The following is a 230,686-nucleotide window of genomic DNA, read 5'->3' on the forward strand; positions in this document are numbered from 1 at the left end:
AGCCGGCAACAGGGCTGGATTGTCGAAGACGATTACGACGGCGAGTACCGCTACATCAGTCGTCCGCTGCCGGCACTCAAGAGCCTGGACCGCGATGGGCGGGTGATTTACAGCGGCACCTTCAGCAAGGTGCTGTTTCCGGGGATACGCCTGGCTTATCTGGTGGTGCCCGAGGCGCAAATCGCGCGCTTTGAAAGTATCAGCCAGATTTTTCGCGGTGGTTGCCCGCAACTGACCCAGGCCATCGTCGCCTCCTTTATGGCGCAAGGTCACTTTGCCCGGCATATCCAGCGCATGCGCAAACTGTATGGCGAACGTCGCGCACTGACGGTGCGCGGGCTGAACAACGTACTGGGCGAGCATGTCAGCATCGATGCCAACCCCGGCGGCATGCACCTGATCATGCATCTCAAGGGCTCGCAATCGGACACCGTGCTGGTGCAACGCATGCGCCAGCACGGTCTGTTCGCCGAAGCACTGAGTGAATGGAGCCAGCAATACCCACCTCAATCGGCTCTTCTGCTGGGGTTTGCCAACATCCAGTCACAAGCCAGCGCCGAAGCACTGGGCCAGCGCATTCTGGCGCTTATGTAACAGCGGCCATGGCACTGAAACAATTAAAGATAGTTAGCTAAACATTTGTTATTGTTGCGCGCCCCTCTCTGGCGACTAACCACCGCCAGTGCCCTTCCCGCGCAATCACATCGTTGATTGCGCAAATGCTGCACCCCCATAACTAAAACCTGCAACGACAGGAAGAACCATGAATTGCCTGAATGATCTGAAAAAGCCTACGCGGCGCGTGCTGCTGCAAGGACTCTTGACTGCTTATACCGCGTCCCTGATTCCCTTCGCCTTAGCCGAAACGGTCGACACACCAGAACAAGGTGCCTTTGTGGCGCTGTCAGCGATCATCGCCGGGCGTCAAAGCCTCGACCCGGTGCTGGCCGGCATGCTGTTCAAAGCACTGGTTGAACAAGACCCCGGTTTTGCGCAGGCAGCCAAAGAGCTGCTGGTGCTGATCAATGAGCGCCAGATTGACCCCATGCAACTGCAAAAGACCCTGGATGACGAGAAATCGTCCCTGGCCAGCGTGCCGCGCAAAGTGGCCTTGGCCTGGTTCATGGGCGTAGTCGGCAGCGGTGCCCAGGCCCGTTGCCTGGCATACGAACACGCCTTGAATGCGCAGATCGTCGCTGATGTGCTCAAGCCCCCTACGTATGCCTATGGCACTTATGGAAGCTGGGCTCGCAACCCGACAGTCGAATTGAAAAAAGAGGTGAACAATGTCTGATCAACTGTCCGCGGACATCGTCATCATCGGCTCGGGTATCTGCGGCGCCATGGCTGCCACTCACCTGCTCAAACAAGGCGCCTCGGTGCTGATTCTTGAAGCAGGCGGCCCTATCGATCGCGGGCGGGTGGTTGCCGCATTCCGCAATTCGACACGTAAAAGTGACTGGATGTCGCCCTATACCTGCAGCGACATCGCTGCGCACCCGATCTACAAGCCCACCGACAACGGCTATCTGGTTCAGGGCGGCCCTTACCCGTATCCGGCCGAATACATCCGCGGCGTCGGCGGCACCACCTGGCACTGGGCCGCGCAGGCATGGCGCCTGGTGCCCGGCGACATGCGGATCAAGACCCTGTACAACCTGGGCGTCGACTGGCCCATGACATACGCAGAACTCGACCCTTTCTATCAGCAGGCGGAAGAGATCTGGGGCGTGTCAGGCGCTGAAAACACCGGTTCACCCCGCACCCAGCCGTTCCCGATGGAGCCCGTGACCGAGCCCTACGCCATGCGCCGCATCCGCGAACGCCTGGCCCCGGCGTTCCCGGTAGTGGGTAACACCACCGCCCGTAACAGCCGCGCCTATGACGGACGCCCGGCCTGCTGTGGCAACAACAGCTGCCAGCCGATTTGCCCGATTGACGCGCAATACCATGGCGGCATCGCGATTCAGACCGCAGTGGACGCAGGCGCCCGACTGCACGTCAACGCCGTGGTTTATCGCATCGAACATGATGACCAGGGCCATATCGTGGCCGTGCACTACTTCGACGCGGACAAACAATCGCACCGGGTTACCGGCAAGACGTTCATCCTTGCCGCCAACGGCATCGAAAGCCCGAAACTGCTGCTGATGTCTGCCAGCGACAAGTACCCCAACGGCCTGGCCAACAGCTCCGGCATGGTGGGCCGCAACCTGATGGACCACCCGAGCACCTCGCTGACCTTCGATGCCGATGAAGAACTGTGGCTGGGCCGCGGCCCGCAAAGCCCGAGTTCGATCAACACCATGCGCGATGGTGAGTTCCGCTCCGAGCATGCTCCGTATCGCCTGGACTTCACCAATATCTCCCGGGTCAACGGTGCCACTGACGCGCTGATCACGGCCGGGGTCTACGGTGCCGAATTCGAGAAGCAGTTGCGCCACCGCGCCGCCTTCGAAATGAGCCTCAAGGACGTGCTGGAAGTCCTGCCCAACCCTGAGAACCGCATCAGCCTGAGCGATCAGAAAGACAAGCTGGGGCTGCCCAAACCCAAGGTCAACTACGCCATCGACGAATACACCCGCAAGGGTACGGCGCGGTCCCACCAAGACTTCGCACGGATTGCCGAAATGATGGGCGCCACCAATCTGCGCTATAGCGCCGAAGGCAGCTTTGCCAACAACCAGCACATCACCGGCACCATGAGCATGGGCAACGACCCGAAGACCTCGGTGTGCGACAGCTATGGCCGTACCCACGACCACGACAACCTGTTCATTTGCAGCACCGGTGTGATGCCGACTTCGGCCACGATGAACTCAACCCTGACCGCTGCGGCACTGACTTTGCGCACCGCGCAACACATCTTGCCGAACCGGATTATTGCCACTGAACAGGGACGGGGCTAAGCCATGAACTGGAGTCTTACTTCCCTTACCGCGATGATGCTGCTGGCACTCAACGTCAATGCAGCCGATGACGCACAGATCAAGCGTGGCCAGTACCTGTCCACTGCCGGTGACTGCGTTGCCTGCCACAGCGTGCCCGGCGGCAAGCCGTTTGCCGGGGGCCTGGCGCTGCCTACGCCGATCGGCGACATCATCGCCACCAACATCACCCCGTCGAAAACCGCCGGTATCGGCAACTACAGCCTGGAGCAGTTCAGCGATGCCCTGCGCAAGGGCGTGCGTGCCGATGGCCAGCATCTTTATCCCGCCATGCCTTACACCGCTTACGCCAAAGTCAGCGATGAAGATATCAAGGATATGTACGCCTACTTCATGAACGCAGTGGAGCCGGTGGATGCACCGACCAAAGCCACCGACCTGCCGTTTCCGTTCAACATTCGCCTGTCCATGGCCGCGTGGAACCTGTTGTTTCTCGACAACAGCACCTTCGTTGCCGATACCGGCCGCGGTCCCGAGTGGAACCGTGGTGCCTATCTGGTCCAGGGCCTGACCCACTGCAGCACCTGCCACACCCCGCGCAATCTGCTGATGGCCGAAGTGGCATCCAAAGAACTGGCGGGCGGCGATGTGGGAACCTGGCACGCGCCCAACATCACCTCCGACCTCAACAGCGGTATCGGTGGCTGGGACAATTCTGAGCTGGTGGCGTACCTGAAAACCGGCGAAGCCCGGGGCAAGGCACAAGCTGCCGGGCCGATGGCCGAAGCCGTGGATCACAGCCTGCAACACCTGAGCGACAGCGACCTCAAGGCCATTGCCGTTTACCTCAAGGCCCTGCCTGCGCAGCACAACCCGGCTGACAGCAAACCGGTGTATGCCCTGGGTCAAGCCACCGACGAGCTGAACAGCATCCGTGGCGTAGCGTTGCCGGCTGATGGCGACAAAATGACCGGTGCCCAGATCTACGATGCCTATTGCAGTTCCTGCCACCAGGCCCAGGGCCAGGGCAGCTTCGAAGGCGGACTGCCCTCGTTGTTGCACAACACCGCGGTCGGACGCAGCAATCCGGCCAACCTGGTGATGGTGATTCTGGAAGGCGTGAAACGGGGTGCTGATGGCCAGGACATCCGCATGCAAGGTTTCGAAAAGACCTTGAGCGACCAGCAGGTAGCGACACTGGCGACCTGGCTGACCGGACAATACGGCAACCCACAGGTCAACGTCAGCGCGGCCCAGGTCAAGCAAACCCGCGCAGGCGGCCCCGTCTCGCACCTCGCCACCCTGGCCCGAGGCGCGATGGCTGCAGGCGTCATCGTCTTGATCCTGCTGGTGGTATGGCGAGTACGCCGTAAACGCCGGAGCTGACCCGTAGGAGCCAGCTTGCTCGCGATGTCATCACGCACATCGCTGGCAAGCCAGCTCCCACATTTTCCTGGAGCGAGCCCCTCCTGTAGGAGCGAGCCTGCTCGCGAGCTCTTCATTGCCTGGCAAGCTCGCTCCTACAGAGGGCGGTAGAGCTGCGTATCCGCCAATCACAAGGCTCGTGCGCGGCCGCCTGCAGCGGCAAACCCGTGCTGCAGATCCTCGATCAGCTCGGCGACATCTTCAAGCCCGACATGCAGGCGCAACACCGGGTTCAGCGCGCGATCCAGGGCGCTTTCGCTGTCCTTGAGGTCGGCGACAATCACCAGGCTTTCGTAACCACCCCACGAAGCGCCCAGTCCAAACAGTTGCAACGCATCAATAAAGCGCGGTTTTACCGTCTGCCATTCAGGCTTGTGCCGTTGCATCTGCTTAACGTCATCGCGCTGGCGAATACCGCAAGTTGCTGGAAGGGATACGCCGGGCGGCGCGGGACCGCCGGGGCTGTCGGCATAGAGGGTGCTTGTGATAAAGCATCGCGGGCACCGGCGGCACTCGACAAACAGATTGACATAACAACGGTAGCCACCTAACAATCAAGCGAAGAGGTACGACAACATATAACAATAAGGAAACCTTGCGATGCTTCGAGCTATACCCCTGAAAACCCTGGCCGGCGCCGTTCTTATGAGCCTCACTCCGCTGAGCTGGGCCAGTAGCTATGTCTACGTATCCAATGCTATCGACGGCACCCTCAGCAGTTATACGTTGACTGCACAAGGCCAACTGCAACCCCTGGCCACCACCGAAGCCGGTCCGGGCGTCATGCCGCTGGCCCTGAGCCCCGATCACAGCAAGCTCTATGCTTCCATTCGCGGCAAACCTTATGCCTTGGCCACCTTCGCTATCGACCCTGAGAGCGGCGCCCTCAAGCACCTGAAAAACTCGACCGTGGCCGACAGCCTGGCCTATATCTCGACCGACAAGAACGGTCACTACCTGTTGGGTGCCTCGTACGGCGAGGATCTGGTCAGCGTTAATAAGATCGATAACGACGGCGTTGTCAGCGATGACGTGCAGCAAGTGATCAAGACCGGGCCCAATGCGCATTCGATTATTGTCGATGGCACCAACCGCTTCGTATACGCCGCCAATCTGGGTGCCGATCACCTGCTGGAATTCAAGTTCGACGCCGCCAGCGGCAAGCTCACGGCCCTGGGTCAGGTCAAGCTGCCTGAAGGCAGCGGTCCACGTCACCCGGTGATTTCACCAGACAATCGTTTCCTCTATTTGCTTAACGAAATGGCGGGCAGTGTCACCACCTTTGCCATCGACCCGAAGACCGGGCGCCTGACCGGGCTCGCGGACGTCGGCGCGATACCGGCGGACTCTGGCCTGGTACGCGGGGTCGCCCGGCCCATGATCAAGCCCGGCCAGCCGACACCACCGCCACTGGCGCCCAATCTGATATGGGCCGCGGATATCAAGCTGACCCCGGACGGACGCTACCTGTATACCTCCGAGCGCACGGGCAGCACGGTCAGCGTGTTTGCCATCGACAGCAAGACGGGGCTGCCCGGCTTTGTGCAGAACATTAAAGTCGAGCAACAACCACGGGGTATTGCAGTCGATCCCTCGGGGCAATGGTTGCTGGTGAGCGGGGAGAAAAGCCCGCAGGTCGGGGTGTATGCCATTAACCCCAAAGACGGCACCCTCACCCGCCACGCCACTGCGCCTTCGGGCAAAGGCGCGAACTGGGTCCAGGTGGTGAGTTACCCCTGACCCTGGCTAATCGCTGGCGCAGGTGGCACCAGCGATTAGCGGTTTGGGGTGCTGGCCAGGTTCAAATAAAACTGCGCGGCTGGCGCAGCAGCGGCTCCAGTTCGTTTGTCGGCAAGGGTCGGCAAAACAGAAAGCCCTGCACCTGGTCGCAACCGTTGTCGGTCAAAAAAGCCAGCTGCTCGCGGGTTTCCACACCTTCAGCAATGACCTGCAGATCAAGGCTGTGGGCCAGTTCAATGATGGTCCGGGCGATGGCCGCGTCCTGAGGATTGTTGGTGACCTCGCGAATGAATGCGATGTCGATTTTCAGCTTGTCGATGGGGAAACGGCTCAAATACGCGAGGCTCGAATAGCCTGTACCAAAGTCATCAATCGAGATCTTTACCCCGGTATCCCTGAGCTTTAGCAGGCTGGCGATGGTATGCGGCGTGTTGACCATCAGCGAGCTTTCGGTCAGCTCGACCTCCAGCCATTTGGCTTCTACGTGATGGTCTTCAAGCGCGCGCCGGATGTCATGGACCAAATCGCCGTCGATGAGCTGTTGCGCCGACACGTTCACCGCCACCTGCACCGGCCCCAGGCCCGAACTCTTCCACAGGGCAATCTGCCGGCAAACAGTGTCGAGAACCCACTGCCCTACCCGGGAAATAAGCCCCAGGCTCTCAAGAACGGGGACGAACACGCCCGGGGAAATTGCGGCGAGCCCCGGGCGCGGCCAGCGCAATAACGCCTCGACCCCGCAGATCTGGCCATCTGCGAGGCCAATCTTCGGTTGATAGAACACCTCGAATGCCTGCTTGCTCACCGCCTCGCCCAGCGCGGCTACCAGCTCCTGGCGCGCCAGAACATCCACATTCATTTGCGCGGTGTAAAAACGGTAGGTATCGCGCCCTACCTGTTTGGCACGGTGCATCGCGGTATTGGCCTGCTTGATCAGGCGGTGCGCATCCGAGCCATCATCGGGGTACAGGGCAATCCCGATACTGGCCGTCATCGGCACCTCCTGGTCGAGAATGCTGAAAGGCTCGTGCAGCACTTCACGTATCCGGTCAACCATCTGCTGAGCATTGGATTGACCTTCACGTAACATCAGGATCAACCCGAACTCTTCGCCCCCCATACGGCCCAGGGTGTCACTGACATTCAGGCAACTGCCCAGACGCTGGCCGAGTTCGGTCAACATCCGGTGCCCCTGCTCCTGGCCCCAGGTGTCATTGACACGCTTGAAGTCGTTGAGATCGACAATAAACACTGCCAATTGCCAGCCCCTGACCTCTGCCTGGGTCAGGCCCATGTGCAATGTGGTGTAAAAAAGCTGGCGATTGGGCAGGCCGGTCAAGCTGTCGTAGTGGGTCATATGCAGCAGGTGCTTATCGGAGTCGCTCTGCGTGCGCGCCTGCTCCAGGTCGGTGCTGCACTTATCCAGCCGCTCTTCGAGCATCAGGCTGTGGTCGGCCTGATAGTCGCCAAATGCGGTGAGCCGCAACAAATTGCGCACCCGCAACCACAGCTCAGTACTGACTACCGGCTTACCGAGAAAGTCCTCGGCGCCGGCTTCCAGGCCCGCGATGCGAGCTTTTTGATCACTTTGCGCAGAGAGCATGATGATCGGAATATTGGCGGTGGCAGAATTGCTCTTGAAGTGGCGGGCGACTGCGTAGCCATCCATGTCCGGCAGCTGGATATCGAGCAGGATCAGATCCGGCGCGTGCTGCATCACCATGGCCAGCGCCTCTTTACCGGACCCGGCCGTCAGGGTCTGATACCCCTGCCCTCGCAACAGAACTTCAAGCAGCTTTCGAACATGTACATCGTTGTCAACGATCAGCAACGTGGCGGGCATGGCGGACATGTATAGCCCTCAAGAAATGCGGTTGTTTAGGCAAACCGGGGCCACCTGATGGCGGAGCGTTTCCGGTGGGACGTTAAAGTCTTAATCACGCTTTTTTCTTCGGGCGCCGCACTGCAAAAACAGACGCTGCTGAAGACGGCGCCCTGAAGCCTGCCGGTCTTGAGCAGGTTTTTTGTCAACGCAATTCAATAGTCTTTTCGAGGCGGGGTCGCAGCTGTGCGGGGCTAACGTGCAGGCTGCCTGCCCATTGGTTCGAACTCCGTCAACAACCTGCGAATCTGCGTACTAGAAATGGAGTAAAGCACCGTTATGGGCATTGCACCACGGGCGTTTCGTCAAAGCAGCGCAGCCGCTCTAACACAGCCACGGGCAGGTGCTACACCCTCAGCTTCGGGGCCCGCTGCCCCGTGCCGCCGCCTTGAGCAGCAACTGAAAACTCGGACATTCCACGTGCCGCTCCGCAGGACACACCGCAGCACGTCGCAGCTCATCACGGGCAGCACTGAGCCGCGCAATTACCTGTTCCAGCTCATCGGCCTTGTCCAGTAATTGCACGCGATCAAGCGCGGGCCTGCCATCCGCGCCGACCATAAGCGCAATATCTTCCAATGAAAAAGTCAGCCCCTGGGCCAGGGCAATCAGTGACAGTTTATCCAGCACATCAGGGGCAAACACCCGGCTTTGGCCGCGTCGCCCTATAGAGCGGACAAGCCCCTTTTCTTCGTAGTAGCGCAACGTCGATGCCGGGACACCCGAACGCCTCGCTACTTCACCAATGACCAGCTCTTTCATGGTTGACCTCAAGTCGACTTGAACTTGCACACTTGTTGATTCAAGCAATCACTAGCCACGTCCAGCAAGGGGTATTTGAAATGACCATGGTCGAACTCTTTATTAACGCAACCGGAGTGGGCATAGGCGCGACCCTGTTCATGGACCTTGTGGCCGTGATCAAGAAGCAGGTATTTAACGTGCCATCGCTGGACTACAGACTCGTAGGCCGCTGGCTGGGACATATGCTGCAGGGGCAATTCACACACGCGTCGATTGCCGGCGCAGCCCCTGTCCCCTGCGAACGCCTGCTCGGCTGGGCCTTGCATTACCTGACGGGCATTATTTTCGCCGGGTTACTCGTGGCCGTTGCGGGCAGCGCCTGGCTCGAACATCCGACCCTGCTGCCCGCACTGTTCACAGGCATCCTCAGCGTGGCTGCACCCTGGCTGATCATGCAACCCGCATGGGGCATGGGCCTGGCAGCGGCCAACACCGCCAGACCGTGGGTGGCACGACAAAGAAGCCTGGTCACCCACCTGACCTTTGGCCTTGGGCTGTATATAACCTGCCTGGCCTTCGTCAAACACCTCTAGGTGCTACCGAAGCCAGCAACTAGCGCGGACCGCCCGGACCGCCACCGCCATATTGACCACCACCACCACCACCACCATGCCCCCCGCCATGGCCACCGCCTGGCGGCATAAACATCCAGCAGCCCGACAAGGACGACACCACAACCGCTACAAGGACGGCTTTAACGACAGACTTCAACTTCATTACTGCACTCTCACATCAACAGAAAACAACGCCGCCTTATACCAAGGCCGGCATCGCCCGCATCCAACATTTACCTAACTTCACATACCTTGTAGCCACAGAGACCCGGGAACCGCACCAACCTTTGTGGGAGCCTGGCTTGCCCGCGATGGCAGCACCGCGATCCGGCAGGCATACCGGGTTGCCTGCATCGCTGGCAATCGGGCGTCGAGTGGCGCTCCCACAGATACCGGGAACCTGCACCAACCTTTGTGGGAGCCGGGCTTGCCCGCGGTGGCAGCACCGCGATCCGGCAGGCATACCGGGTTGCCTGCTCTCACAAAAGGAAGGCACACCTGCCCCCCCACTCGTGCTGCTCTTATGACACCCGCCAAAGCTGATCCAGCCGAGAGGTATAACCCTGACTCATCAGCTCCCGACGCATGCCCCATGCAGGATTCACCGGCACGCTGGCAGCCCGTAGCGTGCCCCGCCCCCAACGCTGGTTAATCTCATCCAGCACCGACATCACCTTCGTCGCCTGCACCGGCTGGTTAATTGCAAACAAATCATCGGAAAACTCCCCCGGTTGACGCAGATCCAGCAGCATCACTTCAGCCTTGCTGTACCTGAAACCCGGCTGAAACACGCTGTCTACCGCATCAACCGCTGCCTTTGTCAGCAGCCGTACATCATCGGTCGGGTATGGCAGCGTCACCACCACCCCCCTGGCGTATTTGGCTTCGTCAGGGTTGAACATGCCCGTGCGAATACTTACTCGCACCTTAGTGCAATAAGAGTTCTGCGCGCGGAGCTTTTCCGAGGCCCGCATCATATAAGTCGCCACCGCCTCTTTAATTGGTGCCACCGTCGTCAGACGCTGGCCAAACATGCGGCTGCAACATATTTCCTGCTTCGGCGGATCAGGCTCATCCAGCTCCAGACACGGTGTGCCCGCCAGCTCCCGGGCAGTTTTCTCGATCACCACGCTGAACTTCTTGCGCAGCATCCACGGCTCTGCGCTGGCCAGGTCCATGGCCGTGCGAATGCCCATGCCTTCCAGGTGAGCCGTCATGCGCCGCCCTACCCCCCACACTTCGCTCACCGCCGTATTGCGCAACACCCAGTGCCGCTGGTGTTCAGTGCACAGGTTGACCACCCCTCCGGTTTGCGCCTGCAGCCGCTTGGCCGTGTGATTGGCCAGCTTGGCCAGGGTTTTGGTATGGGCAATCCCGACCCCTACCGGAATCCCGGTGCACTGCAGGATCCGGCTGCGCAACTGGCAGCCCAGGGCGTTGACATCGGCAATGCCGGTCAGGTCCGCAAAACACTCATCGATGCTATAGACCTCCACCGCCGGCACCTGCGACTCGATCAGGCTCATCACCCGCTCGCTCATATCGCCGTACAACGCATAGTTGGACGAAAACGCCACAATGCCCAACTGCTCCAGGCGGTGCCTGATCTGAAAGTAAGGCTCGCCCATCTTGATATGGGGTTTGGCGTCATAACTGCGGGCGATGACACAGCCATCGTTATTGCTCAGCACCACAATGGGTACTTTCGCCAGATCCGGGCGAAACACTCGCTCACAACTGGCATAAAAGCTGTTGCAATCGATCAGGGCGAAAACCGGATCAACCTTAATGCTCATGGCTGCGCACGGTATAAGTGATCACACCCCAAATCGAAAGGTCATCACCTTCCATAACATGGCGGTCCGGGTATCTGGGGTTCTCCGAACCCAGGATGACCTTCTTGCCCCGCAGGCACAGGCGCTTACAGAGCGGATCATTATTGAGCAGCGCCACTACCACATGCCCGTGGGCAGGCTCGATCGAGCGGTCAACCACTGCCACATCCCCGGGGAAAATCCCGACACCCTGCATGCTGTCGCCATCGATCGTTACCAGATACACATGCGCAGCCCGCACGTTCAGCATCTCGTCCATCGAGATTTTCTTCTCCATATGATCGGTGGCCGGTGACGGAAAACCGGCAGGAATTCTGAACGAGTACATCGGCAGGCGAATGCCACCTTCAGCAAGAGGACCCAAAACAGTGAAGCCCATGACACGCGCCCTTATTAAGCTGTATGAATATACAGTTAACTGCCTAGAGCGAATCCGGTCAATTGCTCAGGCCGACATTTCGACGGATGGGCCATAACCGCTCAGCGGGCATGGCAGCGTTGAAGCCCCCCCACAACCCAGAGCGCTGACAAGGCGGCTCGAACCCCCAAATGACACGGAACAACCGAATAACGCCCCCATATCACCTATCGATACTAAGTACGAACGCCCAAACTTAATGCATTGAATAAGTACAGTGAGTTATTAACGTGCGCTCAAGAGCATATCCATATGACCGAACAGTTACCCGTCAATTACCGCTTATCGCTGCAGATATTCTTCAAGAGCGGAACAGTGGTGCCAAATTGATATCACCTTAACTTAGGCCATTCAAATGAGCGTTTAACTTCTAACTGCCATGCCTCGCACAAGTTGATGACTGGCAGCACAGCAGCCTGCCTGAAGGAGGCCAGCCCAAAGCCGTCAACCCGTCTACCCCGCCCTGCGCACCCCTGTCACCACAGAAACGAAGGTTTCAAAAAATTAGCCGCTGTGTTAGGCCCCCTGGCAGTCAAAAACCCACTGAACACACTGAAAACCAAGGGAAAATGCAATGCAGCGCAATACCATGGGGCTGCCTGCATGACATTTCCCAGTCCGAAAATGTTATTTTTAGTCAGGAATAAGAAGATGAAATGTTATTTATTGTCCGCCAATAAAGATTGAAAACGCCTATATATAGCGTCTGCTGGCCCGTGCGGTATATAAAGGTTGATATTGCCAACCCTTCGCAGTTAATATTTTCGCATCTACAAGTTCACACCGCCCTTTTATCAGCATTAAAAGAGGGGCAACTGTTGCCTCCCACAGGCCATTGACCCATCAAACATGATGTGCGCATAGCCCTTATTGGCGGACACAGCCCATTTCCGAGAATGGAAATAGCGGACGTGACGATAGTTAAGTGCTCTCGCCGGCTGAGCATGTTTGGCACAAAGGAAGCTGCCTTGTTTAAACGAATCATGATCGTCTGCGTCGGCAATATTTGTCGCAGCCCCACCGCAGAACATCTCCTGCGGGTCGCCCTTGCACCCTCCGACATCGTCGTGAGCTCCGCAGGGCTTGGCGCACTCAAAAATAAACCCATCGAAGCAACCGCGCGCTCAATTCTTGAGGAGCACGGGCACGTCCTGAGCGACCACAGCGGCCGCCAATTGAACTCTGCGCTGATCAACGAGTCTGACCTCATCCTCGTGATGGAGAAAAACCACATTGACGGCGTGCTGAGCATTGCCCCCGAAGCACGAGGCAAAGTATTCCTGCTGGGCAAATGGCAAGACAACCGCGAAATCCCCGACCCATACCGTCAAGGCAAGCCTGCCTTTGTGCACGCGTATGCGCTGATCGATGCCGCCGTAAATGCATGGGCCCAGCGGATTAAACGCTGAGCTATTTTTCGAATTATCTGTGAAGAAAAAGAATCGACTTATGCAGCAAGCACCCGTGACAAAGCCCCACGACCAAGAAGACGATAGTGACGACATTGACCTGATGGGTCTGCTGGGCACCCTGCTCGATCATAAATGGTTGATCGCAGGTGTGACCGGGGCGTTTATGGCTGCGGGGGTTGCCTACGCCCTGCTGGCTACACCGGTGTACCAAGCGAATGCGCTGATCCAGGTTGAAGCCAAGAAGAATGATCCACTGGGGTTTTCTGATATCGGCAGCATGCTGGGTAAAGAGTCTCCATCGGCCACAGAAATTGAGCTGATCAAGTCACGTACAAATATCGGCGCAGCAATTGATAACCTGCAACTGGATATCGAGGTTGAGCCCAACTACTTCCCATTGATCGGCGAATTTATAGCGCGACGCTTTACACCCTCTGCGGAAAACAACGTAGCGAGCCCGCTGCTTGGAATGAACAGTTTTGCTTGGGGCGGTGAGCAACTAAAGCTTGCCCAATTAGAATTGCCTAAAGAGTTGCTAGGCGAAGAGCTGAGCCTGGTCACCGGTGAAGCAGGAAGCTTTAGTCTATTCGATGAAGACAACAACTTATTGATCAAAGGCCAAGTGGGGCAGAGCTACAGCCAAAATGGCATCAGCATTCAGGTTGAAGTGCTTAAGGCAAACCCTGGCACTACCTTCAGTGTGACCCGCTACCCACGTCTGACAACAATTTTACGTTACCAGAAAGTACTGGACGTCTCAGAGCGCGGCAAAGAGTCCGGCATGATCGGAATAGCCCTTGAGAGCGAAGAACCCGATATTGCAATCAATACCCTGAATGAAATCGCACGCCTTTATGTGCAGCAAAATATTGAGCGTACTTCCGCAGAAGCAGCACAAAGCTTAGGCTTCCTCAAAGATCAAATACCGCAAGTGCGCAAGGATCTTGAAAAAGCCGAAAACGCATTAAATCAGTTTCAGATACGCAGCAAGTCTATCGACATCAGTCTCGAAGCCAAGGCCATCCTTGACCAGATCGTCGCACTTGATACCAGCATATCAACCCTGAAGCTGCAGCAGGCCGAGATGGACCGTAAGTTCACTCCCCAGCACCCAGCTTATCGAGCATTAATGGGGCAACTCGCAGAGCTGACAGGTAAACAGCAGCGCTTAGCAAAACAAGTCGAAGGCTTACCTACAACCCAGCAAGAACTGCTAAGTCTGACCCGCGATTTAAAAGTCAGCACAGAAATTTATACCCAACTGCTTAATAAGTCTCAGGAACTGGATGTGATGCGTGCCGGTGCTGTTGGCAACGTTCGCCTGATAGATACCGCAGATGTGGACCTGCGCAATCCGGTAAAACCGAAAAAAGCATTGATCGTGCTAATGGCAACTCTCTTAGGCGCTTTTTTGGCCATTGGTTATGTGCTATTTCGCAAAGCACTCAACCGTGGTGTTCAAAATCCGGATGACATCGAAAAACTAGGTTTACCGGTATATGCGTCTATTCCTTTCAGCTCCTTGCAAAAAGTTGAGGACGAAAAAAGTCCTGGCGGTCGCGGGACACGTATCACCCCGCTACTGGCGAGCAGTCATCCAACTGATCTTGCAATTGAAGGGCTACGCAGCCTGCGTACCAGCCTGCACTTCGCAATGCTGGAAGCAAATAACAACCGACTGATGATTTCTGGCCCTAGCCCTAAAGTCGGTAAATCTTTCGTTTCCGCCAACCTTGCGGCAGTTATTGCACAATCTGGCCAACGCGTATTGCTGGTCGATGTAGATATGCGCAAAGGCTATATCCACAAAATGTTTGGTATCCCGGTAGATAACGGCCTTTCTGATCTGCTGGCCAAACGCTGCGACCTCGATACGGCAACACACAAAACAGACATAGAAAACCTCGACGTGATCGGGCGCGGGCAAGTTCCGCCGAATCCGTCCGAATTACTGATGCACAAAAACTTTAGCGAGTTCCTGGATCAGATCAGTGCAAGGTACGACCAAGTGATTCTCGATACTCCGCCGTTTCTGGCAGTGACCGACGCTGCAATTGTCGGTCGACAATCTGGCACGAACCTGATTGTGACCCGCTTTGAGCTAAATCCGGCGCGTGAAGTTGAATTGACCATGCGACGCTTTGCACAGAATGGAATTGAACTTAAAGGCGCTATTTTTAATGGCGTCGAAAAACGCGCATCAGCCAAATATGGCTATGGCGCATATGGTTATTATAACTACGAGTACAAGTCTGACAGCGTTTAATACGTCTGACTTTTCGAATATATTCGAGCACCCAACTAGTGAAGCGGTGCTCTCATTTTTACCGCAATACAAAATTCCTACAATCGTGCAGCTCTCAGGGACTAGCAAATAATCTTGGGGCGGTAGCATGCCTAAACGGCCTGCTGAGGTAGCACAAAGTGGGCAATATGAGCTTATTGATTGTTAAAACCAAACCTCGACTGAAATCAGTACGCGACTTAACCTGCGTACAGTCTCATGTAGTAATTCATTCTCAGATATCCGTCATATAACTCACGAGCACATTAATGAAACGTTCAATGAAAACCCTGTGTATTTTTGGTACTCGTCCTGAAGCCATTAAAATGGCCCCGCTCGTACTAGCACTGGCGGCAGACGAACGTTTCGAGGCCAAGGTCTGCGTTACAGGCCAGCACCGCGAAATGCTTGATCAGGTACTGGAATTATTTTCCATAACACCAGAATTTGACTTAGACATAATGAAGCCTGGGCAAGATCTCACAGGTGTAACAACTGCAATTTTGCAAGGCATGAAAGCTGTACTGGAAGAGTTCAAGCCGGATATTGTTTTGGTTCACGGGGATACGGCTACAACATTTGCAGCGAGTCTTGCTGCTTACTACCAACAGATTCCAGTAGCGCACGTAGAGGCAGGTTTACGAACAGGCAACCTTTACTCTCCTTGGCCGGAGGAAGGGAATCGTAAACTCACAGGTGCATTGGCAAGAATAAATTTCGCCCCTACTGAAACTTCAAAAGATAACCTGCTGCGCGAAGGCATTTCCTCAGACAATATCGTAGTTACAGGTAATACAGTAATTGATGCTTTACTGGATGTTGTTAAGCGCCTCGATCAAGACTCAAAATTATTAGCACAGGCTGCTGCCCCCGCTGCTTTTCTAGACCCAACTCGTAAACTGGTCCTGGTAACCGGCCATCGCCGTGAAAGCTTTGGAGATGGATTCGAACGCATCTGCCACGCGCTGATAGAAGTAGCTCAACAACATCCAGAAGTAGATATTGTATACCCTGTGCACTTAAATCCTAATGTACGCGAACCCGTAAATCGCCTACTAAATGGTATTAGAAATATATATCTAATTGCACCTCTGGACTACCTGCCTTTCGTCCATATGATGACTCGCGCCCACATCATCTTGACTGACTCTGGTGGTATTCAGGAGGAAGCACCATCGCTGGGTAAGCCTGTGCTGGTCATGCGTGAAACAACAGAGAGGCCAGAAGCAGTCTCAGCAGGTACAGTGAAACTGGTTGGAACTGACACAGCCGATATTGTGCGCGAAATAAACCGTTTGCTGATAGACACAGCCGCTTATCGCGACATGAGTTATGCCCATAACCCGTATGGCGACGGCAATGCGTGTCAACGCATTTTAGAGGCGCTGATACATTATCACTCTGATGCAAAGTAATTCCGCACCCCTATTCATCACCAATTAGTAATCAATCTCTGTCAAGGATGCTCCATGCCTTTTACAACCATTTCTGTCATTGGTCTCGGCTATATCGGTTTACCCACCGCAGCAGTTTTTGCATCGCGCAAAAAAAAGGTTATCGGAGTTGACGTCAATCAGAAAGCAGTCGACATTATTAATCGCGGGCAAATTCATATTGTTGAGCCAGATCTGGACATGGTTGTTCATGCCGCTGTGACTGAAGGTTACTTGCGCGCAACGACTCAACCAGAGCCCGCAGATGCCTTTCTCATTGCCGTACCTACACCTTTCAAAGACGACTACGAACCAGATCTTGGATATATTGAATCCGCCAGCAAAAGCATTGCCCCAGTACTTAAGAAGGGGGATCTTGTAATCCTTGAATCTACATCGCCAGTGGGTGCAACAGAGCAAATGTCAGCTTGGCTTTCCGAGGCACGGCCAGATCTGACGTTTCCACAAACTCATGGCGAAGACTCAGACATTCGCATTGCTCACTGTCCAGAGCGTGTACTACCGGGGCATGTACTACAAGAATTGGTACAGAATGACCGCGTAATTGGAGGTATGACTCCGAAGTGTTCAGCACTGGCGATTAGTCTGTATAAGATATTTGTACAAGGTGAGTGCATTGTCACAAATGCTCGTACTGCAGAAATGTGCAAGCTCACCGAAAATAGTTCTCGTGATGTAAGTATCGCCTTTGCCAACGAACTTTCGATGATTTGTGACAAACTTGATATTAACGTCTGGGAATTAATACGCCTAGCCAATCGCCACCCTCGTGTAAACATCCTGCAACCTGGGCCAGGCGTAGGCGGTCATTGTATTGCAGTGGACCCTTGGTTTATTGTGAGTAAAACGCCGGAGCAGGCCCGCCTAATACGGACTGCGCGAGAAGTGAATGACAGCAAGCCTCTATGGGTAATAGAAAAAGTTAAAATTGCAGTCGCTGAATATCTGCAAGCCAACCCAAGTAAAACCTCAAAAGAAGTAACTATTGCTTGTTTTGGATTGGCGTTCAAGCCTGATATAGACGATCTGCGAGAAAGTCCTGCTCTGTTCATCACTAAGAAGATTGCAGACACCCACCCAGGCAAAGTCATGGTTGTGGAACCTAATATCCAAACACTCCCTAACAACTTAAAGGATATACTCTCTTTAGTGGATATAGCCACAGCCCTTAAGACAGCAGATATTACGATAGTACTAGTTGACCATAAAGAATTTAAAGAGTCCAAATCAAAGTTTGCGTCCGCCACACACTTAATTGACACGCGCGGACTAATCTAAACAGCAGACAAGAACCCAAGGCCAAAGTTAAAATCTAACTTTGGCCATTATAAATACTTATGCAAACAAACAAACTCTAGAATTAAGCGCCATATAAAGATGAGAAGTATACAATGCGTCACCTAATTCGGCTTTGCATAGACCAAGGGCTTTCTTCACTATCTCTTTTTATGTTCTCCATAACATTAGCCCGTGAATTTGGAGCAGCCGAGTTCTCAACCTATGCGGTCGCGCTAAGCACAAGCTTGATGGTAATGGCGATTTTCAATTCTGCATATATAGAACCTACAGCATTTAAAGATAGTGATGGTATATCTAGAAGAACCGTAGCCACAAAAATCTTGACCCTAACATTAACAACATCTATTGCGTGTCTTTTCTTCATAGATAAAACACAATTTTTCTCGGTTTTTTCGTTCGTTGCAGGTAGTTCTACGCTGTATGCTGTAAGAAGAATTAAAGCATTGAACGGAGAGCAAAACAAACTCACCATAATATCCACAACCAGCTTCGCCTTGACAATTCTGGCACTATTGGTCCTTGACTACAAACAGGCCCCACTTAGTTTGTGGCTAATTACTTATGGACTAATAGGCGTATCGTATATATTTTTCATCCCAGAAACTAAACACAAAAGTAAAACATCACCACCTGCAGACTTTAAGAGCTTGTTTATAGCTATAATGTTCTGGGTATGCAGTAATTATTTTTTCTATTACCTCCCCGCTATTGGCCGAGCTGTCGAAGGCGGCCAGCTTAGAATCATATACACTTTGTTTATGCCTATACTTCAAGCAGGAACAATAGCGGGATCTATTTATATTTCTAAAAAATCCTCACGCAAAATAGTTCTCCCTGCAACAATATTCATCACTATCATTTACGGCCTAATGTTAATAGCAGTAGGACCTGACACCATATTTAAAATCACTAACATCCCAATAAGCAGAGTTGAATTACTATTTGCAACGATTATGGTCGTAGCTAATAGTAGTGCTGGATTGCAATCGATCTCTATGCGCATGCAAAATTGTGTAAAACCACTCCTAGCCTCCAGCACCCTATCCGCCGCTGCGTTGATCTCGCTTGGATTCCTAGCTGACGACCTAAACAAGATTATGATGTGCATAACACTAAGCTTTTTACTAAGCACTACTCTATCGCAAGCCATTAGGCACATGCAAAAGTGAAAATCTCAAAAATAATTACAGCCGCCATAGTTTTATTCTCATTTGACAGTCTCATAAAAATCACATTTGACGACTTCAGAATCCATATATCACACTTACTTATACTTGGTGCGCTCTTATTGTGCACAATATCTTCGAAAAAATGGGCAGTACCGTATGCACGGAGCAACAAAACGATAATACTCTTACTTGCATACTTACTACTCCATGCATTTATTGCAACAGATCTAAAAACTTATGTAATAGTACTATCATACTTCCTCCTAGCAGTGATAATGCATATAGCAATTTTCACATATTCGCAAAAAATAAATTTTAGCTACTTTTTCAAAATATCTCTTTTGATTTTAATTATCACTGGATTAGCTCAATTTATATTGCAACATGTATTTAACTTTCAAATCTCACTCGGAGGCCTTTCAGAGGAATATTACAATAATGGTGGCAGCATTGTTGACCGCATGCGAGGATTATTCCTTGAGCCCAACTGGTACGGCCTCTACTTAGCGGCATGCCTAATAGGTTACATAACAACAACACGCGTCAGAAAAAACCACACGTGGATTATATTGGCTTCCTTGATCTGCTTATACTTAAGCGGCAATCGGCTAACACTATATTTTTCGCTCATCTCTATCGCAGCTTTTTTCTACGAAAAGCACGCACACCGAATTCCAAGACTGGTACTTATATGCGCCTGTTTGGCACCTATAGCCTTTTTGATTGCATTAACCTTTAGTAGTTCTTTGTCAGAGTCATTTGGAGAAGACCGTTCTGCGTCAGCGAGAAGCGTAACAGCCCTAAAAACTGCGACCTACATGCAAAGTAACTTTTCCTTTCCGTCATTATTATTGGGGAATGGATTATCGACATGGGGAGAAATTTCCTTTCAAGCAAATCTATCCTCTCGTGCCGATTCCGAAAAAAGCAAAACTGCAAGAGACACTAGCGAATCATATGTTATTTTGTTCGAACTCGGCATAATCGGCGCAATATTATTCCTTCTTGATTTTTATGCCGTATGCAACCTTTGCAAAAAAAGACCCGAAGGTTCACAAATGATGATCCTGGCGTCTTTAATATTCAGCGCAGCATTTTATTATCCAATATTTTATTTTATGATGTATCTCGCACCATACTTCGCTGCCAGAACCTACTGCTCCTTAAGAAGTGGAGAACCCAATGTTTAATCGCATAAGAGCCGACCTCGTTTTTATAGCTAAAAACAAAGGTTTAAACTGCAATCTCGTTAATCACCTCAGATGTGCTCTTTCGCCCTCTTTCATTTGCTCTTCCCTTTATAGAACATCACACAAAATACACACACTAAAAATCCCGATACTTGCAAAAGTATTCTGGTGGATCAATTTTATTTTATTCAAAGTCGACATTGACTACAGAGCAAAACTTTGCCTCGGGATATACATGCCTCACCCCATAGGTATTGTAATCGGAGACGGAGTGTACTCGTCTGCAAATTTAAAAATCATGCAAGGTAGTACTCTGGGGGGGAGTTTAGGACAGAGCGCCATATTTGATGGCACAACAATAAAGCAACCTCACTTTTTAGCTGATAGCTTTATTGGTATAAACTCAGTAATTGTCGGGCCACTTATTTTTGAGGACAGCATATTCGTTGCCGCCAACTCAACAATAACAAAACAAATAGAGTCAGGTTTTTTATACGGATCAAACAAGCAAAAACCACTTAATACTCTCCACAAAGAGAGCCTTTTCATATGAAAAAAGTATTACATCTTATAAATGACGCTACTCCCTCTAGAGGAGGCGCGCAAAAAATACTCGCCATTTTAAGAGAAGATGAACTGAATCAAGGGAAAGAAACCTTTAGCTTCAGTAAATACAGAAATGACAAAATACAGAACCAAAAAAACTTTATAGGCGGTAGAGGCTGGATTATAAAAGTTTTACGCGCATCAATTAAAATCAGACCAGAATGGATCATTATCCACTCACGGTTTTATTTGCCTTTAGTGCCTTTTTTTACACTATTTGGCATCAAAAGCTGCTTTTACGCACATGCTAACTACAAATCAGCCCCTTACTTGTTTAAACTTTTCAAAACTACTTCTTATATTGCAGTCTCGGAAACCGTACAAGAGAACCTGATAGGTGCAGGTGTACCTATAAAAAAAGTAAATCTAATTAAAAACCCTATAACTCCAAGCGCTATCGCATTCCCCAAGTACCCATCGACAAGCATTAACCTAAGCTATGTTGGAGGCCTTCATGCCTGGAAAGGAGTCCTCAATCTTATTGATTACATCTCTATTTCCGACCTTGACATCCGGCTAATCATCATTGGTGACGGGCCTTTAAAGCACCAAATAATAGATCGAATAAAGCTACTCCCTAGCAATATTAAAATCGAACTACTTGGCGAAGTTAACAACCCATTTTCAAGAATCGAACATTGCCATATCAATGTAATGCCTTCTATAGAAGAAGGCTTTGGACTCGTAGCTATAGAGTCAATGTATCACGGAAGAGTACTTATTCACTCGGATGCACCTGCACTAACCGAAATATGCAGAAACGACCGTTTGTCATTTTCTTTTAGTCACTCATCCCCCTCTTCCTTTTCAATAGCGCTATGTAACGCCATAAAAATTATACAAACCGAAATTTCGCCATATACTTTAGAAAAAAGAAGCGAACTAATTCTTGAAAACTATGGTGAAAATAAATTCTTAGACGATTACCGCACCGCCTTAAAGTAAGCAACTTGGTTTTTTATTCAGCTTCTTAATGTTGTAAAAACAGGTAGCACCTTTGCTATACCAAGTTACACCTCACCAACTCAGGATCACTGCGTTTCGATATGAAGAGAATAACTGTACTAGGCTGCCCGATGGACGTCGCTTCCATGGGCGATACGGTCGAAACTATTCGAAGTTCGATCGCAAAGGGTCACTTCACCCAGCACGTGGTTGTGAATGTCGCCAAACTTGTAAATATGCGTGACGACCCTCAACTTAAAGAGTCTGTTCATTCATGTGACATCATTAATATTGATGGCATGGGCGTGGTATTAGGCGCTCGATTTCTCGGCCACTCCGTGCCAGAGCGGGTTGCAGGTGTCGACCTGTTTCATGAACTGCTGAAAATGAGTGAGGCCAACCAGTATTCAGTATTTTTATTGGGCGCAAGAGACGAAGTAGTTTCAACCGCCACCAATAATGTATTGGCGCTCTACCCAAGACTAAAAGTAGCTGGTTATCATCACGGCTATTTCTGGGATGACGAGGCCGCACTGGTCGAGAAGGTTCGCGCTTCCGGTGCGCAGTTGTTGTTTGTTGCTATCACCTCACCGAAGAAGGAAAACTTCATTAACCGCTGGCGTGACCAGTTGGGTGTCGACTTCGTGATGGGTGTAGGCGGAACCTTCGACGTGGTCGCAGGCAAAGTCAAGCGAGCTCCGAAGTGGATGCAACAATACGGTTTGGAATGGCTGTACCGTGTCATTCAGGAACCTAGCCGGATGTGGAAACGCTACCTCAGTACCAACCTGAAGTTCGCAGCATTGCTGGCCAAAGAGAAAATTAAGCCCCTGGCTGACAGAAAATGAATGTTACTGTCACAATAAGAACTTATCTTCGTAGTGGAAAGATAACAAGCAACTCGCACGGCTGATACTAGTGCAGCCCTAGATTTTTCAGCATTAAAAAGGCTACGCAGCCCTGGATGTCTGCACTCGCAGCGAGTAGGCTGGAATTGCTAGCGATGTTATAAAACGTCAGTAACCATTCTCGCCCTGCACAGGTATTCTTGAAGCGTTATTGCGAATTATAATGCCTGTACAGACTTCGCTTGATTGGTACCCATGGCGTTCGTAGTAGTGTGTTTACCGACTCAAGTCTCAATGACAATACAGACGATTTATCAAAAGGATTTATCTATGAACAAATTTCTCGTTTCCGCATTTGCTCTGACCCTAAGCGCATCGGCTTTCGCTGTTGAACCTGTTCCAGTTGCTGTAGCCCCAGCTGCAGATGCGTCTGTCGATGCTGATGTTGCTGCCGCTGAATCCTTGGAAACTACAACCGGCGTTTTGGGCGGAGTTAGCACCGCAACAGCCGTTGGCGCAGGCGTTGCAGTAGCTGCTGGTGCTGCCGCAATTGCTGCAGGCGGTGGTGGCGGTGGCGGCAGCAATGGCGGTACTACAGGTACTACAGGTACCACCGGCACTACAGGCACCACCGGCACAAGGTAAACACCTGGTCAGGATGACGGGAAATAACTACCTGGATTTTTCCAGGTATTTGATTTTGATGTGTTTCTTTTACAAGTGTCCTCAATGATGATTCGTAGTTTGTCGCTCGCGGTACTTGCAGGGCTCGCCCTGCAAGGTTGTATGTTTGCGCCCGGTCAATACCTGGACACCAGTGAAATCGGTACTGAAGGCTCTCCAGAAAGCAGTCGGGTCGAGTTGATTCCCATCACTCCCAAGCTGATCGCGCAAAACGCGGCGACACACGTCTCAAGCTCGGTGCCAGCAGAATTGCTGGCATTCAAGCCGCAGGCTTACAGGATCGGGGCCAATGACGTGTTGTACATCACGGTTTGGGACCATCCTGAGTTGACAGCACCTTCAGGGCCGCAACAACAGATTGACGCGAACGGTCGCTTGGTGCGCCCGGATGGCACAATCTTTTATCCCTACATTGGCAAGCTCGACGCGGCGGGTAAAACCATCGAAGAACTGCGTTCGACCATTGCTCAACGCTTGGCGCAATACGTTGATAGCCCACAAGTAGACTTGAGCGTATTACGCTTTGCTAGTCAAAAAGCGATTCTAGCGGGCGCTGTGGTCAAGGCCGGGCCAGTACCTATTACAACCTCCCCACTTAGCGTTGTCGAGGCAATAGGGGCCGCAGAAATTGACCCTCTCAATGCCGATTTATCCGGACTGGTTCTTACCCGGGATGGCAGAGAATATGTACTGGATCTGGATACTCTCAATAGCCAAGGGTCGCAGTTGCAGAACGTATTTCTGAAAGATGGCGACCAGTTATACCTGCCCTACAACGATCGTAAAAAGATTTATGTGATGGGTGAGGTACTGGTGCCGCAGGCGATCAGATTCAGAACAAAACACATGAACCTTGCGGACGTAGTCGGCTCGGTTGGCGGGCTCAATCAAACCACTTCCAATGGTAATGCGCTGTATGTCATTCGTGGTGCAGACAACATTGAGACCGAGCCGGCCAAGGTGTTTCAGCTGGACGCGCAGTCACCTACCGCTTTTGCGATTGCCAACCGCTTTGAACTCAAGCCCCAGGACATCGTTTACGTTGGCCCGGCTCAGGTAACGCGCTGGAACCGTTTGATCAGCCAACTGCTACCATCGGCGACCATTCTCGGTACCGGCGCTGCCGCAGGTAACAACCTCAGTGAAGCCAACAGCCGATAAGGTTTGAGCCGTTTTGAAAACTCTTCGTAACCGCTCATGCCTGGTGGCGTGCTTGTTGCTGTGTGGCTGCAGCCCGCTGATGAAAGGCTCTCTGGACACCTTCAAAGCTACTGTCCACAACGTTGAGCCGCTGCAAGTTACAGCGGCCGACGTCGCAAAGGTGCCGTTTGCGCAAATCAAGGTCACCACCCCTTCTAGCGAAGGTGTAATGGCCAAACTTCGTCAGCTGGGCGATCTGCAGTTCTGGGTCGCCTCTGGCAAGCAAGTGTTACTGATGCGCGACGGTCTGGTAGTGCGCTCCATAGGACTGCAACCAAGTTTGGATGGCACCCGTTTCGACGGAGAGTCGCCGTTCAAGCGAGGCTTACAGCATGTGGTTGACGGTGAAACCAGTACCCGCTGGATTGATATCTATGAAGGCGAGCAAGTCGGCCTGATGGTCAACAGCCGCTTTATCCGCAAAGGTCTGGAAACCGTGACCATCGTCGATCAGCGCTACGTGGCACAGCGGATTGACGAGGAGTTCGAGATCCCTGCCTTGGGGTTTAAGGCAACCAACCGTTATTGGGTCCGGCCAGACGATGGCCTGGTGCTGCAGAGCAGACAGTATCTGACGCCGGAGCTTGAGTTGAAAATTGTGCACCTGCGTCCTGACTGGGAGAGCTCCCGGTGAAGCATTTGAAAAAACTGACCCTATTCCTGTTGCTCAGCCATGGCGCACTTAGCCACGCCGATGTGACAGTAAGCGGTGATGCAGCGAAGCCGGGGACCTTCCCTTTTACTCCGGGCTCGCGCTTGCTGGATGTGGTCAAGCAAGCCAGGCCTAATCCTGAAAGCTACTGGTTCGCCGCTGCCTGGTTGCACCAGCCATTGCTGGAGCAACAGACACGGTTGAAAGCCGGAGTGCTTTTCGACCTGAAAATGCTGCAACGTGGCGCGCTGTTAAACAACAACAGCACCCTTGCAGCCCTGGCTGCACGTCTGTTTGAAGATGTGAGCCAAATGCCCGTTACTGGTCGCAAGGTCGCTGTACTTGACCCGGTTGCGCTGGAAGTTGGTTTTGCCCGCAACTATGCGCTCAGTGATGGTGATCAGCTTGTTTACCCGGCTCGCACCAATACCGTCAAAGTAGTCGGAGCTGTGGAGAAACCTTGCACCCTGCCCTATCAGGTGCAGCAAGAAGCACGTGATTACCTGGACAACTGCCCGGCATTACCAGAGGCAGAAGCTGACTATCTGTGGCTGATCCATCCGGACGGCAAATACCGTCGTGTCGCTATCGCCGCTTGGAATCGCGAGGACGGGGTGCATGCCACCGCCGGCAGCACGATTCTTGTGCCTGTGCGCAACGACATTCCCGATTTGCCCACGCCTGATTTGAATGAGCAATTGGCCCAGTTTCTCGCCACTCAACCGTTGGCCGAGGTTGCACCTTGAAGTTACGTTTTGCTGTTGTTGTATTACTGCCTTACAGCCTGGCCCATGCAGAGCCACGCTATACCCAAAATGATTTCGGTGGTGTGGGCCTGTTGCAAACCCCTACGGCACGCATGGCTCCTGCTGGTGAGTTGAGTTTGAACGCCAACCGTACAGATCCTTACTCGCGTTATAGCTTATCTTTACAACCGCTGGACTGGCTGGAAGGTACATTCCGCTATACCGCGTTTAGCAACCGCAAGTACGGCGTTGAGGCGCTTAGCGGAAGTCAAAGCTATAAGGATAAAGCAGTTGATGCTAAAGCACGTTTATGGCAAGAGACTCATTGGTTACCAGAAATTGCATTAGGCTTTCGAGATATCGGTGGTACAGGGCTTTTTTCCAGTGAGTACTTTGTAGCAAACAAGCGCTTTAACAACCTGGACTTTAGTCTAGGTATTGCTTGGGGTTATATCGGTAACCGTGGGGATTTTGATAACCCACTAGGCTACATAGATGGTCGCTTTGAAACAAGACCAACTAGTTCTACCGCTGGCAATGTAAATACAAGCTCGTACTTTAGAGGGTCCCCATCTTTGTTTGGCGGTGTCACGTACCAAACTCCTTGGACTCCATTAAGTATGAAGTTCGAGTTCGATGGCAATGACTACAAACATGAACCATTAAATAGCAGCTTGAAACAGGACTCCCCCATAAATATTGGCGCAGTCTATAAACTTAATGAAAACATTGACCTTACTGCTGGATGGGAACGCGGCAATACCGCGCTATTCGGCATCACGCTGCATACCAACTTTGTTAGTCGCAAGGCACCAGCCAAAACCTACGATCCACCTGCCGAGCCGCTACCTTCTAAAGCACCGACCACGCCATTGAATCAGGTTGACTGGGCAGAGGTTTCGAAAAAGCTGGAAAACAACGCTGGCTATAAAGTGGAACGAATTGCTCAGCGTGATTCAGAACTGATGGTGTACGGCGAGCAATCGAAGTACTTCTATCCGGCCAAGGCCGTGGGAAGAGCCAGCAGGATTTTGGACAATACTGCGAATGACGATATTCAGTGGTTCACGATGGTTGGGAAGCGTTATGGCATGCCAGTTGAAGAAACCAGCGTGCCGCGCAAAACGTTCCGCGACGTAGTCAACAACGAACAGGATCTGGTTGCCCTGCACCGCACTGCCGAGATTAACCGGGCCGATCCGCATGTGGAGAACACACTGTACAGCCAGAAAGCTGATCCTTTTACCTATGGTTTCGGTTTGGGATATCAACAGAACCTCGGCGGCCCCGACGGATTTCTTCTGTACCAGATCAATGCCTATGCAGAAGGCCAATACCGATTTACTCCTGGTACCTGGGCAAGTGGTGGCATCAGCGCCAACCTGCTGAACAATTATGACAAATTTAAATACGACGCCCCAAGCAACCTGCCGCGAGTGCGTACGGATATACGTCAATACGTCACCACTTCCGAAGTGACTATGCCAGCACTGCAATTGAACCACGCTCAAAAACTGGGCCAGGATTTATATGGCATGGTCTACGGCGGTTATCTCGAACCCATGTACGCAGGTGTCGGCGGCGAGTTGCTATACCGTCCGATGGGCGAGCGCTGGTCGATTGGAGCCGATTTGAATTATGTGAGCCAGCGTGAGTTTGATCAGGGTTTTGGACTGCGGGACTACAGAACGCTGACCGGTCACGTAACTACCTACACCAAACTGCCATTCGACCTTGATGCAGCAGTAAGTGTCGGTCGTTATCTGGCACGCGACTGGGGCACCACAATCGATATCTCACGCGAATTCGGCAATGGCGTGAAATTCGGTGGCTGGGTGACACGAACTACTGCTTCTGCAGAAGAATATGGTGAAGGTAGCTTCGACAAAGGGATTTATATCTCTATTCCATTCGACGAAATGATGAGCGTATCCACCATGAGCCGCGCCAACATAGCGTGGGCGCCACTTACTCGAGACGGTGGCGCGATGCTTCATCGCCAATACTCGTTGCACACGATGACTGATGGCAGAAACCGGGATGCATTCTATGAAAACATCGAAAAAATCACAGAGTGAATGAACATCACCAATAGTTGATGATTTGGCAAGGTACTTGAATTTTACCGTATCCGTGCTGGTCTGCAGCAGCAGCCAGCACTCGCAACCTATTACGGAAGTTTTTGCTCTGGAAGACCAAGTGCTTCATCCCCTGCAAGCTTGCCTGCCCTGTCAACGAGTAGTCACGCTTCCTCTGCAGATCAAGCCCCACTGGACAGAACTGACTACAAGCATCAACGGATGTTCAGAAATATGCCTAAGCGTCTTTTCTAATGCAGAGATGCTCTCTTTGCAAGGTAACGACCAATTCCTGAGGCGTTGTGAGCATACTGCGTATGACCTGGGCCTTACGTAGATAACCACTCGAAATGCGTTAAAAACGTCTAACCGAATACGGTACAAGCTAGAATCATGCCTTCCACGCAATTCAAAATCCTCGGCCGTGTACGTCATCTGGCAGTGTGCAGTGAACACCTCTCTAGGTTATGACCTGTGGACAGACTTTCATCGAGCTATGAAATGCACACCCCCTAATGTTATAAATTGTCGGTTTTCACATGGGCGGGTATGGCAAAATCAGGCCGCCTCTAGGTATTTGGGTTAGGTGATATGCTTTCCGCAGGATACAAGGTCGATTTAAATACAGCTTCCGTATTGAGTTGTATACAAACTGAAGCGCTTAATGACGATATTAAAAAGCTTATCTCTTCAGACGCTAAGCATATAGACGCCTACGATTACGTAAAAGCCAAGGAGCATAATTTTTACGGCACAAGTGCATTTTTTATAGAGGTAGGATTATCGGAAAACGTCATTGACAGTTTTGAATTAGTTAAAAAATTCCGCCAGGTCAATCAAACAGCTTGTATCTTCATATTGGCAACCTATACCAAATCTTTTTCAAGTATAAATTATTACCTTGCCGGGGCGGACCACTGTATAAAATTGCCAACAGATCCTGATGAAAAGTCAAAGCTCTTAATGCGTACAATCAACGAGTCACACTGGAAGAAAAAAACTCAGTTATTCCTTGACCGTACACGACTTTTATTAAGCACCAACACCAGCAAACTTGAAATTTCGTACACCGAAATGATCATCATTGATGCACTGCTGCGAGCACCAAATCATGCGATGAGTCAGGATGACATTGCAAAAACACTTGACCCAAATATCGTCTTTTATGATCCAAGGGCCTTGGAAAAAACCATCAGCCGCTTAAGAACCAAAATAAAAAAAGCTTACCATCTAGAACTTATATTCAGTATTCGAGCATTTGGTTATCGACTGCGTAGGGAGACGGTTTCGGGATAATATATATTTTCAAATCTCATAGCAACGAACCGAAAAGGTTTACCAGAGATTCGTGGCTCTGTGATGGTGAAATATATGATGCCGGATTTACCGTATCAACAGTGACACAGGGATGTAGTTAAATTATGAAACCTGAGTTTAAAATTGTTAATCACGCGCCCTATATAAATGGATATATTCCAGCACAGAGAAGTAGCATAGCAGACGGCATTATTTTCGTAGGAACAGGTAGCGCGTCACACCGTAAAAGTTACCCAAGAAAACAGCCGTCTCTAAAAACTCATTTCCACTACCTCAAGGTTTTTGCGACTCCAGCCTTGAGCATAACGTCGGCGCAGCGTTCCAATGCCACCTAATCAAACGCCTCCCCCGCACTCCTCTGTACATGAAACTTGGCTGTTCGATCTCCAGTCACGAGAACTGTTCACAGTCTCAGCCCGGATTCAGCTTACAGCAATTGAATCCCTGCTAATAAAGACACTGATATTCAACGAAGCACGTATTTGCAGCAAGCAAGAGCTGATTCTCGGCATCGATAAAGACGCAGATAATTATAGAGGATTGGAGATGTGCCTAAGTCGGCTTCAGAGCAAATTCAAAAATGCTTTTGGCGAACGCCTTTTTCGCTCCGTGCGCAACCGAGGCTACTGCCTGGTCCAAGAAGTGAAAAGCGCGTACTAATGCTTGATGCGTAACACCAATACCCTTATTAAATATCGACAGTTGATAGCACGCAGTCTGAGTATTAAAGTTGAGCTCCACGAAAGAGAAGATGGCTATCCGCCATCATCCCAATTGTTATAAATAGTCGGGCACTGAATTTTAATATCCCTTATTATCGACAGTTAGTTCAGCCCCCCATAATCAAAGCACCGCCGATCCGACACATGAGAAATGCAGCGCGCACGATTATATCGCCAGCAATTTTCATTTAGACAAGAACTTATACAAGGCTGATACCTTGATACATACTCGTATAGATAGAAAATCCATCACCAAAGGGCTCACCTTTTGGGGACAGTGGTTCATTTCTATGAGCCTCGTCATATCAGCACTATTTATTATGGTGTATTCCAAAAATGGTGCTATTGATCTCCATTACAGAACACTTGCCATTTTAACTGTGCTCCTTTCAGTGCCCGCCTATTCCGCAACCCGTGCTTTTTATAAAAGACACACATACTTTAACGGACTCATTCGCCTGCTGTGCGGATGGACGTTTATATTGGCATCCCTAAGCATTATTGGATTTATCACCAAATCCAACGAATTATTTTCTCGTGAGATCTTGATTAGTTGGGCTTTCCTCGCCTATGCCATTCAAGTTCCTGCTTATTTGATACTTCATTACTTATCCCGCTACTATCACCAACGGATAAATCATCACTACAACAGCCTTATTATTGGTTCTGACGGTGTTGCCTTAAAGCTTGCAGACAGTTTTGTTCAACAAAACCACTTCCCTCTTGTTGGCGTGGTCAGCGCATCCCCCTTTGAGGATTCTGAAAACTCTCCACTAATTGTCGGCGAGTTGACACAGCTACGGGCACTGATTACTGAGCACAACATACGACGTCTTTACATTGCTTTATCATTACAAGATGCGCAGCGTATTGAAGCTCTTTATATTGACCTCTTAGATATGAATGTTGATGTGGTCTGGGTACCAGACCTGGACAGCATGTTATTGCTGAACCACTCTGTCAGTGAAGTTGGCGGTCGTCCAGCTATTCACTTAAATGAAAGCCCGTTGACTAGCCATCCTACGGCCGCTTTTAGCAAGGCACTTATGGAGCGATCTTTATCGTTAAGCGCAATCATATTGCTTAGCCCGGTCCTGATTGTCATTGCATTAGCCGTTAAATTAAGCTCACCTGGGCCTATTCTTTTCAAACAACAACGTCATGGATGGAACGGTAAAGTAATACAAGTCTGGAAGTTTCGTTCCATGCAGGTTCATGACGACAAACACGTACAACAAGCTAGTCGACATGACTCTCGTGTGACTGCGGTCGGCCGCTTTATACGGAGAACTTCACTGGATGAGTTACCGCAGCTGTTCAACGTTCTTCATGGTGATATGGCCCTTGTAGGACCACGCCCACATGCCGTTGCCCACAATGATTATTACACCGGGAAAATCCATGCCTACATGGCCCGCCATCGGATCAAGCCCGGTATCACGGGCCTGGCACAAATAAGTGGATGCCGCGGTGAAACAGACACCCTTGACAAGATGCAAAAACGGGTCGAGATCGACCTTGACTACATCAACAACTGGTCGTTGTGGCTCGATATAAAAATCATGATCAAGACCCCGTTCACCCTAATATCAAAAGATATTTATTGATCTAATTATGTAACTACACCAGAAAACCCTGCAGACTTGAGCCTGTAGGGTTTTTTATGCTCAAGTGTTTATAAATTAATGACTTACACCATCAACCCTCGGATTTACAAGTGCAAGGTTAAGGAGATGATTAACACATTAAAATAAGGGAGACTTAGACCATCTTAAATTTCGCTGTTTGTAATGTTCTGAGCTGTCTTCCTTCTCTATCGGGCCAGCCTGTATGTAATCCTAGCTGTTAGCTACACATCTTATAATGCTGTTACCCATCATAAAGTTCGTATTAATCGCTACCCGGAAACACCCGTTTGAATACATGCTTGCCCCCCGACAGCGATATTGCTATTTGATCCAACAGACCTTCAGCCGTATATTTTGGAATCCAGCTGCAGACCAATACCACAGCCAACCCAGCAGCTATCACCGGTTTGGAAATTTCACCGATGTCTTCTTTCTCCAACCTAAATAGGAAAATACACGCGGCAAGTGACCCAATCAGTGCACCAGCTATTGCTTCAGCTAAAGGATGAATTGTTCGCCCTACGTAATTAAGACAGAACCACCAGGCTACCAGCAGTCCTACGCCGAGCGCGGGCCAACGAAACCGGCGGTCCAACTGCTGAAGCAACAGACTTAACATCACAGAAAACACCAAACAGGCGTTCATCGCATGACCGCTAAAGACCGCTATATTCAACGCCTCAAGGCCAATACCCCAGCCTTTGAATAGAACCTTGCTTACGCACACGACGAAATAGGCAGAGAGCAACACAGCCAACCATAAAAAAGCGATTCTCTTCGACGCAGCAGACCATAGCCATGCGGCGACGACTAGCGCTGCCGGTAACATCACGGTAATACCCGCGTATTGTGTGATATATAGCCTCACGTCCATGCAACCCTCTTTCTCACCATATTAGCTTCAGAAACATCTTTTCCGCCCGCCCCAATAAATGTGAAATACTTGGAAGTCTGGCAGCACCTAAGTCGAAGATTTAAAATCAGAAGTTGCTAAGTACACGATTGCAGTGCCGATTATAAACCATTAATTTCTAGTCACACTTATTCCAAATTGGCAGATCGCACTAAAATTCAATCGAGGTGGGAGGAAATTAAATCCGGAGCATAAACCCTTAAAGCACTTGCCCAGCAATTGACTTAAAAACTTCATACTTAAACCCACTCAGACTGCTGCTGTTAATCTATCCAAGCTAATATCAGAAAAAACCTAACTAGCACGAAACTCTCAATCTCTTCCTGAAACTCTATTAACCCAATCAGTTGAAAACCACCACACATATCTTGGCTAGCAGCTCGTACTTTCAAAAAACCGATCACTAAATTAATTTAATTCAGACAGCATAAAACCCAACACCACTCATAAAATTCATGTAAAAGTGAATGTCCGTATATCACCATTTGGCATACGGATTTTCAGTTGGCCGTCTGAAGAGTCTAGAAATAAACGAGCATACCCATTCACTGCGCTAGGCGTTGAGATACCATCAGCCACCATTAAGGTACTCGCCTGAATGCCGCCCGAGCAAGTTATCATTTCAGGAGTGACTCTCTTCAGGGATACATCTACAGATTTATTTCCCGCACCCCAACTCATTGCGCCGTCGCCGTCAATAATAAATCTGGGTTCCAAGTCACTCAGAGAGTTACGAGTCTGCAAAAAACTCGCTCCAGACTCTACAACGTGCTGCACAACTTTATTTGACATAATATTACGAAGATTAGACTCATCCACGTCATCATCAAATGTATAAGTAGTACCAACTACCCCTGATTTAATTTCAAGCATAGCCTCTGTAGTCAGATCTTTAAAATGGTTTCCTGATATAGCTATACCTTCTGCATAATCACCAAGGTAGATCATTGATTTCTGACCAGTACCATAGAAGTAGTTAGCCAGAATATTAATACCTTTGGAAGCGTAGATCGAAACCTCGCGACTAGAAGTTGACAATTTACCATTAGCCCCAAAAAGATTGGCAAATATCAATCCGGCCTCAGTGTATTTTATTGAACCTAAAGGGACGCCACTAAACGCTAGACCTCCTCCTCCATTCCGATTAAATCCATTATGAGTAATCATCGGCTGCTCACACCGGAATGCGTATACCCCATAGCGCTTATTATCGGCAATTAGTGTGTGCGTTACTGCATTAGTACTTGCCACCTGGTTAAGTTCCACTCCATCTCGAGCACTGAGCGTGATATTACACCCCAACACATTTATCATATTTGTCTGGCCGACACCTACAATTCCCGTTCTGCCACTACAACGTATTACGGACCCAATTATATTAACAGAGTTTCCCGCTCCCTCTGTCGAATTTCGACCTACCTGGATACCATTTTTTCCGCTATTCATTACTTTAAGTTTATGGATATTGGTTACACTCGCCTCTTTGGCATCGACGTCATACCACCCTAGTCTATCGAGACGCAGGCCATCTCCGCTTGCGGGATTACCTTCTAGAGTCAGTGAAGAAATATCTAATCCGTAAGTACGATCTTCCGCAATATCACCGCGCACCCAGATGCCGTGAGCACAAGTCCTGCTATTATTTTTAATCACAGATTTCCAACCCATCCCCGTGATTTTTAGGTTGTGAGCACTCGAAAATTCAAGCCCTGTAGTATTGAAGGTTACTGGAGGAAGGGTCAGCTCTCCACCGTTAATCATTGACGCGAACGCCTCATTAATATTGGTGGTGTAATCTTTTTCAGAATCGCCTGCATACAATGCAGCATGCTCATCTCGACTGATGAACCGCATCACTGAAACACTGCCAGCATTCAAAATATCGCTTACTGTTTTCAAATAGGAGGGAGCAAGCCTGTCTGAGAACCCGATCATCCGAGCCCCTTTTTTTGGATCGGAGGAGTCTGCCACGTCCTGTCTCAGGGCATCATCCCCGACCAGTTTAAGCTTTGACTCATCAACTACCCAGTTGGTAGTGATCAGAGGTAGAAAGGCACTCTTAGCCCTATATTCCTTACCAAGATAGGTGATCGTCTGAGTAGGGCGAACCAGCGAAAAACCTGAGGCATATGGCACAGGGGCCTCATATCCACTGGCATCTAAGAACGATGAAAACTTAACTTCCCGTTTATCCTGATCTGTAACAAACACTGATTCCCGATGAGCCTGGCCCGCATTAAATTCCCCCTCCATCCCCTTCCATGACTTACGCGGTACACCATTGCGATCAGGGTATAACGGATTATCTCCGTTCAAAAACAGATCCAGATTTTTGGTGTTATCGGTCAGATCTTTCGGCGACGTTGACCCTATCGGATTTCCAGTGTTATGCGTCATGGTTATATTGCTCGCAGAATACGCTAGCGGCGCTGCGAAGGATGCGGTGCTGAGGGCGCTCAGTTTTAACAATTGCCGGCGACTTACCATGACGACTCAACCTCGAAAACAGGAAAAGGCAACAGTATACCGATGGAAATTCGGTACAGATGTAATGGCCAGAGTGGCCATTACCGGAATGACTCAATCTTCATATTGTCGAGGTCAATTCTGGCTCTCACAGACGTTTTTTACATCGCCGAAAGCTGAGCCGCCCAAAACTTGACCGGACAGAGCTGTGAGCGACCAGGTAGCGATTTCCTCGCTCGCCCCGGCAACTCTGATAATCGCGGACTCGCCCAACCCTTTGTGAGCAACGCTCAAAAGCTGCGCACATGAAATTTCTGTTCCTATAGACATTACAAAGAGAGGGTATCCTTGACCTATCGACCAGTTAGAGCGATACCACGATCTTTTTTGCCACAGTTGTATTTCCCGTTGACCTTCTTCAGTACGGAGCCCCGCCTCCCATTTACCTGCTTATGGAAGGCGGGGCTGGGATTTTTTTCTTGAGCTCGCAATTCAATCACTCAAATTCTGCAAAACGTCTGTACCTCAAGCGCTTATTAGCCGATTCCAAAAGATGTTCACAATCTAATAGCACTGTTCAAGAACCATCCGGATAGCCCACTACCCAACACGACCAACCAAGGGGGTATCTTCCAAAACTTTAAGGCTACAAAAGCTATCAGCGCCAATCCGAAGTCCTGAGGTTTCACTATGGCACTCGTCCAGACCGGGTTATACAAAGCGGCCAATAGAAGCCCCACTACCCCCGCATTGACCCCTGCCAGTGCAGCCTGGGTACGAACGCTGCGCCTCAGTTGCTCCCAAAATGGCAGAACGCCAACCACGAGCAGAAATGAAGGGGTAAAAATGGCTATAAGGCACGTAGGAGCACCTGCCCAGCCAGAAGGCGCGACGTTCATGGAAGCACCAAGAAATGCTGCAAAGGTCGTAAGTGGCCTGGTACGGCCTGCGCCAAGCCATACCCTGCCAAAAAGGTTTCGCTGTTAACCCAACCATTGGGGACCGTCGCGGCCTGAAGGAGTGGTAACACCACATGCCCCCGCCGAATACTAATGAGCCCGCACGGTAGAAGACGTTAACCATAGCCAGGGTTTGCGTGGGCCAGACCTGCTGTAATACTGGTATTCCCACCAATAAAGCGAAGAACACGGCTAACGAAATCCCTCCAGCCTTGCGACTCACCGATATCGGGAGGGGCTCCGTTGTTTGACCTAAAACGGGCTTAAACAAGAACAAACCAACAATGGCAGTGAAGAGTATTACTCCGACCTGTCCCATTACATTGGGCCAAAAGAGCACAACGCAGGTAGACAACACTGCGATTGTCACGCGAATAGCATCGGGGCATAAATGACGCGCCATCCCCCGCACGGCTTGCGCCACCACTGCAACAGCAACAATCTTTAGTCCGTGCGTTATCCCCTCAGGCAAATAATTGCCCCAAGTAGACATTCCCTGGGCGAACACAACCAGAATGATTGCCGACGGCAATGCGAACCCTAGCCATGCAGCAATAGCGCCGGGGAGCCCTGCTCTCGATAACCCTAATCCGATGCCTACCTGGCTACTCGCTGGGCCGGGCAGGAAATGGCATAGCGCAACCAAATCAATATAACTACGTTCACTTAGCCACTGGCGACGGGCAACGAACTCTTCATGAAAGTATGCTAAATGCGCAATCGGGCCTCCAAAAGACGATAACCCTAAACGCAGGAAAATCAGAAAGACCAACCAGGGAGAATCAGGCGCAACCACCCGGGGACTAGGTTGTTCTGACATGATCATCATCCCTAATTGCCTAAAGGGTGTACCGTTTCTGAGTTGGTGGGTGATGCCGTCGCCACCGCTTACCGGCAGGCAGGCTACGAGGTGGTTAGCATTCCTGGTGCCCGTGATGTCAGTGCAGTGAACGTTCGAATCATTGAGTTCTGGTCATGGTATTCGGCTGAAGGGGTGCTCGATAAGGTACTAAGCAAAAAGTCGTTATTGCAGAGTATCAGGGCCGGTTCACGCCATAAATAGACAGGGACTTGGGACGCAGTGGGATCAATGTTCCGGTGTCACTATCCGCAATCGTATGTCGATATCGTCGGAAACAAAACTGTCAGACCACTCGCCTGCGCCAACGTTGAAGTCACTGCGTTTGAGCAGCAACTCTGCGTCGAAGATGCCGATGGTTCGCTCAGACTTCAGAAGCACCGGCACTGTCACCTCCTTGGTAAGCCCCCTGAGTGTAAGGTTGCCAATGAACTGGTAGCGGTTATTGCCCAGGTCTTTAATGCGGGTCGACTCAAAGATCGCCACTGGATAAGCAGTGGTGTCGAACCAGGCAGGCTTTTGCAACTCAGTGTTGGCGTCTTCGCTACCGGCATCGATGCTGTCGAGGTCGATGGTCAGTTTGGCCCGGGCCGCCTCGGGGTGTTCGGTGTCGAAATCGAGGGTCCCGACAAATTTTCCAAACGTGCCATATACCTTTGATCCCATCTGGTTGTAGGTAAAACTTAGGGTGCTGGCGCTGGGGTTGACGTTGGTGTATTCGGCGGCATCAGCTCCAGGAGAAGAGCCGAGCGTGAAAGTGACAGCCAGTGCGATGGTGCGTAGCGATCGAGGGCTCATTGCACTCTCCAGGACCGGATCCTTACCGATTGTAGTCTGTCAGCACTGGCTGCAATCGACGAAAAGCAGTTGCCCGCGGGTTGCTTGGCTATCAGCATGGGCAGTTACATCGCCAGTGAAAGTTTCAATGGTGCGGTGAACGGGGAAGAAGGCGCCTTCAATTTCGTCCATTCTAATACAGGTTACATACTGATCAGCGCGGGTATGTACTGGATCTGTACAAAGTATAAAATCAAAGAAAACTCAAAGCGCCCCAGGAAACTAAACTCAAGCGCGATGGGCTGAAGGGGACGCCCGTTCTGGCGCTCTAATTCGATCCAGCACACCCCTCGCCTCCGGGCCGACACCAACAGCGCGCGAGTTTTCAGATAGCTCCAGCTGGAATTATTAGTTCATATTATTAAAAACTCGACTATAAGTAATACAGCGCCCAACCGAACAGATGATTTAGGCGCTATCTTCTATGTTGTCAAAATACTGACAATAACACTCGGCTGCATTACTTCTATAAGCAGAAAATTTATAATGATCAAGATAATAAGCATTTTGCTAATAGCACTTTCTATTGCAGGATGCAACGGCTTCGTCAAACCCGACTTTTCGGGCCCCATTAATGACTCATACTTTGTAGTCTACTCAGGCTTTCCAGCACCGTTTCTATATACGGGCTCGGCAGTGCAGTGGAACGAAGATTACGCCGTAACGACACGACATACTCCATTCTTGCCCGACGTCGCATACACCTGCAGTACAGGCTGCGACCTCGCCTTCATCAAGCACAAAGCAGACGGTCACTATCCTTCGTGGCGAGCACCATGCCTGGGTGAGAACGTAACTTCCGCGGGCATCAGTCCCTATCTGATGACCACCACGGGCAAGGGTAAGGTATATCAAACCCCCTTCCGTAATTTAAAATAAAATAGCGGTGATCTTTATGGCATCCACGATGCGCCAGTAATTAAAGGGATGTCAGGTGGGCCGGTGATCGGAAGTGACGGCAGTGTTGTCGGTATAAATGCAGGTTACTACTCGGTGACACCACACGATGTAGCGACTCAGGCCGGTTTAAGAGGTGCCGAGAGGGTGAGTATCTTTGTCCCTTACTCAATTATTGCGCGCGAGTGGAGAATGTTCCAGGCTCAGCTTAATAACCAACATAGCCCGACAGGCCCTGCCCCGAAAACTGATTTCTGCTCTAGTTTAGGTTTGAGCCCACTGAATATAAAAGCCACATAAACAAGAACATTTTTTACGGCCTGCAAACATAACTTGAGCACGTTTAGTAATTATACTTTCAGGGCTGACTTTTCAGTCGTCCTGAATTTATTGTTCATAGATCACGAAAGTCTTTCGCCATTAGCCCTGTGTACCGCCTCGTTGTACCTGCGCGCTACCAACCCTGACGTGTATGACGTAGTGCCTGATATGGATTGAGGCGACAAGTAATCCGGACAACAGAGCTCCCGCGTATTCAAAAAGCCATGCTGCTGAAATCTCTTGGCGGCATGAACCTTTACATTCCCACAGTTAATTTTTGCGGGTAGTGCGATCCGCGAGGCGAAATCGCCAGCGGCTGACGTCGCTGCGTATCAGGGGTCGTTAACCGAATGGAAACCCGTGATGAGGGAGGATTGGCAATCCATAGTTAACCCAGAGGAGTCCCCCATCATGCGTCTTAAACCTGCTATCGCTACCCTCGCCTGCTTGTCCCTCACTGTCGGCACAGCGATGGCTAACAGCTTTTTGGGTGACGTCATCTCGTCCGGCGCCACCAGTAGTTCGACTTACCTGACGCTCAAGGATCGCAAGCTGATCGTTGCAGCCCGGGACGATGCAAGCAGTTTTGTCGCAAGCGACGGTGGCATCCGAGGCCCGTACCTTGAAGCCGCCATGCAAAAAGCCCGCTTCGACAACCCTGATCTGCAGGCCACGGACATGGAACTGGCGAATGCGATTCTGGCGAAAAACGCCGTAGCTTGGGAGTAACGGGACAACACCTCACATAGTGTCGCGCAGACGCCAGGCCTGAAGGTAAGGGTTGGGCGTTTGCTGCGGGTCGCCGTTGTGGCGGTATGGGGCTGCTGCCACGCTTGAACACCGGGTCGTCGCCGCGTGCGGCGGCGAGGTTGCAGGTGCTGACCGTGTTCGCCAGTCCCTCGGTCGCATGGGTCGCATAACCCGCCCCCTGCAATGCAAACGACAAAACCTGTCGGCCCGCAGAATTAAAGAAAAGGCAGTTCATGGCCAAGCCAGTAAAGGAGCGGTCAACTAAGCCGCGTAGAAGCTCATGGCAGTATTACAAGTCCGCCAAATCTTGCTCCACACTTTAGTCTTCTGGGTTGTTATCAGAGAAGGACTTGTTTAGAAGCCCCTCGACAACGTTGTCAGGGTTGCCCAGCAGCTGTTTGTTGAAGGCCTCTCCATCCGCTGAACGCGTCGCGAGAAGTCCCCAGGACTTGGTTCCATCGGCATTAAAAACAACACTGAGCTGATTGTCTGCACAGTCGTGTGGCTTGCACATATGCCCAACGGTGAAGCTTTTTCCTTCAACCGAAACCCTCTCAACCGGCGATGCGGTGCCCTGGGCTTTGCTGACCCAGCCAGGGAAGCTGAGCATCTCAGCATAGGCTTTTTTGTACGGAGTCTTACTGGCCAACTCGGGCAAATATTGCTCCGCTGAAGCTCCAGCCGCGATTAACATCATGCAAGATCCAGCCAGGATTGAGAGGCGTGCTTTTTTCATTTCAATAACTCCCTGTAAGCAACTTGGTGAGCGCATCACGCGATGCGGGACCTAATAGGTCGGACACAGCCTCGCCTGAGAAGTTTCGATAACCCTGCGCAGCAAGCATTCGAGACATGCCGCACGTCCACGACTGCTCTTTTTAGAAGACGTTTAAGGATTCAGCGATTGGGGCCCGATCGACGACAGTGGACAGCTGATAAAAGCAGAAAACAGACGCACCTTCCGGTCATTTATCGCCGCACTCAGCACCGGGCTCGCTGCAGACCATCCGGACATGCCGGCGGTCCTCCATTCAATCGGTGACTTTGTGCCAGCCACAGACCTTATGCGCGGCCTCGGCTACAACGTCGAATGACGCCGTGGACAGGGAGGCAAGCTTTATCAATGCTAACGCCTCCCACGGCTGGCCTCTCAGGCAATAGGGATCAATGGATCAGCCGCTGCCCACGCTGCATCACGGTTGGCGATTGGAGGGTAGATCCACACCGTGTTGATTTGCTTCTTGAGGGACTTGCCTTCGTGCCGGGTCAACTTGACCTGGCGATCCCATCCTTCGGTATAGACCGCACCCCAGCCCCCCAAGTCCAGGCAGGTCACGTACTTGGGCTGACTGTACGAGATCGGGTCCACACCTAAAATCTGCGCGGCAACGTTGTTGCCTGCGTGACGGCCCAGGACGATGGCGTGCTGGCAAGTCATCAGTGCATGGTTGCCAAGATCATCGGTGGCGGCGTAGGCAACATCGCCGGTGGCAAAGATGTCTTGCTGGCCGATGACTTTAAGGTGGGAATCCACATGCAGACGACCGAGATAATCGCGTTCCCCCGGGATCTGTTCGGTTAACGAACTGGCCCGCACACCAGTAGTCCAGACCACGGTCTTCGCTTCAATACGCTGGCCATCGTCAAGGGTTACTCCGTTTTCATCGACTGCCACCACAGACGATTTCAAGCGCCATTTCACGCCTAGCTCATCGCAGGCCTCGGCGATCGACTGGCTGATTTCGTCCCCCATTGACGCCCCGACTTTTTCACTGCGATCCACAATAATCACTTCCAGGTCCACATGTTCACCCAGGATGACCCGCAGACGAGCCGGCATTTCGGTCGCTGTTTCAATGCCGGTGAAGCCGCCACCGGCAACCACTACAGTGTTGCGGCCTTTGCTTTCTGGAAGGCCTGCCAGGGACTTGAGGTGGTTCTCCAAACGCACGGCTTGCTCGATCTGGTCCACATCGAAGGCGTATTCCGCTACACCTTGAGTGTTGGGCATTGCGAGCCGGCTGCCAGTAGCCAAGACCAGTTTGTCGTAACCGAGGACTTGCGGGGTGCCCGAAGTATCGATGTAACCAACAGATTTCTGTCGAATGTCGATGCTTTCTGCGGCTCCCTGGATGAACTTGACACCTACCGCTTCTAACAACTCGTCAATCGGCGCGACCAGTCGATGCGCATCAGGCTCGTAGAAACGTGGACGCACGCGCAACTCGGCCTGAGGGGCCAGCACGGTCACTTCAGCGTCGTGATGACCATGAATGTCGAACAAACGCGTTGCACTCAAAGCCGTCCACATGCCACCGAAACCGGCGCCAATAATCAGAATCTGCTGCTTCATTTGTAACCTCTGGTGCGAAGTAATGAATTCGTTGAATAGTCACGCTCATCGATAGCGGGCGTGAAGCCGGGGCAAGGGAACCGTGAAACACAGCCACTGTTGAACCCCGAGAAACTACGACTATATTGATCGTAGTTTATGAAGACAAGATATTTATTAAGACCCTCGCTTGGCGATTTCATGAAAAAAACAGGGATGGCAAAATGCCAAAACACCATTTTTTCGCCATAAAACAGGCAACTAAGTGCTTCGAAAAGATAGAAACACCTCTCTCACTGCGTGCGAGGATCATTGCCCTATTCACTAATCGCCGATAGGATATGCGACCAATACAGTCGGAGATATACATGTCTCTTTACAGCGCAGGCGTGGAATACGGCATTCATTGCCTGATTTTTTTGGTGGGCGATGGCGGCGAGAGCCGCGAGGCGAGTGTGCGTGATCTTGCAGAACTGCAAGGCGTACCTGCGGATTACCTGGCGAAAATCTTCACCAAGCTGGCCAAGTCCAAACTGGTCGTAGCCACAGAAGGTGTGCGCGGCGGGTTCAAGCTGGCGAGACCTTCTGACGAAATCAGCCTTCTTGATATCGTCAACGCCATCGACGGCCAGAAGCTCATTTTCGATTGCCGGGAAATTCGTGGCCGCTGTGCTCTGTTCGAGGGCTCTGCGCCTGCCTGGGCCTTAGACGGCTATTGCTCAGTTCACGCAGCGATGATGACGGCACAAAAGCGCATGGAAGAAGCCCTCGCGCAACAAACCATTCTTGATCTTGCGAGAAAAGTCGGACGAAAATCTCCCACTGACTTCCCTGCCCAGGTAGACAGATGGATAAACGATCGTCGAGAAAAGAAAAGCAGCGCTCATACTTCTGACGACCGGACCATCCAGGTCACCGACATTTCCAACTAAAGAACCGGCGCCCTCAAGGCGCTAGTTTCACCTTAAGGGAAAGAGGCAACGTTCACTCACGACCACATTTGCGCTTCAAAAGAAGCCTGGTTGCGGAACGGATCGTAAAATCCCGCCCATAAAAAAAACCCGCAGACCTTGATCTGCGGGGCTTTCGAATGTGGAGGCCGAAGCCGGAATCGAACCGGCGTGGGCGGATTCGCAATCTGGGCTATAAGTTCTTTAAAACCGAGGCCTGCAGCCTGCTTGGCGTTCCACTAATAGAAGTTTTACAACAGCCTGCAGCCCGCATTCTATCTAAGCTATGTCTTGAGTTATGGACCCAAAAAACATCTTTACTACACCTTTCTGCTGACCAAAAAACAACTCCAGACCAATACCGCATCGCCGCCTTGCGGCCCAATGCGTGAAAAAGCTTCATAACGCCTTATATAAAAAAATTTACGTGAGCTCTCGCTATAATCGATATTCAACGATCTAATCCAATGGGAGGGTTAACACCCCCCTCAGGCTGAGAAAAACGTGACGTCGTAGCCGGAATTAGTTGCCCCCTGCATTAGCAATTCAACATAACTGGAACTGTCAGTTTCGCCGTAAACAAAACAAAGCCGCTACCGCTCGTCGCTGCTTTTGCAAATAATTAAAACTTTATTTTCCGTTACCTGCTCGTACTGACTATGGGGCGTCTTGTTCGTCCCCTGAGAGACCGGCTTTATTGCGATGGCAAGTTCAAGCTTCATGAATCCGGGTCATTAGTCTTAATTGCGAGGAATTAACGATGAAATCTCAACGTGTAAAAGCTCTACTGTTAGCTGGCGTGCTGTGTGCTTTTGGAACACCGGCATTCGCTATTGGTAGTGGCGACGCAACGACTAACAGCGGTTCACCTGCACCAAATGCAAATGGTGAGGATTCCGCGTTAACCCCAGGCAATATGCCGAGCGCCCCCAAAGATGGAAATGGCGCAGATGCTGAGAGAGCTACTCCAGCGCCCGGCAGTGGCAACAGTGACAAAATGGACAAAGGAAGTACTAACGACACCCACGGCACAGATGATCAAAAGGGTCATGACAGCATTGGTAGTGGAAACTCCGGATCCAAATCTTCAACTGAGTAAAGCAATGCGCGGGTAGTCTTGGCGTCCAGTTTGAGGCGCCAAGCCGCTTGCGGATGTACGCTCCTCTCCTCCAGAATCTGACCGACTTAACCCCCCAATCGGGGTTGCACGGCACACTCGCTGCACGCAGCGCTCCCCTTCCACAGCGATCATTGATTTCATCCAGTGCGCGCATCACCCGACCAGCCAGTAGCGAGAGATCAATTTCCATACTAAGGGCCACACGATTGAAGTCGTCAATCACATTAAAGACCCGAAAACTACGTCCATCCGCTAATTGATCGTGAATGAAGTCCATTCACCAGCACTGGTTGGTTGCCTCAGGAACGGCCAGTGGCTGGGGCCGGGCTTCCAGCCTCGGCTTGCTTGAGAATGGCCATGATTTGACTGTCCGAAAACCGCGATGTCTTCACGCAAAATTTCCTTGATCCGATCAGGAGAAAATTCTACTTCTGGTGCGTACTTTTTTCAGGGGGGATTACCCTGCGCCTCGCGTTTTAGTAAGCCCACTCAACTTTCTCCGCTCTCTTACCTTGAGGCTTCTTTGACATAGGCCTGACAGACCTGCAGCGCGATCAGTCCTTGATCGCGCTGCAGGTGATTCAGATAATTCGTTGAGCATGCGCTGGGTCAAGTTTGGCTCTCGTGGTTCCATGAACCACCCCGCTGGCTCTGGTGGTGGCTTGCATTCCGTAATCACCATTTGCGGAGGTGCTGTCCAGCTGGACTGACAACCGCAGGTCAGCAGTAGCAAGGCGATCACACAGGCGTGCTTATTTAGCTTGCTCATCGGTGAGGGCTCAGTGAAGGGATTACGGAGCGGGTTTACCGGCGGATCGGAGCCATCGCCAAACCCTCAAAATGAAATAGTTGCGGAAGTGATCGTCAAATCCCAGGCATAAAAAAACCCCGCAGACCTTGATCTGCGGGGCTTTCGAATGTGGAGGCCGAAGCCGGAATCGAACCGGCGTGGGCGGATTTGCAATCCGCTGCATAACCATTTTGCTATTCGGCCAATTGTGCTTGAGGCTTCGTGAGAAACATCAAAAACAAAGGTTGCTGCTGCGATCTTATCGCTACAAGCATTTGATTCTTCAGCGATTCAGGTTGTTGCCCCGAGCTGATGGCGCGCATTATGTACTAGAAGATTGAAGCTGGCAACCCCCTGAATTCTAATAATTTTTAGTTAATCATCAACCCCGGTCATACCCTGCCCAGCTCTCAAATCACCACGTTACGGATGAAGCGCAGTACCACATCACCTTCATTTCTGTAGGAGTGCGGCTTGTTGCTGGCGTACATGTAGAACTCTCCCGCACCAAAGCGTAATGACTGCTCGCTTATGACCAGGGTCAGACATCCTTCGAACACGTATAACTGCTCACTCCAACCCTCGGCATCGGCTTGCGACTGATACTCCTCTCCGGGTTCCAGTGTCCATTCCCACAACTCTACTTCCCTTGAAGCTACAGCCTTGGCTAATAACACCGCCTTGCTCCCCGGCGCAGTGCCCGTCCAGGCCACTTCATTGATGCGGCTCGGATCTACAGAACCCGGGGCCTGGATCAAGTCGCTGAACGCAACATTGAGAGCTTCCGCAACTCGATCCAGGGTGCTGAGACTGACGTTCTTTTCGCCCGCTTCTATAGCTACCAACATCCGCCGGCTTACACCAGACAGCTCGGCCAGAGCACTTTGACTGAGGTGTGCGACCAGCCTCAGGCGCCGGACGTTCTGACTGACGTGTTGTAACACCGACGCACGTTGTGAATTTTCTTTGGGCACTATATTGCTCACCTTGTGGGACTGCGCAGTATACTGCTCAGCTTTGACGCATTGTGCGTCTCTCTTCCGGCAGCGTGCAAGGCTATGACAACGTTGAAACCTTCAAAACTAATGTCTTTGACCTCCCGTTTCAGCAAAGCCGAATGTGTGCTGGTGCTGATTACCATGGTTTGGGGCGTCACTTTTCTATTAGTGCAGCATGCGCTGACGTCCAGCGGGCCGATGTTTTTTGTGGGGCTGCGCTTTGCTGCCGCAGCGCTGATTGTTTCTCTGTTTTCAATTCGCAGTTTGCGCGGCATTACCCTTTTTGAACTCAAGGCCGGGGTATTTATCGGGGTGTCTATCATGCTCGGTTATGGCTTGCAGACCATTGGCCTGCAGACTATTCCGAGTAGCCAGTCAGCTTTCATTACCGCGCTGTATGTACCTTTCGTCCCGCTGCTGCAGTGGCTGGTGCTGGGGCGTCGACCTGGCTTGATGCCCAGCCTGGGTATCATCCTGGCGTTTAGCGGCTTGATGCTGTTGTCAGGCCCGAGCGGCGCATCTCTTGATTTCAGCCCTGGCGAGATCGCAACACTGATCAGCGCCATCGCCATAGCGGCAGAAATAATCCTGATCAGCGCCTATGCTGGCAAAGTCGATGTTCGCCGGGTCACTGTGGTGCAACTCAGTACCGCATCGATCATGGCCTTCCTGATGACTATTCCGACAGGAGAGACCGCTCCTGATTTCTCATGGCTTTTGTTAGCCAGTGCCATAGGCCTTGGCGCTGCAAGTGCGGTGATTCAGGTAGCAATGAACTGGGCCCAGAAAAGCGTTTCACCCACCCGCGCCACGCTCATTTATGCAGGTGAACCGGTATGGGCCGGCATTGCCGGACGCCTGGCCGGGGAACGTTTGCCGGGTATCGCCTTGCTGGGAGCAGTATTGATTGTTGCAGCGGTGATCGTCAGTGAGTTAAAAACAAAGGCTAAAGCGCCCGACCAGGTGCAAGACAAGCAAAGCAACGAAGCATGCGACTGATACGCACGCGCTGATACTGGAAGCAAAGACTTACACTCTGGAGTGTTCATACAGGGAAGATGCCGCGCCGCATTACTTGCGGTTTGCACACATTTTGTAGGATTCATCTACAGCTTCTTTGTTGGTGATATACAAGTCGCCACGTATGATCGCTCACAAACTCCTGCAGATTAGAAGCCTATGTCCCTGATAGTTCTACTGCTTCTGCCATTTATCGGCAGCTGTCTGGCGGCTGTTTTGCCGCACAACGCACGTAACAGTGCATCACTGTTGGCCGGTCTGATTGCTCTGATCGGTACCATTCAAGTAGCCCTGCTCTACCCGCAAATTGCCCATGGCGGAGTGATTCGCGAAGAGTTCATGTGGCTGCCCAGTCTCGGCTTGAATTTCGTCCTGCGGCTGGACGGTTTCGCCTGGCTGTTCTCGATTCTGGTGCTTGGCATCGGCACGCTGGTGTCGCTGTACGCCCGTTATTACATGTCACCCGAAGATCCGGTACCGCGCTTCTTTGCCTTTTTCCTGGCGTTCATGGGCGCGATGCTCGGCCTGGTGGTGTCCGGCAACCTGATCCAGATCGTATTTTTCTGGGAGCTGACCAGCCTCTTCTCTTTTCTGCTGATTGGATATTGGCACCACCGTTCTGATGCCCGACGCGGCGCTTATATGGCGCTGATGGTTACAGGCGCGGGCGGATTGTGCTTGCTGGCGGGGGTCATGCTGCTTGGCCATGTCGTCGGCAGCTATGATCTGGATGCAGTGCTAGCTGCCGGCGACAAGATTCGCGCACACAGCCTGTATCCAGTTCTGCTCCCGCTTATCCTGATCGGCGCGCTGAGTAAAAGTGCGCAATTCCCGTTTCACTTCTGGCTGCCCCACGCGATGGCAGCACCCACCCCCGTCTCGGCTTATCTACACTCGGCGACCATGGTCAAGGCCGGGGTGTTCCTGCTGGCCCGCCTCTGGCCCTCCCTGTCGGGCAGCGAAGAATGGTTCTGGATTGTCAGCGGCGCCGGAGCCTGCACGCTGGTGCTGGGCGCTTACTGCGCGATGTTTCAAAACGACCTCAAAGGCTTGCTGGCCTATTCAACCATCAGTCATCTTGGCCTGATTACCCTGCTGCTGGGCCTCAACAGCCCGTTGGCAGCGGTCGCCGCAGTGTTCCACATCCTTAACCATGCAACGTTCAAGGCCTCGCTGTTCATGGCGGCAGGCATCATCGACCACGAGAGTGGCACGCGCGATATTCGCAAGCTCAGCGGCCTGTTCAAGCTCATGCCCTACACCGCTACCCTGGCCATGGTGGCCAGTGCCTCGATGGCCGGTGTACCGCTGCTCAACGGATTTCTGTCCAAAGAGATGTTCTTCGCCGAAACCGTGTTCATCAACTCCACGGCCTGGGTTGAGATTGCCCTGCCCGTCATCGCTACCATCGCCGGCACGTTCAGCGTGGCCTACGCGTTGCGCTTTACCGTAGACGTGTTTTTCGGTCCGCCTCCCACCGACTTGCCCCTGACTCCGCACGAGCCTCCTCGCTGGATGCGGGCTCCGGTCGAGCTGCTGGTGTTCACCTGCCTGATGGTCGGGATCTTCCCGGCACAAACCGTCGGCCCGTTGCTTGCGGCTGCAGCGCAACCAGTAGTCGGCGGCGAACTGCCCGAATACAGCCTGGCGATCTGGCACGGTCTGAATGCACCGATGATCATGAGCCTGATCGCAATGTCCTGCGGCATCCTGCTGTATGTGGTGCTGCGTAAACAGCTCAAACTCGGGCGTTATCCGCTGCCGCCCCTGATCACATATTTCAATGGCAAGCGTTTCTTCGAGCGCTGCCTGGTGGTGATCATGCGCTGGGCACGACGCATTGAGCGGCGTATCAGCTCTCACCGCCTGCAAACCCAGTTATTCCTGTTGATTCTGGCTGCCGTGATCGCCGGTCTGATTCCTATGCTCTACAGCGGCCTGAGCTGGGGTGACCGTCCGAAAATACCGGGCTCGATCGTGTTCGTGACGCTCTGGCTGCTTGCCATAGCCTGCGCCCTGGGCGCCGCCTGGCAAGCCAAATACCACCGGCTAGCAGCCCTGACGATGGTCAGCGTATGCGGCTTGATGACCTGCGTGACCTTCGTCTGGTTCTCCGCACCTGACCTGGCACTGACCCAGCTGGTGGTAGAAGTGGTCACCACGGTCCTTATCCTGCTCGGGTTGCGCTGGTTGCCGCGGCGGATAGAAGAAGTCTCGCCATTACCGGGGACATTGCGCAAAGCGCAGATCCGCCGCTTGCGTGACTTGCTGCTGTCAGCCGCAGTCGGCGGCGGCATGGCGCTGCTGTCCTATGCGATGCTCACCCGCCAGACCCCGAACGACACCTCATCTTTCTACCTGAGTCGTGCCCTGCCCGATGGCGGCGGGAGCAATGTGGTGAATGTGATGCTGGTGGACTTCCGGGGTTTCGATACCCTGGGTGAAATCACCGTACTGGCCGCCGTGGCACTCACCGTCTTTGCCCTGCTGCGCCGTTTCCGCCCGCCCAAAGAAAGCATGCAACTGCCTTCCCAGCAGCGCCTGCTGGCCAAAGACGTTATGACCGACCTGGTCAACCCGCGCAGCGCCAGCGACACGGCCCTGGGCTTCATGATGGTGCCCGCGGTGCTGGTGCGCCTGCTGTTGCCGATTGCCTTTGTAGTGTCGATGTACCTGTTCATGCGCGGCCATAACCAGCCGGGCGGCGGCTTTGTTGCCGGCTTGGTGATGTCGGTGGCGTTCATCCTGCAATACATGGTGGCTGGCACCCAGTGGGTCGAAGCGCAGATGAGCCTGCGGCCACTGCGCTGGATGGGCACCGGCCTGTTGTGCGCCACCCTCACCGGGCTCGGCGCGATTCCTCTGGGCTACCCGTTCCTGACCACCCACACGGCGCACTTCAGCTTGCCGCTGCTGGGTGACATCCATGTTGCCAGCGCCCTGTTCTTCGATATTGGCGTGTATGCCGTAGTGGTCGGCGCCACGTTGCTGATCCTCACGGCACTGGCTCACCAGTCGGTACGCGCCCATCGCCCGAGCAATCAGTCTGCCTCTCAACCCGCCACCCAACCCAAGACGGGAGCCGCCTGATGGAAGAAGTCATCGCTATCGCAATCGGCGTGCTCGCCGCGTCCGGAACCTGGCTGGTACTGCGCCCGCGAACCTTTCAGGTGGTCATGGGCCTGTGCCTGCTGTCTTACGGGGTCAACCTGTTCATCTTCAGCATGGGCAGCCTGTTTATCGGCAAGGAGCCGGTGATCAAGGACGGCGTGCCCCAAGACCTGCTCAACTACACAGACCCGCTGCCCCAGGCATTGGTACTGACCGCAATCGTCATCAGTTTTGCCATGACCGCGCTGTTTCTGGTGGTCTTGCTGGCCTCTCGGGGCCTGACCGGTACCGACCACGTCGATGGCCGGGAGCCTAAAGAATGAATTTGATGCCGCATCTGATCGTCGCGCCCATTCTGTTACCGCTGCTGACCGCAGCCTGCATGCTGTTGCTGGGAGAAAAGCGCCGCCCGCTCAAAGCCCGGATCAATCTGATCTCGACTTTTTTGGGCCTGGGGATTTCCGTGCTGTTGCTACTCTGGACCCAACAGCAAGCGGCGCCGGCAGCGATTGGCGTGTATCTGCCAAGCAACTGGCAGGTTCCATTCGGGATCGCGCTGGTAGTTGATCGCCTGTCGGCCCTGATGCTGGTGCTGACCGGCATCATCGCCAGCTGCGCGCTGCTGTTCGCCATGGCCCGCTGGGACCGTGCCGGTGCCAGCTTCCACGCGTTATTCCAGATCCAGCTAATGGGTTTGTACGGCGCCTTCCTGACCGCAGACCTGTTCAATCTGTTCGTGTTTTTCGAAGTTTTGCTGGCCGCCTCTTACGGGCTGATGCTCCATGGTTCCGGCAAAGCGCGGGTATCTGCAGGCCTGCATTACATCTCGATCAACCTGCTGGCATCGTCCTTGTTCCTGATCGGTGCAGCGCTGATCTATGGCGTCACCGGCACCCTGAACATGGCCGATCTGGCCCTGAAAATCCCCTTGGTACCCGAGGCCGACCGTGGCTTGCTGCATGCGGGCGCCGCCGTCCTGGCCATTGCCTTTCTGGCCAAGGCCGGCATGTGGCCGCTGAACTTCTGGCTGGTTCCGGCCTACTCGGCAGCCAGCGCCCCGGTCGCCGCCCTGTTCGCGATCATGACCAAAGTCGGCATTTACACGGTGCTGCGCCTGTGGACCCTGCTGTTTTCCGGTCAGGCCGGCGCTTCGGCCTACTTTGCCAGTGACTGGCTGATCTACGGCGGCATGGCGACCATCACCTGTGCTGCCATTGCCATCCTGGCCGCCCAGCGCCTTGAGCGCCTGGCCAGCCTGAGTATCCTGGTCTCTGCCGGCATCCTGTTGTCTGCCGTCGGTTTCGCCCAGCCCAACCTGACCGCTGCCGCGCTGTTCTATCTGGTCAGCTCCTCGCTCGCCCTGTGTGCACTGTTCCTGCTGTCCGAGTTGATCGAGCGCTCGCGCTCATCCAACGAAATGATGCTGGAAGACGATGTGGGGCAGTTGCCAGGCTTGATGGAGTCTTTGAATCCGCCACGGGGCACCAATCTCGACGACGAGCAAAAAGCGGTAGTGGGGCAAATCATTCCCTGGACCATGGCCTTCCTGGGCCTGAGCTTTATTGCTTGCGCCCTGCTGATTATCGGTATGCCGCCGCTGTCCGGGTTTATTGGCAAGCTCAGTTTGCTCAATGCCCTGCTCAACCCCATGGGGCTGGGCAATGCCGCTGATGCGCCAGTTTCGACGGCTGCCTGGGGCCTGTTTGCGCTGTTGATCTTCTCGGGGCTCGCGTCCCTGATCGCCTTCGCACGAATGGGCATCCAGCGTTTCTGGACCCCCTTAGAACGCCCGTCCCCGCTGTTGCGCCGCTTCGAATACCTGCCCATAGTGTTGCTGATCGGGCTGTGCATAGGGTTGACGTTCAAGGCCGAGCCCGTACTGCGTTATACCCAGGCCGCCGCCGACACCCTGAACAATCCCGAGCGTTACGTGATGGCCGTGATTGGCACCCGCCCGGTGCCTAGCCCTGAAGCCAAGGCTGCCATGCGGGAGGTACAACCATGAAGCGTCTGTTCCCGGCTCCCTGGCTGTCGCTTGCGCTTTGGCTGCTGTGGCTGGTGCTCAACCTGTCATTGAGCGCCGGCAATCTGTTGCTCGGTGCCGTGCTGGGCTTCTTGGCACCGCTGATGTTCGCGCCCCTGCGTCCGCTGCCGATCCGTATCCACCGTCCCGGCGTGATCATCAAGCTGTTCTTTATGGTGGGTCGTGATGTGCTGGCCTCCAATATTGCAGTGGCCCGCGGCGTGCTCAGAGCGGGCAAAAACCCGCCGCGCTCGCGCTTCGTCAAGATCCCCCTGGACTTGCGCGATGCCAACGGCCTGGCGGCTTTGTCGATGATTACCACCGTGGTGCCCGGCACCATCTGGTCGGAACTGGCATTGGACCGCAGCGTGCTGCTGTTGCATGTGTTCGACCTGGATGACGAAGCGCAGTTTATCGAGCACTTCAAAACTGCCTACGAACGCCCCCTGATGGAGATCTTTGAATGAGTGCCCTGCTCTCCAATGCCATCCTGACCAGCCTGTTTCTGTTCAGCCTGGCGATGGTCCTGACCGTGATCCGGCTGTTCAAGGGCCCATCGGCCCAGGACCGGGTTCTGGCGCTGGACTACCTGTATATCCTCGCCATGCTGGTGATGCTGGTGCTGGGTATCCGCTACGCCAGTGACACTTACTTTGAAGGCGCGCTGCTGATTGCCCTGTTCGGCTTTGTAGGCTCTTTTGCACTGGCCAAATTCTTGCTGCGTGGCGAGGTGATCGAATGAATTCAATCAGCGAGTTATCGCTCTGGATTGAAATACCGGTGGCAGTGCTGCTGGTGCTGAGCAGCCTGTTTGCCTTGTGCGGTGCTATCGGGTTGTTGCGCCTGAAGGACTTTTTTCAACGCATGCACCCACCCGCACTGGCTTCAACCCTTGGCGCCTGGTGCGTGGCCCTGGCGTCGATCCTGTACTTCTCGGCACTTAAATCGTCACCGGTGCTGCACGCCTGGCTGATCCCGATCTTGCTGGCGATTACCGTCCCGGTCACCACTTTGTTGCTGGCTCGTACTTCCCTGTTCCGCAAGCGCATTGCCGGCGAAGATGTACCGCCCGAAGTCAGCAGCGGCGGACGCAGCGAAGGCGGAAACTAACCCCCCCCTGCAGGAGCGAGCTTGCTCGCGAGCTCTTCGTCGCGACCTCCCAAAAGATCGCGAGCAAGCTCGCTCCTGCAGGTGAGTTACATCCAGCCCAGCCAGCTCCAGTAGGTGGCGCCAAACAGCAGCATCAGCAAATAACCCACCGCAGTGACGATCAAACCGACCTTGGCGAATTGTTTGGCGGTGAAGGTTTGCGTGCCCAGGCACACCATGTTTTGCGGAGCGTTGATCGGCAGGATAAACCCGTAGCTGACCACAAAGCCCAGGAGCATGGTCATGCCCAAGCGGTTGAATTCACCCGGCAAGGTTTGCAGCACCGCAATCAGAATCGGCAGCAAGGCCGAGGTCAACGCCGTCGCACTGGCAAACCCCAGGTGAATCAAAATCAGGAACGCCCCCAGAATCGCAAAGATCCCCAACGGACCGACTTGATCCAGACCGGTGTTGTTCACCACCTGCGCGCCCAGCCATTGCCCGGCCTGCGTGGTGAGCAAGGCAGTGCCCAGGCTGATACCGACGCCGAACACAATCACCGTGCCCCACGGAATTCTCGACTGCACGTCTTTCCAGGTCATCACCCCAAAACGCGGCAACAACAAAAACACCAGCCCGGCGTAGGTCGTCGAGGTGGTGTCAAAACTGTGCAGTTTGCCTTCGGTGGCCCAGGCCAGCAGCAACGCCACAGAGACCGCCATCAGGCGTTTCTGTGGCCCGGTCATCGGCCCCAGTTCGGCCAGTGACTTCTCGACGGCTTCCTTGCCGCCGGGGATGCTGTCGCTCTCGGGGGGCAGCATCTTGAGCACCACAAACAGCAATACCGCCGACATGATGATGGCCCAGGGCGCCCCGGCAATCAGCCAGTCGAGCCAGTTCACGCGCTCACCCAGCATCTTGTCCATAAAGCCCACAGTCAGCAGGTTCTGCGCGGCTGCGGTTTGAATCCCGACGTTCCAGATACTGGTGCCCTGAGCCACGACAATCATGATGCCTGCTGCGATGTTCGAGCGCTTGTCCACGCCAAACGCCATGATCACCCCCATCATGATCGGCACCACACAAGCACTGCGGGCCGTGGCGCTGGGTACCACCAGACTGAGCAGGATGGTGACCGCAATCGCCCCCAGCAGGATGCGCCGGGTGCTGGTGCCAATGCGTGACAGAGTGACCAGGGCAATGCGTCGATCCAGCCCGGTATGGGTCATGGCCGCCGCGATAAACAGCGCACCGGCCACCAGCGCCAGCGCGGCATTGGAGAAACCGGTCAGGGCCATGGTGATGCCGGCAGAGGTGCCGTACAGCTTCGACGGATCTTGCAGGGTGGGCGCCATGCCGATCAGGAACGCCATCAGCGACGTGATCATGATGGCACTGGCTTCATAGGACACCGCTTCAGTGATCCACACCACCACGGCAAACGCCAGTATCGCCAGCATGCGGTGGCCGGCGACCGGTAGATCGGCAGGTAATGGCAGCAGCAAGATACCGATCATCACCAGGACCGCAATCACCAGGCCTATGGGGAGTTTTGCTTTGGCCGTTGCAGGCTCCGGGGTGGTTGCAGGCGCATTCATGGCCAGTTCCTTATGCTTGAAATCCTGTGCAGCATAGGCCAGGGGCACAACAGCGGTGTTGATGCTTGTCAGCTTCCTGTAGGAGCGAGCTTGCTCGCGAGCTTTTAGGTCGTAACAACAAAAAGCTCGCTCGGTTCAGCATTACTGAATCTTGTAGTGAAAGGTGTTGCGTACCCCCGGCACTGTGACCGCCTGGCCATCAATGACCCTTGGCTGATACCGGAAGGTGGCAGCCGCAACCAATGACGGCCGGATAAACGCCGGGTGGCAGTTGCCCACCACTTTGGGATTGTCGACCGTGCCCTGCGGGGTCACCGAATACTCCACGGTGCAATCGCCTTGTATGCCTTTGTCCAGCGCCCGCTGCGGGTAGTCGGGGGCTTGTTTGCTGATGGGTAAATACTGGCGTACATCCGCAGCGCCAGCCGCCGCCGACTGCCGGGCCAGCCTGGCATTATCGGCCGCCACCCGGGCCTGTTGCGCTGCCGCGTCGGCCAGGGCTTGCAGGCGCTGAGTCTCGGCTTGCTCCACGCGCTGGCGAGCGATGTGTTGTTGCTCGAGCTGCGCCTGTTTTTTCTCCTCGACACGCTTGCGCGCCAGCGCGGCCTGCTCCAGTTTGCGCGCCTGAATCGGCGGCGGCACTGGCGCAGGTATTACGACCTGCGGTTCGGCCTGCGCCACCGGTTGCGGCGCCGCAGGTGCAACAGGTGCAGGAGGCGCTGCCAATGGCTCGGCCGGCAGCATCACCAGCCGGGTTTTGAGCATCGACGGTGCTGGCTCCGGCAGTGCCTGCTGCTGGCTCCAGCCCAGCACCAAAAAGGCAATTACGGCACTGTGCAATACAACCGTCACCAGCAGCGCCTGGCCATTGCCCCTTGCTTCGCTCAGCGCGCCGATCATTGCGGGGCCTCGGTCACCAACCCCAGGTGGGTCACGCCACCTTGCTGCAACGCAGCCATGGCCTTGACCACGCTGCCGTAACCGGCTTCATTGTCCGCACGGATATACACCTGGGTGTCGGCGTTCTGCGCGACTACCTGGCCGACCTTGGCTTGCAACTCTTCCAGGCTGAGCGCGCTGTCGGTCTGGTTTTTTGTGTCCAGTTCGTTGCCCAGATTCCAGAAATAGCCCCCCTCGGCTTTTACCGACAGCGTGAGGATTTTTTGCTGACTGTCACTGACCAGTGCTTCACTGGCCACCTTGGGCAACTCAATGTTCACCCCCTGGGTCAGCATCGGCGCGGTCACCATAAAGATCACCAGTAGCACCAGCATCACATCGATGTAAGGCACCACGTTCATTTCGGCCTTGGGCCCGTGTTTGCGCTGTGGTCGAGCAAGCATGTTCAAACTCCCTGTTTAAGCGACTGCAGCCATGGTCCGTGAACCGGCATGCAAGCTGCGGTACAAGCGCATCTGCACTTCGTTGCCCAGGCTGTAATAGCGGGTCAGCAAGGTCTGGCCACGGGCCGAAAAGCGGTTATAGGCAATCACCGCCGGAATCGCCGCAAACAGGCCGATGGCGGTAGCAATCAAGGCTTCGGCAATGCCGGGAGCCACGGTCGACAGCGTCGCCTGTTGCACCTGGGACAGGCCGATAAAGGAGTTCATGATCCCCCAGACCGTACCGAACAGTCCGATATACGGGCTCACCGAACCCACCGTTGCCAAAAATTGCAGACCCTTCTCCAGACGGATTTCCTGTTCGCTGATCGCCACATACAGTGCCCGCTCTATCCCTTGCATCACCCCTTCGGCGTCCACCCCGGGCTGCTGCCTGAGCTGGGCGTACTCGTTGTACGCCGCAGAAAAGACTTGCTCGGCACCGGCATCGGCATGGCCCGCCTCACGGCTCTCGCGGTACAGCGCGCTCAACTCCCCCGGCGCCCGTAACTGCCGGGCAAAACTGTCCATGTCGCGCTCACTGCGACGCAGAATGGCACTGCGCCGCACGATCAGGAACCAGCTCAGCACCGACGCCGCCAGCAGAATCAGCATCACGCCCTTGACCAGCAGACTGGCGTCGTTGATCAGGCCCCAAATGGTCATGTGTTCCATGGTTGCTTGCATGTTGTTGCTCCTGCGGGGTTATCCGGCTGTGATTGCGATTGAAAGCCATTGAGATGACCGGATCAGGGCAAGTGCAGAGCCCTGGTCACTTCGGTCCACGGGATAAATTTGAAGTTCTGGCCGTCTTCGGGCATGCGCTTGCGCCCGTCCTGCACCACCAGCATGCCTTTGCTCCAGGGCCCGCCGAGATTGGCCGACGTCACGTCCAGACCGTCGGTTTCAGAGGTGCCATCGATCCCCGCCGCGGCATTGACCCCCACCCGGAAGGCGCCACGCACCGCGAAGGGCGGCTCGGCATCCAGCACCACATAGCTGTCATTGCCCTGGCTGGAGATCACCAGGTAGTCGTTGTGCTCGCCCCGGTACAGCGCCAGCCCTTCAATGTCGTCGTGTACCTGCTCGCCCACCCTGATCACGTCGGTGGGGGTTGCCGGCTGGTCCGGGCGCGCATCCACTGCCCACACCGCCACGTCCTCTTCACCCAGGAACAGGCGCTGGCGTTTATCGTCCGCCACACAGCCTTCAGGCTGGCTAGCAACCTTGAACTGGCGCACCAGTTCGCCTTCTACCTTGTCGCCCTTGGCAAACAGCCGGTGCTGGACGAAGGTGCCGTCCTTGTCGTTGGCAAAACTGTAAATCTCGCCCGTTGGCGCCTTGAACAGGCACAGGCCATAGATATCCTTGACCGGGGTCGCAATCTCGCCGGCGTGTGCAAGCTGCCCCGTAGCGCGATCAATGCTGAACACGCTCAGGCTGTTGTGATCGCGATTGGTCGCCACCGCCAGGTCCACGGTGCGTGAGCCCAGCGTGAAGCCGGGGCGCACATCCACGTTGTTCAGACGCCCTACCGGCAAATGCTGCACCCGCTTGCCCTGCAAGTCGTACACCTCAAGCCCTTGCTGTTTGTTGGTACCCAGCACCCGGCTCAGGGCCGGTGTTTGCGGGTGCAGCCAGATGGCAGGGTCATCGGCCGCGTCGCCACGGTTCGCTACGCTTTGGGTTTGCACTGCAGGCTTTACGGCCGGCAACACCGGTGGCTGATTCACCGGGGTGGCTTTCCAGTCCAGGGTGCCTTCCAGCAACTGGTTAGTGGCTGCATCCTGCACCAGCACCTGAAGGCCTTCAGGCGTCTGGCGCAGGGCCAGATGCTCGGGTTCGACCACCCCGCCGAGCGCCAGGCTGGCCACCGGCGACCAGCGTTTGCCGTGCTGCTGATAGAGGTTCAACTGCGCGGCTTGAGGGTCAAGCCCTAGCATCCCGCCCGGCACCGGCACCATGGCCCCGGCGCTTTGTTTTACGTTGCCAAAGGGTTCGATCATGGCCACGGGCAAACGCGACACGTCGGACTCGGCATGGGCCGGGTAGGCCCACCAGCCGACATTCTCTTCGTTGACGAACAGCTGCTGCGCGCTGTCGTCGACCTGGCAAAACTTCGCCTGCGGCGGCAACGGCAGGCCGCGCACCAGGCGCGGGGCGGGCAGCCGTTGGTGGTCGGCAGCCACCAGCCACTGCTCGCCCTTGCCTTCTTCACCCACGGTGAACAGATAGATATTGCTCGCCTCGTCCTGATACAGACAGACGCCATCGACCCCATAGTCCCGGGGCGGCAGGTACACGGGGGGCTGCCATTGATGGCTGCCCGGGTCGAGGTCAAACAGCGCCACTTGCTGCTTGTCCTTGTCGTTGCCGGCCACCAGTACCCGGTCCCCCAGCCTGCGGCTGTCCAGTCCGGCAAATGCACCCGCGACCCGGCTCAGGGTCTTGCCCTGTTTATCGAGCAGCACTATGCCCTCGCGCTTGCTGACCGCCAGGCGCCCGTCACCCATGCCGTCCGGTAAAAACCCCAGGGCCTGGGCTTTGCTCGCGGTCCACGGCTGCAGGGCCGGGGCGGCTATATCAGTGGCCGCCTGAGTGCTGCCCGCGGTCAGGCATGCCAGTAACGGCAGCAGGAGAGGTTTGCGTTTAAACAAAAAAGTCATGGGTAATGCCATTCCATTAGAGGTAAGAGACCGGGTTGACCGGATCGCTGGCAAGCCAGCTCCCACAGAGGGAAACACCAAAAATTGTGGGGGCCGGCTTGCCGGCGATGGCATCAAGCCGATTAAAAATGAGTGAAGGTCAGGCCCAGCGAGAAAGTCGGGCCGTACTCTTCGTACTGGTTGTTGTAGCGGCTGTTACCGCTGTAGACGAAGTACGGCTGATCGGTCAGGTTCTGCGCGTCAAAGTTGATTTGCAGGTTCTCGGTCAAGGCGTAACGGGCACTGAAATCGACAAAGGTCTGGGCGTCGACATGGGTGTCGTGGGCCTTGTCATTAATGCCGGCCAGCTCGTAGAGATAGTCCGACTTGTAGTTGGCTGACAGCCGCAGGCTGAGCTTGTCGTCTTCCCAGCCCAGCATCAGGTTGCCGACGGTGTTGGACTGGTTGGGCAGGTCGATGTCGCGCTTGAGGCTGGCCCCCGTGGCCGCATCAACCCCCTTGATGCTGGCACTGGAGCGGCTGAAGGTGCTGTTGGCGCCCACAATCACCCCATTCCAGGGCGCTGGCAGCCAGTCGAATTTTTGTGAGTACGCCAGTTCCAGCCCGTACAGACTGGCGCTGTCGCCGTTGGCATAGCTGTGGGCTTCGGTGAAATCAGTCCAGATACCACTGCCGGCCAGGTCGTTGTTGTAGACGAAGTTTTTGATGTCCTTGTAGAACAGGAACGCCGACACCGTCCCGGCCCGCCCCATGTAGTGCTCAATGCCCAGATCGAAGTTGCTCGACTCCAGCGGCTTGAGATTCGGGTTGCCGAACTCGGCCACGTCATCGTCAATCACAAACCCCGGCGCCAGCTGGCCAAAGGTCGGGCGCACCACGGCGTTGGTCCAGGCCGCCCGCAGCTGGGTGTTTTTGTCCAGTTGATAGCGCGCATGCAGGCCCGGCAGCCAGTGGTGGTAATCGCGCTGGGTGTCCTGGGCTTCGAACTCGCCATTGCGCACGCCGGTGCCCTTGGCCTCGAATTCGGTGCCCTCGTAGCGCAGGCCGGCAATGAAGCGCCAGTCATCAATGTCCAGGGTGTTCATCAGGTAAGCCGCGTTGATGTCCTCACGCATGGTGAAATCATTGGCCCGTGATTCCTGCTGGTTGTAGTAATCGTCCGGGTTCAGGCCGCCGATCAGGTCCTTGATTGCACCGCCACTGATCCCGGGGCCGAACCGGCCCAGCGAGTAGTGCAGATTGCCCTTCTGGAACCGCTCGAGGTTGAGCTGCGCGTCGCTGTAACCCAGGTCCGCGAAGTCCTCATAGACCCAGGCATTGAGGTCGTTGTCCTTGTTGCGCCGACTGACTTTGCCGCCGAACTTGACCTGAGAGGCATAGCCCTGCACGTCGTAATCGCGGGCCAGATCCAGGCGAATGTTTTTCTCGGTGTCCTTGGTGTTTTGCTCCTCCCAGTCAACTTTGTCGAGGGTGAAGCTGGCCGGGTCGTAAAAACCCGCGCCGATGATCGGGCGCGGTTTTTCGGTGTCGTAAAAGCCACTGTCGGCAAAGCTGGAATTACCTTTGAAGGTCGCCCCGGCGATGTGCCCCGGGCTGTCTTCACTGGATTTGCTGTAGCCGGCCTGCCCGCTCAGCGTCCACAGGCCCATCATGCGTTCACCGCCGAATACGTAGGACTGGATCTCCTGGGTTTGTTCACGCTGCTTGAGTTTGCGCTTGGTCTTGGCCTTGCCCAGCTCGCCCTCGGCTTGCGGGTTGGCAAACTCAAAGGCGGTGGAATTGCGGGTCTCACTGTCCTTGAACCGGCTGTACAGGGTGCGCAGGAAGAGCTTGGTATCGTCGTCAGGCTTGTAATCAAAGTTCAGCCCGCCACCGGTGCGCTCGCGGCTGATGTCGTAGACCCGCTGCTCGAAACTGTTGAGCCGTGCGCCATCGTTGAAGTCCCAGTCGCCACCGGTCTCAACGTTGTCCGAACGAAAGTCGCGCTTGTTCCAGCTCAGGGCAGCGGCCACCCCGAAGTTGTCGATGCCGTCGCCGAGGCTGAAGCGGTCACTGATGGCGCCCGAGACTTTGGGGCTGGTCTGATGGCTGTTCTTGTTGTAGGCGGCTTGGGTACTGGCGGTATAAAACAGGCCGTCATGGTCAAAGGCCGACAGGCTTTGCACATCCACCGTACCGCCCAGCGAGTTGGCGTCCATGTCCGGGGTCAGGGTTTTGATCACCGACAGCGACTGCACCAGCTCGGACGGCAGCACATCCAGCGCCACGGCGCGGCGCGCACTTTCAGGGGACGGTACCAGCGTACCGTTGATAGTCACGCTGTTCAGGTCCGGCCCCAGGCCGCGGACGCTGACAAAGCGGCCTTCGCCCTGATCCCGCTCGACGCTGATCCCGGGCAGGCGCTGCACGGCTTCGGCAACGTTAGCGTCGGGCAACTGAGCCATACCATCGGCATGCACCACGCTTTCGATGGTGTCCGAATTGCGCTGCTGCTTGAGGGCTTTGTCCAGGCTCACGGCCTGCCCGACCACCTCAACGTGCTCGGTGGCGCCAATCGCAGCCTCGGCAGCACTCAGGCGCTCGCTGGCAATCGCCATGGCCAGTGCGCTGAACGTGAAGCCGACCCACTGCACCTTGCTCCGACACATGTACATGCTTGTCCTCCCCCGCAATCACCTAGGTCGGGCAAATGGCCCGACAACCTGGGAGCGAACGCTAGGGTCGGGCAATGACAGTGCTGTGACAGTGTTGGGCCAACAGCCCCGAAACAGAGGCGTTTTAGCCCCAAAAGGGGGCCAGATGAGCTGATTTGACCCGGTTTCGCACCTCTGCCGGGATGGCATTACCCTATTGTTTAAACGCAAACCTCTATAGCAGCCATCGCCGGCAAGCCGGCTCCCACAAGATAGGGCGCTTGCTGATCCCCTGCGGGGGCTGGCTTGCCAACGATGGCATCACGCCACTCTGCTCATGATCCGCGGCGCCTGCAGCCCATAATCGGGCAAGAGGCCTGAGCTGATTCGACCCTTGCCGCCCGTCACACAGCTGTCATATCCCTCTGTTGTGCTGGCCATCACTACGTTTTGGCAGAACCTTGATGACCTGGCTGAACATTCTCAAACACCATCGCTGGAAACTCGGACTGCTGGTTCTTGCAGCCAATATCGGGCTGTTGCTGAACCTGGCCTTTGGCAGCCCCAAAGCCTTCAGCGAATGGCAGTGGCTGGACATCGCCGGCGAAGGCGGCACCGCCCTGTTCCTCCTGTTCTGGCTGGGGCTGGTACTCAAAAGCCGGCCGGCCGGACGGGTCACCGACTACCTGGCGATCGGCTTGAGCTGCATGTTTTTTTCGTGGTGGATTGACGTGCTGGACGAGTTTATCCGCTTGCCCAAACACATTGGCTGGGATCACTGGCTGGAGTCCGGGCCGATGCCCGTCGGCATGATTGTGCTGACCATCGGCCTCTACCACTGGCACCGCGAACAACAGGCCATCAATCAGCAAATGGAAAAACGCGAGCGGGTGTTCCGCGAGCATCGCCTGTTCGACAAACTCACTCCGCTGGGGGGCGCCGACTACCTCAAGCGCCAGATCAGTGACTGCTTGAGCCAGAGCCTGGAGCAGCAACAACCGCTGTCACTGCTGGCCCTGGATATTGACGACTTCACCTCGATCAACCAGCAGTACGGCCATCCGGAAGGCGACGCCGTACTGCAGGCCCTCAGTCAGTTGCTGCTGCTTAACCTGCGGCGTCACGACCTGCTCTGCCGCCTGGCCGGCGACCGCTTTGTCGTGCTGCTGCCCAATACCGGCCAGAGCCAGGCCAGTTTGCTGGCGCTAGAGCTGCAACAAGCGGTGCAGAGCCTGGCCCACAAAACCCGACAACATGGCGAGCGGGTGTATTTGTCGGCCAGCACCGGCGTGGTAATGGCGATCGACGAAGCACCCGATCAATTGCTCAAACGCCTGAACCTGGCCCTGGCCCGCGCCAAACCGCCACGCAGTAAACGGGCATGAACGCCAGTCACTGGTACGAAGCCGACAGCCGCTTCATCGCCGGGCATTACCAGCCCGCCACCCTGATTGACCTGGCCTTGTCGCGGGACATCGACAGCCATCGCCTGCTGCGCGGCACCGGGTTGTTTTACGACGACATCGTGACCGGCCAGACCCGTCTCAGCCCGCAACAATGCTTTGCCCTGATCGCTAACGCCCGGCGTTTACTTGAAGCCGACGACAGCAGTTTTCTGTTTGGCCAACGGCTGTTGCCGGGGCATTACGGCCCGGCCAGCCACGCCCTGCAACAGGCACAAAACCTGGATCAGGCATTGCACACCCTGATCCGCCATCGGGCATTGCTCAGCCCCTTGCTGACCCCGCGCCTGCTGCTGGACGACAACTACGCCTATGTCTATTGGCTCGACAGCTGCGGTGCCGGTGAGCAATTGCGCTTTGTGATGGAGGCCAGCATGACGGCGCTGAAGGCCATGAGTCAGTGGCTAAGTGGTGAACGCCTGCCGTGGGAGTGCAGCTTCAGCTACCCCGAGCCGCGGTACGTGGAACAGTACTGGGTGCATCTGGGCGAAAACACCCGGTTTGACAGCCAACTGGACATGATGCGCCTGCCACGGGAATACCTGACCCGCGCCTGGCCCAATGCCTCGGCCATTGCGCAGCAAGTGGCGTATCAGCAGGCCCAGGCGCAGTTGCACAGCCTGGGGTTCAGCGCCAGCCTGCTTGACCGGTTGTACCTGTACTTGCGCGCCCATGCACAACAGGCCCCCGGCCTTGAGCAGACGGCGCAGCATTTCTGCATGAGCCAGGCCACCCTCAAACGCAAGCTGAACAAACACGGGACCCACTTTCAGGCCCAGCAAGACCAGGCGCGCAAACACATGGCGCTGTACCTGTACCAGATCAAAGGCCTGAGTAACGAAGCGGTGGCCGAATACCTCAACATCAGCGACCCGGCCAACTTCCGCCGCGCCCTCAAGCGCTGGACCGGGTATACACCGAACCTGATCCGCCAGTTTTTAACCCTGTAACCCCCCCAGAACCACCTGTAGGAGCGAGCTTGCTCGCGAGCTCTTCGTGGGAAAAGCTCGCGAGCAAGCTCGCTCCTACAGGATTTTGTGTGGGGTCTTACTGCGCCAATGCGCGCAATCTGGCCAGCTCTTCGGCGCTCATCGGGATCCCTTCGCCCACCGATTTGGCACGCTCGATAAAGCGCCGGTCACCCGGCATGCGTTCAAGGCCCACGGCGTGCATCTGGCGCACCAGTTCGGCGCTGCGCTGGGCGAAGCTGTTGCCGCCGGACTTGGTCGGGTCGATAACGATCAGCAGTTGGCCGGTCCACGGGGTTTGCGCGCCGGGGTGCTGCTTCCAGTCGAACTCGAACGAGAAATTGCCACCGGTCAACGCTGCCGCCAGCAGTTCGACCATCATCGACAGCGCCGAACCTTTATGCCCGCCGAAGGGCAGCAAGGCACCTCCGTCCAGAATCTCTTTGGGGTTTTGCGTCGGCTCGCCATGCTTGTCGACCCCCATGCCCGCAGGCAGGCTGTGGTCCTTGCGCGCGGCAATTTGCACATCGCCGTGGGCAATGGCGCTGGTGGCCAGGTCGAATACGATCGGGTGGCCCCCAGCACAGGGTGCGGCAAAAGCAATCGGGTTAGTGCCAAACAGCGGCTTTTGGGCGCCATGGGGTACTACGCAGGTCATGCTGTTGACCACACTCAGCGCCACCAGCCCTTCTTCGGCAAATGGCTCGACATCCGGCCAGAGCGCTGCGAAGTGATGGGAGTTGCGGATCGCCAGCACTGCAATCCCGGCGCTGCGGGCCTTTTCCACCAGCAGTTCACGCGCCGCTGCCAGCGCAGGCTGGGCAAAGCCATTGGCCGCATCGACGCGGATAAAGCCCGAGGCCACGTCTTCTACCTGCGGCACGGCCTGGCCGTCGACCCAGTTGCTCGCCAGTGATGCCAGGTATCCAGGAATACGGAACACCCCGTGACTGTAGGAACCGTCGCGTTGCGCCCGGGCGCAGTTGTCTGCCAATACCTGCGCGACCGCCTGCGAAGTACCGTGACGCTCAAATATCTGCTGCAGCAAGGCGGTCAGTTCGCTGAGGGTCAGCGACTCCATAGCCTGGGACGAGGTAACGGGCTGGGACATTCTGGCGCTCCAATCTAGTTGTTTTTATGCTCGGCCAACTATCGTGCTATGACAGTTATCTGTCAATTCTTGACTTAATGACAGAAAACATTCACTTTCTGCAACGCGCTGATACAACAACAGGAAAGCAGCCGTGAGCCAGTCGATTAAACAACGCCTCGAAAGCAGTCTGTCAACCGCCGCCCCTTCGGGCCGGGCGATTGCCAGCTACATGCTGGCCAATCTTTACGAGCTGCCATTTCAGACCGCTGCCGACATCGCCGCCAAGCTGGGTGTGAGCGAATCCAGCGTCGGGCGTTTTTGCCGCGCGCTGGGCTACAGCCATTTCAAAGACCTGAAGAACGATCTCAAGGATGACCTGGGCGATGGCCCGTGGCTGGTAGGCGATCGCCTGCAAGAATTCCGCCAGCAATCCAGCCAGAGCCCCCAGGGCTTGCCCCGCAGCTTTGAGCTGGAAGTCGGTGCTCTGGTCAAGGTTTACGAATACAGCCTCACGCCCGAATGGCAGGCCGTGAGCCAGCGCCTGGCCACCCGGCGCAAGGTGTTCGTGGCAGGGTTTCAGACCGAACGCGGGATCGCAGCGTCCATGGTGCATTTGCTGCAGTACCTGCGCGATGGCGTGCAACTGGTGGACGGCGCCGCCGGGCATTACGCCGATGTGCTGCTGTGCCCGCCCGGGGACTGCGCGCTGGTGGTGTTCGAAGCCCGGCGCTATTCGCGCCATGCCCAACTGTTATGCCGCAAGGCCCGCGAGGCAGGCATTGCCGTCACGCTGGTGACCGACACTTTTTGCGACTGGGCCGACCAGAACGCCGACGAAGTGTTTCGCGTACCGACCGAATTCAATCTGTTCTGGGAATCCACCGCAGCCATGCTGTCGCTGGTGCACCTGCTGATCAACGAAGTGTGCAAACAACTGGGGCCGGACGTGGAGAAGCGTCTTGAGGCTACCGCGGCCTTACACAATGAGTTCGTGGGTTACACATCCTCACCCGGATCAAAACAATAAAACGAGGTGCTAGATGAAACACGTCATTCGCTTTGCCAGTGCATGTGCAATGGTTGTCGCCTTCGCGTCCAACGCCCAGGCCGACAAACTGACTATCGCCACGGAAGGCGCCTACCCTCCGTTTAACTACGTTGATTCGGACAACAAGCTGCACGGCTTTGACGTCGATATCACCGAAGAAGTGTGCAAGCGCATGGGCGCCGACTGCACCATCGTGGCCCAGGACTGGGACGGTATCATCGCCGGCCTGATGGCCAAGAAATACGACGCGATTGTCGCGTCCATGATCGTCAACGAAGAACGCAAAAAGAAGATCGCGTTCACCAATCACTACTACCGCACCCCGCTGTCCATCGCCGTGCCCAAAGACTCTGACATCACCGATGCCCAGTCCGACTTCGCCGGTAAAACCGTAGGTGCCCAGAGCGCCGCCACCCAAAGCATCTATGCCGAAGAGCACTACAAAAAGGCTGATCTGAAGCTGTATCCAACCCTGGATGAAGCTAACAGCGAGCTGGAAAACGAACGGGTCGATGTGGTGATTGCCGACAAATTCCCGCTGCTGGAGTGGGTCAATAAAACCGGCAAGGACTGCTGCAAAATCATTGGTGACGTTGACGGCACCATGGCCGATGCCTCGATTGCCGTACGCAAGGAAGACAACGCCCTGCGTGAGCGCTTCAACAAGGCGCTGGACGAAATCGTTGCCGACGGCACCTATAAAAAGATCTCCGGCAAGTACTTCGACTTCGACATTTACTGAGTCGCCCGCCCTCGGTTGAGGGCCTCCCTGCCAATGACCCTGCCCTGCGCACCCAAGGTGCGCGGTGGCTGAATTTCGGCCCTTTTTTTGTCCGGGGATTCGAGCATGCTCGATCAACTCTCACTTCTCTCCTTCGCCAGTGGCGGCTGGGGCTCGGCGCTGCTTGCCGGGTCGCTGGTGACCATTGCCCTGGCCCTGAGCTGTCTGCCCATCGGCTTGCCGCTGGGCCTGATCGTGGCCGTAGCGGCACGCTCCAAAAACCGCTGGATGCGAGCCTGGGCAACGACCTTTTCCACAGTCTTTCGTGGCCTGCCGGAGCTGCTGACGCTGCTGATCATTTATTACGGCTGCCAGATCGCCGCACAAAAGATCCTCGCCCTGATGGGCTACGACGCTCAGTTCACGATCAATACCTTTGTCGCGGCGATGATTGCGTTCAGCCTGGTATTTGCCGCGTTTTCCAGCGAGATCTGGCTGGGGGCCTTCAAGACCATTCCCAAGGGCCAATTCGAAGCGGCCTCGGCGCTGGGCCTGTCGAAATTCACCACCTTTCGCAAAGTGGTGCTGCCGCAGCTGGCGCGTATCGCCCTGCCCGGCCTGTCGAACAACTGGCTGTCATTGCTTAAAGACACGTCCCTGGTGTCGACCATCGCCCTGGTCGACCTGATGCGCCAGACCAACCTGGCGGTCAGCGTCACCAAGGACCCGATGCTCTTTTACACCGTGGCCTGCTTTATCTACCTGTTTTTCTCGGCGATTTCCGGGCGCCTGTTTGCCTTTCTTGAGCGCCACTTCAACCGCCATATACGGAGCGTGCAGCCATGAGCCTGGCGGAACTGCAAAACATGTTTCTCAGCCCCGAGCTACTGGAGCGCTATGGCCCGCGCTTTATCGACGGGCTGCTGGTGACCACCAAGCTGGTGGCGATTTCTTTCACCCTGGGCGCGGTGCTCGGCCTGCTGATTGCCCTGGGCCGCTTGTCCGGCAATCGCTTTGTGCGCAGCTTTACCGGCGCCTACGTGTACTTCTTTCGTGGATCGCCCCTGTTGGCACAGCTGTTCCTGCTGTATTACGGCCTGGGTTCGTTCAAGGGTTTGTGGCAAGACGTCGGCCTGTGGTGGTTTTTCCGCGATGCCTGGTTCTGCACCCTGCTGGCCTTCACCCTGAACACTGCGGCCTATCAGGCCGAGATCCTGCGCGGCAGCATTCTGTCGGTCGCCCAGGGCCAGCGTGAAGCCAGCAAGGCGCTGAACCTGTCGCGCTGGACCACCTTTCGCAAAATCATCCTGCCGCAATCGCTGCTGGTGGCCATCGGCCCGCTGGGCAATGAATTGATCCTGATGATCAAGGCCAGTGCCATCGCATCGCTGGTCACCATTTACGACCTGATGGGGGTCACCAAGATGGTGTTCTCCCGCAGCTTCGACTTCCAGGTCTATCTCTGGGCCGCCGTGCTCTACCTGGTGATCGTGGAAATCGTGCGCCGCAGCCTTAAATTCATCGAAGGCCGTCTCGGACGGCATTTGCAGTAAACCCATTTTTCGGGCTGCAAATACGGCCCTCGTCTCAAGGATTTGTTTATGCATTGCGACACTATCGTTCTGGGGGCCGGCATCGTCGGCGTCAGTACCGCGTTGCAACTCCAGGCACGCGGGCGCAACGTGGTCCTGCTCGACCGCGCCCAGCCGGGCACCGGCACCAGCCATGGCAACGCCGGGCTGATCGAACGCGCCAGTGTTATTCCTTACTCGTTCCCACGAGAAATCGCACGCCTGCTGCGCTATGGCCTCAATCAGCAATCGGACGTGCGCTACAGCCTCAAGCACCTGCCGAAAGCCGGACCGTGGCTGATGAAATACTGGCAACAGTCGGGCAGCAAAGGGCTGGCCAAAGCCACCCGGGCCATGCTGCCGCTGATTGAACAATGTGTCAGCGAACACGATCTGCTGGCCGAGCCGGCGGGCATGGGCTACCTGATCCAGGACAGCGGCTGGATCGAGGTTTACCGCACCCCGGGCGACTTCGCCAAGGCTCAGCGTGATGCTGACGCCCTGAGCGAGTACAAGCTCAACTATCGGGTACTGAGTCAGCAGCAAGTCCACGCGCTGGAACCCGGCCTGCATACCGATGTGATCGGCGGTATTCACTGGCTCGACCCCAAGACCGTCAGCGATCCGGGCGGCCTGACCCGGGGTTACGCCGAGCTGTTTATCAAGCGCGGCGGGACCTTTGTCACCGGCGATGCCACCAGCCTGCGGCCAACGGCCGGGCAATGGCAGGTCGAGAGCCACAAAGGCCTGATCATCGGCAATGAAGCCGTGATTGCACTGGGCCCGCAGGCCCGGGACATTTTCGAACCGCTGGGTTACCGAATTCCTCTGGCGATCAAACGCGGCTACCACATGCATTACGCCGCTAAAGACGGCCACACCATGCAGCATCCGATTCTCGACTCGGTGGGCGGCTATGTATTGGCGCCCATGGTGGGTGGTATTCGTCTGACCACAGGGATCGAATTTGCTGACAGTGATGACCCGATCAACGAAATCCAGCTGCGCCGTTGTGAAGAGCGTGCGCAACGCCTGTATCCGCTGGGTGAGCGGGTAGACGCCGAACCCTGGCTTGGCCGCCGCCCTTGCCTGCCGGACATGTGCCCGGTGATTGGGCCCGGCAGCCGGCACAAAGGTTTGTGGTTCAACTTTGGCCATGCCCACCACGGTCTGACGCTGGGTCCGGTCAGCGGCCGCCTGCTGGCAGAAATGATGACTGGCCAAACCCCGTTCACCGACCCGACGCCCTACAGCGCCGAGCGCTTTAACTGATCACTGGAGACGCACCATGCACGCTCAACCTGCCTACGTTCATAATCCTGTGTCGCCAGTCACTGACACCCGCAAGGTGGTGGTGGATATCGCCGGTCTGAACAAGTACTACAGCGCCTTTCATGTACTCAAAGGCATCGACCTTAAAGTGCACGAAGGCGAGCGGATCGTACTGTGCGGGCCCTCCGGCTCGGGCAAGTCGACCCTGATCCGCTGCATCAACCGCCTCGAAATCGCCGAGCAAGGGCGGATCCTGGTCAACAACACCGACCTGTCCCAGGCCACGCGCGAAGCCACACAGGTGCGCAGTGAAATCGGCATGGTGTTTCAACACTTCAACCTGTTCCCGCACATGAGTGTGCTGGACAACTGCGTTCTGGCGCCGATGTCGGTACGCGGCCTGTCGCGCAAAAAAGCGGTTGAACTGGCGCAGCACTTTCTGGAAAAGGTCGGTATTGCGATTCAGGCCAACAAGTACCCGAGCCAGCTGTCGGGCGGCCAGCAGCAGCGCGTGGCGATTGCCCGGGCGTTGTGCATGGAGCCGAAAATCATGCTGTTTGATGAGCCGACGTCGGCGCTTGACCCGGAAATGGTCAGCGAAGTACTGGATGTAATGGTCAAGCTGGCGGGCAGTGGCATGACCATGCTCTGCGTGACCCACGAAATGGGCTTTGCCCGTCAGGTGGCCGAGCGGGTGCTGTTTCTGGATGGCGGCATGATCATCGAAGACTCCCCGCCCGAGGACTTCTTCAACGCCCCGAAAAGCCCGCGGGCCAAAGCGTTTCTTGCACAGATTGTGCACTGACAGCCCCCCCTCTCTGTAGGAACGAGCTTGCTCGCGAGCCCTGTGCGTTGAAACGCTCGCGAGACAAGCCCACTCCTACGGGTCGCGGGCAAGCCCGCTGTCACGGGTTTGCTGCTCGCTCGTGCCGGATTGTGTGTTTGCTTCACGCAAAAACCACAGCACCAGCAATGACGTCGCCACGGTCAGCGCCGCCAGGCAGTACAGCAACATAGCAAAGGCCTGCCGGTAAACGTCGCCCAAGGCCGCCCGACTCAACTCTGGTAATAGACGCCTAGCCTGCTCCAGGTCTCCGGCGGCCAGGTACTGCGCCGCACGGGCGCCCTGATCCACAGCAAAATGACCTTGCATCAGTTGCGCCAGCAGCGCGCTGACGATGGCCAGGGCGACGCCTTCACCGGCGACCCGGGTGGTGCTGAAAATTCCGCTGGCCATGCCGGCACGTTCCTTGGGCACCACACTGATTGACAGTCCATCCATCAGCCCCCACGGCAGACCTGCTCCCGCCCCTATGACCAGCAACGGAACGATGAACTCCCTGGCCGGCTGACCGACTCCCACCCGGCTCAGCAACAACAACCCGGCAGCAGCGATCAGTAGCCCGATGGCTGACAGCACCCTGGCCGAGACCCAACGAATGAGCACGCCTGCCAGGTAGGGCACGATCAGCATGGGCGCCGACAACGCCAGCATGATCAGCCCGGCCCGGGTTTCGCTGCGCCCTTCAATGCCGATAAACCGCACCGGCAACAGAATCAGCAGCACCACAAAACAAAAACAGGTGGCGATGGGCAGCAGTTGCACGCCGACAAAGCGCGGGTAACGGAACAGCGACAGATCGAGCATGGGCCGTACCGCTCGCCTTTCGACCGCGATAAAAACGGCCATACACACCAGTGCTGCGCCCAGCATGCCGAGCACCGGTGCACTGCTCCAGCCGCTGTCGGGTGCGGCCAGAATGCCCCAGGTGAAGAGCACCAGCGTCGCGGTAAAACTCAGGGTGCCCTGCCAGTCCAGCCCGCTGGCCTGTGGGTCGGTGGACTCCTCCATCTTCGCCAGTGCGATCAGCAACGCCAGCCCGCCAATCAATGCCCCGCAAACAAATACCGCACGCCAGCCAACATGTTCGATCAGCCACCCGGCCAGGACCGGCCCCAGTGCCAGGCCGATACCAAAACTGGTCCCCAGCAGGCTGAAGGCCGTGGTCCTGGCCCGTCCTTCAAAAGCATTGGCCAGTGCCGCACTGCCACCGGCCAGCGCCGCGGCGGCCGCCACACCCTGTAACCCTCGCAGAGCGTCGAGCCAGACAATGCCCGGCGCCATGCCCAGAGCCAGCGACACGCCGCCAAACCCGCCAACCCCGCAGATGAACAGGCGCTTGCGTCCATACCGGTCAGCCAGGGCACCCGCCGCCATCAACAGGCTGCCAAAGCTCAACATAAAGGCATTGGTGATCCAGAGCAGGGCCAGCGGCCCGCCCCCCAGATCGAGACCGATGGCGGGGGTGGCAATCGCGCCACCGGAAAAACTCAGCGGCAGAATCAGCGCCGCGGTGCAAACCGCCAGCAACGTCCAGCCCGCAGTCTGCGGCGGTGTGGGGTGAAGGCTCATCAGAAAACTCCAGTCGCCGTGCGGCATCGCTTAATCAAGGTCGAATCAGGATAAAAGCGATCCAATGCATGGGAAACAGGCTATAAATCCGCACTGACACGACAAAAAATCCGCAATCGGTGATGCCATGGAAAGCTTGAGTGGTCTGCATGCATTTGTAACGGTTGGCAAACTGGGCAGCTATGTAGCCGCCGCCGAGCGCCTGGCCATCTCGGCTTCGGCCGTCGGCAAGAGCGTGGCGCGCCTGGAGGACGGGCTCGGGGTGCGCTTGTTCAACCGCAGCACCCGGCGCTTGAGCCTGACGGAAGAAGGCGCTTTGTTCTTCGAGCGCTGCAGCCGGATCGTCGAGCAACTTGAGGAAGCCGAAGCCGAATTGACCCTGGCCCGCGAGGAGCCGCGAGGCCGGTTGCGGGTGAGCCTGCCGGCGATTGGTTATCGGATGTTATTGCCGGTATTGCCCGAGTTCACTCGACGCTATCCGCACATCGAGCTGGATATGGACTTCAGCGACCGCATGGTCGATGTGATTGGTGAAGGGATGGATGCCGTGGTCCGCAGCGGCGACTTTGCCGACTCACGGCTCAAGAGCAAGGCACTGGGCACTTTTCGTTTTGTGCTGGTAGGTTCGCCCGGCTACTTTGCCAGTCAGGGCCTGCCTGCGGCGCCGCAGGATTTGCAGCAGCATGTGTGCTTGCGTTACCGGTTCCCGAGTAACGGCCAGCTCCAGGAGTGGGCGTTTACCACGGCACAGGGCGAGCCGCCCGGCAAACGCCCGGACAGACTGGTGTTCAACAATGTCGAAGCGTTGATTGGCGCGGCGGTAGAAGGACTGGGCATCGCCTACGTGCCGGATTTTGCAGTGCATCAGGCCTTGCAGGCGAACCAGTTGGTGACGGTACTGCACGATCACATCAGCGCTCAGGGGCGTTTTTCGGTGCTCTGGCCCGGCAGCCGGCACTTGCTGCCAAAGCTGCGGGTCTTTGTGGATTTTGTGGCGCAGCACATGAAGCTGGGCCCGCTCCCTCTGTAGGCGCGAGCTTGCCTCGCGACGGCATCCCGGCGGTGCATCTGAATGACCGCGTCGTCGGTATCGCGAGGCCCGCTCGTTGCTACAGCTGTGCGGCCAGACGCGAGCCCTGGTTGATGGCGCGCTTGGCATCCAGTTCGGCCGCCACATCGGCGCCACCGATCAAATGCACGTTCTGCCCGGCGGCAATCAGGCCGTCCTGCAGTTCGCGCAACGGGTCCTGACCGGCGCAGATTACGATGTTGTCCACCGGCAACACTTGCGGCTCGCCTTCGCCAATGCGGATATGCAAGCCGTCGTTGTCGATGCTCAGGTATTCAACGCTGTTGAGCATTTGCACCTGTTTGTTCTTCAGACCGGTCCGGTGAATCCAGCCGGTGGTCTTGCCCAGACCGTCGCCCACTTTGCTCGACTTGCGTTGCAGCAGGAACACCTGGCGCGCCGGTGCGTGTACCTCAGGCTTGACTCCCGCTACGCCGCCCCGTGCTTCAAGTTGCGTATCAATACCCCATTCTTTCCAGAACGCTTCGCGATCCAGGCTGGTGGCAACACCCTGTTGCACCAGGAACTCGGATACGTCAAAACCAATCCCGCCCGCACCAATCACGGCAACCCTGGCGCCGACCGGCTTGCGCTCAAGAATCACGTCCAGATAGCTCAGCACCTTGGAGTTGTCGATGCCGGGTATGGCCGGGGTGCGGGGGGCAATCCCGGTGGCCAGAATGATTTCGTCGAAACCGCCTGCCAGCAACTGCGCCACGTCGACACGGGTGTTCAGGCAAACCTCAACCCCGGTGGTCTGCAGCTTGCGAGCGAAGTAGCGCAGGGTCTCAAAGAACTCTTCCTTGCCCGGTACACGCTTGGCCACGTTGAACTGGCCACCAATCTCGCTGGCGGAGTCGAACAGTGTCACCTGATGCCCGCGCTCGGCCGCCACGGTTGCCGCTGCAAGCCCCGCAGGGCCCGCACCGACCACGGCAATCTTCTTCACTTCAATGGCTGGCAGGTAGTTGAGCTCGGTTTCGTGGCAGGCACGGGGGTTGACCAGGCAGCTGGTGAGCTTGCCGCCAAAGGTGTGGTCCAGGCATGCCTGGTTGCAGCCGATGCACGTATTGATTTCATCGCTGCGGCCAGCGGCGGCCTTGTTGACGAATTCGGGATCAGCGAGGAACGGGCGCGCCATGGACACCATGTCGGCGTCGCCATCGGCCAGAATCTGCTCGGCGATTTGCGGGGTGTTGATGCGGTTGGTGGTGATCAGCGGCACGTTGACCGAACCACGCAACTTGGCGGTCACCTTACTGAAAGCGCCACGCGGCACTTTGGTGGCGATTGTGGGAATGCGTGCTTCGTGCCAGCCAATGCCGGTGTTGATCAATGTCGCACCGGCCTGCTCGACCGCCTTGGCCAGTTGCACGATCTCGGACCAGACACTGCCCTCGGCAACCAGATCAAGCATCGACAGGCGATAAATAATGATGAAATCCGTGCCCACGGCTTCGCGCACCCGGCGCACGATTTCGACCGGCAGACGCATGCGGTTTTCGTAGCTGCCACCCCAGCGGTCGGTGCGATGGTTGGTGTGCGCGGCGAGGAACTGGTTGATGAAGTAGCCTTCCGAACCCATGATTTCAACACCGTCATAGCCGGCACTTTGAGCCAGCCTGGCGCAGGTCACGAAGTCGCTGATCTGCTTCTCGATGCCCTCTTCATCCAGCTCCTTGGGCGTGAACGGGTTGATCGGCGCCTTGATTGCGCTTGGCGCTACCTGGCGGGGGCTGTAGGCATAACGCCCGGCATGGAGGATCTGCAGGCAGATCTTGCCTCCCGCATCGTGGACCGCCCGGGTAACCACCAAATGCTTTTCTGCTTCTTCAGCGGTACTCAACTTGGCCGCGCCACTGTACACACCGCCCTCATCGTTGGGCGCAATGCCCCCCGTGACCATCAGGCCCACACCGCCTTTGGCGCGCTCGGCAAAATAGGCCGCCATGCGCTCAAAGCCACCGGGCTTTTCTTCAAGGCCGGTGTGCATGGAGCCCATCAGGCTGCGATTGCGCAAGGTGGTAAAGCCCAGATCCAGGGGGGCCATTAAATGCGGGTAGTGAGAGGCGGTCATCGGCAAGCTCCACAACAGGTTAAATCACGGAACGCGGGGTGCTCTGCGGCTCCCGTCGTTTATGCCAGCCACAGTAAAGATACCTCCTGACTCACTCAATGACTCAAAGTAACAAATTGCTAACCTAAATGCGCAGCCCCCCTTGGCAAGTCGGGACCAGCCCCCTACCCTAGTTGCCGAACCCCGCTCATGGCTTTTGCTTTATTTCTCATGCGTAAATTATTTGGCTGCACCCTGCTCATCACTCTGATCGCCGCAACCGCCGGTTACTGGTTCTGGGCCCAGCAACGCGAGGTGGGCCACTACCTGTCTGATCTGCGCATCGAGCTGGCGATCAACGACGGCGTCAACAATGACCACGGCAACCTGCTTGGCATCGAGCCGGACCTGTCGCCGCGCGATTATCAAAGCCTGGACCTGGTGCACCTGAAACTCGCCGCGTATCTGAACAAAGCGCGTGAGGCCGGGCTGCTCAACGACAAAACCATCGTCGTGCTGCCGGAGCACATCGGCACCTGGCTGATGTTTCGCGGGGAAAAGAACGAGCTGTACCAGGCCGCCAATCTCAATCAGGCCATGCGCTGGCTGTCATTGAGCAATCCGCTGGCCTTCACCAACGCATGGCTTCGCGCCGACGGCGAAAGCCGGGTCAACGATGCCCATCTGCGGATGAAAGCCAAGACCATGGCCAGTGATTACCAGACGCTGTTTGGCGGCCTGGCCAAAGAGTTCGGGGTGACGCTGGTGGCCGGCAGTATTGCGCTGCCCGAGCCGCGCATCGAGAACGGCAAATTGCTGCCGGGCACCGGCCCGCTTTACAACAGCAGCATTGTGTTCGGTCGTGACGGAGCGCCTCAGGGCAAACCGCAGCGCCAACTGCTGCCGACTTACGAAGAGCAAAGCTATATCCAGCCCAGCCCTGACCATCAACTGAACGTGGTCGACACCCCGGCCGGGCGCCTGGGCATTCTGGTCGGCAGCGACAGCTGGTACCCCGAGAATTACCGCACATTGAACGAACAGGGGGCGCAATTGATCGCCGTTCCCGCGTTCATGATTGGCAAAAAAACCTGGGATCAACCCTGGGGCGGTTTTAAAAGTGTTTCTACACCCAGCGAAATCAGTCTCAAGCCCGGAGAAGTCAGCGAAGGCGAGGCCTGGCATCGCCTGACGTTGATCAGCAGCGTCCCGAGCAGCACAGCCCAAGCCGGGATCACAGTATTTTCCCGTGGCAAATTCTGGGACAAACGCAGCGTCGGCTGGGGCTTTATCAGCCGCAACGGCCAGACCAGCCCGGACCAGCACGGCGCCGGTGCACGCTTGCTGAACCTGTGGCTGTAACCCGGTGAAATCTCTGCCGATGCGCCTGGGCGATCTCTCAGTCGGGTTTGTTGAATGCCTGGCCGACGCGGTGCGCAGTTATGGGCAAGACCCTCTGCCCTTGCTTGATCAGTACGGGCTCGATCCTGCCCGGCTCGCCCAACCGCTGGCACGCTTGTCGATCCCGCGCTATATGCGCCTGGGGCATGCCGCCATTGCCTTGACCGGCGACCCGGCACTGGGTTTGCGCATGGGTCAGTTGAGCAAGCTGTCTCAGGCCGGGCTGGCCGGCGTGACCGCAGCCCAGGCCCCCACGGTACGGGAAGCGGCTCGCACGCTGATCCGCTTCGAAGCCTTGTATGGCTCCAACTATCGCGGCCAGTCAAGCCTGCACGAGGACGCCCAGGGTGCCTGGCTACGGTTTTATTCCATCAGCCCGTATAACGCCTACAACCGTTTTGTGGTGGATTCGATCATTGCCGGCTGGCTGCAGCAGCTGTCATCGGTGGCGGGCCGCCCCTTGCTTGGCGAGCATGTCGATATCGAGTTCAGTGAACCCGAGTATGCCGAGCGCTACAGCGTTTTGAGCCACACTGCAGTCAACTTCCGGGCCGAGACCAATCAATTGCGCCTGAACCACGCCAGCCTTGACCTGCGTAATGCGCAGCACTGCCCCACGACCTGGGCGTTCCTGCTGCAATTGTGCGAACGCGAATTGGAACAATTGACCCGCACCCGCAGCCTGCGCGAGCGCATCACGCAAATGCTGGGGCCTTTGCTAAATGGGGGGCGTGAGCCGGACCTTGAAGAGGTGGCGGCACGTCTAAAGCTGCCGACCTGGACTCTGCGCCGCAAGCTGGCAGAAGAAGGGACGCAGTTCCGGGCGGTTCTCAACGACACGCGGCGGGACCTCGCCATGACCTATATCCGCGATACGGAATTGGCCTTTGGCGAAATTGCCTACCTGTTGGGATTTGCCTCGGCAGAGGCCTTTCAGAGGGCATTCAAGCGCTGGAACGCGCAAACTCCGGGAGAGTTCCGTCGTCGCCAGCGCAACACTGCGTGAGGCATTCTGGAGCTTAAAGCTCGGTTGCGTCATCCGCAGGTTCCAGCGGGTCCAGCTCAAAAGCCTGATACTCAAGCAACTCTTCCTGATAGTCGTCCATTGTCACATCCCTTTTCGTTCTGTTCGTTCAAGTCATGCCTGAGTGGCGCTGAAAGTGAGTCTAAAGCGCTCCCATGAAAGAAAAGTGACACCTTCTTGAGCGCGCCCATTCACTGACTTTTTAAACGTAGCAGAGTTCATTGCAATTACCGCACCTTTATTGTGCCGGCACAGGCTCTGGCACGGTGGGTACAGGCGTGATTACCGGTTCAGGAGCAGGCAATGCGGGTGCCGTGGTTTTTTCCGGCTCAGCAGGCAGGACTGTCGGCGCAGCCGGCGCCGGGGCTGGCTGGATTTCAACCGGCAACACAGGCTCTGGCTCGGGCTCTGCAGCCGGCACTGACGGTTTGGAGACGGGCTCTGTCGCAGCAGGGACTTGGACTGGTGCAACGGCTTTGGGAGCGGCCTCTACTTTGGCCGGCACAACCTCAGGCACGCCCAGGTCAGTCTTGGGTTTTTCCGGAATATGCGCAGCCTTTTTCACTTCCTTGGGCAGGAACACTTCAACCAGTGCGAAAAAGCGATCGTAGAACTGCGGCGAAGACACGGTTTCGCTGGCCACTTTGACCATTGAGTCATCCGAGGAGCCAATCGGCATCGACACCGAACCCAGCACCCCCACCCCGAGGCTGGCCGAGTTGTTGACCTTCTTCAGCGCGTAACGGTCCTGCAGTGCGTTGGCAAACATGGCGGCGTGATGTTCTGAACCACCGTCGTCAGCGCAGACCACGTTGAAGCTGATCTCCAGATGACTTTCGCCAGTTTGCTGGAAGCTCTTGTGGCCACTGATCATTTTCGGATCATTGCTGGTGATGATATAGCCCTGGCTGAGCAAGGCGCGGCGTGCAGCCTCGCACGAGGCTTTATCGGTCACCGGGTAATTACGCGAAAACGTGCCCGAATCATCGAAGTTTTCATGCTCGTAGACGGCTGTTTTCTTCGACGAGCAACCTGCGAGTCCGGCCAGCAAAAGGACGGCGACCACGGCGCGCAAGGGGAATGACTTAAGCATTAAAGATCCTGAAGGTAACGGTGACGGGGCGTATTGTGCATCAGTTGGCGATTTTCGGGAGGGCCTATGTTTTCAGCACTGCCCATCCTAGCAGCTGACGGGCAGCGCGAGGCTGCGTCCAGGAACGCAGTTCGCGTATATTCGGCTCTTTCTTTGGCGTAGAGGCTATGAATAGCAGTCGCTACGACGGCTACCCAGCCGGACGCGGCCTCGCCCTGCTCGACCGCTGCTACGCCACTTTTTGCGCAGGCACAAAAAAAGCGACCCTAAGGTCGCTTTCTTTGTAGCTTCAGAGAGTTCAAGGGCTCTGAAGCAAATATGGCGCAGCGGACGGGACTCGAACCCGCGACCCCCGGCGTGACAGGCCGGTATTCTAACCGACTGAACTACCGCTGCGTATCGCTCGGACTTGCGTCCGTTTGAAATCTTTAAATCTGTGACTGAAGAGCTTCGGTGCTTTTCAATCGCAAGCCAGGCGAACCTGACTTGTACAAATATGGCGCAGCGGACGGGACTCGAACCCGCGACCCCCGGCGTGACAGGCCGGTATTCTAACCGACTGAACTACCGCTGCGCGTCGGTTGGTTGTTCTTTTCAGAACGCCCTTTCTCTTTCGAGAAACTCAAGAAGTGGTGGGTGATGACGGGATCGAACCGCCGACCCTCTGCTTGTAAGGCAGATGCTCTCCCAGCTGAGCTAATCACCCTTTGCTTCGTTGAGGCCGCGAAATTTACGCAGGTATTGAACCTAAGTCAAGGACAAGGTTGAGTTTTTTTCAAAACAAGCAAAAAACCCAAACCACGCTCCCGAAGGCTGCTTATCCCTGGTAAACCATTTTCTTGCTCATGCCACCATCCACCACAAACTCCTGCCCTGTCACGAACCCGGCATTGCGCGACAGTAACCATGCAACCATGGACGCAACGTCTTCCACGGTGCCTGCACGGCCTGCCGGGTGCTGGGCGTGATCAGCGTCGGTGAGCGGCTCTGCACGCCGCACAGAAGGATCACGGGCATCAATCCAGCCCGGACTTACCGCATTGACCCTGATCTCCGGCCCCAGACTGATGGCCAATGCGTGAGTCAATGCCAGCAAGCCGCCCTTGCTCGCCACGTAAGCCTCGGTATCAGGCTCGGCTTGACGGGCACGGGTGGAGGCCAGATTGACGATCGAACCACAATGGGCTCGCAAGTAAGGCGCGCAATGTTTGGCCAGCAGCATGGGACCGGTGAGGTTGACCGCCAGCACCCGGTTCCAGTGATCCAGGTCGAGGCTTTCGAGCGTCATATTGTGCGGGTCAGCAATGGCAGCATTGCTCACCAGCGCATCCAGACGCCCGAACTGACCCAGGACCTGAGCCACACAACCGATGACATCGGCCTCGACCGACACATCCATGGTCACGAACCAGGCATTTTCACCCAGCACCTTGGCCACTTTAGAGCCCCGGACTCGGTCGATGTCGGTCAGTACCACCTGCCAGCCCTCACTCACCAGCCACGCGGCGATCCCCAGACCAATGCCCCGCGCAGCGCCGGTTACCAGCGCCACACGCCCATTACCGGCCACCGGTGCCTCAAGGATCATATCGTTCACAGTGCGGCCAGGCCTCGCGCCAAATCTGCTTGCAGGTCGGCGACATCCTCCAGGCCCACGGCAATGCGGATCAGGCTGTCATGAATGCCTGCAGCTGCACGCTCCTGCGGCGCCAGGCGACCATGGGAAGTGGTGGACGGATGGGTGATGGTGGTTTTGCTGTCACCCAGGTTGGCGGTGATGGAAATCAGGCGCGTGGCATCGATAAAGCGCCATGCGCCCTCTTTACCGCCCCGGACTTCGAAACTGACCACTGCGCCAAAACCGCGCTGCTGGCGTTGAGCCAATGCATGCTGCGGATGGCTCTTGAGGCCTGCATAGTGAACTTTTTCAACGCCATCCTGCTGCTCCAGCCACTCAGCCAGGGCCTGGGCACTGGCGCAGTGAGCACGCATGCGCAGGTTCAAGGTTTCCAGCCCCTTGAGGAAAATCCAGGCATTGAACGGGCTCAGGGTCGGCCCGGCAGTACGCAGGAAGCCCACGATTTCCTTCATCAGCTCAGCACGACCGGCAACCACGCCGCCCATGCAACGACCCTGGCCGTCGATAAACTTGGTGGCCGAATGCACGACAATGTCCGCACCGAGCTTGAGCGGCTGCTGCAAGGCAGGCGTGCAGAAGCAGTTGTCGACCACCAGCATGGCCCCCTTGGCGTGGGCTATCTCTGCCAGAGCCGCAATATCCACCAGCTCAGCCAGCGGATTGGAAGGCGACTCGACAAACAGCAATCGGGTGTTGGGCTTGATCGCCGCGTCCCAGCCAGAGAGTTCAGCCAGCGGCACGTAATCGACCTGCACGCCGAAGCGCTTGAAGTATTTCTCGAACAGGCTGATGGTTGAGCCGAAAACGCTGCGTGAGACCAGAATATGGTCACCGGCACTGCACAGACTCATGACCACAGACAATATCGCCGCCATGCCGGTCGCTGTCGCAACGGCCTGCTCCGCACCTTCGAGGGCCGCAATGCGCTCTTCGAAAGCCCGAACGGTGGGGTTGGTGTAACGCGAATAAACGTTGCCCGCGACTTCGCCAGAGAACCGTGCGGCTGCATCTGCGGCGGTACGGAACACGTAACTGGAGGTCAGGAACATTGCATCACCGTGCTCGCCTTCTGGCGTACGGTGCTGGCCAGCACGTACAGCCAAGGTGTCGAACGCTACGCCCTCGAGGTCGCTGTCCAGCCGACCCGCATCCCAATCCTGACTCATGCTGCCCACTCCTTGCCTTGTATTGGATAAACGCAAACCGGCCCATCAGGGCCGGTTTGGGAACACTTAGTTGTTGTACAAGCCTATCGTCGCACCGACACCCTGAGCAACCACCTTGGAAGCATCGTTGCGCGCACGCTCGATTCTCTCCAGGTAGTTGTCATCGACATCCCCGGTGACGTACTTGCCGTCGAACACGGCGCAATCGAACTTGTCGATCTTGATCTTGCCACCACCGACGGCTTCGATCAGGTCAGGCAGATCCTGATAGATCAGCCAGTCTGCGCCGATCAGCTCGGCCACTTCCTGGGTGCTGCGATTGTGTGCGATCAGTTCGTGAGCGCTTGGCATGTCGATGCCATACACGTTCGGGTAGCGCACAGCCGGAGCTGCCGAGCAGAAGTAAACATTCTTGGCACCGGCTTCGCGGGCCATCTGAATGATCTGCTTGCAGGTAGTACCGCGCACGATCGAATCGTCCACCAGCATCACGTTCTTGCCACGGAACTCAAGCTCGATGGCATTGAGCTTCTGGCGCACGGATTTTTTACGTGCAGCCTGGCCCGGCATGATGAAAGTACGGCCGATATAACGGTTTTTTACAAAACCTTCGCGGAACTTGACGCCCAGGTGGTTAGCCAGCTCCAGCGCTGCGCAACGGCTGGTGTCCGGAATCGGGATGACCACATCGATATCATGATCCGGGCGCTCGCGCAGGATCTTCTCGGCGAGCTTCTCGCCCATACGCAGACGAGCCTTGTACACCGAGATACCGTCGATGATCGAATCCGGACGCGCCAGGTAGACATGTTCGAAGATGCACGGTGTCAGTTGCGGGTTAACCGCGCACTGACGGGTGTGCAGCTTGCCGTCATTGGTGATGTAAACGGCTTCGCCCGGTGCCAGGTCACGAATCAGGGTGAAGCCCAATACGTCCAGGGACACGCTTTCGGAAGCGATCATGTACTCGACGCCTTCATCGGTATGACGCTGGCCGAACACGATAGGGCGAATGGCGTTCGGGTCACGGAAACCGACGATCCCGTAACCGGTAATCATCGCAACCACGGCGTAACCACCGCGGCAGCGGTTGTGTACGTCCGTGACCGCTGCAAACACGTCTTCTTCGGTTGGCTGCAACTTGCCGCGCTGAGCAAGCTCATGGGCGAACACGTTGAGCAGCACTTCCGAATCGGAATTGGTGTTGACGTGGCGCAAGTCAGATTCGTAAATCTCCTTGGCCAGCTGTTCAACGTTGGTCAGGTTGCCGTTATGCGCCAGGGTGATGCCATATGGCGAGTTGACGTAAAACGGTTGGGCTTCAGCTGAAGTCGAGCTGCCAGCGGTTGGATAGCGCACATGACCAATACCCATGTGCCCGACCAGACGCTGCATGTGCCGCTGATGAAATACATCGCGAACCAGCCCGTTGTCCTTGCGCAGGAATAACCGGCCTTGATGGCTGGTCACAATACCGGCAGCATCCTGGCCGCGGTGCTGGAGGACGGTTAGCGCGTCATACAGCGCCTGATTGACGTTCGACTTACCGACGATACCGACGATGCCACACATGCGACGCAACCCCTACTTAATGGATCTGAACTGAACACCACTTACCTGGCCAGATTGGCCGGCAAGAGATGCTCCTTGAACGGAATATCAGCGGGAACGCTGATACCGCTGGCCAACCATTGGCTACTCCATCCCAGAATGAGATTTTTCGACCAATCGGCGACCAATAGAAATTGTGGCACGAGCCTTGACCCTTGCCACCATGAGTCTTGCTGTACCGGCCCCAGGCTCAAGAGCCCGACCGCCACGACCACCAGCAACGCGCCACGCGCAGCGCCGAAGGCCATGCCAAGAAAACGATCGGTCCCGGACAGCCCGGTGACGCGAATCAGTTCGCCGATAAGAAAATTGATCATTGCGCCTACCAGCAAGGTGGCGACAAACATGATGGTGCACCCGACGATAACGCGGGCGGAAGGTGTTTCGATGTATCCGGAGAGATATTGGGACAGTGAACCGCCGAACATCCAGGCTACAACCCCGGCAATGATCCAGGTGCACAGCGACAGGGCCTCTTTAACGAAGCCGCGCTTCAAGCTGATCAAAGCGGAGATGGCGATAATTGCAACGATCGCCCAGTCAACCCAGGTAAATGGCACAGTTCAGCCTACGGACAGATAAGGCGGCGCATTTTAGCAGAGCGCCGCCGCTCAAGTAAGGCGATTTATCAGTGCTTTGGCAATCAGATGACACCTTTTTATCCGATCAACCACGCTCTGGCTGGAAGCGCACCACAAAACCCTTGAGATTTTGCTGCTTGCCGAGCAGATCGCGCAGGCGATCGGCCTCTGCCCGCTCGAGCAATGGACCGACAAAAACCCGGTTCATCCCGCCCGACGACCGGACGTAAGCGTTATAACCTTGATTTCTAAGGTTTTTTTGCAGGCTATCGGCGCTCGCGCGATTGGACAGACTCACCAGTTGAACAGACCAACTGATCGGCAAACCATTGGGATCAAGACGTTTTTGCGTGGTATCGAGCTTGGCTGGCGCTTGGGCCACAGCCTGAGCCGGAGTAACAGCCGGTGGTTTCGGAGCTGCAATGACAGGCTTCACTACTGGCGGGGCTACCGGTGCCGAGGGCTGCTGCACGACGGTTTCCTGTTCTGGCGGCACAGGCTCTTGAGCGATCACCTGAGGTTCGGGCACCGGAACCGGCTCAACCTTTACCTCGGGCATGACCGGCATCTGCGGCGCGGCCGGCGCGTCGACCTGAATCTGGCGCTGTTCATCCTCACGGGAAAACAGCATCGGCAAAAAAATCACCGCCAGCGCCACCAGTACCAGGGCGCCCACCATTCGCTGCTTGTATACCTTATCCAGCAAAGCCATTTGCAGCCTCCTCCGTGGCACGCCGCTCCAACCATTCGAGCGCTTCAGCGACACAATAAAATGATCCGAACAACAGGATTTCGTCTTGCGGGGTCGCCTGCTGGCACTGCACCTCAAGCGCCGCGCCGACACTGTCAAAAACCGAGACCGATGCCCCCAGCCCCTGCAGCGAGGCTTGAAGCTCAGCTGCCGGCCGGGTGCGACCGGTGTTCAACGGGGCCACAGCCCAATCAGCCACCACAGGCGCCAGTTGTGACACTACGCCATCCAGGTCCTTGTCTGCCAGCAGTCCAAATACCGCCAGGCGCTTGCCCGCTACCGGGCGCTGCTCCAGACGTCGGACCAGATATTCCGCTGCATGGGGGTTATGGCCCACATCAAGCAGCATGTTCAGGGTTTTGCCATGCCAGTTGAACTGACGGCGATCCAGCCGGCCGGTTACGTGCGTACCCAGCAACGCTTCAATAATTCGTTCAGGCTGCCAGGGCAGCTCTGTCAGCGCATAAGCCTGCAAGGCCAGCGCTGCGTTCTCCATCGGCAAATCCAGCAGCGGCAGGTCGCGCAATTCAACCACCTGCCCTGCCGCATTCAGACCCTGCCAATGCCAAACAGTGTCAGCAGTGGCCAGATTAAAGTCACGACCACGCACAAACAGAGGGCAACCCAACTCCCGTGCCTTGTCGAGCAAGGGTTGAGGCGGTTTCAAATCACCACAAAGAGCGGGCTTGCCTGCGCGAAAAATGCCGGCCTTTTCATAAGCGACGGACTCACGGGTATTACCGAGGTACTCCACGTGATCCACGCCAATACTGGTGACCAACGCCAGGTCGGCGTCTACCAGATTGACCGCATCCAGTCGCCCGCCCAGACCGACTTCCAGCACCACGGCATCAAGTTGCGCTCGCTCGAACAGCCAGAAGGCGGCCAGCGTGCCCATTTCGAAATACGTCAACGAGGTCTGGCCCCGTCCCGCCTCCAAAGCACTGAAAGCTTCACAGAGCTGCTCGTCCGAGACCTCGGCACCATCGATCTGCACGCGCTCGTTGTAGCGCAGAAGATGAGGCGAGTTATAAACCCCCACCTTCAGCCCTTGCGCTCGCAGCAAGGACGCTACAAACGCGCAGGTTGAGCCTTTGCCGTTGGTGCCAGTGACCGTCACCACCCGAGGCGCGGGCTTTTGCAGGCCCATGCGGTTCGTTACCTCGCGTGCGCGATCCAGGCCCATGTCGATGGCAGATGGATGCAACTGTTCAAGATAGGCGAGCCACTCGCCAAGGGTGCGCTCAGTCATATATTTGCAGGCACCGGCGGAACAACGATGGCTTCAACAGGCGGCGCCACGAACACAGGCGTAGGCAGACCCATCATTTGTGCCAGCAGGTTACCCAGCCGCGGGCGCAGTTCCTGACGGGCAACAATCAAATCGATTGCGCCGTGCTCCAGCAGGAACTCGCTGCGCTGAAAGCCTTCAGGCAGTTTTTCACGAACGGTCTGCTCGATTACACGCGGGCCGGCAAAGCCGATCAGGGCCTTGGGTTCAGCCACGATCACATCGCCGAGCATCGCCAGGCTGGCTGATACACCGCCATAGACAGGGTCGGTCAATACGGAGATAAACGGAATGCCTTCTTCGCGCAGACGCGCCAGTACCGCTGAGGTCTTGGCCATTTGCATCAGGGAGATCAGGGCTTCCTGCATCCGCGCACCGCCGGAGGCTGCGAAGCAGACCATCGGGCAGCGATTTTCCAGTGCGTAGTTGGCAGCACGGACAAAACGCTCGCCAACGATGGCACCCATCGAGCCACCCATGAAGGAGAACTCAAATGCGCAGACCACGACCGGCATACCCAACAGGGTGCCACTCATGGAGATCAGGGCATCTTTTTCGCCCGTCTGCTTTTGCGCACCGACCAGTCGGTCCTTGTACTTTTTGCTGTCACGGAATTTAAGACGGTCTACAGGCTCCAGATCGGCGCCCAGCTCGTTACGGCCATCGGCATCCAGGAAGATATTGATGCGGGCACGTGCGCCGATACGCATGTGGTGATTACATTTGGGGCAAACGTCCAGGGTCTTTTCCAGCTCCGGACGATAAAGCACAGCGTCGCAAGACGGGCATTTGTGCCACAGGCCTTCAGGTACCGAGCTCTTTTTGACCTCGGAACGCATGATCGAAGGAATCAGCTTGTCTACCAACCAGTTGCTCATGCTTTCTTTCTCCAGTACCGGTGGCCAGAACGCTTGGGTTCAGGCCCCGTGTATGCCCTTGAGCTAAATTCATTAGGTGTGTGGCGATGATTACCGGGTGAAGCGGTCAGCACACGGCAAACCAGCGTAACCCCCGGACCCTCAGCCTTCCCGACAACACGCCCCAGAGCGGCCGCCAGTTTAATTTATGCCCGTCGAACCACCGGGCCCGCCTGCGTTATACAGCGGTAATGATGGACGGTGGCAGACTGCCAACCGTCACATCGCGCATCAGTTTGTTGCGCGAACTGCCTGCATGAAGGCACGAATCCTGTCGTGGTCCTTGATGCCCTTGCTCTTTTCTACACCGCCACTGACATCAACGGCATAAGGCCGTACCTGAGCAATAGCCTGAGCTACGTTCCCGGCAGACAAACCGCCTGCGAGAATAATCGGCTTGCTCAAACCCTGCGGTATCAATGACCAGTCAAATGCCTGGCCGGTTCCCCCGGGTACGCCTTCTACATAGGTATCCAGCAAAATGCCACTAGCGCCCGCATATGCCTTGCAGGCAGCAGCGATATCATCACCCGCCTTCACTCGCAACGCCTTGATCCAAGGGCGGTGATAACCCTCGCACTGCTCAGGGGTTTCATCGCCGTGAAACTGCAGTAAATCCAGCGGCACGGCATCAAGTGTTTCATTGAGCTCACAGGCAGTGGCATTGACGAACAGCCCGACCGTAGTCACAAAAGGCGGCAAGGCGGCAATGATCGCGCGCGCCTGCTGCGCCGTTACCGACCGCGGGCTTTTTGCGTAGAACACAAAGCCGATGGCGTCAGCCCCGGCATTTACAGCTGCCAGCGCATCATCTATGCAGGTAATACCGCAGATCTTGCTGCGAACGGCTGACATGTCGATTACACCTCAAGAAACGCGAAAGCCCCGGATGGTAACAAATGCTTATCCGGGCGTCAGCCGTCCAGTTCGGTAAAACCGGTCAGGAAATGTGGGCCAATGTAACGTTGCGGCAACTGGAACTCTTCGTGATATTCAACTTGCACCAGATACAGACCATAAGGATGCGCGGTCACGCCCCCCGTGCGGCGTATCCGGCTCTCCAGCACTTCCTTCATCCACTCCACCGGCCGCTCGCCTGTCCCGATGGTCATGAGCACCCCGGCAATGTTGCGCACCATGTGATGCAAAAAAGCACTGGCGCGAATATCCAGCACGATCATCTGGCCGTGACGCGTCACCCGCAGGTGATGCAGCTCCTTGACCGGCGATTTGGCCTGGCACTGACCGGCACGAAACGCGCTGAAGTCGTGCACGCCCAACAAGTAACGGGCCGCTTCGGCCATCCGCTCGACATCCAGCGGGCGATGGTTCCAGGTTATTTCCTGATTCAGGTGCGCAGGGCGAATCTGATCGTTGTAGATCACATAGCGATAACGCCTGGCGATAGCTTTGAAGCGCGCATGAAAATGCGCTGGCATGACCTTGGCCCAACTGACACTGATGTCGTGGGGCAAGTTGATGTTGGCGCCCATGACCCAGGCCTTGAGCGAGCGCTCGGCCCGGGTGTCGAAGTGCACCACTTGTCCGCAGGCGTGGACACCCGCATCGGTGCGACCTGCACAGAGCAATGAAACCGGGGACGCAGCGACTTTCGACAAGGCGTTTTCCAGGGTTTCCTGGACCGTCAGCACACCACTGGCCTGACGTTGCCAGCCGCTGTAACGCGACCCTTTGTATTCCACGCCCAGCGCGATTCGGGAAAAGCCTTCGGCGGCCATTTCAGCGGCCGGGTTATCTATATTTGCCAAGGTGCTACAGCCTGCTCATGAACGCAAAGTCGGCCATTATAAGGCGCACCCGCAAAGACGCCATGAAACAAATGATGCCAGGCCTGAATCAGCACAGGGTTTGCGCCGTCCAGGACCTGACATCAATCGCCGGGGGATCACGCCAGTCGTGACAACAACTCCAGAGCCTCAGCCTGCTGCTGCGGGTTACCCTCCTCCACAACTTCCGTCAGGATGTCGCGGGCACCTTCGTCATCACCCATATCGATATAAGCCTGAGCCAGGTCGAGCTTGGTCGCCGTTTCATCAGCACCCGACAAGAAGTCAAACTCGGGTTCATCGGCAAAAGACGGCACTACCGATGGCTGCTCAAGGCTTTGCGACAAGCGCTGCAACTCGGCATTGACCTTGTCCAGTTCAAGCGAAAAGCTGTCCGGCTCGGCGGCAGGTGCAGCCGGCTCGTCAGCCAGCGACAAATCGAAATCAGCCGGCAGATCAAGATCAAAACCGGACAAGTCGTCCCCGGACGCCTCAGCCTGTTGCTTCAATACATCTTCAAAGCTTGGCTCGCTATCGGGATGGCTCTCGGGCGCCAGCTCCGCAGGCGAAGCCGCTTCAAGATCATCGAGACTCAGGTCAAAGTCCTGATCAAACTCATCAGGTGTGTTCTGCGGCTCCGGTTCGACTTCCCGATCATCGCGCATCATTTCCTTGACGAACTGGGCCTGCAATTGAGCGGCAACAGCAGCCGTGGCGATACCGGCAGCCAGCGCCATGGCCGGATAGCGTTGCTTGAGCTGTTCAACCTCAGCATGATTTTTGCCATTGGCAACCAGCTGACGCTCCTGAGCGATAAAAGCATCACGCTCACCCAGCTCGCCATAGACCTGCATCAACTTGAGCCGTAGATCGCTGCGTTGCGGCTCTTGTTCGATGGCGCCTGCAAGCAACTGCTCAGCCTCGCCTAGTTGGCGCTGCTCAATCAGCTGCTCTGCCTGTACTAGTGCATCAGCCCCCGGCTTGGACAACGACACGCCAGCCACCACAGGTGCAATGACGGGGGCCGCTGGTGCTGCCGGTGCCGGTGCCGGTGCCGGTGCCGGTGCCGCATCGAGCCTGACGCTCGGCGGTGGAACTTCAAGCCCTTCAAAGCTGCCGGGCGGCATGTCCAGATCAGATGGAAACTCAGCTTCTTCCTCAAGTTCGCGAGCCATCCGCGCATGCTTCAGAGCGGTCTGCTGAGCTTTACGTCGACGTGCCAGCAGCAACAGCAGTAACAACAGCAAGACCGCTGCACCACCGACCAGCCCCATCAGCGCCGGACTACCCAGCAAGTCCTGAATATTACGTTCTGCACGCGGAGTCGCGCTGCCATCCTGCGCCGGAGCCGGTGGTACCGCAGTCGCCGGCGCACCCTCCTGTGCCGCAGCGATGTCCGCTTCCGGAGAATCCCCGGCTTGGGGCGCCAACTGAGCGGGTATCGTCGCTGTCGGATCGACAGGTGTCGAGCTGTCAGCCTGCAGCTTGGCCAATTGGTCGTTCTTCAACTCGATCAAGCGCTGCAGCTTGTCCAGCTGACTTTGCAAATCCTGCATCCGGCTTTGCAGCTCGGCATTTTCACGACGCGCGGAGTCCAGCCCCTCCTCGGTCATCGCCAGCTTGTCACTGACATTTTTGGCATCCCCAATCGCACCCTTGCCCTTGGCTGCACTCGCAGCAACCAGGCTCAGGCTGTCATTACTGTCAGCCCTGGCAGGAGCCTTGGCCACAACAGGCTGGCGACCTGTCGCATCCAGTTGCTGGGCCAGAGGTGTCGTACGACGCCCGCTGCGCCAATCGGCATTCTGTGAAGCGACTTCATTGACGGCCTTGCCAGGGGACAGCTGAACGCTTTGAGCGGCATCCGGCAAGCGCAATACCTGACCGGTTTTAAGCCGATTGATATTGCCGTTGATAAAGGCATCAGGGTTGAGTGCCTGAATCGCCAGCATGGTCTGCTGGACCGAGCCGCCATTGCGTGCCTTCGCGGCGATTTCCCAAAGCGTGTCACGGGACGTGGTGGTGTATTGGCCAGACGCACTCGCAGGGGCGGAAGAGGCAGCTGCCGCGGTTTGAGGAGAGAACTTGGCCGGATCCAGCAATACGCTGTAGTCACGCAACAAGCGGCCACTTGGCCACATCACCTGTACCAGGAACTTGACGAAGGGCTCGGACAAGGGCTGGCTGGAGGTGACTCGCAGCACGCTCTTGCCATTGGCATTGATCACCGGGGTAAAACGCAGGTCATCGAGAAATGCCGGACGCGGCACTCCGGCCTTGGTGAACTCGTCAGGCGGGGCCAGACTGGGCACAACTTCAGCAGCGGTCAGATCCTTGACGTCTAACAGCTCGATTTCAGCCAGCAGAGGCTGGTTCTGAGTCGACTTCAGGGTCAGCTCTCCGAGCCCAAGCGCCTGCGCCATACCGGATGACAGCGCCGAAGCGGCGGCAATTGCTAACACTAATTTGCGAACCTGAAGCATAGCCTCTTCCTTATTGGTACAGGCCTCGTCCACGAGGCCTGTATAGCTTCTGGAACCCTGCTGGAAATTGACGCCAAGTATCTTTTACAGAAGGTCTTTTATCAACAACTCAGCCAGTTGCACGGCATTCAAAGCTGCGCCTTTTCTTACGTTATCTGACGTCATCCAGAAATTAAGTTCAGAAGTATCGTCTACAGCATGGCGCACGCGACCGACATACACCACGTCTTGCCCTACCGCATCGCCTACAGCCGTAGGGTAGTCGCCCGCCTCAACCAGCTCGATGCCTTCAGCGGCTTCAAGCGCCACATTGACCGCATCCAGATCGACCGGCCCGGCAAGTTGCACCGAGACACTAAAGCTATCGCCAAAAAACACGGGAGCTTGAATGCAGGTGACCGAAACTTTCAGCGCGGGCATGCCCAACACTTCACGCAGCTCGCCAACCAGGCGTTTCTCCAGAGGCACGTGGCCTTGTGCATCAGGCTTGCCCACCTGCGCCAGGAGGTTAAATGCCATCTGGCGATCAAAAAAACTGGTCTCCAGCGGATGCAGATTCAGAAGCGCCGTTGTCTGTCGCGCCAGTTCGGAGACTGCTTCACGCCCCTGGGCAGAAACTGCCAGACACGCCGTCACATTGACCCGCTGAATATCCAGCAAGCCGCGCAGTGGCGCCAACGCCACGGCAAGCGCGGTCGCCGACGGGCTCGGGCTGCTGATTTGCAGCGGCTTTTTCAAACCGGCCAACACGTGGGCATTGGCCTCGGGCACCACTTGTGGCGCCTGGGCCGCAGGCAAGGCACCGGACAGATCGATCACTGCACAACCGGCGGCGCTGGCTTTGGCGACAAAGCTCAGCGTCACGGCCGGGCCGGCAGCAAAGAAAACCAGCTGCACTTTGCTGAAGTCGAAATCATCGACTTCACGCACTCTTACGTTTTTGCCCCGAAAAGGCACCGAATGCCCGGCGGACTCACTGCTGGCCAGCAAGTGCAGGTTTGTAACCGGAAAACTGCGCTCTTCAAGAATTTGCACAATGGTTTCGCCGACAGTGCCGGTGGCGCCAACGACGGCGATATCAAAGGACTGGTTCATACATCTACCTCAGGCGAAACGTGGGGAGCGGCACTGTACCGGGCGTGACCCTTGCAGGCAACGGACAGTACCGGGTACGGCGCGGCTAAAAAGTGGCGCTCATTAAAAAGCCCGCCTCTCTTGCGAGAAGCAGGCCTGGCTGCAACCGGTGGCGATTAACGCTCCAGCAGAATCCGCAGCATGCGGCGCAACGGCTCGGCCGCGCCCCACAACAACTGGTCACCCACGGTGAACGCACCTAGGAACTGCGAACCCATGTTCAACTTGCGCAGACGGCCAACCGGCACATTCAGGGTACCTGTGACCTTGGTCGGGCTCAGCTCCTGGATGCTGTCTTCGCGGTGATTGGGCACCAGTTTGACCCAAGGGTTGTGCTGGCTGATCAAACCTTCGATGTCGGCAATAGGCACATCTTTATTCAGCTTGATGGTCAAGGCCTGACTGTGGCAACGCATCGCACCGATACGTACGCAGATCCCGTCCACAGGAACCGGGTTTTTGAAACGACCCAGGATCTTGTTGGTTTCGGCCTGCGCCTTCCACTCTTCGCGGCTTTGACCGTTTGGCAGCTCTTTGTCGATCCACGGGATCAAGCTGCCGGCCAATGGCACGCCGAAGTTCTCGGTGGGGTAGGCATCGCTGCGCATGGCTTCGGCGACACGGCGGTCGATATCGAGGATGGCGCTGGCCGGATCGGCCAGTTGATCCGCGACAGCAGCGTGGGTCGAACCCATTTGCTTGATCAGCTCGCGCATGTTCTGCGCGCCGGCACCGGAGGCCGCCTGATAGGTCATGGCGCTCATCCACTCCACCAGACCGGCTTCAAACAGGCCGCCCAGCCCCATCAGCATCAGGCTGACAGTGCAGTTGCCGCCGATGTAGTTCTTGGTGCCCGCATCCAGCTGCTGGTCGATCACGCGACGGTTGACCGGATCCAGAACGATCACCGCGTCATCCTGCATCCGCAGGCTCGAGGCCGCATCGATCCAGTAACCTTGCCAGCCCGCCTCACGCAGCTTGGGGAACACCTCAGTGGTGTAGTCGCCGCCCTGGCAGGTCAGGATTACATCGAGGGTTTTCAACTCTTCAATGTTGTAAGCATCCTTGAGCGGGGCGATATCCTTGCCCACAGACGGACCTTGTCCACCGACATTGGAGGTAGTGAAAAACACCGGCTCAATAAGATCGAAATCCTGCTCTTCCAGCATCCGCTGCATGAGCACGGAACCAACCATACCGCGCCAACCGACCAGACCTACACGCTTCATCACAACGACACCTTTAACAAAAAGTGGGGTCGTTACTTCCACCAACAGGAAGTAACGGGCCAGAGAGATTACAGATTCTGTAGCGCCGCGACTACTGCATCGCCCATTTCCTGTGTTCCGACCTTGGTGCAACCTGCCGACCAGATGTCTCCGGTACGCAAGCCCTGGTCCAGAACCAGGCTGACTGCCTGCTCAATGGCATCGGCAGCAGCGGTCTGATTGAAGCTGTAGCGCAGCATCATCGAGACCGACAAAATGGTTGCCAGCGGGTTGGCAATGCCCTGCCCCGCGATGTCCGGCGCCGAGCCGTGGCACGGCTCGTACATGCCCTTGTTGTTGGCATCCAGGGAGGCCGACGGCAGCATGCCGATGGAACCGGTCAGCATCGAAGCCTCGTCGGACAGGATGTCACCGAACAGGTTGTCGGTCACGATCACATCGAACTGCTTGGGTGCACGCACCAGCTGCATCGCGGCGTTGTCGACATACATGTGGCTCAGTTCGACGTCCGGGTAGTCCTTGGCCACTTCCTCGACCACTTCGCGCCACAGCTGGCTGGAGGCAAGTACGTTGGCCTTGTCCACCGAGCACAGCTTTTTGCCGCGTACACGGGCCATATCGAAACCGACCCGGGCGATGCGGCGAATTTCGCTTTCGCTGTACGGCAGCGTGTCATACGCCTGACGCTCGCCGTTTTCCAGCTCACGGGTGCCACGCGGTGCGCCGAAGTAAATGCCGCCGGTCAACTCACGAACGATCAGAATATCCAGCCCGGCAACGATCTCCGGCTTGAGGCTCGAAGCATCAGCCAGTTGCGGGTAAAGAATGGCCGGACGCAAGTTACCGAACAGCCCCAGTTGCGCACGGATTTTCAGCAGGCCGCGCTCAGGACGGATGTCACGCTCGATCTTGTCCCATTTAGGACCACCCACGGCACCCAGCAATACTGCGTCGGCAGCACGGGCACGCTCCAGGGTTTCATCTGCCAGCGGTACGCCATGCTTGTCGATGGCTGCGCCGCCGAGCACGTCATGGGTCAGCTCTAAGTCGAGCTGGAACTTGTCATTGGCCAGCTCCAGCACTTTTACAGCCTGGGCCATGATTTCCGGGCCAATACCGTCACCTGGGAGAATCAGAATCTGCTTGCTCATGGGTCTCTCGCTACCTGTCAGTTGATCCCCCAAGGGGCATCCTTAATTTTTATTGTCCGGTGCTTTTATCTTTCACACCAAAGAACCAATACGTCGGTACTGAACGAACCATCCGGTTCGATTTCAAAATAATCGCGCACTTCAGTGCCCATTGATTGCTGCAACTGGCGAATGGCCACGCTCATGGTCACGGGCGTACGCATGCGCTCAATCCAGGAGCCGAACTCTAAACGCAAACGCTGACGCTGTGTGCTGCGCGTATGCAACCCGGCCTCACTGACCTGGCGCAGCCATTCACCAGCAGAGTAATCACGCACATGGCTGGTATCGCGCAGCACCTCGACACTTTGCAGATAAGTATCGAACAGCGGGCTACCGGGGGACATCACGTCGATAAAAGCGGCTACACCGCCGGGCTTGAGCACCCGCCGCACTTCGCGCAGGGCCTGGCCCAGGTCGCTCCAGTGGTGAGCCGAATAACGGCTGAGCACATAATCAAACTCGCCATCGGCAAACGGCAGACGCTCCGCCGCACCGCACTGGGTGCTGATATTGCCCAGACCACGATCTTTGGCGGCCGCGCTGACAACATCGAGCATTTGCTGCGACAGGTCGTAGGCCACCACCTCGTTAACCAGCGCCGCCACATGAAAACTGACATGACCGGCACCGCACCCCAGATCCAGTACCCGGGCATCCGGCTTGTCCGCCAGCTCAGCCTGTAGCAGGCCGAACTCGGTGCCTTGCGCATGCACGGTACTGCTCAAATAGGCCGAAGCCTGTTCACCGAATTGCTTTTGTACAACCTGACTGTGGCGTGCGGTGCTGGTCATACAGAGGTCCTTTGTTTGATTGACTACCTTGATCGCTGTAGGAGCGAGCTTGCTCGCGAGCTCTTCTCAAGCGTCGCGAAACAACCAGGGCTGGCTCGCGCGATGCTTGCTTTCAAACGCCGCAATCGCCTCGTCGTCCTGCAACGTCAGGCCGATATCGTCCAGACCGTTGAGCAGGCAATGCTTGCGGAAGGCATCGATCTCAAACTTCAGCACCTTGCCATCCGGACGAGTCACGGTTTGCGACTCAAGGTCGATACTGAGCTGATAGCCCGGCTCGGCCTCGACCTGGGCAAACAGCTCATCAACCTCTGCGTCGCTCAAAATGATCGGCAACAGGCCATTCTTGAAGCTGTTATTGAAGAAGATGTCCGCATAGCTCGGCGCGATGATGCTGCGAAAGCCGTATTCTTCCAGCGCCCAGGGCGCGTGCTCACGGCTGGAGCCGCAGCCGAAGTTTTCACGGGCCAGTAACACGCTGGCACCCTGATAGCGCTCGGCGTTGAGCACAAAGTCCTTGTTCAACGGGCGCCGGGAGTTGTCCTGGTACGGTTGCCCGACATCCAGATAGCGCCACTCGTCAAACAGGTTCGGGCCAAAGCCGGTGCGCTTGATCGATTTCAGAAACTGCTTGGGAATGATCTGGTCGGTATCCACGTTGGCCCGATCCAAAGGAGCGACAAGCCCGGTGTGCTGAGTAAAAGCTTTCATGCAGAGCTCCTTAAACCAATTCGCGGACGTCGATGAAACGACCGTTCACAGCGGCTGCAGCGGCCATTGCCGGGCTCACCAGGTGAGTACGGCCACCGGCGCCCTGACGGCCTTCAAAGTTACGGTTGGAGGTCGACGCGCAGTGCTCGCCCGACTCCAGGCGGTCCGGGTTCATGGCCAGGCACATCGAACAGCCCGGTTCACGCCATTCAAAACCGGCCTCCAGGAAAATCTTGTCCAGACCTTCGGACTCTGCCTGGGCTTTAACCAGGCCCGAGCCGGGCACCACAATCGCTTGCTTGATGGTGGAAGCCACTTTGCGGCCCTTGGCAACGACTGCAGCAGCGCGCAAGTCTTCGATCCGCGAGTTGGTGCATGAGCCAATGAACACACGGTCCAACTGGATATCGGTGATCGCCTGATTGGCGTTCAGGCCCATGTACTTCAAGGCACGCTCAATCGAGCCACGTTTAACCAGATCAGCTTCCTGCGCCGGATCGGGAACGTTCTGATCAACCGCCAAAACCATTTCAGGCGAGGTACCCCAGCTGACTTGCGGCTTGATCTGCGCGGCATCGAACTTGATGACGCTGTCAAACTGCGCGTCGGCATCGGAAACCAGATCCTTCCAGGCTTCGACAGCCATATCCCATTCGGCGCCCTTGGGTGCAAACGGGCGACCCTTGACGTAGGCCACGGTCTTTTCATCCGCTGCAACCAGGCCCACCCGGGCACCGGCTTCGATCGACATGTTGCAGATGGTCATGCGCCCTTCAACCGACAAATCACGAATCGCACTGCCGGCAAACTCAATGGCGTGACCATTGCCGCCTGCGGTGCCGATTTTTCCGATCACTGCCAGCACGATGTCCTTGGCGGTCACGCCGAACGGCAATTGACCTTCAACCGAGACCAGCATGTTTTTCATTTTCTTGGCCACCAGACACTGCGTGGCGAGCACGTGCTCGACCTCGGAAGTGCCGATACCGTGGGCCAACGCGCCGAATGCACCATGGGTCGAGGTGTGCGAGTCACCGCAAACCACGGTCATGCCCGGCAAGGTCGCGCCCTGTTCGGGGCCAATGACGTGAACGATCCCTTGGCGGATGTCGTTCATTTTAAATTCGGTAATGCCGTACTCGTCACAGTTGTCGTCGAGGGTTTGCACCTGCAAACGGGAAACCTGGTCAGCAATTGCTTCGATCCCGCCCTTGCGCTCCGGCGTGGTCGGTACGTTATGGTCCGGGGTCGCGATGTTGGCATCGATACGCCAAGGCTTGCGCCCTGCCAGACGCAGCCCTTCAAAGGCCTGCGGCGACGTCACTTCATGAATGATATGACGATCGATGTAGATCAGCGCCGAGCCATCGTCGCGCTGTTTCACCAAATGCGAATCCCAGAGCTTGTCGTAGAGCGTTTTGCCGGCCATCAGACGGTTTCCTCATCAGCTTCTTTTCTATGCCAATACCCACTTGGCTTGTGAGGTCGATCCTATGGCGTTACAGTGAATAACTCAAATTCATAATTTTCATGCTTTGGATAACCAACAGGAATTCGAATAGATGGATCTCGCGAATCTCAATGCTTTTATCGCCATTGCTGAAACCGGTAGTTTTTCCGGGGCCGCGGAACGTTTGTTTCTGACCCAGCCGGCGATCAGCAAGCGCATCGCCAGTATTGAGCAGCAACTCAAGCTCAGGTTGTTCGACCGGCTGGGCCGCGAGGTCAGCCTGACCGAGGCAGGCCGGGCCTTGCTGCCGCGTGCCTATCAAATCCTCAACGTGCTGGATGACACCCGCCGGGCGCTGAACAACCTCAATGGCGAGGTCAGTGGCCGCCTCACTCTGGCCACCAGCCATCACATTGGTCTGCACCGGCTACCGCCCCTGCTGCGCGAATTCACCCGCACTTACCCCAAGGTCGCGCTGGATATTCAGTTTCTGGATTCAGAGGTGGCCTACGAAGAAATCCTCCATGGCCGCGCCGAACTGGCAGTCATCACCCTGGCGCCGGAGCCGCACTCGCTGATTCGCGCCGTGCCCGTGTGGAATGATCCGCTGGACTTCGTGGTCGCCCCCGAACATACCCTCACCCGCCGCCCGGTTGTCAGTCTGGCCGATATTGCCCACCATCCGGCGGTGTTTCCGGGCGGCAATACCTTTACTCATCATATTGTGCAGCGCCTGTTTGAAGCCCAGGGCCTGACGCCCAATATCGCCATGAGTACCAACTATCTGGAAACCATCAAAATGATGGTTTCCATCGGCCTGGCATGGAGCGTGCTGCCGCGTACTATGCTCGATGAGCAAGTGGCATCGATCGAGTTGCCCGGCATTCAACTGACCCGCCAGCTAGGCTACATCGTGCACACCGAGAGAACGCTGTCGAATGCCGCGCATGCTTTCATGAAGTTACTGGATGCACAGGTCGACACGCATCACAGTGACCAGCCCTGAGATCGCTCCAGCGGTTCAGAAACAAAACCGTCTCAATGGATCGAGATCCAAGGATCGCAGTCAATGCCATACCAGAGATATGCCAGCCTCCCACTAGATGGTTTGACACAAATTGTCTCCCCATCGCTGGAGCAAGGCGGACTAAACAACGGGGAGCAGCAGCCCTGGTACTGGGACATTGAAATGGGGCTGATCTGCAATGCAACCCATCGGCGCATACGCCTGCAAGCGCTCAAGAATTCAGAAAAGCGCTTCGCCACACTCTTTCATTTATCGCCCCATATGGTGCTGCTGGTACGCATCGAAGACGGATTGATCAGTGAGGCCAACCATTGGTTCGAGCGTTTGCTGGGCTGGCCGTTAAACCAGGCAATCGGGCGCACTACGGTCGAACTGGGGATTTGGCCCGATCCTTTGCAGCGCAAACAATTCGTCAAGAAAATACGCAGCAAAAATGCCTCAGTGAGCATGGAAGTCTCCCTGCAGGGTCGGGACGGACAACTGCACGACGGCATCCTCAGCGCACAAAAAGTCGAACTGGAGGGCGAGGCTTATCTGGTCAGTACCTTCATGGACACCCGCAAAAGCAAAGAAGCCGCGCAAGCGCTGATCGACAGTCAGGAGCGCCTGGACCTGGCGCTGGACTCGGCACAAATGGGCACCTGGGACTGGGACATTCCCAGCGACAGGCTCTACGGCTCGGCCCGTGCAGCCCAGCTGCACGGCCTGCCGGCAGAACCGTTCAACGAGTCATTCGAAGCGTTCTTCGAGGGTGTGCCCGACGCCGAGCGTGACAGTATGCGCGACAGCTACCGCACACTGCGCGAAGGGCCCGCCGGGAGTTATCAGCTGACCTATCGGGTGCCCGCTGAAAACAACACTTCACGCTATATAGAAAGTCGCGCCCGGCTCTATCGCGACGCTGACGGTGTGCCGCTGCGCATGGCCGGCACCCTGCTCGACATCACCGAGCAGGTGGAGCGCGAACAACGCCTGAGCGCCTCCGAAGACAAATTTGCCAAGGCCTTCCACTCCAGCCCCGATGCCATCACCATCAGCGAACTCGCCACCGGCAACTATCTGGAGGTCAATGACGGCTTCAGCCGGCTGACCGGATACAGCAGCGCCGAGGTGATTGGCCGCAGCCCCTACGAATTGGGAATCTGGGGGCAAAGTTCACAGCGTCAGGCATTACTCGACGAGATCAAGGAAAAGGGCCGAATCAGCAACCGGGAAATCCTGGGACGCTCCAGACGCGGCGACCTGATCAACGTCGAAATATCCATCGAACCGATCACCATTAATGACACCCCCTGCCTGCTGCTCACCGCCCGCGACATAAGCCAGCTTAAAACTGCCCAGGCCCAGGTCAGACACCTGGCCTACCATGACCCGCTGACCAACCTGCCAAACCGCGCATTGCTGATGGACCGCCTGAGCCAGCAAACATCGCTGCATGAACGTCACGACCTGCGCGCAGCGCTGTTGTTTCTGGATCTGGACCATTTCAAACACATCAACGACTCACTCGGGCACCCGGTGGGCGACTCGGTACTGAAAATCATCACCGCACGCCTGGAAGCCAGTGTGCGCAACGAAGACACCGTGGCCCGCCTGGGCGGTGACGAGTTTGTAGTGCTGCTGACCGGGCTTAAAGGCTCGCTCGAAGAAGTCACCCAGTCAGTGCGCAGTACCGCCGATACCTTGCGTGAACTACTGGCCGAACCCATGTTTCTTGATGGCCAGCGCCTGCAAGTCACCCCCAGCATCGGCATCGCCTTGTTGCCTGATCACGGCAGCACTGCCGCAGACTTGCTCAAGCGGGCCGACATCGCGCTGTATCGGGCCAAGGATTGCGGGCGCAATACCACTCAGCTATTCGATTTCACGATGCAAACGGCGGCCAGCGAACGCATGGAAATGGAAAGCGCCTTACGCACAGCGTTAGCGCGCAACGAGTTCAGCCTGCACTTTCAGCCACAAGTCGATGCCCGGGAAAACCGTATCGTCGGTGCCGAAGCGCTGTTGCGCTGGCAACATCCGCAACTGGGCGCCCAGTCCCCGGCAAACTTCATCAAAATCCTCGAAGACAGCGGCCTGATCCTCGAAGTGGGGGCCTGGGTGCTGGATGAAGCCTGCCGCTCGTTCGGCCAGTTGTTGCGCGAGGGCCTGATCGACCCCCGGACTTTCAGCCTGTGCGTGAACATCAGCCCACGGCAGTTTCTCCAGAGCGACTTCGTAGAACGGGTGCGGCACAGCCTGTTGCGCCACCACCTGCCCTGTTCGATCCTCAAACTGGAAGTCACCGAAGGCATCGTGATTCAAAACCTGGAAGACACCATCGCCAAAATGCAGCAATTGATGGCGTTGGGCGTGAGCTTTGCGATGGACGACTTCGGCACTGGCTACTCCTCGTTGACCCATCTCAAGCGCCTGCCGGTCGACACCCTGAAAATAGATCAATCATTTGTACGCGACGCCATTAACGCCCCCAACGATACGGAAATCATCCGCGCTATTGTTGCCATGGCCCGCAGCCTGAAAATCAGGGTCGTCGCCGAAGGTGTCGAGCAATTGGCCCAACTCCAGTTTCTGCAAAGCATTGGCTGCCATCTGTACCAGGGCTACCTGCACAGCCGGCCGGTGCCGCTGGCGCAATTTCGCGAGCTGCTGCGGCACTGATAAACACCCAAACACCCCTGTAGGAGCGAGCTTGCTCGCGAGCTCTTTCAATCAAGCACCGAAGAGCCCGCGAGCAAGCTCTCTTCTACATTCAAGCTCCCTAAAGCGCAGATTGACCTGCAAACGGACTACTCTGCAGCCCCTCACCGCATGAAATAATCCAGCAGATCAGCCCCACCAAAAACAATAAGGACCCGCCATGCAGACCCCCGAGATTTTCATCCTGAGCGCCCGGCGCACAGCCATCGGCACCTTTGGCGGTGCGCTCAAGGACGTACCGCTGTGCGATCTGGCCACCACCGCAGTCAAAGCCGCACTCATCACCAGCCAGATCGATCCGCAACGCATCGGCCACGTCGTGATGGGCAATGTAATTCCAACGGCCCCCCAGGATGCCTATCTGGCGCGAGTGGCCGCGATCAACGCCGGCATTCCCAAACAAACCCCCGCCTACAACGTCAACCGCCTCTGCGGCTCGGGGCTGCAAGCGATCATTTCTGCCGCCCATACCCTGATGCTCGGCGATGCGGACTTCGCCATCGGCGGCGGAGCCGAGTCCATGAGCCGAGGCCCGTACTTGCTGCCCTCGGCCCGTTGGGGCGCGCGCATGGGCGATGCGCAAGTGCAGGACTACATGCTGGGGATCCTCCACGACCCGTTCCACGGCATTCACATGGGCATCACTGCCGAGAACATTGCCCAGCGCAACCAAATCAGTCGCGAGGTACAGGACGCCCTGGCACTGACAGACCAGCAACGCGCCGCCCACGCCATTGCCCAGGGCTACTTCGAATCCCAGATCGCCGCGGTAGAGGTTCACGGGCGCAAAGCCAGCGTGATGTTCAACATCGACGAACATCCACGGGCCACCACCCTGCAACAGCTTGCGCAGATGAAACCGGCGTTCAAAAAAGACGGCAGTGTGACGGCCGGTAACGCCTCGGGGCTCAATGACGGCGCTGGCGCGCTGGTATTGGCCAGTGGCGCCGCGGTACAGGCCGACAACCTCGCCCCCGTCGCTCGCCTGGTGGCCTATGCCCACGCCGGGGTCGAGCCCGAGCTAATGGGCCTGGGACCGATCCCGGCCACGCGCCTGGCGCTCAAACGTGCGGGCTTGAAGATCGCGGACATGGATGTGATTGAGGCCAACATTGCCTTTGCCGCTCAGGCTTGTGCCGTGATGCAGGAGCTGGACATGGACCCGGCCAGGGTCAACCCCAATGGTTCCGGTATCGCACTGGGCCATCCGGTGGGCGCCACTGGCGCGATAATCGCGACCAAAGCCATTCACGAACTGCACCGGATAAAAGGCCGCTATGCACTGGCCACCATGTGCATCGGTGGCGGTCAGGGCATCGCGGTGATTTTCGAGCGAATCTGAACCCGTAGTCGCTGGTTTGTTACTCCGCCATCCGGCCAAATTTCCCCGACTGAAAGTCGACAAAGGCCTGATGGATTTCAGCATCGGTGTTCATCACAAACGGGCCGTGCCCTACAATCGGCTCGTCGATGGGCTCACCGCTCAGGATCAACAGCACCGCATCGTTATTGGCCTCAAGACGGACCTGAGAACCGTCGCGGGCAAACAGTGCCATTTGCCCTTCGCGCACCATTTCCTGGCCATTGACCTCGACCGCACCGTGCAGCACCACCAACACGGTGTTGCGGCCCTGATGCAGATCGAGCGTGGTCGACTTGCCCGCGTTCAAGCGGATATCCCACACATCGATTGGCGTAAAGGTCCGCGCAGGGCCCCGCTGGCCATCGAATTCGCCGGCAATCAGGCGCAAGCGCCCGGCATTATCCTTAAGCGCCAGCTCAGGTATCTGGCGATCCACAATGCCCTGATAGCCCGGCGCGGCCATCTTGTCCCTGGCCGGCAGGTTGACCCACAGCTGGACCATCTCCAGCGCGCCACCACTGCGGGCAAACGCCTCGGAGTGGAACTCTTCGTGCAGGATCCCCGACGCAGCGGTCATCCATTGCACATCACCGGGCCCGATGACCCCGCCGTTACCGGTGGAATCCCGATGCTCGACTTCACCTTTGTAGACGATGGTCACCGTCTCAAACCCGCGATGCGGATGCTGACCTACACCACGCCGCCCGGTGGTGGGCGTGAACTCGGCGGGCCCTGCGTAATCAAGCAACAAGAACGGACTGACGTGCTTACCCATACTGTCGTAGGAAAACAACGTCCGAACCGGAAAGCCATCGCCGACCCAGTGCGGACGTGGGGCCGTATACACACCCAGAATTTTTTTCATGTTGCACTCCTGTAAATCATGGCAACCAGAATAGATTCGTATCACCCATAAGACTAGACCGCACCCACAACACTCAACGTTCCACTCATGGGACAACCTCCCCATCTCGCTCCTACGGGGTTTTGGGGTCGGGGCGTAGAAATCAAATCCAGTCAATTCAGGAACGTGTTCCGGTTCTTCAATCGTGCTGCGTCTAATAACTATTCACATTAACGATGAATAATTTTCCCTATCGGAGCCTAGGCACGCAATGCAACGACCCCACTTGAGCCGGACCCCTCTTTCGCTCGCGACCCGGCGCCAGACTGCTCGCCACTCCCTGTTGTCAGGTGCCCTTGCCGCCTCGGTGCTACTGGGCTCATCCATGGCCCAGGCAACTGCAGTCACCCTGAACATCCCGGCACAATCGCTGGCCAGCGCCCTGAACGAGTTTGGCAAGCAGGCCAACCTGCAAGTGCTGTACAGCCCGGATCAGGTACAGGGGATCAAATCGCACCCCGTCTCGGGCTCACTGGAACCGATCAAGGCACTGGAGGCGCTGCTGCAAGGCAGCGGCATTTCATACCAGCTCAATGGCGACACGGTGATCCTTAACCAAGGCACAGGCATCGAGTTGGGTGCTACTAACATTTCCGGCCAGGGTATGGGTACCTCACTGACCACCGAAGACACCGGTTCCTACACCACAGGCGCCTCCAACAGCTCGACCAAACTGCCACTGTCGATCCGCGAAACGCCACAGACCGTCACCGTCATCACCCGCCAGTTAATGGACGATCAGGCGGTCCAGAGCATCGGCGATGTTCTGCGTAACGCGCCGGGTATTTCGACCCAGGCCTACGACAGCGACCGCATGGAATATTCGGCACGCGGCTACGCCATCACCAACTTCCAGTACGACGGCGTAAACACCCAATATGACGGGGTGTTTGATGAGGGCGCGACCAAGGTCGACATGGCCTTGTATGACCGGGTTGATATCGTCAAAGGTGCCACCGGCCTGCTGTCCGGCTCCGGCGAGCCCTCGGCCACGGTCAACCTGATCCGCAAAAAACCGACCCGTGATTTCAAGGCATCGGTGACTGCCAGCGCAGGCTCATGGGACAACTACCGTACCGAAGGCGATATCTCCGGCCCGCTGAATGACGACGGCAGCGTGCGCGGGCGCCTGGTCGGGGTGTATCAGGATGCCGACTCGTACCTGGATCACTACTCGAAAAAGAATGATGTGTTCTACGCCATCCTCGAAGCCGACATCACCCCCGACACCCTGCTGACCTTCGGCCTGGACTACCAGAACATCAAGCCGCGTGGCTCGTCCTGGACCGGCAACCCGTACTACTTCTCCAACTACAGCAAGACCGACTTCAGCCGCTCGTTCAACCCGGCCACCGACTGGAGCCGCCGTGATGTGGTCGCACAAACCACCTTCGCGTCCCTGGAACACCGCTTTGCCAATGAATGGAAAGTCAAAGGCACCCTGACCCGGCAAACCAACGACCACGACACTCAACTGGGCTCGGCAAGCGGTGGCATGCCAGACCCGGTCACCGGCACCGGCATGTTCTTCTACTGGGGCAAGTGGGAAGGTCATCGCGTGCAAAACACCTTTGATCTGAACGCCACCGGCCCGTTCAGCCTGTTTGGCCGCGAACATGAACTGGTGGTGGGTGTTACCTCGCAATCCTCCAGACAAACCGGCGCAACCTTTGATGCCTCCCGGTTCGGCCTGGTGCCCGGCAGCATCTTTGACTGGAAGGGCGATTACCCGAAGCCCTACTTCCCGAAAAACGGCAAATATGAAATCAACGAAGACCAGAACAGTGCTTACCTCGCTGCGCGCTTCAAGCCGGCCGACCACCTGTCGCTGATCCTGGGCAGCCGCGTGAGCGATTTCCAGTACAACGATACCAACACGTACTACGTGCAAAGCCCGACTTTCAGTGACAACAAAACCACCTCCAACCAGCACGGCAAGGTCACGCCCTACGCCGGTGTGGTCTATGACCTGAACGACACTTACTCGGCGTACGCCAGCTACACCTCGATTTACAAACCGGTCACCGAGCGCAGCAAGTCCGGCACCACCCTGGCGCCCACCGAAGGCAACAGCTACGAAATCGGCTTGAAAGGCGAATACTTCGACGGACGCCTGAACGCCAGTGCCGCGGTATTCCGTACCGAGCAAAAAAACCTGGCGGTCTATGCGGGCATCGACGCGGCCAACCAGACCTACTACCAGTCCGTCGACGGTGCGACCACCAAAGGCATTGAGTTTGAGCTGGCCGGTGAGTTGATGCCGGACTGGAATGTGATGGCCGGCTACACCTACGCCCAGACCAAAACCGCTGATGGCGGGCGCTTGTATGGCTACCCGCTGGAAACCACCAAGCCTGAAAACGTGGCACGGGTATTCACCACCTACCGTCTGCCGGGCATGTTGAACCAGGTCACAGTGGGCGGTGGCGTGAACTGGCAGAGCCCGTTCTACGGCAAGATCTACAACGATGCCAAAGGTGACTACGACATCATCGAGCAGCAGAGCTACGCGCTGGTCAACCTGATGACCCGCTACGAGTACAGCGAGCACCTGAGCTTCAACCTCAACGCCAACAACGTGTTCGACAAAAAGTACCTGTCGGGCCTGGGCAACTTCAGCACCACCTACTACGGCGAGCCGCGCAGCCTGACGTTGACCAGCAAATACACCTTCTAAAAGCCAGACACCGGGAGCTGCAACACTCATCCCCCCTGAAGGAGCGAGCTTGCTCGCGAGCTTTTCAAGCACTTAACGCTTGAACGGCAGTCCTGTGCGCCGGCTAAAAGAGCTCGCGAGCAAGCTCTCTCCTACAGGGGGGCCAGATCAGGGCTGCCACTGTGGCTTTTGATGGTCGAGCTTGCGGTCCAGAAAACTCGCCGCACTGATCAGCGCCAGGTGGGTCAGGGCTTGCGGGGTATTGCCCAAATGCCGGGCATAGCAGTCGAACTCTTCGGCGTACAACCCCAGCGGGTTGGCGTAGCGCAACAGCTGCTCGAACTCCAGATGCGCCTTCTCCACCTGCCCGGCCCTGGCCAGGCATTCCACGTACCAAAAGGAGCAGGCGGCAAATGCGCCTTCAGTGCCTTGCAGGCCATCCATGGCGTTGTCGTCATTGCGATAGCGATACACCATGCCATCACGCACCAGACTCTTTTCGATCGCCTCCAGGGTCGCCAGCCACGCCGGATCTTTAGCCCCGACAAACCGCACCAGCGGCATCAGCAGCATCGAGCCGTCCAGCGCCGTGCCGCCCTTGTACTGGACGAAATGGCCGCGCTCGGCATTCCAGAAGTTCTCCCAGATATCAGTGTGAATCTCTTGGCGGGTCTCGTTCCAGCGCGAGAACGGCGCAGGCAATGAACGCTTGGATGCCAGGCGAATGGCGCGATCCAGCGCTACCCAGCACATCAGCCGGGAATGCAGAAAATGATGCTTCTCGCCGCGCATCTCCCAGATGCCGACGTCTGCCTCCTGCCAGATCGAGCACACATGATCGACTATCTGGGTCACGTGCTGCCAACCCTCATGGCTGATGGCCTCGCCGTATTTATTGGTCAGGTACACCGCATCCAGCAGCTCGCCAAAAATATCCAGTTGCACCTGATCAAATGCACCGTTACCGATTCGCACCGGCCTGGCCCCACCATAGCCGGACAGGTGACTGAGCTCTGTTTCCGGCAGATCGCTGCGCCCGTCAATGCTGTACATGATGTTCAACTTCAGGGGCTGTTCGCAGCACTCCCCTACCCGGCCACGCAGCCAGCGCATAAAGCCATTGGCCTCATCGACAAACCCCAGGCGCATAAAGGCGTAAACCGTGAAGGAAGCATCGCGAATCCAGGTGTAGCGGTAATCCCAGTTGCGCTCACCGCCCGGGGTCTCCGGCAAGCCAAAGGTCGCGGCGGCGATAATCGCGCCATCCTTGCGCGAGGTCAGCAGCTTGAGGGTCAGGGCTGAGCGATTGATCATTTCACGCCAGCGTCCGCGATAGATCGACTGTGCGAGCCACTGACGCCAGAAGTGCACAGTACGCTGCAAGGCCAAATCGCTGCAGCCCACTTTCACCCGCACATCGTCCACGGCGCCCAGTACAAACTCGGCCGACTCGCCCTCTGCCAGGGTGAACGTGCAGCAGGCCGCCTGATCCGCAATCTTCAAGGGCACATCGCAAGCCAGACGAAGGCCGGGCTGGCCCTCGGCGTCAAAGCACACATCCTCGCCATCGGCATGGGCTTTGGTCACCGCGCGGGCGTAGTCATGGCGCACCGCGCAACGCATTAAAAACGTAGCGCTGCCGCTCACCATACGCACACGGCGTATCAGCAGCGGCAGTTCATCATCGTGATCACTGACCGGCAGCAAATCGGTAATCTCCACCACTGCTTGCGGGGCCAGCCAGCGGGTCTGCAACACGTTGGTGTCGGGGAGATAGATTTGTTCGCGGCGTGCATCGGCAATTTGCGGGGCCAGCTGGAAAATCCCCGCTTCGGGAGTATCCAGCAGTGAACAGAAAATGGCCGGGCTGTCGAACTCTGGCCAACAGAAAAAATCCACACTGCCCTGGTCGTTGACCAATGCTGCCGTGCGCATGTCGCCAATAATGCCGTGTGCCTCGATTACGCTTTGCGATTCGTCCTGGATTTTAACCATTGCCGCGAAACTCCGGATAAAGGCTCATGCCGCCATCAATAAACAAGGTGCTGCCAACCACATAATCAGAGGCATCGCTGGCCAGCCACACCACGGCGTTGGCCACATCTTCAGGATCACCGACGCGGCCATAGGGGATCAGTTTCAGCAGTTGCTTCTCGGCCGCGCCTTGGGTCACGTCGCGATTGATTGCCGTGCGAATGGCCCCGGGAGCAATGCCGTTGACCCGGACCTTTTGCTCGCTGACTTCTTGCGCCAGGCTGCGCATCAACATTTCAACGCCGCCCTTGGAGGTTGCATAGTTCACATGCCCTGCCCAGGGAATCAGCTGGTGCACCGAGCTCATGTGAATAATCTTGCCGGCGGCACAGGAAACACCTTCACGAACGCCCTGGCGGTTGAAAATCTTCAGGGCTGAGCGCGCGCACAGGAACTGGCCGGTGAGATTGACGCCGATAACGGTGTTCCATTGTTCCAGGGTCATATCGACGACTGCGGCATCTCTTTGCAGCCCGGAGTTGGCGACGAGAATATCGAGATAGCCAAACGCATCCAGGATTTGTGCGAACAGGCGTTCGACATCAGCCTCTTTCGATACATCGGCGCCCAGTGCAACGGCTTTGCCGCCAGAGGCGTTGATCTCGTCTGCGAGCGCCTTGGCAGGGGCGGCCTGGGAGTTGTAATTGATGACCACCGAGGCACCGGCTGCCGCCAGGGCACGAGCGCTGGCAGCTCCCAGCCCGGAGCTGGCCCCGGTGACAAGAGCGACCTGATGCGCGAGAGAAATCTGCATGGTTGTCTGCACCTGTTTTATGAATGGGCATAATGGCTGACCGGTGCAGGCCCCCAGGAGTTCAACACCGCCTCACCCCGGGGTATCAAACACATTGAGGAGCGCTACGGGCTTTGCCCGATCGCAGCCTCGTGCCTCGTCAGCGACTACAGGGCCTTGACGCTCTCAGCCGCCCGAAGGCGCTGGTTGCGTCAGGCCCGGCGGCGAAAGACTAGGCCCCTATCACTTTTTTTAACCCCACCGGCTGCAAGTCAAACCGGTCCGCCAGAAACGGCGTGACATCCAGTGGCAACGGTTCATTACGCACCAGCGCATCGAGCATGACTCCGGTTATCGCCGAGGTCAGGATGCCGGTTCGGAAATGCCCGCATGCATTCAAATACCCCTCGACACCGGCCATCGCCCCCAAAATCGGCAGCTCATCAGGCGAGCCCGGGCGCAATCCGGCCCAGGTGCGCTTGAGGTTGACGTCCTTGAGCTCAGGAATACAACGCATCGCTCCCTGGACCAGACCCGTGATCTCCGGGAAGGTGGTGGTCACGTCAAAACCTTTGTCTTCGGTGGTGCTGCCAATCAGGATTTCACCATTGTCCTTTTGCGCCAGGTAACAATCGCTGGTGGTCAGGCAGCCGTTGAGCAACTTGGGCATGCGCTCGGTCAACACGATCTGGCCCTTGACCGGCGCCACCGGGATGCTCATGTCTGTGGCCATCACGCTGAGTTCTGCCGCCCAGGCACCGGCAGCATTGATCAGGGTCTTGCAGTGGAACGCGCCCTGGTTGTCAGTACGTACCCCCACCACCTTGCTGCCCTGGCGCAGCACCTCGGTAACGTTGGTGTTGAAGTACAGGTCCACACCGTTTTGCCGGGCGCCTTCGGTGTAGGCATCGGTCAGCCGGAACGGGCTCACCTGGTGGTCGCAAAGAAATTCAAGTGCCCCTTTGGCGTCGTGGCTGACGCTTGGCTCGGACTCGCGCAAGGCGGCCTGGTCAAGCCAGCGCACTTCATCGGCAAGGTGCGGGATGTTGGCAACGATGTGCTCGGCATAAAGACGGTCTTCATCGTCGTAAATCACGTACTTGAGGCCGGTACGCTCGAACTTGAAGTCCATGCCGTGCTTGTCGATCATTTCCTGGTGCAGGCCGGGGTACAGGGCATTGGATTGCAGGGCAAAGTCGAAGAAGCACTCCGGCAGAATATGCGGGGTGCTGGAGTCAACGATCACCGCCGAGCCCTGGGCTTCACGCTTGCGCTCGGCGGACATCATGCGAAAGAAAATCACGCCGCAGCCAAGCCCTACAGACTCGCCGATAGCCCACAGGCCACCCGCCGAAGCGCGGCTGGCATTGCCCGGGCGCTTGCAGTCGATCATGGCAATTTTCAGGTCTTTGCGACGGGACAAGTGGTAAGCGCAGGACGCGCCGATAACACCGCCACCGGCGATTACAACGTCATAAGTCTTGATCATGTCAGGCATCCTTGCAGGCATTGGTAAAAGCCGAAAACGGCACCGGTTCCAGCGGAAAACGCGGGCGCAGCCAGCCCACATCCTGGCGGCCGGTGGCCTCGCGCAGGCGATCACTGCAGTAACCGACGCACATCCGGCCCTGGCAGTCGCCCATGCTGATGCGGGTGCGCATTTTCAGGCTGGCCATGTCTTGCACGCCCTGGCTCAGCGCCAGGTCGATGTCGGCACGGGTCACGTTTTCGCAACGGCACACCACCGTGTCCGGCTGTAGCAATTCGATCTGTTGAGTACCGCGTCGGGTGTAGCGATCAATGGCACCGCGAAAGCGCACCACAGTGTCCAGCCGTGACAGATAAACCCGGCGTTGCGCCAGCGCCTGCTTCTCGCTCAGCACTTGGCGCTGGAGCAAAATCGACAACGCCGCGATACGCCCGGTGAGCATCGCCGCTTCACCGCCACGCATGCCCGTGGCATCACCGGCCAGGTGAATGTGCGGCTGGTTACTGCGTTGCCACATGTCGGCTTTGACAGCCAGATAACCGTCGACGTTGTAAGCGTGATCAAGGCCCATTTGCTGGGTGAGTTGTGTCCGCGGGATAAAGCCATGGCCCACAGCCAGGGTGCGCGCCATAACTGGCTGCGCCTTGCTCATGTCTGCTTGCCAGGTGCTGGAGTACGGCGCCACGATAACTTCGCTCAGTTCACCCTCGCCCCGCGCCTCCACCACGCCCCAGCCATAACGCACCGGTACACCGTTGCGTTTGAGGTACACCAGCATGCTCAGGCCGTCGAGGAACAGTTGGGGCTGGTTGAGCAGCGCCAGGCTTTCCTTGGCAATCCGGGTAAATTCACAGGCCTCGTATACACCGGCCACTTCGACACCCGCCGCGTGCAACTGGCACGCCACCAGTATCAACAACGGTCCGGTGCCTGCGATTAACGTCGGCCCCTTGGGCTTGACCACGCCACTTTTGATCTGCAATTGCAGGCCGCCAAGCATCATCACACCGGGCAGGGTCCAGCCGGGAAATGGCACGCTGCGCTCATGGCACCCGGCGCTCAGCAGCAATTGATCGAAAGCGGTTTCCTGCAATTGCTCACGCTCGTCCAGTACTTGCAGGCGCTGCTCACCCTGCCCGCCCACCACGCGGTGGTTGTGGCGCACATCAACTAAATGGGCAATACCCGCAAACTCAGTGTGCAGTTTTTGCAGCGCCTCTTTGTAGCGCTCCCCCAGGTAATCAAGGTCGACACCGTCACGCAATGGCCCGCGATACACCACACCGCCCAACCGCGAGGCCTCTTCCAGCAAGGTGCTGGACACGCCGTGCTGCGCCAGCTCGATGGCGGCTGCCATACCCGCCGGACCACCGCCGACAATGACCGGGTTCAGGCTCATAGCACGGCCTCCTGTGCAGTGACCCGATTGATCCCGGTCTCTACTTTCATCCCGGGCTGCACCACGGTCTGGCAGGCCCGGCGCTTGTGCCGGCCATCGATATTCACCAGGCAGCAGTAGCACACCCCCATACCGCAATAAGCGCCATTGATCTGTCCGTGATCATTGGGCGACAGTTGCCGTAGACCCACTGAGTTCAACACGCTGAGTACGGTCTCTCCTTGAGCTGCACTTACCGCCTGCCCATTGATCAGGATCGACATGTCAGCCTTTATCAAAGGTTGAATGTCGTACTGGCGGTTCAAGTCATCCATGTCAGATATCCCTTTTTGTGTGTGTCGCAATTCGGCAAACCACTGGCACCGCGTGCCAGGGCAGATGACGTTAGCTGAATAAAAAAAACCGGCATTGATTCAGGCCAATAGAAGGTCAGGCCAATATGTGTTTTCGCATCATTGGCCTTACACTGACCGCCCTTTGCAGACTGGCGCGATCATGGATCTGGACCTGGCCCGTACCTTCCTCGAAATTGTTCGCTACGGCAGCCTCGCGAGTGCCGCAGACAAACTTCACGTCACCCAGACGGCCGTCACGGCCCGGGTACAAAAACTCGAGAGCCTGCTCGGCGTGACGCTGTTTGTGCGCAACCGTGCAGGCGCCAGACTCACCCCCGACGGCGAAGCCTTTGTGGTGTACGCCAACCAACTGCTGCAGACCTGGGAGGCGGCGCGACGGGATCTGCCACGCCCTGAAGGTTTGCACCAGATGCTGCACATCGGCGGTGAAGTCAGCCTGTGCAACCCGCTGATCCTGAGCTGGGCCAGGGCCCTGCGCGAACACCTCGACACCCACGCCCTGCGGGTGCAGATTCGTGACGGCGAGCTGTTATTGAGGCAGGTGGAAATGGGCTTGCTGGACGCAGCTCTGGTCTATCAGCCGGTCTATTGGCCCGGGGTGCAGGTGGAACAATTGCTGGAAGAAAAACTGATTCAGATTCGCCGCCCCGCCTTGCCCGAACCTTATGTGTATGTGGACTGGGGCGAGGACTTCCGCCGCCAGCATGACGCTGCACTACCGGACAAGGCGCGGGCCGCCGTCAGTTTCAATCTGGGCCCGGTCGCTTTGCATTACATTCTGGAAAACGGCGGCAGCGGTTACTTTCGCACCCGGGTGGTTCAGAGCTATCTGGACAGCGGCGCCCTGGAGCGCGTGCCCAAGGCTCCGGAGTTCAGTTACCCGACCTATCTGGTGTATTCCCGCGAACGCGACAGCGGCGCCTTGCAGCAGGCGATCGAATTGCTGCGCGAGGTGGTCAAGCAAGACAGCGACTGGTCACAGCGCTGGATCCCGGAGATCTGACCGTGCAGCGACCACTGCCTGTGACAGCGGGCTTGCCCTCGCGCTAATGAAAGGTTTCAGCTTTCCACTTTGCAGCCAATCCCTTAGGCTGCGAACGCCAGATAATCACAAGAACCGTACAGGTGGCCCATGACCGATCTCACCCGGACCAGCGACAGCTGGCTGACCTCCGCCCCCCACCAGCAGTGGCTGCACAATCAAGGCCAGACGCTGCTGGATTTCGCCAAGGCCGCCCGGGTACCGCTCGGTTTTGCAGGCCTTGACCGCTTTGGCAAGCGCCCAGACGATGCCCCGGCTGACACAGTGACCACCGCGCGTATGGTTCACAGTTTCGCCCTCGCCCATATCCAGGGCCTGCCGGGCTGCACGCCATTGATCGACCACGGCCTCAGGGCTCTGGCCGGGGCCTTGCGCGATGGCGTGCACGGCGGCTGGTTCGCCACCCCCGACGCTCAGGATGGCAACACCCGCAAAGCCGCATACCTGCATGCATTTGTCGCCCTGGCCGCCAGCTCCGCGGTGGTGGCCGGGCGCCCGGGCGCCACTGCCTTGCTGGATGAGGCGGTAGCGGTACTCGAAACGCGGTTCTGGTGCGAAGACGAAGGTGCCCTGCTGGAGTCCTTTGCCGGCGACTGGAGCGACTGCGAAGCGTATCGCGGGGCCAACAGCAATATGCATGGCACTGAAACCTTTCTGGCCCTGGCCGACGTGCTCGACCAGGACCTGTGGCTGGACCGCGCCCTGCGGATCAGCGAACGGGTGATTCACCAGCACGCGGCGCAGTCCTCCTACCTGCCCATTGAACACTTCGATGCCGGCTGGCAGCCATTACCGGACTACAACCGGGACAACCCGACAGACCCATTCCGCCCGTTCGGCAAAACCCCGGGGCACGCCTTTGAATGGGCCCGCCTGTTGCTGCACCTTGAAGCGGCGCGCAGGCAGCGTGGCCTGCCCGCGCCCCAATGGCTGCTCGAAGACGCCCGACAGCTGTTTCACAGCGCGAGCCTGCACGGCTGGAATGTCGATGGTGACAGCGGCATTGTTTACACCCTGGACTGGGACAACCGGCCCGTGGTGCGCGAACGCCTGCACTGGACCCTGGCCGAAGCCTCGGCGGCAGCGGCGGCCTTGTTGCAACGCACAGGCGAGCAGGAATACGAAGTCTGGTATCAGTGTTTCTGGGACTACATCGACCTGCACCTGATCGACCGCCAGCACGGCAGCTGGCACCACGAACTGGGGCCTGACAACCAGCCTTCGGAAAAAATATGGCCCGGCAAGGCGGATCTTTACCACGCCTACCAGGCCACCTTGTTGCCACGCCTGCCACTGGCCATCAGCCTGGCCAGCGCACTCAAACTGCGCCGCTGAAACAAACCAAAGGCTCGTAGTCGCTGCCGACTAACGAAGGCTCGTAGTCGCTGCCAAGGAACGAAGGCTGCGAGCCGTTTGGTGCTGCCTCCACCCTAGATGAGGGTGCTGCCACTACCGTCAAAGCTCGCAGCCTTCGTTCCTCGTCAGCGACTACCGGTGCGCAAAAAAGGGGGCAGACGAATCCCGCCCACCAAAGAAGCCCTTCTAGCCCGGCATCACCAGTCGTATTTGACTTCCAGCGCTGCAGTCCGTTGCTGGCCGTAGTAACAGCCGAAGCTGTAGTTACATGACGAGACGTACTCGCGGTCGAACAGGTTTTGCACATTGAGGCTGGTGCTCACACCTTTGAAACCCGGGTCCAGCGCCGCCAGGTCATAGCTGAGGGTGGCGTCGTAGATCACGAATGACGGGGTTTTGAAGGTGTTGGCCGAGTCGCCGTAGCTTTTCCCGGTGTATCGCGCACCACCGCCCAGGGTCACGCCCTGCAGCACATTCCCGGTGAAGTGGTAATCGGCCCACACACTCGCCGCCCATGGCGCCTGCGCCTCACTGCGGTTGCCCTTATTGTCATAGTTGGACTTGCTGTAGAACACGTCCAGGTATGACAACGAAGCAATCAGGTCGATGTTGCTGTAGCTGCTTTTGCCTTCCAGTTCGATCCCCCGCGAGCTGACTTCACCTTCCTGTATCTGGTACTCCAGGTACTGCAAGTCACCGGTCAGCACGTTTTGCTGCTTGATCTCAAACACCGACGCCGTAAGCAAGGTGCTGTCGTCAGGCTGATATTTGACCCCCACTTCATATTGCTTGCCCAATTGCGGCTTGAACGCCTTGCCCCCTCGATCCGGGGCCGTGGTACCGACTGAAGGCAAGAACGATTCGGTGTAGCTGATGTAAGGCGCCAGCCCGAACGAGGTGACGTACGTCAGCCCCACGCGCCCGGTGAACTTGTTGTCGTTTTGCATGGCCCGCGTATCGGCCAGCAAGTCATTGTTGTCGACCTTGGCCCAGTCATGGCGGCCACCGATGGTCAGGATGAAGTTGTCGAGCTTGATCTGATCCTGCACATACAAACCGGTTTGCTTGACCCTGTTATCCCACTGGGTGGTCAGGGTCGGCACGCCCGTGGTGCGGTAGTTGGTGGGGTTGTAGAGGTCGATGATTTCACTGCCCGACAGGTTGTAGCCCTGATACTTGCGGGTGAAATCGCGGTAGTCCAGTCCCACCAGCAAGGTGTGCTGCAGGGGGCCAGTGGCGAAGTCGCTTTGCAGGTGGTTGTCGAAGGTGTACGAGCTGTTTTGCTGGCGCCAGTCGAGTTTGGTGCGGCTGGCGTGAGTGTCACTGATGCCCTCGGGGGTGGTGACAAAACGGTTGAGGTAAAAGCCCTTGTAGCGGTCGTTGACGTCGATATAGCTCAGGCTCTGGCGATACGTCATGGCCTCATTGAAGGCGTGGGAAAACTGGTAGCCCACCACGTATTGATCGCGCTTGTAGTCGTTCCATTTCGAGTCGCCCAAAAACGTATCGCGATCAATCTTGTTGCCCTGCGAGTTGCGGTACAGGCTGCCCACCGCCGGTAAGGACTGATAGTCGGCCAGGGCGTCATCACGCTGGATTTGCGCATACAGCGTCAGCTCGGTGTCGTCGTCGGGCATCCAGCTGAAGCTGGGCGCCAGCAGCTGGCGCGAATCCTTGGTGTGGCCCACCTGTTCGCCGCCCGTATTGCCGACCCCGATCAACCGGTAACTGAGGGTTTTGGCCTCGTCCAGCGGCCCCGTGAAGTCAAACGCCAGGTTGTAGCGGTCAAAACTGCCAGTGCCGACTTTGATCTGGTGCGCAGCTTCAGTGCTCGGGAGTTTGGACACCATATTGATCATGCCCCCCGGCTGGTTTTGCCCGTACAGCACCGAAGACGGCCCTTTGAGGACTTCGATGCGTTCCAGGGTATAGGGGTCGATCTGTGGCGTGCCGCCCAGGCTCCCCGCCGACGGTAAATAAGCACCATCGAGATAGAGCAGGGTCGGGGCAAAACCGCGGCTGGTGATTTCGTCCGCGATGGTATTGCGATCGGTGTAGCCGTTGGTGCTCAGGCCCGGGGTGTAGCGCAGTGCCTGGGTCAGATCACGGGCGCCCTGCGCCTGAACCTGATCCGCCGTCACCACGTTGATGGTCTGTGGGATCTCCAGAATCGGTGTATCGGTCTTAGTCGCCGTGGCCGAACGGGTGGCGACAAAACCGTCTACCGCTCCGCGAGCATCTTCGGCCACACGCCCCGACACCGTGGTCGCCCCCAGATTCAACGTGCCCGTTTCTGCCAGCGGGTAAACGCTCAGGGCACCGCTTTCGGTCACGCTCAAGCCCAGACCGCTGCCCGCCAGGGCGCGCTCGGCGGCCTGCTGCGGGGTAAACCGGCCCCGTACCGGTGCCGAGGTTTTACCCTGCAATAAAGCAGGCGATACCGACAGGGTCAGCTGGCTGTCACGGGCAATCCGGCTCAGGGTCGCTCCCAGCGGCGCCGCAGGCAAGTCAAAGGCACGCACTGCACTCTGTTCATTGACCAGCGGCCCGGCCACCGCGCTCAAGGGGTGGCCGGTAATGCTCAGGGCAATGGTCAGTGCCAGAAGGCAGGGTCTCAGCGGGACGTACGACATGGGGCATCCTTTCTCGTTGCAAGGTAGGCAGTTGTAACCTTGACCAACGAGCAGAGTTTTCCCCTCACCTTATTTGTAAATAATTCGCATTCGGCGATTTTTTAACCGCGCACATCAATCAGGGTCAGCCAGGGGCCGTAGTGCGTGACCTTGATCGGCAAGGTTTGCGCCAGGGTGCTCAAGGTCTGCGGGGTGTTATCCAATGAGAAAACCCCGAACACTCTGACCCTGGCAGCTTCTGGGCTGATGCGCAGCACACCGGTCTGGTAAGGGCGCAACGCTTCAACCAGTGCCGACAACGGCTCGTCATGCAGTTCTACCCGGCCTTCGAGCCAATCGGCCTGACTGCGCGCAGTCGGGGTTTGCGGGTCAATCTGGCTGGCTGTAAACGACACTGCCTGACCGGCATCGATGCGTCGTTGCAAACCATTGAGGGTGTCGAGCTGCACGCTGTGCTGTTGCACGCTGGCCAGGCTTTCGTCCGCCCCCTGGCGCACCATGAAGCGCGTGCCCAGCGCCTTGACCTGACCCTGGGCGGTCGCAACCACAAAGGGCCGCTGCGGGTCGGCGGCCACATCGACCTGCAATTGGCCTTCACGCAACTGAACGCGACGCTGCCCGGCGCTGAACTGGATATCGACGGCGCTGCGGGCGTTGAGCGTAAGGCGACTGCCATCTGCCAGCTCGATGGTTCTGCGTTCACCGGTCGCAGTATGTTGATCGGCCATCATGCCCCTCAGAGGCGTCACCCGATCGACCATACCCGCGGCGCCCACCCCCAGCAACAACAGCAGCAGGCCGCCTTGCAGGGCTTTTTTGCGTGCCGCAGAAGGGCTTTCCAGCAGCGCTTCACGGGCCGCATGCAATTGCCCCGGGCTGCGCCGTTCTACCGATTGCAAATCCGCCAGCGGGGTTTTCAACACCCCGGCCACCCGCTGCCACGCAGCCATATGCTCAGGGCTTTCGGCCAGCCAGGCTTTAAACACCTGACGCTCCGAGGGACAGGCCTGCCCGGACTCCAGCCGCAGCATCCAGTCGACAGCGGCACGGGTAACGGGATCTACCCTGGTGTTGCTCATAGGCTCTCCTGGGTTTGCGAAAGGCAATGTAAATAAGCGCGGCGCAGGTCACGCTCTACCGTGGCCAGTGAAACCCCCAACAAGGTGGCAATGGCCTGCTGCGGCATGCTTTCAAGACGGTTGAGCAAAAAAGCCCGCCGCACCCGTGACGGCAACCCTTCCAGCGCATGATCAATCGTTTCGATCGCCTCACGCACCAGTGCAATGTCTTCGGCTGACGGGGCATAGCCCTGAGGCATGTCTGCAAGCTGATCCAGATAGGCCTGCTCCAGCTTGCGTCGGCGCCACAGCGAGCACAGCAAGCGCCGGGCCACGGTGCTCAGATAAGCCCGGGGTTGCTCTATGCGCTCAAGTTGCTGTGCATCGAAAGCCCGCAGGAACGTGTCCTGAGCCAGATCGGCCGCATCCTGCGGGCAACGCACCTGTCGCGACAACCAGCCGCGCAGCCACGCATGATTGTCATGATAGAGATTCGCCAGCAGGGCTTTGGGATCCAGGGGGCTAGACACGATAGATAACCAGACTCAAATAGCAATAAGTCGCATTATCGGTGGATCGAGGGGAAAAGCAATATGCATATGCAGAGCGAGCCGGGGGAGAGCCAGGATGCCTCTCTGGGCAATACCGCGAAACCAGTGGGAACTGGCTTGCCAGCGATGCAGGCACCTCGATATGTCCCGCACCGCAGCGATGTCATCGCGGGCAAGCCTGGCTCCCACAGAGCTCAGGCATATTTCTGTGTATCTAACGGGCCTGGATCAACGCCCGCCGCACAAGTCGATAAAGGTACCGGTGGCGTAGGAAGCCTTGTCGCTGAGCAGCCAGATAATGGCTTCGGCGACTTCTTCAGGGCGGCCGCCACGGCCCATCGGGATGCTCGACTCCAGCTTGCTGACCCGCCCCGGATCGCCGCTCAAGGCGTGGAACTCGGTAAAGATGAGGCCCGGGCGCACTGCGTTGACCCGGATCCCCTCGCCCGCCAGCTCTTTGGACAAGCCCAGGGTAAAGGTGTCCAGCGCGCCTTTTGAAGCGGCATAGTCAACGTACTCATTGGGCGAGCCCAGGCGCGCAGCCCCCGACGACACGTTGACGATATTGCCGCCCTGCCCGCCGTAACGCGGCGACATGCGCAGCACTGCATGCCTGGAACACAGGATAGGCCCCAGCACATTGGTTCTCAGGGTGTGCAAAATACGCGACTCGGACATTTCGTCGACCCGGGACTTGAGGCCCACGGTCCCGGCATTGTTGACCAGCGCCGTGATCGGGCCGAGCTCCTCGTCAACCCGGGTAAACAGGCCGATGATTTCTTCTTCATTGCTCACATCGGCACGCACGGCAATGGCCTGTGCCCCCAGAGCATGAACCTGTGCCAGCACTTCATGGGCAGCCGCTGCATCCGTCAGATAGTTGATGCAAATCCGGTAGCCCTGCTGCGCTGCCAGGATCGCAGTGGCAGCGCCGATGCCGCGACTGCCACCGGTGATCAAGATGACTTTGTCCATAAAAACGCTCTCCAGTTCGACGGTGCAAAGGTGACGGGCAGAATAACCGCGAAGGCTTTGCTTTGTCAGGTCGGTGGCGATGTGCCTTAACGCGACAATTCAGCGCGATGAATATCGACCATGAATTGCTCGGCCGGTAACGGCTGTCCCAACAGGAAACCTTGCAGGGCATTGCACCCCAGCGTGGTCAGGAAGCTTTGCTGGGTATCGGTTTCAACCCCTTCAGCCACAATCCGCAGCCCCAGAGCCTGGCCCAGGGCCACAATCGCCGAAACAATCGCGGCATCGTCACTGTCATGTTCCAGGTCGCGGACAAACCCGCGATCAATCTTCAGTTCATTGGCCGGCAAGCGTTTGAGGTACATCAGGCTTGAATAGCCGGTGCCGAAGTCATCAATGGACAGATCGACCCCCATCTGCGACAGCCGCTGCAGCACGGTCATGCTCGCATCTGCATCGCTCATGGCGGTGGTCTCGGTGATTTCCAGGGTCAGGCTGTTGGCGGGCAACCGGTGGCGCTCCAGCACCGAGACCACACTGTCGACCAGCCCCGAATAACAAAACTGCAACGCCGACAGATTGACCGAGATACGCCAGTGGCTATACCCCTCATCGAACCACGCCCGCATCTGGCGACAGGCTTCGTTTAGCACCCATTCGCCGATCGGAATGATCAGCCCGGTTTTTTCCGCCAGTTCGATAAAGTGTTCCGGCAGCAACAATCCCTGCTGCGGATGCTCCCAGCGCAACAAGGCTTCGGCCCCTACAGGCTGGCCGCTGACAGCATCAAACTTGGGCTGGTAATGCAGGCGAAACTGGTTGTGCTCCAGCGCCTGACGCAAGTCCTGCAAGAGTTGCAGTTGCTTGCGGGCGTTGGTGTTCATGGATACATCGAAGAAGCTGTAACCGTTTTTACCGGCTCCCTTGGCGTGGTACATCGCCGCATCGGCATTCATCAACAGCTCTTCGGCGGTCTGGCCATTGCCGGGGTACAAGGCAATGCCAACGCTGGCGGAGATCTGCAAATCATGCTCATCCACCCGGAAGCCTTTTGACAGCAGGCTGACCTGCCGCGCCGCAACCTGAGGCGCATCGTCAGGCTCGCTCAGGCGCACCAGCAACACAAATTCATCACCACCGATGCGCGCCAGGGTGTCCTGGCTGCGCAACTGATCACGCAGGCGCAACGCCACTTCGCGCAACAGCCGGTCCCCCAAGTGATGGCCAAAGGCATCGTTCACCGGTTTGAAACCGTCCAGATCGATAAACATCAACGAGAAACACCCGCCCTGCTCAGCCACTTTGGCCATGGCCTGGCTGATCCGGTCAGCCAGCAGGATGCGATTGGGCAGCCCGGTCAGGGTGTCATGCAGCGCCAGTTTGGTCAGTTCTTCATTGGCCAGGGTCAGGGAGTTCGCCAGGGCCGCAGTGCTGGCATCGAGCCGGGCATCAAAAATGGAGGTCAGCAGCGCAATGATCAACACCGCAAGGCTGGACACCAGCACCAGGTTATCCAGGCCTTTGCCACTCAAACCGTCAACTGCCGCACCGCAAAAACTGCCGACCGGGAAATTCGCCGCAGCCATGCCGGTGTAGTGCATGCCGACAATCGCCAGGCCCATGATGATCGAAGCCCCGGCCCGCACCAGATGGACATAGGGGGTGTGCCTGCGCAGGCGGAACGCTATCGACAAGGCAGCCGCCGAAGCCCCTACCGCAATCACCAGCGACAGCGCGACCAGTGTCGGGTCGTAATCGATGCCCGGCTGCATGCGCAATGCGGCCATGCCGCTGTAGTGCATGGCGCTGATGCCTGCCCCCATGACCAATGCACCGAACATTAATTGCAGTGCCGGCAAGCGCGGCTGGCTGACCACCCACAAGGCAAAGCCTGAGGACAGAATGGCCACCAGTAACGACCACAACGTGAGCCCCAGGTCATAGCCCAGATCCAGGGGCAACTCCAGGGCGAGCATCCCGATAAAATGCATCGACCACACACCAAAGCCCATGGCCAGCGCACCGCCGCACATCCACAGATACAGGGTCCGGCCCCGCGCCGTGGCGATGCGTGCGGCCAGATCGAGGGCGGTATACGACGCAAGAATTGCGACGCACAGAGAAATAAAAACCAGCGAAGGGGAGTAACTAGCAGAAACCATGGGTTTTCTCGTGAGCCAGAGCCGAACAGCAGCCATGTCCGGTAAAAAAGTGCGCGATTGTACTGTTTCTATAGGCAAACGCACCTATACCAATCAGCTATTCAGAAAGTCGTACCGGTTCATTTGGCAGCCGCCTCGACGGTACGAAAATCGCGTTTCACTTTAGCGATATACCCGGCCACCACCGGGGACTTTTCAAACCGCCGGTAAATCAGGGACAACCATGACCTGGCCTCGCAGCCCTCGATTGGCCGGTAAATAACATTCGGCAAACTGATATGCCCCACCACCGATTCCGGCACCACTGCCACCCCTTGCCCCAGTGAAACCAGGGCAATCACCGCCACCAGGCCACCGGGCTGTGGCCCAAGCCTGGGCGCATAGCCGCCCTGGGCCGCGACCTGCAAGGTTCCGCTGATTTGCTCGGGAAGGATAAACGTCTCGTTTTGCAGGTGCTGCGCGCTAATGCCTTTAAGACGGGTGAGCCATGAATCATCGGTCAGTGCCAGCACAAAACCTTCTGAATTCAGGCCAATCGCCTCAAGTTCCTGGGGCAAGGCCATGGGCGAGCGCACATAACCCAGGTCAAACCGGCCTTCAGCCACACTCACCGGCAGGTCGGCCATCGGGGCTTCCTGCACGCTGAGGCTGACCTCGCTGCAGTCCCGGGAAAAAGCCTGTACCTGACGTTGCAACACGCCGGAGTAGACCGCTGAGGCAACGTAGCCCAATTCGATATGCCCAACTTCACCGCGCCCTGCCCGCCGGGCATTGCGCTGTGCCAGCTCAAACTGGCGCACTGTGGCGTCGGCCTCGGGCAGCAGGGCCTGTCCGGCTTCGGTCAGGCTGACCTGGCGTTGCTGGCGAATAAACAGACGCACCCCGAGTGCACTTTCCAGGTCCTGAATTTGCCGGCTCAAGGTCGGCGGCGCGATGCCCAGCACCTGTGCCGCGCGGGTGAAATTGCGCTGTTGGGCGACCGCCAGAAAATAGCGGAAATGACGTATGTCCATATCAGTATTAGCTCAAAGGTAATGAAGTCAGGGTTTTCAGCTAACAAACTCTGCAAGGCACAGCGATACCCTGTGACCAGCGCCACACTAGATAGCCGCGGGTGTCCCCGTCAAATCAATTACCTCAAAAGCAATGTTAGATAGCCTAGGAACTGCGCCATGAAAACTGTCAGCCCGCGTCTGACCCTGCTGACCGCCAGCGGGGTGTGCTCACTCATCGTGCTCGATACCAATATCGTCGCGGTCACCCTGCCCAGCATCGCCCGCGACCTGGGGGCCAATTTTGTCGACATCGAATGGGTGGTCAGCGCCTATATGCTGGCATTTGCGGCGCTGCTGCTGCCGGCCGGGAGCATTGCCGACCGCTTCGGACGCAAGAAAACCCTGCTCTGGGGCTTGAGCATTTTCATCCTCGCCTCCATCGGTTGTGGCGCTGCACCCGACAGCCTGTTGCTGGAGATCGCCCGGGCGGTCAAGGGCGTGGGCGCGGCCCTGCTGTTGACCTCCGCGCTGGCCTCGATTGGCCATGCCTTTCATGACGAAGTTGAACGGGCCAAAGCCTGGGCGTTCTGGGGGGCGTGCATGGGCGTGGCTATGACCGCAGCGCCAACCCTGGGTGGCTTGATCACCGAATCCCTGGGCTGGCGCTGGATCTTCTACCTCAACCTGCCGGTGGGCTTGCTGCTGATGCTGCTGGTCAGGCATGCCATTGCCGAGTCCCGCGACCCACAGTCGGCCCGTCTTGACCCCTGGGGCAGCCTGGCCTTCAGCGCCAGTTTGCTGTGCCTGATCTGGGGCTTGATCGAAGCCAACCGCATCGGCTGGGACAACCCGCTGACCTACGCCCGCCTGAGTGCCGGAGTACTATTGCTGGGCCTGTTTGTGTGGGTCGAGTCGGTACAGCGCCGGCCCATGATTGACCTGCAACTGTTCCGTCATCCGCGCTTTATCGGGGCTCTGCTGGGCATGTTTGCCTACGCCGGCTGCGCTCAAGTGATGATGACGCTATTGCCGTTTTACCTGCAGAACGGCCTGGGCTTCAGCGCCATCGCGTCGGGCCTGGGCATGCTGCCGTTTGCCCTGGCCATGCTGATCTGCCCGCGCATCGGTGCTCGCCTGGCGTCGCGTTACAGCCCGGCCAGCCTGATGGCGGCGGGCCTGACCCTGGTCGGCTGCGGCAACCTGCTCAGTGCCTGGGCGGTGGACCATGGCGGTTATTTGAGCTTTGCCCTGACCACGGCGGTGACGGGTGCCGGAGCTGGCCTGCTCAACGGCGACACGCAAAAAAACATCATGGCCTGCGTGCCCCGGGATCGCGTGGGGATGGCGTCCGGCATGAGCACCACCATGCGCTTCAGCGCCATCGTGCTGGCCATTGGCGTGTTTGGCGCCCTGCTGGGCAGTCATACCGGGCAAAACCTGGAGGCCAGCCTCAAGCAAGAAACAGGAGGACAGTGGATTGAGCAGAGCCACTTTATTGCTACACGGGTGGTGGCCGGAGATATGCCGGGGGCTCTGAGCCAACTGCCCCAGGCAGCCCGCGTGCAAATCGAGCCGCTGGCGATCCGGGCTTTTGTTGCCGGATTCACGACTGTGTTGTGGGTGGCCGGGGTCCTGGCCCTGCTTGGCGCACTGCTGGTGGGGACGCTGATGCGCAAACCGATTCCGCGGATGGCAACTGCGCGGCCGGTCCTGCTGGAATGACCCTGTCTGTAGGATCGAGCTTTTTCAAGATCAAAAGATCGCGAGCAAGCTCGCGCCTACAGGGGTAAAGTTTTCTGAACATGAAGAATTATTCAGAAACGTTTCAGCTTTTTATGGGCAAAATGTGCTCACTGCACACAAGGCCCATCAGGTGACGGCATGACCCGGATTTTGACCATCGAAGACGATGCCGTAACGGCAAAAGAGATCGTGGCTGAGTTGAGCAGCCACGGGCTGGAAGTAGACTGGGTCGCCAATGGCCGTGAAGGCCTGGTGCGCGCCGTCAGCGGCGACTACGACCTGATCACCCTTGACCGCATGCTCCCCGAGCTCGACGGGCTGGCAATTGTCACCACCCTGCGCACCATTGGTGTCAGCACCCCGATCCTGATGATCAGCGCCCTGTCCGACGTCGATGAACGGGTTCGCGGCCTGCGCGCCGGCGGTGACGACTATCTGACCAAACCTTTCGCCAGTGACGAAATGGCTGCCAGGGTTGAAGTCTTGCTGCGCCGCAAGAGCCCGGTCGACAAACACGAGACCTCGTTGCGGGTCGCTGATCTGGAACTCAATCTGATTACCCGCGAAGCCAGCCGCGCCGAGCAACAGCTAAGCCTGTTGCCCACCGAATACAAGCTGCTGGAATTCCTGATGCGCAACACCGGGCAAATCCTCTCGCGCATGATGATTTTCGAAGAAGTCTGGGGCTATCACTTCGACCCGGGCACCAACCTGATCGACGTCCATATCGGGCGTCTGCGCAAAAAAATCGATCCGCAGGGCCTGGTGCCTCTGATCCGCACCGTTCGAGGCTCGGGTTATGTCATTGCCGAACCCCTCTAAGGGCTGGCGTTCTTCCAGTAGCCGTCTGCTGGCGCTGTACAGTTTTCTGTTCGTTGCCTGGAGCTGCATCCTCATGGGGGTGCTGTACTACGAGGTTTCGGATTACCTGGGCAACCTGGCCAAACATTCGTTGATGCAGCGCCAACACCTGTTTGCGCGCTTCCAGGGTGAACAGCTGGACGAAGCACTCGCCACCAGCATGACGTTCGATATGCGCGCAGTTGATGCCTATGGACTATTCGATGCGCAACACAACCCCCTCAGCGGTCCGATACAAAGCATCCCCGAGGGGCTGCCACTGGATGGCCAGATCCATGAACTGAGCACCTGCATCGACTCCGATGATCCGAACCTGCCGCAAGACAGCTGTGATGCCGTCGCCACGCAGACCCACGACGGCCGCTGGCTGATACTGGTGCGCGATAACGGCTCGCTGTTTGCCGTGACCCGGATCATTTTGCATGCGCTGTTCTGGGGGCTGTCGCTGACCATCATCCCGGGCATTGCCGGCTGGCACTTGCTGCGCCGACGTCCGCTGCAACGCATACGGGCGATTCAGGCCAGCGCCGAAGGGATTGTCGCCGGCGACCTGACCTGCCGCTTGCCGCTGTCCAACCGGCGCGATGAACTGGACATGCTGGCCGCCATTGTCAACGCCATGCTCGACCGCCTCGAGCGGCTGATGCACGAGGTCAAAGGGGTATGCGACAACATTGCCCACGACCTGCGCACCCCGCTCACCCGCTTGCGGGCGCAGCTGTACCGGATCCGGCAGCAAGCCGTCGAAGGCTCTCCCGAAGCCCTGCAAATGGATGAAGTGATCAGCGAAACCGATACGCTGATGGCGCGTTTTCGCGGGTTGCTACGCATCTCCGAACTGGAAGACCACCAACGTCGCTCCGGTTTTTTGCAACTCGACCCGCGGCCTTTACTCCAGGAGGTATACGACTTCTACCTGCCGCTGGCGGAGGAAGGCCAGGTCACCCTGACCCTGGATATCCCTGAAACCCTGCCCGGGCTGACGGGCGACCGTGCATTGCTGTTTGAAGCACTGGCCAATCTGCTGAGTAACTCGATCAAGTTCACCCCGCCCGGCGGTGAAGTGATCCTGCGTGCCGTGAACGATGAAGGCAGCCCGCGCATTGAAGTGCTCGACACCGGGCCCGGTATCCCGCAAGCCGAACGGGTGGCGGTATTCCAGCGTTTTTACCGCAGCGATGACAAACACGGCGGTTTTGGCCTGGGCTTGTCCATCGTCGCGGCCATCGTCAACCTGCACGGTTTCAGCCTCGATGTCGGCGACCGCGAAGGGGGCGGTGCCAAACTGACGCTGCACTGTCGGCAAAGTCTGATAAGTGCATTGCACCCCCTGTAAACACTGACTGCGACCCGGCAACGGGTCGCTCACCCCCGCCGCCTGTTCCAGGGTTTGTAAAAAATATTTACTCCGCTTGACACAACTTGGCACATTTTTTCCTTGTTATTGCGCGTTCGTAGTTAACAGCCGGGCATACAGCGCCCGGGGGTGGGTAACCCGCACCTATTGCGAACAGGGACGCTATCGCCGTCCGCATTCAGTGCACGGACTGACCAAAAGTCATGTCCCAGACCCGCTGTTATAAAGGAATATTCACGATGTGCTCTGCGTACCTCACTGCAAACCTGTCCCTGCACGCTGCCTGCTCGTTCGCCCTGCCTTCGCCCTGTTCTTGTCCGGGCACTGACACATAGCCTGAACCTGCCCGAACGCTCCCGCACCTATGTGTCAGGAGCGCTGAACCGTCGCACCCGACGATTTAACTCCGTTCGAGAACAAAGGTCAGTCATGTCTGAAATTGAAGCTATTACTGTTCCTCCCAAACGGCCGTGGGCCTATGTCTGGCATTACGTGCGCCTGTACCCGCGCTGGTACTGGAGCATCGCGCTGCTGCAAATCGGCGCGGCAATGTGCGCCACCCTCATGCCCTACGCCATCGGCCGCATCACCGGGGCTGCAAGTAGCGGTTCATGGGATCAGGCCAACCTGCTACAGGCCTGCCTGCCGGCAATGGGGCTGCTGCTGGGGCTGGCCGTGGCACAAATGCTCTGCGCACGCGGCGCGACGTTTTGCATGATCAAGGTGCGTCCGCAACAGAAAGTACGGATCACCCGCGATCTGTTTGCCTATCTGCAACAACATTCAGCGCGGTATTTCGGCGAGCACTTTGCGGGCAGCCTGGCGCATCGCATCAGCGAAGGCAGCATCGGCCTGCTGGAAATCACCTGGGCGCTGGTGGTGGAAATGCTGCCAATCCTGGTGGTGCTGGTTACCAGCCTGGTGTTACTGACCCTGGCATCGCCCTGGCTCGGACTGAGCTTGCTGGTATGGGTAGTGGCTTACTCGCTGCTGGCCTGGCTGCTGTCGCGCAAAGCCCAGGTGCTGGCCAGTGAACATGCCCAGGCCCGCAGCGTGACCACCGGCAAGATCGTCGACGCGGTGGGCAATCTGAGCAGCATTCGGCTGTTCGCCCGCCAGGGCTTCGAACTCGACTACCTGACCCGCTACCAGGCCAAAGAGAAGCAGGCTGCACAGCGCTCATTTTTCTATCAGGAAAAGATCCGTTTCCTGCAGGACAGTCTGTCGATCGTGCTGCGCGTGGGTCTGGTCGCCCTGGCGTTGTACCTGTGGCATATCGGCAAAATTGATGTCGGCCAGTTGGTCATGGTGGCCACCCTGGGCCTGATGATCGTGGCCCAGTGCAGTTATCTCAGCATGCAGTTCATGCACTTTTTCGAATATATCGGCAACATCGAAAACAGCATCAACACCCTGCTGCAACCCCATGAAATGCCCGACCACCCCAGCGCAACACCCGCGCAGATTGACAAAGGCTCGATACACTTTCGCGATATAAACTTCAGCTATGGTGCAGGCAAACCTGTATTCCAGCAGTTCAACCTGCATATTCGCGCCGGGCAACGGGTCGGTATTGTCGGTTTGTCCGGGTCAGGCAAATCAACCTTGCTTAATCTTTTGCTGCGCTCTTATGAGCCGCAAAGTGGCCATGTCGAGGTTGACGGCATTAATATTCAAAATATGACTCAGCAGTCACTGCACAGCCATATTGGCTTGATCCCTCAAGAGCCCGGTCTTTTCCACCGCTCATTAAAAGAGAACATTGGTTACGGCGATATAAATGCCAATGAAGCGCAAATCATTCTGGCGGCCCGACGCGCCCATGCCCACGACTTCATTGTGCAAATGCCCGATGGTTATAACGCTCTGATCGGGGAGCGCGGGGTCAAGCTTTCCGGCGGCCAGCGCCAGCGCATCGCCATTGCCCGCGCCTTGCTCAAGGATGCACCGATTCTGGTACTGGACGAAGCCACCGCCAGTCTCGATTCAGAGACCGAAAGCCTGATCCAGAGCAGCCTGGACGACATCATGGCGGATAAAACAGTACTGGTCGTGGCCCATCGGCTTTCCACTCTCGCCCATCTGGACAGAATCGTAGTGCTGGATAAAGGCCAGATTGTTGAGGACGGCAGCCACCTGCAATTGCTGCAGCGCCAAGGGCTGTATTACAGGCTTTGGCAGCGCCAGTCGAACGGCCTGCTCAGTGAGGCCGACCGGCTGGAAACCGTCCCGGTCAAACAAGGTGCCTGATTAACCGCACTGCACTAATAATGAACAACTGACTGCTGTAGTGGTGCACTGTTTCATGACACTTGCTTAGTGCACCGCCCGATTGTCCAACAATAAAAACAGAGCGCATTCTTATCATGCACTTTCAAAGGGTATTAACCGGCGCTTCTAAAGCCTTCAACTTTGTTGCGCCTTATATTTAATGAACCTTGTTTTAACCTGACGAAATAATCGCAACTAAGCACTGAAAAAAAAGATCATTGGCACAACCGTTGCTTTACAAATCTTAACTAAATATTACAAAAACCCTGATCACCGTACCCTGAGGAGCTCCCATGCAAATTGCACCCCTGAGTCCTTAATACCCGTGATAAGTGAAGTCTCACTTATCCCCCGCTAAAGAATGAACAATTTCTCGTCCCTGCATGCAAGGGCGAACGGAGCCTTATTGCCCTTCATTTAATCGAGGGACTGTTAATGAGTGACGAGGTAAAGAATAAAGCGCCCTACGTCCCGCGGCTCGACGCGGAACAGGTACAGCGCTGGACTCATATTCCCCATGTGCCCAACACCTCTCGCCCGGGGGGCATAAGCACACCGCGCATCCTGTTGCTGATCGGGGTGGTGCTGGTGCTTCACGCCGGTGCCTGGTGGCTCTTTCATCAGCCCCGGGCAGAGCCGGTGATTACACCGCCGGAGATTCCGGAAATGACCGTCGAGCTCACCAGCCCGACCCCACCGGCACCGCCTGTGGAAGAGCCTCCGCCTCCGCCACCGCCGCCGGAGCCCGAAGTGCCGGTGGAGGATGAGGACGCGATCAAGGAGCCGCCAAAACCGGTGGAGAAACCTAAACCCGTCGAAAAACCGAAACCGGTGATCAAGCCCAAACCCGTGCAAAAACCGCAGCCGGTCAAACCTGCGCCACCGGCACCGGCCGCTCCTGCTGCCCCGGCCACGCCTGCCCCCTCGGCGCCAGCAGCGCCCGCTGCAGCACCCGGTCCGGTCAAGGAATCAGCCGCGGTTTCAGGGCTGGCCAGCCTGGGCAACCCACCCCCGGAATACCCCTCCCTGGCGCTGCGCCGCAGTTGGGAAGGTTCGGTGGTATTGCGCATCAAGGTTCTGCCCAACGGCCGGGCCGGACTGGTGGAGGTCACCAAATCCAGCGGTAAACAAGCCCTGGACGATGCCGCTGTAGAAGCTGTGCGCAACTGGAAATTCATCCCGGCCAAGCGCGGGGATACCCCTATAGAGGGGTTCGCCACACAAACCATCGCTTTTAAATTGCCGGCATGACCCAGTCGGGTGCCGACGCTTTGTTTCATTTAGCCGCAGTGCGAGGTGTTGCCATGAACGAGTCTGTTTCTTCAATGATTGTCCCGGGGGTGCTTTGGGCACTGGTGTTGTTTTCGGTGGTGAGCTGGGCCTTGCTGCTCATCAAGTCATCGCAATACCTGCGTCAAAAATCCCAGAACAACCAGTTCAGCAAAGCCTTCTGGGCCGCGCCTGATTTACTGACCGCCGCCGAACACGCCAGCCAGTACCCCGGCTCCCTGGCGCGCATCGCCAACAGTGGTTTTGAAGCCATGATTGTCGATGACACGCCACGTACCACGCAGCAACTGGCCAATACCATCAACCGTTCTGACCGGCTGGAGCGCAACCTGCGCCAGCAGATCCAGAAAGAGCGACGCGCGCTGGAAAACGGCCAGGCGATTCTCGCCAGTATCGGCAGCACCGCGCCCTTTATCGGCCTGTTCGGTACGGTGTGGGGCATCATGGAAGCCCTGCAAAGCATCGGCGCCAGTGGTTCAGCCAGCCTGGAAACAGTGGCCGGGCCTATCGGTCACGCCTTGATCGCCACGGGTGTCGGGATCGCGGTCGCAGTGCCTGCCGTGCTGATTTACAACTTCTTCCTGCGCCGTCTGAAAATGGCCTCGGCCAACATGGACGACTTCGCCCACGACTTCGACGCCCTCGCCCAGCGCAGCGCGTTCGCCATCGACCGTCAGGCCATCTCGACTAAACGCACCGCCGTGCGGGAGGCCAGCTAATGTCTTTTTCAACTCAGGACAGCGACGAGGTACTCAGCGAAATGAACGTCACACCGCTGGTGGACGTGATGCTGGTGCTGCTGGTGGTGTTCATCGTCACCACGCCGATGATGACCAACGCGATCAAGATCAACTTGCCCAAGACCGACGCTGTGGCCACGGTGCAGAAAAAAGACCCGGTGGTGGTCAGCGTCGACCAGGACGGCAAGTTCTACCTGGCGAAAACCGAAGTGGCCCCCGAACTGCTGGAAAAAAGCCTGCTGGACGTCAAGGCCCAGGACCCGGAGGTGCGGGTCCAGTTGCAGGCCGATTCGGGGGTCAATTACGGCCAGGTGGCCAAAGCCATGGCCTCGATCGAGCGCTCGGGCATTACCAAAATCTCGGTGATGACCGCCAAATAAAGCCTCGATGGACTCGCCCTTGTGGGAGCCAGCTCCCACAAGGGCTAGCAACACCTGAGTAATCCCATGCAACACCAAAACGCCGCGCGCGAACGCTGTTTGTCCGTGCAGGGGAGCGGCTTGCTTGAAGAAAGTGATTTACCACGGGTCGACACAACCCATCTGGAGTCATGAGGGCTCATAAGGCCATTCCAATAAACGTCTAAAAAAGTCGGAAATAACCATGCAGATGAAGAGTTCAGGTTTTACCCTCAAGCCGCTCGTTGCCAGCTTGCAACGACACCGTTTTGTGCCGCTGTATCTGGTAGCGCTGGGGATGAGCGCCGGTCAGGTGCATGCTGCGCAGGCCACACCTGCGGACGATGCATCCGCTACGGTGAGCAGCGCAACGGTGAGCACTGACGCCGCCGCTGCACCCGCCACCACCCAGTTGCAGCGCGTGGAGGTGACCGGTTCGGCGATTCGCCGGGTCGATGCCGAAACCGCGGTACCCATCACCATTTTGCGCGCCGAGCAGTTGCGCAACGAAGGCGTGACCACGACCGCCGAGTTGATGCAGCGGGTGACCGGCAACCAGTCGATACAAAACTCCGCCGGTTCGGTGGGGTCCGCTACCGGCGGGGCCAGCTTTGCCGACATGCGCGGCATCGGCGCCAACAAGACCCTGGTACTGCTCAACGGCCGTCGCCTGGGCAACAACGCCATCGACGGCTCGGCTGTGGACCTGAACACCATTCCATTCGCCGCCATTGACCGGGTTGAAGTGTTGCGCGACGGCGCATCGGCGCTGTACGGCACGGATGCGATTGGCGGGGTGATCAACTTCATCACCAAAAAATCCCTCACCGACGGCACCCTTTCGCTGGGGGGCGAAGGGGCCGATGCCAGCGGTGGCGGCAGCAGTCATGACCTGAGCGCCAGCTGGGGCTATGGCGATCTGGATAAAGACCGCTTCAACGTGCTGGGTGTGGTCGGTTACAACAAGCAGGACAGCCTCAGGGCCAAGGATCGTACCTTCGCCACCACTTACGCCCCGGACCGCGGCCTGGACCAGACGTCGGGCATTTCCTTCCCGGCCAACTACAGCCAGGGCGGGGTCAGCACCAACCCGCTGTCGTCCACAAACTGCAACGGGACCAATCTGGTTGCGCGCCAGGGTGTATGCCGCTACAACACCCGCAATTACATCGACTTGCTGCCCGACACCGAAAAAACCTCATTTTTCGGCAAGGCCACCGGCAAGATCACCGACGACGACAACGCCAACCTCGAGTACTTTTTTGCCCGCAACAACAACGCCACGCACATTGCACCGGCACCCTTGCAAGGCGTGACCATGGACCCGACGTCGCCGTATTTCCCCGGCAACGGCATCACCCCGGCCTCCACCAGCGCTTCTTTCGACCCGACCCAGCCCATCGATCTGAACTGGCGTGAAACCGCAGCCGGCGGACGCGCCTCCAAGGATCAGAACACCAGCCAGCGTCTGGTGCTGAGCTTTGACGGCGTGGCCAAAGGTTGGGACTACAACGTTGGCGCCTCGTACAACCAGAACAAGGTGATTTCCAGCCTGACGGGCGGGTATGTCAGCGACGCGGCCATGCTCGACGGCATTGCTGACGGCATCATCAACCCGTTTGGCCCGCAAACCGCAGCCGGCCAGGCGTTGATTGACAGCCACCAGTACCACGGCCAGTACTCCTCCTCCGTGGGCCGGGTGACCGGACTCGATGGCCGCATGAGCCGTGAAGTCGGTGACTGGTTTGGTGCAGGCCCTTCCGGGCTGGCGATTGGTGGCGAGTTCCGTCAGGAAAAATTCCATCAGAGCTATGAGCAATACGCGGCGGATATATCCAGCCTCGGAGTGGACCCGGACGGCAGCGTCGAGGGTGACCGTACCGTCAAGGCGGTCTACACCGAATTGAACGTACCGGTACTCGACAGCCTCGAACTGTCGGCCGCCGTGCGCCACGATAAATACAGCGACTTCGGCAGCACCACCAACCCGAAATACTCGTTCCGCTACCAGCCGCTCAAAGAGCTGGTGGTGCGTGGCGCCTACAGCGAAGGCTTCCGCGCCCCGTCGCTGTATGAACTGTACAACCCGCAATACACCACCTACACCCAGGGCTACTACAACGATCCGACGCTGTGCACCGGCGGCGTGGTGCAACCGGGCGGCAATGCCGGTCGCGACTGCGGCCAGCAGTTCCATAACCGCACCGGCGGCAACACCAAGCTGTCCCCGGAAACTGCGCGCAACGTGACCATTGGTTTTGTCTATCAGCCAGTGCGCAACCTGTCCATGGGGCTGGATTTCTGGTGGATCCACATCGCCAACCAGATCGCCGAGTTCCCCGAGTCCACCGTATTCGACGATCCGTCCCTGTATGCAGACCGCTATGTGCGCAACGCCGACGGTTCTCTGGACTACGTGCAGACCGGCCTGGCCAACCTGGGTGCGGTTAAAACCAGTGGTGTCGACGTGTCCCTGGACTACAAGTTCCCGAACACGCCCTACGGCCAGTTCGGCTTGGGCCTGCAAGGCACCTATGTATCGCGCTATGACTTCCAGACCACCATTGGCGGCTCTTACACCGATAACGTCGGTGCCTATGAAGGCAGCGGCATGATCGCGCGCTGGAAGCACGTGCTGAGCGGTACCTGGAACCTGGGCGCGTACCGGGCCTCGCTGGTTAACCGCTTCACCAGCGGCTATGACGACTACGACACAGAAACCCACTCCCGGGTTGCGTCATACACCCTGTGGGATATCTCCGGCGGCTACACTTTCAACAAGACCCTGGACCTGGATGCGGGGATAAAAAACATGTTTGACCGCAACCCGCCGTTCTCCAATCAGGCTTACAACTTCCAGAGCGGATACGACCCGCGTTACGCCGATCCAATGGGCCGCACCTTCTTTGCCCGTGCCACTTACCACTTCTAGATAACACTGCCGCCTGCAGGAGCGAGCTTGCTCCTGCAGGACGGTGATCGACGATGGTTCAAACGCGGTCCAAGGAAATCCCATCATGTCTTCACTATTCCTGCCCCTGCTTCGCTCGCTGCTGCTACCCGTGCTGTCGTGCCTGTGCGTGGGTGTGAGTGCCGCACCCAGCCAGGCCATGACGGTCTATGGCGAAGCGCCCAAGTACCCTGACGGGTTCAAGCACTTCGATTATGTCAATCCGGATGCGCCCAAGGGCGGGTCGCTGAGCCGGGCGTCGATGGAAATCGGCCAGTTCAATTATCTGATTCCTTTTGTCGACACCGGTACCGGTGTCGCCCAGGTCGAACAGTGGGTGTACTCGCCCCTGGCCTTCCGCTCCCTGGACGAGCCCTACACCGTCTACGGCCTGGTGGCGCAAAAGATGGAGCGCGACCCCGACGGCCTGTGGGTTCGTTTTTACCTGAACCCCAAGGCCCGTTTTGCCGATGACACCCCGATCACCGCACAGGATGTGGCGTTCACCTACAACACCCTGGTAACCCAGGCCAGCCTGGGCTATCGCATGCTTTACAGCGAAGTCAAAGACGTGGTTATCGAAGGCCCGTTGCAAGTGCGCTTCGATTTCAAAAGCAATCTCAACCGCACCCTGGCGCTGGATCTGGCCGATCTGCATGTACTGCCGGAACACTGGTGGAAGACCCGCAACTTTGCCAGCGGTGGCGGTTTTGAACCGCCACTGGGCAGCGGGCCGTACTCGGTAGCGCAGGTCGATGCGGGGCGCAGTATCAGCTTTGAGCGTAATAAAAACTGGTGGGGCAAAGACCTGCCGGTGAGCAAGGGCCTGTACAACTTCGACCGCCTGACGGTGAATTTTTACAGCGACACCGACGTCGCCCGGCAATTGATCAAGGCCGGGGCGTTTGACTACAACCGCGAGTTCTCGGCCACCGGCTTCAGCATCGGCTATGACAGCCCGGTGCTGAGTGACGGGCGCCTGCAGCGCGGGGTCTTCGCCAAAGACAAACCGGGCGCGGCCCAGGGGTTTGCTTTCAATCTGCAAAACCCGTTCTTTCAGGACCGCCGGGTACGCCAGGCGCTGAGCCTGCTGTGGGATTTTGAATGGACCAACAAACAGATGATGCGCAGTTTTTATGTGCGCCAGCAAAGCTACTTCCCCAAGAGTGAAATGGCCGCTACCGCCCTGCCCGATGCCCGCGAGCTGGAAATCCTCGAACCGCTGCGCGGAAAAATCCCGGACGAGGTATTTACCCGGGTTTACCAGGCACCGAAAACCGATGGCAGCGGTTATATCCGCGACAAACAACTGCAAGCCCTGGCCCTGTTCAAAGAGGCCGGCTGGACCCCGAAAAACAACACCCTGGTCAACGCCCAGGGTGAACCGCTGCGCTTTACCTTTCTTGATGGCCAGGGCGGCTTCGACCGCATGATCCTGCCGTTCAAGCGCACCCTGGCGCAGATCGGCATCACCATGGACATCCGCAAGATCGATTCGGCGCAGTACATCAACCGGCTCAACGCCCGTGACTACGACATGATCGTGGTCGGCTTCCCGCGCAGTGGCGTCCCCATCGTCTCGCCGGGCCGCGAGATGTACGACATGTATGGTTCCAGCAGTGCCACCCAGGTGGGCTCCTCCAATGCCTTTGTGTTGCGCGACCCGGCAGTGGACAGCCTGATCGACGGTCTGGTCCGGGCCAACAGCCGCGACGAAATGGTGCATTACGCCCGCGCCCTGGACCGGGTGCTGCAGTGGGGCTACTACATGATCCCCAACTATTACTCGGTCGGCACCCCGACCGTGTTTCAGAACCGCTTCGCCCGCCCGGTGCTTGGGCCCAAGTACGACGAAGGCCTGGACACCTGGTGGGAAGTCAGCAAGACCGCGCTTACCAACACGGCCATGAGCAAAACCAGCGCATTGTCGGAGGGTCATTGAGATGTTGCATTACATCAGTCGACGTTTATTGCTGATCATCCCCACCTTGCTGTGCATTCTGGTGGTCAACTTTCTGATCGTGCAGGCCGCCCCCGGCGGCCCGGTGGATCAAGCCATCGCGCGTCTGCAGGGGTTCAGCGGCGCTTCGGTCGGCGGCGGTGCCCGCGACATGGCGGGCGCCGGTACCGGTGCCAGCCGCAGCAGCCGCGGGCTGGACCCGCAACTGATCGAAGAGATCAAACACCACTACGGCTTCGACAAACCCATGCATGAGCGCCTGTGGTTGATGCTCAAGAACTACGCGCAGCTGGATTTGGGCAACAGCTTCTTTCGCGGGGCCAAGGTCACTGACCTGATCCTGCAAAAGCTGCCGGTGACCATCTCCCTGGGTTTATGGGCAACGCTGATCACCTACCTGATATCGATCCCGCTGGGGATCCGCAAGGCCATCCACAACGGCAGCGCCTTCGATGTCTGGACCAGTACCGCGATCATCATCGGCTACGCCATGCCCGCGTTTCTGTTCGCCATCCTGTTGATCGTGGTGTTTGCCGGGGGCAGTTATGTCAGCTGGTTCCCGGTGCAAGGGCTGGTGTCGGACAACTTCGACAGCCTGAGCCTGCTGGGCAAGGTCGGTGATTATCTGTGGCACATGGTGCTACCCGTGAGCGCGCTGGTCATCGGCGGTTTTGCCACCCTGACCATCCTCACCAAAAACAGCTTTCTCAATGAAATAAGCCGCCAGTACGTAGTGACGGCCCGGGCCAAGGGCCTGACCGAAAAACGCGTGTTGTACGGCCATGTACTGCGCAACGCCATGTTACTGGTGGTGGCCGGCCTGCCCCAGGCACTGATCGAAGTGTTCTTCGCCGGCTCACTGCTGATTGAAACCATCTTCAACCTCGACGGCATTGGCCGCATGAGCTACGAGGCGGCGATTTCCCGTGATTACCCGGTGGTGTTCGGCACCCTGTTTCTGTTCACCCTGTTTGGCCTGCTGATCAAGTTGATCGGCGACCTCTGTTACACCCTGCTCGACCCCCGTATCGACTTCTCGGCGAGGACTGCCTGATGTTTACTCTCTCTCCTCTGGGCCGTCGGCGCCTCGCCCACTTCAAGGCCAACCGCCGTGGCTGGTGGTCATTGTGGTTGTTTATCGGTCTGTTTACGGTATGCCTGGGCGGTGAACTGATCGCCAACGACAAGCCGCTGGCGATCCACTACAAAGATCACTGGTACTTCCCGATTGTGAGCGGCTACGAGGAAACCGACTTCGGCGGCGAACTGCCCTTCGAACCCGATTACAGCAGCGACTATGTGCGCAAACTGATCGCCGGCCAGGGCGGCTGGATGCTGTTTGCGCCCATCCCTTTCAGCTATGACACGGTCAACTATGACCTCACGCAACCCGCCCCGAGCCCGCCCAGCAGCAGCAACTGGCTGGGCACTGACGACCAGGCCCGGGATGTACTGGCCCGGGTGATTTTCGGCGCGCGGATTTCCATCCTGTTCGCGTTGATCCTGACCGCCATCAGCGCCGTGGTCGGCATTACCGCCGGCGCCCTGCAAGGCTTTTATGGCGGCATGGCAGACATGATCGGACAACGGCTGCAGGAGGTCTGGGCCGGGCTGCCGGTGCTGTACCTGTTGATCATCCTCTCGGGGTTTATTGCCCCCAGTTTCTGGTGGTTGCTGGGCATCATGGCGCTGTTCAGCTGGCTGGCACTGGTGGACGTGGTGCGCGCCGAGTTCTTGCGCGGGCGCAACCTGGAATACGTCAAGGCCGCCCGCGCTCTGGGCCTGACCAATGGCGCGCTGATGCGCCGGCATATCTTGCCCAATGCCATGACCTCGACCCTGACCTACCTGCCCTTCATCCTCACCGGCGCCATCGCCACCCTGACTGCCCTGGACTTTCTGGGCTTCGGCATGCCACCCGGCACCGCCTCGCTGGGCGAGCTTATCGGCCAGGCCAAGCGCAACCTGCAGGCGCCCTGGCTGGGCCTGACCGCGTTCTGCGCACTGGCACTGATTTTGTCGCTACTGGTGTTTATCGGCGAAGCCTGCCGCGATGCTTTTGATCCCCGGAGTTGAGATGAACGACACATTGATTGAAATACGTGACCTGCGCGTGAGCTTTGCCGGGCAAGAAGTGGTACACGGGCTCAACCTCGACATACGCCGTGGCGAATGCCTGGCCCTGGTGGGTGAGTCGGGCTCGGGAAAATCGGTGACGGCACATTCGATCCTGCGCCTTTTGCCCGGCAAGAGTGTGCAGACTCAAGGCAGCATCTGCTATGACGGCACCGATCTGGTGAGCGCCAGCCCGGCGCAATTGCGCAGTTTGCGCGGCAACCGCATCGCGATGATTTTTCAGGAGCCGATGACCTCGCTCAACCCTTTGCACACCGTACAAAAGCAAATCAGCGAAGTGCTGATCACCCACAAAGGCCTGAAGAACCGCGCAGCCCGGACCCGCACCCTGGAGCTGCTGGAACTGGTGGGCATTCGTGACCCGCAAAAACGCCTCAATGCCTACCCGCACCAACTGTCCGGCGGGCAACGGCAACGGGTGATGATCGCCATGGCCCTGGCCAATGAGCCCGAGCTGCTGATCGCCGACGAACCGACCACCGCGCTGGACGTGACGGTTCAGCAAAAGATCCTCGAGTTGCTGATCGATCTGCAGCAGCGTCTGGGCATGTCATTGCTGCTGATCAGCCATGACCTCAACCTGGTACGGCGCATTGCCCAGCGTGTCTGCGTGATGCGCGGTGGCGAGATCGTCGAACAGGCCGACTGCGAGACCCTGTTTCGCAGCCCCAGGCACCCCTATAGCCGGATGCTTATCGAGGCCGAGCCCAGCGGTCGGCCAGTACCGGTGAAAGATCGCCACCCACTGCTGCAAGTCAGCAACCTGAAGGTCTGGTTCCCCCTGCCCAAGCCTCTGTTCAGCCGCGAACGGCATTACGTCAAGGCAGTGGACGGCGTGTCATTCGAACTGATGAAGGGCCGTACCCTGGGGATAGTCGGAGAGTCGGGCTCGGGCAAGTCCACCCTTGGCCAGGCCGTCCTGCGCCTGATTGAATCCGAAGGTGACATCCGCTTTGGCAACAAACAGCTGAGCCTGCTCAGTCAGGATTTGTTGCGCCCGTTGCGCCGGCAAATGCAGGTGGTCTTTCAGGACCCGTTCGGCAGCCTGAGCCCGCGCATGTCAGTGCAGCAGATCATCAGTGAAGGGCTGCTGGCCCATGACATTGGCACCGTGCAAGAACGTGAAGCGGCCGTGATCCGGGTGCTTGAAGAAGTGGGGCTTGATCCGCAAAGCCGTCATCGCTACCCCCATGAGTTTTCAGGTGGCCAGCGCCAGCGCATCTCCATTGCCCGGGCCCTGATCATGGAGCCGGCGCTGATCCTGCTGGACGAGCCGACCTCGGCACTGGATCGAACCGTGCAAAAACAGGTGGTGGATCTGCTCCGGGATTTGCAGGCCCGCCACGGCCTGACTTACCTGTTCATCAGCCACGACCTGGCCGTGGTCAATGCCCTGGCCCATGACATGATCGTGATCAAGGACGGCAAAGTGGTGGAGCAAGGCAACGCCCAAACCATTTTCGATAACCCGCAACATGCCTACACCCGGGAGTTGCTGCAGGCCAGCAGCCTGAAAACCCAACGCCTGGCAGAAGCCGTATAACCCTGTAGGAGCGAGCTTGCTCGCGAGCTCTTGGCGATCCTGAAAAGCTCGCGAGCAAGCTCGCTCCTACAGACCACATATAACCTAATAGAATATTTATGGAGTTTTATATTCTTTTTTAAACCCTAAATTACCTGCAAGAATCTCGTCATAAATCTTCCAACTCATGATGAGAACGAAATGAAAAAACTCACTGCCCTCACCGCTTTGACCCTGGCCGTTTTGTCGGGGCTGGCCCACGCCGACCGTCTGGATGACATCAAAAAGTCCGGTGTGCTGCGCGTAGCGTCTTTTGACAGCAACCCGCCATTTGGTTTTGTCGACGCCAAAAGCAAGCAGATCGAAGGCCTGGACGTGGACTACGCCAAGGCCATCGCCGACAAACTGGGGGTGAAATTGCAGTTGCAGCCAACCAACCCGGCCAACCGCGTGCCGCTGCTGGTCGCCAACAAGGTCGACCTGGTGCTGGCCAACTTCACCATTACCCCGGAGCGCGCCGAACAGGTGAACTTCAGCATTCCGTACTTCGCCTCGGGCCAGCAGTTCATCGTCAAGAAAGGCACACTCACCTCCCCGCAGGAGCTGAACAAATGGCGTGTGGGCGTGGACAAGGGCACGGTCAACGAGGGCGTGCTGCGCGAGAAATTCCCCGGCGCCAAAGTGGTGGCCTATGACGATACGCCGTTCGCCTTCACGGCCCTGCGCAACGGTAACGTGCAAGCCATCACCCAGGACGGTCCGAAACTGATCGGGCTGCTGGCCAACGTGCCGGACAAGGACAAGTACGAAGTGCCGCCGTTCACCATCTCCAATGACTTGATCGGCGTCGGCATTCCAAAAGGTGAAGAGCGCCTGACCGAAGTGGTCAACCAGACCCTCACCGACCTCGAAGCCCAGGGCAAGGCTCAAGGCATCTACGACACCTGGTTCGGTCCCGCCACCAAGACCCCGCTGACCCGTCTGTACAAGATTGGCGACAAGAGCTAATCACCCTTAGCGGCACCTTCAAGCCCGTCACGGTCAACCGGACGGGTTTTGTTCGTTTCTGGATGGACCCTGTTTATGTTTGGTGAACTGCTTGGCCCGAAATACCTGCACTGGTTGCTCGATGGTTTTGTACTGACCCTGATTCTCTCGCTCCTGACCTGCCTGATCGCCACCGGGCTGGGGTTTTTACTGTGTCTGGCGCGGATCTCTGTTTCGCGTCTGTGGGCATGGCCCGCCCGCGCCTATCTGGCACTGTTTCGTAATACGCCGCTGCTGGTGCAGCTGTTTTTCTGGTACTTCGGGGTCACGGCGACCCTCCCCGAGGGGCTGGTGATGTGGCTCAACCAACCGCGCACCCTTGCATTGGGGCTGTTTGATATTGAATGGCCATCCTTTGAGTTCATCGCCGGCTTCTGGGGCCTGATGCTCTACACCGCGGCATTTATTTGTGAAGAGTTTCGTGCCGGTGTCGGCTCGGTGCGGCCCGAACAGCGGGCGGCCGGTCTGGCACTGGGCTTCACCCCGGCGCAGGTGTGGCGCTATATCGTGTTCCCACAAGCCGTACGCACTGCGCTGGGCCCGCTGCTGGGGCAATACATGAATGCGCTGAAAAACTCTTCGCTGACCATGGCCATCGGCCTGGCCGAGCTGTCTTACGCCTCGCGCCAGGTCGAGACCGAAACCTTCAAGACGTTCCAGGCCTTTGGTTTCGCGACCCTGCTGTACGTGGCCAGCATTGCCCTGATCGAAGTGTTCGGCCAAGGCGTTGCCCGCAGCAAGTGGTACAAACAGGGAGTGCTGTAGGCCATGGACTTTTCGGTAATTAGCGACAACCTCTCGTATTTCTTGCTCGGCGCCTACCCCGACGGCCCGTTGGGCGGTGCGGCACTGACACTGGTATTGAGCGCGCTGTCGGGGGTGATCTCGGCGGTACTGGGGCTGGTGCTGGGCATCGCGCTGGTGCTCATTCGCAGCAGAGTGCGCTGGCTGTTGCTCGCAGTGCTCGGCTTTTTGCGGGCGATCCCGGTGGTGATGCTGATTTTCTGGAGCTACTTCCTGCTGCCCATCGTGTTCAAGGTGGACGTACCTGCCCTGGCCACGGTGGTGTGTGCCCTGTCGTTGATCGCAGGGGCGTATCTGGCGCACTCGGTCTATGCCGGGATCAGTAGCCTGGCGCCCGGGCAATGGGCCGCGGGCAAGGCGCTGGGCCTGAGTACATGGCAAGTACTGCGCCTGATCATCCTGCCGCAGGCCTTGCCGATGATGCTGCCCTCCTTCCTCAACCAATGGATTTCACTGATCAAGGACACCTCGCTGGCGTATGTGATCGGCGTGGGCGAACTGTCGTTCGTCGCCACCCAGGTCAGCAACCGGGTGATGGTGCACCCGACGGAAATATTCCTGTTTGTGGCGCTGGTGTACTTCGTGTTTTGCAGCAGCCTGGACCTGATGGCCAATCACTTGATCAAGCCCAAGGCCAAAACCCGCTAACCGCGACCTGTAGGAGCGAGCTTGCTCGCGAGCTTTTAAGCAGCTCAACGAAGAGCTCGCTCCTACAGGGGGGTCAGGTCAGGGTTGTGATCATGGCCCACACGGGGGCGATACCCAGTGGCAGCCATACCGCCAGCCGTGGCCGATAAGGCAGCAGCATCAATAGCCCGAACCCACTCAACGAAAGCATGCCGAACCAGCCAACGGGGCCCATGGCCCAGCCCCAGGCTTGCGCGCAAAAGTACAGGCTCAGCCCCAGGCTCAACCAGCCAGCCGCACGCAAGCTGTGGCGCAAGCTGACCGGGGGGACTTTGTGCCACAGCTGTTTGTAGTGACGCTCCAGCCCCTGACACAACGCGAGCATGCCCAGGTAGGCGAATGCCCATCCCGCAAAAAAATCAGCCAGCATTTGAATTCACCTCGACCATGGCAGCCGTCTTTTTACGCGGTACCCGCTCCACCACCGGTTGCGAAACCTTCCAGCACGCCCACAGCAATATGGCCCCCAGCACCAGGGCTGTCAGTTCGACGCCCATGCGGCTGTGCAGCGCCCATGGCCGGTCAACTGTAAACATGCTCAGTAACGGCAAGCCCAGGCACATCAGCCCGGCCAGCCCCAGTTGCTCACGCCAGGCCTGCATGCGCGGTCTGAGCAAGGCATGCACCAGACTCAACGCCCATACCCCGAAGAATACGTTCAGCTCCGCATCTGCCCGCTCCTTGAGCGCCACCGGTAACAGGTGATTGCCCCACAGCAAGCTGATGCAGGCCAGGCTCAAACCGGCCATGACCGTGACGTTGATGGCCTCGACCAGGCGATAGAACACCTGCCCTGCCCGGCTTTCACTGGCATATTTACGCCGGCGCTTGACGGTAAACAGCACCAGGCCGCTGGCGATCATGGCGCTGCTGATCAACCCGCAAACGAAGTACAGCCAACGCATCGGGTAGCCGCCAAACTGGGCGAAGTGTAAGCCGGAAATCACCCGATGGGTAAGCACCGTAGAACGCATTTCGGTCGGCCCCGACAACTGCTCGCCGGTGACCCCGTCAAAGCGCATGCCCTGGCCTTTGGTCAGGGCAATCCGGTTGCCCAGAATCGGCCGAATCTGGATCTGCGCGTTGCTCTGCCCGGGGTTGGTAATGTTGACCCCGCTCAAGGGCCCCATCACCTCGCGGGCCTTGGCCAGCAACGGCCCGACAGCCACCAGCGGCGCGGGCCCTGCCGCTTGCGGGCGCTCTATTTCCAGGGCCGCAGGTGCCGGGTCCTGTGCCTTGAAGAAGGCTTCGCGATTGCCATCAAACAGGGCGTCCATGGCAGCAGGCATATAAATCACCAGAAAAATCGCCAGCCCGCTGTAGGTGATCATCAAATGGAACGGCAACAACAGCACGGCACTGGCGTTGTGCGCGTCGAGCCACGAACGCTGGCCCTTGGCCGGGCGGAAGGTGAAGAACTCCTTGAAGAATTTTTTGTGAATCACGATCCCGCTGACCAGCGCCGCCAGCATGCCCATCGCCAGAGCCCCCACCAGATAGATCCCCAGCAGGCCAGGCATATGCAAGGTGAAGTGAAACAGGAAGAAAAACCGGCCACCCACCGTTTCACGCACCGGCAGTACCTCGCCGGTCGCAGGATCGAGGGTCACTGATACGCCGTCCCGTCGCCCGCCCGTGGAGGCCTGCAACTCGGGAGAGCGTTCGTAGGGCAAGCTGATGCCCCACTGTTTGGCGTCGGGCTTGTGGGCGCGCAAATAATTCAGCGCGGTGTCCACCGCCTGTTCATTGCTCAGGTGATGTGCGGGCAGTTCGGGGTGCATCCAGTTATCAATCTCCTGATCGAACACCGCGAGGCTGCCGGTCAGGAAGATTACGAACAGTAACCAGCCAACGACCAGGCCGCCCCAGGTGTGCAACCAGGCCATGGATTGGGTCAGGGTCTGTTTCATCCCAGGTGCTCCAGCAGTTGTGGCCAAAACCCGATTGCGCCCAGGGGCGCCGCCAGCGCTGCGCCCATCCAGGCCGACCATTGATGGCGGGCAGCAAAGGCCCACAGGATGGCAAAGGTGTAGATCACAAACGACAGCAGGCTGGCGACGATCATCGAGTCCACGTTATCCAGCGGCAACAGGCGCGCCAGTGCCGCAGTAAAGGCATAGGTAAAGACGTAGCCGCCGACCAGTGCCGCCAGCGTGCGAGACAGGATCGGCACCCAGGCCGACGTTGTGATGTTCATGCTTTTAATCCTTCATCGAACCCCGGGTTTTCACCGGCATCAGATGCGACAACGGCGCGGCACCCGCGTGGGTGTCGCGCCTGTTAATGCCTGTGCTTAACGAACAGGCCAGGGTTGTTATCAGAACGAGCTGGTCACCGATGCGAAGTAGGCACGGCCTGCCTCGTTGTAGGTTTGTGCACCGGCTTCGTCAGCGTTGCCCTTGCGGTACAACTGCTTGTCGAACAGGTTGTTGATGCCCACCCGCACGCTGAAGTTTTTGTTGAATTCATAGCCGCTGCTCAACCCCACCAGACCATACGGATCAACCGGTTGCTGGACTGACTTGTCGAGTTCTTCGTTGGCGCGGTTGTTGCGCTTGGGCGCTTCCTGCTTGCCGTAGTAAGTGCCGCTGACCTGGAACGACAGCGCTTCGGTGGCGTACCAGTCCAGCGTGGTGTTGAGCGTGTACTTGGGGATGATGCTCAGCGGGTCGCCGGTTTGCTTGTCCTTGCTTTCGATCATGTAGGTCAGGTTGGTGTTCCAGTCCAGATCCTCGCGCAAGTTGACGAACAAGTTGCCTTCGACCCCTTGGACGATGGCCTTGCCACTGTTTTCCCATTGCAGGACGCGACGCCCGTTGGGCAGGCGGAACGCCGACTCGTTGCTGGCATTGATTTTGTTCTGGTAGTCGTTACGGAAATACGTCGCGCTGGTGCGCCACGTGCCCTTGTCGAACGCCAGGCCAATCTCTTTGTTGACACTGATTTCCGGCTTCAGGTCCGGGTTGCCCACCAGGTAGCAGCCCCCGATGTTGGCCTCGACCACGCTACAACCGTTACCCCGGCTGTACAGCAGGTAGTTGGGGTTGGACTGGTACAGATTCGGGGTTTTGTAAGCCCGGGCGATACCGCCCTTGATGCTCAGCTCGTCAGTGATCTGGTGCGACGCGTTCAGGCTCGGGCTCCAGTTGCCACCAAACTCATTGTGGTGATCGAAACGTACGCCCGGGGTGACGATGGTTTTGGCGCCGACTTCAATGTTGTCCTCAACGTAGAACGCATAGCTGTTGGCAGTGGTTTTGGTCTGGGTACGGTCCTGGCCGGGAATCGCGGCATCGCCGTTGGCACCCGGGTCCCAGCTCTGGGGACGCAACGAGCCTGGATCATTCAGCGATTCGTAGAGGTATTCGCCACCCAATGTCAGGACCTGGGCCGTGCCCATGGTCAGCGGCAAGTTCACTTCGCCGGTGGCGCGGGTATTGCGCAGGCGTGATTCAAACCGGCCGGCGCTTTGCGACGGGGCGCCCTCACCATAACCGGCCAGACCTTCGTTAAGGCGAGCGTTACGGGTCAGGTCATGGGTCAGCGACGCGGTGGTTGAGCCCCAGTCAAACGAGCCATTGTGGGTCGCCGAAAAGGTGCTGCGCTGCAGCACGCTGGTTTCTTTGCCCGTGAGGCTGTTAACGAAGTCACCACCGCTGTTGAGCATGGTGTCACCGGCAAAGATATTGCCCTGGCGGCTGTAGCTGGCTTCCAGGTCCAGGCTTTGTTCCGGGGTGAACTGCCAGCTGAGCAAGCCGTTGACGTCCTTGTTGCGCACGCCTTCGCGCCCCGCCACCACGCTGTCAGGCGAGGCCTGGGCTGCGGTGTTGATGCCAGGATCGTCGGCGTCGGTCTTGTTTACGCCGCCGTAGACACGAAACACCAGATCATCGGTGATCGGGCCACTGAGGTTGAAGTTGGTGCGCTTGCTGACACCTTCGGCATCGTCCTCAGGGGACAAGTAATACGCCGTGAGCGAGCCGCTGAGTTTGCTGGACGGGCGCTTGGTGATGATGTTGACCACCCCGCCCATGGCGCCCGAACCGTAGCGGGCAGCTGCCGGGCCACGCAGGATTTCGATACGCTCGACTTCTTCGGCCGGAACCCAGTTGGTTTCGCCGCGGGTATCACGGTCGCCGCTCCAGCCATAGCGCTGGGCGTTTCGCGAAGAAGACGGCTTGCCGTCAATCAGGATCAGGGTGTTTTCCGGGCCCATGCCGCGCAGGTCGATCTGGCGGTTGTTACCGCGACTACCGCTGGAGCTGTTACCGGTGAGGTTGACCCCGGGCTCACGGCGGATGATGTCGGAGAGATCGTTGGCCGGAGGACGCTTTTTGATGTCCTCTGCGGTGATGATCGAGACCCCCGGCGCCTGCTTCAACTCTTGAGCAGCGGTGCCCAAAACGCGGGTTTCTTCAAGTTGCAGCGCTTGTTTGGTGCCCTCTACCGGCAGGTCGCCGGCTTCGATCGGCACCTCGTCGCGATCACGCTCCAGCACGTCGGCGAGCAAGGTTGGCGAAGCAAGTGCGGCCACAATGGCCAAAGAAAATTGACTGCGTTTGAATCGAGACGACATGTCCAGTTGATCCCTTAACAATGGAGTGTGCTCAGCAGACTTAAGGCTGGAATCGCTGCGAACGGCTCCGGAAGGACCCCTCGGCATTTAGCTATCCCCGCCACTGCAAGGGCTGTAATGATAAACACTCTCATTTAAGAGTAAAGCGCATTTGATAGTGATACTCGTTACAAAGTTCCCCGGGACCTGTGTTTTAGAGGCTTTGCCGAGTAAAAAATTTTAAATTGCCGGCTGAATCCACAGGCTCTGGCGCTTCAATATTGCGCACCGCCGTGGAAAAAGGATCACAGGCAAGCTCGCTCCTGCAGGGTAAACTGTTGCCCTTGCACACTTTTTTGAGCCCGCATCATGACTGACGAACTAAAGATCAATGACCTGGTACAGGGCGAAGGCAAAGCCGTGGTCAAGGGTGCCCTGATCACCACCCAGTACACCGGCTGGCTCGAAGACGGCACGGTGTTCGACTCATCGTTCGAACGCGGCAAACCGTTCCAGTGCGTGATTGGTACCGGGCGCGTCATCAAAGGCTGGGACATCGGTCTGATGGGCATGCAGGTCGGCGGTACGCGTACCCTGCAGGTTCCGGCACACCTGGCCTATGGTGAGAGAAGCATGGGCGCGCACATCACGCCGAACTCCAACCTCAGGTTCGAGATCCAACTGCTGGAAGTCCTTACCCGGGACGATTAAGCCACGCGCCCTGGCCAAAATTTTTGAGGAGTTAAACCCTGTTGAATCGATTTTTCCTGCGGCTTTTGCTGCTTGTTCCGTTAGCAGTGGTGGCCGGTTGCAGCAGCCAGAGCAGCCGCACTGTACCCGGCCAGACCCCGGAGCAAGTACGCGCCAGGATCGTGCAATTGCTGCCGGCCAGGATTGCCGATCGCCAGGGCTGGGCCACTGACATTCATGCCGCGTTTTCTGCCCAGGGCCTTGCCCCGACGGATGAAAACCTGTGTTCGGTGCTGGCCGTCACTGAGCAGGAATCCAACTTTCAGGCCGACCCGCCGGTGCCGGGCCTGGCCAAAATCGCCCGCACTGAAATCAACCGCCGGGCCGGCAAACTGCATATCCCCGAATTCGTGGTGCGCAGTGCACTGAGCATCAGTTCGCCAACTGGCAAAACCTATAATCAGCGGCTCGATGCGGCCCGTACCGAAGGCGAGTTAAGTGCCATTTTTGATGATTTCATTGGCATGGTACCGCTGGGTAAAAGCCTGTTCGGTAATTTGAACCCGGTGCACACCGGCGGCCCGATGCAGGTGAGCATTGCCTTTGCACAAAAGCAGGCGCGCGATTATCCGTACCCGGTAGCAGGCACAATCCGACAGGAAGTGTTCACCCGCCGTGGCGGCATGTATTTCGGTATCGCCCACTTGCTGGGCTACCCGGTCGACTACACACAATCGCTGTACCGTTTCGCCGACTTTAATGCCGGCTGGTACGCCAGTCGCAATGCCGCTTTTCAAAATGCTGTGAGCCAGGTTTCCGGCATACCTCTGACCCTGGATGGTGATCTGACCATTCCTGGATCCTATGCCCTGGGCTCAACCGAGCGGGCGGTGCGCGCACTGGGCAAGCAGCTGAACCTCAGTGATAACGCCATCAGAAACCAGCTGTTAAAGGGCGACCGTCTGGAGTTTGACCAGACCGATGTGTACCGCAAGGTGTTTGCGCTGGCTGACCGCCAGCAAGGCAAGCCGCTGCCCCGCGCCGTGCTGCCGGGCATTACCCTGCAAAGCCCGAAAATCACCCGCAACCTGACCACGGCCTGGTTCGCCAAGCGCGTGGATGAACGTCGTCAGCGTTGCATGAGCCGGGCCAGCACATTGAAATCCCCAATGGCTTTGTAATTCTTGGCGCAGCCTGCCGCAGTGACTGCACAAACCTATTCGCTTACGAACAAAATAGTTGAAAATGTACAGATGCGGAGTAAGGTAATAATTACCTTATCGCAAGGAGAACGCCATGGGTCTCGCCGCCAGAAACATAGAGCCCGATATCACGACCGGTGATGCCGGGCGCGTCGCCCTGACCTTTTTCTTCAACCTCATGGAACACTGGGGTTGCAGCAAGGAGCAGCAATGCACGCTGCTGGGGGCCATCGGCAATACCACCTATTTCAAATACAAAAAGCTGCCCAATGTGCGGTTGCCCCACGACACCCTGGAGCGCATTTCGTACCTCATGGGGGTGCACAAAGCGTTGCGCATCCTGTTCAGCAACCAGCCTGAACGGGCCTATGAGTGGGTCCACAAGCCCAATACCGCGGCACCGTTCAATGGCCAGACGGCCTTGAGCTACATGCTCGGCGGTCAGGTTGTCGACCTGGCTGACGTACGTCGCTATCTGGACGGGGTCCGCGGCTGATGCCCGGCGTTTTACCCGGTTGGGACAAGGCCTGGCGCATCATCAATAGTGCGTTCCCGCCGATCTCGGTGTTTGAAGACACCCTCGACCCGGCAGACCTCGAACTGGCCTATGCCCTGGAAGGGCTGACCAATGACCGGCTGCGCGATGAAGCCGGCCTGCTCGCACGGGTCAGGCCTGAAGACCGGCTGTCTGGCCAAGGATCAACCCCGGTGATGGCGGCCTTTACCCATATTGGCCGGGCCAGTCGTTTTACCGATGGCAGCTACGGGGTGTATTACTGCGCCAGCAGTGTCGAAGCAGCGATCGCCGAGACCTGCTTTCATCAGGAGCAATTCTGGCGTGCTACTCAGGAAGCCAGCATTGAAATCACCCTGCGCACTTACATCAACACGGTGTGTCGGCCAATGATCGACGTGCGCGCAGAACCCTCCCTGCATCAGCCCTCCCCTGCCAGTTATGGCATCTCCCAGGCCTTTGCCCGCCCATTGCGTGAAGAAGGTGCCTGGGGCTTGCTGTACAACAGCGTGCGCCTCGAGGGCCATGAATGCGTGGCAGCGTTTCGCCCGCCCGCACTGACGTTGCCGGTGCAGGGTCCGCATTTTCGCTATGTGTGGGATGAGAGGAAGCAGGCGATCGCCTGGGTATTGCAGGTCAGCGAGGTGGTGTTTTAAACCGCCGGGGTGACGTCACCCCGGCGTATTCACTTACAAGCCATCGCCAGGCTTAAGGGTGCGCTCGGCAACAGCTTCGGCGCTCTTTTCCTGCCATACCGGCCAGTACTCGGCACGTTTTTTCTCAACGCTGGCCTTGACCCGCTCGTACCAGGCCAGGGACTTGGGCGAGTTGATCACCAGGTCGGTGTCTTCAACCCAGCCCTGGAAGTTTTTCGACTTCAGACTGTGGGACGCATCCGGGTCGTTGCTGACCGGCCACAGAGAGAAACGGGCTTTCCAGAAACCCATACGCGGCGTTACCAGCGCGTAGTAGGTTTTGCCGGCCACCAGGTCAGCTTCCATAAAGTCAGCCGCCTCGGACACCACCATAAAGGTGTGTTTGCCCGCGGTGACCGGGTGCGCGATTTTCGTACCGTTGGCCATGACCCCAATGAATTGGGTCTTGCCATCCGTCACGTCATACAGCGACGAGGTAATCGCTTTACCGGTAAAGGCATCGCGCATAAAGACCACTTGCGCCATGTCCGGGGCAACGTCTGGCAGCGTCTGGTCGGCCACAGGAGTCATCGGGTTGCCGGCGCAGCCGGTCAACAACAGGGTGCCCAACAAGGCAAAAACATATAACACGCGCATCTACAGCTCCTTTGAGTCGCTATTTCCTTACCCGGCGTCTGCCAGGCCGGCGGCATTATCGGTACTCGTTGCCTTGAAGGGAACCTATGAATGGGTGTTCAACACCTGGGGTCAGTTCACACGGTGTATTGCTTGAACAACTCCTCCTTGATAATCAGCAACGCGTCTTCGTAATAACGCTCGCCGCGGGCCTCGCTGAGTAACACCGAACGCGTACTGCCGGGGCCTTCGCCGGGGGTGTGTTCACAGGTCAGGTAGAACTCGGCCGTTTCGGGCCTGAATTCCAGGTAGTAAAACAACTCGCGGCCTTCGCGGTGCCAGTAGCCTATTTCTCTGCGCATAAATGTCCTTGGTCGGTGTCGGTACTGTGGTCGCTAGCCCGCTTCTGCCGGTTATTTTGCTGGCGGATGATACCGGCGATACGCTCCAGTGCCACTTTCAGGGTCTGGGCACTTTCGGCAGCTGTCAGGCTGATGCGCAGTGCATTGAGGGTGGTGGATTTCACCGCAAATACCTCCGCAGGCACTGCATCCACTCCAGCGGCACGACAGGCCTCGGCCAGCGACACATCGCCCTCGGCAACGCTGAGCCAGATATGCGGCGACGGGGTGTCGGACGGGGACATGCCCGCACCCAGCAGTTTTTTCGCCAGACGCCAGCGCCGGGCCACTTCAAGGGTTTGCCACTGCGCACGCTCATGGGCCGTTCCATCGCTGATCCACTGGCAGGCAATGGCCACGCACAGCGGCGCAACCCCCCAGTGCGCGGACTGTGCATGGGGGTCAATACGCGCCAGCAGTTGCGCGCTTGCAGCGATCCAGCCCAGCCGCACGCCCGCCGCGACGGTTTTGGACAAACTGCTCACCAGCACCCCGAAATCCGGCAAATAGCGGTACAGCGGGGGGCTGTCGGTCAGCGCTCCGTAGACATCGTCTTCGACCACCCAGACCCCATGGCGCCGGGCGATCCGGGCAATCTCCTGTTTGCGCTCGACCCCCATCAGCGCTGAAGTCGGGTTTTGCAGGGTCGGCGTGAGCACTGCAATTCTGGCGCCCGTGGCGCGGATCATGCGGTCAAAATCCTCCGGCACAATGCCCTGGCGATCCATCGCCACGCCGTGCATGGGCAACCGCAACTGCGCGCAGGCGGCCTTGATGCCCGGCGCGGTAAAGGCTTCAACCAGTACCGGCTCGCCGGCCTGGCATAACGACAGCAACACCGTGAATAGGCCTTGCTGGGCACCGGTGCAGAGCATGATGTTTTCTACTGCCAGCTCCAGGCCCCGACCCTTGAGCCACAGCGCACCCAGCACCCGCGCCCGGAGCAAGTCCGCGGCACTCAGATAACTTTGCAAGCGAATTGCCTGGCCGGTCGCGAGCAAGCCCGACAACGCCTGCGCATCGCTTTGGCCGATGTGATCAATGGCCGGGACATTGGTTCGCAAATCAATCCGGGCAGCCTGCTCGTCGACCTGCTGCAAACGAAACAGTGTGGCCTCCTGACTGCCCGCCAGCACGTAGGTGCCGCGCCCGACCTCCCCCGATACCAGGTGCCGGCGCGCAGCCTCGCGGTAAGCCTGCATGGTGGTGCTGGGATTGCAGCCCAGGGCCCAGGCCAGCCGCCGTTGCGGTGGCAGGCGTGCCCCCGGCTTGAGATCGCCACAGGCAATGGCCCGGGCAATGGCCTCTACCAGCGCCAGGTAGCGCGGTTGTTGGGAATCGCCGAGGTCAGGTATCCACATTTATTGTTGGCCATGCAATATAAGGATCGGCCCATACAATGCAGCGCGCCTAGAATCGAGTAAACCCCTTGATGACGGTGCGCCATGTTTGATTTGAACTCCCTTCGCCTCGCCGCGACTGATGTGTATCGCAGCATGGCGCCTACCCCGCAGCTGGCCTGGCCGGTGCTGGCCGATCGTTTGGGCTGCACGGTGTGGGTCAAGCACGAAAACCACACCCCCACCGGCGCATTCAAAGTGCGTGGCGGCTTGTTGTATGTGCAAGGCCTGCTTGCCCGCGAACCCGCTATCAAGGGGCTGGTGACCGCTACCCGTGGCAATCACGGGCAAAGCCTGGCGCTGGCCGCCAGCCGCATGGGGCTGAAGATCAGCATCGTGGTGCCCGAAGGCAATTCACGGGAAAAAAACGCCGCCATGCGCGCCATGGGCGCCTGCGTGATCGAGTGCGGCAAGGACTTCGACGAAGCCCGCAGCAAAGCCGCCGCCCTGGCACAAAACCATGGCTTGCATCTGGTCCCGGCCTTCCACCCCGACCTGATTCGCGGAGTGGCGACCTACGCCCTGGAGTTATTCGAAGCCGTGAGTGAACTGGATACGGTGTATGTACCCATCGGCATGGGCTCGGGAATTTGCGGGCTGATCCGCACCCGCGATCTGCTGGGGCTGAAGACCGAGATCGTCGGTGTGGTGTCGAGCCATGCCGATGCCTTTGCGCAAAGCTTTGAACAAGGCAGGGTTATCTGCACCGATACCGCACACACCTTTGCCGATGGCCTGGCCTGCCGCCAGCCATTGCCCGAATCGCTGGCAATCATCGCCAAAGGCGCCGCACGGGTTATTCGCGTGTCAGACCGGGAGATTGCCTGCGCCATGCGCCTGTGCCATGAAACCACCCACAACACGGCCGAGGGTGCGGGTGCCGCTGCGCTGGCTGGCCTGATCAAGGAACAGGCACTGCAGCAGGGGCGGCGTGTAGCGGTGATTCTCAGTGGCGCCAATATCGATCGTCAGTTGTATGCCGGGATCCTCGACGAAGACTCGGCAAGCCCGACTGTCTGAGTTCAAGCCCATTCGTTACGGGACAAGGGCGTGGCCACGCCCTTAAACAAAATTTCATCCCTGCGACAAATTGTCTTTATTTGTGACAAAAACAGGCTCAGAATAAAAACTGTACTGTACAGTACCATTCTAAAACCTACGCCCGCAGTGCATGTAAAGGCCTTGGCTGCCGGCTTCAGGGATCTACGTAATGAACAACGCTAAACCAGAGGCCCCGGCCTCTAAAGGGAGACAGCTGCTGCTGGCCGTCTTCGGGATTCTGCTTGGACTGAGCGGCCTGTTCCTGGCGATCAAGGGCGCGCAACTGGTGATGCTCGGCGGCTCCTGGTACTACCTGCTGGCGGGTTTCGCACTGGTACTTTGCGGTGTCCTGTATCTACGGGTAAAACCCGCAGCCACCGCGGTTTTCGCCATTGTCTTTGTAATCACTGTTATCTGGTCAGTATGGGAAGCAGGCTTCACTTTCTGGCCGATGGTGCCGCGTCTGGCACCCTTTCTGGTCATAGGTCTGCTGGCTTCGCTGCTGCACCCGTGGCTGAGCCGGGGTCGCCAGCGTGTTGCGAGTTACTGCTCGGCAGTCGCGTTTGCCGCTGTGCTGGTGATGGGTGCAAACGCCCTCTTCACCCCGCACGGAGTGATGCAAGGCAAAGCCCTGCCCGTCGCGCAACCGCAAGCCAGCGACGATCAAACTGTCGCTGACTGGAGTCATTACGGCAGCAACCCGGCAGGTACCCGCTTCTCGCCACATGCGCAAATCAACAAGGACAACGTGGACCAGTTGCAGGTCGCCTGGACCTATCGTACCGGCGAGATCGCCGAAGGCGCGTCGGAGTACCAGAACACCCCGATTCAGGTGGGCGATACCCTGTACACCTGCACCCCGACCAGCAAAGTGATTGCGCTGGATGCAGACTCCGGTCAGCAGCGCTGGGTGTTCGACCCCAAACCGGCCAATACCAAAACCTGGAACCGTTGCCGCGGCGTCAGCTACTACGAGCCGGCCAAAGTCGAGCGGCCGTATGCCTTTGCCGACCTCAAGCCGGCAGCAACGACACAAGGCTCCAGCTGCGCCAAACGCATCGTGCAAGTGACCATGGATGCGCGGCTGCTGGAAATCGATGCCGAAACCGGCAAGCCTTGCGAGGACTTCGGTAACAAGGGATCGGTGGATCTGACCACCGGCCTGGGCCAGGTCATGGAAAACGTCCCTTACTACGCCTATACCTCTGCACCGACTGTTTCGCGCAACCTGATTATTCTCGGTGGCTGGGTATTCGATGGCCGCTCAACCGATGAACCATCGGGCGTTGTGCGAGCATTCAGCGCGGATACCGGTGAACTGGTGTGGGCCTGGGACCTGGGCAAACCGTCAATCACCAAGCTGCCACCCCAAGGCGAAACCTATACCCGCAGTACGCCGAACATGTGGTCGACTCCTGCGTTCGATGACGAACTGGGCCTGGTGTATCTGCCAACGGGCAATCAGCAGCCGGATTTCTGGGGTGGCGATCGCCCTGAACTGACCGAGAAGTACTCCTCGGCCGTGGTTGCACTGGATATGGCCACCGGCCGTGAGCGCTGGACGTTCCAGACCGTACACCACGATATCTGGGACTACGACGTCGCGTCGCAACCCACCTTGTATGACATACCTGACGGTGTCGGCGGAACAATACCGGTACTGATTCAGCTGACCAAGCGCGGTCAGATCTTCATGCTCGATCGTCGTAATGGCAAACCTGTTGCCGATGTGGTCGAAAAACCTGTGCCGCAGGAACATGCTGCGGGTGACTGGGTCGCCAAAACCCAGCCCTATTCAGTGGACATGCCTACCTTCGGTGCCCGTCAGCTGACGGAAAAAGACATGTGGGGAGCGACGTTCTTCGATCAATTGATGTGCCGCATCGACTTCAAAAAGCTCAATTACAAGGGCGAGTTCACGGCCCCCAGCACCCAGGACACACTGATTTACCCGGGCTACTACGGCGGTTTTAACTGGGGCGGCGCTGCTATTGATGAGACCAGCGGCTACCTGTTCGTCAACGACATCCGTATTCCGCAGGTCGTGAAGCTGGTGCCCCGCGAAAACGTCGACCTGACACATCTCAAGTCCGGGCATGGCGTTGGCAGTACCTATCCAATGGATGGCACGCCATTTGTCATTGACCACAAAAGTTTCAACTCGCCACTGGGTATCCCGTGCCAAAGCCCACCCTGGGGCGTGTTTGCCGCGATTGACCTGAACACCCGGAAAAAAGTCTGGGAAAGACCGGCCGGCACGGTTGAAGACGCTGTAATCAATGGCGTGCGGGCGAACTTGTCGATTCCGCTGGGCATGCCGACCCTGGGCGGCGGCGCAACTACCGGTTCCGGCCTGGTGTTTTATGCCGGAACTCAGGACTACTACTTGCGCGCCATGGATATGACCACCGGCCAGGAAGTCTGGAAAGGCCGTTTACCGGTGGGCGGTCAAGCGACACCGATGACCTACCGCTCCCCGCACACCGGCCGCCAGTATGTGGTGGTAGTCGCAGGTGGAGCACGTCAGTCTCCAGATCGCGGGGATTACGTGATAGCGTACGCGCTTCCCGAAAAAGAGTAGTCCCCATGTCGCAGTTGCACCGTTCACCGACTTCAACCCCGACCCGGAGTGAGGAGAAACGGCGCAACCTGTTAGTCACGGCAAGCGAACTGTTTTTGCAGCAGGGCTACGATGGCCTCAGCATGGATGCCATCGTCTCCGCCGCCGGCGGCTCCAAAGCCACGATCTACCGATATTTCGGGAGCAAGGCCGACTTGCTGGTGGCCGTCGTCGAGTACCTGTGCGAAGACTTCATCCTTGAGTTCAAGCAACTGGACACTTCACGGGTCGAGCTGACTGAAGGCCTGCAATTGATTCTCCAGAACCTGGTGGCAGTGGTTACCAGCCCCCGGCATGTCGACTTCTACCGCCTGGTGGTCAACGGCTCGGCGCAAGTGCCACAGGTGGGTCAGACATGGTACGAGCATGGCCCCAGGGTCTGGCATCAATCAATTTTCAGTTTGCTGGAACAACAGCGCCAGCGCGGGCTGATTGCAGCCGACACGTACCTCTCCGAACTGCCACCCATTCTGTTTGATGCACTGTTCTCCCATTTGACGACACGCACCGTCATGCTCGGGCAAACCTGCACCGCCCAAGCATTTGAACCGATGATCAACGAACTGATCACACTGGTTACCCAACGCCTGAAAACGCCCTGATCAACACGGGGCAAGGCAATGTGGCTATGCTCAGTCCGATGACCCTTTCTCAGCCAGTTCGCTCACCCTGCCCTCCCGGCGCCTGCATTTGCGAGCGGGAACAGCTGTTGGCTGCGCCTGATACCGACCTGCGTATCCTCGGCCTCACCCGCCAGGCGGAAAAAGTCCTGCTTGAGCGACTGGAAAATATCCAGAGCCTCAGCGAGCTGGAACACATGCAACGCCGCATGCACCAGCAATTGGGCATCAGGGTGGCCATCGAACCCAGTTTCAATGAAGTGCGGACCATGCGCGGCATCGGCATCCGGGTGCTGGAACAGCCCGGTCTTTGCCGCAAAACCCGCCAGGAGATCCCTGCTGCCATCCGCCGCGCCCTGGAAAAACACCCCGAAATTGCCTACAAGCTGCTGGACAGTCAGGACTTGCTGCGCGACACCTGAGTCGCACCTCGCAAGGGTGTTTGATGGCTAAAAAGACTTTATTTGGTAACTGCTGAATGAATTAGCTTGCCATGACTCTCGCAGCACCCTATAAGCGCGTCTTTTAAATTAATTAGAGTCTTAACATGAGCTCCGGATTCACCGAGGACGAAATGCGCAGAGCGCTCGGCCTTGACACACCCACGCCCCCTGTCGCCCCCCCAGTTATTGTTAAACCCGAGCCCGTGCCGGTAAAGGCTGCCCCGTTGTCGCCCAAGGAACCGTCAAAGGTGCCGGTCAAGCGCCGTGGCCCGATGCTGCGCGTGACCTTGCAGGTGAGCAAAGAGTACGACGGCGAAGAAACCCGCTTCGTACACGATGCCAAGACCCTGAGCCGGTTCGATGCAGAACAGGAAGCGAAAAAAGCCCTGGCCAAAGCCGGGTTTAAATACTTTGTGGTCGAGTCTATTGTTCAGGTTGATTAACGTGCGCAAGGCAATTGGCGCTGGATTTAAGTCGCGGTAAAAGGCATTCTCCGCGACTTTTTAAAGCTCAGCCCCGCATTTCCAAATGCGCAACCGGCCAAGGAATCTGTCCATGCAAACGCAACCGCTGAACGCCGCCGACTTTGAGTGTCTCGAAGGCATCCTGCTCAAACATGGCGACGACAATTCCGTGCTCAATACCTGCGAGCTGGATGGTTTCTTCACCGCGCTGGTCTCAAGCCCGGCACAGGTCGACATCGCTGACTGGTTCCCGGCTATCTGGGGCGGCCAGAACCCGAATTGGGAAAGTCCCGATGAAGCCAAGCAGTTCATCGAGCTGAGTGTGCGCCACATCAACACCCTGGCCCGCCAACTGGCCGAAGGCAGCACAGCATTCGCCCCCCGGTTCGAAGAAACCGAGCATAACGGCCAGGCCGTAACACTTGCCGAAGAATGGTGCTTTGGTTACTTGCGCGGTGTGGCCGTGGCCAACTGGTCGCCACTGCCTGCGGTCCAGGCGCAACTGCTGCAGACCATCGCCGACTGTGCCGAACAGGACAATTTTGAATTGCCCGAAGATCTGGACGTCGCCGCTCACCAATCACAGGTCGCCGAAATTGAACCGGCTGCCCGTGCACTGCATGACTTCGGGTTGAGCCAGCGCTAAACCCGCCAGCCTGGTAGGAGCGCGCTGGCTCGCGAGCGCTTAAACAGCTCGCGAGCAAGCGCGCTCCTACCGATATTTTGCGGCACCCGGAGACAAAGATTCATGACTACCCTCACCCACTTCGACACCCCCTGCCCCGAACCGCTCAAGAGCCAGATCCTGCAACTGGTGGTCGACCATCTCACTGACATCAGTGCGATGGAAATTGCCCCGAGCAATCTGCTGTACAGCATCTATCAGTATGCAATTGGCTACGAAGTGCATCTGTACCTGGAGGCGCTGGGCGGCGGCAAGGGGATTGCGGTTGAGCTGATTGTCGCCACCGATGAACAGGATCCGGAAAAAGTCACCGGCTTCGTGCTGTACCTGCCGGTCAAGGATGACCCGCAAGCGTGCGGCATCGCTTACATGGCAGAACTGGCCAGCCATCGTCACCTGGGCGTGATCCGGGACATGGTCACACAGGTGGTGAGCCGCTATCCCCACAGTGAATTGACCTGCAGCGTGAGCAAGGTGGCGGCCTATGCAGAGATGGGCTTTCAGATCCTTGGTACTCGCGGCCCGCAAGTGCTGATGAACACCCGTGACCACAGCACTGACGGCCTGATGGGCGTGCTTGATGTGGCCGCGGTCTACAGTTCGACCGAGGTGCGGCAGATTCATACCTACCTGCTGCAACGCAACGGCAAAAAAGCGATGCTCGACGCCGAGAAAAAACGCGACCGACAGATCGATCAACTGACCGCCAAAGCCCGGGCTTTTGTGGCGCAGGCAAAAGGCTAAAAAAGCGATTGCCCCGGCCGGGGTGAAATAACGCATCATGGGCGCACTCCGGACAAAGGAAACCTTTATGCGTGTTCATTTCACCCTGACCCGTTTTACCGCCCTGACCCTGGGCCTGGTATTGAGCGGCGCGGCTACCGCCAGCGAAGAGTCGCAACTGGTCGAAGCGATCAACGCCTACCGCAGCCAGATCCAGTCATGCGCAGGCCAGGCCTCGCAAGAATTGCCGCCACTGACCACAGATACCCGCCTGATTCTGCCGGTCAGCGGCTTTGGCGACCTGCAGGAAGACCTCGGGCGTGCCGCCTACCCCATGGTCAACGTGCAGGCCATCAATCTCTCCGGGCCACGTGATGCCCCGGCCGCACTAAAAGCGGTGCAAGAAAGCTTCTGCAAAGTGGTGCTGGACCCGCAATTTGTCGATATCGGCGTCAGCCATATCGACCGGGACTGGCGCATCGTGCTGGCGCGCCCCCTGCTGTCAGCACGTCTGGGCGACGCCCAGGTCGAAGGCCAGAAGGTCCTGGACCTGATCAACAGCGCCCGCACTCAACCGCGCCAGTGTGGCACCCAGGCTTTCAGCCCCACTACGCCGCTGACATGGAATGCAACGCTGGCGACCGCCGCCGAGACCCATACCCGGGACATGGCCAACAACAACTACTTTGATCACAAGGATCGCACCGGTGGCACACCGGGTGATCGCGCCGAGCTGGCGGGGTATATCGCCCAACAGGTCGGCGAGAACATCGCCGCAGGTCATGACACACCCCGCAAGGTGGTCGATGGCTGGCTGGCCAGCCCCGGGCACTGCGCCAATGTGATGAACCCGCAGTTCCGTGAATTGGGGGCCGCTTATGCGGTAGATCCGAAAAGTGACGCAGGGATTTACTGGACCGCGTTGTTCGGTACCCAGTGAGCTGAGCGAGGGGGATGTTGCGCAGGGAGACTCGAAGAAAGCAGCCCCGCCAGACGAACGTCTGGCGGGGCTTATTTTTTACAGCGCCATGTCGGCCGCTGGATTGCCTGGCGCAGGCTTGGCCTGTGCGTCAGACGGGGTCGCAGTATGGGTTGCTGCCGGGATCGCCGGTGGCGGAGTCAGTTGCAGGACTTCGGCGGTGTAGGCCCATTCCTTTGCAACACGATCCGGATCGCCATTGAGCTTGGTGCCATAGCTCGGCACGATCTGGTGCAGCTTGGCTTGCCACTCAGGGCTGGCCACCTTGTCCTTGAACACGGTTTCAAGCACGGTCAGCATGATCGGAGCAGCGGTCGATGCACCAGGCGAAGCGCCCAGCAGACCGGCGATGCTGCCATCTTTGGCGCTGACGATCTCGGTACCGAGTTTCAATACGCCGCCCTTCTCTTCATCACGCTTGATGATCTGCACACGCTGGCCGGCTTGCCACAGGCGCCAGTCTTCAGACTTGGCGTTCGGGAAGTACTCTTTCAGCGCGTTGAAGCGGTCTTCGTCCGACAGCATCAGCTGGCCGGCCAGGTACTCAACCAGTGGGTACTGTTCGATACCGACTTTGGTCATTGGCCAGATGTTGTGGGGAGTGGTGCTGGTCAGCAGGTCGAAGTACGAGCCTTCCTTGAGGAACTTGGTGGAGAAGGTGGCGAACGGGCCAAACAGAATCACACGCTTGCCATCGAGCACGCGGGTGTCCAGGTGAGGAACCGACATCGGTGGCGCGCCAACCGAAGCCTTGCCGTAAGCCTTGGCCAAATGCTGCTGGGCAACAGTCGGGTTATCGGTTACCAGGAACGAGCCGCCAACCGGGAAGCCTGCGTACTCCTTGGCTTCAGGAATGCCGGACTTCTGCAGCAGGTGCAGTGCACCGCCGCCGGCGCCGATAAACACAAACTTGGCGTCGGTGGCCGTTTCGGAACCGTCTTTCAGGTTCTTGTAAACCACATGCCAGGTGCCGTCATCGTTGCGCGTGATGTCCTTGACTTCACTCGACAGCTTCAGCGAGAAGTTGGGCTTGGTTTGCAGGTAAGCCGCGAACTGGCGGGTAATTTCGCCGAAGTTCACGTCGGTACCGATCGGAGACCAGGTGGCCGCGACTTTCTGGTTCGGGTCACGCCCTTCCATCATCAGCGGAACCCACTTCTTGATCTGAACCGGGTCTTCGGAGTACTGCATACCGGCGAACAGCGGGCTCGCCTGCAGTGCTTCGTAGCGCTTCTTCAAGAACTTGATGTTGTCATCGCCCCACACAAAGCTCATGTGCGGAGTGGAGTTGATGAACGAACGCGGATCTTTCAGCACGCCATTCTTGACCTGCCACGACCAGAACTGACGCGATACCTGGAAGGCTTCATTGATTTCAATGGCCTTCGGGATTTCTACATTGCCGTTCTTGTCTTCGGGGGTGTAGTTCAGCTCGGCCAGAGCCGAGTGACCGGTACCCGCGTTGTTCCAGCCGTTGGAGCTTTCGAGTGCCACGCCGTCGAGACGTTCGATCATCTCCATCGACATGCCCGGTTCCAGCTCATTGAGCCAGACACCCAGGGTTGCGCTCATGATGCCGCCACCGATCAGCAGCACATCAACCTGTTTGGTCTCGGCAGCCTGCACGGACGTAAGCCCCATGGTCAGCGCCAGGCCCAGTAGCCCCTTATTCATTTTTTTTAACATTTTTGGTACCTAAGATAAAACGCCATCTACCCGGCACGCGGTTCATGACAGAGCTCGACTCGTTGCAGGCGTCTCGCCTGCAACCGGACCAGCCTTCAAGCCTTGAACGGGTAGAGTTATAAGGCCTATGCACACTATAGACCTCACTTTTATGTACCTTGGGCGCTGATCTCTTATTGATTTTGGCTTCAGCTACTTGGGTGACATTCATGCTTGCAACTAATGCGTTCCCTTTGATCTGCGACCTGCCCGCAGCTCCTTCCGGGGAGCCTGCATGGACCTTGCAGTCCGGGGTGGCCAGCCTGAAGCCGCGACATTCTACCTCAGGTGGCACTTTGGGCGAAAACCGATATTTCACCGCTGCGCCAGTGCCCGAATCGCCGGCAAGCCGGCTCCCACAATAGCTGCATCAAACCTGTGGCAATCGCCGGCAGCCGCCCCCCCACAACAGCTGCGTCAAACCTGTGGGAGCGGGCTTGCCCGCGATGATATCGCTGAGGTGCATCAGACCAGCCCCGGCCCCCGAATCGCCGGCAGCCAGCCTCCACAACCAGACTCTAAAGTCCAAACTCACGTATGATTGGCCCTTTGCCCCGCCCGCCAACAGGATTCACCCATGTCTTTAAGCAAAGCCAACCAGGCCAAAATTGAACGCCGCCTGGTTAAAGCCCTGACCATTGCCTGTGAAAAGGCGAAAGATGAAATTCCGGGGTTTGTCTGGCTGACCCACACGGTCAACTATGAGGCCTTCCCTGCCAGCCTGAAGGTGGTATGGGTGTTCGACACCAAAGACAGCAAAGACTTCGCCCTGGCTGATGGCGAAGCTCACTTTATGGTCGAGCTGACCGACAAGGCCCTGACGGAGGCCGATGTGCGGGTGCGTAATGCCGCCACCCACGTCTATTACGACTCCGAAGAAGAATGCCAGCGGGCCTGTGGCGGCAATTGGCCAAAACGCCTGTCGAGCAAACGCTAAGAGGCCGACAGGTATTTGCCAAACCAGTCCAGGGTCCTGCTCCACGCCAGCGTCGCAGCAGCTTCATCGTAGCGAGGCGTGGAGTCATTATGAAAACCGTGATTCACGTTCGGGTAGATAAACGCCTGGTACGTTTTGCCATTGGCTTTTAGAGCCTTCTCATAGGCCGGCCAGCCCTCATTGATGCGTGTATCCAGCCCGGCGTAATGCAGCATGATCGGTGCCTCGATCCGGCTGACCTCATCTGCATCGGGCTGACGTCCGTAAAAAGACACCGCCGCCGCCAGTTCCGGATACGCCACTGCCGCCGCATTGACCACGCCGCCGCCATAACAGAAGCCGGTAATCCCGACTTTCCCCGTGCTGGCATCGTGCTGCATCAACCATTCAATGGCCGCAAAAAAATCATTCATCAGCTTTTCGGGATCAACCGTCTGCTGCAGTGCCAGGCCCTTTTCGTCGTTGCCGGGGTAGCCCCCAACCGACGACAGGCCGTCGGGCGCAAGGGCAATAAAACCCTGCTTGGCCAAACGCCGGGCGACATCCTCGATATAGGGGTTGAGGCCGCGATTCTCGTGTACCACCACCACTGCGGGCAACTTGCCCTGTGCCCCGGCCGGACGCACCAGGTAACCGCGCACCTGCCCGTGCCCCTTGGGCGAGGGGTACATGATGTACTCGGCTACGATGTCCGGGTCGGTAAAAGCCACTTGCTCGGCAAGGGCATAGTTCGGACTGAGTGCGCTCAGCACTGAAAGCGCCGATACACCAACAGACAAGATCGCAGCCCGGTCAAGAAACTCGCGCCGATTGATCTGGCCATGGGCGTAAAAGTCATACAGCTCAAGCAATTCAGGAGCAAAGTCTTTAGCAGTGAGACGGGGCATCTGTGCGCTTCCTTCTGGACAGTTTTGACTTGCCATAAACAAACGCAGCATCACTTGTCACAACCCTGCGCTTGCAATTACTTCCTGCTGATAGCCTTGGCCAAAATACGAGAAACCTGATCCGCCGAATACGGCTTGGCCAAAAACTCTACCCCCTCACAACTGCCGCGGGCCAACTCGTCACTGTAGCCGGAGGCCAGAATCACCGGCAGTTCAGGGCGGCGCAGACGTAACTCTTTGGCCAGCGCGACCCCGGTCATGCCGGGCATGACCACGTCTGAAAAAATGGCGTCGAACGCCATTGCATCAGTGCCGACCATCAGCAATGCCTCTTCGGCATTGGCCGCCCAAGCGGTTTCATAGCCAAGATCCTGCAGGATCTGATTGGCAAAACGCCCCACCTCAAGGTTGTCTTCAACGATCAACACCCGGTATTTGCCCTCTTCTCCGGACGGCTCAAGGCTTTGCCTGCCCTCGGGGCGCGACTCACTGGCCCCGGCGGCACTGACCTGCGGCAAATACAGTGTGAACCGCGCGCCCTGACCGACAACACTCGATACATCGACGTTTCCGCCAGATTGCTTGGCGAAGCCGAAAACCTGGGACAACCCCAGCCCGGTACCCCTGCCAACCTCCTTGGTGGTGAAAAAAGGCTCGAAAATATGCTCCAGGGTCCGGGCGTCAATTCCGCTGCCTGTGTCCTGCAAGGAAACAGCGGTGAAGTGCTCATTGGAACCGGCATGACCGCGGATCGGCGGCAGCGGGCCACTGTGATCCAGACGCAGTATCAGCGTTCCCTGGCCCTGCATCGCATCGCGGGCGTTGAGGGCGATGTTGATGAGCGCCGTTTCAAATTGACTGGAGTCGGCACGCACGTAATACGCGTGTTCGGGTAACTGGACGATGACTTGAATACGCGAGCCCGTGAGCGTATCGAGCATGTCACCGATGTCCTGTATTCGCCGCCCCACATTGAATACTTGAGGGTTGAGCGGCTGGCGCCGGGCGAAGGCCAGCAGTTGGCTGGTCAGCTTGCTGGCTCGCTCGACGGTGTCAGAGACCGCGCTCATGTAACGCTCCCGGCGCTCGGCAGAGAGGTTGGGCATGCGCAGAAAGTCCACCGAGGAACGAATAATGGTCAGCAGGTTATTAAAGTCATGGGCCACACCGCCTGTGAGCTGGCCGATGGCCTCAAGCTTTTGCGACTGGCGCAATGCCGCCTCGGCAACCAGCAGGCGCGCGGTTCGTTCCTGAACCCGCTCCTCGAGTGTCAGGTTCAACCTTTCCAGTGCTGCCAGCCCCTCACGCACAGCACCGTCGGCACGTGCACGCTCAATATGGGCCCAGCAACGCTCTGTCACTTCACCCAGCAAGGCCAGCTCATAGGCCGACCAGGTTCGTGGCACCTTGTCGTGAATGGCCATCAAGGCCGTCAGTTTGCCGCCCTTGATCAGCGGCAGGCACAAGGTAGAGACAATACCGAACGCGCTGAAAATGGCGGCAACCTCAGGGGCCAGATCGGTTGCAATGTCATTGATCACCAGCGGCTGGCCGGCGCGAAGGCAGGCCAGCGCCCCTTCCCCGAAATCACTCAGGCGGTACTGGCCGCACAGGCTGGTAGCGCCTTCGACGAGCCAGTTGTCCCGAATGAAAAATCCGTCTTCGTCGGCCTCCATGTCCGCGTAGGCGCAATGAGTGACCTTCAGGTGCTCGGCCAGCATGCGCATGCTGGTCAGCATGATTGCATGGGGATCGCTGATCTCGATCACGGCGCTGCCGATGGCATCCAGCACCGCCAGGCGCTGAGTCATACGCACCGTGGTCGTGGTTTCGGTGACCGTGTTGAGCATCCCCACGACCTGGCCGAACTGATCGCGCACAGGGCTGTAGCAAAAAGTGAAGTAAGCCAGCTCTGGCCGCTGACTGCGCTCAATCACCAGGGGGAAGTTTTCGATATAGGTGGCTTGCCCGGCAAACGCTGAATCGGCAATGGCACTGATTTCGCTCCAGGCTTCTTTCCAGACGTCGTTGAAAGGCCGCCCCAGGGCTTCAGGCTTGTTGCCCAGAATGGGCACAAAGGCATCGTTGTACAGGGTGATTAAATCCGCGCCCCAGACAATCGATTGCGGAAAGTGCGAAGCCAGCGCCAGCGCTACAGTGGTTTTCAAAACATCCGGCCAAGTGTTCAGAGAACCAAGGGACGTAGTGGCCCAGTCATGATTCCTGATTCTTTGGGCCATTACACCGTCATGCTGGAGCCAGTCAGCCATTACGCTCTTACCTTGATTACCACGAGTTGCCAAAAAAGCACCGCCGATTATATGACAGGCCACCACCGGGTAGACATATCTTGAAAATACTTGGTTCCAACCCTGCACACCTAATAAATGCGCCATGTGCTCCCCGGCCTGGCACTGAACAGATCGGCTTCATGACTTTACCGGTGTCGTTAAACTGGCCGCACAGATACCATCCCCCGCCTCGCATGCCTGTTGGCGACCAAGCCGGACCCGGCGCACACACGACCTGAAACAAGAGGAATCAAACGGTGAAAATTGCACTTGTGTTGCTGTTGAGCGCGCTGACCATACCCGCATTTGCCGCCAATATCGGTGAGCGCCTGACCCCCTGGACCTTACAGGACCAATACGATCAGCCCTTTACTCTGGATGCAAAAACCCGCGTGCTACTGGTGGCGCGCAACATGGACGGTTCCAAGCTGGTGAAGGCCGCGCTGGAAAACCAGCCCAAGGGTTATCTGGAAGCGCGCAATGTAGCCTTTCTTGCCGATGTGCAGCGCATGCCATCGCTGATCGGCAAATTTATCGCAATCCCGGCCATGCGTGACTACAGCTACCGCGTTGTACTCGACCGCGATGGCAGTATTGCCGCCAACTACCCGGGCGCTGAAGACAAGGTGCTGTGGCTGCAACTGGACGACGCCACCCTGGTTGCACAGCAGGAATTTGCCTCCGCCGATGAACTGCGCACCGCACTGGAAAAACTGCCCGCCCAATAACCGGGGCGGTAGGTGATCAAGGGCGAACCCGTTGAGGCTGAAGTCTGGGTGCCCTTCAAACTGATCACCCCGGACCAGGTCGCGATGTATGAACAGCACTTTAAATAAAAGACCGGTACCGAAGGTTTAATTGTCGGGAAACGGCAGGCTCTGCAGCCACTCGCTGAAGGCCATCAGCGACGGCAGGTTCTGGTACCGGCTGGCATACGCCAGGTAATAGCCCCTGCCGCTTTCCATCGGTTCGAACAGGGTCACCAGCGTGCCCGCCCTGATCTCATCCTGAACCAGAATACGCGGCACCAGACCGATGCCGATGCCTGCCACCACGGCCTGAATCAAGTGCGCGGTAAGCTCGAAGCCGGGCCCCGAACGCATCATCCGATGATCCAGCGCATGGCGTTCAAACCAGTCCGACCAGGCGTTGGGCCTGGACACCACATTGAGCAGCGAGTGACTGGCGGCAAGGTCCGCCGGGGTCATGGCGCGGTATTCAGGCAGCGCCGCAGGGCTGGCCACCACTACCAGTTTTTCCGTCAACAGCTTGTGCGAGATAAACCCCGGCCATGGCCCCGAACCGGCCACGATGATCGCGTTCATATCCCCCGCAGCGCTGGCGAGATCGGCGTGCATGATACGCGAGTGGATATGCACCACGATGTCGGAGTGCCTGGTGTAGAAGTCATTCATGCGCGGCAACAGCCATTTCGAACCGAACGTAGGCAGAACCGCCAGGTGCAGCGTGCCGCCCCCTGAACTGAAGGCAATGGTCTGCAGGGTCGCGCTACGGATTCGGCCCAACGCCGCTGACAGCTCATGTTGATACAGCGCGCCGGCAGCCGTCAGCTCGATACGCCGACCCTCACGGTTAAACAGATCGACCCCGAGTAAAGCCTCCAGCGCCTGCACCTGACGGCTGACAGCGCTTTGGGTCAATGACAGCTCATCAGCCGCCTTGGTGAAACTGCAATGCCTGGCCGCCGCTTCGAACGCCACCAGTACCGACATCGAGGGGGTTAGGCGCCTCGGATTCATTCATAAACCTCATGCAAATGCTGCGTGTTTTACGTTTGCCCTGTGCAGACGACGCCCTGACAATAAGGCCAAATCCAGTTCTGCTGTGACTTGTGCCTGTAAAAGAGCATACGTTAAGCGAATACAAAAACGAATTTAGCCTGCAGGAAACGTCTTGATGATCGCCCGCCTCATCCCCGTAAATGGCCAGCCAGGCCTGTACCAAAGTTTTCTGAGCGACCTGAAAACTGAAGGGTTCGAGGGCGAAATCGCGAGCGATTATGCTGTGCGCACGGTGCTGTCGACCGACAATTCGATCTACCAGCGCCTGCCCCAGGCCGCCATATTTCCCAGGCACTGCGCCGACGTGGAGCTGGTGGCCCGGCTCGCGGCGCAGCCCAGGTTTCGCTCGGTGGTACTGACTGCCCGCGGCGGCGGTACCGGCACCAATGGCCAGTCACTCACCGACGGGGTGATCGTCGATCTGTCCAGACACCTGAACCGGATTCTCGAGATCAACCCCGATGAGCGCTGGGTGCGTGTACAGAGCGGTGTGGTTAAAGACCAGTTGAACGCTGCACTCAAACCCCACGGCCTGTTCTTTGCCCCCGAACTGTCCACCTCCAACCGGGCCACCATTGGCGGGATGATCAATACCGACGCCAGCGGCCAGGGCAGTTGTACCTATGGCAAAACCCGCGACCATGTATTGGCGCTTTCGACCGTTCTGATGGGCGGCCGCAGGCTCGACAGCCAGGCCGTGGACGCCAGCCAGGCCCGGCAGCAAGCCGCCCGCCAGGACATCATCGGCGAGGTCTATCGCTGCACCCAGGAGATTGCCGACAACCAGCAACAGCTGATCCAGGACATCTTTCCCAAGCTCAATCGCTGCCTCACCGGCTATGACCTTGCCCACCTGCGCGAGGCGGATGGCGGCTTCAATCTCAACAGTGTTCTGTGCGGTTCCGAGGGCAGCCTGGGCTTTATTGTCGAAGCCAGGCTCAATGTACTGCCGATCCCCCGCTACTCCATTCTGGTCAACGTGAGCTATGCCGGCTTTATGGACGCGTTGCGCGATGCCAAGGCGTTGATGGCACTCAAGCCGTTGTCTATCGAGACCGTGGACTCAAAAGTGCTGATGCTGGCGATGCAGGACATCGTGTGGCACGGCGTGGCTGAATACTTCCCCCAGGACCCGGACCGCCCGACCGCAGGTATCAACCTGATCGAGTTCTGCGACGACGACCAGGCGCGGCTGGAGCAGCGCGTCAATGACTTCATCGAGCACCTTCGAACCGATACCGGCGTCAGCCGTCAGGGTCATACGCTGGCCATCGGCAACGAAGCGGTAAAGCGTGTTTACAGCATGCGCAAACGCTCGGTCGGGCTGCTGGGCAATGTGCAGGGCGAAGCCAGACCCCAGCCGTTTGTCGAAGACACTGCCGTGCCACCGGAGCACCTGGCGGATTACATCGCAGAGTTTCGCGCCCTGCTCGACGGGCACAATCTCGAATACGGAATGTTCGGTCATGTTGATGCCGGGGTACTGCACGTAAGGCCCATCCTGGACATGAAAGACCCGGCCCAGGCGGCACTGATTCGCCCGCTTTCGGACGCAGTCGCGGCGCTGACGAAAAAGTACGGGGGGCTGCTGTGGGGCGAACACGGCAAAGGCCTGCGCTCTGAATATGTGCCTGATTTTTTTGGCGCCCTTTACCCCTCGCTCCAGGCCATCAAGGCAGCATTTGACCCGTTCAATCAATTGAACCCCGGGAAAATTGCCACTGCGGCGCGCATCAGCCAGGCCAGGCTGACAGCGGTGGACGAGGTTACGCTGCGCGGCGACCTCGATCGCCAGATTGATCAACGGGTATGGCAAAGCTACCAGAGTGCCGTGCAGTGCAATGGCAATGGTGCCTGCTACAACTTCGACCCCGATGACGCCATGTGCCCCTCCTGGAAAGCCACCCGAGACCGTATCCATTCACCCAAGGGCCGCGCTTCACTGGTGCGCGAATGGTTGCGCCTGCAGGGTGCGCAAGGCGTGGACGTACTGGGCAATACGGCTGCAACTTCGTCCCTCGGGAGCTGGCTTGGCAAAGCCCGCAACACCCTTGCCCGACGGTTGGGGCAGAAGGACTTTTCACATCAGGTCTATGACGCCATGGCCGGCTGCCTGGCGTGCAAATCCTGCGCCGGGCAGTGCCCGGTCAAGGTCAATGTTCCGGATTTCAGGGCACGTTTTCTTGAGCTTTATCACAATCGTTACCTGCGCCCGCTCAAGGACTATGTGGTCGGTTCACTTGAGTTCAGCATTCCCGTGATCGCGCGCTTCCCGAGCCTGTACAACGCCATGATGGGGGCCAGGCCCGTCAAGTTCATGCTTGAACATGTGGTCGGAATGGTCGATAGCCCGCTACTGAGCGCCATGGACTTTCACCGGGTGTGCGCCACATGGAACGTGCAAATGGCGACGGTCAAAACCCTTTCGCGACTGACCGACCCACAGCGCCAGCGCAGCGTCATCCTGGTTCAGGATGCGTTCACCCGCTATTTCGAAACGCCGGTGGCCGCACAATGGATCGAGCTGATCACGCGGCTTGGCTATCAGGTCTATCTGGCGCCCTTCGCACCCAATGGCAAACCCCTGCAAGTGCAAGGTCTGCTGGGCGCCTTCAAGAAAGCGGCAGCGCGCAATGCACGGGGCCTGCTGGCCCTGCAAAACTGCGGCGTGCCGCTGGTGGGGCTGGACCCGGCAATGACCCTGGTCTACCGCCAGGAATATGCCAAGACCCTGGATCACGGCACGGTGCCGCAGGTGGCTCTGGCGCAGGAGTGGCTGGCGAGCGCCATGCCGCTCCAGTCACCGGCCGCTCCGCAAAAGGTCTTTCACTTCTTGCCCCATTGCACCGAGCGCACCAATGAGCCCGCGAGCATTGACCTGTGGCAAAAGGTATTCGCAGGATGGGGGCTGAGCCTCAAGGTTTTGCCCAGCGGTTGCTGTGGCATGTCCGGCACCTACGGCCATGAAACACGCAACGTGAAGACCTCGCAGATCATTTACTCGCAATCGTGGCAGCCACTGGTAGAGCAGCATCACGGCGACGGCACGCTCCTGGCGGACGGGTATTCCTGCAGAAGCCAGGTCAAGCGTCAGGCAGGCAAAGAATTACTGCACCCCCTGCAGGCACTGCTGGGCCATCTTCGCGAGGGCGAACCTGTTGTTCAGGCCGCGCAAAGATGACAGGCTGACGCCCCGCACTGTAGCGATGCCCGCCCACACAGGGGGGGCTGCACAGGTCTGTGTTGTGTCGCCAAGGAACCTGGATGGACAATTTTTCGCAACTGCAGGCCTTCATGTGGGCCAACGAACATGGCAACTTTTCTGCGGCAGCCAGAGCGAACGGGTTAACCCCGTCCACCATCAGCAAGCTGATCACACGCCTTGAAAACCGTCTGCAGGTGCGGCTCTTTCAGCGCGGGAACCGCAGCCTCACGCTCACCGAAGAAGGCTCGGCATATCTGGTCAGTGCCCGCGAGGTGATCAATGCCATGGCCGAAGCCGATTCGTTGGCCGAAGCCTTCCCCACCCGGGTCAGTGGCTCGCTGCGGATTCACACCATGACCACGTTCGCCAAGCATCAAATCATGCCCTGGCTGCCGGAGTTCCTTGCCACTTACCCCGGGTTGACCGTCGATATCCAGGTCGGCGCACAGTACGTCGACCACTTCGATCAGGGGCTCGACATCGCCATCCACAGCGGCGTGCTGCCCGACTCATCGCGAATTGCACGAAAAATCGGCGAAAGTGCCTGGGTCACCTGTGCATCACCGGAGTATCTGGCACGCCGTGGCACGCCCGTTCACCCCGAAGAACTGATGACTCACGACTGCTTTAACTTCGGCTTCAACAGCGCCTGGAACAATTGGCAGTTTGTGGTGAACCAGGAGAAGGTCACGATTGCGATCACCCCCAAGGCGGTGTTCGGGCAGGGTGACCTGCTGCGCGATATAGCGCTGGGCGGCGGCGGCATCGTCAAGCTGGCGCAGTTTCATATTGGTGCCGATATCAAGGCGCGAAGGCTTGTGCCTGTGTTGCAGGCGTTCGACATTCCCGCCAAAGAACCCATCTACCTCATCTACTCCAATCGCAAACACTTGAGCCCCAGAATCCGGGCGTTTCGCGACTTTCTGGAACAGAAGTTGTTGCAGGCGCCCTGGGATTGACCCATGGCTGATGCCATGGGCAAACGGGCTTAGAAGGTCGGCGGAGACACCGCACTGACCACAATGCAAACTTCGTCAAAAGGATTGCGCATCCGGTGCGGAAGCCGACTGTCGAAGTAGTACGCATCCCCCACCGAAAGGACCCGGACTTCATCACCCACCGTCATTTCCAGACGGCCTTCAATGATGATGCCGCCCTCTTCCGCTTCATGGGAATAAAGCTCTTCACCTTCCTGCCCGGTGTCTGCGCCCGGCTCATAGCGCTCATGCAGGATCATCATCGAGCTGTTCGTCAGGTTCGCGCCTACTTGCCGGTAAGACAGCTTCTTGCCATCAGCCAGCTCTACCAGTTCACTGGCTTTATAAAAAACCGCGCGGTCGACGACGGCAGAGTCTGAAAAAAACACACTGAGAGTGACGTTCAGGGGGCGCAGCAAGCGCTTGAGGATACTCACTGACGGGCTGGATTTATCCCGTTCGATAATCGAAAGCGTGGCATGCGGCACCCCGGCCAGCTCTGCCAGCCCCCGAATCGAAAGCCCGCGACTTTGTCGCAAAGCCTTCAGCCGTGCTCCCACTGAAGCAGTTTCGTAGTGCTCGCCAGTACTCTCAGAGGGCTCCCCTGGAGCATGCGGGCTTCGGCCGGTCGCCGATGTTTCTATCACGGTTGATTCCTCAGACATACGGCACCCGAGTGGGCAAAATTTCGATTCCGTCCTTGAGCTGCCGGGGACCTTTTTACGGTAAAAAAATAATTCAAGCGCCCCGACTTGGGTTGTTTCGCACCCTGCTGCACACCCCAACGGGAACAAAGTAACACGATTCCCTGAAGGCTCATTCATGGGCAAAACGCTTCCTGCACACATCAGAGAATTTTTCGCCCGGCCTCAACAACCCTCAATCAACAAATTTTAGGCATTAAAAAACAATCGCTTGCCGTAATCCGGGCGATTTAAAGTTTTCTTGACCTGACAAAAAATAAGACTTGCCTGAGATATTTTTGAGTGGTAAAAATTTTTACCACACCAACACAACATCTGCGTCGAGGTTCAAAATGCACAAACCATGCCACGCTTTTGCAGCTTTTGGATTTGCCCTCATCGGTATTGCCGTTTCTCAAGCGGCCAGCGCCCGTGACCTGACAATCGTTTCCTGGGGGGAAATTTCCAGGATGCTCAGCGCGAGTTGTTCTTCACCCCTTATGCAAAACAGACAGGCAAAAATGTACTCGACCAGAGCTGGGACGGTGGCGTGGGTGTGCTTGACGCAAAGGTCAAGGCGGGCAACCCCAATTGGGACGTGGTAGAGGTTGAAGCTGAAGACCTTGCACTGGGCTGCGAGTCCGGGCTTTACGAAAAGATCGACTGGGCAAAGATCGGCGACAAGGCTGATTTCATCCCCGAGGCCGTGAATGAATGCGGGGTCGGTAACATCGTCTGGAACACCGGTCTGTCGTGGGATGGTGACAAACTCAAAGTCGGACCGACCTCCTGGGCCGACTTCTTCGACACCCAGAAATTCCCCGGCAAACGCGGCCTGCGCAAAGGCCCTAAATACTCTCTGGAGTTCGCACTGATTGCTGACGGGGTAAAACCTTCCGAGGTTTACGAGGTACTGCGTACGCCTGAAGGCGTCGACCGTGCCTTCAACAAACTGCAGCAAATCAAGCCGAGCATTGTGTGGTGGGAAGCCGGCGCCCAACCCCTGCAAATGCTGACCGCGGGCGACGTGGTCATGAGCTCTTCCTACAACGGCCGCATCACCGGGTTCAACAACACCGAAGGCAAGAACTTCAAGTTCCTGTGGGATGGCAGCGTCTCGGCCATCGACTCATGGACAGTGCTCAAAGGCAGCGCGAACAAAGCCGCCGCCATGGACTTTATCGCCTTCGCCAGCAAGCCTGAAAATCAGGCAAAACTGCCCAAGTTCATCGCTTACGGCCTGACCAACAAAAAAGCCAACGAGCTGGTACCGGCAGACCTCCAGGCGGTGTTGCCGACAACCCCTGAAAACCTTGCCCGTTCGGTGCCGATTGATGTGGATTTCTGGGTGGAAAACATTGAACCGCTGACCGAGCGCTTTAACGCCTGGGTTGCCCAGAAGTAACAGACCTGCCTGGATCAGCCTGCCATTCGCTCCCGGGTGGCAGGTGATAGCGCTTGAGCGTTCAACCATTGCTTCTTCATTTCCCGTGAACAGGCAGATGAGTAGCAAAGATGCTTGGTGCCTACTCACGAATGAGGATTGCCCCTTGAAACATCTGGTCAGTTTCAAAAATATCCAGAAAACCTACGATGGCATTCGTCCCGTCGTAAAGGACCTGAACCTAGATATCAAAGAGGGTGAGTTCGTCACCCTGCTCGGCCCGTCGGGTTCGGGTAAAACCACCAGCCTGATGATGCTGGCCGGTTTCGAAACGCCGACCCACGGCGAGATTTTTCTCAAGGACAAGCCGCTGCACAATCTGCCGCCGCACAAGCGCGATATCGGCATGGTGTTCCAGAACTACGCGCTGTTTCCGCACATGACCATCGAGCAAAATCTCGCCTTTCCGCTTTCAGTGCGCAAAATGAACAGCGTCGACAGAAAAGCCAAAGTACGTAAAGCACTGGATATGGTGAAACTCTCCGAGTTCGCCACACGCTACCCGGCGCAGCTGTCGGGCGGTCAGCAGCAGCGCGTCGCACTGGCGCGGGCGCTGGTGTTTGAACCCAAGCTGGTATTGATGGATGAGCCCCTGGGCGCGCTCGACAAGCAGTTGCGTGAACACATGCAACTGGAAATCAAACACCTGCACCAGCAACTAGGCCTGACCGTGGTGTATGTGACCCATGACCAGAGCGAAGCACTGACCATGTCGGACCGGGTCGCGGTGTTCAATGACGGCATCATCCAGCAGATCGACTCACCGCCAGCCATTTATGAAGCCCCGACCACCCGCTTCGTTGCGCAATTTATCGGTGAAAACAACACCCTGCTCGGCACCTTCGTTTACAAGGACGCAGGCCTCACGGTTGCGCGTCTGGCCGACGGCAGCCTGATCCGGGCTATATCGGCGGTTGAGGCAGTACCCGGTGATCAGGTGGCCCTGTGTATCCGTCCGGAGCGGGTAATTGTCGGACCTGCCGGCAGCTCACCGCTGACTGCACGGATCCAGGAGTACATCTATCTGGGTGACCACGTGCGCATGATCACTGAAATTGCAGGGCAACCGGATTTCATGATCAAGCTGCCGGCCTCGCAAATGAATGCCAGCTGGACAGTCGGCAGCACGATTTCCGTTTCCTGGGCGCCGGAGCACATTCGTGCCCTGGACATGACCACGCATTGAGTCGCCGATCATGAGTCAGTCAGCCGCACTAGTTCACCCCAAGACGCAAGCGATCGACCTTCGGGCCAAGCTCAAAAAATCCCAGCGCTCCTACAAACTCAAATCGCTGCTGCTCATCGCACCGCTGTTTGTGTTTGTGCTGGTGTGTTTCGCCTTTCCTATCGGCACCATGCTCACGCGAAGCGTCGACAACCCCGATGTTCACACTGCCATGCCCGCCACCACCCAGGCACTGGCAGCATGGAACGGCAAGTCGCTGCCTGGTGAGAGTACTTACGCCGCCCTGATCACAGACCTGGCCAGCGCCAGGGAAAACGGTCAGATCGGCGCCCTGTCCAAACGCCTGAGCTATGAGATCCCGGCATATCGCAGCGTTATCACCAAGACCCTGCGCAACCTGCCGGACAGCAATGTCGCCTCAAAGCAGGAGGCGCTGATCGCAATCGACAGTGCCTGGGGAGAAGTCAAATACTGGAAAGCCCTGAAGCAGGCCTCGTCGACCCTGACCCCTTATTTCCTGCTGGCCGCGCTCGATCACCGGGTCGACTCCGCCACGGGCAGCATTGTCAAAGCCGAGCCGAACCAGTCGATCTACGTCGATATCTTCGCCCGCACTTTCTATATCGGTGGAGTAGTAACCCTGCTCTGCCTGTTGCTGGGGTTCCCGGTCGCTTACTGGCTGGCCACGTTGCCTGAAGGCAAAAGCAATCTGCTGATGATCTGCGTGCTGCTGCCTTTCTGGACCTCACTGATCGTACGCACCGCAGCGTGGATCGTGCTGTTGCAGGCCGACGGACTGATCAACCGCTCCCTGATGGTCCTCGGCGTGGTGGACGCCCCTGTGCAACTGGTGTTCAACCGCACCGGGGTGATCATTGCCATGACCCATGTGCTGCTGCCATTCATGATCCTGCCGCTCTACAGCGTGATGAAAAGCATTCCGTCGAATTACGTTCGCGCTGCAATCTCACTGGGCGCCCACCCGTTCGTTGCATTCTGGCGGGTCTATGTTCCTCAGACATTCGCCGGCCTGGCGGCGGGCGGGTTGCTGACCTTTATTCTCGCCATCGGCTACTACGTAACCCCGGCCCTGGTCGGTGGGGCTGCCGATCAAATGGTCAGCTACTTCGTCGCCTTCTACACCAACAAAACCGTTAACTGGGGCATGGCCTCGGCGCTGGGCAGCCTGCTGCTGATTGCCACACTGCTGCTGTATTCGGTGTACGGCAAACTCACTAACCCGAACCAGGCGAGGTAATCACCATGATGCAGCCTTATGCTTCCACTGCAGAGAAACTGGCCCGCTTGGGACTGGTCTCGATCTCATTGCTGGTGTTGCTGTTTTTGATTGTGCCGGTACTGGTGATCATTCCCCTGTCGTTCAACTCCACATCGTTTCTGACCTACCCGATGGATGGCTTTTCCTTTCGCTGGTATGAAGAGCTGATGTCGTCTCAAGAGTGGCGCCAGGCGTTCAAGAACAGCTTCATCATTGCGCCGTTTGCCACCTTGCTGGCCATGGTATTCGGCACCATGGCATCGGTGGGCCTGTGCCGTGGCAACTTTCGAGGCAAAGGCCTGGTGATGGCTTTTCTGATCTCACCGATGATTGTTCCGCTGGTCATCGTTGCGGTCGGCCTGTACTTCTTCTTTGCCCGGCTGCAACTGCTCAACAGCTACATCGGCCTGATCCTGGCGCACGCCATGCTGGGTGTGCCGTTTGTGGTGATCACCGTCAATGCGACGCTGCAGGGCTTTAATATCAACCTGAGCCGGGCAGCAGCCAGTCTCGGCGCCCCGCCACTGACGGTGTTTTTCAAGGTGGTGCTGCCCTTGATTGCCCCCGGCGTTATCTCGGGCGGACTGTTTGCCTTTGCCACGTCTTTCGATGAGGTGGTGGTCACCCTGTTCCTGGCCAGCCCTTCGCAAAGAACCCTGCCCCTGCAAATGTTCTCGGGGATAAGGGAGAACATCAGCCCCAATATCGCCGCCGTTGCCACCATCATGGTCATCCTCTCGGTGCTGATGCTACTGACCCTGGAAGTGCTGCGCCGGCGCAACGAGAAGCTGAAAATCCAGCAACCCTAGCCAGCCCGCTGCGGCTCGCCAAAACACCTTAACCTTCCTTCCGGCCGCCAGGCCGGGACGGCTAACTACTGTCAAAATTCAGAGGTTCCTATGCCTAATCTAGTGGGTGATGTTTCCAGTGCAGCCCGCATCCTGCCCGACCTGAACGGTGAAAAGCTGTTTATTCGCAAGGGCAAGGGCGCCTGTCTTGAAGATGCTGATGGGCGACGCTACATCGATACCGCGCTGGGCTTCGGCGCAGTGCTGCTCGGCCATGCCAATGACCGAGTAAACCTGGCGGTCAGCGAAGCGCTGGGCGACAGTGCCGCCCCTTCCTGGGCCCATGTACGTGAACATGGCGCGGCAACTGCGCTGGCCAGCCATACCGGCGAACTGTCAAAGGTCATCTTCACCAACTCCGGCAGCGAAGCGGTACACCTGGCCTGCCGCGCCGCCCGTGCTTACACCGGCCGCGGCAAGATTGCCAAGATGGCGGGCGGTTTCGACGGCTGGTTTGATGACGTCAGCTACGGCAATGTCAGCTCCACCGAAGCCGGTTTCGAAGATGGCCAGCGCCCCTCGACCGAGCGCACGACCCTGCTGCGCTACAACGACTTTGCCGATGTCGAACGGCTGTTTGCCGAAGATCCGGACATTGCCGCCGTTGTGCTTGAACCCATGCTGGCCAACGCCGGCTGCATCATGGCATTGCCCGGTTACCTCAAGCATGTACAGGAGATCGCCCACCAACACGGCGCCCTGGTGATTTGTGATGAGGTGCTGATGGGCTTTCGGCTGTATGCCGGCCTGGCGGGTGTGCTCGAGGGTCTGGACCCGGACCTCGCCAGTGTCGGCAAGGCCATCGGTAACGGCGTGCCGGTCTCCGCCGTGGTCGGCAAGCCGCACATCCTGGCCGGCTTTGAAGAGGGCCGGGTGATTCGTGGCGGCACCTTCAGCGGAAACCCCATGGCCTGCGCAGCCGTAACCAGCACCCTGGCACAACTGGACACTGCCGACTATGAAGCGCTGATGGCCCGCGGCAACCATTTGCGCCAAGCCATAGAAAGCCTGTTCAAGGCCCATGGCGTGACCATTACCACCAGCGGCTACGGCAATGTATTCGGAATCTGGCTCGGTGCCACGGCGCCCGGCACTTACGAGCAGGCCGCCCGGGCAGCCAACCCGCGGTTCACCCTGGCTCTGCATCTGGCATTGCGTGAAGCCGGGCTGTTGATGATGCCGTCGCCCTATGGGCGGATCTACATCAGCTTCGAACACACCGACAGCGTGATCGAAGAAATGAAGAACGCCTTTGCACAGGCGGCTGCCCGGCTAAGCGCAGAATTCGCCAATGCCTGATAAAAAAAACGCCAGTCAGTTGCCCTGACCGGCGTTTTTTGTGCCTGAAAATCAATCTCCCATCACAGCTTCAAACCAGTGAAGCACTGCCCAGAACAAGGTCCGCACCGCGTTCCGCCACGGCCATGACGGCCCCCTGGATATTGCCGGAGACCATGGATGGAATAACCGAGGCATCCACCACCCTGAGGCCGGTCAGGCCGCGTACCCGCAGTGACGAATCCACCACTGCATCGGCGTCCTCCCCCATGCGACAGGTTGCAATCGGGTGATAGATGGTTTGACCGTTGGCCTGGGCAAACTCAAGCCACTGCTCATCGGTTTTAACTTCAATCCCGGGGCCGGTCTCGACCTCGACAAATGCCTGCATGGCCGGCCGCTGCATGATCCGCCGGGCGATTTTCATGCCCTCGATCAAGCTGACGCGGTCTTCTTCCACGCTCAGGAAGTTCGGGCGGATGGCCGGCATTACATCCGGATCGGCAGACTGGATATGGATACTGCCCCTGGACCTGGGCCGCAGTTGACTGACCCCGATCGTCATCCCCGGATGCTTGTCGAGAATCCGCTCCGCTGCGTTGGCGTAGCTGGCGTGCACCACAAAATACTGCACATCCGGGGTAGCCATGGTCGGGGCGGTTTTTACAAAGCCGTGTACCAGACCAGTGCCCAGGGTCAGAATCCCCGTACGGCGGGTGAAGTACTCGGCCACCGCCATGCCCAGCCGCCAGCCACGTGCCAGTTCGTTGAGAGTGACGGTATTTTTCATCTTCCAGTTCATGCGGGTCGCGAAGTGATCGATATAGTTCTCGCCCACCCCGTCGAGCCGATGCTTGAGCGCGATGCCGACTTTTTCCAGGACATCGGGCCGTCCAATCCCTGAGAGTTCGAGGATTTGTGGCGACTGGATCGAGCCTGCGCACAGGATCACTTCCTGGGCCGCATTGACCGTGACTTCCTCGCCTCGCTGGCGGTAGGTCACACCGGTACAGCGGGCCCCTTTCAACTCCAGGCGCAACACATGGGCATGGGTTTGGATGGTCAGGTTCGGCCGGTTTCTGGCAGGGTTCAGATAGCCGTCGACCACACTCCAGCGCCGGCCTTTGTGCTGAGCGACCTGGTAGTAGCCAAAGCCGGTCTGGTCATCGCCGTTGTAGTCCGCGTTGAAGGGTTGACCGTCCTGTTTCGCCGCGAGCATGAAGGCATCGGAAATCGGGTAGCGCTCACGCACTTGGTCCAGATGCATGGGGCCTTCATGCCCACGACGGTGATCGCCCTGGGCGTAGTTTTCGATCTTTTTGAAATAGGGCTTGAGGGTGTCGAAATTCCACCCCCTGGCTCCACCGCTTTCCCAGGCGTCGTAATCACCGGGCTGACCGCGCACGTAAATCATGCCGTTGATCAGGGTCGAGCCGCCCAGGCCCTTGCCCCGCGGTACAGCTATCTCCCGGCCCCGAGTGTTTTCTTCGGCCTGGGTCTTGAAGCGCCAGTTGTAACGTTTGTCAGTCAACAGCTTGCTGAAACCGGCCGGGATCGGAATCCAGAAACCTTTGGGTTCGCCACCGGCCTCGATCATTAATACCCGGTACTTGCCAGAGGCCGTCAACCGGTTGGCGAGGATGCAGCCGGCAGTGCCGCCGCCGACGATGATGTAATCAAAGGTGCTCATGGTTCGACCCGTCTGGAAGCCATCGCCGCCGCCATCAATTCGATCTGGCACAGCAGCATGGGTAAACCTTCGTGTACCCGGCAGCCGACTTTTTGTGCGGCCGCAAGCAAGGGTGTGATCGCCGGTTGCATGATGATCTCGGCGACGATCTGCTGCGAGGTGAGCCGGGTCACGTCACACGGCAGGGCATCACCTTCTTTGAGTCCCAGGGAAGTGCCGTTGACCACCAGATCATGGTCGGCAGGATCAGAGGTGCCGACCACCACCTGCAGTTCCGGGAACGCACTGGCGATACGGTCCACCAGCAACTGGGCCTTGGCGCTCGTGCGGTTGGCTATGGTCAGCCAGGCCACCCCGGCCGCAGCCAGCGCAAAAGCGATGGCGTTGGCCGCACCACCGGCGCCGGCCAGATACACACTGCGCCCCTCAAGCTCGATACCTGCCTGGCGCAACCCGCTGACAAAGCCCTCGCCATCGAGGATTTCGCCATGCAACTTGCCGTCGCCTGAGCGCGTCACAACGTTCGCCGCGCCCACCAGCACCGCTGCGTCAGAGAGGGTATCGCACAGCTCCAGAATGGCGGTTTTGTGCGGCACCGTCACAATAAACCCGTCAAGGCTCTGAATGCCCCGCAAGCCCGACACGACCCCGGCAAGGTCGGCCGGTGCCACATGAAAAGGCACCAGCACCCGGTCTTCGCCGCGGGCCGAGAACAGCGCATTCATCGCCTGTGGGGTCTGCACATGGTGAATCGGGTCGGCAATGATTGCGTAGACCCGGGTGTTGCCACTGATTTGAGTTATGTCTGTCATCGCATCACGCCAGGGTATAGGCGGTTTTCACGCCGGTATAGAATTCGCGAGCGTAGGAACCCTGCTCGCGGGAGCCGTAGCTGGAGCCCTTTCTTCCACCAAAGGGCGCGTGATAATCGACACCTGCAGTGGCCACATTGACCATCACCATGCCCGCCGCCGAGCGCTGTTTGAAATCGCACGCGTGCTTAAGGGATGTGGTGCAGATGCCCGAGGAAAGACCGAACTCGGTGTCGTTGGCCAGCGCCAGCGCCTCGTCATAATCGCGCACCCGGATAACACTGGCGACCGGACCAAAGACTTCTTCGCGGTTGATTCGCATGTCATTACCGGTCTCGGTGATCAGGGCTGGCGACAGGTAAAAACCATCGGTGGCGCGCTCGAGCAATTCACCGCCAAACACCAGATTTCCACCTTCATGGCGGGCAATATCGATGTAATCGCAATCCTGTTTGAGCTGCGCCTGAGAAACCACGGGGCCGATGTCACAGCCCTCAGCCAAGGCGTTATCGACCTTGAGCGCGGCCAGACGCTGCACCACGGCCTCGACAAAGCGGTCATGAATGCCGTCCTGAACGATCAGCCGACTTGAAGCGGTACAGCGCTGGCCGGTGGAAAAGTAAGAACCGGACACTGCCACTTCGACGGCTTGCTCCAGGTCGGCATCGTCCAGAATAATCAGCGGGTTCTTGCCGCCCATCTCCAGCTGCACCTTGGCGCCCCGCTCCATGCATGCCAGGCCGACCTGGCGACCGGTACCGGTCGAGCCGGTGAAGGTGATGGCCCTGACCTTGCGCGATTTTGCGAACACATCGCCGACTTTCGAGCCCGGGCCCATGACCAGATTAAACACGCCTGCCGGCAACGCACCGGCGCGCACAATGATTTCGGCCAGTGCCCAGGCACTGCCCGGTACCAGATCAGCCGGCTTGAATACCACGGTATTGCCGAATGCCAGCGCGGGGGCGATCTTCCAGGCCGGGATCGCAATCGGAAAGTTCCACGGCGTAATAATCCCGATCACGCCCTCAGGCTCGCGGCGTACATCCACTTCAACCCCGGGGCGGATCGAAGCCAGGCGCTCGCCCGACAACCGCAATGCTTCACCGGCGAAAAACTTGAACACTCGCCCGGCCCGCACCACTTCGCCAATGCCTTCGGCCAGGGTTTTACCTTCTTCACGGGCGAGCAAACGGCCCAACTCTTCGCGACGTGCCAGCACCTCGGTACCGATACGGTCCAGCGCGTCACTGCGCTGTTCTGCAGTAAATCCGGCCCATGCCGGTTGCGCGTCAAATGCAGCATCCACCGCCGCGTGCGCCTGAGCCGCGTCGGCCCGGGCGTACTCGCCCACCACATCATTGGTATCCGAAGGATTGATGTTCAGGTTCACATCAGCGCCAGCGACCCACTCGCCGCCTATATAGTTTTTATTCATGCGAATGACTCCCGCGAACACACTTGCCCGTACCACCCCGAACGCGTTGATCCGGCGCCCTGAAGAACGCCAGCCAAACGCAATCAAGCGGTCCCGACCCGTTTATTTGAAGCCGCTCATAGAAACCATCGACCGACCCGACAGTGATTTATTGGGTCATGTAACCGGTCTTCCTGGTGAAGCCAGAGGGGCATGCTTTCGCGCCAAAGGGCGATGGGCAAAACATACGCCTCTGATAATTCATCGTCTACGCGCTAGCTGTGACGCTGGTTCACACATGCTATTCCGGATACGCACAGCCAAAACCCTGATTAGCGGGTACGTGGCAGGCGACTGCATAGTTGGGGAGTGATAGTGCTGATAACCCTGCACTCAGCGACGGGCAAAAAAAAAGCACCATAGCGGTGCATAGTTGTGTGGATCATCAAAAACTTTTACGTCTCAGCGTTAGCCTAGTTGAACGTGTCAGTGGTCCGTAATGGTGCAAAGAACGGGATATATCATGGCATATCAATAATGAATGGCCTTCGACAAAATAAGTATTAACCGGATACCTGCGTGACTGTTAGTTTGCTCTACATCTAATGTTCGATGAAATAAGAGCCCTACATGCTGACTGTCAATCTGCCGGTGCCGGTATGGGCTGATCTGGTCAAGTTCGCACGTCCGTTTATAAAAATGCACGGACTGAAGAACCATTTCGTTATTGTCGATGGACGCGAACGTTCCTTCACTCCATCGCCTGACATCATTGCCGATATTTGCAATGTTGAAGCCGGTGTTGGAGCGGACCAGTTACTCGTTATTGAGCCGGCGACCTTAAACGGTATCGCTTTGGGTGTGTATGCCCGCATGCGAATCTATAACGTAGATGGCAGCGAAGCCCAAACTTGCGGCAATGCCACGCGTTGTGTTGCCGACCTTCTTTTAAAGGAAAGTGCAACAGACCAAGTTGTGATCGAAACAGGCGGTGGCAACCTGCGATGCTGGCGCAACGAAGCATCGGGCCAGATAAGTGTTGCGATGGGAACAGTCAATCTAGACTGGCATTCCATCCCGTTGGCACAAGCCACTGACACCCTGAATGTCAGAATGAATCACGGGCCGCTCCAAGTGGCAGTGGCTCTGAATATCGGCAACCCGCACCTGGTGTTCTTTGTTGATGATTTACAAAGTGTCGATATCCCGCGCCATGCCGCCCAGGCCCAACAGGATCCACTCCTGCCAGAGTCCGCCAACATAGGTGTTGCCCAGATTATTGGCGAAACAGCCATTCGCCTGACTGTCTGGGAGCGACCGGGCATTCTGACCCAGGCGTGTGGCAGCGGAGCATGTTGCGCCGTGGCAGCGGCCAGAGCGAAGGGACTTATTCAGTCCAGTATTGTGACGGTGTATATGCCGGGGGGAGCCCTGACAATCGAGCAAGACGATAAAGGGCAACTCACTCTGACGGGGCCTACTGTCATTGCGTTTGCTGGATATTTGCTGGAAACACACGAGGCTTAAAATGACTGATGAACGCAGGTCGTCATGCATTATAAAAATAGAATCAGTATCGAAAGTCTTCAGCGGCATTAATGGTCGCCAGGAAGTCTATGCACTCAGAAATGTGGACAACCACATCAACCGGGGTGAAGTGGTGGTCATCATCGGCCCGAGTGGCTCAGGGAAAAGTACCTTGCTGCGCTCACTTAACGGGTTAAACACCATTAGCTCGGGGCAAATCTGGATTGATGGCGTCAGCTTGACCGATCGCAAAACAGACATTAATAAACTGCGCGCAGAAGTCGGCATGGTGTTCCAGAACTTCAACCTGTTCGCCCATAAAACAGCGCTTCAAAATATTGTCATCCCGCAAACAATCGTCCTGAAGCGATCGAAAGAAGAAGCCGAGGAAATCGCGCGCACGTTACTGCAAAAAGTAGGACTGCCGGACCGTGCCAATAACTACCCGCACCAGCTTTCCGGGGGTCAGCAGCAGCGCATTGCAATTGCGCGTTCGTTGGCGATGAACCCGAAAGTCATGTTGTTTGACGAGGCCACATCAGCACTGGATCCAGAAACGGTGGGAGAGGTACTGCAACTGATGAAGGAACTCGCCGCCGAAGGGATGACCATGGTCGTAGTCACTCACGAAATGGGCTTTGCTCGCGACGTGGCCGACCGGGTGATTTTCATGGAGGCCGGACAGATTGTCGATGAGGCTCCCGCTGACAAGTTTTTCGCTGCCCCCAGCGACCGGGTTGCCAGTTTCCTGGGCCGCGTGTCAGCAGCACCGTGCATTTAAACCGCCGCAACGAAAACAAGACGCCTAAGAAGGCGCACTGAAATGAACGACAGCTAACCCCAATAAACTGCCGATTAATCACAATTAAAGAAAGGCATAGTGCGATGCATTTATTGAAAAGCTTGCTGGCAAATGTTCTTGTCGCTTCTGCATTAGCGACCGTGCCGATGTTGGCACAGGCCGACGCCATGGACGACATCAACAAAAATGGAACACTTACGATTGCCGTGCAAACCCAGGGCCCTCCCGTCAGCTTTATTGATAAAAATGGCGAGCGCGCCGGTTTGGCGATTGATATTGCCCGCATGTTCGCCGACGACATGGGGGTCAAACTGGTCATTCAGGACTACGACTGGAAAGGCCTCATTCCAGCACTGACGTCCGGTAAGGCTGATCTTATCGCCGCCGACATGACGCCGACGGCAAAGCGCAATATGCAGGTGCTTTTCACCAATCCCGTCTTCTACCTGGAGACCGTGGCATTCGCCAACAAAGACAAGCATTTCAAATCGTGGGAAGCCCTCAACAATCCTGCTATTACCGTGGGCGCTACCCAGGCTTCCAGCTATGCGGATGCGGCCAAAAAAATCCTGCCCAAGGCTCAGTTGAAAGAATTCGGTGGTGGCAACGCCCAGACCGTTCAGGCCGTTGTCTCCGGCCGTGCAGATGCAGGCATCTCGGACCGTGCGCAAATAGCGACCTTCGTCAACTCCTCGCCCGAGCTGGAAGTACTCGACGGAACCATGACTAAAGAGCCATTGAGCTTCGCCACCCGCCCAGACTCTGTGCACTTGCTGCTGGCACTCAATAACTATATTCGCCTCATCGAAATCGACGGTCGATTGAAAGAGCGTACCGACTACTGGTGGAACTCTACGGCGTGGGAAGCCGACCACAAGTAAAGGTGAGCGCGCGGTGATGCTGGCCGTCATTTAACCGGGCGGCCTACGGCTAACTGTTACCGCGCACAAAAAGAGTTCGGCTTGCTGGATGAGGTTACGTCGCAATGAGTTTTGCACTGGATAGTTTCAACTTCGGCATCGTATACAAATACCGGGATGTATTTTTAAACGGCGTACTGACAACCCTTGAAATAGCATCAGTCTGTTTAGTGCTTTCGGTGTTTTTCGGCATATTTGTAGCACTCATGCGCATGTCGAAAAGCGCTTTCCTGTGGCGGCCAGCGGCGGCGTATATCCAGTTTATCCGCGCCACACCGCTGCTGATGCAGATCTACCTGGTTTACTACGGTCTTCCGGCGCTGTTTGCGTTCGGCAAAAACATTAATGAACTCCAGACCGGCCTTATCGCACTGACGATTCACACGACACCCTACATGGCAGAAATTATCCGTGCCGGTATCGAATCGATTCCCCGCGGCCAGTTTGAAGGGGCGATGTCCGTCGGCATGAGTCCATTTCAACGGATGCTCCACGTGGTGCTGCCGCAGGCGCTGGCTAACGTCACCCCTCCGCTGATAGGGCAGGCAGCCATCCTGATCAAGGATACGTCCCTGCTGAGCATCATCGCAGTCACAGAGCTAATGAGCGCAGGCCTGTACATGTTTTCAGATTCGGTCGTGGCGACCGAGAGTTACCTGACCACCGCCGCTTGCTACCTGTTTATCTATGTACTGCTGCTACTGCTCTCTCACCTGGTCCGGCGCAAATGCGGCGCCAACTGGCAAACTCGGTAGGGGATCAAATAATCATGGAATGGATCATGACCAAAGCGACAGTGCTTCAGGCGCTGTTGCCATTCATGTTCAAAGGGCTGTGGATGACCGTGCAGATATCCCTCATCGCCATTGCACTCGGCGTACTGCTGGGGCTCGTGTTAGGGGTCATCCGCTCTCAGAGCAGGTTCTTGTTCAAAAATATTATCGGTCTGTACCTGCACCTGTTCAGGGGTACCCCCTACCTGGTGCAGGTCTACATCATCTACTTTGTACTGCCTGCTACGGGGCTTGAGATATTCAAGTTCAACGCCTACACCGCCGCCATCGTATCGTTGACGCTCTACACGTCGAGCTATGCGACTGAAATCGTGGCCTCCGCAATTCTGACCGTCCCCCACGGCCAGGTTGAAGCAGCTCGATCAGTCGGGATGAGCAAATTTCAGGCGCTGGTTCACGTCGTGTTACCCCAGGCTATCCCGCTGACCCTGCCGCCGTTGGGAAGCGTGTATGTAAACATCATCAAAAGTACCGCTATTTTATCCATCATCGGCATCACTGAACTCACGCGCCAGGGCGAAGTGTTGATTGTCCGCATGCCGCAGCACCTGATGTTCATTTACTGCGTGATCGCCCTGCTCTATTTCGCCTATTGCTACCCGCTTCTCTACCTGTCGAAGCTGGCAGAAAAGCGCTTTGGCGCCCTCGAACACCGATAAAACCCATCACCCATACGCGCCAATAGAATTTTTAGTCCGGATCGGGAAGCAGGATCCGGGACACACCCTTTTTCTTGAGTTAGGCCTATGAAAAACGTACCCGTAAAGCGCCTTCAGTCCCTGGCCGAAAAATTCGGCACGCCCTTGTGGGTCTATGATGCTCAGACCATTCGTGACCGCATCAATGATCTACGCCAGTTCGATACCATTCGATTTGCACAAAAGGCCTGCTCCAACATCAATATCCTCAAGCTCATGCGCGAGCAAGGCGTCCAGGTAGATGCCGTGTCTCGTGGAGAAATCCTTAGAGCACTGGCCGCGGGTTATTCATGCCTGGGCAACGAGGAAGCCATCGTTTTCACTGCAGACCTTATCGATGAAGCGACGCTATCCACCGTAGTGGAGCATGCCATTGCAGTTAACGCCGGTTCGATCGATATGCTCGAGCAACTGGGCGCCATCGCACCCGGGCACAAAGTCTGGCTGAGGATCAACCCGGGCTTCGGCCATGGCCACAGCAAGAAGACCAACACCGGGGGCGAACACAGCAAGCATGGCATCTGGCACACCGACCTGGGTGCGGCGCTGTCGGTTGTCAGCAAGCACAACCTGCAATTAATCGGGCTGCACATGCACATAGGGTCCGGGGTGGACTATGAGCACCTGGCCAGCGTCAGCAATGCCATGCTCGATCTCGTGCAGCAAGTCAAAGACGCAAACATGACCCTCAGCGCCTTGTCAGCAGGCGGCGGGTTATCGGTCCCGTACACCGCGGATGAACCGCAGCTCGATACCCGCCATTACTTCAGCCTGTGGGACGCTGCGCGCCAGAAAGCCGAGCAGACTCTGGGCAAGAAACTGCGCCTGGAGATCGAGCCCGGACGGTATCTGGTGGCTGAGTCGGGTTGCCTGCTGAGTGAAGTTCGCGCCACCAAGGCCGTCGGCAGCAATTACTTTGTGCTTCTCGACGCAGGCTTCAACGAGCTGATGCGCCCGTCCATGTACGGCAGTTACCACGGAATCGAGTTGCTGGAGGCAGATACATCGGGGCGCCCCCTGCAAGCCAGCGTCGTTGCAGGGCCGCTGTGTGAAGCCGGTGACGTATTCACGCAAGCGGAGGATGGAACGGTACTCTCCCGAATGATTCCCCAATGCGCAGTGGGCGATCTGATCGCCATTCGCGATACAGGCGCCTATGGTGCGTCGATGTCTTCGAACTACAACACTCGCCCGCTGATCGCAGAGGTGCTGATTGAAGGGTCAGATGATGTACTGATCCGCCGTCGCCAGCGAGTGGAGGAGCTTCTGGCACTGGAAGAGGTCTCAGCAGTTAACCTCCACGAAAAAGAAGCGACCGCCGGACCACAACACCCATAGCCAGGTTCGCGCCCAGAAGACGTGATGCCTGCCGGGCGACTGGCAGCTATTAAAATTTTGGCGCAGTGCCGGTTCCGGATGGACTGTTTCGTGCACATGAAGGTAACGACTGTGCATCGCTGTTTTAGAGCGCTTTTATGATCAACTTGCGACATATCGAAGTTTTCCGCGCCATCATGACGGCGGGGAGTGTCACCAACGCTGCTCAACTGCTGCATACCAGTCAACCCACCATCAGCCGTGAGCTGGCGCGTCTGGAGTACCTCGTAGGTTTCGAACTGTTTGAACGCGGGCGTGGGCGCCTTCATGCAACAGCGCGGGCAGTGGTTTTGTTCCAGGAGGTAGAGCTTGCGTTCATTGGTCTGGACCGGATCGTCTCGTTTGCAGAGAGCCTGAGTCGCTTCTCTCAGGGCGCATTTTCAGTGGCCTGTATACCCGCTTTTTCTCATGCGCTGCTGCCTCAGGTGTGCAAGCACCTGATTGCCAATCATCCCGGTGTCAGTGTTGAGATAGCGACGCTGGAGTCGCCCTGGCTTGAGGAACAACTGACACTTCAACGCCACGATGTCGGCCTCACCGAGCATGATGAAGCCCCGCCCGGAACTGAGTTACAACTGCTGATGAGTGTGGACGAAGTGTGCATCTTGCCCGACGGCCACCCTTTGCTGGAGAAAAACATCCTGTCGCTGGAGGACATCAGGGATCAAACCTTCGTCAGTTTCAGCAAGGGCGATCGTTACAGGAGAGTGCTTGATGTCCTGTTCAAGGAAGCGGGAATCGATAGATTCATCCAGGTCGAAACCCACAGCGCCGTTTCAGTATGTTCGATGGTACAAGCGGGGCTGGGTATTGCGATCCTCAACCCGCTGACCGCGATCATGTTTCAGGGCCAGGGTGTCAATATTCGTCCTCTTGCCTTTTCCTTGCCTTTTCAAATCAGCCTGGTCAAACCGCTCTACCGCTCTTCAACGCCCTTCCAACAATATTTCGCTGATGCCTTGCAGCGAGAAATATCCTTACAGGCCGAACAGTTATCTACTCTGGGCGTCAGCGTTACGCTCGAAAGTCTGGATAACGTGTTAACACCAGCCTCCTTATAAAGTCCGACCCGCCTTCAACATCGCCCCCTGACTTCAACTAAGCACCGCGAAAACAGGGGGCACCCATTTAGTGCGCCCGGTTACTTAGTGGTGTTTGCATATGCCTTGTAACGCAGGCCCGCCGGGCGCTTCAGGGTCCGTCATGGTGCGCAGCATGCGCACTAATCGTCACATATCGAGAGTGAATGATCGCCCTACAAATAAGCATTTACCGTCTTTTCGAGCGACTGATAAGTTCATTCACATCAACTAACGCGTGAAACAGCCATTTTATATTGAGTTGTTTTGGATGTTGTCTTAATCCACACGTTCAATTTGATAAGCCCCAATAACCCTACTGTGTTATTTATCTTCTTAATCAAGGAACACTACTATTGAACCCTCTCCTGAAGAGTTGCTCATTGTTGTTGCTGCTGTGTTCAAACTTGGCGTTGGCGCAAATTCCCGCAACAAGCAGCCAATTGATCGTGGTGACCACCCCCGACTGGGACGCCATTCAAGGCACGGCACAACGCTATGAGCGCCATGGCCAGGACTTCCAGAAAGTCGGTGACGCCTTCCCCATTGTGGTGGGCAAGACCGGGCTTGCCTGGGGCCGCGGCATTTTACCGATCGACCCCGAAGAGCAGCCCGTAAAACGTGAAGGCGACGGTAAAGCGCCCGCCGGCATGTTCACCTTCGGCAGCGCGTTCGGGTACGAATCTACAGCCAATACCCGGCTGCCCTACACCGTCAGCACCGACGCCCGCGAATGTGTGGATGACAGCCAGTCCAGTCACTACAACTCGTTGGTCGACAGCTCGGCCGTGAGCAAAGACTGGAACAGCTCAGAGCAAATGCACCGCAAGGACGAGTTGTATCGCCAGGGCATTGTCGTCGAACACAACACGCCAGCAGCAGCCAATGGCGGCTCATGTATTTTCATGCACATCTGGCAATCGAGCAGCACTCCGACCACTGGCTGCACCGCCATGGACCCGCAGAATATCCAGCAATTGTTCACCTGGCTGGACCCGCAGAAAAACCCGCTACTGGTACAAATGCCAGTGGCGCAATACGAGCTTTACAAGGAACGCTGGAAACTTCCGCAGCGGTGAGAATGCAGCAATGCTGCGCGAGATCAGGGGGCTCCCTCAAGACGGTTTGCAGCCAGCAAAAATCCGCAGGAACGCCAAAACGAAAAAACCCGCCAGATGGCGGGTTTCTTCGGTGGTTTCAGAGATTCTGCAAGCCTTCTCTGTCACCTTGTATGGCTCCACGACCTGGACTCGAACCAGGGACCCAATGATTAACAGTCATTTGCTCTACCAACTGAGCTATCGCGGAATGGCGTCTATCTTACTGATATAAAAAGAGAAGTCAACACTTTCGATGACTTCTCCAGGCATTATTCAGATGACCTGAACAATGGCATCGGTAACCGCTTCAATGTTGCGCTGATTCAAAGAAGCGACGCAGATACGGCCGGTGTCCAGGGCATAGATACCGAACTCGGTACGCAGACGCGCCACTTGTTCAACAGTCAGACCGGAGTACGAAAACATGCCGCGCTGACGCGCCACAAAGCTGAAGTCGTGCCCGGGTGCCTTGTTCGCCAGCAGCTCTACCATCTGCAAGCGCATGCCGCGAATCCGCAGGCGCATTTCAGCCAGCTCGGCTTCCCACTGGGCACGCAGCTCAGGGCTGTTGAGTACAGCCGCGACAATGCTTGCGCCGTGGGTCGGCGGGTTGGAGTAGTTGGTGCGGATCACGCGCTTGACCTGGGACAGAACGCGGGCGCTCTCATCACGGGACTGGGTGATGATCGACAGTGCGCCAACGCGCTCGCCGTACAGCGAGAACGACTTGGAGAACGAGCTGGAAACAAAGAAGCTCAAGCCCGACTCGGCGAACAGGCGCACTGCAGCGGCGTCTTCGTCGATGCCATCGCCAAAGCCCTGGTAGGCCATGTCCAGGAACGGGATCAGGCCTTTGGCCTTGACCAGGTCCAGCACGTTCTGCCAGTCCGCCGCCGTCAGGTCGACCCCGGTCGGGTTGTGGCAGCACGCGTGCAGCACAACGATGGACCCGGCTGGCAAGGCGTTGAGGTCTTCGAGCATGCCGGCACGGTTTACGTCATGGCTGGCGGCGTCGTAGTAGCGATAGTTCTGCACCGGGAAACCGGCCGTTTCGAACAATGCCCGGTGGTTTTCCCAGCTTGGATCGCTGATGGCCACCACAGCGCCCGGCTGCAGCTGCTTGAGGAAGTCAGCACCGATCTTCAGTGCACCGGTTCCGCCCACGGCTTGAGTGGTAATCACACGGCCAGCGGCCAGCAGCGGCGACTCGGCACCGAACAGCAGCTTTTGCACGGCTTGGTCGTAGGCTGCAATGCCATCGATCGGCAGGTAGCCGCGGGATGCATGTTGAGCAACCCGGATCGTTTCGGCTTCGACAACGGCACGCAAGAGTGGAATTCTTCCCTCCTCGTTGCAGTAAACACCGACCCCCAGATTCACTTTGCTGGTACGAGTATCGGCGTTAAATGCTTCGTTGAGGCCCAGGATAGGATCGCGTGGTGCCATTTCGACAGCGGAGAACAGGCTCATTATTACGGCGGCTCTGAATGGGGAATGGAGGGGGTGACAACGCTCCAGCCGATTGCACTAGAGCGGTGCACAAACGGGGAGCAAGTATAAAGGCGATAACGATTCGGGCAACAGGCGATTCCCGGTTTTGGGCAAGTATTTCGGTTTATTTTTCGGCCACTGGTCGAATTGCAATCTTTGCCCGTATGCCCATGTCAGAACGCTGCCTTGAAACAGTCGGTAACGACCTCCATATTTAGCCGTATCCTGTATTTTCCTGCGGCTTGCGTCGCATGCAGTCTTTCTCGATCTACCAAGGTCCAAGCCTTTATAGATGCGAACCCAGAGGTCCGTTATGCCCGATTTCCAGCTAGTTACCCGCTTCGAGCCTGCGGGCGATCAACCCGAAGCCATTCGCCAGATGATCGAAGGCATCGAAGCCGGGCTGTCGCACCAGACCCTGCTCGGGGTAACGGGCTCGGGCAAGACCTTCAGCATCGCCAACGTCATCGCCCATGTGAATCGCCCGACGCTGGTGCTCGCCCCCAACAAAACCCTCGCGGCGCAGCTGTACGGCGAGTTCAAGTCGTTCTTCCCCAACAACGCGGTGGAGTACTTCGTCTCGTACTACGACTACTACCAGCCCGAAGCCTATGTGCCCTCCTCCGATACCTTTATCGAGAAAGACGCCTCGATCAACGACCACATCGAGCAAATGCGCCTGTCTGCGACCAAGGCGTTGCTGGAGCGCAAGGACGCAATCATCGTCACCACGGTGTCGTGCATTTACGGCCTGGGCAGCCCGGAAACCTATTTGAAGATGGTGTTGCACGTTGATCGCGGTGACAAACTCGATCAGCGCGAACTGCTGCGCCGTCTGGCCGACCTGCAATACACCCGCAACGACATGGACTTCGCCCGCTCGACATTCCGGGTACGCGGCGATGTGATCGACATCTACCCGGCTGAATCCGACCTCGAAGCCGTGCGCATTGAACTGTTCGATGATGAAGTCGAAAGCATCAGCGCCTTTGACCCGCTGACCGGCGAAGTCATCCGCAAGATGCCGCGCTTTACCTTCTACCCGAAAAGCCACTACGTAACGCCTCGCGAAACCCTGCTGGACGCGGTCGAAGGCATCAAGGAAGAGCTCAAGGAGCGCCTGGAGTACCTGCGCACCAATAACAAACTGGTCGAGGCCCAGCGCCTTGAGCAACGCACCCGCTTTGATCTGGAAATGATCATGGAGCTGGGTTACTGCAACGGTATCGAAAACTACTCGCGCTACCTCTCGGGTCGCGAGTCCGGAGCCCCGCCGCCGACCCTGTTCGACTACCTGCCGGCCGACGCGTTACTGGTGATCGATGAGTCCCACGTCAGCGTGCCGCAAGTGGGCGCGATGTATAAAGGCGACCGTTCGCGCAAAGAGACACTGGTGGAGTACGGCTTCCGCTTGCCGTCGGCCCTGGATAACCGGCCGATGCGTTTTGACGAATGGGAACGCATCAGCCCCCAGACCATTTTCGTCTCGGCCACCCCCGGCAACTACGAGGCCGAGCATTCGGGCCGGGTCGTGGAGCAAGTGGTGCGTCCAACCGGCCTGGTGGACCCGCAAATCGAAATCCGCCCGGCGCTGACCCAGGTCGACGACCTGCTGTCCGAAATCGCCAAGCGCGTGGCACTGGAAGAACGGGTACTGGTGACGACGCTGACCAAGCGCATGTCCGAAGACCTCACTGATTACCTGGCCGACCACGGCGTACGTGTGCGCTACCTGCACTCGGACATCGACACCGTGGAACGGGTCGAGATCATCCGCGATTTGCGCCTCGGCGTGTTTGACGTGCTGGTGGGGATCAACCTGCTGCGCGAAGGCCTGGACATGCCTGAAGTGTCGCTAGTGGCGATTCTCGATGCCGACAAGGAAGGCTTCCTGCGTTCCGAGCGCTCATTGATCCAGACCATTGGCCGTGCTGCCCGTAACCTCAATGGCCGTGCGATCCTGTACGCCGACCGGATAACCGGCTCGATGGAACGGGCGATTGGCGAGACCGAACGCCGTCGCGAAAAACAGATCGCCTTCAACCTGGCGAACGGAATTACACCCAAGGGCGTATTCAAGGATGTCGCCGACATCATGGAAGGCGCAGTGGTACCAGGCTCGCGCAGCAAAAAGCGCAAAGGCATGGCCAAGGCTGCCGAGGAAAACGCCAAGTACGAAAACGAACTGCGTTCACCGAGCGAAATCAGCAAGCGCATCCGCCAGCTGGAAGAAAAAATGTACGCCCTGGCCCGCGACCTGGAGTTCGAGGCAGCCGCGCAAATGCGTGACGAAATCGGCAAGCTCAGAGAGCGGTTGCTGCAGGTTTAATCCCCCCCAACCCTGACCCTGACCTGTAGGAGCGAGCTTGCCTCGCGAGCTTTTGATCTTGGAAGAGCTCGCGAGCAAGCTCGCTCCTACCGGTTGTGATGTTTGCGTTGCCTCAGTCAGCCACCGCCGCCACTGCTTCTACCTCAAACAACATCGCATCCAGCGCCAGTCGCGGCACCGGGATCAAGGTGCAGGCCGGTGCCGGAAGCGCACCCCAGACCCGCGCAACTTCTGCCCCCAAAATATGCAACCGCTCCTGGCTGTGATCCACGATCAGCACCGTCAGTTTGGCCACGTCCTTGATCTGCGCATCGGCAGCGGCCAAGGCCATCTGCAGGTTGGCAAACGCCTGGCGCACCTGCTCGGCAAAGTCCGGCGAGAGCTGACTGTCGGCATCCTCCCCACCCTGCCCCGCGGTGTAGACCAACCGCACATTCGGCGCCAGGCGGGCCACATGGGAGTAGCCATTGCCCGAAGGGTCATACAGCCCGGGCGGGTTCAGCAGTTGCACAGCGGGGTGAGGATTCTTATCCATAAAAGTCGCACCTTGGGCAGTTGAATTGGCAAGCGCGCTATTCAACCATTCCTGCCAAGGCCTGTGCCAGTGCCCTCGCGACACAGGTCGCAAATATGTCAGGATGGTGCGCTGCTGCGCGACACAGACCCGAATCCCAAGGATGAACATGACCGCCATCAACACTCAGACGCCTTTTGTTCCAGGGCGCCTCGAACAAATGTCGACCCGCATCGCCTTTTTTATCGCCGGGTTCGGGCTCGCCGCCTGGGCGCCACTGGTGCCCTACGCCAAAGCCAGGGCCGGGCTCGATGAAGCCACCCTTGGCCTGTTGCTGCTGTGCCTGGGCGCGGGCTCGATTCTGGCAATGCCCATCGCCGGCCTGCTGGCCACGCGCTTTGGCTGCCGCCGGGTGACGATTGGCGGCACCTTGCTGATTTGCCTGGCACTGCCGCTCCTGGCTACCGCCGGCTCCATACCGTTGCTGATCGCCACCTTATTTGTGTTTGGCGCAGGCCTGGGCATCGTCGACTCCACCGTCAACCTGCAAGCGGTGATCGTCGAGCGCGCCAGCGGGCGCAATATGATGTCGGGCTTTCACGGCATGTTCAGTGTCGGCGGAATTGCCGGCGCGGCCGGTGTCAGCGCCCTGCTCGCGCTGGGGCTGACGCCGCTGTGGGCAATCGTGGTGGTGATCGTGCTGACCCTCGCCGCCTTGCTCAAAGCCGCGCCGCACATGCTGGCTTACGGCAGTGAAAGCACTGGTCCGGCGTTTGCGGTGCCCCATGGTGTGGTGCTGTTTATCGGGTTGCTGTGTTTTACCGTGTTCCTGGCCGAAGGCGCGATGCTCGACTGGAGCGCAGTGTTTTTGACCACCGAAAAACAGATCGGTGAAGCCTATGCCGGGCTTGGCTATGCCGCTTTCGCCTTGACCATGACCGCAGGCCGATTGACGGGTGACACCATCGTCAGACGTCTTGGCGCCCGCCGAGTGATTGTCCTTGGAGGCCTGTTCGCCGCTGTCGGGCTGGCGCTGGCAACCTTGGCGCCAGGCTGGGAAGTGGCCCTGGCCGGTTATGCACTGGTGGGTATTGGCTGTTCGAACATCGTACCAGTGCTGTACACCGCCGTTGGCAAACAAACCGTGATGCCCGAAAACATCGCCGTACCGGCCATCACGACCTTGGGTTATGCGGGGATTCTGGCGGGGCCGGCAGCCATCGGCTTTGTCGCCCATGCCAGCAGCCTGAGCATTGCCTTCCTGCTGATCGCCGCCATGCTGGTGGCCGTAGCCATCAGCGGACGGATCCTGAAGGTCTAAACATAGCCCCCGCCCACTGTAGGAGCGAGCTTGTCTCGCGAGCTTTTGATCTTGAAAAGCTCGCGAGCAAGCTCGCTCCTACAGTCATACGCATGCTTTAGAAGCCCACGCTCGCCTGTACGAAGAACGTACGCGGCTCGCCGAGGTAGATGCCGGCGTTGTTATCGCTGGAGCGGGTGAAGTACTGCTGGTTGAGCAGGTTCTTGATCCCCGCGCCTACCTTCAGGTTCGACGCCTCTGGCCCGAAGTCGTAGCCCACGCGCGTGCTCCAGGTCGCATACCCCGGAATGTCGCCGTACTGGCCATCCGCAGTCGGGTCGGAGATGTAGGTGCCGCCAGTCCCCGGCGCATGCTGTTTGGACTGGGCAAACATGTCGAGGTTGTAGGTCCAGCGGTCGACCGCATAACGGGCCCCCAGGTTGGCGACCTGACGCGAATACAGCGGCAGGTCGCGGCCCTTGAAGTTCATGATGTCCCCCTCGGCCACCGCCTTGGTGTAGGTGAATCCGGCATTCACCGACAGCCCGTCAAGGCGCGCATCCAGCGCCGACATGTCGTAGTGAATCGAGGTTTCGATACCCTGGTGCTTGGTCGCACCGAGGTTGGTCCAGCCCACATCGTTGCTCACGTATTGCAACTCATCGGCAAAGTCGATGTAGAACAGCGTCACTTCGCCGCCCCACACCCCGTTGTCATAGCGCGTACCCAGCTCGTAGGTCTTGGCTTTTTCCGGACGCAGGCCTGCTGCCGTCTGGTCCCCCGTTCCGCCCTGCCCCAGCTGGAAATACTGCAGGCTGCCGAACGAAGTTTCATAGTTGGCAAAGAGCTTCCACGCGTCCGAGAGGTGGTACATCACGCTCAGGGCCGGCAGCGCTTCGCTGCTGTCGATGCTGCGGTTTTTCTCCGGCACCGGCACACCCTTGCCGTCCAGTACCGGGCGGTCGTGCCAGTTGGTGCTGATGCGCTCGAAACGAACCCCCGGGGTGACCGTCCAGTTACCGACATCGATCTTGTCATCGATATAGAAGGCGTTGGCCTCCGTGCCCCCGGTGCGGTCCTGATACACATGGCCGTCACCTTTAGGCCCCGGTACCGGCACGTTATCCACCAGCTCCAGCATGCTCGCCTGCTCGTGCATCGCTTCTTTGAGGTAGCGATAACCGACCCCGACTTCCTGGGTCACCGGCCCCAGTGTGAACACATGGGACACCCGCGGCTCAATGCCGAAGGTGTGGTAATTGCGCGGGTAAGCCGACAGGGTTTGCAGGTTGCGCGCCGCAATATTGCTGCCGCGAAAGCTGTCGGTGTAATAGGTCAGGACTTCAAACTGGGTCAGGTCGTCAATCTGGCGCAGGTACTTGAAGGACACGTCCTTGCGCCGCCCGGTGAAGTTGTCATAGTCGCGCACCGACTGGTACGGATCGGCGTCGAATTGCGCCTGGGTCAGGCCGCCGGGCATGTCCGCGGTGGCATCGTAGTAATGGAAGTTGAGGCTGAAGTCATCCTGATCGGTGGGTGCCCAGTGGGTTTTGAGCAGTACGTCAGTGATGTCGTTGTCATTGTTGCGCGCCCGATAACCGTCGCCCTTGACCCCGGAGTACAACAGCGCGGCACCGATGCCATTGTCGGCGGTGCCCCCCAGGAAGGCCGACTCCATGTGTTTCCAGCCACCACGCTCGGAGGTTTCCAGCGTGGTACCGACTTCGCCTGCAAAGGTTTCGGGAATCGCACGGGTCACAAAGTTGATCACCCCGCCCACGTTCTGCGGTCCGTAACGCACCGAACCGGCACCGCGCACCACGTCGATGCTGTCCAGGTTGCCGGACGAAATCGGCGCCATTGCCAACTGTGGCTGACCATAAGGCGCGAATGCGGCGGGCACCCCGTCAATCAAGACCGTGGAGCGCGGCGACAGACGCGAGGTCAGGCCACGAACCCCCACGTTCAGGGAAATGTCACTGCCACCGGTGCCATTGGGCGCCTGTACCTGGACCCCGGGGATTTTCTTCAGCACGTCGCTGACATTCATCGCGCCCTGCTCGACCATGGCTTCGCGGCGCACCACGGTGCGGGCGCCGGGGTGGTTCTGCACCACAGCGGCATTGGCATCGCCCAGCCAGTCGCCCACCACTTTTACATCCACCGGCCCCAGTTCCAGCGGGCCGGAAGCGGCTGAAGCGCTGACCGCAGGTGCTGCAAGCAGGGTCACGGCATCGCCGTACAATTCATAGCTCAGGCCGCTGCCCTGCAACAGTGCGCGCAAAGCCTGCTCGGGCGACAAGTTGCCGTCGACCGCAGGGGCTTGCTTGCCAGCCACCAGCTGCGGGCTGAAAAACACCTGCAATGAGGTTTGCCGGGCCAGCTGGCTCAGAGCGGCGCCCAAAGGCTGGGCCTGAATCTCAATGGTGCTCGACGCGGTCTCGCCGGCAAATGCACAGGGCAATCCCGCACTGACTGCCAGGGCCAGGGCCAGCGGCAACCAGCGCGTTGGTTTGATCGAAAAAGATGTGCTCAAGGGTGTTTCAAGCGAACAGAATCGCTCACGGAGATTGTTGTTTTTCACGTCGAGTCTTGCCCTTGTAGATCGCACTTGAGTGCGACTGTTAATGCAAACCAGTTGCAGTTGTTCAAGAAGACGAAGAACTCGAAAAAAACCTGAATCGAAAGCGTTTTTATTTACTGGAGACTATTTCCTGACTGCCGTCCGCACGGGTATTGATGGCCACCGGCAAGATGCGCGGCAAGGCCTTGAGCAAGGCCTCGGTGTCTGTGGTTTTAAACACGCTGGTCAGGCGCAGCCGGGCCACTGCCGGATCCCTTACCTGCAACGGCTGTTCACGATAGCGCGACACCTCGGCGGCCACTTGCGCAAGGCTTGCATCATTGAACACCAGTTGCCCTGCGCGCCATGCCGTCAACGCCTGGGTATTGACCGGCTGCGGTGCGCCTACCTGCCCCTGCCCATCGACCCGGGTGCCAAGGCCTGCGCTCAGGCTGACCGCGCCCCCGGCATCGCGGCCCTGCACCCGGACATGCCCCGACTCCACTGCAACCTGTGCCTGGTCACCGTCACGGCGGACATCAAAGCGGGTGCCGGTGACTGTCACCTGCCCGGCACCGGCGCGCACCACGAACGGGCGATCGCTGTCATGGGCCACGCTGAACATCACTTCGCCCTGCGCCAGTTCGACCGTGCGCTGTTGCCCCTCGAAGCTGACCTGAATGCGGCTGCGACTGTTGAGTTCGAGCGATGAACCGTCCGGCAACAGCACTTCACGGTATTCACCCGCCAGCGTGGCAAATTCGCCGTGATAAACCCCTTGCGCCGGCAGTAGCAGCCACAACCCGGCCCCCATCGCCGCCAACAGGCTTGCAGCCAGGCCATACGCCACGACCGGGCGGCGCCTGGGCGATATGACCGGCAATTCGCACAGCGCCTGCAAGCGGGCTTCAGGCAACAGATCGGTGGCCGCCCACAGGCTTGCCAGCCATTGGTACTCGGCCTCATGGCTGGCGTGTCGGGTGCGCCATGCCTGGAATTCGGCCTGCTCGTCAGCGCTCAGGGATTGTGCCTGCACCCGCGTAAACCAGGTCGCGGCGGCATCGCGCACGCTTGCGCTGTCACACGTACAGTCACGGGTATCCATCATTCTGTCCTTATCTGATGTCGTCACGGCGCCTCCACCCGTTCACGCAAATGACGCAGCGTGCGGATCATGTACTTTTCCACCATGTTTCTGGACAGCCCCAGGCGCTCGGCAATCTCGGCCTGGGTCAGGCCTTCGATCTTCTGCCAGACAAACACCTTGCGACAGTTCAGCGGCAGTTCCTGCAATGCCCTTTCAACTGACTCAGCCAACTGGATAGCGTGCATGTACTGCTCCGGGTCGCCCGTTTCGGACGAACTTGGGGGAACGGCTGCCTGCTCCTTGGCATCGCGTAGCTCTTCTCGGCGAAAACCGTCGACCGCGATATTACGCGCAGTCTGATGCAAATAGGCACGCGGCTGCTCGACCGTCTCCGGGCTGGATTCGAGCACGCGTAAAAAGGTGTCATGAGCCAGATCCTGCGCCTGCTGACGGTTGCGCAGGCGGCGGGTCCAGGTCCCGACCAACTCATCGTAATATTCAAGAAAACCCGCCCGGCGGGGCACTTCACGAGTCATTGCTCTGGACTACAAAGGTGGGGCGCGAATAGTAATGCTTCCTATTAATGCGAGCAATGACTTGCGTGCCGCCCCCCTGCCCCGCAACACGCACCGGCACTGAATCGCCGCATGCAACCTTTGATAATGGTTCTTATTTGCTCTAGATTAGGGGCCTTTTGCCCCCAGGACCTTCCCATGTTCGAGTTACAGGCCGTCTCTTTCGACATCCCCGAGCGCACCCTCCTGTACCCGCTGGACCTGACGCTGCCCCATGGTCAGATCATCGGCCTGATCGGCCATAACGGCTCGGGGAAATCGACCCTCATCAAGTTGCTGGCCCGCCAGCAAGCGGCGAGCCAGGGCACAGTGAAACTGGATGGGGTGACGTTGTCGGCCTGGAAAAACCGCGAATTCGCACGCCAGGTAGCCTACTTGCCGCAACAATTGCCCGCCGCCGACGGCCTCACCGTACGCGAGCTGGTGCGCTTTGGCCGCTACCCCTGGCATGGCGCGCTGGGGCGTTTGACCGAGGAAGATCACGCCCAGGTCGAACAGGCCCTGGAGCTGACCCACACCAGCGCCTATGCCGAGCGCCTGGTGGACAACCTCTCCGGCGGCGAACGCCAGCGGGTCTGGCTGGCCATGCTGCTGGCACAGAACAGCCGCTATCTGCTGCTCGACGAACCGACCTCGGCACTGGACATTGCGCATCAGGTCGAGGTGCTGGGGCTGATTCGCGAACTGAGTCACAAGCTGGATCTGGGGGTGGTGGTGGTGCTGCATGAAATCAACATGGCGGCGCGCTACTGCGATCACCTGGTGGCGTTGCACAGCGGCCGCTTACTGATCCAGGGGCCACCGGCAGAGCTGATGAACAGTGCCGTGCTGGAATCCATCTACGGCATCCGCATGGGCGTCATGCCCCACCCGCATGACGGCTCGGCCATCAGTTTTCATTACTGAAAGGTTGCAGGTGTTTATCCCTGTCAGACACAGGCCGCCTTGCCGGGCGGCCTGACCTTCAACGGGCAATTGCCACACAGCTCAAGCTCGGGCAGCAGGTAACGCACGCAGCAGACCTTGCGCTCGCGGCGCAGGGTCGGCTGGCCCTGTTCGTCGTGAACCGGCAGGTACTGCACCGGCTGGAACAGCGGATTGCGACTGCCATCGGGGCGGGTTCGGGTGTCCAGCAGAATGCGGCCCGCAGCCAGGCGCTCGGCGGGCATCCCGGCCCTGGCCATGAGGTTGAGCAAGTTTTCGAAGTAGTTGCCGGCATTGCTCCACAGCACCTTGGGAGACAGCTTGACCTGGCTGGCGATGGCTTGGAACAGCGGTTGCAAGTGGTCGTCCAGCAAGCCCGAGAACAGCTCGAACGGATCACTGACATCGGCCGCGAACGGCTCGCCCTTGCCAGACAGGCGAAACGCCTGGGGCAGATACCCCTCGTCCAGCACCACCGCGGTGTCGTGGAGGGACAGCGGCAGGCGCCAGCGCAGCAATAGCGTGGCGCCCATCACCGGTGGCAACAGCTTGACGATGTAGTGCTTGGCCCACAACGACGCCAGAGCCCGGCGGTCATCACCGTTATAGCGCTGAGCAAAGCCGCCCAATACGTCGCCGAAGGCGGCGGGCGCCAGCAGCCGGTCCAGGGGCATGCCCGGACGAGGATCGTCGGCCAGCACCAACACCTCGCGGTAGGCTTCAAATTCACCGCGAAACAGCGGTGCTAGCACGTCGATCATCAGCCCCTGGCACCCTTGGTCACGTAAAAAGGTAAATGAGAAACAGCATCATTCACCCAGCATACCCGATCAGCCGCCGCTATTCAGCCATCAGGCCGAGACGCTGTGCAGGGCCCGTGCCTCGTGAAGCGCGTGGGACTGACTAACGCCCTCCAGGCGCTGCTCCAGGGCGGCGGCGATTTCCCCGGAGCGGGCCGGCAGCACAGACAACAGAGTGTCGGAGAGGCCATGGGAATGCTGACTGAAACCCTGGATAAACACTGGCGTTTCCAGCTCCGGGCGCGCCAGCAGTTGATAGTCGCGATCGACCCTGAAATCGTCCAGATAGTCCTTGAGCGGCGCCAGCAGTTCACGATGGGAGCGGCGTTCGTAGCCCGTCGCCAGGATCACCGCATCGTAGCGCCGCGCCTCGGTACTGCCGGTGGCCAGGTCGCGCAGCTGCAATTGCACGCGGCCATCCACATCACTGGCGCTTTCGATAATGCGCCGGCAGAGAAAAGCGTGGCGCTCGATGCCGCTGACTTTCTGGCGATAGAGGATGGCGTAGATACGCTCGATCAGGTCCAGGTCCACCACCGAGTAGTTGGTGTTGTGGTACTCGCGGATCAGCCGCTCGCGCTCGGTTTCCGGCTGATTGAACACCAGGTCGGTGTAATCGGGACCGAAGATCTCGTTGACGAACGGGCTGTCGTCGGCGGGCTTGAGCACGGCCGCGCGCAGGATCATGTCGACCTGCACGTTGGGGAAGTTGTCACTGAGGTCGATAAAGGCTTCTGCGGCGCTCTGCCCGGCGCCCACCACGGCAATACGCATCGGCTCGCCACGGCTGCACGCCTGGGTGGCCATGGCCGACAGGTAGCGCGCATGGTGAAACACTCGCGGGTCATCCTTGAACCCGGCAAACGCCGGGGGAATTTTCGGCGTACCGCCGGTGCTGACGATCACCGAGCGGGTCTGGCGGCTCACTTCGCAACCTTGCTGATTCTGGCTGATCACATTCAGCCGCTGCACCCGGCCGTCCGCTTCGATCACCGGCTCGACCCGCAGCACCTGCTCGCCATAGCGGCTCTGCCCGGCGAACTGCGCGGCGACCCAGCGCAGGTAATCGTTGTACTCCATGCGGCACGGATAGAAGGTGCCCAGGTTGATGAAATCCACCAGCCGACCATGGGCCTTGAGGTAGTTGACGAACGAGAAACGGCTGGACGGGTTGCGCAGGGTCACCAGGTCCTTGAGAAACGAAATCTGCAATTCGCTCTGGGCCACCAGCGTGTTGCCATGCCAGTTGTAGTCGGGCTGGCGTTCCAGGAACAGCGCATCGAAGGCCTTGCCGCCCTGCTCCGCGCGCTCTTGCAGGGCAATGGCCAGGGCCAGGTTGGAAGGGCCGAAGCCGATGCCGATCAGGTCGTGGGGGGCCGTCGGGTTGAAGTGCTGGGTCATGTGACCGATTCCTTCCAGTAGAGGGTGAGAGAGCGGTGGCCGGAACCGGGTCCGGCCGCTGGAGAATGTGTCCTTAGAAGACGCTTGCGGCCTCGGCGAATTTAACGCCCTCTGGCTGCCGGTTTACGTCGAGGGCTGCCAGTGCCCGGGCAAGATCGGCCATGAAGACCGGGTGACGGATAATGTCCAGATGCTGTGCACCCGCCACACAGCGCTGCTCGATCACCTGCACCAGCGCGCTCCAGTCACGCAGGCGCTCGCTGCGGGTCAGGGAATCGGCGGCCTGCCAGACATGGGCAGCCACCGGCACGGGTGCGTGCACATGGCGGGCGGCTTTGAGGCGCTTGTCGAGCAAGGCCCACTGTTCGAATTCCCGGGACAGCAAGTCCGGTCCGTCGCTGGGCAATTGCCCGTCGTGGGCCAGCACATGCTCGGTCAGGGCATCGCGCTCGCGCTCGTCCATCAGCGCGAACAATTGCCCCCACTCAAGCGCCATCGCCGAGCGGGCCAGCCAGCTGTCCAGCAGCGGTTGTGCGCGAGCACGTGCCGCCTCGTCGGGGATCTGGCGCGGATGAAACGGCACCGATTCGAACACGTCCACCAGCCCAAGAAAGTCGACCTGCGCCCGCCCTTGCAGCAGACGCGCAGTTTCCAGCGCCAGCTCGCCGCCGGATGACCAGCCGAGCAAGGCGCAGCGCCCGCCCTTGACCGTGCGCGCGATGTAGTCGGCGTACTCCAGGGCCAGCGCGGGCAGATCATAGCCACGCCAGCGTTGCTCGGTGTAGACATGGCTGACGAATCCATACACCGGCCGGGTGCCGCCCAGGGCATCCACCAGAGGCTTGAATTCGCTGCTGTTGACGATCAGCCCCGGCAGGCAGAACAGCGGCACACCGCTCCCCGAACGCGACAGGAACACCACCTCCGGATCGATCACTGGCGGTGGCGCCAGACGTTCGGCCAGGGCCGCGAGGCTCGGGGCATTAAGCAAATCGGCCAGGGTCAGCTTGCGCTCGCCTTGCAGGCCCTGCTTGCGGATGCGCGACAACAGTTTAAGGCTCAGCAGCGAGTCGCCGCCCAGTTCGCCAAAGGAGGCGTCGCGGGCAATAACCGCGTGCCCCAACAGGTCGCGCCACAATTGGGCCAGTGCTTCTTCCACCGCGCCACGAGGGCCCTCGCCCTGGGGCCGGACTGTTTGCACCAGGCTCAGGGCGTGACGGTCCAGCTTGCCGTTGGCCGTCAGCGGCAGTTGCTCCAGCAATGTCCAGTGAGATGGCACCAGGACGTCCGGCAACTGGCTGGCCAGAGACTGGCGCAGGGTTTCCACAGCGATGCCCGGCTCCAGCACCAGACAGGCATGCAATTGATCGCCGCCATCCTCACCGGGCATGCCGATCACAGCTGCCTCCCGCACACCGGGCAGGCGCCGCAGCGCAGCGCTGACTTCGCCGGGTTCGACCCGATAACCACGGATTTTCACCTGATCATCGCTGCGCCCCAGGTATTCCAGGCTGCCGTCATCCAGCCGGCGCACCCGATCGCCGCTGCGATACAGGCGTGTACCGGGTGCGCCGAACGGGTCCGGCACATAGCGCTCGGCCGTCAGGCCCGGGCGCCCCGCATAGCCCTGGGTGACACCGGGGCCGCCCAGGTACAGCTCACCGGTTACGCCGTTACCCACCGGGTTGAGCCAGGCATCCAGCACCCGGGCCTCAACTCCGGCCAGCGCTGTGCCGACAGGCAAGGTGCGGGCGCGCAGGCGATCGGCATGGGCGGCGTCCTGGCACAGCGCACCCACCGTGGTCTCGGTGGGGCCGTAATGGTTGAACACGCGCAAGTGCGGGGCAAGCTGGCGAATATGCTCCAGCAGCTCCCAGGAAGTGGCTTCGCCGCCCAGGATCAATGTGTGCCGTGGCAGCACCCGGGCCGGGTCGCGGGCGTTGAGCAAGGCCTGCAAATGACTGGGGGTGATTTTCAGCACGTCGGCCCCCTGTTCGCTTTGCCAATGGGCAAAGGCGTCGGGGTCGAAGGCCTGTTCATCGGCGGCCAGGTGCAGCAGACCGCCCTGGCTCAGGGCGCTGAACAGCACCGTATGGCCGAGGTCGGCGGCCACCGTCGAAACCAGCGCGAAGCTGCTGCGCGCCGGCAATTGCAGACGCTGGCTCAGCCCCGCGACATAGGCGGCCAGGTTGCCGCGACTGGCGACTACGGCCTTGGGCATGCCACTGGAGCCGGAGGTATAGATCAGGTACGCGGGCAACTGCGGCACGTGGCTCGGCCAGGCCGCCAGCGCCGCGGGCAGCGACAGGTCCGGCTCCAGCGCCAGCCAGTCCAGACCCGCCACCCCGGGGTCCGCCCCCAATACCAGGCACGCCCCGCTGTCAGCCAACACCGCCGTGCGGCGTTCGGCCGGCCAGCGCGGGTCCACAGGCACGTAGGCGGCACCACACTTGAGTGCGGCCAGAATGCCGATCACCAGCCCCGGCGTACGCCCGGTCAACAGCGCCACCCGGGCTCCGGGGCCGACGCCCCGGGCCAGCAGATGTTGGCCAAGGGCCTCGGCGGCGCGCTCGATATCGCTGCGAGAGAAGGTCATCCCGTTACAGGTCAGGGCGGCGGCGTCAGGGCTGAGCCGATGCTGGCGCTGCCAGGCCGCCAGTACGTCTTCCGTGGCAACTGGCGATGCATCGGCGCGTTCTTCAGGCCTGACCGCGAGTGCCAGCAAGGGCTGCTCCGGCGCCAGACTCACGGCGTCGGCCAGTACCCGCAAATCATCCGCCAGGGCCTCGATACGCTCGGCATCGAACAGGTCGCGGGCATAGGCGATCAGCACTTCGATGCCATCGGCGCGGTCGGTGAAGTCCACGCTGAGGTCGAAATGCACCTCCCCCGCCACCAGCCCGTCCAGACTCATGGACAGCCCGGCAAAGCGCTGCGGGCGACTGGCCGACTGCTCGGTGCACTTGACCTGGAACAGCGGATGGGTGCCCGCCTCGCGGGGAGGCGCCAGGGCTTGCAAGAGCTGGTCGAACGGCAACTGGGAATGCTCCTGGGCCTCGAGCAGGGTGCCGCGCACCTGATGCAGCAGCGCAGTAAAGTTGCAGCGCTCATCGACCCGGTTGCTCAACACGCTCAGGGTGGTGAAGTAGCCCACCACCCGCTGGGTTTCAGCCCGCGAGCGATTGGCCAGCGGTGAGCCGATGCGCACTCGCTCGGCGCCACTCTGGCGGGCGAGCAACAGGTTGAGCAGCGCCAGCATGGCCATGAAGGTTGTCGAACCGTTGGCCTTGGCGAGGCTGCGCAAGCGCTGGCTGGTGTCTGCTGGCAGCTGCAGACGCACACTGGCACCGCGTGAGTCTCGATCCGCGCTGCGCGGGCGGTCCATCGCCAGCGCCAGAGGGGTGTGATCGTCACCCAGTTGTTTGCGCCAATAATCCAGTTGCCGGGTTTGCTCCCCCGCATCCAGCCAGCGCTGTTGCCAGCCGGCATAATCGGCGTATTGCACAGTCAGCGCAGGCCATTGCGCGACCTGCCCCTGACAGCGCGCAGCGTAGGCCGTGGCCAGGTCTTCGATAATCAGGCCGATGGACCAGCCGTCAGCGAGGATGTGATGCAGGACGATCACCAGCCGGTGCTGCTGCGGATCGAGGCGATGCAGTTCCAGACGCAGCGCCGGTCCGGCCTGCAGGTCGAATGCCTGGCACGTCAGGGCCTGGGCCCGTTGACGCGACGCGGCCTCGTCCAGTTCCAGGTAGGCCAGTGGCTGGAACTGTGCCGGGTTGACCCGTTGCTGCGGTTCGCCGTCGGCGTCCTGGGTAAAGGACGTACGCAGCGCTTCGTGGCGGGCGAGCAAGTCATTGCAAGCCTGCTCCAGAGCGTCGACATCCAGCAGCCCCCCCAGACGCAGCACGCCCGCCAGGTTATAGGCCGGGCTGTCGGGTTCGCTCTGCCAGGCAATCCACAAGCCGCGCTGGGCGGCGGAAAGCGGTGAGGCATCCACGCGGGGCAGCGCGACCATCGGCAGGTCGGTAAAGCGGATGCCGTTTTCCTCGAGTTTGGCCAGAAAAGCCTGGCGCCGCTCAGGGGACAGTTCGGCGAAGCGCCGGGCGATTTGATGCGGATCAATACTCATCTCAAACCTCGATTTCATCCAGCCAGCGGGCCATGTCATCCAGGCGCTCGCGATGCTCGACCGCCGCGGCGAACAAATCGCCCGGCAGCTGTAGGGCCAACTTCTGCACGGTGACGTGATCGAAGAAGGCGTTGATTGGCAGGTGACAGCCGTGGCGTTGTTGCAGTTGGGCGCGCACTTGCATGACGCTCAGCGAGTGCCCGCCCAGCTCGAAGAAACTGTCGGTGACGCCGATCTGCTCCAGCCCCAGAACTTCAAGCCAGATGTCGACCAGCGCCCGCTCGGCATCGCTGCCCGGCGCTACATGGCCGCTGCTCGCGCCCGGCCCTTCGGGTTGCGGCAACTGTTTGCGGTCCAGCTTGCCGTTGGCCGAGAGCGGCATCGCCGGCAATTGCAGCAAGCGCCACGGCACCATGTATTCAGGAACGTGCTGCCCCAGGTGAAATTTAAGCGCGGCTTCGTCGGCCTCGGTGCCGACCCAGTAACCGAGCAGTTGATTGTCCCGCGCCACCACCACGCATTCGCGCACCGCGGCATGGGCCAGCAACACTGCTTCGATCTCGCCCAGCTCAATGCGCTGGCCGCGCAACTTGACCTGATGATCGAGGCGCCCCAGGTAGTCGATGGCACCATCGGCACGCCAGCGCGCCAGGTCGCCACTGCGGTACATCCGTTCGCCGGGCTCACCATAGGGATTGGCGACAAAGCGTTCGGCAGTCAGCCCCGGACGGCCCAGATAACCCCGGGCCAGATTGACCCCGGCGATGTACAACTCCCCTGCCACGCCCACCGGCACCGGGTTGAGATCGGCATCGAGAATATGGATTTGCGTATTGGCGATCGGACGTCCGATCGGCACGCTGCTGCCGTCCTCGCGGCAGGCCCAGGAGGTGACGTCGATGGCCGCTTCGGTCGGGCCGTAGAGGTTGTGCAACTCGCTGGCGGTTTGCTCCAGCACCTGACGCTGCAACTCCGCAGGCAGGGCTTCGCCACTGCATATGATCCGTTTCAGCGAAGTACAACGCGCCAGTTCACCCGCCGAGACGAACGCCTGCAGCATCGACGGCACGAAGTGCAGCGTGGTGATGCCGTGCTCGACGATCAGTTCACGCAAGGCCTGCGGATCACGGTGAGCACCGGGTGGCGCCATCACCAGTGCCGCGCCGCTGAGCAGCGGCCAGAAGAACTCCCAGACCGAGACGTCGAAGCTGTAAGGGGTCTTTTGCAGCACGCGGTCGCTGGCGTTCAAAGCGTATTCAGCCTGCATCCATTGCAGTCGATTGAGCAGCCCGGCGTGACGGTTACCGACGGCCTTGGGCTTACCGGTGGAGCCGGAGGTGTACAGGCAATAGACGAGGTTTTCCGGGCAGATATTGACCTGCGGTGCGGTCTGCGGCTGAGTCGCCAGCGCCAGGTTTTCCAGTGCATGCGGCGGCACGCAAGCAGCGCCGGACCAACTGTCCAGCAGGTGTGCTTGAGTCAGCAACAACGGGCTGCCGCTGTCGGCCAGCATCCCTTGCAAGCGCTCTCGCGGGTGGTCCGGGTCCAGCGGCAGATACGCGCCACCGGCCTTGATCACCCCCAACAGTGCAACCACCAGTTCCACGGAGCGCTCGGCGCACACCGCCACCGGCACGTCCGGGCCTACGCCCCGCACCTGCAACCAGTGCGCCAGCTGATTGGCCCGGGCATCCAGTTCGCCATAGCTCAGACGCGTATCGCCAAATACCAGTGCCAGCGCATCCGGAGTGGCCCGCACCTGCTCCGCGATCAGGGCTGGCAGGCTCGCGTACTGTGCATAGTCGACCCCGGTGGCATTCCACGTTTGAATCTGGCGGGTCTCGCCCGGGCTCAGCAATGTCAGGCTGGCCAAGGGCCGGGAGCTGTCTTCGAACTGTTGCAGCAGCCCGCCAAGGTGTTCGCTGAAGCGCACCACGTCGGCCTCGGTAAAGGCATCCAGGCGATAGCTGAATTCGATCTGCAACTGCGCACCGGCATGGATCACCAGGGTCAGCGGGTAGTGCGTGGTTTCGTGGCGCTGAAGCGGCGAGAACCGCAAGCCGCTGGCCTCGCCAAGGGCCTGTTCCACCGGATAGTTTTCGAACACCAGCAAGGTGTCGAACAGGGCCTGTCCGCCCTGCCCGGCCCAGCCCTGAATCTCGAACAGAGGCGTATGTTCATGCTCGCGCAACGCGCTGTTGAAAGCCTGCAACTGGCGCAGCCAGTCGCCCAGAGGTTGTTGCGCCGGTGGCGTCTGAATCACCGGCAAGGTGTTGATGAACAGCCCCAGGGTACGTTCGGCATCCGCCAGTTGCGCCGGACGTCCGGCCACCGTGGCGCCAAACGCCACGGTGGCCTGCCCGCTGTAGCGTTGCAGCAACAGGCTCCAGGCACCTTGCACCAGCGTATTGAGGGTCACCCGCTCGCGGCGGGCAATGGCGATCAGGCGGGCCGTCTGCTGCGCGTCGCACTGCCAGTGGTGCTGGCGGTGACCGCTGCCAAGGGCCACGCCGTCCACACTAGTGGCCAGCAGAGTCGGCGCGTCCAGCCCGGCCAGACGCTCACGCCAGAAGGCCTGACACTGCGCCGGGTCACGCTGTTGCAGCCACTGCACGTAATCGATGTAACGCCCTGCCACTTCGCCGGGTGGTGTTGCGCGGTAGTGCTGCAAAACCTCGGCGATCAGCCGCGACGAGCTCCAGCCATCGAGCAACAAGTGATGACTGCTCAAAATCAATTGGTAGCGCTGTTCTTCCAGGCGTACCAGCAACACCCGCAGCAAAGGCGCCTGGCCAAGGTCGAAACCGTCCTCGCGCTCTTCGCGGGCCAGATCCTCGACCGCCGTGACCCGGTCGCTGCGCTCGCGCCAGTCAAGCAGGCGCACCGGCGACGGCACGCTGCGGCGCACCGCTTGCAACGGCTGGCTCAGCCCCTCCCAGAGGAACCGGGTGCGCAACACGTCATGCCGGGCCACGGTGCTGTCCCAGGCCTGAGCGAAGCGCGTGGCGTCGAGGCCGTCGATGGCCAGGCTCAACTGGTTGAGATAATGGCTTTCGCCGGGAGCCTGCAAGGCATGGAACAACATGCCCTGCTGCAGCGGCGTCAGCGGATAGAGCAACTCGGTGTCGGCGGGCAGTTGCAGACGCTCCAGCGCGGCCTGATCCAGCCTCGCCAGCGGGAAGTCCGACGGGGTGAAGCGTTGCGCGTCGGGGCTCAGGCAATGCTCGATCAAGCCTTGCAACTCCTCCCGGCACGCTGCGGCCACACGCTCGACCCAGGCCGTGGACAGGCGCGCGCTGCTGTATTGCCAGTTCATCTGCAATTGACCCTGGCGCACCTGGGCATTGATGATCAACTCGTTGCCCAGCGGGGCGTCCGCCGCCTGATCGTCACCGCCGCGCTCGGCGGCGATGCTGAACAAGGCCCGGTGATCCAGGCCCCGATCGGTCTGCCCCAGATAGTTAAAGGTGATCGACGGCTGCGCGGCGCCAGCCAGTTCGGCGCGCACCCAGGGCTCGCCGAGATAGCGCAGCAGGCCGTAACCCATCCCCTGATCGGGCACCTGGCGCAGTTGCTCCTTGATCCCGCGAATTGCCGCACCCGCAGCAGCGGCCGGGTCAGTTTGCAGACGCACCGGATACAGGCTGGTAAACCAGCCCACACTGCGGCTCAGGTCAACGTCGGGACAGTCCAACGGCACTTCACGACCATGACCCTCCAGGCCCACCAGTACGCTTTCGCCAGCGGTCTCACGCAGCACCGCCCGGGCCAGCGCCGTCAGCAACAGTTCATCAACGCGGCTGCGATAGGCCTGAGGGGCCCGGGTCAATAACTGGCGGGTCAATGGCTCGTCCAGCCGTACCTGGCACTCGCGCACCTGGTCGCGGCGACGACTGCCGGCCGGGTCCAGCACGGGCAGGCTGACCGCCCCCGGCGCCAGTGTGGCGCGCCAGAAGTCCAGCTCGGCCAGACGCACCGGCACCTGCGCCTGGAGCACTTCGCCCCAGCGCTGGAAAGCACTGCTCTTGTTGCCAAGGTCCAGCGCCTGCCCGGCCTGCAACTGGCCATAAGCGCGCTGCAAGTCTTCCAGCAGAATGCGCCAGGACACCCCGTCCACCACCAGGTGATGGGCGGCCAGCAACAGCCGCTGGCCATCCCCGGTGTCCAGCAACAGGCCACGCAACAGCGGGCCTTCACTCAGGTTCAAGCCGGCCTGGACGATGCTGCAGACACTGGCCAGTTGGGCCGGGGTGGTGACCTGGACCTGCTCAAGGGGGACCGCAGCGGTGTCGGCGTGACTCTGCTGCCACACACCCTGCGCGTCCCGGGCAAAGCGCAGGCGCAAGGCATCGTGCTGGGCCACCAGCGCTTGCAGGGCACGCTCCAGCAGCCGCGGGTCGAGGCTTTCGCGCGGTTGCAGCAATACCGACTGGTTCCAGTGCTGGCGAACCGGGATCGGGCTCTCAAAGAACCAGGCCTGGATCGGCGTCAGGGCCGCCGCCCCGGCCACCGGACCCTGTGCCCGATCAACGCCCGGCGCAACCCTGGCCACCTGGGCCAGGGCGCGGATGGTCTGTTGTTCGAACACATCTTTGGGGGTCAACAGCACCCCGGCCTGACGGGCACGACCCACCAGTTGCAGGGACACGATTGAATCGCCGCCCAGTTCAAAAAAGTTGTCGCTGGCGCCGACCCGTTGCATACCCAGCAACTGCTGCCAGATCCCGGCCAGCAAGGTTTGCACCTCGCCCAGGGGCGCGACGAATTCGCCGTCCTGCACCTGCCAGTCCGGGGTGGGCAAGGCCGCCCGGTCGAGCTTGCCGTTCGGCGTCACCGGCAATTGCGCCAGCCAGATCAGCCGGGCCGGAATCATGTAGTCCGGCAAATGCCCGGCCAGGGCTTGCTTGACCCGCGTCTCCAGGCCCGGCTCATCGGCTGGCGTGGTTGCCACGCCATAAGCGACCAGTCGTGGCCCGGTGGGTGAAGGCAACGCTAGCACCACGCACGTCTCGACCTGCGGATGTTGCTGGATATGCGCCTCGACCTCCCCGGGCTCGATGCGATAACCACGGATCTTGATTTGCTGATCGATACGGCCGACGTATTCGATCACCCCTTCGGCACCCCACAACACACGGTCGCCGGTGCGGTACATGCGCGCCCCCGGCGCACCGAACGGGTCAGGCACAAAACGCTCGGCGCTCATGGCCGCGCGTCCGTGATATTCCCGAGCCAGACCAGTGCCGCCCAGGTACAGCTCGCCACTGACCCCGAGCGGCACCGGTTGCAGGCGTGCGTCGAGAATGTAGGCACGACGGTCGCCGACAGGACGGCCGATGGGCGCGTAGGCCGACAGGCAGGCCTGGCTGGCCGGCACCTTCCACACCAGCGGCGTGACCACGGTTTCGGTCGGGCCGTAGCCATTGATCAGGGTGCGCGGCGCCAGGGTCTGGCGGATCCGCTCGAAATTGGCCTGGGGCATGGCTTCGCCGCCGAAGGAGTACAGGTCCAGCGCCGGGGCATGCCCCCGGGTCCGGGCTTCGGCGGCCAGCTGGGTCAGATACACCGGCGGGAAGCCGGCGTTGGTGACCTGCTGCTCTTGCAGGGTCTGCAAGGTGCGCGCCGGGGACCACAGCTCTTCGTCGCGCAGCACCAGGCTGGCACCGCAGGTCAGCGCGGTCAGCCAGCGCTCATGGGCACCGTCGAAGGCGAAGGAGATAAAGTGAAACTCGCGGGACTCGGCACTCATGTCATACAGCGGCGCGGTGGCATCGCAATGCATGGCCAACGGCCCATGGGCCACGGCCACGCCTTTGGGCGTGCCGCTGGAGCCGGAGGTGTAGATCAGGTACGCAAGATTCTGTGCATGCACCTCGACGCCGGGGGGCTGGTCGCTGTAGGTGTCCAGATCCAGCCGGTCGAGGTCGAGCATGGCCAGGCCCGGGGTTTGCGGCAGGCGATCGAGGGCCATCTGTTCGGTGAGCAACAGGCTCATGCCGCTGTCGGCCAGGACGAAGCCCAGACGTTCGCGCGGATAATCCAGGGCCAGGGGCACAAAGGCTGCGCCGGCCTTGGCCACCGCCAGCAACGCCACCAGCAGGCGGTTGGAACGCTGCAAGGCGACGCCGACCCGAACCTCGGGCCCGACACCGCGAGCGATCAAGGCGTGGGCCAGACGGTTGGCCTGCTGCTCCAGTTCGCCACGGCTCAAGTGCTGCCCTTCGCAAATCAGCGCAATACGCTGCGGATCGGCCGCGGCGTGGGCGGCGATACGCTGCTGCACACTGCTGAAGGCCGGGGCCGCGTAGTCCGAGCGGCTCCAGGCCATGAGTTGAGCTTGTTCAGCAGCGCTCAGCGGGCTAAGCGCTGCCAACGGCTGCAGCGCATCGGCACACAGGCCAAGCAACAGCTGCTGCAGATGTCCGGCCAGGGCCTCGACCCGCTCAGGGGCGAAAGCATCACGACGGTAGCCGAAGCTGATGTCCAGCGTGTCACCGGCGAAGATCGCCAGGGACAATGGATAGTGGGTGGCTTCAAGGGTGCTGGAAGCTTCGATGCGCACCCCGCTGCGCTGGCGCATGGCGTGATCGACCGGGTAGTTCTCGAACACCAGCAGGCTGTCGAACAGGCTCTGCCCGCTCAGGCCCGCCCAACGCTGGATGTCGGCCAGCGGGGTGTGCTCGAACTCGCCGGCATCGGCGCTGCAGGCCTGCAGCTCGCGCAACCAGTCGCCCACCGCCTGTGCCGGCGCACCGCCAGCGATCACCGGCACGGTATTGATGAACAGGCCGACCACCGCTTCGGCATCATCCAGGGCTGCAGGACGGCCCGATACCGTGGTGCCGAACACCACCCGGGACTGGCCGGTATAGGTTTGCAGCAGCAGGGTCCACGCGCCCTGCACCAGGGTGTTGAGGGTGACCCGCTGACGCCGGGCAAACTGGCGCAGCCGCTGGCTGTCAGCCACCGACAGGCCGCCGCGAATCACCCCGTGGCCCGGGGTTTCGTCAAGGCCCTGGGTGTCCCGGGCCGGCAGGCTCTGGGCCAGCAGGGTCGGGCCATCCAGGGTTGCCAGACGCCCTTGCCACCAGGCCTGGGCCGCCTGCCCATCCTGGGCACCGAGCCAGGCGATGTAATCGCGGTACTGGCTGCGCGGCGCCCGCGGCCGTTCACCGGCGTAATGTTGCAGCACTTCGCTGATCAGTCGCGCGCTGCTCCAGCCGTCCAGCAGGATGTGGTGGAAGGTCCAGATCATGCGGCAGCGAGTGGCATCCAGACGTAGCAACTGCACCCGTTGCAGCGGCAAACGTGTCAGGTCGAAACCTTCGGCGCGCTCAGCCCGGGCCCAATCATCCAGGGCTTGCTGGCTGAGCCCGCGGGCGTCATGCAACTGCGCTACGGCCGGGCCACGGCGCAACACCGCTTGCAACGGCGTATCGAGCCCGTGCTCCCAGAGGAACAGGCTGCGCAGGGTCGGGTGTTGCTGGACGGTGGTTTCCCAGGCCTGCAGGAAGCGTTGCGGGTCCAGACCGTCAAGCACCACGTCGATCTGGTTGACGTAGGCCGCCCGGGCATCCCCTTGCAGGGTGTGGAACAGCAGCCCCTGTTGCAGCGGCGACAGCGGATACAGGTCCTCGACGTCGCGGGCTGCCAGGGGCAGGCCGTCGAGCCGGGCCTGGCTCAAGCCCGCCAGCGGCACATCGGTCGGGGTCAGCGCGGCGTTTTGCGGGACCAGACAATAAGCGGCGAGCAAGCTCAGTTCGGCACGCAGGTCATCAAGAAGGCTTTGCAGTTGCGAAACGCTGTAGTGCCGGGCATCGGCCCGGCCGTCGAATTGCAACTGGCCTTCCACCAGGCGGGCGTTGAGGGTCAAGGCATGGCTCAGGGGGGCAGCATCGTCGCGCTGGCGGCCCTGGGGTTCGCCGGCCAGGGCAAACAGGCGCTGGCCGTCAAGGCTGGTGTCGTACTGCCCCAGGTAGTTGAACATCACCTGCGGCCGGGCCTGCCCGTCAAGCACTGCCCGGGCAGACGCCGGGCCGAGATAGCGTAGCGCGCCGTAGCCGATGCCCTTGTTCGGCACCTGACGCAGCTGCTCCTTGACCGCCTTGATCGCCGAGCCCAGATCGCCCGTACCCGGGCTCAGACGTACCGGGTACAGGCTGGTGAACCAGCCAACGCTGCGTTCGATATCCAGCCCATCGCCGAACGGTGCGGGCAACGCATCGCGGCCATGGCCTTCGAGCTCGACGCTCAGGCAGTCCTGTGCGCTTTGGCGGCACAGGACCCGCGCCAGTGCCACCAGCAACAATTCATCCAGACGCGTGCGATAGGCCGCCGGCGCCTCTTTTTGCAGGCGCCGGGTCAGTTCCGCCGGCAGGCGCAGGCGGCGCTCCACGGCCTGGCCCTCACTGCCCAAGGCCATTAGCGGCTGCCCTGCAGTCTGCGCGCACCAGTAGTCCAGTTCATCGAGCAGCGCCGGGCTGGCGGCGAACGCCTGCAAGCGCTGGCCCCACAGGGCGAAGCTGGCCCCCACCGGTGCCAGGGTCACGCGCTGGCCTGCCGTCAGTTGGCGATAGGCTTGCTGCAAATCTTCCACCAGGACACGCCAGGACACGCCGTCCACCACCAGGTGATGAACCACGATCAACAGACGCTGGCTGCCGTCGTCTAGGGTCAACAAGGCAGCGCGCAACAGAGGCCCCCGGGCAAGGTCCAGACTGGCCTGCAAGCGCTCGGCCTCGCGCAGGAATACCTCGGTGTCCGGGGCATCCACCTCCACCAGCCAGTCCTCGGCGCAATGCGCGGTGTAGTCTTGTTGCCAGACGCCCCGGGCATCCTGCCCGTAACGCAGGCGCAGGCTGGCATGCTGTTCGGCCAGCGCCGCCAGACTGGCGCGCAGGGGTTCGACTTGCAGGGCCTGCAGCGGGCGCAGCAAAGCCGACTGGTTCCAGTGCTGACGCTGCGGGATGTCCTGGCTGAAAAAATATGCCTGGATCGGCGTCAGCGGCGCCGGCCCGACCGTTACCGCCTGCTCCAGCTCGCCTCCCTGAGTCACGCTGCGCGCCGCCTGGGCCAGGGCCGCCAGCGTCGGGTGCAGGAACAGGTCACGGGGGCTCAGTTGCCAGCCGGCCTGACGCACCCGGCTGATCACTTGCAAGGACAGGATGGAATCGCCCCCCAGTTCGAAGAAGTTGTCGCCCAGTCCTACCTGATCCTGGCCCAGCACCTCGGCCCAGATGGTCGCCAGGGTCTGCTCGATTGCGCTGCCGGGCGCCACATAGTCTTCAGTCACCGGCCCTTGGGGCTGTGGCAACTGTTTGCGGTCGAGCTTGCCGTTGGCCGACAGCGGCATGGCATCCAGCTGCACCAAACGCCACGGCACCATGTATTCAGGAAGGTGACGGGCCAGATGGGCCTTGAGTGCATCCTCTTCGGTGGCATCCCCCACCCAGTAGCCGATCAGCTTGTCGTCGCGGGCAATGACCACGCTTTCCCGGACATTGGCGTGGCTCAGCAACAGCGCTTCAATCTCCCCCAGTTCGATACGCAGACCGCGCAACTTGACCTGATGATCGAGGCGCCCCAGGTAGTCGATGGCGCCATCGGCACGCCAGCGCGCCAGATCGCCACTGCGGTACATCCGTTCGCCGGGCGCCCCATAGGGATTGGCGACAAAGCGTTCGGCAGTCAGGGCTGCACGGCCCTGATAACCCCGCGCCAGATTAATCCCGGCGATGTACAACTCCCCCGCCACGCCCACCGGCACCGGGTTGAGATCGGTGTCGAGAATATGGATTTGCGTATTGGCGATCGGACGCCCGATCGGCACGCTGTTGCCGTCCTCGCGACAGGCCCATGAGGTGACGTCGATGGCCGCTTCGGTCGGGCCATACAGGTTGTGCAATTCACTGCTGGTTTGCCCCAGCACCTGACGCTGCAACTCCGCAGGCAGGGCTTCGCCGCTGCAAATAATCCGTTTCAGCGACGTACAAAGCGCCAGTTCACCGGCCGAGACGAACGCCTGCAGCATCGACGGCACGAAGTGCAAAGTAGTGATGCCGTGCTCGACGATCAGTTCACGCAAGGCCTGCGGATCACGGTGCGCGCTGGGCGGTGCCATCACCAGCGCGGCACCGCTGAGCAGCGGCCAGAAGAACTCCCACACCGACACATCGAAACTGTAAGGGGTTTTTTGCAGCACCCGGTCGCTGGCATTCAGGCCGTATTCGGCCTGCATCCATTGCAGGCGATTGAGCAGCCCGGCGTGACGGTTACCGACGGCCTTGGGCTTGCCGGTGGAGCCGGAGGTGTACAGGCAGTACACGAGGTTTTCCAGGCCGATATCGACCTGCGGCGCGGTCTGCGGCTGCATCGGCAGCGGCAAGGTTTCCAGTGCATATACCGGTACACCGGCAGCGCCGGACCACGTGCTCAATAGATGTTTCTGGGTCAGCAACAATGGGCTGCCACTGTCGGCCAGCATCCCTTGCAGGCGCTCTTGCGGGTGATCCGGGTCCAGTGGCAAGTACGCACCACCGGCCTTGATCACCCCCAATAGCGCCACCACCAATTCCACGGAGCGCTCGGCGCACACCGCCACCGGTACATCCGGGCCGACGCCCTGAGCTTGCAGCCAATGGGCCAGTTGATTGGCCCGGGCATCCAGTTCGCCATAGCTCAGCTGCGTGTCGCCATACACCAGCGCCAGGGCGTCGGGGGTGGCCCGCACCTGCTCGGCGATCAAGGCTGGCAGGCTCGGGTACTGCGGGTAATCTTCGCGGGTCGCATTCCAGCTTGCGAGTTGCTGTTGCTCCGCCGTCGTCAGCGGCGGCAGTTCATGCAGCGGGCGTTCGGGTTGCTCCAGTAATTGCTCGAGCAGGTACAGAAAATGCGTGTGCCAGCCGTGCACGGTGGACGCTTCGAACAGGTCGGTGGCGTAACTGAAGGTGGCCGTGATCTGCCCCTGAGGGGTTTCTTCGGTGGTCAGGGCCAGGTCCAGCTGGGCGGTTTCGGCGGCCTGATCCAGGCGCTCGAACACCAGCCCGCCTGCCTGCAGCTGGCTGTCGCCACGCTGCAAGTGATTGAACAGCACCTGGAACAGCGGGTTGCGACCAAGGCTGCGCTGGGGTTGCAACGCCTCGACCAATTGTTCGAAGGGCAGGTCCTGATGGGCCTGGGCTTGCAAGGCTTGCTCACGCACAGCCTTGAGCTGGTCGATAAAGGCTTCGCGGCGCGACACTTGCAGCGGCCAGACCTGAGTGTTGACGAAGCAGCCGATCAAGCCTTGGGTCGCCTGCGCCTGACGATTGGCCACCGGGATCCCGACCCGCACCTGCGCCTGACCGCACAGGCGGCTGAGCCACACGCCGTAGGCCGCGAGCAGAACCATGAACGGCGTGGCCTGCTGGCTACGGGCAAACTGGCGCAAGCGGGTGCTGGTGGCATCCGCCAATACCTTGCCGACCCGCGCCCCGCGATAGCTGGGCAAACCGGGACGCAAGTGGTCCGCCGGCAATTCCAGCACCGGCTCCTCACTGCCCAGGCGCTCACGCCAATACGCCAGCTGCTGCTCGCTCTCGCCGGACTCCAGCCACAGCCGCTGCCAGCGCGCGTAATCGCTGTATTGCACATCGAGGCCGGGCAACGGGCTGGCCTCGCCCCGCAAGTGGCGGGCATAACCACAGGCCAGTTCCTGGACAAACAACTCCACCGACACACCGTCGGCGACGATGTGATGCATCGTCACCAGCAAGGCGTGGCGCTGCTCGGCGCAACGCACCAGGCACAGGCGCAGCAACGGCCCCAGGGTCAGGTCGAAGGGTTGCCGCGCCTGATCCTGGGCCAGGCGCGTCAAGGCGGCGTCCCGGGCCCGGTCTGACACCTCGCTGAGGTCTTCGCGGGCGAGGATCAGCCCGTGTTCAGTGGCGCCATGTACCCGCACCCGGGGCTCGCCGCCCTCTTCGGGAAAGTCGCTGCGCAGTACCGCGTGACGGGCGACGATGTCGGCCAGGGCAGCCTCCAGCGCCGCCTCGTTCAATTCCCCGGTGAGTTGCAGCCCGCCGGTAATGTGATAAGCGCTGGCGGTCGGTTCCAGTTGCCACAGCAGCCACAGTCGGTGCTGGCTGTAGGACAGCGCGCCCGCAGCCCCGGCGAGTGCCGGGACGATTGGCAGACGCCGGGCATCAATGCCTTTTTCCCGCAGCTGTTGCAGGAACAGCCGCTGCTTTTCACCTGGAAGTGCATTGAGCCGTTCGGCCAGCGGGCGCAACGGATCGTCACGGTGGCTGGGGCCGTGGGCTTGGCTCAGGTCATTCATTCAATGCGCTCCAGTTCATTCAGCAATTGGGTCATGGCGTCCATCTCGTCTTCGGGGGCGTGCGCCGGAATGTGCTCCAGGTGCCGAGCAAGCGCCTCGACCGTCGGGGTGTCGAACACCGCGCCGAGGTGAATCTGTACGCCTAACTGGTGGCGAATCTGCGAGGCCAGGCGGGTCGCCAGCAGCGAATGCCCGCCCAGCTCGAAAAAATCATCCGTCACACCGACCCGCTCCACACCCAGCACCTCGGACCAGATTCTGGCCAGCGCGCGCTCGGCGTCATTGCGGGGTTCGACATAGCCAGTGGCAGCGGCCTGCGCCTCGACCTGCGGTAACTGCTTGCGATCCAGTTTGCCGTTGGCCGAGAGCGGCATCGCCGGCAATTGCAATAATCGCCACGGCACCATGTATTCAGGAACGTGCTGCCCCAGATGAAATTTAAGCGCGGCTTCATCGGCCTCGGTGCCGACCCAGTAACCGAGCAGTTGATTGTCCCGCGCCACCACTACGCATTCGCGCACCGCGGCATGGGCCAGCAACACTGCTTCGATCTCGCCCAGCTCAATGCGCTGGCCGCGCAACTTGACCTGATGATCGAGGCGTCCCAGGTAGTCGATAGCGCCATCGGCGCGCCAGCGCGCCAGGTCGCCACTGCGGTACATGCGCTCGCCGGGAGCACCATAGGGGTTAGCGACAAAGCGTTCGGCAGTCAGCCCCGGACGGCCCTGATAACCCCGGGCCAGATTGACCCCGGCGATGTACAGCTCCCCCGCCACACCCACCGGCACCGGGTTGAGATCGGCATCGAGAATATGGATTTGCGTATTGGCGATCGGACGCCCGATCGGCACGCTGCTGCCGTCCTCGCGACAGGCCCAGGACGTCACGTCGATGGCCGCTTCGGTCGGGCCATACAGGTTGTGCAACTCGCTGGCGGTTTGCCCCAGCACCTGACGCTGCAACTCCGCAGGCAGGGCTTCGCCGCTGCAAATAATCCGTTTCAGCGAAGTACAAATCGGCAGTTCACCGGCCGAGACGAACGCCTGCAACATCGACGGCACGAAGTGCAAAGTGGTGATGCCGTGCGCGACGATCAGTTCACGCAAGGCCTGCGGATCACGGTGGGCACCGGGTGGCGCCATCACCAGTGCCGCGCCGCTGAGCAGCGGCCAGAAGAACTCCCAGACCGAGACGTCGAAGCTGTAAGGGGTTTTTTGCAGCACCCGGTCGCTGGCGTTCAGGCCGTATTCGGCCTGCATCCATTGCAAACGATTGAGCAACCCGGCGTGGCGGTTACCGACGGCCTTGGGCTTGCCGGTGGAACCCGAGGTGTACAGGCAGTACACCAGGTTTTCCGGGTTGATATCGACCTTGGGTGCAGTCTGCGGCTGAGCCGCCAGCGCCAGGTTTTCCAATGCATGGACCGGTACACCGACAGCGCCGGACCAACTGTCCAGCAGGTGTGCTTGAGTCAGCAACAACGGGCTGCCGCTGTCGGCCAGCATCCCTTGCAAACGCTCCCGCGGGTGGTCCGGGTCCAGCGGCAGATACGCGCCACCGGCCTTGATCACCCCCAACAGTGCCACCACCAATTCCACGGAGCGCTCGGCGCACACCGCCACCGGCACGTCCGGGCCCACGCCCCGACCCTGCAACCAGTGGGCCAGCTGATTGGCCCGGGCATCCAGTTCGCCATAGCTCAGACGCGTGTCGCCATGCACCAGCGCCAGCGCATCCGGAGTGGCCCGCACCTGTTCGGCGATCAAGGCTGGCAAGCTCGCGTACTGCGCATAGTCGACCCCGGTGGCATTCCACGCCGAGAGCTGCCGTTGCTCCACGTTATCGAGCATTTGCAACTGGCCAAGGCGGACCGTTGACGGCCCCTGCGCCCGGGCTGCCATAGCCAGCAGCAGGTTCTGTAAATGCTCCCCGAGGCGAGCCACGCTGGCCGCGTCGAAAGCACCCAGCAGGTAACTCAATTGCAGGTCCAGGGTGTCGCCCGCGTGGATCACCACGGTCAGCGGGTAATGGGTGGTTTCCCGGGAAATCACCTTGCCGAATTGCACGCCGCTGCCGCTGCGCAAGGCGCTGTCCACCGGGTAGTTCTCGAACACCAGCACGCTGTCGAACAGCGCCCGGCCGCCCTGCCCGGCCCAGCGCTGGATATCGAACAGCGGCGTGTGCTCATGCTCGCGCACCGCCAGGTTCAGCGATTGCAGTTCACGCAGCCAGTCCCCCAACAAACGCTGCGGCCCGGGCGCCTGAATGATCGGCAAGGTATTGATGAACAGCCCCAGCACCCGCTCGGCATCGGCCAGCGCAGTCGGACGCCCGGCCACGGTGGCGCCGAAAGCCACGCTGCGCTGCCCGCTGTAGCGTTGCAACAACAGGCTCCAGGCTCCCTGGAGCAAGGTGTTCAGGGTCACCCGCTCGCGCCGGGCAAATGCCCCCAGCGCCGAGGTCGCATCCCGGTCCAGTTGCAGCCGCAGGTCGCCATGCCCGGCCCGCGCCGGGACTGCCGGCAAGGCATCGGCCAGCAGGGTCGGTTGCTCCAGCTGGCGCAGTTGTTCGCTCCAGAAGTCCTGGCTCAGGGTGGCATCCTGACGGCCCAGCCAGGCCAGGTAATCGCGGTAGCGGCTGGCGCTGGCAGCGGGCGTTTCACCACGGTAATGCAACAGCACCTCTTCGATCAGGCGGGCCGTGGCCCAGCCGTCGAGCAGGATGTGATGGCGGGTCCAGATCAATTGGTAAGCGCTTTCGCCCAGGCGTACCAGCAACACCCGTTGCAGCGGTGGTCGGCGCAGGTCGAAGCCCTGGTCGCGCTCGGCATCGGCCAGTTCGGCCAGTTCCAGGCGCGCCTGTTCGGCGCCGCGTGCACGCCAGTCGAGGTGGCGCACCGGCGATGGCAACTGGCGATGGATCCATTGCAGGGGCTGGGGCAAGTCGCCTTCCCAGGCGAAACCGGCCCGCAGGATCGCGTGCTCATTGCTGACCTGCTCCCAGGCTGCGGCGAAACGCGGGCCATCAACATCGTTCAATGGCACACAGACCTGATTGACATAGGCACTGCCCGTGGCGCCTTGCACAGCGTGAAACAGCATGCCCTGTTGCAGCGGCGACAAGGGGTAAAGGTCTTCGAGGTCGGCGGCGGCCACCGGCAGTGCATCCAGTTGTGCCTGGCTGACGCTCGCCAGCGGGAAATCCGAAGGTGTGACACCCGCAGCGCCGGGGCTCAGGCAATGGTCGATCAGAGTGCCCAGGCTCGCCAGATAGTCCTCGGCCAGGCCTTGCACCAGCTCGCTGTCGAAGCGCTCGCAGCCATAGCGCCAGCTCAGTTGCAGGCAGCCGTCGCGCACCTGGCCGGTGATCACCCATTCGCTGTCGGCATCGGCGCCCGGGTCCAGGGACGCGCCCAGGCTTTCCCCGGCCCAGTCGAACAGGCCGTCGGCCAGGCGGCCCGGGTCGAACTGCCCCAGGTAGTTGAAGGTGATTTGCGGTGCCGTGCGGGCCGCCAGCCGGCGGGCCAGATCATCCTCGCCCAGATAGCGCAACACGCCGTAGCCCAGGCCCTGGCCGGGTACCTGGCGCACTTGCTCCTTGATCGCCTTGATCGCTTCGGCCGCTGAGCCGTTGCCGGGCGCCAGTTGCAACGGGTACAGGGCAGTGAACCAGCCGACGCTGCGGCTCAGGTCCAGCTCGGCCGGGGCATTGGGCCCCGGGGTGCGGCCGTGACTTTCCAGAAGGATATCCAGCGCCGGTTGGCCGCTCCACTGGCACAGGGTCCGGGCCAGCCCGGCCAGCAGCAGTTCGTCGATCCGCGTGCGATAGGCACCGTGGGCCGCGCCCAGCAAGGCGCGGGTCCGCGCCGGGTCGAGCTGCACCTGCACCCGGGCCGTCGCGCCGAGGGCACGGCTGCCTTGCGGGCGCGGCACCCGCAACGGGGTTGGCGCGGTCTCGGCATACGCCTGCCAGTAAGCCAGCTCGCTGTCGCCCAGGCCTTGGCGCTGCCAGCTTGCGAGGTGCTCGCCCCAGGCCTTGAAGCTGCTGGTACGCGCAGCCAGGCGCAGCGATGAACCGGCCAGCGCCTGGCTGTAGAGCTGCGCCAGGTCTTCGAGCAGGATGCGCCAGGACACGCCGTCCACCACCAGGTGATGGGCCACCAGCAACAACCGTTGCTGGCCATCGCCCAGTTGCATCAGCACGGCCTTGAACAGCGGGCCCCGGTCCAATTGAAAACCGCGCTGGGCCTCTTCGCAGACGGCACTGATCGCCTCGGGACGGCCCAGGGTCCGGCACTCCAGCAAGGAGGGGGCGCCATTACCATGGCTGGCGCTCCATTGCCCGTCCACCTGTTGAAATTGCAGGCGCAGGGCATCGTGATGGACGAACAGCGCCGCCAGTGCCTCGCTCAGCGCAGCGGGCTCCAGGATTTGCAGCGGTCGTAGCAGTAACGCCTGGTTCCAGTGGCCCGCAACCGGCACCGCCTGGGCGAAAAAGTGTGCCTGGATCGGTGTCACGGGGGCTGCGCCCTGAACCGGGCCACTGTCCCGGCTGGCCTGCTCCAGAGGCACAGCGACCCGGGCCAGGGCAGCGATGGTTTGATGCTCAAAAAGGTCGCGAGGATTGAGCTGCCAACCGGCACGGCGCATCCGGCTGATCACCTGCAGGGACAGGATGGAGTCGCCCCCCAGTTCGAAGAAATTGTCGCTGATCCCAACCTGTTCTTGACCCAATACCTCGGCCCAGATGCTTGCCAGGATCCGTTCGATTTCGCTGCTGGGTGCCGCATAGTCTTCAGTCACCGGCCCTTGGGGCTGTGGCAGTAGCTTGCGGTCCAGCTTGCCGTTGGCCGACAGCGGCATGGCATCCAGCTGCACCAGACGCCACGGCACCATGTATTCCGGAAGGTGACGGGCCAGATGGGCCTTGAGTGCATCCTCATCCGTGGCATCCCCCACCCAGTAGCCGATCAGCTTGTCGTCGCGGGCAATGACCACGCTTTCCCGGACATTGGCGTGGCTCAGTAACAGCGCTTCAATCTCCCCCAGTTCGATACGCAGACCGCGCAACTTGACCTGATGATCGAGGCGCCCCAGGTAGTCGATGGCGCCATCGGCACGCCAGCGCGCCAGATCGCCACTGCGGTACATCCGTTCGCCGGGCGCCCCATAGGGATTGGCGACAAAGCGTTCGGCAGTCAGGGCTGCACGGCCCTGATAACCCCGCGCCAGATTAATCCCGGCGATGTACAACTCCCCCGCCACGCCCACCGGCACCGGGTTGAGATCGGTGTCGAGAATATGGATTTGCGTATTGGCGATCGGACGCCCGATCGGCACGCTGTTGCCGTCCTCGCGACAGGCCCATGAGGTGACGTCGATGGCCGCTTCGGTCGGGCCATACAGGTTGTGCAATTCACTGCTGGTTTGCCCCAGCACCTGACGCTGCAACTGCGCAGGCAGGGCTTCGCCGCTGCAAATAATCCGTTTCAGCGACGTACAAAGCGCCAGTTCACCGGCCGAGACGAACGCCTGCAGCATCGACGGCACGAAGTGCAAAGTAGTGATGCCGTGCTCGACGATCAGTTCACGCAAGGCCTGCGGATCACGGTGCGCGCTGGGCGGTGCCATCACCAGCGCGGCACCGCTGAGCAGCGGCCAGAAGAACTCCCACACCGACACATCGAAACTGTAAGGGGTTTTTTGCAGCACCCGGTCGCTGGCATTCAGGCCGTATTCGGCCTGCATCCATTGCAGGCGATTGAGCAGCCCGGCGTGACGGTTACCGACGGCCTTGGGCTTGCCGGTGGAGCCGGAGGTGTACAGGCAGTACACGAGGTTTTCCGGGCCGATATCGACCTGCAGCGCGATCTGCGGCTGAATCGCAAGCGGCAGGTTTTCCAATGCATGGACCGGTACACCGGCAGCGCCGGACCACGTGCTCAATAGATGTTTCTGGGTCAGCAACAACGGGCTGCCGCTGTCGGCCAGCATCCCTTGCAGACGCTCAAGCGGCAGATCCGGGTCCAGTGGCAAGTACGCACCACCGGCCTTGATCACCCCCAGCAGTGCCACCACCAGTTCCACGGAGCGCTCGGCGCACACCGCCACCGGTACATCCGGGCCAACGCCCTGGCCGAGCAACCAGTGGGCCAGCTGATTGGCACGGGCATCCAGTTCGCCATAGCTCAGCTGCGTGTCGCCATACACCAGCGCCAGGGCCTCGGGGGTGGCCCGCACCTGTTCGGCAATCAAGGCGGGAAGGTTCGGATACTCGGGGTAGCGGCTGGCTGTGGCGTTCCAGGTATTGAGTTGCGCCTGCTCGCCAGCGTCCAGCAATGGCAGGCTGAACACCGAGCGGTCAGGCGTGGCGAGCATGCCCTGCAACAGCTGGCACAGGTGCTGGCCGAGGCGCTGGATGGTCGGGGCGTCGTAGAGTTCTGTCACATACTCCAGACGGCAATCGATGCCGTCAGGGCTGGCGATAACGTCCAGGGTCAGGTCGAAACGCGCGCTCTCCAGCTCGCTATCCAGCACCTGCACCTCCAGCCCCGGCAGCTGCAAGGGCTGGGCATCGCGGGAATGGCGGAAGTTGAACAGCACCTGGAACAGTGCGCTATGGCGCAAGTCGCGGGTCAGGTTGAGGCCGTCCAGCACGCACTCGAAGGGAAAGTCCGAGTGCTGCAGGGCCATCCGGCTTTCATCGCGCAGGCGGCGGCACAGCGCGCGGGTGGTCAGTTGCGAATCGAGCCGGGCACGATAGACCTGGGTGTTGACGAAGAAACCGACAATGTCCTGGACTTGGGCATGGCTGCGTGCGGCGTTGGGCACGCCGACCGCGAAATCACGCTGGCCGCTGTAGCGCGCCAGCAGCACTTGCCAGGCCGCCAGTAGCAGCACGAATGGCGAGCAATGTTGTGCCCGGCACCCTTCACGCACCGCCCGGGCCAAAGCGTCCGGCAGCCGGATATCATGCCGCGCGGCTTGCAGGCGTGGCGCTGCGCTGCGCGCACGGTCACTGGGCAGCTCCAGCACCGGCACGTCCTGGCCCAGGTACTGGCGCCAGTACGCCTGGCCTTCAGCGGCGCCCTGGCCAGCAAAGTGCTGACGCTGCCAGGTCGCGTAGTCGGCGTACTCCAGGGGCAAACCCGGCAACGCCCGGTCATTGCCGTCCAGGGCCGCGGCATAGGCCCGGCCCAGGTCGGCAATCAGCAGCGGGTTGGACCAGGCATCGGCAACGATGTGGTGCAGGCACAGCAGTAACACCGCCCCCTCGCCGTCGCACAACAGGCTGGCCCGCAGCAACGGTGCACGATCAAGGTCAAACGGCACGGCAACCCGCTGACGCAGTTCGGCTTGCAAGTCGGCGCCGGTCGCCAGGGTCACGCATTCCAGGTGGAAATCCACCGCGGGCTCGATGACCTGCATGGGCTGCTCATCGACCAGCACGAAGCGGGTGCGCAGGCTGGCGTGGCGCTCGATCAGGCGGCGCAAGGCGGCCTGCAACGCCCCGACATCCGGCCGGCCCTTAATGCGTAGCGCCCGGGCCGAGTTGTAGGCCGGGCTCTGTAGCTCGTACTGCTGGAGAAACCACAAGCGGCGCTGGGCGAATGACAGCGGCGCCGGCCCATCCCCGGTGCGTCGGCCCGGCCCGGCGGGTGCGGCCGGCGCGTCATCATCAAGTAACAGGGCAAGCAATTGGTCGCGGTCAAAATCGGTCATGGTCAATCCAGTGCGGAATAAAAAAAGCCGGCCTGCGCCGGCCTGTTGTCAGTGGGCCGCCAGGCCCCGGGCGGCGCGAGCCTTGGCCAGCAGCTCGGCGCGCTGCTGGTCGCTGAGGCTGTCGAGCTCGCGGCGCAGGCGAGCGATCTTTTCCAGCTGCAACGGTTCGCCAAGCTCGCCCAGCGCCTCGGCCAGCCCGGTGGCGCTGGGATGGTCGAACACCAGACCGGGAGCGACTTCGATCTTGAACAGGGAACGCAGACGCGCCACCAGCTTGATCACCAGCAACGAGTGACCGCCGGCTTCAAAGAAGTCGTGGTCCACCCCCAGAGCAGAGGGCGCACAGTCCAGCAGTTCAGCCATGGCGTCGCGCAGGCAGGCTTGCAGTTCGCTGGTCGGCTCACGCACCGGTTGGCGGTGCAACAACTGCCCCGGGTCGGGCAAGGCAGCGCGCTCGACTTTGCCATTGGCCAGACGGGGCAGGCTCGGCATGGGCAGCAAGCGCGCCGGGCACAGTGCTTCAGGCAGGCGTGCGGCCAGGGCCTGCGGCAACTGTTCCAGGGCCCCGTCAGCAGCATCCGCGCCGAGCACCACATAGGCGATCAGGCTGGCCGCGCCTTCGCCGGGTGACCACAACCGGGCCACGGCCTGCTCGACCCCGGGCAAGGCCAGCAGCGCTGCCTCGACTTCACCCAGCTCGATGCGCTGCCCGCGCAGTTTGATCTGGTGGTCCTGGCGGCCAATCAGTTGCAAGCCGCCCTCGGCCCGGTAGCGGCCCAGGTCGCCGGAGCGATACAGGCGCTGGCCCGCGTGGAACGGATCGTCGATAAAGCGCTCGGCGCTGGCTTCGCCCAGGTAGCCACGGCACAGTTGGGCGCCGCCGATGTACAACTCGCCCACTGCCCCGGTGGGCACCAGACGCAAGCGATGGTCGAGCAGGTATACGCGGTTGCCGTCGAGGACGCCGCTCAGCGGTACCCGCTCGTCGCGGTCCGGCGCGTCGGCCCGCAGCGGGTGAAACAGCACGCCGACCGTGGTTTCGGTGGGCCCGTAGTGGTTGAACAGACGCAAGCCCGGCGCCCGGGCAAACAGTTGCTCCACCAGCCGCCTGGGCGTGGCTTCGCCACCGAGGATCAGGGTCCCGGGCAACGGCGGCGTATGCCCTTCGAGCAGGGCCGCCAGATGCGAAGGCACAAATTTCGCCACGTCCGGCCGTTCACGCACCAGGAAGCGGCTGAACGCCGCGCCATCGGCCAGATCGTGCGCGGCGGCGATGACCAGTTCGGCACCGACTTGCCCGGCGCCGAACAGCAAGGTATGGCCCAGGTCAACGCTCAGCGGGCTGGTCAGCGCCAGGCGCATACCGGCTTGCAGCCCGAGCGCGGCGCTGGCCGAACGCGCGTAGTTGCGCAGCGCGCCGTGCTCCACAAGCACGCCCTTGGGTGCCCCGGTCGAGCCGGAAGTAAACAGCAGGTACGCCAGGTGCCGGTCCGTCAGCTGCGGCGCCTGGAACGGCAACTCGGCATCCCTGCCCGCCTGCTCCAGACTGGCGCTCGACCACGGGCCACGGGCACTGCTGGACGCCGGATCGCACAGCACCAGTGCCGGCTCGGCGCGGGTCAACAGATCGTGGCGACGCTCCGCAGGCCAGGCCGGTTCCAGCGGCAAGTAGTAAGCGCCGGCCACCAGCACGGCGAGGATATGCAGCACCCCTTGCAACGAGCGCTCAGTCTCGATGGCCACACATTGCCCGACACCCACGCCCTGGCCCTGCAACCAGCCGGCCATGCGCGTGACGGTCTGCTGCAAGCCGGCGTAGTCCAGGCGCTGCCGGCCATCGCTGAGGGCAATGGCCAGCGGGGTTTGCCGGGCATGCCGGGCCAGGCACTGCGCCAGCCCTTCACTGTCCTCAACCGGCTGCTGCGGGGCCAGGCTCAACAGACGCTGGCGCTCCTGCGCCCCTACAGGTTCCAGGTCGTCGAGGGGCACGGCGCCCTCCCCCGTCAGTTGTTGCAGCAGGGTGCGATATTGTTCGAGCAGCACTTTGAGGCTGGCGCTGCTGTAAGCCGCGCCATTGGCTTCGATATTGAGTAACAGGCTTTGGTCCCAGACCCGGGCGCTCAACAGCAGGTCGAAGGCCGGACGATGCGGGTAGGCATGCACCTGTTGCGGTGCGATGCGCGCCTGTTCAAAGACGAAACCCGCCTGTAACGGCGCGGCGCTGCCCGGCGCCTCGATCGGGCAGTATTCCTGCCAGCCGAGATGATCGCCCAGACGCTCTTCGGCCTGTTGCAACCATTGAGCGAAGTGCCGCGCCGGGTCCAGTTCAACCCGCAACGGCAGGACTTTTTCGAATACGCCCAGGGTGTTTTCAAAGTGCTCGTAGTCGCTGCGGCAATCGTGCAACCAGCCAGCCACAAAACTGCGCTGACCGCTCAGGCGCCCCAGCAGCACCCACCACAAGCCTTGCAACACGAAGTCCAGCGGTTGGCCGAGAAAGTCCCCCAGGGCCCGGGCGCCGTCCAGGCGTGACAACGGCACGTCAAGC

At 58.7% G+C, this 230,686-nt stretch carries 172 protein-coding genes, 5 tRNA genes and 6 pseudogenes (2 of these 183 running past the window's edge); 99 read left to right on the top strand and 84 right to left on the bottom strand.

Features of this window, described 5'->3' with window-relative positions; genetic code table 11:
- The 4 genes from pdxR to AOC04_RS09690 all read left to right on the top strand — a co-directional run.
- Nucleotides 1-594 carry the final stretch of a MocR-like pyridoxine biosynthesis transcription factor PdxR gene (gene pdxR, locus AOC04_RS09675; protein WP_060692814.1) on the top strand. Its footprint begins 807 nt before the window's first position, so the window shows 594 of its 1,401 coding nt (coding positions 808-1,401); its start codon lies beyond the left edge, outside the window; the stop codon is at nucleotides 592-594.
- Between the two features lie 169 nt (nucleotides 595-763).
- Nucleotides 764-1,294, top strand: a complete 531-nt coding sequence (locus AOC04_RS09680) for a sugar dehydrogenase complex small subunit (protein ID WP_060692816.1) — start codon at nucleotides 764-766, stop codon at nucleotides 1,292-1,294.
- Complete coding sequence (locus AOC04_RS09685) at nucleotides 1,287-2,909, top strand: GMC family oxidoreductase (RefSeq protein WP_060692818.1); 1,623 nt, start codon at nucleotides 1,287-1,289, stop codon at nucleotides 2,907-2,909. Before AOC04_RS09680 ends, AOC04_RS09685 begins: the two co-directional genes overlap by 8 nt.
- Before the next feature lie 3 nt (nucleotides 2,910-2,912).
- Entirely contained in the window at nucleotides 2,913-4,274 is a 1,362-nt protein-coding gene (locus tag AOC04_RS09690) for a c-type cytochrome (protein WP_060692820.1), read from the top strand.
- A 167-nt stretch (nucleotides 4,275-4,441) separates the two neighbouring features.
- Here the strand turns inward: AOC04_RS09690 and AOC04_RS09695 are convergent.
- Nucleotides 4,442-4,672: pseudogene (locus tag AOC04_RS09695) on the bottom strand (PLP-dependent transferase); the annotation flags it as partial.
- 241 nt (nucleotides 4,673-4,913) lie between these two features.
- Here AOC04_RS09695 and AOC04_RS09700 point away from each other — a divergent pair.
- Nucleotides 4,914-6,053 carry a lactonase family protein gene (locus tag AOC04_RS09700; protein ID WP_060692826.1) on the top strand — a complete coding sequence of 380 codons (1,140 nt, stop codon included), beginning with the start codon at nucleotides 4,914-4,916 and terminating at the stop codon, nucleotides 6,051-6,053.
- A gap of 61 nt (nucleotides 6,054-6,114) precedes the next feature.
- Here the strand turns inward: AOC04_RS09700 and AOC04_RS09705 are convergent, their stop codons facing one another.
- Together AOC04_RS09705 and AOC04_RS09710 are read right to left on the bottom strand one after the other, a co-directional pair.
- Entirely contained in the window at nucleotides 6,115-7,905 is a 1,791-nt protein-coding gene (locus tag AOC04_RS09705) for a putative bifunctional diguanylate cyclase/phosphodiesterase (RefSeq protein ID WP_060692828.1), read from the bottom strand.
- Nucleotides 7,906-8,289: 384 nt separating this feature from the next.
- On the bottom strand, nucleotides 8,290-8,697 hold the full coding sequence (locus AOC04_RS09710) for a helix-turn-helix domain-containing protein (protein ID WP_060692830.1): 408 nt from the start codon (nucleotides 8,695-8,697) through the stop codon (nucleotides 8,290-8,292).
- Nucleotides 8,698-8,777: 80 nt separating this feature from the next.
- On the opposite strand from AOC04_RS09710, the gene AOC04_RS09715 reads away from it, so the two are divergent.
- Entirely contained in the window at nucleotides 8,778-9,272 is a 495-nt protein-coding gene (locus tag AOC04_RS09715) for a DUF2938 domain-containing protein (RefSeq protein ID WP_060692832.1), read from the top strand.
- Nucleotides 9,273-9,291: 19 nt separating this feature from the next.
- On the opposite strand, the gene AOC04_RS23945 is transcribed toward AOC04_RS09715, so the two are convergent.
- The 3 genes from AOC04_RS23945 to AOC04_RS09725 form a co-directional block, all read right to left on the bottom strand.
- The gene (locus AOC04_RS23945) at nucleotides 9,292-9,456 is read right to left on the bottom strand and encodes a hypothetical protein (protein ID WP_167344880.1); all 165 of its coding nucleotides are present in this window, start codon (nucleotides 9,454-9,456) and stop codon (nucleotides 9,292-9,294) included.
- Nucleotides 9,457-9,814: 358 nt separating this feature from the next.
- A complete protein-coding gene (locus AOC04_RS09720; RefSeq protein WP_060692834.1) occupies nucleotides 9,815-11,089 on the bottom strand; it encodes a Y-family DNA polymerase in 1,275 nt (424 codons plus the stop codon).
- Nucleotides 11,079-11,507: a LexA family protein gene (locus tag AOC04_RS09725; protein WP_060692835.1), complete on the bottom strand. Its 429-nt coding sequence runs from the start codon at nucleotides 11,505-11,507 to the stop codon at nucleotides 11,079-11,081. Before AOC04_RS09725 ends, AOC04_RS09720 begins: the two co-directional genes overlap by 11 nt.
- A gap of 1,007 nt (nucleotides 11,508-12,514) precedes the next feature.
- Between AOC04_RS09725 and AOC04_RS09730 the strand changes: the two genes are divergently transcribed.
- The 17 genes from AOC04_RS09730 to AOC04_RS09800 all read left to right on the top strand — a co-directional run bounded on the left by AOC04_RS09730 (nucleotide 12,515) and on the right by AOC04_RS09800 (nucleotide 31,759).
- Complete coding sequence (locus AOC04_RS09730) at nucleotides 12,515-12,955, top strand: low molecular weight protein-tyrosine-phosphatase (RefSeq protein WP_125863024.1); 441 nt, start codon at nucleotides 12,515-12,517, stop codon at nucleotides 12,953-12,955.
- 40 nt (nucleotides 12,956-12,995) lie between these two features.
- A complete protein-coding gene (locus AOC04_RS09735; RefSeq protein WP_060692839.1) occupies nucleotides 12,996-15,224 on the top strand; it encodes a polysaccharide biosynthesis tyrosine autokinase in 2,229 nt (742 codons plus the stop codon).
- Nucleotides 15,225-15,523: 299 nt separating this feature from the next.
- Nucleotides 15,524-16,657: a non-hydrolyzing UDP-N-acetylglucosamine 2-epimerase gene (gene wecB / locus AOC04_RS09740; protein ID WP_060692841.1), complete on the top strand. Its 1,134-nt coding sequence runs from the start codon at nucleotides 15,524-15,526 to the stop codon at nucleotides 16,655-16,657.
- A 54-nt stretch (nucleotides 16,658-16,711) separates the two neighbouring features.
- Nucleotides 16,712-17,974 (top strand): UDP-N-acetyl-D-mannosamine dehydrogenase, encoded by a 1,263-nt coding sequence (gene wecC, locus AOC04_RS09745; protein WP_060692843.1) that lies wholly within the window; start codon nucleotides 16,712-16,714, stop codon nucleotides 17,972-17,974.
- A gap of 113 nt (nucleotides 17,975-18,087) precedes the next feature.
- A complete protein-coding gene (locus AOC04_RS09750) occupies nucleotides 18,088-19,164 on the top strand; it encodes a hypothetical protein (RefSeq protein WP_060692844.1) in 1,077 nt (358 codons plus the stop codon).
- Nucleotides 19,161-20,354: a hypothetical protein gene (locus tag AOC04_RS23790; RefSeq protein WP_125878523.1), complete on the top strand. Its 1,194-nt coding sequence runs from the start codon at nucleotides 19,161-19,163 to the stop codon at nucleotides 20,352-20,354. The genes AOC04_RS09750 and AOC04_RS23790 overlap by 4 nt, the downstream gene beginning before the upstream one ends.
- The gene (locus AOC04_RS09755; protein WP_060692846.1) at nucleotides 20,347-20,907 is read left to right on the top strand and encodes an LbetaH domain-containing protein; all 561 of its coding nucleotides are present in this window, start codon (nucleotides 20,347-20,349) and stop codon (nucleotides 20,905-20,907) included. The genes AOC04_RS23790 and AOC04_RS09755 overlap by 8 nt, the downstream gene beginning before the upstream one ends.
- Complete coding sequence (locus AOC04_RS09760) at nucleotides 20,904-21,905, top strand: glycosyltransferase (RefSeq protein WP_060692849.1); 1,002 nt, start codon at nucleotides 20,904-20,906, stop codon at nucleotides 21,903-21,905. The genes AOC04_RS09755 and AOC04_RS09760 overlap by 4 nt, the downstream gene beginning before the upstream one ends.
- 146 nt (nucleotides 21,906-22,051) lie before the next feature.
- Nucleotides 22,052-22,753: a WecB/TagA/CpsF family glycosyltransferase gene (locus AOC04_RS09765; protein ID WP_269465022.1), complete on the top strand. Its 702-nt coding sequence runs from the start codon at nucleotides 22,052-22,054 to the stop codon at nucleotides 22,751-22,753.
- Nucleotides 22,754-23,008: 255 nt separating this feature from the next.
- Nucleotides 23,009-23,398, top strand: coding sequence for a hypothetical protein (locus tag AOC04_RS23445; RefSeq protein ID WP_237178902.1), 390 nt, complete (start codon nucleotides 23,009-23,011; stop codon nucleotides 23,396-23,398).
- 87 nt (nucleotides 23,399-23,485) lie between these two features.
- Nucleotides 23,486-24,598 carry a polysaccharide biosynthesis/export family protein gene (locus AOC04_RS09770; protein WP_073514926.1) on the top strand — a complete coding sequence of 371 codons (1,113 nt, stop codon included), beginning with the start codon at nucleotides 23,486-23,488 and terminating at the stop codon, nucleotides 24,596-24,598.
- A 13-nt stretch (nucleotides 24,599-24,611) separates the two neighbouring features.
- A complete protein-coding gene (locus AOC04_RS09775; RefSeq protein ID WP_060692854.1) occupies nucleotides 24,612-25,271 on the top strand; it encodes a YjbF family lipoprotein in 660 nt (219 codons plus the stop codon).
- On the top strand, nucleotides 25,268-26,035 hold the full coding sequence (locus AOC04_RS09780; protein WP_060692856.1) for a capsule biosynthesis GfcC family protein: 768 nt from the start codon (nucleotides 25,268-25,270) through the stop codon (nucleotides 26,033-26,035). The genes AOC04_RS09775 and AOC04_RS09780 overlap by 4 nt, the downstream gene beginning before the upstream one ends.
- On the top strand, nucleotides 26,032-28,113 hold the full coding sequence (locus tag AOC04_RS09785) for a YjbH domain-containing protein (protein WP_060692858.1): 2,082 nt from the start codon (nucleotides 26,032-26,034) through the stop codon (nucleotides 28,111-28,113). Before AOC04_RS09780 ends, AOC04_RS09785 begins: the two co-directional genes overlap by 4 nt.
- A gap of 591 nt (nucleotides 28,114-28,704) precedes the next feature.
- A complete protein-coding gene (locus AOC04_RS09790) occupies nucleotides 28,705-29,409 on the top strand; it encodes a helix-turn-helix domain-containing protein (protein ID WP_060692859.1) in 705 nt (234 codons plus the stop codon).
- 345 nt (nucleotides 29,410-29,754) lie between these two features.
- Complete coding sequence (locus tag AOC04_RS23450; protein ID WP_082363685.1) at nucleotides 29,755-30,090, top strand: winged helix-turn-helix domain-containing protein; 336 nt, start codon at nucleotides 29,755-29,757, stop codon at nucleotides 30,088-30,090.
- 280 nt (nucleotides 30,091-30,370) lie between these two features.
- Nucleotides 30,371-31,759, top strand: a complete 1,389-nt coding sequence (locus AOC04_RS09800; RefSeq protein WP_060692861.1) for an undecaprenyl-phosphate glucose phosphotransferase — start codon at nucleotides 30,371-30,373, stop codon at nucleotides 31,757-31,759.
- A 283-nt stretch (nucleotides 31,760-32,042) separates the two neighbouring features.
- Here AOC04_RS09800 and AOC04_RS09805 read toward each other — a convergent pair whose 3' ends face one another.
- The 4 genes and pseudogenes from AOC04_RS09805 to AOC04_RS09825 all read right to left on the bottom strand — a co-directional run bounded on the left by AOC04_RS09805 (nucleotide 32,043) and on the right by AOC04_RS09825 (nucleotide 37,775).
- The gene (locus AOC04_RS09805) at nucleotides 32,043-32,654 is read right to left on the bottom strand and encodes a hypothetical protein (RefSeq protein WP_060692863.1); all 612 of its coding nucleotides are present in this window, start codon (nucleotides 32,652-32,654) and stop codon (nucleotides 32,043-32,045) included.
- A gap of 492 nt (nucleotides 32,655-33,146) precedes the next feature.
- Nucleotides 33,147-35,090: a right-handed parallel beta-helix repeat-containing protein gene (locus AOC04_RS09810; protein WP_157883477.1), complete on the bottom strand. Its 1,944-nt coding sequence runs from the start codon at nucleotides 35,088-35,090 to the stop codon at nucleotides 33,147-33,149.
- 626 nt (nucleotides 35,091-35,716) lie between these two features.
- Nucleotides 35,717-36,938 (bottom strand): annotated as a pseudogene (gene chrA / locus AOC04_RS09820) (chromate efflux transporter).
- A gap of 267 nt (nucleotides 36,939-37,205) precedes the next feature.
- A complete protein-coding gene (locus AOC04_RS09825) occupies nucleotides 37,206-37,775 on the bottom strand; it encodes a YceI family protein (RefSeq protein WP_060692868.1) in 570 nt (189 codons plus the stop codon).
- Between the two features lie 525 nt (nucleotides 37,776-38,300).
- Here AOC04_RS09825 and AOC04_RS24370 point away from each other — a divergent pair.
- Nucleotides 38,301-39,011: pseudogene (locus tag AOC04_RS24370) on the top strand (serine protease).
- Nucleotides 39,012-39,443: 432 nt separating this feature from the next.
- Entirely contained in the window at nucleotides 39,444-39,761 is a 318-nt protein-coding gene (locus AOC04_RS09830; RefSeq protein ID WP_060696922.1) for a DUF2388 domain-containing protein, read from the top strand.
- A gap of 340 nt (nucleotides 39,762-40,101) precedes the next feature.
- On the opposite strand, the gene AOC04_RS09835 is transcribed toward AOC04_RS09830, so the two are convergent.
- Both AOC04_RS09835 and AOC04_RS09840 read right to left on the bottom strand, forming a co-directional pair.
- Nucleotides 40,102-40,518: an Ivy family c-type lysozyme inhibitor gene (locus tag AOC04_RS09835; protein WP_060692870.1), complete on the bottom strand. Its 417-nt coding sequence runs from the start codon at nucleotides 40,516-40,518 to the stop codon at nucleotides 40,102-40,104.
- 414 nt (nucleotides 40,519-40,932) lie between these two features.
- Nucleotides 40,933-42,135, bottom strand: a complete 1,203-nt coding sequence (locus AOC04_RS09840) for an NAD(P)/FAD-dependent oxidoreductase (RefSeq protein WP_060692872.1) — start codon at nucleotides 42,133-42,135, stop codon at nucleotides 40,933-40,935.
- A 347-nt stretch (nucleotides 42,136-42,482) separates the two neighbouring features.
- Between AOC04_RS09840 and AOC04_RS09845 the strand changes: the two genes are divergently transcribed.
- Together AOC04_RS09845 and AOC04_RS23885 are read left to right on the top strand one after the other, a co-directional pair.
- Nucleotides 42,483-43,046 carry an RrF2 family transcriptional regulator gene (locus AOC04_RS09845; RefSeq protein ID WP_060692874.1) on the top strand — a complete coding sequence of 188 codons (564 nt, stop codon included), beginning with the start codon at nucleotides 42,483-42,485 and terminating at the stop codon, nucleotides 43,044-43,046.
- 778 nt (nucleotides 43,047-43,824) lie between these two features.
- Nucleotides 43,825-44,163 (top strand): hypothetical protein, encoded by a 339-nt coding sequence (locus AOC04_RS23885; protein ID WP_125863022.1) that lies wholly within the window; start codon nucleotides 43,825-43,827, stop codon nucleotides 44,161-44,163.
- A gap of 130 nt (nucleotides 44,164-44,293) precedes the next feature.
- Here AOC04_RS23885 and AOC04_RS24145 read toward each other — a convergent pair.
- The 4 genes and pseudogenes from AOC04_RS24145 to AOC04_RS09855 all read right to left on the bottom strand — a co-directional run.
- Nucleotides 44,294-44,512 (bottom strand): annotated as a pseudogene (locus AOC04_RS24145) (IS3 family transposase); the annotation flags it as partial.
- 179 nt (nucleotides 44,513-44,691) lie between these two features.
- Nucleotides 44,692-44,960, bottom strand: a pseudogene (locus AOC04_RS24460) (hypothetical protein); the annotation flags it as partial.
- 144 nt (nucleotides 44,961-45,104) lie between these two features.
- Nucleotides 45,105-45,178: transfer RNA gene (locus tag AOC04_RS09850), tRNA-Cys, on the bottom strand.
- A 206-nt stretch (nucleotides 45,179-45,384) separates the two neighbouring features.
- Nucleotides 45,385-45,948 carry a helix-turn-helix domain-containing protein gene (locus AOC04_RS09855; RefSeq protein ID WP_060692876.1) on the bottom strand — a complete coding sequence of 188 codons (564 nt, stop codon included), beginning with the start codon at nucleotides 45,946-45,948 and terminating at the stop codon, nucleotides 45,385-45,387.
- A 111-nt stretch (nucleotides 45,949-46,059) separates the two neighbouring features.
- Between AOC04_RS09855 and AOC04_RS09860 the strand changes: the two genes are divergently transcribed.
- The 7 genes from AOC04_RS09860 (at nucleotide 46,060) to AOC04_RS09890 (ending at nucleotide 53,236) form a co-directional block, all read left to right on the top strand.
- Nucleotides 46,060-46,971: a DMT family transporter gene (locus tag AOC04_RS09860; protein WP_060692878.1), complete on the top strand. Its 912-nt coding sequence runs from the start codon at nucleotides 46,060-46,062 to the stop codon at nucleotides 46,969-46,971.
- Nucleotides 46,972-47,151: 180 nt separating this feature from the next.
- Nucleotides 47,152-50,082, top strand: a complete 2,931-nt coding sequence (locus tag AOC04_RS09865) for a monovalent cation/H+ antiporter subunit A (RefSeq protein ID WP_060692880.1) — start codon at nucleotides 47,152-47,154, stop codon at nucleotides 50,080-50,082.
- Complete coding sequence (locus AOC04_RS09870; protein ID WP_003446102.1) at nucleotides 50,082-50,426, top strand: Na+/H+ antiporter subunit C; 345 nt, start codon at nucleotides 50,082-50,084, stop codon at nucleotides 50,424-50,426. Before AOC04_RS09865 ends, AOC04_RS09870 begins: the two co-directional genes overlap by 1 nt.
- On the top strand, nucleotides 50,423-52,108 hold the full coding sequence (locus AOC04_RS09875) for a monovalent cation/H+ antiporter subunit D (protein WP_060692882.1): 1,686 nt from the start codon (nucleotides 50,423-50,425) through the stop codon (nucleotides 52,106-52,108). The genes AOC04_RS09870 and AOC04_RS09875 overlap by 4 nt, the downstream gene beginning before the upstream one ends.
- Nucleotides 52,105-52,593 (top strand): Na+/H+ antiporter subunit E, encoded by a 489-nt coding sequence (locus AOC04_RS09880; RefSeq protein WP_060692884.1) that lies wholly within the window; start codon nucleotides 52,105-52,107, stop codon nucleotides 52,591-52,593. Before AOC04_RS09875 ends, AOC04_RS09880 begins: the two co-directional genes overlap by 4 nt.
- Complete coding sequence (locus AOC04_RS09885; protein ID WP_003446108.1) at nucleotides 52,590-52,868, top strand: K+/H+ antiporter subunit F; 279 nt, start codon at nucleotides 52,590-52,592, stop codon at nucleotides 52,866-52,868. Before AOC04_RS09880 ends, AOC04_RS09885 begins: the two co-directional genes overlap by 4 nt.
- Nucleotides 52,865-53,236 carry a Na+/H+ antiporter subunit G gene (locus AOC04_RS09890; protein WP_060692886.1) on the top strand — a complete coding sequence of 124 codons (372 nt, stop codon included), beginning with the start codon at nucleotides 52,865-52,867 and terminating at the stop codon, nucleotides 53,234-53,236. Before AOC04_RS09885 ends, AOC04_RS09890 begins: the two co-directional genes overlap by 4 nt.
- A gap of 86 nt (nucleotides 53,237-53,322) precedes the next feature.
- Here AOC04_RS09890 and AOC04_RS09895 read toward each other — a convergent pair whose 3' ends face one another.
- From AOC04_RS09895 to AOC04_RS09920, 6 genes are all read right to left on the bottom strand, one after another.
- Nucleotides 53,323-54,813 (bottom strand): DASS family sodium-coupled anion symporter, encoded by a 1,491-nt coding sequence (locus AOC04_RS09895; protein ID WP_060696923.1) that lies wholly within the window; start codon nucleotides 54,811-54,813, stop codon nucleotides 53,323-53,325.
- Nucleotides 54,814-54,954: 141 nt separating this feature from the next.
- Nucleotides 54,955-55,713 (bottom strand): energy transducer TonB, encoded by a 759-nt coding sequence (locus AOC04_RS09900; RefSeq protein WP_060692889.1) that lies wholly within the window; start codon nucleotides 55,711-55,713, stop codon nucleotides 54,955-54,957.
- Nucleotides 55,710-56,156: a protein TolR gene (tolR, locus tag AOC04_RS09905; RefSeq protein ID WP_060692890.1), complete on the bottom strand. Its 447-nt coding sequence runs from the start codon at nucleotides 56,154-56,156 to the stop codon at nucleotides 55,710-55,712. Before tolR ends, AOC04_RS09900 begins: the two co-directional genes overlap by 4 nt.
- A 15-nt stretch (nucleotides 56,157-56,171) precedes the next feature.
- Nucleotides 56,172-56,882 carry a protein TolQ gene (gene tolQ, locus AOC04_RS09910; RefSeq protein ID WP_060692892.1) on the bottom strand — a complete coding sequence of 237 codons (711 nt, stop codon included), beginning with the start codon at nucleotides 56,880-56,882 and terminating at the stop codon, nucleotides 56,172-56,174.
- Between the two features lie 62 nt (nucleotides 56,883-56,944).
- Nucleotides 56,945-58,861 (bottom strand): phytase, encoded by a 1,917-nt coding sequence (locus AOC04_RS09915; RefSeq protein ID WP_060692894.1) that lies wholly within the window; start codon nucleotides 58,859-58,861, stop codon nucleotides 56,945-56,947.
- A 122-nt stretch (nucleotides 58,862-58,983) separates the two neighbouring features.
- Nucleotides 58,984-61,515, bottom strand: a complete 2,532-nt coding sequence (locus AOC04_RS09920) for a TonB-dependent receptor (RefSeq protein ID WP_060692896.1) — start codon at nucleotides 61,513-61,515, stop codon at nucleotides 58,984-58,986.
- Nucleotides 61,516-61,958: 443 nt separating this feature from the next.
- On the opposite strand from AOC04_RS09920, the gene AOC04_RS09925 reads away from it, so the two are divergent.
- Nucleotides 61,959-62,879: a GGDEF domain-containing protein gene (locus AOC04_RS09925; protein WP_060692898.1), complete on the top strand. Its 921-nt coding sequence runs from the start codon at nucleotides 61,959-61,961 to the stop codon at nucleotides 62,877-62,879.
- Nucleotides 62,876-63,907 carry an AraC family transcriptional regulator gene (locus AOC04_RS09930; protein ID WP_060692900.1) on the top strand — a complete coding sequence of 344 codons (1,032 nt, stop codon included), beginning with the start codon at nucleotides 62,876-62,878 and terminating at the stop codon, nucleotides 63,905-63,907. The genes AOC04_RS09925 and AOC04_RS09930 overlap by 4 nt, the downstream gene beginning before the upstream one ends.
- 97 nt (nucleotides 63,908-64,004) lie before the next feature.
- Here the strand turns inward: AOC04_RS09930 and AOC04_RS09935 are convergent, their stop codons facing one another.
- The gene (locus AOC04_RS09935) at nucleotides 64,005-65,036 is read right to left on the bottom strand and encodes an Ldh family oxidoreductase (protein ID WP_060692903.1); all 1,032 of its coding nucleotides are present in this window, start codon (nucleotides 65,034-65,036) and stop codon (nucleotides 64,005-64,007) included.
- Nucleotides 65,037-65,169: 133 nt separating this feature from the next.
- Here AOC04_RS09935 and AOC04_RS09940 point away from each other — a divergent pair, with 133 nt between their 5' ends.
- The 6 genes from AOC04_RS09940 to AOC04_RS09965 all read left to right on the top strand — a co-directional run bounded on the left by AOC04_RS09940 (nucleotide 65,170) and on the right by AOC04_RS09965 (nucleotide 70,435).
- Nucleotides 65,170-66,045 carry a MurR/RpiR family transcriptional regulator gene (locus tag AOC04_RS09940; protein WP_060692905.1) on the top strand — a complete coding sequence of 292 codons (876 nt, stop codon included), beginning with the start codon at nucleotides 65,170-65,172 and terminating at the stop codon, nucleotides 66,043-66,045.
- A gap of 13 nt (nucleotides 66,046-66,058) precedes the next feature.
- Nucleotides 66,059-66,808, top strand: a complete 750-nt coding sequence (locus AOC04_RS09945) for a transporter substrate-binding domain-containing protein (protein ID WP_060692908.1) — start codon at nucleotides 66,059-66,061, stop codon at nucleotides 66,806-66,808.
- Between the two features lie 105 nt (nucleotides 66,809-66,913).
- Nucleotides 66,914-67,633, top strand: a complete 720-nt coding sequence (locus tag AOC04_RS09950) for an ABC transporter permease (RefSeq protein WP_010656910.1) — start codon at nucleotides 66,914-66,916, stop codon at nucleotides 67,631-67,633.
- Nucleotides 67,630-68,340: an ABC transporter permease gene (locus AOC04_RS09955; protein ID WP_060692910.1), complete on the top strand. Its 711-nt coding sequence runs from the start codon at nucleotides 67,630-67,632 to the stop codon at nucleotides 68,338-68,340. The genes AOC04_RS09950 and AOC04_RS09955 overlap by 4 nt, the downstream gene beginning before the upstream one ends.
- A gap of 48 nt (nucleotides 68,341-68,388) precedes the next feature.
- Nucleotides 68,389-69,630 carry an NAD(P)/FAD-dependent oxidoreductase gene (locus AOC04_RS09960; protein ID WP_060692912.1) on the top strand — a complete coding sequence of 414 codons (1,242 nt, stop codon included), beginning with the start codon at nucleotides 68,389-68,391 and terminating at the stop codon, nucleotides 69,628-69,630.
- 79 nt (nucleotides 69,631-69,709) lie between these two features.
- A complete protein-coding gene (locus tag AOC04_RS09965) occupies nucleotides 69,710-70,435 on the top strand; it encodes an amino acid ABC transporter ATP-binding protein (RefSeq protein WP_082363772.1) in 726 nt (241 codons plus the stop codon).
- A gap of 75 nt (nucleotides 70,436-70,510) precedes the next feature.
- Here the strand turns inward: AOC04_RS09965 and AOC04_RS09970 are convergent, their stop codons facing one another.
- Complete coding sequence (locus tag AOC04_RS09970) at nucleotides 70,511-72,043, bottom strand: MFS transporter (protein WP_060696924.1); 1,533 nt, start codon at nucleotides 72,041-72,043, stop codon at nucleotides 70,511-70,513.
- Between the two features lie 127 nt (nucleotides 72,044-72,170).
- Between AOC04_RS09970 and AOC04_RS09975 the strand changes: the two genes are divergently transcribed.
- The gene (locus tag AOC04_RS09975) at nucleotides 72,171-73,073 is read left to right on the top strand and encodes a LysR family transcriptional regulator (protein WP_060692916.1); all 903 of its coding nucleotides are present in this window, start codon (nucleotides 72,171-72,173) and stop codon (nucleotides 73,071-73,073) included.
- Between the two features lie 79 nt (nucleotides 73,074-73,152).
- Here AOC04_RS09975 and AOC04_RS09980 read toward each other — a convergent pair whose 3' ends face one another.
- On the bottom strand, nucleotides 73,153-75,189 hold the full coding sequence (locus AOC04_RS09980) for an NADPH-dependent 2,4-dienoyl-CoA reductase (protein ID WP_060692918.1): 2,037 nt from the start codon (nucleotides 75,187-75,189) through the stop codon (nucleotides 73,153-73,155).
- A gap of 210 nt (nucleotides 75,190-75,399) precedes the next feature.
- Here AOC04_RS09980 and AOC04_RS09985 point away from each other — a divergent pair, with 210 nt between their 5' ends.
- Complete coding sequence (locus AOC04_RS09985) at nucleotides 75,400-76,530, top strand: carbon-nitrogen hydrolase family protein (protein ID WP_060692921.1); 1,131 nt, start codon at nucleotides 75,400-75,402, stop codon at nucleotides 76,528-76,530.
- Nucleotides 76,531-76,534: 4 nt separating this feature from the next.
- Nucleotides 76,535-77,575: an AraC family transcriptional regulator gene (locus AOC04_RS09990; protein ID WP_060692923.1), complete on the top strand. Its 1,041-nt coding sequence runs from the start codon at nucleotides 76,535-76,537 to the stop codon at nucleotides 77,573-77,575.
- A 256-nt stretch (nucleotides 77,576-77,831) separates the two neighbouring features.
- On the opposite strand, the gene AOC04_RS09995 is transcribed toward AOC04_RS09990, so the two are convergent.
- From AOC04_RS09995 to leuC, 20 genes are all read right to left on the bottom strand, one after another.
- A complete protein-coding gene (locus AOC04_RS09995; protein ID WP_060692926.1) occupies nucleotides 77,832-78,686 on the bottom strand; it encodes a DUF2242 domain-containing protein in 855 nt (284 codons plus the stop codon).
- A gap of 319 nt (nucleotides 78,687-79,005) precedes the next feature.
- A tRNA-Asp gene (locus AOC04_RS10000) sits at nucleotides 79,006-79,082 on the bottom strand.
- A gap of 101 nt (nucleotides 79,083-79,183) precedes the next feature.
- Nucleotides 79,184-79,260 (bottom strand) — tRNA-Asp (locus AOC04_RS10005).
- 56 nt (nucleotides 79,261-79,316) lie between these two features.
- A tRNA-Val gene (locus AOC04_RS10010) sits at nucleotides 79,317-79,392 on the bottom strand.
- Nucleotides 79,393-79,503: 111 nt separating this feature from the next.
- A complete protein-coding gene (locus AOC04_RS10015; RefSeq protein WP_171970579.1) occupies nucleotides 79,504-80,274 on the bottom strand; it encodes an SDR family oxidoreductase in 771 nt (256 codons plus the stop codon).
- A 5-nt stretch (nucleotides 80,275-80,279) separates the two neighbouring features.
- Entirely contained in the window at nucleotides 80,280-81,491 is a 1,212-nt protein-coding gene (locus tag AOC04_RS10020) for an O-succinylhomoserine sulfhydrylase (RefSeq protein ID WP_060692929.1), read from the bottom strand.
- A gap of 66 nt (nucleotides 81,492-81,557) precedes the next feature.
- Complete coding sequence (purF, locus tag AOC04_RS10025; protein ID WP_060692931.1) at nucleotides 81,558-83,063, bottom strand: amidophosphoribosyltransferase; 1,506 nt, start codon at nucleotides 83,061-83,063, stop codon at nucleotides 81,558-81,560.
- Between the two features lie 41 nt (nucleotides 83,064-83,104).
- Nucleotides 83,105-83,662, bottom strand: a complete 558-nt coding sequence (locus AOC04_RS10030) for a CvpA family protein (protein WP_060692934.1) — start codon at nucleotides 83,660-83,662, stop codon at nucleotides 83,105-83,107.
- A gap of 106 nt (nucleotides 83,663-83,768) precedes the next feature.
- On the bottom strand, nucleotides 83,769-84,395 hold the full coding sequence (locus AOC04_RS10035; RefSeq protein ID WP_060692936.1) for an SPOR domain-containing protein: 627 nt from the start codon (nucleotides 84,393-84,395) through the stop codon (nucleotides 83,769-83,771).
- On the bottom strand, nucleotides 84,379-85,686 hold the full coding sequence (gene folC / locus AOC04_RS10040) for a bifunctional tetrahydrofolate synthase/dihydrofolate synthase (RefSeq protein WP_060692938.1): 1,308 nt from the start codon (nucleotides 85,684-85,686) through the stop codon (nucleotides 84,379-84,381). Before folC ends, AOC04_RS10035 begins: the two co-directional genes overlap by 17 nt.
- Entirely contained in the window at nucleotides 85,683-86,603 is a 921-nt protein-coding gene (gene accD / locus AOC04_RS10045) for an acetyl-CoA carboxylase, carboxyltransferase subunit beta (protein ID WP_060692939.1), read from the bottom strand. Before accD ends, folC begins: the two co-directional genes overlap by 4 nt.
- Nucleotides 86,604-86,873: 270 nt before the next feature.
- Complete coding sequence (locus AOC04_RS10050; protein WP_060692942.1) at nucleotides 86,874-87,497, bottom strand: phosphoribosylanthranilate isomerase; 624 nt, start codon at nucleotides 87,495-87,497, stop codon at nucleotides 86,874-86,876.
- Nucleotides 87,498-87,556: 59 nt separating this feature from the next.
- Entirely contained in the window at nucleotides 87,557-88,381 is an 825-nt protein-coding gene (truA, locus tag AOC04_RS10055; RefSeq protein ID WP_060692943.1) for a tRNA pseudouridine(38-40) synthase TruA, read from the bottom strand.
- 167 nt (nucleotides 88,382-88,548) lie between these two features.
- Nucleotides 88,549-90,912, bottom strand: a complete 2,364-nt coding sequence (locus AOC04_RS10060) for a motility hub landmark protein FimV (protein ID WP_060692945.1) — start codon at nucleotides 90,910-90,912, stop codon at nucleotides 88,549-88,551.
- An 84-nt stretch (nucleotides 90,913-90,996) separates the two neighbouring features.
- Complete coding sequence (locus AOC04_RS10065) at nucleotides 90,997-92,007, bottom strand: aspartate-semialdehyde dehydrogenase (protein WP_060692947.1); 1,011 nt, start codon at nucleotides 92,005-92,007, stop codon at nucleotides 90,997-90,999.
- A 155-nt stretch (nucleotides 92,008-92,162) separates the two neighbouring features.
- A complete protein-coding gene (asd, locus tag AOC04_RS10070) occupies nucleotides 92,163-93,275 on the bottom strand; it encodes an aspartate-semialdehyde dehydrogenase (protein ID WP_060692948.1) in 1,113 nt (370 codons plus the stop codon).
- 68 nt (nucleotides 93,276-93,343) lie between these two features.
- Entirely contained in the window at nucleotides 93,344-94,426 is a 1,083-nt protein-coding gene (gene leuB / locus AOC04_RS10075; RefSeq protein WP_060692950.1) for a 3-isopropylmalate dehydrogenase, read from the bottom strand.
- Nucleotides 94,427-94,491: 65 nt separating this feature from the next.
- Nucleotides 94,492-95,259 carry a class I SAM-dependent methyltransferase gene (locus AOC04_RS10080; protein WP_060692952.1) on the bottom strand — a complete coding sequence of 256 codons (768 nt, stop codon included), beginning with the start codon at nucleotides 95,257-95,259 and terminating at the stop codon, nucleotides 94,492-94,494.
- A 66-nt stretch (nucleotides 95,260-95,325) separates the two neighbouring features.
- Nucleotides 95,326-95,970 (bottom strand): 3-isopropylmalate dehydratase small subunit, encoded by a 645-nt coding sequence (gene leuD / locus AOC04_RS10085; protein ID WP_060692955.1) that lies wholly within the window; start codon nucleotides 95,968-95,970, stop codon nucleotides 95,326-95,328.
- Between the two features lie 10 nt (nucleotides 95,971-95,980).
- A complete protein-coding gene (gene leuC, locus AOC04_RS10090; RefSeq protein ID WP_060692956.1) occupies nucleotides 95,981-97,399 on the bottom strand; it encodes a 3-isopropylmalate dehydratase large subunit in 1,419 nt (472 codons plus the stop codon).
- Between the two features lie 133 nt (nucleotides 97,400-97,532).
- Between leuC and AOC04_RS10095 the strand changes: the two genes are divergently transcribed.
- The 3 genes from AOC04_RS10095 to AOC04_RS10105 all read left to right on the top strand — a co-directional run bounded on the left by AOC04_RS10095 (nucleotide 97,533) and on the right by AOC04_RS10105 (nucleotide 102,489).
- Nucleotides 97,533-98,426, top strand: coding sequence for a LysR family transcriptional regulator (locus tag AOC04_RS10095; RefSeq protein WP_060692958.1), 894 nt, complete (start codon nucleotides 97,533-97,535; stop codon nucleotides 98,424-98,426).
- Between the two features lie 63 nt (nucleotides 98,427-98,489).
- On the top strand, nucleotides 98,490-101,108 hold the full coding sequence (locus AOC04_RS10100; protein WP_060692960.1) for a sensor domain-containing protein: 2,619 nt from the start codon (nucleotides 98,490-98,492) through the stop codon (nucleotides 101,106-101,108).
- Nucleotides 101,109-101,307: 199 nt separating this feature from the next.
- Nucleotides 101,308-102,489: an acetyl-CoA C-acyltransferase family protein gene (locus AOC04_RS10105; RefSeq protein WP_060692961.1), complete on the top strand. Its 1,182-nt coding sequence runs from the start codon at nucleotides 101,308-101,310 to the stop codon at nucleotides 102,487-102,489.
- Nucleotides 102,490-102,508: 19 nt separating this feature from the next.
- Here the strand turns inward: AOC04_RS10105 and AOC04_RS10110 are convergent, their stop codons facing one another.
- On the bottom strand, nucleotides 102,509-103,375 hold the full coding sequence (locus tag AOC04_RS10110; RefSeq protein ID WP_060692962.1) for a pirin family protein: 867 nt from the start codon (nucleotides 103,373-103,375) through the stop codon (nucleotides 102,509-102,511).
- Nucleotides 103,376-103,625: 250 nt separating this feature from the next.
- Between AOC04_RS10110 and AOC04_RS10115 the strand changes: the two genes are divergently transcribed.
- On the top strand, nucleotides 103,626-106,091 hold the full coding sequence (locus AOC04_RS10115) for a TonB-dependent siderophore receptor (protein WP_060692964.1): 2,466 nt from the start codon (nucleotides 103,626-103,628) through the stop codon (nucleotides 106,089-106,091).
- Nucleotides 106,092-106,238: 147 nt separating this feature from the next.
- On the opposite strand, the gene AOC04_RS10120 is transcribed toward AOC04_RS10115, so the two are convergent.
- From AOC04_RS10120 to hcnA, 5 genes are all read right to left on the bottom strand, one after another.
- On the bottom strand, nucleotides 106,239-108,065 hold the full coding sequence (locus AOC04_RS10120; RefSeq protein ID WP_060692965.1) for a glycoside hydrolase family 15 protein: 1,827 nt from the start codon (nucleotides 108,063-108,065) through the stop codon (nucleotides 106,239-106,241).
- Complete coding sequence (locus AOC04_RS10125; RefSeq protein WP_060692967.1) at nucleotides 108,058-108,858, bottom strand: glucose 1-dehydrogenase; 801 nt, start codon at nucleotides 108,856-108,858, stop codon at nucleotides 108,058-108,060. Before AOC04_RS10125 ends, AOC04_RS10120 begins: the two co-directional genes overlap by 8 nt.
- A gap of 211 nt (nucleotides 108,859-109,069) precedes the next feature.
- Entirely contained in the window at nucleotides 109,070-110,326 is a 1,257-nt protein-coding gene (gene hcnC / locus AOC04_RS10130; RefSeq protein WP_060692970.1) for a cyanide-forming glycine dehydrogenase subunit HcnC, read from the bottom strand.
- Between the two features lies 1 nt (nucleotide 110,327).
- Complete coding sequence (gene hcnB, locus AOC04_RS10135; RefSeq protein WP_060692972.1) at nucleotides 110,328-111,725, bottom strand: cyanide-forming glycine dehydrogenase subunit HcnB; 1,398 nt, start codon at nucleotides 111,723-111,725, stop codon at nucleotides 110,328-110,330.
- On the bottom strand, nucleotides 111,722-112,039 hold the full coding sequence (hcnA, locus tag AOC04_RS10140; protein WP_060692974.1) for a cyanide-forming glycine dehydrogenase subunit HcnA: 318 nt from the start codon (nucleotides 112,037-112,039) through the stop codon (nucleotides 111,722-111,724). The genes hcnB and hcnA overlap by 4 nt, the downstream gene beginning before the upstream one ends.
- 181 nt (nucleotides 112,040-112,220) lie before the next feature.
- On the opposite strand from hcnA, the gene AOC04_RS10145 reads away from it, so the two are divergent.
- Nucleotides 112,221-113,084 carry a LysR family transcriptional regulator gene (locus AOC04_RS10145; RefSeq protein ID WP_060692976.1) on the top strand — a complete coding sequence of 288 codons (864 nt, stop codon included), beginning with the start codon at nucleotides 112,221-112,223 and terminating at the stop codon, nucleotides 113,082-113,084.
- A gap of 129 nt (nucleotides 113,085-113,213) precedes the next feature.
- Nucleotides 113,214-114,458 (top strand): D-mannose isomerase, encoded by a 1,245-nt coding sequence (locus AOC04_RS10150; RefSeq protein WP_060692978.1) that lies wholly within the window; start codon nucleotides 113,214-113,216, stop codon nucleotides 114,456-114,458.
- A 218-nt stretch (nucleotides 114,459-114,676) separates the two neighbouring features.
- On the opposite strand, the gene AOC04_RS10155 is transcribed toward AOC04_RS10150, so the two are convergent.
- From AOC04_RS10155 to AOC04_RS10180, 6 genes are all read right to left on the bottom strand, one after another.
- Entirely contained in the window at nucleotides 114,677-117,112 is a 2,436-nt protein-coding gene (locus AOC04_RS10155) for a TonB-dependent siderophore receptor (RefSeq protein WP_060692980.1), read from the bottom strand.
- 101 nt (nucleotides 117,113-117,213) lie between these two features.
- Nucleotides 117,214-118,191, bottom strand: a complete 978-nt coding sequence (locus tag AOC04_RS10160; protein WP_060692982.1) for a FecR family protein — start codon at nucleotides 118,189-118,191, stop codon at nucleotides 117,214-117,216.
- Nucleotides 118,188-118,688 carry a sigma-70 family RNA polymerase sigma factor gene (locus AOC04_RS10165; RefSeq protein WP_082363775.1) on the bottom strand — a complete coding sequence of 167 codons (501 nt, stop codon included), beginning with the start codon at nucleotides 118,686-118,688 and terminating at the stop codon, nucleotides 118,188-118,190. Before AOC04_RS10165 ends, AOC04_RS10160 begins: the two co-directional genes overlap by 4 nt.
- A 261-nt stretch (nucleotides 118,689-118,949) precedes the next feature.
- Nucleotides 118,950-119,696, bottom strand: a complete 747-nt coding sequence (locus AOC04_RS10170) for an SDR family oxidoreductase (protein ID WP_060692987.1) — start codon at nucleotides 119,694-119,696, stop codon at nucleotides 118,950-118,952.
- An 86-nt stretch (nucleotides 119,697-119,782) separates the two neighbouring features.
- Nucleotides 119,783-121,858 (bottom strand): putative bifunctional diguanylate cyclase/phosphodiesterase, encoded by a 2,076-nt coding sequence (locus tag AOC04_RS10175; protein ID WP_060692989.1) that lies wholly within the window; start codon nucleotides 121,856-121,858, stop codon nucleotides 119,783-119,785.
- 119 nt (nucleotides 121,859-121,977) lie between these two features.
- Complete coding sequence (locus AOC04_RS10180; RefSeq protein WP_060692991.1) at nucleotides 121,978-122,871, bottom strand: LysR family transcriptional regulator; 894 nt, start codon at nucleotides 122,869-122,871, stop codon at nucleotides 121,978-121,980.
- A gap of 159 nt (nucleotides 122,872-123,030) precedes the next feature.
- On the opposite strand from AOC04_RS10180, the gene AOC04_RS10185 reads away from it, so the two are divergent.
- From AOC04_RS10185 to AOC04_RS10255, 15 genes are all read left to right on the top strand, one after another.
- On the top strand, nucleotides 123,031-124,575 hold the full coding sequence (locus AOC04_RS10185; protein WP_060692993.1) for an MFS transporter: 1,545 nt from the start codon (nucleotides 123,031-123,033) through the stop codon (nucleotides 124,573-124,575).
- 159 nt (nucleotides 124,576-124,734) lie between these two features.
- Nucleotides 124,735-125,418, top strand: coding sequence for a response regulator transcription factor (locus AOC04_RS10190; RefSeq protein WP_019409082.1), 684 nt, complete (start codon nucleotides 124,735-124,737; stop codon nucleotides 125,416-125,418).
- Entirely contained in the window at nucleotides 125,396-126,793 is a 1,398-nt protein-coding gene (locus AOC04_RS10195) for a sensor histidine kinase (protein WP_060692995.1), read from the top strand. The genes AOC04_RS10190 and AOC04_RS10195 overlap by 23 nt, the downstream gene beginning before the upstream one ends.
- 450 nt (nucleotides 126,794-127,243) lie before the next feature.
- Nucleotides 127,244-129,064 carry an ABC transporter ATP-binding protein gene (locus tag AOC04_RS10200; protein ID WP_060692997.1) on the top strand — a complete coding sequence of 607 codons (1,821 nt, stop codon included), beginning with the start codon at nucleotides 127,244-127,246 and terminating at the stop codon, nucleotides 129,062-129,064.
- A 456-nt stretch (nucleotides 129,065-129,520) separates the two neighbouring features.
- On the top strand, nucleotides 129,521-130,336 hold the full coding sequence (locus AOC04_RS10205; RefSeq protein ID WP_060693000.1) for an energy transducer TonB: 816 nt from the start codon (nucleotides 129,521-129,523) through the stop codon (nucleotides 130,334-130,336).
- 53 nt (nucleotides 130,337-130,389) lie between these two features.
- Nucleotides 130,390-131,094 (top strand): MotA/TolQ/ExbB proton channel family protein, encoded by a 705-nt coding sequence (locus AOC04_RS10210; protein WP_125863023.1) that lies wholly within the window; start codon nucleotides 130,390-130,392, stop codon nucleotides 131,092-131,094.
- On the top strand, nucleotides 131,094-131,495 hold the full coding sequence (locus AOC04_RS10215; protein WP_060693004.1) for an ExbD/TolR family protein: 402 nt from the start codon (nucleotides 131,094-131,096) through the stop codon (nucleotides 131,493-131,495). Before AOC04_RS10210 ends, AOC04_RS10215 begins: the two co-directional genes overlap by 1 nt.
- Nucleotides 131,496-131,718: 223 nt before the next feature.
- Entirely contained in the window at nucleotides 131,719-134,445 is a 2,727-nt protein-coding gene (locus tag AOC04_RS10220) for a TonB-dependent receptor (protein WP_060693006.1), read from the top strand.
- A gap of 85 nt (nucleotides 134,446-134,530) precedes the next feature.
- Entirely contained in the window at nucleotides 134,531-136,405 is a 1,875-nt protein-coding gene (locus AOC04_RS10225) for an extracellular solute-binding protein (protein WP_060693007.1), read from the top strand.
- 1 nt (nucleotide 136,406) lies between these two features.
- Entirely contained in the window at nucleotides 136,407-137,477 is a 1,071-nt protein-coding gene (locus AOC04_RS10230) for a microcin C ABC transporter permease YejB (protein WP_060693009.1), read from the top strand.
- Nucleotides 137,477-138,499, top strand: a complete 1,023-nt coding sequence (locus AOC04_RS10235) for an ABC transporter permease (RefSeq protein WP_060693011.1) — start codon at nucleotides 137,477-137,479, stop codon at nucleotides 138,497-138,499. Before AOC04_RS10230 ends, AOC04_RS10235 begins: the two co-directional genes overlap by 1 nt.
- Before the next feature lies 1 nt (nucleotide 138,500).
- Nucleotides 138,501-140,102: an ABC transporter ATP-binding protein gene (locus AOC04_RS10240; RefSeq protein WP_060693013.1), complete on the top strand. Its 1,602-nt coding sequence runs from the start codon at nucleotides 138,501-138,503 to the stop codon at nucleotides 140,100-140,102.
- A 180-nt stretch (nucleotides 140,103-140,282) separates the two neighbouring features.
- Complete coding sequence (locus AOC04_RS10245) at nucleotides 140,283-141,089, top strand: ABC transporter substrate-binding protein (protein WP_060693015.1); 807 nt, start codon at nucleotides 140,283-140,285, stop codon at nucleotides 141,087-141,089.
- A gap of 75 nt (nucleotides 141,090-141,164) precedes the next feature.
- Nucleotides 141,165-141,893, top strand: coding sequence for an amino acid ABC transporter permease (locus AOC04_RS10250; protein ID WP_060693017.1), 729 nt, complete (start codon nucleotides 141,165-141,167; stop codon nucleotides 141,891-141,893).
- Between the two features lie 3 nt (nucleotides 141,894-141,896).
- Complete coding sequence (locus AOC04_RS10255; protein WP_060693019.1) at nucleotides 141,897-142,580, top strand: amino acid ABC transporter permease; 684 nt, start codon at nucleotides 141,897-141,899, stop codon at nucleotides 142,578-142,580.
- 73 nt (nucleotides 142,581-142,653) lie between these two features.
- On the opposite strand, the gene AOC04_RS10260 is transcribed toward AOC04_RS10255, so the two are convergent.
- The 4 genes from AOC04_RS10260 to AOC04_RS10275 all read right to left on the bottom strand — a co-directional run bounded on the left by AOC04_RS10260 (nucleotide 142,654) and on the right by AOC04_RS10275 (nucleotide 147,195).
- On the bottom strand, nucleotides 142,654-142,989 hold the full coding sequence (locus tag AOC04_RS10260; protein ID WP_060693021.1) for a DUF3325 domain-containing protein: 336 nt from the start codon (nucleotides 142,987-142,989) through the stop codon (nucleotides 142,654-142,656).
- Nucleotides 142,979-144,529: a PepSY-associated TM helix domain-containing protein gene (locus AOC04_RS10265; RefSeq protein WP_060693023.1), complete on the bottom strand. Its 1,551-nt coding sequence runs from the start codon at nucleotides 144,527-144,529 to the stop codon at nucleotides 142,979-142,981. Before AOC04_RS10265 ends, AOC04_RS10260 begins: the two co-directional genes overlap by 11 nt.
- The gene (locus AOC04_RS10270) at nucleotides 144,526-144,816 is read right to left on the bottom strand and encodes a hypothetical protein (RefSeq protein ID WP_060693024.1); all 291 of its coding nucleotides are present in this window, start codon (nucleotides 144,814-144,816) and stop codon (nucleotides 144,526-144,528) included. Before AOC04_RS10270 ends, AOC04_RS10265 begins: the two co-directional genes overlap by 4 nt.
- Before the next feature lie 120 nt (nucleotides 144,817-144,936).
- On the bottom strand, nucleotides 144,937-147,195 hold the full coding sequence (locus AOC04_RS10275) for a FepA family TonB-dependent siderophore receptor (RefSeq protein WP_060693026.1): 2,259 nt from the start codon (nucleotides 147,193-147,195) through the stop codon (nucleotides 144,937-144,939).
- A 348-nt stretch (nucleotides 147,196-147,543) separates the two neighbouring features.
- On the opposite strand from AOC04_RS10275, the gene AOC04_RS10280 reads away from it, so the two are divergent.
- The 4 genes from AOC04_RS10280 to AOC04_RS10295 all read left to right on the top strand — a co-directional run bounded on the left by AOC04_RS10280 (nucleotide 147,544) and on the right by AOC04_RS10295 (nucleotide 150,236).
- On the top strand, nucleotides 147,544-147,885 hold the full coding sequence (locus tag AOC04_RS10280; RefSeq protein ID WP_060693028.1) for an FKBP-type peptidyl-prolyl cis-trans isomerase: 342 nt from the start codon (nucleotides 147,544-147,546) through the stop codon (nucleotides 147,883-147,885).
- 41 nt (nucleotides 147,886-147,926) lie between these two features.
- Nucleotides 147,927-149,045 (top strand): DUF1615 domain-containing protein, encoded by a 1,119-nt coding sequence (locus AOC04_RS10285; protein WP_073509135.1) that lies wholly within the window; start codon nucleotides 147,927-147,929, stop codon nucleotides 149,043-149,045.
- Nucleotides 149,046-149,160: 115 nt separating this feature from the next.
- Nucleotides 149,161-149,562, top strand: a complete 402-nt coding sequence (locus AOC04_RS10290) for an MbcA/ParS/Xre antitoxin family protein (RefSeq protein WP_060693030.1) — start codon at nucleotides 149,161-149,163, stop codon at nucleotides 149,560-149,562.
- Nucleotides 149,562-150,236, top strand: coding sequence for an RES family NAD+ phosphorylase (locus AOC04_RS10295; protein ID WP_060693032.1), 675 nt, complete (start codon nucleotides 149,562-149,564; stop codon nucleotides 150,234-150,236). The genes AOC04_RS10290 and AOC04_RS10295 overlap by 1 nt, the downstream gene beginning before the upstream one ends.
- Nucleotides 150,237-150,269: 33 nt before the next feature.
- Here the strand turns inward: AOC04_RS10295 and AOC04_RS10300 are convergent, their stop codons facing one another.
- From AOC04_RS10300 to AOC04_RS10310, 3 genes are all read right to left on the bottom strand, one after another.
- Nucleotides 150,270-150,872, bottom strand: coding sequence for a hypothetical protein (locus AOC04_RS10300; RefSeq protein ID WP_060693034.1), 603 nt, complete (start codon nucleotides 150,870-150,872; stop codon nucleotides 150,270-150,272).
- A gap of 116 nt (nucleotides 150,873-150,988) precedes the next feature.
- Complete coding sequence (locus AOC04_RS10305) at nucleotides 150,989-151,213, bottom strand: hypothetical protein (protein WP_060693036.1); 225 nt, start codon at nucleotides 151,211-151,213, stop codon at nucleotides 150,989-150,991.
- A complete protein-coding gene (locus AOC04_RS10310; RefSeq protein WP_060693038.1) occupies nucleotides 151,198-152,613 on the bottom strand; it encodes an aminotransferase-like domain-containing protein in 1,416 nt (471 codons plus the stop codon). Before AOC04_RS10310 ends, AOC04_RS10305 begins: the two co-directional genes overlap by 16 nt.
- An 84-nt stretch (nucleotides 152,614-152,697) precedes the next feature.
- Between AOC04_RS10310 and AOC04_RS10315 the strand changes: the two genes are divergently transcribed.
- From AOC04_RS10315 to AOC04_RS10350, 8 genes are all read left to right on the top strand, one after another.
- Entirely contained in the window at nucleotides 152,698-153,672 is a 975-nt protein-coding gene (locus tag AOC04_RS10315; RefSeq protein WP_060693040.1) for a threonine dehydratase, read from the top strand.
- A gap of 190 nt (nucleotides 153,673-153,862) precedes the next feature.
- On the top strand, nucleotides 153,863-156,274 hold the full coding sequence (locus AOC04_RS10320) for a membrane-bound PQQ-dependent dehydrogenase, glucose/quinate/shikimate family (RefSeq protein WP_060693042.1): 2,412 nt from the start codon (nucleotides 153,863-153,865) through the stop codon (nucleotides 156,272-156,274).
- A gap of 5 nt (nucleotides 156,275-156,279) precedes the next feature.
- Entirely contained in the window at nucleotides 156,280-156,915 is a 636-nt protein-coding gene (locus AOC04_RS10325) for a TetR/AcrR family transcriptional regulator (RefSeq protein WP_060693044.1), read from the top strand.
- Nucleotides 156,916-156,953: 38 nt separating this feature from the next.
- On the top strand, nucleotides 156,954-157,355 hold the full coding sequence (locus tag AOC04_RS10330) for a hypothetical protein (RefSeq protein WP_060696926.1): 402 nt from the start codon (nucleotides 156,954-156,956) through the stop codon (nucleotides 157,353-157,355).
- 245 nt (nucleotides 157,356-157,600) lie between these two features.
- Nucleotides 157,601-157,819 (top strand): hypothetical protein, encoded by a 219-nt coding sequence (locus AOC04_RS24155; protein ID WP_237178903.1) that lies wholly within the window; start codon nucleotides 157,601-157,603, stop codon nucleotides 157,817-157,819.
- Between the two features lie 112 nt (nucleotides 157,820-157,931).
- Entirely contained in the window at nucleotides 157,932-158,486 is a 555-nt protein-coding gene (locus tag AOC04_RS10340) for a UPF0149 family protein (protein WP_060693048.1), read from the top strand.
- A gap of 102 nt (nucleotides 158,487-158,588) precedes the next feature.
- The gene (locus AOC04_RS10345) at nucleotides 158,589-159,269 is read left to right on the top strand and encodes a GNAT family acetyltransferase (RefSeq protein WP_060693050.1); all 681 of its coding nucleotides are present in this window, start codon (nucleotides 158,589-158,591) and stop codon (nucleotides 159,267-159,269) included.
- Between the two features lie 67 nt (nucleotides 159,270-159,336).
- Nucleotides 159,337-160,188 (top strand): CAP domain-containing protein, encoded by an 852-nt coding sequence (locus tag AOC04_RS10350; protein ID WP_060693052.1) that lies wholly within the window; start codon nucleotides 159,337-159,339, stop codon nucleotides 160,186-160,188.
- A 78-nt stretch (nucleotides 160,189-160,266) separates the two neighbouring features.
- On the opposite strand, the gene mqo is transcribed toward AOC04_RS10350, so the two are convergent.
- Nucleotides 160,267-161,913, bottom strand: coding sequence for a malate dehydrogenase (quinone) (gene mqo / locus AOC04_RS10355; protein WP_060693054.1), 1,647 nt, complete (start codon nucleotides 161,911-161,913; stop codon nucleotides 160,267-160,269).
- A 616-nt stretch (nucleotides 161,914-162,529) separates the two neighbouring features.
- Here mqo and AOC04_RS10360 point away from each other — a divergent pair.
- A complete protein-coding gene (locus AOC04_RS10360; RefSeq protein ID WP_060693056.1) occupies nucleotides 162,530-162,889 on the top strand; it encodes a hypothetical protein in 360 nt (119 codons plus the stop codon).
- Here AOC04_RS10360 and yghX read toward each other — a convergent pair.
- A complete protein-coding gene (gene yghX / locus AOC04_RS10365) occupies nucleotides 162,886-163,776 on the bottom strand; it encodes a YghX family hydrolase (protein ID WP_060693058.1) in 891 nt (296 codons plus the stop codon). The two genes, AOC04_RS10360 and yghX, sit on opposite strands and share 4 nt — an antisense overlap.
- A 77-nt stretch (nucleotides 163,777-163,853) precedes the next feature.
- Nucleotides 163,854-166,046 carry a GAF domain-containing protein gene (locus tag AOC04_RS10370; protein WP_060693060.1) on the bottom strand — a complete coding sequence of 731 codons (2,193 nt, stop codon included), beginning with the start codon at nucleotides 166,044-166,046 and terminating at the stop codon, nucleotides 163,854-163,856.
- Between the two features lie 278 nt (nucleotides 166,047-166,324).
- Between AOC04_RS10370 and AOC04_RS10375 the strand changes: the two genes are divergently transcribed.
- Nucleotides 166,325-166,795 (top strand): hypothetical protein, encoded by a 471-nt coding sequence (locus tag AOC04_RS10375; protein ID WP_060693062.1) that lies wholly within the window; start codon nucleotides 166,325-166,327, stop codon nucleotides 166,793-166,795.
- A gap of 12 nt (nucleotides 166,796-166,807) precedes the next feature.
- A pseudogene (locus AOC04_RS24160) lies at nucleotides 166,808-166,903 on the top strand (rhizopine-binding protein); the annotation flags it as partial.
- Nucleotides 166,904-166,921: 18 nt separating this feature from the next.
- On the opposite strand, the gene AOC04_RS10380 reads toward AOC04_RS24160, so the two are convergent.
- Entirely contained in the window at nucleotides 166,922-167,827 is a 906-nt protein-coding gene (locus AOC04_RS10380) for a LysR substrate-binding domain-containing protein (RefSeq protein ID WP_073514921.1), read from the bottom strand.
- Between the two features lie 157 nt (nucleotides 167,828-167,984).
- On the opposite strand from AOC04_RS10380, the gene ydiJ reads away from it, so the two are divergent.
- A complete protein-coding gene (ydiJ, locus tag AOC04_RS10385; protein ID WP_060693065.1) occupies nucleotides 167,985-171,050 on the top strand; it encodes a D-2-hydroxyglutarate dehydrogenase YdiJ in 3,066 nt (1,021 codons plus the stop codon).
- 83 nt (nucleotides 171,051-171,133) lie between these two features.
- The gene (locus AOC04_RS10390; protein ID WP_060693067.1) at nucleotides 171,134-172,033 is read left to right on the top strand and encodes a LysR family transcriptional regulator; all 900 of its coding nucleotides are present in this window, start codon (nucleotides 171,134-171,136) and stop codon (nucleotides 172,031-172,033) included.
- A gap of 29 nt (nucleotides 172,034-172,062) precedes the next feature.
- Here the strand turns inward: AOC04_RS10390 and AOC04_RS10395 are convergent, their stop codons facing one another.
- A complete protein-coding gene (locus AOC04_RS10395; protein ID WP_060693068.1) occupies nucleotides 172,063-172,611 on the bottom strand; it encodes a cupin domain-containing protein in 549 nt (182 codons plus the stop codon).
- A 607-nt stretch (nucleotides 172,612-173,218) separates the two neighbouring features.
- Here AOC04_RS10395 and AOC04_RS10400 point away from each other — a divergent pair.
- The 5 genes from AOC04_RS10400 to AOC04_RS10420 all read left to right on the top strand — a co-directional run bounded on the left by AOC04_RS10400 (nucleotide 173,219) and on the right by AOC04_RS10420 (nucleotide 178,790).
- A complete protein-coding gene (locus tag AOC04_RS10400) occupies nucleotides 173,219-174,139 on the top strand; it encodes an ABC transporter substrate-binding protein (RefSeq protein ID WP_335337694.1) in 921 nt (306 codons plus the stop codon).
- Between the two features lie 97 nt (nucleotides 174,140-174,236).
- The gene (locus AOC04_RS10405) at nucleotides 174,237-175,364 is read left to right on the top strand and encodes an ABC transporter ATP-binding protein (protein ID WP_205891802.1); all 1,128 of its coding nucleotides are present in this window, start codon (nucleotides 174,237-174,239) and stop codon (nucleotides 175,362-175,364) included.
- A gap of 10 nt (nucleotides 175,365-175,374) precedes the next feature.
- Entirely contained in the window at nucleotides 175,375-176,622 is a 1,248-nt protein-coding gene (locus tag AOC04_RS10410) for an ABC transporter permease (protein ID WP_060693073.1), read from the top strand.
- A 5-nt stretch (nucleotides 176,623-176,627) separates the two neighbouring features.
- Entirely contained in the window at nucleotides 176,628-177,452 is an 825-nt protein-coding gene (locus AOC04_RS10415) for an ABC transporter permease (protein ID WP_060693075.1), read from the top strand.
- Nucleotides 177,453-177,542: 90 nt separating this feature from the next.
- Nucleotides 177,543-178,790 carry an aspartate aminotransferase family protein gene (locus AOC04_RS10420; RefSeq protein WP_060693078.1) on the top strand — a complete coding sequence of 416 codons (1,248 nt, stop codon included), beginning with the start codon at nucleotides 177,543-177,545 and terminating at the stop codon, nucleotides 178,788-178,790.
- Between the two features lie 70 nt (nucleotides 178,791-178,860).
- Here the strand turns inward: AOC04_RS10420 and AOC04_RS10425 are convergent, their stop codons facing one another.
- Genes AOC04_RS10425 through AOC04_RS10435 form a run of 3 tightly spaced genes read right to left on the bottom strand, consistent with a single transcriptional unit; the run spans nucleotide 178,861 to nucleotide 182,709 of the window.
- Nucleotides 178,861-180,459: a GMC family oxidoreductase gene (locus tag AOC04_RS10425; RefSeq protein WP_060693081.1), complete on the bottom strand. Its 1,599-nt coding sequence runs from the start codon at nucleotides 180,457-180,459 to the stop codon at nucleotides 178,861-178,863.
- Nucleotides 180,456-181,271 (bottom strand): shikimate dehydrogenase family protein, encoded by an 816-nt coding sequence (locus AOC04_RS10430; protein ID WP_060693084.1) that lies wholly within the window; start codon nucleotides 181,269-181,271, stop codon nucleotides 180,456-180,458. The genes AOC04_RS10425 and AOC04_RS10430 overlap by 4 nt, the downstream gene beginning before the upstream one ends.
- Before the next feature lie 4 nt (nucleotides 181,272-181,275).
- Nucleotides 181,276-182,709: an aldehyde dehydrogenase family protein gene (locus AOC04_RS10435; RefSeq protein WP_060693086.1), complete on the bottom strand. Its 1,434-nt coding sequence runs from the start codon at nucleotides 182,707-182,709 to the stop codon at nucleotides 181,276-181,278.
- 609 nt (nucleotides 182,710-183,318) lie between these two features.
- Between AOC04_RS10435 and dapF the strand changes: the two genes are divergently transcribed.
- The 8 genes from dapF to AOC04_RS10475 all read left to right on the top strand — a co-directional run bounded on the left by dapF (nucleotide 183,319) and on the right by AOC04_RS10475 (nucleotide 190,964).
- On the top strand, nucleotides 183,319-184,215 hold the full coding sequence (gene dapF / locus AOC04_RS10440) for a diaminopimelate epimerase (RefSeq protein WP_060693088.1): 897 nt from the start codon (nucleotides 183,319-183,321) through the stop codon (nucleotides 184,213-184,215).
- Between the two features lie 28 nt (nucleotides 184,216-184,243).
- A complete protein-coding gene (locus AOC04_RS10445; RefSeq protein ID WP_157883486.1) occupies nucleotides 184,244-184,996 on the top strand; it encodes an amino acid ABC transporter ATP-binding protein in 753 nt (250 codons plus the stop codon).
- A 104-nt stretch (nucleotides 184,997-185,100) separates the two neighbouring features.
- On the top strand, nucleotides 185,101-185,898 hold the full coding sequence (locus tag AOC04_RS10450; protein WP_060693091.1) for an ABC transporter substrate-binding protein: 798 nt from the start codon (nucleotides 185,101-185,103) through the stop codon (nucleotides 185,896-185,898).
- A gap of 104 nt (nucleotides 185,899-186,002) precedes the next feature.
- The gene (locus AOC04_RS10455; protein WP_060693093.1) at nucleotides 186,003-186,692 is read left to right on the top strand and encodes an amino acid ABC transporter permease; all 690 of its coding nucleotides are present in this window, start codon (nucleotides 186,003-186,005) and stop codon (nucleotides 186,690-186,692) included.
- A 26-nt stretch (nucleotides 186,693-186,718) separates the two neighbouring features.
- Nucleotides 186,719-187,390, top strand: coding sequence for an amino acid ABC transporter permease (locus tag AOC04_RS10460; protein ID WP_073509154.1), 672 nt, complete (start codon nucleotides 186,719-186,721; stop codon nucleotides 187,388-187,390).
- An 87-nt stretch (nucleotides 187,391-187,477) separates the two neighbouring features.
- Nucleotides 187,478-188,767 carry a diaminopimelate decarboxylase gene (gene lysA / locus AOC04_RS10465; RefSeq protein WP_060693095.1) on the top strand — a complete coding sequence of 430 codons (1,290 nt, stop codon included), beginning with the start codon at nucleotides 187,478-187,480 and terminating at the stop codon, nucleotides 188,765-188,767.
- Between the two features lie 137 nt (nucleotides 188,768-188,904).
- A complete protein-coding gene (locus AOC04_RS10470; protein WP_060693097.1) occupies nucleotides 188,905-189,867 on the top strand; it encodes a LysR family transcriptional regulator in 963 nt (320 codons plus the stop codon).
- Between the two features lie 374 nt (nucleotides 189,868-190,241).
- Nucleotides 190,242-190,964, top strand: a complete 723-nt coding sequence (locus AOC04_RS10475) for a L,D-transpeptidase family protein (protein WP_060693098.1) — start codon at nucleotides 190,242-190,244, stop codon at nucleotides 190,962-190,964.
- A gap of 153 nt (nucleotides 190,965-191,117) precedes the next feature.
- Here the strand turns inward: AOC04_RS10475 and AOC04_RS10480 are convergent.
- Together AOC04_RS10480 and AOC04_RS10485 are read right to left on the bottom strand one after the other, a co-directional pair.
- Nucleotides 191,118-191,193 (bottom strand) — tRNA-Asn (locus AOC04_RS10480).
- Between the two features lie 65 nt (nucleotides 191,194-191,258).
- On the bottom strand, nucleotides 191,259-192,455 hold the full coding sequence (locus tag AOC04_RS10485; RefSeq protein WP_060693100.1) for an amino acid aminotransferase: 1,197 nt from the start codon (nucleotides 192,453-192,455) through the stop codon (nucleotides 191,259-191,261).
- A gap of 334 nt (nucleotides 192,456-192,789) precedes the next feature.
- Here AOC04_RS10485 and uvrB point away from each other — a divergent pair, with 334 nt between their 5' ends.
- A complete protein-coding gene (gene uvrB / locus AOC04_RS10490; RefSeq protein ID WP_060693102.1) occupies nucleotides 192,790-194,805 on the top strand; it encodes an excinuclease ABC subunit UvrB in 2,016 nt (671 codons plus the stop codon).
- A gap of 112 nt (nucleotides 194,806-194,917) precedes the next feature.
- Here the strand turns inward: uvrB and AOC04_RS10495 are convergent, their stop codons facing one another.
- Entirely contained in the window at nucleotides 194,918-195,340 is a 423-nt protein-coding gene (locus tag AOC04_RS10495) for a RidA family protein (RefSeq protein ID WP_060693104.1), read from the bottom strand.
- Nucleotides 195,341-195,488: 148 nt separating this feature from the next.
- On the opposite strand from AOC04_RS10495, the gene AOC04_RS10500 reads away from it, so the two are divergent.
- Entirely contained in the window at nucleotides 195,489-196,640 is a 1,152-nt protein-coding gene (locus AOC04_RS10500; protein WP_060693106.1) for an MFS transporter, read from the top strand.
- A gap of 97 nt (nucleotides 196,641-196,737) precedes the next feature.
- Here the strand turns inward: AOC04_RS10500 and AOC04_RS10505 are convergent, their stop codons facing one another.
- The 3 genes from AOC04_RS10505 to AOC04_RS10515 form a co-directional block, all read right to left on the bottom strand.
- Entirely contained in the window at nucleotides 196,738-199,155 is a 2,418-nt protein-coding gene (locus AOC04_RS10505; RefSeq protein ID WP_060693108.1) for a TonB-dependent siderophore receptor, read from the bottom strand.
- 157 nt (nucleotides 199,156-199,312) lie between these two features.
- A complete protein-coding gene (locus tag AOC04_RS10510) occupies nucleotides 199,313-200,287 on the bottom strand; it encodes a FecR family protein (protein WP_060693110.1) in 975 nt (324 codons plus the stop codon).
- Between the two features lie 23 nt (nucleotides 200,288-200,310).
- Nucleotides 200,311-200,805: a sigma-70 family RNA polymerase sigma factor gene (locus AOC04_RS10515; protein WP_060693112.1), complete on the bottom strand. Its 495-nt coding sequence runs from the start codon at nucleotides 200,803-200,805 to the stop codon at nucleotides 200,311-200,313.
- A gap of 177 nt (nucleotides 200,806-200,982) precedes the next feature.
- Between AOC04_RS10515 and AOC04_RS10520 the strand changes: the two genes are divergently transcribed.
- Nucleotides 200,983-201,750 carry an ATP-binding cassette domain-containing protein gene (locus AOC04_RS10520; RefSeq protein WP_060693114.1) on the top strand — a complete coding sequence of 256 codons (768 nt, stop codon included), beginning with the start codon at nucleotides 200,983-200,985 and terminating at the stop codon, nucleotides 201,748-201,750.
- A gap of 23 nt (nucleotides 201,751-201,773) precedes the next feature.
- On the opposite strand, the gene fhuF is transcribed toward AOC04_RS10520, so the two are convergent.
- The 6 genes from fhuF to AOC04_RS10550 form a co-directional block, all read right to left on the bottom strand.
- Nucleotides 201,774-202,529, bottom strand: coding sequence for a siderophore-iron reductase FhuF (gene fhuF / locus AOC04_RS10525; RefSeq protein WP_060693116.1), 756 nt, complete (start codon nucleotides 202,527-202,529; stop codon nucleotides 201,774-201,776).
- Nucleotides 202,530-202,619: 90 nt separating this feature from the next.
- Nucleotides 202,620-203,969 carry a lysine N(6)-hydroxylase/L-ornithine N(5)-oxygenase family protein gene (locus AOC04_RS10530; RefSeq protein ID WP_060693118.1) on the bottom strand — a complete coding sequence of 450 codons (1,350 nt, stop codon included), beginning with the start codon at nucleotides 203,967-203,969 and terminating at the stop codon, nucleotides 202,620-202,622.
- 73 nt (nucleotides 203,970-204,042) lie between these two features.
- Entirely contained in the window at nucleotides 204,043-208,101 is a 4,059-nt protein-coding gene (locus tag AOC04_RS10535) for a non-ribosomal peptide synthetase (protein ID WP_060693120.1), read from the bottom strand.
- 1 nt (nucleotide 208,102) lies between these two features.
- Entirely contained in the window at nucleotides 208,103-220,417 is a 12,315-nt protein-coding gene (locus tag AOC04_RS10540) for a non-ribosomal peptide synthetase (protein ID WP_060693122.1), read from the bottom strand.
- Complete coding sequence (locus tag AOC04_RS10545) at nucleotides 220,414-228,138, bottom strand: non-ribosomal peptide synthetase (protein WP_060693124.1); 7,725 nt, start codon at nucleotides 228,136-228,138, stop codon at nucleotides 220,414-220,416. Before AOC04_RS10545 ends, AOC04_RS10540 begins: the two co-directional genes overlap by 4 nt.
- 48 nt (nucleotides 228,139-228,186) lie before the next feature.
- Nucleotides 228,187-230,686, bottom strand: the 3' portion of a protein-coding gene (locus AOC04_RS10550) for a non-ribosomal peptide synthetase (RefSeq protein WP_060693126.1). 641 nt of this gene lie beyond the right edge of the window; the window shows 2,500 of its 3,141 coding nt (coding positions 642-3,141); the start codon falls outside the window, past its right edge — the gene reads right to left on this strand; it ends in the stop codon at nucleotides 228,187-228,189.

This window comes from Pseudomonas versuta, from assembly GCF_001294575.1.
In the GTDB taxonomy this organism is placed as follows: domain Bacteria; phylum Pseudomonadota; class Gammaproteobacteria; order Pseudomonadales; family Pseudomonadaceae; genus Aquipseudomonas; species Aquipseudomonas versuta.

Bases quoted from the DNA above. Each gene is read 5' to 3' on its own strand.
- AOC04_RS09700 (WP_060692826.1), top strand. From the start codon at position 4,914: ATGCTTCGAGCTATACCCCTGAAAACCCTGGCCGGCGCCGTTCTTATG.
- AOC04_RS10405 (WP_205891802.1), top strand. From the start codon at position 174,237: ATGAGTAGCAAAGATGCTTGGTGCCTACTCACGAATGAGGATTGCCCC.
- AOC04_RS09870 (WP_003446102.1), top strand. From the start codon at position 50,082: ATGGAAGAAGTCATCGCTATCGCAATCGGCGTGCTCGCCGCGTCCGGA.
- AOC04_RS10545 (WP_060693124.1), bottom strand. From the start codon at position 228,138: ATGACCGATTTTGACCGCGACCAATTGCTTGCCCTGTTACTTGATGAT.
- AOC04_RS10430 (WP_060693084.1), bottom strand. From the start codon at position 181,271: ATGACAGACATAACTCAAATCAGTGGCAACACCCGGGTCTACGCAATC.
- dapF (WP_060693088.1), top strand. From the start codon at position 183,319: ATGCTGACTGTCAATCTGCCGGTGCCGGTATGGGCTGATCTGGTCAAG.
- AOC04_RS10350 (WP_060693052.1), top strand. From the start codon at position 159,337: ATGCGTGTTCATTTCACCCTGACCCGTTTTACCGCCCTGACCCTGGGC.
- AOC04_RS10230 (WP_060693009.1), top strand. From the start codon at position 136,407: ATGTTGCATTACATCAGTCGACGTTTATTGCTGATCATCCCCACCTTG.
- AOC04_RS09760 (WP_060692849.1), top strand. From the start codon at position 20,904: ATGAAAAAAGTATTACATCTTATAAATGACGCTACTCCCTCTAGAGGA.
- AOC04_RS23450 (WP_082363685.1), top strand. From the start codon at position 29,755: ATGCCACCTAATCAAACGCCTCCCCCGCACTCCTCTGTACATGAAACT.
- AOC04_RS10270 (WP_060693024.1), bottom strand. From the start codon at position 144,816: ATGAACATCACAACGTCGGCCTGGGTGCCGATCCTGTCTCGCACGCTG.
- AOC04_RS09860 (WP_060692878.1), top strand. From the start codon at position 46,060: ATGTCTTTGACCTCCCGTTTCAGCAAAGCCGAATGTGTGCTGGTGCTG.
- AOC04_RS10295 (WP_060693032.1), top strand. From the start codon at position 149,562: ATGCCCGGCGTTTTACCCGGTTGGGACAAGGCCTGGCGCATCATCAAT.
- AOC04_RS10060 (WP_060692945.1), bottom strand. From the start codon at position 90,912: ATGCTTCAGGTTCGCAAATTAGTGTTAGCAATTGCCGCCGCTTCGGCG.
- AOC04_RS10310 (WP_060693038.1), bottom strand. From the start codon at position 152,613: ATGTGGATACCTGACCTCGGCGATTCCCAACAACCGCGCTACCTGGCG.
- AOC04_RS10190 (WP_019409082.1), top strand. From the start codon at position 124,735: ATGACCCGGATTTTGACCATCGAAGACGATGCCGTAACGGCAAAAGAG.
- AOC04_RS09765 (WP_269465022.1), top strand. From the start codon at position 22,052: ATGGGCGATACGGTCGAAACTATTCGAAGTTCGATCGCAAAGGGTCAC.
- AOC04_RS10245 (WP_060693015.1), top strand. From the start codon at position 140,283: ATGAAAAAACTCACTGCCCTCACCGCTTTGACCCTGGCCGTTTTGTCG.
- AOC04_RS10460 (WP_073509154.1), top strand. From the start codon at position 186,719: ATGACCAAAGCGACAGTGCTTCAGGCGCTGTTGCCATTCATGTTCAAA.
- AOC04_RS10210 (WP_125863023.1), top strand. From the start codon at position 130,390: ATGAACGAGTCTGTTTCTTCAATGATTGTCCCGGGGGTGCTTTGGGCA.
- wecB (WP_060692841.1), top strand. From the start codon at position 15,524: ATGAAAACCCTGTGTATTTTTGGTACTCGTCCTGAAGCCATTAAAATG.
- AOC04_RS10195 (WP_060692995.1), top strand. From the start codon at position 125,396: ATGTCATTGCCGAACCCCTCTAAGGGCTGGCGTTCTTCCAGTAGCCGT.
- AOC04_RS09685 (WP_060692818.1), top strand. From the start codon at position 1,287: ATGTCTGATCAACTGTCCGCGGACATCGTCATCATCGGCTCGGGTATC.
- AOC04_RS09995 (WP_060692926.1), bottom strand. From the start codon at position 78,686: ATGCTTAAGTCATTCCCCTTGCGCGCCGTGGTCGCCGTCCTTTTGCTG.
- AOC04_RS09900 (WP_060692889.1), bottom strand. From the start codon at position 55,713: ATGATCGGCGCGCTGAGCGAAGCAAGGGGCAATGGCCAGGCGCTGCTG.
- yghX (WP_060693058.1), bottom strand. From the start codon at position 163,776: ATGCCCCGTCTCACTGCTAAAGACTTTGCTCCTGAATTGCTTGAGCTG.
- AOC04_RS10095 (WP_060692958.1), top strand. From the start codon at position 97,533: ATGGATCTCGCGAATCTCAATGCTTTTATCGCCATTGCTGAAACCGGT.
- AOC04_RS09985 (WP_060692921.1), top strand. From the start codon at position 75,400: ATGCGTAAATTATTTGGCTGCACCCTGCTCATCACTCTGATCGCCGCA.
- AOC04_RS10220 (WP_060693006.1), top strand. From the start codon at position 131,719: ATGCAGATGAAGAGTTCAGGTTTTACCCTCAAGCCGCTCGTTGCCAGC.
- AOC04_RS09920 (WP_060692896.1), bottom strand. From the start codon at position 61,515: ATGTACATGTGTCGGAGCAAGGTGCAGTGGGTCGGCTTCACGTTCAGC.
- AOC04_RS10150 (WP_060692978.1), top strand. From the start codon at position 113,214: ATGACCGATCTCACCCGGACCAGCGACAGCTGGCTGACCTCCGCCCCC.
- AOC04_RS09705 (WP_060692828.1), bottom strand. From the start codon at position 7,905: ATGTCCGCCATGCCCGCCACGTTGCTGATCGTTGACAACGATGTACAT.
- leuC (WP_060692956.1), bottom strand. From the start codon at position 97,399: ATGGCCGGCAAAACGCTCTACGACAAGCTCTGGGATTCGCATTTGGTG.
- AOC04_RS10100 (WP_060692960.1), top strand. From the start codon at position 98,490: ATGCCATACCAGAGATATGCCAGCCTCCCACTAGATGGTTTGACACAA.
- AOC04_RS10530 (WP_060693118.1), bottom strand. From the start codon at position 203,969: ATGACCCAGCACTTCAACCCGACGGCCCCCCACGACCTGATCGGCATC.
- AOC04_RS09725 (WP_060692835.1), bottom strand. From the start codon at position 11,507: ATGGGCTTCACTGTTTTGGGTCCTCTTGCTGAAGGTGGCATTCGCCTG.
- purF (WP_060692931.1), bottom strand. From the start codon at position 83,063: ATGTGTGGCATCGTCGGTATCGTCGGTAAGTCGAACGTCAATCAGGCG.
- AOC04_RS10370 (WP_060693060.1), bottom strand. From the start codon at position 166,046: ATGGCTGACTGGCTCCAGCATGACGGTGTAATGGCCCAAAGAATCAGG.
- AOC04_RS09750 (WP_060692844.1), top strand. From the start codon at position 18,088: ATGCGTCACCTAATTCGGCTTTGCATAGACCAAGGGCTTTCTTCACTA.
- AOC04_RS09830 (WP_060696922.1), top strand. From the start codon at position 39,444: ATGCGTCTTAAACCTGCTATCGCTACCCTCGCCTGCTTGTCCCTCACT.
- AOC04_RS10125 (WP_060692967.1), bottom strand. From the start codon at position 108,858: ATGCAGATTTCTCTCGCGCATCAGGTCGCTCTTGTCACCGGGGCCAGC.
- AOC04_RS23885 (WP_125863022.1), top strand. From the start codon at position 43,825: ATGAAATCTCAACGTGTAAAAGCTCTACTGTTAGCTGGCGTGCTGTGT.
- AOC04_RS10300 (WP_060693034.1), bottom strand. From the start codon at position 150,872: ATGCGCGTGTTATATGTTTTTGCCTTGTTGGGCACCCTGTTGTTGACC.
- AOC04_RS09810 (WP_157883477.1), bottom strand. From the start codon at position 35,090: ATGACGCATAACACTGGAAATCCGATAGGGTCAACGTCGCCGAAAGAT.
- AOC04_RS10200 (WP_060692997.1), top strand. From the start codon at position 127,244: ATGTCTGAAATTGAAGCTATTACTGTTCCTCCCAAACGGCCGTGGGCC.
- asd (WP_060692948.1), bottom strand. From the start codon at position 93,275: ATGAAGCGTGTAGGTCTGGTCGGTTGGCGCGGTATGGTTGGTTCCGTG.
- AOC04_RS09945 (WP_060692908.1), top strand. From the start codon at position 66,059: ATGAAACACGTCATTCGCTTTGCCAGTGCATGTGCAATGGTTGTCGCC.
- AOC04_RS10180 (WP_060692991.1), bottom strand. From the start codon at position 122,871: ATGGACATACGTCATTTCCGCTATTTTCTGGCGGTCGCCCAACAGCGC.
- AOC04_RS10290 (WP_060693030.1), top strand. From the start codon at position 149,161: ATGGGTCTCGCCGCCAGAAACATAGAGCCCGATATCACGACCGGTGAT.
- AOC04_RS10520 (WP_060693114.1), top strand. From the start codon at position 200,983: ATGTTCGAGTTACAGGCCGTCTCTTTCGACATCCCCGAGCGCACCCTC.
- AOC04_RS10015 (WP_171970579.1), bottom strand. From the start codon at position 80,274: ATGATCCTTGAGGCACCGGTGGCCGGTAATGGGCGTGTGGCGCTGGTA.
- AOC04_RS10280 (WP_060693028.1), top strand. From the start codon at position 147,544: ATGACTGACGAACTAAAGATCAATGACCTGGTACAGGGCGAAGGCAAA.
- AOC04_RS09755 (WP_060692846.1), top strand. From the start codon at position 20,347: ATGTTTAATCGCATAAGAGCCGACCTCGTTTTTATAGCTAAAAACAAA.
- hcnC (WP_060692970.1), bottom strand. From the start codon at position 110,326: ATGATCAAGACTTATGACGTTGTAATCGCCGGTGGCGGTGTTATCGGC.
- AOC04_RS10205 (WP_060693000.1), top strand. From the start codon at position 129,521: ATGAGTGACGAGGTAAAGAATAAAGCGCCCTACGTCCCGCGGCTCGAC.
- AOC04_RS10050 (WP_060692942.1), bottom strand. From the start codon at position 87,497: ATGTCAGCCGTTCGCAGCAAGATCTGCGGTATTACCTGCATAGATGAT.
- AOC04_RS10340 (WP_060693048.1), top strand. From the start codon at position 157,932: ATGCAAACGCAACCGCTGAACGCCGCCGACTTTGAGTGTCTCGAAGGC.
- AOC04_RS10455 (WP_060693093.1), top strand. From the start codon at position 186,003: ATGAGTTTTGCACTGGATAGTTTCAACTTCGGCATCGTATACAAATAC.
- lysA (WP_060693095.1), top strand. From the start codon at position 187,478: ATGAAAAACGTACCCGTAAAGCGCCTTCAGTCCCTGGCCGAAAAATTC.
- AOC04_RS09930 (WP_060692900.1), top strand. From the start codon at position 62,876: ATGAACGCCAGTCACTGGTACGAAGCCGACAGCCGCTTCATCGCCGGG.
- ydiJ (WP_060693065.1), top strand. From the start codon at position 167,985: ATGATCGCCCGCCTCATCCCCGTAAATGGCCAGCCAGGCCTGTACCAA.
- AOC04_RS09925 (WP_060692898.1), top strand. From the start codon at position 61,959: ATGACCTGGCTGAACATTCTCAAACACCATCGCTGGAAACTCGGACTG.
- AOC04_RS10065 (WP_060692947.1), bottom strand. From the start codon at position 92,007: ATGAACCAGTCCTTTGATATCGCCGTCGTTGGCGCCACCGGCACTGTC.
- AOC04_RS10425 (WP_060693081.1), bottom strand. From the start codon at position 180,459: ATGAGCACCTTTGATTACATCATCGTCGGCGGCGGCACTGCCGGCTGC.
- AOC04_RS10170 (WP_060692987.1), bottom strand. From the start codon at position 119,696: ATGGACAAAGTCATCTTGATCACCGGTGGCAGTCGCGGCATCGGCGCT.
- AOC04_RS10450 (WP_060693091.1), top strand. From the start codon at position 185,101: ATGCATTTATTGAAAAGCTTGCTGGCAAATGTTCTTGTCGCTTCTGCA.
- AOC04_RS10535 (WP_060693120.1), bottom strand. From the start codon at position 208,101: ATGAGTATTGATCCGCATCAAATCGCCCGGCGCTTCGCCGAACTGTCC.
- AOC04_RS09875 (WP_060692882.1), top strand. From the start codon at position 50,423: ATGAATTTGATGCCGCATCTGATCGTCGCGCCCATTCTGTTACCGCTG.
- AOC04_RS10145 (WP_060692976.1), top strand. From the start codon at position 112,221: ATGGATCTGGACCTGGCCCGTACCTTCCTCGAAATTGTTCGCTACGGC.
- AOC04_RS10265 (WP_060693023.1), bottom strand. From the start codon at position 144,529: ATGAAACAGACCCTGACCCAATCCATGGCCTGGTTGCACACCTGGGGC.
- AOC04_RS10175 (WP_060692989.1), bottom strand. From the start codon at position 121,858: ATGGTTTCTGCTAGTTACTCCCCTTCGCTGGTTTTTATTTCTCTGTGC.
- AOC04_RS10105 (WP_060692961.1), top strand. From the start codon at position 101,308: ATGCAGACCCCCGAGATTTTCATCCTGAGCGCCCGGCGCACAGCCATC.
- truA (WP_060692943.1), bottom strand. From the start codon at position 88,381: ATGGCCGCCGAAGGCTTTTCCCGAATCGCGCTGGGCGTGGAATACAAA.
- AOC04_RS09865 (WP_060692880.1), top strand. From the start codon at position 47,152: ATGTCCCTGATAGTTCTACTGCTTCTGCCATTTATCGGCAGCTGTCTG.
- AOC04_RS10320 (WP_060693042.1), top strand. From the start codon at position 153,863: ATGAACAACGCTAAACCAGAGGCCCCGGCCTCTAAAGGGAGACAGCTG.
- AOC04_RS10235 (WP_060693011.1), top strand. From the start codon at position 137,477: ATGTTTACTCTCTCTCCTCTGGGCCGTCGGCGCCTCGCCCACTTCAAG.
- AOC04_RS10500 (WP_060693106.1), top strand. From the start codon at position 195,489: ATGACCGCCATCAACACTCAGACGCCTTTTGTTCCAGGGCGCCTCGAA.
- AOC04_RS09970 (WP_060696924.1), bottom strand. From the start codon at position 72,043: ATGAGCCTTCACCCCACACCGCCGCAGACTGCGGGCTGGACGTTGCTG.
- AOC04_RS10330 (WP_060696926.1), top strand. From the start codon at position 156,954: ATGACCCTTTCTCAGCCAGTTCGCTCACCCTGCCCTCCCGGCGCCTGC.
- AOC04_RS23945 (WP_167344880.1), bottom strand. From the start codon at position 9,456: ATGAAGTTGAAGTCTGTCGTTAAAGCCGTCCTTGTAGCGGTTGTGGTG.
- fhuF (WP_060693116.1), bottom strand. From the start codon at position 202,529: ATGATCGACGTGCTAGCACCGCTGTTTCGCGGTGAATTTGAAGCCTAC.
- AOC04_RS10250 (WP_060693017.1), top strand. From the start codon at position 141,165: ATGTTTGGTGAACTGCTTGGCCCGAAATACCTGCACTGGTTGCTCGAT.
- AOC04_RS09890 (WP_060692886.1), top strand. From the start codon at position 52,865: ATGAATTCAATCAGCGAGTTATCGCTCTGGATTGAAATACCGGTGGCA.
- wecC (WP_060692843.1), top strand. From the start codon at position 16,712: ATGCCTTTTACAACCATTTCTGTCATTGGTCTCGGCTATATCGGTTTA.
- AOC04_RS10540 (WP_060693122.1), bottom strand. From the start codon at position 220,417: ATGAATGACCTGAGCCAAGCCCACGGCCCCAGCCACCGTGACGATCCG.
- AOC04_RS09935 (WP_060692903.1), bottom strand. From the start codon at position 65,036: ATGTCCCAGCCCGTTACCTCGTCCCAGGCTATGGAGTCGCTGACCCTC.
- AOC04_RS10315 (WP_060693040.1), top strand. From the start codon at position 152,698: ATGTTTGATTTGAACTCCCTTCGCCTCGCCGCGACTGATGTGTATCGC.
- AOC04_RS10260 (WP_060693021.1), bottom strand. From the start codon at position 142,989: ATGCTGGCTGATTTTTTTGCGGGATGGGCATTCGCCTACCTGGGCATG.
- AOC04_RS10240 (WP_060693013.1), top strand. From the start codon at position 138,501: ATGAACGACACATTGATTGAAATACGTGACCTGCGCGTGAGCTTTGCC.
- leuD (WP_060692955.1), bottom strand. From the start codon at position 95,970: ATGAAAGCTTTTACTCAGCACACCGGGCTTGTCGCTCCTTTGGATCGG.
- AOC04_RS10360 (WP_060693056.1), top strand. From the start codon at position 162,530: ATGTCTTTAAGCAAAGCCAACCAGGCCAAAATTGAACGCCGCCTGGTT.
- AOC04_RS09840 (WP_060692872.1), bottom strand. From the start codon at position 42,135: ATGAAGCAGCAGATTCTGATTATTGGCGCCGGTTTCGGTGGCATGTGG.
- AOC04_RS10380 (WP_073514921.1), bottom strand. From the start codon at position 167,827: ATGAATCCGAGGCGCCTAACCCCCTCGATGTCGGTACTGGTGGCGTTC.
- AOC04_RS09975 (WP_060692916.1), top strand. From the start codon at position 72,171: ATGGAAAGCTTGAGTGGTCTGCATGCATTTGTAACGGTTGGCAAACTG.
- AOC04_RS09835 (WP_060692870.1), bottom strand. From the start codon at position 40,518: ATGAAAAAAGCACGCCTCTCAATCCTGGCTGGATCTTGCATGATGTTA.
- AOC04_RS09980 (WP_060692918.1), bottom strand. From the start codon at position 75,189: ATGACCGCCTCTCACTACCCGCATTTAATGGCCCCCCTGGATCTGGGC.
- AOC04_RS09680 (WP_060692816.1), top strand. From the start codon at position 764: ATGAATTGCCTGAATGATCTGAAAAAGCCTACGCGGCGCGTGCTGCTG.
- AOC04_RS09845 (WP_060692874.1), top strand. From the start codon at position 42,483: ATGTCTCTTTACAGCGCAGGCGTGGAATACGGCATTCATTGCCTGATT.
- AOC04_RS09690 (WP_060692820.1), top strand. From the start codon at position 2,913: ATGAACTGGAGTCTTACTTCCCTTACCGCGATGATGCTGCTGGCACTC.
- AOC04_RS09825 (WP_060692868.1), bottom strand. From the start codon at position 37,775: ATGAGCCCTCGATCGCTACGCACCATCGCACTGGCTGTCACTTTCACG.
- tolQ (WP_060692892.1), bottom strand. From the start codon at position 56,882: ATGCAAGCAACCATGGAACACATGACCATTTGGGGCCTGATCAACGAC.
- tolR (WP_060692890.1), bottom strand. From the start codon at position 56,156: ATGCTTGCTCGACCACAGCGCAAACACGGGCCCAAGGCCGAAATGAAC.
- AOC04_RS10020 (WP_060692929.1), bottom strand. From the start codon at position 81,491: ATGAGTCAGGATTGGGATGCGGGTCGGCTGGACAGCGACCTCGAGGGC.
- AOC04_RS10325 (WP_060693044.1), top strand. From the start codon at position 156,280: ATGTCGCAGTTGCACCGTTCACCGACTTCAACCCCGACCCGGAGTGAG.
- hcnA (WP_060692974.1), bottom strand. From the start codon at position 112,039: ATGGATGACTTGAACCGCCAGTACGACATTCAACCTTTGATAAAGGCT.
- leuB (WP_060692950.1), bottom strand. From the start codon at position 94,426: ATGAGCAAGCAGATTCTGATTCTCCCAGGTGACGGTATTGGCCCGGAA.
- AOC04_RS09710 (WP_060692830.1), bottom strand. From the start codon at position 8,697: ATGAAAGAGCTGGTCATTGGTGAAGTAGCGAGGCGTTCGGGTGTCCCG.
- AOC04_RS10160 (WP_060692982.1), bottom strand. From the start codon at position 118,191: ATGAGCAACACCAGGGTAGATCCCGTTACCCGTGCCGCTGTCGACTGG.
- AOC04_RS10495 (WP_060693104.1), bottom strand. From the start codon at position 195,340: ATGGATAAGAATCCTCACCCCGCTGTGCAACTGCTGAACCCGCCCGGG.
- AOC04_RS10415 (WP_060693075.1), top strand. From the start codon at position 176,628: ATGATGCAGCCTTATGCTTCCACTGCAGAGAAACTGGCCCGCTTGGGA.
- AOC04_RS09950 (WP_010656910.1), top strand. From the start codon at position 66,914: ATGCTCGATCAACTCTCACTTCTCTCCTTCGCCAGTGGCGGCTGGGGC.
- AOC04_RS10155 (WP_060692980.1), bottom strand. From the start codon at position 117,112: ATGTCGTACGTCCCGCTGAGACCCTGCCTTCTGGCACTGACCATTGCC.
- AOC04_RS09805 (WP_060692863.1), bottom strand. From the start codon at position 32,654: ATGGACGTGAGGCTATATATCACACAATACGCGGGTATTACCGTGATG.
- AOC04_RS10345 (WP_060693050.1), top strand. From the start codon at position 158,589: ATGACTACCCTCACCCACTTCGACACCCCCTGCCCCGAACCGCTCAAG.
- AOC04_RS23445 (WP_237178902.1), top strand. From the start codon at position 23,009: ATGGCGTTCGTAGTAGTGTGTTTACCGACTCAAGTCTCAATGACAATA.
- AOC04_RS10305 (WP_060693036.1), bottom strand. From the start codon at position 151,213: ATGCGCAGAGAAATAGGCTACTGGCACCGCGAAGGCCGCGAGTTGTTT.
- AOC04_RS10110 (WP_060692962.1), bottom strand. From the start codon at position 103,375: ATGAAAAAAATTCTGGGTGTGTATACGGCCCCACGTCCGCACTGGGTC.
- hcnB (WP_060692972.1), bottom strand. From the start codon at position 111,725: ATGAGCCTGAACCCGGTCATTGTCGGCGGTGGTCCGGCGGGTATGGCA.
- AOC04_RS10255 (WP_060693019.1), top strand. From the start codon at position 141,897: ATGGACTTTTCGGTAATTAGCGACAACCTCTCGTATTTCTTGCTCGGC.
- AOC04_RS10185 (WP_060692993.1), top strand. From the start codon at position 123,031: ATGAAAACTGTCAGCCCGCGTCTGACCCTGCTGACCGCCAGCGGGGTG.
- mqo (WP_060693054.1), bottom strand. From the start codon at position 161,913: ATGTTAAAAAAAATGAATAAGGGGCTACTGGGCCTGGCGCTGACCATG.
- AOC04_RS10435 (WP_060693086.1), bottom strand. From the start codon at position 182,709: ATGAATAAAAACTATATAGGCGGCGAGTGGGTCGCTGGCGCTGATGTG.
- AOC04_RS10410 (WP_060693073.1), top strand. From the start codon at position 175,375: ATGAGTCAGTCAGCCGCACTAGTTCACCCCAAGACGCAAGCGATCGAC.
- accD (WP_060692939.1), bottom strand. From the start codon at position 86,603: ATGAGCAACTGGTTGGTAGACAAGCTGATTCCTTCGATCATGCGTTCC.
- AOC04_RS09915 (WP_060692894.1), bottom strand. From the start codon at position 58,861: ATGACTTTTTTGTTTAAACGCAAACCTCTCCTGCTGCCGTTACTGGCA.
- AOC04_RS10510 (WP_060693110.1), bottom strand. From the start codon at position 200,287: ATGGATACCCGTGACTGTACGTGTGACAGCGCAAGCGTGCGCGATGCC.
- AOC04_RS10120 (WP_060692965.1), bottom strand. From the start codon at position 108,065: ATGGTTAAAATCCAGGACGAATCGCAAAGCGTAATCGAGGCACACGGC.
- AOC04_RS09885 (WP_003446108.1), top strand. From the start codon at position 52,590: ATGAGTGCCCTGCTCTCCAATGCCATCCTGACCAGCCTGTTTCTGTTC.
- AOC04_RS10390 (WP_060693067.1), top strand. From the start codon at position 171,134: ATGGACAATTTTTCGCAACTGCAGGCCTTCATGTGGGCCAACGAACAT.
- AOC04_RS09715 (WP_060692832.1), top strand. From the start codon at position 8,778: ATGACCATGGTCGAACTCTTTATTAACGCAACCGGAGTGGGCATAGGC.
- AOC04_RS10515 (WP_060693112.1), bottom strand. From the start codon at position 200,805: ATGACTCGTGAAGTGCCCCGCCGGGCGGGTTTTCTTGAATATTACGAT.
- AOC04_RS09880 (WP_060692884.1), top strand. From the start codon at position 52,105: ATGAAGCGTCTGTTCCCGGCTCCCTGGCTGTCGCTTGCGCTTTGGCTG.
- AOC04_RS09960 (WP_060692912.1), top strand. From the start codon at position 68,389: ATGCATTGCGACACTATCGTTCTGGGGGCCGGCATCGTCGGCGTCAGT.
- AOC04_RS09790 (WP_060692859.1), top strand. From the start codon at position 28,705: ATGCTTTCCGCAGGATACAAGGTCGATTTAAATACAGCTTCCGTATTG.
- AOC04_RS10115 (WP_060692964.1), top strand. From the start codon at position 103,626: ATGCAACGACCCCACTTGAGCCGGACCCCTCTTTCGCTCGCGACCCGG.
- AOC04_RS09895 (WP_060696923.1), bottom strand. From the start codon at position 54,813: ATGAATGCGCCTGCAACCACCCCGGAGCCTGCAACGGCCAAAGCAAAA.
- AOC04_RS09955 (WP_060692910.1), top strand. From the start codon at position 67,630: ATGAGCCTGGCGGAACTGCAAAACATGTTTCTCAGCCCCGAGCTACTG.
- AOC04_RS10485 (WP_060693100.1), bottom strand. From the start codon at position 192,455: ATGAGCCTGTTCTCCGCTGTCGAAATGGCACCACGCGATCCTATCCTG.
- folC (WP_060692938.1), bottom strand. From the start codon at position 85,686: ATGACTGAGCGCACCCTTGGCGAGTGGCTCGCCTATCTTGAACAGTTG.
- AOC04_RS09770 (WP_073514926.1), top strand. From the start codon at position 23,486: ATGATTCGTAGTTTGTCGCTCGCGGTACTTGCAGGGCTCGCCCTGCAA.
- AOC04_RS10035 (WP_060692936.1), bottom strand. From the start codon at position 84,395: ATGGCTTTGCTGGATAAGGTATACAAGCAGCGAATGGTGGGCGCCCTG.
- AOC04_RS10470 (WP_060693097.1), top strand. From the start codon at position 188,905: ATGATCAACTTGCGACATATCGAAGTTTTCCGCGCCATCATGACGGCG.
- AOC04_RS09735 (WP_060692839.1), top strand. From the start codon at position 12,996: ATGCAGCAAGCACCCGTGACAAAGCCCCACGACCAAGAAGACGATAGT.
- AOC04_RS09720 (WP_060692834.1), bottom strand. From the start codon at position 11,089: ATGAGCATTAAGGTTGATCCGGTTTTCGCCCTGATCGATTGCAACAGC.
- AOC04_RS10225 (WP_060693007.1), top strand. From the start codon at position 134,531: ATGTCTTCACTATTCCTGCCCCTGCTTCGCTCGCTGCTGCTACCCGTG.
- AOC04_RS10420 (WP_060693078.1), top strand. From the start codon at position 177,543: ATGCCTAATCTAGTGGGTGATGTTTCCAGTGCAGCCCGCATCCTGCCC.
- AOC04_RS10215 (WP_060693004.1), top strand. From the start codon at position 131,094: ATGTCTTTTTCAACTCAGGACAGCGACGAGGTACTCAGCGAAATGAAC.
- AOC04_RS10080 (WP_060692952.1), bottom strand. From the start codon at position 95,259: ATGACCAGCACCGCACGCCACAGTCAGGTTGTACAAAAGCAATTCGGT.
- uvrB (WP_060693102.1), top strand. From the start codon at position 192,790: ATGCCCGATTTCCAGCTAGTTACCCGCTTCGAGCCTGCGGGCGATCAA.
- AOC04_RS10275 (WP_060693026.1), bottom strand. From the start codon at position 147,195: ATGTCGTCTCGATTCAAACGCAGTCAATTTTCTTTGGCCATTGTGGCC.